Annotated in this window: 193 protein-coding genes, 7 pseudogenes and 2 other annotated features (2 of these 202 running past the window's edge); of the genes and pseudogenes, 114 read left to right on the forward strand and 86 right to left on the reverse strand. The window is 62.9% G+C overall.

What is annotated here, in order from left to right; translation table 11 throughout:
- Positions 1-661: the 3' portion of a UDP-N-acetylmuramate dehydrogenase gene (gene murB, locus LDZ27_RS03225; protein ID WP_244815302.1), read on the forward strand. Its footprint begins 374 nt before the window's first position; only the last 661 of its 1,035 coding nucleotides appear in the window; its start codon lies off the left edge, out of view; its stop codon occupies positions 659-661.
- A 9-nt stretch (positions 662-670) separates the two neighbouring features.
- On the opposite strand, the gene argF is transcribed toward murB, so the two are convergent.
- Positions 671-1,600 (reverse strand): ornithine carbamoyltransferase, encoded by a 930-nt coding sequence (argF, locus tag LDZ27_RS03230; protein ID WP_244815303.1) that lies wholly within the window; start codon positions 1,598-1,600, stop codon positions 671-673.
- A gap of 497 nt (positions 1,601-2,097) precedes the next feature.
- Between argF and LDZ27_RS03235 the strand changes: the two genes are divergently transcribed.
- Complete coding sequence (locus LDZ27_RS03235) at positions 2,098-2,433, forward strand: DUF3579 domain-containing protein (protein ID WP_244815304.1); 336 nt, start codon at positions 2,098-2,100, stop codon at positions 2,431-2,433.
- A 142-nt stretch (positions 2,434-2,575) separates the two neighbouring features.
- On the opposite strand, the gene rpsT is transcribed toward LDZ27_RS03235, so the two are convergent.
- A complete protein-coding gene (rpsT, locus tag LDZ27_RS03240; protein ID WP_244815305.1) occupies positions 2,576-2,854 on the reverse strand; it encodes a 30S ribosomal protein S20 in 279 nt (92 codons plus the stop codon).
- Positions 2,855-3,207: 353 nt separating this feature from the next.
- Here rpsT and murJ point away from each other — a divergent pair, with 353 nt between their 5' ends.
- Positions 3,208-4,758, forward strand: a complete 1,551-nt coding sequence (gene murJ, locus LDZ27_RS03245) for a murein biosynthesis integral membrane protein MurJ (RefSeq protein WP_244815306.1) — start codon at positions 3,208-3,210, stop codon at positions 4,756-4,758.
- Positions 4,758-5,603 carry a SirB1 family protein gene (locus LDZ27_RS03250; protein WP_244815307.1) on the forward strand — a complete coding sequence of 282 codons (846 nt, stop codon included), beginning with the start codon at positions 4,758-4,760 and terminating at the stop codon, positions 5,601-5,603. Before murJ ends, LDZ27_RS03250 begins: the two co-directional genes overlap by 1 nt.
- A 56-nt stretch (positions 5,604-5,659) precedes the next feature.
- On the opposite strand, the gene LDZ27_RS03255 is transcribed toward LDZ27_RS03250, so the two are convergent.
- The 5 genes from LDZ27_RS03255 to lpxK form a co-directional block, all read right to left on the reverse strand.
- Complete coding sequence (locus LDZ27_RS03255) at positions 5,660-6,418, reverse strand: 3-hydroxyacyl-CoA dehydrogenase (protein ID WP_244815308.1); 759 nt, start codon at positions 6,416-6,418, stop codon at positions 5,660-5,662.
- Between the two features lie 165 nt (positions 6,419-6,583).
- Positions 6,584-7,246 (reverse strand): adenylate kinase, encoded by a 663-nt coding sequence (adk, locus tag LDZ27_RS03260; RefSeq protein ID WP_244815309.1) that lies wholly within the window; start codon positions 7,244-7,246, stop codon positions 6,584-6,586.
- A gap of 297 nt (positions 7,247-7,543) precedes the next feature.
- Positions 7,544-8,323: a 3-deoxy-manno-octulosonate cytidylyltransferase gene (gene kdsB / locus LDZ27_RS03265; protein ID WP_244815310.1), complete on the reverse strand. Its 780-nt coding sequence runs from the start codon at positions 8,321-8,323 to the stop codon at positions 7,544-7,546.
- A gap of 17 nt (positions 8,324-8,340) precedes the next feature.
- Positions 8,341-8,547: a Trm112 family protein gene (locus LDZ27_RS03270; protein ID WP_244815311.1), complete on the reverse strand. Its 207-nt coding sequence runs from the start codon at positions 8,545-8,547 to the stop codon at positions 8,341-8,343.
- The gene (gene lpxK / locus LDZ27_RS03275) at positions 8,528-9,544 is read right to left on the reverse strand and encodes a tetraacyldisaccharide 4'-kinase (protein ID WP_244815312.1); all 1,017 of its coding nucleotides are present in this window, start codon (positions 9,542-9,544) and stop codon (positions 8,528-8,530) included. The genes LDZ27_RS03270 and lpxK overlap by 20 nt, the downstream gene beginning before the upstream one ends.
- A gap of 486 nt (positions 9,545-10,030) precedes the next feature.
- Between lpxK and xseA the strand changes: the two genes are divergently transcribed.
- Both xseA and LDZ27_RS03285 read left to right on the forward strand, forming a co-directional pair.
- Complete coding sequence (gene xseA / locus LDZ27_RS03280) at positions 10,031-11,398, forward strand: exodeoxyribonuclease VII large subunit (RefSeq protein ID WP_244815313.1); 1,368 nt, start codon at positions 10,031-10,033, stop codon at positions 11,396-11,398.
- 207 nt (positions 11,399-11,605) lie between these two features.
- Entirely contained in the window at positions 11,606-12,187 is a 582-nt protein-coding gene (locus LDZ27_RS03285) for a superoxide dismutase (RefSeq protein ID WP_244815314.1), read from the forward strand.
- 192 nt (positions 12,188-12,379) lie between these two features.
- Here the strand turns inward: LDZ27_RS03285 and LDZ27_RS03290 are convergent, their stop codons facing one another.
- The 7 genes from LDZ27_RS03290 to LDZ27_RS03320 form a co-directional block, all read right to left on the reverse strand.
- Positions 12,380-13,693, reverse strand: a complete 1,314-nt coding sequence (locus tag LDZ27_RS03290; protein ID WP_244815315.1) for a glycosyltransferase family 87 protein — start codon at positions 13,691-13,693, stop codon at positions 12,380-12,382.
- 49 nt (positions 13,694-13,742) lie between these two features.
- On the reverse strand, positions 13,743-14,102 hold the full coding sequence (locus LDZ27_RS03295; RefSeq protein WP_244815316.1) for a ligand-binding protein SH3: 360 nt from the start codon (positions 14,100-14,102) through the stop codon (positions 13,743-13,745).
- 20 nt (positions 14,103-14,122) lie between these two features.
- The gene (locus tag LDZ27_RS03300; RefSeq protein WP_244815317.1) at positions 14,123-15,544 is read right to left on the reverse strand and encodes a UbiA family prenyltransferase; all 1,422 of its coding nucleotides are present in this window, start codon (positions 15,542-15,544) and stop codon (positions 14,123-14,125) included.
- 289 nt (positions 15,545-15,833) lie between these two features.
- Positions 15,834-17,108, reverse strand: coding sequence for an EAL domain-containing protein (locus tag LDZ27_RS03305; protein WP_244815318.1), 1,275 nt, complete (start codon positions 17,106-17,108; stop codon positions 15,834-15,836).
- Between the two features lie 250 nt (positions 17,109-17,358).
- Positions 17,359-18,792, reverse strand: a complete 1,434-nt coding sequence (gene mdtD, locus LDZ27_RS03310; RefSeq protein ID WP_244815319.1) for a multidrug transporter subunit MdtD — start codon at positions 18,790-18,792, stop codon at positions 17,359-17,361.
- A 15-nt stretch (positions 18,793-18,807) separates the two neighbouring features.
- Positions 18,808-19,554, reverse strand: a complete 747-nt coding sequence (locus LDZ27_RS03315; RefSeq protein ID WP_244815320.1) for a GntR family transcriptional regulator — start codon at positions 19,552-19,554, stop codon at positions 18,808-18,810.
- A 209-nt stretch (positions 19,555-19,763) separates the two neighbouring features.
- On the reverse strand, positions 19,764-20,984 hold the full coding sequence (locus tag LDZ27_RS03320) for an MFS transporter (RefSeq protein WP_244815321.1): 1,221 nt from the start codon (positions 20,982-20,984) through the stop codon (positions 19,764-19,766).
- A 338-nt stretch (positions 20,985-21,322) separates the two neighbouring features.
- Between LDZ27_RS03320 and xdhA the strand changes: the two genes are divergently transcribed.
- From xdhA to xdhC, 3 genes are read left to right on the forward strand one after another with little or no spacing between them, the layout of a single operon-like run.
- The gene (xdhA, locus tag LDZ27_RS03325) at positions 21,323-22,849 is read left to right on the forward strand and encodes a xanthine dehydrogenase small subunit (protein ID WP_244815322.1); all 1,527 of its coding nucleotides are present in this window, start codon (positions 21,323-21,325) and stop codon (positions 22,847-22,849) included.
- A gap of 10 nt (positions 22,850-22,859) precedes the next feature.
- Positions 22,860-25,223 (forward strand): xanthine dehydrogenase molybdopterin binding subunit, encoded by a 2,364-nt coding sequence (gene xdhB / locus LDZ27_RS03330; RefSeq protein WP_244815323.1) that lies wholly within the window; start codon positions 22,860-22,862, stop codon positions 25,221-25,223.
- Entirely contained in the window at positions 25,220-25,726 is a 507-nt protein-coding gene (gene xdhC, locus LDZ27_RS03335; protein ID WP_244815324.1) for a xanthine dehydrogenase accessory protein XdhC, read from the forward strand. The genes xdhB and xdhC overlap by 4 nt, the downstream gene beginning before the upstream one ends.
- Positions 25,727-25,744: 18 nt before the next feature.
- Here the strand turns inward: xdhC and LDZ27_RS03340 are convergent, their stop codons facing one another.
- The 4 genes from LDZ27_RS03340 to LDZ27_RS03355 form a co-directional block, all read right to left on the reverse strand.
- Positions 25,745-26,665 carry an AraC family transcriptional regulator gene (locus LDZ27_RS03340; RefSeq protein WP_244815325.1) on the reverse strand — a complete coding sequence of 307 codons (921 nt, stop codon included), beginning with the start codon at positions 26,663-26,665 and terminating at the stop codon, positions 25,745-25,747.
- Between the two features lie 12 nt (positions 26,666-26,677).
- Positions 26,678-27,643: a LysR family transcriptional regulator gene (locus LDZ27_RS03345; protein ID WP_244815326.1), complete on the reverse strand. Its 966-nt coding sequence runs from the start codon at positions 27,641-27,643 to the stop codon at positions 26,678-26,680.
- A 223-nt stretch (positions 27,644-27,866) separates the two neighbouring features.
- The gene (locus LDZ27_RS03350; RefSeq protein WP_244815327.1) at positions 27,867-28,547 is read right to left on the reverse strand and encodes a 2-hydroxychromene-2-carboxylate isomerase; all 681 of its coding nucleotides are present in this window, start codon (positions 28,545-28,547) and stop codon (positions 27,867-27,869) included.
- A gap of 178 nt (positions 28,548-28,725) precedes the next feature.
- On the reverse strand, positions 28,726-30,180 hold the full coding sequence (locus tag LDZ27_RS03355) for a TAXI family TRAP transporter solute-binding subunit (RefSeq protein ID WP_244815328.1): 1,455 nt from the start codon (positions 30,178-30,180) through the stop codon (positions 28,726-28,728).
- Positions 30,181-30,751: 571 nt separating this feature from the next.
- Between LDZ27_RS03355 and LDZ27_RS03360 the strand changes: the two genes are divergently transcribed.
- Positions 30,752-31,126, forward strand: a complete 375-nt coding sequence (locus tag LDZ27_RS03360; RefSeq protein WP_244815329.1) for a BON domain-containing protein — start codon at positions 30,752-30,754, stop codon at positions 31,124-31,126.
- A 308-nt stretch (positions 31,127-31,434) separates the two neighbouring features.
- Positions 31,435-33,522 (forward strand): D-(-)-3-hydroxybutyrate oligomer hydrolase, encoded by a 2,088-nt coding sequence (locus tag LDZ27_RS03365; RefSeq protein WP_244816023.1) that lies wholly within the window; start codon positions 31,435-31,437, stop codon positions 33,520-33,522.
- Here LDZ27_RS03365 and LDZ27_RS03370 read toward each other — a convergent pair.
- The 3 genes from LDZ27_RS03370 to LDZ27_RS03380 form a co-directional block, all read right to left on the reverse strand.
- Positions 33,506-34,303, reverse strand: a complete 798-nt coding sequence (locus LDZ27_RS03370; RefSeq protein WP_244815330.1) for a DUF2242 domain-containing protein — start codon at positions 34,301-34,303, stop codon at positions 33,506-33,508. The genes LDZ27_RS03365 and LDZ27_RS03370 overlap by 17 nt on opposite strands.
- A 214-nt stretch (positions 34,304-34,517) precedes the next feature.
- Positions 34,518-34,835 carry a DUF4148 domain-containing protein gene (locus LDZ27_RS03375; RefSeq protein WP_244815331.1) on the reverse strand — a complete coding sequence of 106 codons (318 nt, stop codon included), beginning with the start codon at positions 34,833-34,835 and terminating at the stop codon, positions 34,518-34,520.
- A 250-nt stretch (positions 34,836-35,085) separates the two neighbouring features.
- Entirely contained in the window at positions 35,086-35,334 is a 249-nt protein-coding gene (locus tag LDZ27_RS03380) for a GtrA family protein (RefSeq protein WP_244815332.1), read from the reverse strand.
- Between the two features lie 464 nt (positions 35,335-35,798).
- Between LDZ27_RS03380 and LDZ27_RS03385 the strand changes: the two genes are divergently transcribed.
- The 4 genes from LDZ27_RS03385 to LDZ27_RS03400 all read left to right on the forward strand — a co-directional run bounded on the left by LDZ27_RS03385 (position 35,799) and on the right by LDZ27_RS03400 (position 44,202).
- On the forward strand, positions 35,799-37,022 hold the full coding sequence (locus LDZ27_RS03385; protein ID WP_244815333.1) for a hypothetical protein: 1,224 nt from the start codon (positions 35,799-35,801) through the stop codon (positions 37,020-37,022).
- A 1,583-nt stretch (positions 37,023-38,605) separates the two neighbouring features.
- On the forward strand, positions 38,606-39,862 hold the full coding sequence (locus tag LDZ27_RS03390) for a right-handed parallel beta-helix repeat-containing protein (protein WP_244815334.1): 1,257 nt from the start codon (positions 38,606-38,608) through the stop codon (positions 39,860-39,862).
- Between the two features lie 1,266 nt (positions 39,863-41,128).
- Positions 41,129-42,369 (forward strand): IS3 family transposase gene (locus LDZ27_RS03395; protein ID WP_370653355.1). Its coding sequence is split into 2 segments (ribosomal slippage): positions 41,129-41,435 and positions 41,435-42,369, totalling 1,242 coding nucleotides; the frame shifts between segments, so codons are not numbered across the junction.
- Positions 41,431-41,547: a sequence feature (AL1L pseudoknot), on the forward strand. (Overlaps the previous gene by 117 nt.)
- Positions 42,370-42,423: 54 nt before the next feature.
- Positions 42,424-44,202 carry an ATP-binding protein gene (locus LDZ27_RS03400; protein WP_244815336.1) on the forward strand — a complete coding sequence of 593 codons (1,779 nt, stop codon included), beginning with the start codon at positions 42,424-42,426 and terminating at the stop codon, positions 44,200-44,202.
- A 713-nt stretch (positions 44,203-44,915) separates the two neighbouring features.
- Here LDZ27_RS03400 and LDZ27_RS03405 read toward each other — a convergent pair.
- Entirely contained in the window at positions 44,916-45,575 is a 660-nt protein-coding gene (locus LDZ27_RS03405) for a CHAD domain-containing protein (protein WP_244815337.1), read from the reverse strand.
- Positions 45,469-46,320 (reverse strand): CYTH domain-containing protein, encoded by an 852-nt coding sequence (locus LDZ27_RS03410; RefSeq protein ID WP_244815338.1) that lies wholly within the window; start codon positions 46,318-46,320, stop codon positions 45,469-45,471. The genes LDZ27_RS03405 and LDZ27_RS03410 overlap by 107 nt, the downstream gene beginning before the upstream one ends.
- 386 nt (positions 46,321-46,706) lie before the next feature.
- Between LDZ27_RS03410 and LDZ27_RS03415 the strand changes: the two are divergent.
- Positions 46,707-48,262: pseudogene (locus LDZ27_RS03415) on the forward strand (methyl-accepting chemotaxis protein).
- A gap of 45 nt (positions 48,263-48,307) precedes the next feature.
- On the opposite strand, the gene LDZ27_RS03420 reads toward LDZ27_RS03415, so the two are convergent.
- Complete coding sequence (locus tag LDZ27_RS03420) at positions 48,308-48,553, reverse strand: hypothetical protein (protein ID WP_244815339.1); 246 nt, start codon at positions 48,551-48,553, stop codon at positions 48,308-48,310.
- Positions 48,554-49,026: 473 nt separating this feature from the next.
- The gene (locus LDZ27_RS03425) at positions 49,027-49,968 is read right to left on the reverse strand and encodes a PHB depolymerase family esterase (RefSeq protein WP_244816024.1); all 942 of its coding nucleotides are present in this window, start codon (positions 49,966-49,968) and stop codon (positions 49,027-49,029) included.
- Between the two features lie 54 nt (positions 49,969-50,022).
- Between LDZ27_RS03425 and LDZ27_RS03430 the strand changes: the two genes are divergently transcribed.
- From LDZ27_RS03430 to LDZ27_RS03440, 3 genes are read left to right on the forward strand one after another with little or no spacing between them, the layout of a single operon-like run.
- Entirely contained in the window at positions 50,023-50,550 is a 528-nt protein-coding gene (locus LDZ27_RS03430) for a transposase (protein ID WP_244815340.1), read from the forward strand.
- Entirely contained in the window at positions 50,526-50,879 is a 354-nt protein-coding gene (gene tnpB, locus LDZ27_RS03435; protein WP_244815341.1) for an IS66 family insertion sequence element accessory protein TnpB, read from the forward strand. Before LDZ27_RS03430 ends, tnpB (LDZ27_RS03435) begins: the two co-directional genes overlap by 25 nt.
- A gap of 32 nt (positions 50,880-50,911) precedes the next feature.
- Positions 50,912-52,492, forward strand: a complete 1,581-nt coding sequence (locus tag LDZ27_RS03440) for an IS66 family transposase (protein WP_244815342.1) — start codon at positions 50,912-50,914, stop codon at positions 52,490-52,492.
- A 24-nt stretch (positions 52,493-52,516) separates the two neighbouring features.
- Here the strand turns inward: LDZ27_RS03440 and LDZ27_RS03445 are convergent, their stop codons facing one another.
- The 5 genes and pseudogenes from LDZ27_RS03445 to LDZ27_RS03465 all read right to left on the reverse strand — a co-directional run bounded on the left by LDZ27_RS03445 (position 52,517) and on the right by LDZ27_RS03465 (position 57,810).
- Positions 52,517-52,777 carry a hypothetical protein gene (locus LDZ27_RS03445; protein WP_244815343.1) on the reverse strand — a complete coding sequence of 87 codons (261 nt, stop codon included), beginning with the start codon at positions 52,775-52,777 and terminating at the stop codon, positions 52,517-52,519.
- A gap of 34 nt (positions 52,778-52,811) precedes the next feature.
- On the reverse strand, positions 52,812-53,228 hold the full coding sequence (locus LDZ27_RS03450; protein WP_244815344.1) for a CopG family transcriptional regulator: 417 nt from the start codon (positions 53,226-53,228) through the stop codon (positions 52,812-52,814).
- A gap of 719 nt (positions 53,229-53,947) precedes the next feature.
- On the reverse strand, positions 53,948-55,522 hold the full coding sequence (locus LDZ27_RS03455; RefSeq protein ID WP_370653356.1) for a choice-of-anchor tandem repeat GloVer-containing protein: 1,575 nt from the start codon (positions 55,520-55,522) through the stop codon (positions 53,948-53,950).
- Positions 55,523-56,353: 831 nt separating this feature from the next.
- Positions 56,354-57,367 (reverse strand): annotated as a pseudogene (locus tag LDZ27_RS03460) (OB-fold nucleic acid binding domain-containing protein); the annotation flags it as partial.
- Positions 57,368-57,450: 83 nt separating this feature from the next.
- Complete coding sequence (locus LDZ27_RS03465) at positions 57,451-57,810, reverse strand: hypothetical protein (RefSeq protein ID WP_244815346.1); 360 nt, start codon at positions 57,808-57,810, stop codon at positions 57,451-57,453.
- An 80-nt stretch (positions 57,811-57,890) separates the two neighbouring features.
- Between LDZ27_RS03465 and LDZ27_RS03470 the strand changes: the two genes are divergently transcribed.
- The 7 genes from LDZ27_RS03470 to LDZ27_RS03500 all read left to right on the forward strand — a co-directional run bounded on the left by LDZ27_RS03470 (position 57,891) and on the right by LDZ27_RS03500 (position 65,859).
- A protein-coding gene (locus tag LDZ27_RS03470) for an IS3 family transposase (protein ID WP_244814218.1) occupies positions 57,891-59,467 on the forward strand; the annotation gives its coding sequence in 2 pieces (ribosomal slippage) (positions 57,891-58,350 and positions 58,350-59,467; 1,578 coding nt in all).
- Positions 59,468-59,799: 332 nt separating this feature from the next.
- Positions 59,800-60,111 (forward strand): hypothetical protein, encoded by a 312-nt coding sequence (locus LDZ27_RS03475; RefSeq protein ID WP_244815347.1) that lies wholly within the window; start codon positions 59,800-59,802, stop codon positions 60,109-60,111.
- A gap of 88 nt (positions 60,112-60,199) precedes the next feature.
- Positions 60,200-61,540: a hypothetical protein gene (locus LDZ27_RS03480; protein ID WP_244815348.1), complete on the forward strand. Its 1,341-nt coding sequence runs from the start codon at positions 60,200-60,202 to the stop codon at positions 61,538-61,540.
- A gap of 160 nt (positions 61,541-61,700) precedes the next feature.
- Positions 61,701-62,447: a Sir2 family NAD-dependent protein deacetylase gene (locus LDZ27_RS03485; protein WP_244815349.1), complete on the forward strand. Its 747-nt coding sequence runs from the start codon at positions 61,701-61,703 to the stop codon at positions 62,445-62,447.
- A 338-nt stretch (positions 62,448-62,785) separates the two neighbouring features.
- Positions 62,786-64,309 (forward strand): IS21 family transposase, encoded by a 1,524-nt coding sequence (gene istA / locus LDZ27_RS03490; RefSeq protein ID WP_244815350.1) that lies wholly within the window; start codon positions 62,786-62,788, stop codon positions 64,307-64,309.
- A 12-nt stretch (positions 64,310-64,321) separates the two neighbouring features.
- Complete coding sequence (istB, locus tag LDZ27_RS03495) at positions 64,322-65,089, forward strand: IS21-like element helper ATPase IstB (protein WP_244815351.1); 768 nt, start codon at positions 64,322-64,324, stop codon at positions 65,087-65,089.
- 116 nt (positions 65,090-65,205) lie between these two features.
- Entirely contained in the window at positions 65,206-65,859 is a 654-nt protein-coding gene (locus tag LDZ27_RS03500) for a hypothetical protein (protein ID WP_244815352.1), read from the forward strand.
- Here the strand turns inward: LDZ27_RS03500 and LDZ27_RS03505 are convergent.
- Positions 65,854-66,951: a YafY family protein gene (locus LDZ27_RS03505; protein ID WP_244815353.1), complete on the reverse strand. Its 1,098-nt coding sequence runs from the start codon at positions 66,949-66,951 to the stop codon at positions 65,854-65,856. The two genes, LDZ27_RS03500 and LDZ27_RS03505, sit on opposite strands and share 6 nt — an antisense overlap.
- 487 nt (positions 66,952-67,438) lie before the next feature.
- On the opposite strand from LDZ27_RS03505, the gene LDZ27_RS03510 reads away from it, so the two are divergent.
- The 5 genes from LDZ27_RS03510 to LDZ27_RS03530 are packed head-to-tail and all read left to right on the forward strand — an operon-like array spanning position 67,439 to position 70,061.
- Positions 67,439-67,810 (forward strand): hypothetical protein, encoded by a 372-nt coding sequence (locus LDZ27_RS03510; RefSeq protein ID WP_244815354.1) that lies wholly within the window; start codon positions 67,439-67,441, stop codon positions 67,808-67,810.
- Complete coding sequence (locus LDZ27_RS03515; protein WP_244815355.1) at positions 67,801-68,184, forward strand: hypothetical protein; 384 nt, start codon at positions 67,801-67,803, stop codon at positions 68,182-68,184. Before LDZ27_RS03510 ends, LDZ27_RS03515 begins: the two co-directional genes overlap by 10 nt.
- A 38-nt stretch (positions 68,185-68,222) precedes the next feature.
- Positions 68,223-69,071 carry a Sir2 family NAD-dependent protein deacetylase gene (locus LDZ27_RS03520; protein ID WP_244815356.1) on the forward strand — a complete coding sequence of 283 codons (849 nt, stop codon included), beginning with the start codon at positions 68,223-68,225 and terminating at the stop codon, positions 69,069-69,071.
- 38 nt (positions 69,072-69,109) lie between these two features.
- Positions 69,110-69,535, forward strand: a complete 426-nt coding sequence (locus LDZ27_RS03525) for a hypothetical protein (protein ID WP_244815357.1) — start codon at positions 69,110-69,112, stop codon at positions 69,533-69,535.
- A complete protein-coding gene (locus LDZ27_RS03530) occupies positions 69,528-70,061 on the forward strand; it encodes a hypothetical protein (protein WP_244815358.1) in 534 nt (177 codons plus the stop codon). Before LDZ27_RS03525 ends, LDZ27_RS03530 begins: the two co-directional genes overlap by 8 nt.
- 462 nt (positions 70,062-70,523) lie before the next feature.
- Here LDZ27_RS03530 and LDZ27_RS03535 read toward each other — a convergent pair whose 3' ends face one another.
- On the reverse strand, positions 70,524-71,924 hold the full coding sequence (locus LDZ27_RS03535; protein WP_244815359.1) for a hypothetical protein: 1,401 nt from the start codon (positions 71,922-71,924) through the stop codon (positions 70,524-70,526).
- A 455-nt stretch (positions 71,925-72,379) separates the two neighbouring features.
- On the reverse strand, positions 72,380-73,087 hold the full coding sequence (locus LDZ27_RS03540) for a hypothetical protein (protein WP_244815360.1): 708 nt from the start codon (positions 73,085-73,087) through the stop codon (positions 72,380-72,382).
- 291 nt (positions 73,088-73,378) lie between these two features.
- Here LDZ27_RS03540 and LDZ27_RS03545 point away from each other — a divergent pair, with 291 nt between their 5' ends.
- The 3 genes from LDZ27_RS03545 to LDZ27_RS03555 all read left to right on the forward strand — a co-directional run bounded on the left by LDZ27_RS03545 (position 73,379) and on the right by LDZ27_RS03555 (position 75,742).
- Positions 73,379-73,903, forward strand: a complete 525-nt coding sequence (locus LDZ27_RS03545) for a hypothetical protein (RefSeq protein ID WP_244815361.1) — start codon at positions 73,379-73,381, stop codon at positions 73,901-73,903.
- A 15-nt stretch (positions 73,904-73,918) separates the two neighbouring features.
- A complete protein-coding gene (locus tag LDZ27_RS03550; protein WP_244815362.1) occupies positions 73,919-75,187 on the forward strand; it encodes an IS256 family transposase in 1,269 nt (422 codons plus the stop codon).
- 105 nt (positions 75,188-75,292) lie between these two features.
- Positions 75,293-75,742, forward strand: a complete 450-nt coding sequence (locus LDZ27_RS03555) for a GGDEF domain-containing protein (protein ID WP_244816025.1) — start codon at positions 75,293-75,295, stop codon at positions 75,740-75,742.
- Between the two features lie 306 nt (positions 75,743-76,048).
- Here the strand turns inward: LDZ27_RS03555 and LDZ27_RS03560 are convergent, their stop codons facing one another.
- Complete coding sequence (locus LDZ27_RS03560; protein WP_244815363.1) at positions 76,049-76,555, reverse strand: hypothetical protein; 507 nt, start codon at positions 76,553-76,555, stop codon at positions 76,049-76,051.
- Positions 76,556-76,987: 432 nt separating this feature from the next.
- Between LDZ27_RS03560 and LDZ27_RS03570 the strand changes: the two are divergent.
- Positions 76,988-77,266, forward strand: a pseudogene (locus LDZ27_RS03570) (hypothetical protein); the annotation flags it as partial.
- Positions 77,267-77,404: 138 nt separating this feature from the next.
- Complete coding sequence (locus LDZ27_RS03575) at positions 77,405-77,611, forward strand: hypothetical protein (RefSeq protein ID WP_244816026.1); 207 nt, start codon at positions 77,405-77,407, stop codon at positions 77,609-77,611.
- 304 nt (positions 77,612-77,915) lie between these two features.
- Here the strand turns inward: LDZ27_RS03575 and istB (LDZ27_RS03580) are convergent, their stop codons facing one another.
- A complete protein-coding gene (gene istB, locus LDZ27_RS03580; protein ID WP_244815364.1) occupies positions 77,916-78,767 on the reverse strand; it encodes an IS21-like element helper ATPase IstB in 852 nt (283 codons plus the stop codon).
- A pseudogene (locus LDZ27_RS03585) lies at positions 78,764-79,264 on the reverse strand (IS21 family transposase); the annotation flags it as partial. The pseudogene LDZ27_RS03585 and the gene istB (LDZ27_RS03580), both read right to left, overlap by 4 nt.
- An 80-nt stretch (positions 79,265-79,344) precedes the next feature.
- On the opposite strand from LDZ27_RS03585, the gene LDZ27_RS03590 reads away from it, so the two are divergent.
- The 3 genes from LDZ27_RS03590 (at position 79,345) to LDZ27_RS03600 (ending at position 81,833) form a co-directional block, all read left to right on the forward strand.
- Entirely contained in the window at positions 79,345-79,833 is a 489-nt protein-coding gene (locus LDZ27_RS03590) for a transposase (RefSeq protein WP_244815236.1), read from the forward strand.
- The gene (tnpB, locus tag LDZ27_RS03595) at positions 79,814-80,164 is read left to right on the forward strand and encodes an IS66 family insertion sequence element accessory protein TnpB (RefSeq protein ID WP_244815235.1); all 351 of its coding nucleotides are present in this window, start codon (positions 79,814-79,816) and stop codon (positions 80,162-80,164) included. Before LDZ27_RS03590 ends, tnpB (LDZ27_RS03595) begins: the two co-directional genes overlap by 20 nt.
- 82 nt (positions 80,165-80,246) lie before the next feature.
- Positions 80,247-81,833, forward strand: coding sequence for an IS66 family transposase (locus LDZ27_RS03600; protein ID WP_244815234.1), 1,587 nt, complete (start codon positions 80,247-80,249; stop codon positions 81,831-81,833).
- Positions 81,834-81,886: 53 nt separating this feature from the next.
- On the opposite strand, the pseudogene istA (LDZ27_RS03605) reads toward LDZ27_RS03600, so the two are convergent.
- Positions 81,887-82,879: pseudogene (gene istA / locus LDZ27_RS03605) on the reverse strand (IS21 family transposase); the annotation flags it as partial.
- A gap of 408 nt (positions 82,880-83,287) precedes the next feature.
- On the opposite strand from istA (LDZ27_RS03605), the gene LDZ27_RS03610 reads away from it, so the two are divergent.
- The 5 genes and pseudogenes from LDZ27_RS03610 to LDZ27_RS03630 all read left to right on the forward strand — a co-directional run bounded on the left by LDZ27_RS03610 (position 83,288) and on the right by LDZ27_RS03630 (position 86,372).
- Entirely contained in the window at positions 83,288-83,755 is a 468-nt protein-coding gene (locus LDZ27_RS03610) for a transposase (protein WP_244815365.1), read from the forward strand.
- Positions 83,755-84,108, forward strand: coding sequence for an IS66 family insertion sequence element accessory protein TnpB (gene tnpB, locus LDZ27_RS03615; protein WP_244815366.1), 354 nt, complete (start codon positions 83,755-83,757; stop codon positions 84,106-84,108). Before LDZ27_RS03610 ends, tnpB (LDZ27_RS03615) begins: the two co-directional genes overlap by 1 nt.
- 90 nt (positions 84,109-84,198) lie before the next feature.
- Positions 84,199-85,696 (forward strand): annotated as a pseudogene (locus LDZ27_RS03620) (IS66 family transposase); the annotation flags it as partial.
- A 215-nt stretch (positions 85,697-85,911) separates the two neighbouring features.
- Positions 85,912-86,091, forward strand: a complete 180-nt coding sequence (locus LDZ27_RS03625; RefSeq protein WP_244815367.1) for a hypothetical protein — start codon at positions 85,912-85,914, stop codon at positions 86,089-86,091.
- Positions 86,076-86,372 carry a hypothetical protein gene (locus LDZ27_RS03630; protein WP_244815368.1) on the forward strand — a complete coding sequence of 99 codons (297 nt, stop codon included), beginning with the start codon at positions 86,076-86,078 and terminating at the stop codon, positions 86,370-86,372. Before LDZ27_RS03625 ends, LDZ27_RS03630 begins: the two co-directional genes overlap by 16 nt.
- A gap of 817 nt (positions 86,373-87,189) precedes the next feature.
- On the opposite strand, the gene LDZ27_RS03635 is transcribed toward LDZ27_RS03630, so the two are convergent.
- From LDZ27_RS03635 to LDZ27_RS03650, 4 genes are all read right to left on the reverse strand, one after another.
- Positions 87,190-88,430, reverse strand: a protein-coding gene (locus LDZ27_RS03635) for an IS3 family transposase (RefSeq protein WP_370653355.1) whose coding sequence is annotated in 2 segments (ribosomal slippage) — positions 87,190-88,124 and positions 88,124-88,430 — 1,242 coding nt in all. Because the reading frame shifts where the segments join, the coding sequence is not laid out codon by codon here.
- Positions 88,012-88,128: a sequence feature (AL1L pseudoknot), on the reverse strand. Its footprint overlaps the gene before it by 117 nt.
- Before the next feature lie 215 nt (positions 88,431-88,645).
- A complete protein-coding gene (locus LDZ27_RS03640; protein ID WP_244815369.1) occupies positions 88,646-89,659 on the reverse strand; it encodes a tyrosine-type recombinase/integrase in 1,014 nt (337 codons plus the stop codon).
- Positions 89,652-90,623, reverse strand: a complete 972-nt coding sequence (locus LDZ27_RS03645) for a tyrosine-type recombinase/integrase (RefSeq protein WP_244815370.1) — start codon at positions 90,621-90,623, stop codon at positions 89,652-89,654. Before LDZ27_RS03645 ends, LDZ27_RS03640 begins: the two co-directional genes overlap by 8 nt.
- The gene (locus LDZ27_RS03650; RefSeq protein ID WP_244815371.1) at positions 90,620-91,873 is read right to left on the reverse strand and encodes a site-specific integrase; all 1,254 of its coding nucleotides are present in this window, start codon (positions 91,871-91,873) and stop codon (positions 90,620-90,622) included. The genes LDZ27_RS03645 and LDZ27_RS03650 overlap by 4 nt, the downstream gene beginning before the upstream one ends.
- A 734-nt stretch (positions 91,874-92,607) precedes the next feature.
- On the opposite strand from LDZ27_RS03650, the gene groES reads away from it, so the two are divergent.
- Both groES and groL read left to right on the forward strand, forming a co-directional pair.
- Positions 92,608-92,901, forward strand: a complete 294-nt coding sequence (gene groES / locus LDZ27_RS03655; RefSeq protein WP_159836846.1) for a co-chaperone GroES — start codon at positions 92,608-92,610, stop codon at positions 92,899-92,901.
- Between the two features lie 79 nt (positions 92,902-92,980).
- The gene (gene groL / locus LDZ27_RS03660) at positions 92,981-94,621 is read left to right on the forward strand and encodes a chaperonin GroEL (RefSeq protein WP_244815372.1); all 1,641 of its coding nucleotides are present in this window, start codon (positions 92,981-92,983) and stop codon (positions 94,619-94,621) included.
- Between the two features lie 111 nt (positions 94,622-94,732).
- Here the strand turns inward: groL and LDZ27_RS03665 are convergent, their stop codons facing one another.
- The 3 genes from LDZ27_RS03665 to LDZ27_RS03675 all read right to left on the reverse strand — a co-directional run bounded on the left by LDZ27_RS03665 (position 94,733) and on the right by LDZ27_RS03675 (position 96,919).
- Complete coding sequence (locus LDZ27_RS03665) at positions 94,733-95,131, reverse strand: hypothetical protein (RefSeq protein WP_370653387.1); 399 nt, start codon at positions 95,129-95,131, stop codon at positions 94,733-94,735.
- Positions 95,132-95,235: 104 nt separating this feature from the next.
- On the reverse strand, positions 95,236-96,018 hold the full coding sequence (locus tag LDZ27_RS03670) for a DUF72 domain-containing protein (RefSeq protein WP_244815374.1): 783 nt from the start codon (positions 96,016-96,018) through the stop codon (positions 95,236-95,238).
- Positions 96,019-96,043: 25 nt separating this feature from the next.
- Entirely contained in the window at positions 96,044-96,919 is an 876-nt protein-coding gene (locus LDZ27_RS03675) for a hydroxymethylpyrimidine/phosphomethylpyrimidine kinase (RefSeq protein ID WP_244815375.1), read from the reverse strand.
- Positions 96,920-97,187: 268 nt separating this feature from the next.
- Here LDZ27_RS03675 and LDZ27_RS03680 point away from each other — a divergent pair, with 268 nt between their 5' ends.
- Together LDZ27_RS03680 and LDZ27_RS03685 are read left to right on the forward strand one after the other, a co-directional pair.
- Positions 97,188-97,358 (forward strand): rubredoxin, encoded by a 171-nt coding sequence (locus LDZ27_RS03680; protein WP_025527884.1) that lies wholly within the window; start codon positions 97,188-97,190, stop codon positions 97,356-97,358.
- A gap of 314 nt (positions 97,359-97,672) precedes the next feature.
- Positions 97,673-99,064, forward strand: coding sequence for a hypothetical protein (locus LDZ27_RS03685; RefSeq protein ID WP_244815376.1), 1,392 nt, complete (start codon positions 97,673-97,675; stop codon positions 99,062-99,064).
- Here LDZ27_RS03685 and LDZ27_RS03690 read toward each other — a convergent pair.
- The gene (locus LDZ27_RS03690) at positions 99,054-100,559 is read right to left on the reverse strand and encodes a deoxyribodipyrimidine photo-lyase (protein WP_244815377.1); all 1,506 of its coding nucleotides are present in this window, start codon (positions 100,557-100,559) and stop codon (positions 99,054-99,056) included. The genes LDZ27_RS03685 and LDZ27_RS03690 overlap by 11 nt on opposite strands.
- A 30-nt stretch (positions 100,560-100,589) precedes the next feature.
- On the opposite strand from LDZ27_RS03690, the gene LDZ27_RS03695 reads away from it, so the two are divergent.
- The 6 genes from LDZ27_RS03695 (at position 100,590) to LDZ27_RS03720 (ending at position 105,304) form a co-directional block, all read left to right on the forward strand.
- Entirely contained in the window at positions 100,590-101,168 is a 579-nt protein-coding gene (locus LDZ27_RS03695; RefSeq protein WP_244815378.1) for a YqgE/AlgH family protein, read from the forward strand.
- A complete protein-coding gene (ruvX, locus tag LDZ27_RS03700) occupies positions 101,165-101,611 on the forward strand; it encodes a Holliday junction resolvase RuvX (protein WP_244815379.1) in 447 nt (148 codons plus the stop codon). Before LDZ27_RS03695 ends, ruvX begins: the two co-directional genes overlap by 4 nt.
- Complete coding sequence (gene pyrR, locus LDZ27_RS03705) at positions 101,598-102,113, forward strand: bifunctional pyr operon transcriptional regulator/uracil phosphoribosyltransferase PyrR (RefSeq protein WP_244815380.1); 516 nt, start codon at positions 101,598-101,600, stop codon at positions 102,111-102,113. Before ruvX ends, pyrR begins: the two co-directional genes overlap by 14 nt.
- Before the next feature lie 70 nt (positions 102,114-102,183).
- Positions 102,184-103,209, forward strand: a complete 1,026-nt coding sequence (locus LDZ27_RS03710; RefSeq protein ID WP_244815381.1) for an aspartate carbamoyltransferase catalytic subunit — start codon at positions 102,184-102,186, stop codon at positions 103,207-103,209.
- A gap of 10 nt (positions 103,210-103,219) precedes the next feature.
- A complete protein-coding gene (locus tag LDZ27_RS03715; RefSeq protein ID WP_244815382.1) occupies positions 103,220-104,497 on the forward strand; it encodes a dihydroorotase in 1,278 nt (425 codons plus the stop codon).
- 3 nt (positions 104,498-104,500) lie between these two features.
- Positions 104,501-105,304 (forward strand): 1-acyl-sn-glycerol-3-phosphate acyltransferase, encoded by an 804-nt coding sequence (locus tag LDZ27_RS03720; RefSeq protein ID WP_244815383.1) that lies wholly within the window; start codon positions 104,501-104,503, stop codon positions 105,302-105,304.
- Here LDZ27_RS03720 and LDZ27_RS03725 read toward each other — a convergent pair.
- Positions 105,246-106,109 carry a symmetrical bis(5'-nucleosyl)-tetraphosphatase gene (locus LDZ27_RS03725; RefSeq protein WP_244815384.1) on the reverse strand — a complete coding sequence of 288 codons (864 nt, stop codon included), beginning with the start codon at positions 106,107-106,109 and terminating at the stop codon, positions 105,246-105,248. The genes LDZ27_RS03720 and LDZ27_RS03725 overlap by 59 nt on opposite strands.
- Before the next feature lie 342 nt (positions 106,110-106,451).
- Between LDZ27_RS03725 and rfbB the strand changes: the two genes are divergently transcribed.
- From rfbB to LDZ27_RS03765, 8 genes are all read left to right on the forward strand, one after another.
- A complete protein-coding gene (gene rfbB, locus LDZ27_RS03730; RefSeq protein ID WP_244815385.1) occupies positions 106,452-107,513 on the forward strand; it encodes a dTDP-glucose 4,6-dehydratase in 1,062 nt (353 codons plus the stop codon).
- A gap of 11 nt (positions 107,514-107,524) precedes the next feature.
- Entirely contained in the window at positions 107,525-108,418 is an 894-nt protein-coding gene (gene rfbA / locus LDZ27_RS03735) for a glucose-1-phosphate thymidylyltransferase RfbA (protein WP_244815386.1), read from the forward strand.
- A complete protein-coding gene (gene rfbC / locus LDZ27_RS03740; RefSeq protein WP_244815387.1) occupies positions 108,403-108,954 on the forward strand; it encodes a dTDP-4-dehydrorhamnose 3,5-epimerase in 552 nt (183 codons plus the stop codon). The genes rfbA and rfbC overlap by 16 nt, the downstream gene beginning before the upstream one ends.
- Positions 108,951-109,841 (forward strand): dTDP-4-dehydrorhamnose reductase, encoded by an 891-nt coding sequence (gene rfbD / locus LDZ27_RS03745; protein ID WP_244815388.1) that lies wholly within the window; start codon positions 108,951-108,953, stop codon positions 109,839-109,841. Before rfbC ends, rfbD begins: the two co-directional genes overlap by 4 nt.
- 38 nt (positions 109,842-109,879) lie before the next feature.
- The gene (locus LDZ27_RS03750) at positions 109,880-110,737 is read left to right on the forward strand and encodes a glycosyltransferase family 2 protein (protein ID WP_244815389.1); all 858 of its coding nucleotides are present in this window, start codon (positions 109,880-109,882) and stop codon (positions 110,735-110,737) included.
- A gap of 61 nt (positions 110,738-110,798) precedes the next feature.
- On the forward strand, positions 110,799-111,581 hold the full coding sequence (locus tag LDZ27_RS03755) for an ABC transporter permease (protein WP_244816027.1): 783 nt from the start codon (positions 110,799-110,801) through the stop codon (positions 111,579-111,581).
- 10 nt (positions 111,582-111,591) lie between these two features.
- Positions 111,592-112,344, forward strand: coding sequence for an ABC transporter ATP-binding protein (locus LDZ27_RS03760; protein WP_244815390.1), 753 nt, complete (start codon positions 111,592-111,594; stop codon positions 112,342-112,344).
- A gap of 42 nt (positions 112,345-112,386) precedes the next feature.
- On the forward strand, positions 112,387-115,869 hold the full coding sequence (locus LDZ27_RS03765; protein WP_244815391.1) for a glycosyltransferase: 3,483 nt from the start codon (positions 112,387-112,389) through the stop codon (positions 115,867-115,869).
- A 27-nt stretch (positions 115,870-115,896) separates the two neighbouring features.
- Here LDZ27_RS03765 and LDZ27_RS03770 read toward each other — a convergent pair whose 3' ends face one another.
- Entirely contained in the window at positions 115,897-116,289 is a 393-nt protein-coding gene (locus tag LDZ27_RS03770) for a GtrA family protein (RefSeq protein ID WP_244815392.1), read from the reverse strand.
- Position 116,290: 1 nt separating this feature from the next.
- Positions 116,291-117,283, reverse strand: a complete 993-nt coding sequence (locus LDZ27_RS03775; protein ID WP_244815393.1) for a glycosyltransferase family 2 protein — start codon at positions 117,281-117,283, stop codon at positions 116,291-116,293.
- Between the two features lie 150 nt (positions 117,284-117,433).
- Here LDZ27_RS03775 and LDZ27_RS03780 point away from each other — a divergent pair, with 150 nt between their 5' ends.
- From LDZ27_RS03780 to istB (LDZ27_RS03830), 12 genes are all read left to right on the forward strand, one after another.
- A complete protein-coding gene (locus tag LDZ27_RS03780; protein ID WP_244815394.1) occupies positions 117,434-118,879 on the forward strand; it encodes a DUF2142 domain-containing protein in 1,446 nt (481 codons plus the stop codon).
- Between the two features lie 114 nt (positions 118,880-118,993).
- On the forward strand, positions 118,994-121,174 hold the full coding sequence (locus LDZ27_RS03785; protein WP_244815395.1) for a methyltransferase domain-containing protein: 2,181 nt from the start codon (positions 118,994-118,996) through the stop codon (positions 121,172-121,174).
- Positions 121,175-121,290: 116 nt separating this feature from the next.
- The gene (locus LDZ27_RS03790) at positions 121,291-123,369 is read left to right on the forward strand and encodes a glycosyltransferase (protein ID WP_244815396.1); all 2,079 of its coding nucleotides are present in this window, start codon (positions 121,291-121,293) and stop codon (positions 123,367-123,369) included.
- Between the two features lie 99 nt (positions 123,370-123,468).
- A complete protein-coding gene (locus LDZ27_RS03795; RefSeq protein WP_244815397.1) occupies positions 123,469-124,860 on the forward strand; it encodes a hypothetical protein in 1,392 nt (463 codons plus the stop codon).
- A 52-nt stretch (positions 124,861-124,912) separates the two neighbouring features.
- Positions 124,913-125,878, forward strand: a complete 966-nt coding sequence (locus tag LDZ27_RS03800) for a bifunctional 2-polyprenyl-6-hydroxyphenol methylase/3-demethylubiquinol 3-O-methyltransferase UbiG (RefSeq protein WP_244815398.1) — start codon at positions 124,913-124,915, stop codon at positions 125,876-125,878.
- Entirely contained in the window at positions 125,860-126,129 is a 270-nt protein-coding gene (locus tag LDZ27_RS03805) for a hypothetical protein (RefSeq protein WP_244815399.1), read from the forward strand. Before LDZ27_RS03800 ends, LDZ27_RS03805 begins: the two co-directional genes overlap by 19 nt.
- Positions 126,130-126,465: 336 nt before the next feature.
- Positions 126,466-126,795: a hypothetical protein gene (locus LDZ27_RS28985; RefSeq protein WP_370653362.1), complete on the forward strand. Its 330-nt coding sequence runs from the start codon at positions 126,466-126,468 to the stop codon at positions 126,793-126,795.
- A 321-nt stretch (positions 126,796-127,116) separates the two neighbouring features.
- Positions 127,117-128,667, forward strand: a complete 1,551-nt coding sequence (locus LDZ27_RS03810) for a transposase family protein (RefSeq protein WP_370653363.1) — start codon at positions 127,117-127,119, stop codon at positions 128,665-128,667.
- Between the two features lie 1,111 nt (positions 128,668-129,778).
- Positions 129,779-131,062: an integrase domain-containing protein gene (locus LDZ27_RS03815; RefSeq protein WP_244815401.1), complete on the forward strand. Its 1,284-nt coding sequence runs from the start codon at positions 129,779-129,781 to the stop codon at positions 131,060-131,062.
- A gap of 1,769 nt (positions 131,063-132,831) precedes the next feature.
- Positions 132,832-133,800 carry a hypothetical protein gene (locus tag LDZ27_RS03820; RefSeq protein ID WP_244815402.1) on the forward strand — a complete coding sequence of 323 codons (969 nt, stop codon included), beginning with the start codon at positions 132,832-132,834 and terminating at the stop codon, positions 133,798-133,800.
- A 1,051-nt stretch (positions 133,801-134,851) separates the two neighbouring features.
- Complete coding sequence (gene istA, locus LDZ27_RS03825; RefSeq protein ID WP_370653388.1) at positions 134,852-136,540, forward strand: IS21 family transposase; 1,689 nt, start codon at positions 134,852-134,854, stop codon at positions 136,538-136,540.
- Entirely contained in the window at positions 136,537-137,307 is a 771-nt protein-coding gene (gene istB, locus LDZ27_RS03830; RefSeq protein ID WP_244815404.1) for an IS21-like element helper ATPase IstB, read from the forward strand. The genes istA (LDZ27_RS03825) and istB (LDZ27_RS03830) overlap by 4 nt, the downstream gene beginning before the upstream one ends.
- A gap of 701 nt (positions 137,308-138,008) precedes the next feature.
- Here the strand turns inward: istB (LDZ27_RS03830) and LDZ27_RS03835 are convergent.
- Complete coding sequence (locus LDZ27_RS03835; RefSeq protein WP_244815405.1) at positions 138,009-138,677, reverse strand: hypothetical protein; 669 nt, start codon at positions 138,675-138,677, stop codon at positions 138,009-138,011.
- Positions 138,678-139,980: 1,303 nt separating this feature from the next.
- Between LDZ27_RS03835 and LDZ27_RS03840 the strand changes: the two genes are divergently transcribed.
- The 7 genes from LDZ27_RS03840 (at position 139,981) to LDZ27_RS03870 (ending at position 149,579) form a co-directional block, all read left to right on the forward strand.
- Positions 139,981-140,655: a nuclease-related domain-containing protein gene (locus tag LDZ27_RS03840; protein WP_244815406.1), complete on the forward strand. Its 675-nt coding sequence runs from the start codon at positions 139,981-139,983 to the stop codon at positions 140,653-140,655.
- A gap of 697 nt (positions 140,656-141,352) precedes the next feature.
- Positions 141,353-141,826 carry a hypothetical protein gene (locus LDZ27_RS03845; protein WP_244815407.1) on the forward strand — a complete coding sequence of 158 codons (474 nt, stop codon included), beginning with the start codon at positions 141,353-141,355 and terminating at the stop codon, positions 141,824-141,826.
- Between the two features lie 680 nt (positions 141,827-142,506).
- Positions 142,507-143,463 carry a hypothetical protein gene (locus tag LDZ27_RS03850; protein WP_244815408.1) on the forward strand — a complete coding sequence of 319 codons (957 nt, stop codon included), beginning with the start codon at positions 142,507-142,509 and terminating at the stop codon, positions 143,461-143,463.
- Positions 143,464-144,715: 1,252 nt separating this feature from the next.
- Positions 144,716-145,564: a glycosyltransferase family 2 protein gene (locus LDZ27_RS03855; protein ID WP_244815409.1), complete on the forward strand. Its 849-nt coding sequence runs from the start codon at positions 144,716-144,718 to the stop codon at positions 145,562-145,564.
- Positions 145,561-146,496: an SDR family oxidoreductase gene (locus LDZ27_RS03860; protein WP_244815410.1), complete on the forward strand. Its 936-nt coding sequence runs from the start codon at positions 145,561-145,563 to the stop codon at positions 146,494-146,496. The genes LDZ27_RS03855 and LDZ27_RS03860 overlap by 4 nt, the downstream gene beginning before the upstream one ends.
- 126 nt (positions 146,497-146,622) lie before the next feature.
- Positions 146,623-147,684 (forward strand): glycosyltransferase family 4 protein, encoded by a 1,062-nt coding sequence (locus LDZ27_RS03865; RefSeq protein WP_370653364.1) that lies wholly within the window; start codon positions 146,623-146,625, stop codon positions 147,682-147,684.
- Positions 147,681-149,579: a nucleoside-diphosphate sugar epimerase/dehydratase gene (locus tag LDZ27_RS03870; protein ID WP_244815411.1), complete on the forward strand. Its 1,899-nt coding sequence runs from the start codon at positions 147,681-147,683 to the stop codon at positions 149,577-149,579. Before LDZ27_RS03865 ends, LDZ27_RS03870 begins: the two co-directional genes overlap by 4 nt.
- A gap of 19 nt (positions 149,580-149,598) precedes the next feature.
- On the opposite strand, the gene LDZ27_RS03875 is transcribed toward LDZ27_RS03870, so the two are convergent.
- From LDZ27_RS03875 to LDZ27_RS03885, 3 genes are all read right to left on the reverse strand, one after another.
- On the reverse strand, positions 149,599-150,513 hold the full coding sequence (locus LDZ27_RS03875; protein ID WP_244815412.1) for a LysR family transcriptional regulator: 915 nt from the start codon (positions 150,511-150,513) through the stop codon (positions 149,599-149,601).
- Positions 150,514-150,593: 80 nt separating this feature from the next.
- Positions 150,594-151,181, reverse strand: a complete 588-nt coding sequence (locus LDZ27_RS03880; protein ID WP_244815413.1) for a phosphatase PAP2 family protein — start codon at positions 151,179-151,181, stop codon at positions 150,594-150,596.
- A 42-nt stretch (positions 151,182-151,223) separates the two neighbouring features.
- Entirely contained in the window at positions 151,224-152,306 is a 1,083-nt protein-coding gene (locus tag LDZ27_RS03885) for a GlxA family transcriptional regulator (protein WP_244815414.1), read from the reverse strand.
- Positions 152,307-152,592: 286 nt separating this feature from the next.
- Between LDZ27_RS03885 and galU the strand changes: the two genes are divergently transcribed.
- The gene (gene galU, locus LDZ27_RS03890) at positions 152,593-153,531 is read left to right on the forward strand and encodes a UTP--glucose-1-phosphate uridylyltransferase GalU (protein WP_244815415.1); all 939 of its coding nucleotides are present in this window, start codon (positions 152,593-152,595) and stop codon (positions 153,529-153,531) included.
- A 530-nt stretch (positions 153,532-154,061) separates the two neighbouring features.
- Here the strand turns inward: galU and LDZ27_RS03895 are convergent.
- The 4 genes from LDZ27_RS03895 to LDZ27_RS03910 all read right to left on the reverse strand — a co-directional run bounded on the left by LDZ27_RS03895 (position 154,062) and on the right by LDZ27_RS03910 (position 158,821).
- Positions 154,062-155,333, reverse strand: a complete 1,272-nt coding sequence (locus tag LDZ27_RS03895) for an IS256 family transposase (RefSeq protein ID WP_370653380.1) — start codon at positions 155,331-155,333, stop codon at positions 154,062-154,064.
- Between the two features lie 133 nt (positions 155,334-155,466).
- A complete protein-coding gene (locus LDZ27_RS03900; RefSeq protein WP_244815416.1) occupies positions 155,467-155,685 on the reverse strand; it encodes a hypothetical protein in 219 nt (72 codons plus the stop codon).
- 321 nt (positions 155,686-156,006) lie between these two features.
- Positions 156,007-156,459 carry a GDP-mannose mannosyl hydrolase gene (locus LDZ27_RS03905; RefSeq protein WP_244816029.1) on the reverse strand — a complete coding sequence of 151 codons (453 nt, stop codon included), beginning with the start codon at positions 156,457-156,459 and terminating at the stop codon, positions 156,007-156,009.
- 172 nt (positions 156,460-156,631) lie between these two features.
- A complete protein-coding gene (locus tag LDZ27_RS03910) occupies positions 156,632-158,821 on the reverse strand; it encodes a hypothetical protein (protein WP_244815417.1) in 2,190 nt (729 codons plus the stop codon).
- A 1,184-nt stretch (positions 158,822-160,005) separates the two neighbouring features.
- On the opposite strand from LDZ27_RS03910, the gene LDZ27_RS03915 reads away from it, so the two are divergent.
- From LDZ27_RS03915 to LDZ27_RS03955, 9 genes are all read left to right on the forward strand, one after another.
- The gene (locus LDZ27_RS03915; protein WP_244815418.1) at positions 160,006-161,007 is read left to right on the forward strand and encodes a GlxA family transcriptional regulator; all 1,002 of its coding nucleotides are present in this window, start codon (positions 160,006-160,008) and stop codon (positions 161,005-161,007) included.
- A gap of 189 nt (positions 161,008-161,196) precedes the next feature.
- Positions 161,197-162,726, forward strand: coding sequence for a mannose-1-phosphate guanylyltransferase/mannose-6-phosphate isomerase (locus LDZ27_RS03920; RefSeq protein ID WP_370653365.1), 1,530 nt, complete (start codon positions 161,197-161,199; stop codon positions 162,724-162,726).
- 125 nt (positions 162,727-162,851) lie between these two features.
- Positions 162,852-164,231 carry an undecaprenyl-phosphate glucose phosphotransferase gene (locus LDZ27_RS03925; RefSeq protein ID WP_244815419.1) on the forward strand — a complete coding sequence of 460 codons (1,380 nt, stop codon included), beginning with the start codon at positions 162,852-162,854 and terminating at the stop codon, positions 164,229-164,231.
- Between the two features lie 50 nt (positions 164,232-164,281).
- Complete coding sequence (locus LDZ27_RS03930) at positions 164,282-165,436, forward strand: polysaccharide biosynthesis/export family protein (RefSeq protein ID WP_244816031.1); 1,155 nt, start codon at positions 164,282-164,284, stop codon at positions 165,434-165,436.
- Positions 165,437-165,532: 96 nt separating this feature from the next.
- Positions 165,533-167,758 carry a polysaccharide biosynthesis tyrosine autokinase gene (locus LDZ27_RS03935; RefSeq protein ID WP_244815420.1) on the forward strand — a complete coding sequence of 742 codons (2,226 nt, stop codon included), beginning with the start codon at positions 165,533-165,535 and terminating at the stop codon, positions 167,756-167,758.
- An 85-nt stretch (positions 167,759-167,843) separates the two neighbouring features.
- Positions 167,844-168,962: a GDP-mannose 4,6-dehydratase gene (gene gmd / locus LDZ27_RS03940; RefSeq protein WP_244815421.1), complete on the forward strand. Its 1,119-nt coding sequence runs from the start codon at positions 167,844-167,846 to the stop codon at positions 168,960-168,962.
- Positions 168,963-168,965: 3 nt separating this feature from the next.
- Positions 168,966-169,922, forward strand: a complete 957-nt coding sequence (locus LDZ27_RS03945; RefSeq protein ID WP_244815422.1) for a GDP-L-fucose synthase — start codon at positions 168,966-168,968, stop codon at positions 169,920-169,922.
- Positions 169,923-169,953: 31 nt separating this feature from the next.
- Positions 169,954-171,096: a glycosyltransferase family 4 protein gene (locus tag LDZ27_RS03950; RefSeq protein ID WP_244815423.1), complete on the forward strand. Its 1,143-nt coding sequence runs from the start codon at positions 169,954-169,956 to the stop codon at positions 171,094-171,096.
- 175 nt (positions 171,097-171,271) lie between these two features.
- Positions 171,272-172,588: a glycosyltransferase WbuB gene (locus tag LDZ27_RS03955; RefSeq protein ID WP_244815424.1), complete on the forward strand. Its 1,317-nt coding sequence runs from the start codon at positions 171,272-171,274 to the stop codon at positions 172,586-172,588.
- A 59-nt stretch (positions 172,589-172,647) separates the two neighbouring features.
- On the opposite strand, the gene LDZ27_RS03960 is transcribed toward LDZ27_RS03955, so the two are convergent.
- Positions 172,648-173,103: a hypothetical protein gene (locus tag LDZ27_RS03960; RefSeq protein WP_244815425.1), complete on the reverse strand. Its 456-nt coding sequence runs from the start codon at positions 173,101-173,103 to the stop codon at positions 172,648-172,650.
- A gap of 303 nt (positions 173,104-173,406) precedes the next feature.
- On the opposite strand from LDZ27_RS03960, the gene LDZ27_RS03965 reads away from it, so the two are divergent.
- The 3 genes from LDZ27_RS03965 (at position 173,407) to LDZ27_RS03975 (ending at position 176,469) form a co-directional block, all read left to right on the forward strand.
- The gene (locus tag LDZ27_RS03965) at positions 173,407-174,036 is read left to right on the forward strand and encodes a DapH/DapD/GlmU-related protein (RefSeq protein WP_244815426.1); all 630 of its coding nucleotides are present in this window, start codon (positions 173,407-173,409) and stop codon (positions 174,034-174,036) included.
- A 104-nt stretch (positions 174,037-174,140) separates the two neighbouring features.
- Positions 174,141-175,862 (forward strand): GMC oxidoreductase, encoded by a 1,722-nt coding sequence (locus tag LDZ27_RS03970; RefSeq protein ID WP_244815427.1) that lies wholly within the window; start codon positions 174,141-174,143, stop codon positions 175,860-175,862.
- Between the two features lie 139 nt (positions 175,863-176,001).
- Positions 176,002-176,469 (forward strand): hypothetical protein, encoded by a 468-nt coding sequence (locus tag LDZ27_RS03975; protein WP_244815428.1) that lies wholly within the window; start codon positions 176,002-176,004, stop codon positions 176,467-176,469.
- Positions 176,470-176,484: 15 nt separating this feature from the next.
- Here the strand turns inward: LDZ27_RS03975 and LDZ27_RS03980 are convergent, their stop codons facing one another.
- From LDZ27_RS03980 to LDZ27_RS03990, 3 genes are all read right to left on the reverse strand, one after another.
- Positions 176,485-177,678, reverse strand: a complete 1,194-nt coding sequence (locus LDZ27_RS03980; RefSeq protein WP_244815429.1) for a glycosyltransferase — start codon at positions 177,676-177,678, stop codon at positions 176,485-176,487.
- Between the two features lie 89 nt (positions 177,679-177,767).
- Entirely contained in the window at positions 177,768-179,228 is a 1,461-nt protein-coding gene (locus tag LDZ27_RS03985; protein WP_244815430.1) for a hypothetical protein, read from the reverse strand.
- Between the two features lie 574 nt (positions 179,229-179,802).
- A complete protein-coding gene (locus LDZ27_RS03990; protein ID WP_244815431.1) occupies positions 179,803-180,993 on the reverse strand; it encodes a glycosyltransferase in 1,191 nt (396 codons plus the stop codon).
- On the opposite strand from LDZ27_RS03990, the gene LDZ27_RS03995 reads away from it, so the two are divergent.
- The 3 genes from LDZ27_RS03995 (at position 180,946) to LDZ27_RS04005 (ending at position 183,516) form a co-directional block, all read left to right on the forward strand.
- The gene (locus tag LDZ27_RS03995; RefSeq protein ID WP_244815432.1) at positions 180,946-181,362 is read left to right on the forward strand and encodes a hypothetical protein; all 417 of its coding nucleotides are present in this window, start codon (positions 180,946-180,948) and stop codon (positions 181,360-181,362) included. The genes LDZ27_RS03990 and LDZ27_RS03995 overlap by 48 nt on opposite strands.
- A complete protein-coding gene (locus LDZ27_RS04000) occupies positions 181,363-182,610 on the forward strand; it encodes an oligosaccharide flippase family protein (protein ID WP_244815433.1) in 1,248 nt (415 codons plus the stop codon).
- Between the two features lie 210 nt (positions 182,611-182,820).
- Positions 182,821-183,516, forward strand: a complete 696-nt coding sequence (locus LDZ27_RS04005; RefSeq protein ID WP_244815434.1) for a dienelactone hydrolase family protein — start codon at positions 182,821-182,823, stop codon at positions 183,514-183,516.
- A gap of 57 nt (positions 183,517-183,573) precedes the next feature.
- On the opposite strand, the gene LDZ27_RS04010 is transcribed toward LDZ27_RS04005, so the two are convergent.
- From LDZ27_RS04010 to LDZ27_RS04030, 5 genes are all read right to left on the reverse strand, one after another.
- Positions 183,574-184,683 carry a glycosyltransferase gene (locus tag LDZ27_RS04010; protein ID WP_244815435.1) on the reverse strand — a complete coding sequence of 370 codons (1,110 nt, stop codon included), beginning with the start codon at positions 184,681-184,683 and terminating at the stop codon, positions 183,574-183,576.
- 73 nt (positions 184,684-184,756) lie between these two features.
- Positions 184,757-185,812, reverse strand: coding sequence for a UDP-glucose 4-epimerase GalE (gene galE / locus LDZ27_RS04015; protein ID WP_244815436.1), 1,056 nt, complete (start codon positions 185,810-185,812; stop codon positions 184,757-184,759).
- A 24-nt stretch (positions 185,813-185,836) separates the two neighbouring features.
- Positions 185,837-186,976: a glycosyltransferase family 4 protein gene (locus LDZ27_RS04020; protein ID WP_244815437.1), complete on the reverse strand. Its 1,140-nt coding sequence runs from the start codon at positions 186,974-186,976 to the stop codon at positions 185,837-185,839.
- A 26-nt stretch (positions 186,977-187,002) separates the two neighbouring features.
- The gene (locus LDZ27_RS04025) at positions 187,003-187,809 is read right to left on the reverse strand and encodes a glycosyltransferase (RefSeq protein ID WP_244815438.1); all 807 of its coding nucleotides are present in this window, start codon (positions 187,807-187,809) and stop codon (positions 187,003-187,005) included.
- Positions 187,806-189,068 carry an oligosaccharide flippase family protein gene (locus tag LDZ27_RS04030; protein ID WP_244815439.1) on the reverse strand — a complete coding sequence of 421 codons (1,263 nt, stop codon included), beginning with the start codon at positions 189,066-189,068 and terminating at the stop codon, positions 187,806-187,808. The genes LDZ27_RS04025 and LDZ27_RS04030 overlap by 4 nt, the downstream gene beginning before the upstream one ends.
- Positions 189,069-189,495: 427 nt before the next feature.
- On the opposite strand from LDZ27_RS04030, the gene LDZ27_RS04035 reads away from it, so the two are divergent.
- Positions 189,496-190,896, forward strand: coding sequence for a phosphomannomutase/phosphoglucomutase (locus tag LDZ27_RS04035; RefSeq protein ID WP_244815440.1), 1,401 nt, complete (start codon positions 189,496-189,498; stop codon positions 190,894-190,896).
- Positions 190,897-190,951: 55 nt separating this feature from the next.
- Here the strand turns inward: LDZ27_RS04035 and LDZ27_RS04040 are convergent, their stop codons facing one another.
- Positions 190,952-191,383 carry a DUF29 domain-containing protein gene (locus LDZ27_RS04040; RefSeq protein WP_244816032.1) on the reverse strand — a complete coding sequence of 144 codons (432 nt, stop codon included), beginning with the start codon at positions 191,381-191,383 and terminating at the stop codon, positions 190,952-190,954.
- Positions 191,384-191,608: 225 nt separating this feature from the next.
- Here LDZ27_RS04040 and waaC point away from each other — a divergent pair, with 225 nt between their 5' ends.
- From waaC to LDZ27_RS04065, 5 genes are all read left to right on the forward strand, one after another.
- Positions 191,609-192,550 carry a lipopolysaccharide heptosyltransferase I gene (gene waaC / locus LDZ27_RS04045; RefSeq protein ID WP_370653389.1) on the forward strand — a complete coding sequence of 314 codons (942 nt, stop codon included), beginning with the start codon at positions 191,609-191,611 and terminating at the stop codon, positions 192,548-192,550.
- Positions 192,551-192,598: 48 nt separating this feature from the next.
- A complete protein-coding gene (locus tag LDZ27_RS04050) occupies positions 192,599-193,483 on the forward strand; it encodes a Kdo hydroxylase family protein (RefSeq protein WP_244815442.1) in 885 nt (294 codons plus the stop codon).
- Positions 193,484-193,524: 41 nt separating this feature from the next.
- Complete coding sequence (gene waaA / locus LDZ27_RS04055) at positions 193,525-194,844, forward strand: lipid IV(A) 3-deoxy-D-manno-octulosonic acid transferase (protein ID WP_244816033.1); 1,320 nt, start codon at positions 193,525-193,527, stop codon at positions 194,842-194,844.
- Positions 194,845-194,904: 60 nt separating this feature from the next.
- Positions 194,905-195,318, forward strand: a complete 414-nt coding sequence (locus tag LDZ27_RS04060) for a hypothetical protein (RefSeq protein WP_244815443.1) — start codon at positions 194,905-194,907, stop codon at positions 195,316-195,318.
- 165 nt (positions 195,319-195,483) lie between these two features.
- Complete coding sequence (locus LDZ27_RS04065) at positions 195,484-195,666, forward strand: hypothetical protein (RefSeq protein ID WP_244815444.1); 183 nt, start codon at positions 195,484-195,486, stop codon at positions 195,664-195,666.
- A 64-nt stretch (positions 195,667-195,730) separates the two neighbouring features.
- Here LDZ27_RS04065 and ureG read toward each other — a convergent pair whose 3' ends face one another.
- From ureG to urtA, 12 genes and pseudogenes are all read right to left on the reverse strand, one after another.
- Positions 195,731-196,381, reverse strand: coding sequence for an urease accessory protein UreG (gene ureG, locus LDZ27_RS04070; protein WP_244815445.1), 651 nt, complete (start codon positions 196,379-196,381; stop codon positions 195,731-195,733).
- A 29-nt stretch (positions 196,382-196,410) separates the two neighbouring features.
- Positions 196,411-197,091, reverse strand: a complete 681-nt coding sequence (locus tag LDZ27_RS04075; protein WP_244816034.1) for an urease accessory protein UreF — start codon at positions 197,089-197,091, stop codon at positions 196,411-196,413.
- Positions 197,078-197,653 carry an urease accessory protein UreE gene (ureE, locus tag LDZ27_RS04080; RefSeq protein WP_244815446.1) on the reverse strand — a complete coding sequence of 192 codons (576 nt, stop codon included), beginning with the start codon at positions 197,651-197,653 and terminating at the stop codon, positions 197,078-197,080. The genes LDZ27_RS04075 and ureE overlap by 14 nt, the downstream gene beginning before the upstream one ends.
- A 6-nt stretch (positions 197,654-197,659) precedes the next feature.
- Positions 197,660-199,366 carry an urease subunit alpha gene (ureC, locus tag LDZ27_RS04085; protein WP_244815447.1) on the reverse strand — a complete coding sequence of 569 codons (1,707 nt, stop codon included), beginning with the start codon at positions 199,364-199,366 and terminating at the stop codon, positions 197,660-197,662.
- Between the two features lie 31 nt (positions 199,367-199,397).
- Positions 199,398-199,703 (reverse strand): urease subunit beta, encoded by a 306-nt coding sequence (locus LDZ27_RS04090; RefSeq protein WP_244815448.1) that lies wholly within the window; start codon positions 199,701-199,703, stop codon positions 199,398-199,400.
- A 9-nt stretch (positions 199,704-199,712) separates the two neighbouring features.
- Positions 199,713-200,015: an urease subunit gamma gene (locus LDZ27_RS04095; RefSeq protein ID WP_244815449.1), complete on the reverse strand. Its 303-nt coding sequence runs from the start codon at positions 200,013-200,015 to the stop codon at positions 199,713-199,715.
- Positions 200,016-200,089: 74 nt separating this feature from the next.
- Complete coding sequence (locus LDZ27_RS04100) at positions 200,090-200,950, reverse strand: urease accessory protein UreD (RefSeq protein WP_244815450.1); 861 nt, start codon at positions 200,948-200,950, stop codon at positions 200,090-200,092.
- A 30-nt stretch (positions 200,951-200,980) separates the two neighbouring features.
- Positions 200,981-201,673, reverse strand: coding sequence for an urea ABC transporter ATP-binding subunit UrtE (gene urtE, locus LDZ27_RS04105; protein ID WP_244815451.1), 693 nt, complete (start codon positions 201,671-201,673; stop codon positions 200,981-200,983).
- Positions 201,674-202,558 (reverse strand): urea ABC transporter ATP-binding protein UrtD, encoded by an 885-nt coding sequence (gene urtD, locus LDZ27_RS04110; RefSeq protein ID WP_244815452.1) that lies wholly within the window; start codon positions 202,556-202,558, stop codon positions 201,674-201,676.
- Positions 202,555-203,748 carry an urea ABC transporter permease subunit UrtC gene (gene urtC, locus LDZ27_RS04115; protein ID WP_244815453.1) on the reverse strand — a complete coding sequence of 398 codons (1,194 nt, stop codon included), beginning with the start codon at positions 203,746-203,748 and terminating at the stop codon, positions 202,555-202,557. Before urtC ends, urtD begins: the two co-directional genes overlap by 4 nt.
- Before the next feature lie 3 nt (positions 203,749-203,751).
- Positions 203,752-205,368 carry an urea ABC transporter permease subunit UrtB gene (urtB, locus tag LDZ27_RS04120; protein ID WP_244815454.1) on the reverse strand — a complete coding sequence of 539 codons (1,617 nt, stop codon included), beginning with the start codon at positions 205,366-205,368 and terminating at the stop codon, positions 203,752-203,754.
- 91 nt (positions 205,369-205,459) lie between these two features.
- A pseudogene (urtA, locus tag LDZ27_RS04125) lies at positions 205,460-206,767 on the reverse strand (urea ABC transporter substrate-binding protein).
- An 896-nt stretch (positions 206,768-207,663) separates the two neighbouring features.
- On the opposite strand from urtA, the gene LDZ27_RS04130 reads away from it, so the two are divergent.
- Positions 207,664-208,935: an IS256 family transposase gene (locus LDZ27_RS04130; protein ID WP_370653380.1), complete on the forward strand. Its 1,272-nt coding sequence runs from the start codon at positions 207,664-207,666 to the stop codon at positions 208,933-208,935.
- A gap of 162 nt (positions 208,936-209,097) precedes the next feature.
- On the opposite strand, the gene LDZ27_RS04135 is transcribed toward LDZ27_RS04130, so the two are convergent.
- Positions 209,098-209,874 carry an SDR family oxidoreductase gene (locus tag LDZ27_RS04135; RefSeq protein ID WP_244815455.1) on the reverse strand — a complete coding sequence of 259 codons (777 nt, stop codon included), beginning with the start codon at positions 209,872-209,874 and terminating at the stop codon, positions 209,098-209,100.
- 9 nt (positions 209,875-209,883) lie between these two features.
- Positions 209,884-211,323, reverse strand: coding sequence for an aldehyde dehydrogenase family protein (locus LDZ27_RS04140; RefSeq protein WP_244815456.1), 1,440 nt, complete (start codon positions 211,321-211,323; stop codon positions 209,884-209,886).
- Between the two features lie 210 nt (positions 211,324-211,533).
- On the opposite strand from LDZ27_RS04140, the gene ppa reads away from it, so the two are divergent.
- On the forward strand, positions 211,534-212,061 hold the full coding sequence (gene ppa, locus LDZ27_RS04145; protein WP_244815457.1) for an inorganic diphosphatase: 528 nt from the start codon (positions 211,534-211,536) through the stop codon (positions 212,059-212,061).
- A 96-nt stretch (positions 212,062-212,157) separates the two neighbouring features.
- On the opposite strand, the gene LDZ27_RS04150 is transcribed toward ppa, so the two are convergent.
- Complete coding sequence (locus tag LDZ27_RS04150; protein ID WP_244815458.1) at positions 212,158-212,457, reverse strand: GIY-YIG nuclease family protein; 300 nt, start codon at positions 212,455-212,457, stop codon at positions 212,158-212,160.
- Positions 212,458-212,596: 139 nt separating this feature from the next.
- On the opposite strand from LDZ27_RS04150, the gene LDZ27_RS04155 reads away from it, so the two are divergent.
- From LDZ27_RS04155 to LDZ27_RS04175, 5 genes are all read left to right on the forward strand, one after another.
- Positions 212,597-213,739, forward strand: coding sequence for a GNAT family N-acetyltransferase (locus tag LDZ27_RS04155; RefSeq protein ID WP_244815459.1), 1,143 nt, complete (start codon positions 212,597-212,599; stop codon positions 213,737-213,739).
- Between the two features lie 55 nt (positions 213,740-213,794).
- Positions 213,795-215,849: an NAD(+) synthase gene (locus LDZ27_RS04160; protein WP_244815460.1), complete on the forward strand. Its 2,055-nt coding sequence runs from the start codon at positions 213,795-213,797 to the stop codon at positions 215,847-215,849.
- Between the two features lie 116 nt (positions 215,850-215,965).
- On the forward strand, positions 215,966-216,304 hold the full coding sequence (glnK, locus tag LDZ27_RS04165; RefSeq protein WP_086969848.1) for a P-II family nitrogen regulator: 339 nt from the start codon (positions 215,966-215,968) through the stop codon (positions 216,302-216,304).
- A gap of 122 nt (positions 216,305-216,426) precedes the next feature.
- Entirely contained in the window at positions 216,427-218,184 is a 1,758-nt protein-coding gene (locus LDZ27_RS04170; RefSeq protein WP_244815461.1) for a cation:proton antiporter, read from the forward strand.
- A gap of 117 nt (positions 218,185-218,301) precedes the next feature.
- On the forward strand, positions 218,302-219,705 hold the full coding sequence (locus tag LDZ27_RS04175) for a gamma-glutamyl-gamma-aminobutyrate hydrolase family protein (RefSeq protein WP_244815462.1): 1,404 nt from the start codon (positions 218,302-218,304) through the stop codon (positions 219,703-219,705).
- Positions 219,706-219,789: 84 nt separating this feature from the next.
- Here LDZ27_RS04175 and LDZ27_RS04180 read toward each other — a convergent pair whose 3' ends face one another.
- From LDZ27_RS04180 to LDZ27_RS04190, 3 genes are all read right to left on the reverse strand, one after another.
- Positions 219,790-220,482 carry a DUF2968 domain-containing protein gene (locus LDZ27_RS04180; protein WP_244815463.1) on the reverse strand — a complete coding sequence of 231 codons (693 nt, stop codon included), beginning with the start codon at positions 220,480-220,482 and terminating at the stop codon, positions 219,790-219,792.
- 43 nt (positions 220,483-220,525) lie between these two features.
- Positions 220,526-221,518 (reverse strand): hypothetical protein, encoded by a 993-nt coding sequence (locus LDZ27_RS04185; protein WP_244815464.1) that lies wholly within the window; start codon positions 221,516-221,518, stop codon positions 220,526-220,528.
- A gap of 220 nt (positions 221,519-221,738) precedes the next feature.
- Entirely contained in the window at positions 221,739-222,269 is a 531-nt protein-coding gene (locus LDZ27_RS04190; protein ID WP_244815465.1) for a GNAT family N-acetyltransferase, read from the reverse strand.
- A 176-nt stretch (positions 222,270-222,445) separates the two neighbouring features.
- On the opposite strand from LDZ27_RS04190, the gene LDZ27_RS04195 reads away from it, so the two are divergent.
- Positions 222,446-223,741: an MFS transporter gene (locus LDZ27_RS04195; RefSeq protein ID WP_244815466.1), complete on the forward strand. Its 1,296-nt coding sequence runs from the start codon at positions 222,446-222,448 to the stop codon at positions 223,739-223,741.
- A 102-nt stretch (positions 223,742-223,843) separates the two neighbouring features.
- On the opposite strand, the gene LDZ27_RS04200 is transcribed toward LDZ27_RS04195, so the two are convergent.
- Positions 223,844-225,694 carry a tetratricopeptide repeat protein gene (locus LDZ27_RS04200; protein WP_244815467.1) on the reverse strand — a complete coding sequence of 617 codons (1,851 nt, stop codon included), beginning with the start codon at positions 225,692-225,694 and terminating at the stop codon, positions 223,844-223,846.
- A 160-nt stretch (positions 225,695-225,854) separates the two neighbouring features.
- On the opposite strand from LDZ27_RS04200, the gene LDZ27_RS04205 reads away from it, so the two are divergent.
- Together LDZ27_RS04205 and LDZ27_RS04210 are read left to right on the forward strand one after the other, a co-directional pair.
- Complete coding sequence (locus tag LDZ27_RS04205; RefSeq protein WP_244815468.1) at positions 225,855-226,175, forward strand: helix-turn-helix transcriptional regulator; 321 nt, start codon at positions 225,855-225,857, stop codon at positions 226,173-226,175.
- A 16-nt stretch (positions 226,176-226,191) separates the two neighbouring features.
- Positions 226,192-227,217, forward strand: a complete 1,026-nt coding sequence (locus LDZ27_RS04210) for a cation diffusion facilitator family transporter (RefSeq protein WP_244815469.1) — start codon at positions 226,192-226,194, stop codon at positions 227,215-227,217.
- A gap of 732 nt (positions 227,218-227,949) precedes the next feature.
- Here the strand turns inward: LDZ27_RS04210 and LDZ27_RS04215 are convergent.
- Positions 227,950-229,221, reverse strand: a complete 1,272-nt coding sequence (locus LDZ27_RS04215) for an IS256 family transposase (protein ID WP_370653380.1) — start codon at positions 229,219-229,221, stop codon at positions 227,950-227,952.
- A 246-nt stretch (positions 229,222-229,467) separates the two neighbouring features.
- On the opposite strand from LDZ27_RS04215, the gene LDZ27_RS04220 reads away from it, so the two are divergent.
- A protein-coding gene (locus LDZ27_RS04220) for an FAD-dependent monooxygenase (protein ID WP_244815470.1) crosses the window boundary here: on the forward strand, positions 229,468-230,686 show its 5' portion. Its footprint extends 530 nt past the window's final position; 1,219 of the gene's 1,749 nt are visible here — the first part of the coding sequence; the start codon lies at positions 229,468-229,470; its stop codon lies off the right edge, out of view.

A 230,686-nucleotide genomic window follows, 5' to 3' on the forward strand; every position in this document is an offset into this window, starting at 1 on the left:
CACGGTCGGCGCGGCGCCGATTCAGAACATCGGCGCTTACGGGCTGGAAATGGTCGAGCGCTTCGAGCGGCTTCGCGCGGTGGAACTCGAAACGGGCGCGCTCGCCGAATTCGACCGCGACGCATGCGCGTTCGGCTACCGCGACAGTTTTTTCAAGCGCGCGGGGCGCGGGCGCTTTCTAATCACGTCGGTGGTTTTCCGGTTGCCGAAAGCGTGGACGCCGCGCGCCGATTACGCCGACGTCGCGCGCGCACTCGAAGGCGCGTCGTCGCGAGACGCGCAAGCCATCTTCGATGCGGTCGTGGCCGTGCGCCGCGCGAAGCTGCCGGACTGGACCGTGCTCGGCAACGCCGGCAGCTTCTTCAAGAATCCGGTCGTGAGCGCCGCCACGTTCGATGCGTTGCGCGCGAAAGAGCCGGGCGTCGTCTCGTATATGCAGCCCGATGGCAGCGTGAAGCTCGCGGCGGGCTGGCTGATCGACCAGTGCGGGTGGAAGGGGCGCGGCGTCGGCGGCGCGGCGGTGCACGACCGCCAGGCGCTCGTGCTCGTGAACCGCGGCGGCGCGACCGGCGCGCACGTGCTCGAACTCGCGCAGGCCATCAAGCGCGACGTGCTCGCGCGCTTTGGCGTCGAGCTGGAGATGGAGCCGGTCGTCGTCTGACGAAATGACTCAGTGGTTGAGCTTGCCGAGGAGCAGATACTCCATCAGCGCCTTTTGCACATGCAGACGGTTCTCCGCCTCGTCCCACACGACGCTCTGCGGCCCGTCGATCACTTCCGCGCTCACTTCCTCGCCGCGATGCGCCGGCAGGCAATGCATGAAAAGCGCGTCCGCGTTGGCGCGCGCCATCATCTCGGCATCGACGCAATACTCGGCGAACGCCTTCTTGCGCGCCTCGTTTTCCGCCTCGAAGCCCATGCTCGTCCAGACGTCCGTCGTGACGAGGTCGGCGCCGGCGCAGGCGTCGTTCGGGTCGTCGAATTCCTCGTAAAAAGGCGCGCTTTGCTCCGACACGAGCGCGCGGTCCAGCTTGTAGCCTTCGGGCGTCGAAAGACGCAGCTTGAAGCCGAGAATTTGCGCCGCTTCGATCCAGGTGTAGAGCATGTTGTTCGCGTCGCCGACCCACGCGACGGTCTTGCCGTGAATCGGCCCGCGATGCTCGTAGTACGTGAAAATGTCCGCCAGCACCTGACACGGGTGATATTCGTTCGTCAGCCCGTTGATGACCGGCACGCGCGAACTTTCGGCGAAGCGCCGGATGATGTCCTGCCCGAACGTGCGGATCATGATGATGTCGACCATGCGCGAAATCACCTGCGCGGAATCCTCGATCGGCTCCCCACGGCCGAGCTGCGTGTCGCGCGTGTTCATGAATACCGCGTGGCCGCCTAGCTGAAAGATGCCCGCTTCGAACGAAAGGCGCGTGCGCGTCGAGCTCTTTTCGAAAATCATCGCGAGCGTGCGATCGTGCAGCGGGTGGTACGTCTCGTAATTCTTGAACTTGCGCTTCAGGATGCGCGCGCGTTCCAGCACGTACTCGTAGTCGTCGAGTGAAAAATCCTTGAACTGAAGATAGTGGCGAATTTTCTTGGCGGTCATGAAACGCAAGCGGCGGCTTCGAACCGGGCGCGCGACTTCAGACGATTGTCGCCGGACCGGACGGCGCCGCCGTCGGGAGTGGGTTAGCGTTCGAGCATAAAGGATTTTGTGAGCTTTGACGAGGCCGGCCAGAAGCGCGCCAGAGGGCGTCGCGAGCGCCCGCCCACGCGCGCCGAAGCCTTGTGTGCGCTGCGGAAAAGGGGGCGCTGCTGTATAATTGCTCGCGCTTGTTTCAACGAGTCTGCAACACTCAGTAACGCTCAGCACCGTTTTACGCGCATGTTAGGCGTTGGCTCGCAAGAGTCCGCTCGGTGTTCTTTTGCGCTTGCGAATTCTTCGTGCTGCCGGGTCCGCCATCGTGTCGCGGGCGCGCCCAGTCCTCTCCGGACTGTTTCGCAAGCACCGCCCGGCGCTCCTTGCATGCCGGCCAGCGCGGTTCCCGCGTCGAGCGTGTGCATTCGCCGGTGCCGCCACCGGCCGACAAAAGGTATTGCTACATGGCTGAATCATCCCCTACCGAGTACTTCATACAAGGCATCACCAAGAGCGGGAGGAAGTTTCGGCCCAGCGACTGGTCCGAGCGCCTGTGCGGTGTGATGTCGGGGTTCGGGCCGAAATTGAAGGGGCCGAACGCACGGCTGCAATATTCCATCTACGTGCGTCCGACGATGATCGGCGACATCAAGGTCGTGATCGTCGATTCGCGCCTGCGCGACATCGAGCCGATGGCGTTCGATTTCGTGCTGAACTTCGCGAAGGACAACGATCTCGTCGTGACCGAGGCGTGCGAATTGCCGCCGCATCACGGCACGCAGACGCAGCAGCATCGCTAGCGCGCGAAGCGCCAACGGAATGCAACCGAATGCAAAAAAGCCCGCGCGAAGCGGGCTTTTTCGTTACTGCGCAGCGGAAACAGGAGGCTGCTTCGACGAACGCGACCGGAAACTCAGTGCGCGCGCCCGAAGCGAGCCGGAATTACTGGGCTGCGGGAGCCTGCAGACCCTTGATGGCTGCAGCCAGGCGGCTCTTATGGCGAGCGGCCTTGTTCTTGTGGACGATCTTCTTGTCCGCGATGATGTCGATCGTCTTCGACGACGACTTCAACACTTCGGCGGCCTTGGCCTGATCGCCGGCTTCGATTGCCTTGCGAACTGCCTTGATGGCCGTGCGGAACTTCGAGCGCAGCGCCGAGTTGTGCGAGTTGGCTTTGGCGGCCTGACGGGCGCGCTTGCGAGCTTGTGCGGTATTTGCCATGACGGTTCCTTATCCTGTTCCTGCTGTTACTTGTCGGAGCGGGCTTCACCCTCTGGCCCGGCGTGGGGCCGGAAGCGGTGATCGGTGCGCGCTGCCTCTGATCTGAAATCCCGGGAGCGATTGCCCGAGAACCTGTAATACATCGCCGACGGAGTCGGAAAGACGCGAAGTCGCCAGAACGGAGCTTCGAAACCCGCGATTATAGCAAGCCGATACGAGATATGACAAGCGCGCGATGTCGCCCGCGCCGCGAGGCGGGTTCGCCGCAAATCTGATGCAATCCGTCATTCTCGCGGATCGGGACGCCAGCATTGCGAAGCCCGACCATGCGCGGCCCGTATAATAAGCGCCCCATGAATCTATTCCGAGCCCTCCTGACGGTCAGCGGCTTCACGCTGCTGTCGCGCGTGACCGGCCTGATCCGCGAAACGCTGATCGCCCGAGCCTTCGGCGCCAGTCTCTACACCGACGCGTTCTACGTCGCATTCCGCATCCCCAACCTGCTGCGGCGCCTGTCCGCGGAAGGCGCGTTCGCGCAGGCGTTCGTGCCGATTCTCGCAGAATTCAAGAACAGCAAGGGTCACGATCCGACCAAGGCGCTCGTCGATGCCATGTCCACTGTGCTGACGTGGGGCCTCGTCGTGCTGTCGCTCGTCGGAATGGCGGGGGCGAGCTGGGTCGTGTTCGCCGTGGCGTCGGGCCTGAAGCACGACGGCGGCGCGTACCCGCTCGCCGTCGAGATGACGCGGATCATGTTCCCGTACATCGTCTTCATCTCGATGACCACGCTCGCCTCGGGCGTGCTCAACACGTACAAGCAGTTCTCCCTGCCCGCGTTCGCGCCCGTGCTGCTGAACGTGGCGTTCATCTTCGCGGCGGTGTTCGTCGCGCCGCATATGAAAATTCCCGTGTACGCGCTCGCGTATGCGGTCATCGCGGGCGGCGTGCTGCAGTTGCTCGTGCAACTGCCGGGCCTCAAGAAGATCGACATGATGCCGGCCGTCGGTCTCAACTTCCGGCGCGCGCTCGCGCATCCCGGCGTGAAGCGCGTGCTCGCGAAGATGGTGCCCGCGACGTTCGCCGTGTCGGTCGGGCAACTGAGCCTCATCATCAACACGAACATCGCGTCGAACATCGGGCAGGGCGCCGTGTCGTGGATCAACTACGCCGACCGGCTGATGGAGTTCCCGACCGCGCTGCTCGGCGCGGCGCTCGGCACCATCCTGCTGCCGAGTCTCTCGAAGGCGCACGTCGATGCGGACGCCGTCGAATATTCCGCGCTGCTGGACTGGGGCCTGCGCATCACGTTCCTCCTCGCGGCGCCGAGCGCGGTCGCGCTCTTTTTCTTCGCCGAGCCGCTGACCGCGACGCTCTTTCACTACGGCAAGTTCGACAGCCATTCCGTCGTGATGGTCGGCCGCGCGCTCTCGGCCTACGGCATCGGGCTGGTCGGCCTGATTCTCATCAAGATTCTCGCACCCGGCTTCTACGCGAAGCAGGACATCAAGACGCCGGTAAAAATCGCCATCGGCGTGCTCATCATGACGCAGGTGAGCAACTACATCTTCGTGCCGATCTTCTCCCACGCGGGTCTCACGCTTTCCATCGGTCTCGGCGCGCTCGCCAACGCGTTCCTGCTCTTCATCGGTCTGCGCCGCCGCAATATCTATCGGCCGTCGCCGGGCTGGGTGCGCTTTTTCGTGCAGTTGATCGGCGCGTGTCTCGTGCTCGCCGGCACGATGCACTGGGTCTCGACCAACTTCGACTGGATCGCGATGCGCGCGACACCCTTCGCACGAATCCTGCTGCTCGGAGCAAGCCTGGTTCTGTTCGCGGCGCTGTATTTCGGTATGCTTTCCGCGATGGGCTTCAAGTACGCCTATTTCAAGAGACGAACGCTTTGATGACGACAACGCGTATCCTCGACTACTTTTCCTCGCTGATGGCGGACGACGAAAGTCTGCCGCTGACGGAGGCCGCCTTGTCGCTGGCGCAGGACGCGTATCCCGACCTCGACATGCAGTCGGTGCTCGCGGAAATAGACGAACTCGTGCTGCGCGCGCGCCGGCGGATGCCCGAGGATGCGGACGTTAGGCAAAAAGCCGATGCGCTCAATCGCTATTTCTTCCGCGAACTCGGCTTCTCCAGCAATCTCAACGATTACTACGACCCCGACAACAGCCACCTGAACGTGGTGCTGCGCCGTCGCCGGGGCATCCCGATTTCGCTTGCCGTCGTCTATCTGGAGATGGCCGAGCAACTCGGCGTGCCGGTGCGCGGTGTGTCGTTTCCAGGGCATTTCCTGTTGCGCGTCACGACGCCCGGCGGCGACCTGATGCTCGATCCCACCACCGGCCAGACGCTTTCCGAAGCGCAGATGGTCGAGATGCTGGAGCCGTATGTTCAGCGCGTGGGCGAATCGATCGGCAGTGCGCTGCGCGTGTTGCTGCAGCCCGCGACGCGCCGCGAGATCGTCGCGCGAATGCTGCGCAATCTCAAGAGCATCTACCTTCAGACGGAGCGCTGGCAGCGTTTGTTGGCCGTGCAGCAGCGGCTCGTGATCGTGCTGCCGGAGAGTATCGAGGAAGTGCGCGACCGCGGTTTCGCATATGCGCGGCTCGACTATCTGCGCCCGGCGCTCGAAGACCTGGAGCGTTATCTCGAAGATCGCCCGGACGCGGAAGACGCGACGGTCGTCGAAACCGAACTGCGCGAACTCAGGCTGCGCACGCAGGAAAACGGCGACTGACGCTCGCTGGAACAACGCGAAAACGGCGGGCCGATGAACTGGCCCGCCGTTTTTGCTTATTTGGGCTGCATGCGAATGGCGCCGTCCAGCCGGATCACTTCGCCGTTCAGCATCGGATTGTCGAAAATCTGCTTAACGAGCATCGCGAATTCATCCGGCTTGCCGAAGCGCGACGGGAACGGCACCATCGCGCCGAGCGCCGTCTGTACGTCGGGCGGCATGCCGAGCAGCATCGGCGTTTCGAAGATGCCGGGCGCGATCGTCATCACGCGGATGCCGCTTCGAGCGAGGTCGCGCGCAATCGGCAGGGTCATGCCCGCGACGCCGCTTTTCGATGCCGCATACGCCGCCTGGCCGATCTGCCCGTCGTAGGCCGCGACCGACGCCGTGTTCACGATCACGCCGCGCTCGCCGGCGGCGTTCGGCTCGTTCTTCGACATTGCGTGGGCCGCGAGCCGGATCATGTTGAACGTGCCGATCAGATTCACCGCGACGACCTTGCTGAAGAGATCGAGCGGATGCGGGCCGTCGCGTCCGACCGTTTTCGACGCCGGCGCGATGCCCGCGCAGTTCACGAGACCGCGCAGCGTGCCGAGCTTCGTCGCGGCATCGACGGCGACCTCGGCGTCTCTTTCCTGGCTCACGTCGCATTTCACGAACACGCCGGACAGTTCGCGCGCGAGCGCTTCACCCGCGGCTTCGTTCATGTCCGCGAGCACCGGCTTGCCGCCATGCGCCGCGACGAGGCGCGCGCTCGCCGCGCCCAGTCCCGACGCGCCTCCGGTAATCAGCACGACGTTGTCCTTCATCTCCATTCTGTCTTCTCCTTTTATGTGCGATGTGCGGCCCTCGCGGGCGACGCGTCGATTGTAGTCAAACGGCTTGCTCGACCAGCTCAGTCGACCAGCATACGGCCAGCGGGCGAAAAAAAACCCGCTCGTTTGGAGCGGGTTCCTTCGCCGGCTTTGCCTGCCTTGCGGTTACTTCAGCGCATCGAATACGCGGGCGCGGATTTCGTCGACACTGCCGAGGCCCGAAATGCGCCGGTACTGCGGCGCCTTCAGCCCGCCGGTCGCGCCGCTGTGCGCCCAGTCGTTGTAATACGCGATGAGCGGCTTCGTCTGCGCCTCGTACACGTCGAGACGCTTCCTGACCGTCTCTTCCTTGTCGTCTTCGCGCTGGATCAGCGGTTCGCCGGTGACGTCGTCCAGCATGTCGTTCTTCGGCGGATTGAACGTGACGTGATACGTGCGCCCCGACGCCGCGTGCACGCGACGCCCGCTCATGCGCGCGATGATCTCGTCGAACGGCACGTCGATTTCCAGCACGTAGTCGATGGCGACGCCCGCGTTCTTCATGGCCTCCGCCTGCGGAATGGTGCGCGGGAAGCCGTCGAACAGATAGCCGTTTGTGCAGTCGCTCTCGAGCAGACGCTCCTTCACCAGATTGATGATGAGCAAGTCCGGCACGAGTTCGCCCGCGTCCATGTAGCGCTTCGCCTCGACGCCGAGCGGCGAGCCTGCCTTGACGGCAGCACGCAGCATGTCGCCGGTGGAGATTTGCGGAATGCCGAATTTCTCCTTGATGAAGTTTGCCTGGGTGCCCTTGCCCGCGCCGGGTGCGCCCAACAGGATCAAACGCATGGTGATATCTCCGAATCGTCTAGAAACCGCTCGGCGCGAGTGGATGACATCCGGTGGCGAGGCTCGGGCGGCGTCGACGACAGGACGACGCGGCCGATTCGAAAGACGGCGCGGCACCTGCGGACAGCGGCGCAACGTTGAGCGTGGCGCTGACCGGAAGGCTCGCGCAATCGCCTGATTATGCCACGGCTCATTACGATCGCGGCCGTAATAGCGATTATGGAAACCGCTAAGATGCCCGCCGCGCGGGGCTTCGGCGGGTATACACCGGTTGCGTGGCGCTTCTGGCTTGGAGCGTCAGAAGAGCGCCTGAACGCGCGCGAGATCGGCGGGCGTGTCGACGCCGGGCGGGGGCGCGTCCTGCGTCACGCGCACGGCGATACGTTCGCCGTGCCACAGCGCGCGAAGCTGTTCGAGCGCTTCGGCGGCCTCGATGGGCGCCTGCGCGAGAGTCGGGAAGTCGCGCAGAAACTTCGCGCGATACGCGTACAGCCCGATATGCCGCAGCACGTTCTCCGGCACGGCAGGCAGCGCGCCGAGCGCGGCGACGTCGGGCCAGTGCGGTTGCCACGCGTCGCGCGACCACGGAATCGGTGCGCGCGAGAAGTAGAGCGCGCGGCTTCTCGCATCGAGCACGACCTTCACCACGTTCGGATTGAACACGTCGGCGGGATCGTGAATCGGATGCGCGGCCGTCGCGATCGCGCATTCGGCGTGCGCGGCCAGATGCGTGGCGACGTCGCGCACGAGTTGCGGATCGATCAGCGGCTCGTCGCCCTGCACGTTGACGACGATCGTCTCGTCGCTCCAGTTCAGGCGCGTCGCGACTTCGGCCAGGCGGTCGGTGCCGGTCGGATGATCGCCGCGCGTGAGCATCACTTCGATGCCGTGATCGCGCACGGCCTCGACGACCGCGTGAGAATCCGTCGCGACGAGTACGTGAGTCGCGCCCGATTCGCGCGCGCGCTCGGCGACGCGCACGACCATCGGCTTGCCGCCGAGATCGGCGAGCGGCTTGTTCGGCAGGCGCGTGGACGCGAGCCGCGCGGGAATGACAGCGATGAACGGAACCTGCATGGCGGCGCTCGGGAGCGTCAGGCGTCGCCGACGGGCTTGAGCGGCTCGACGGGCGTGCCTTCGACCGTCTGGCGCGCCTCGTCGACGAGCATCACCGGAATGCCGTCGCGGATCGGATAAGCGAGCTTGTCCGCGTTGCAGACGAGTTCCTGCGTCGCGCGATCGTAGTTGAGCGGGCCCTTGCAGATCGGGCAGACGAGGATTTCAAGCAGACGTGCGTCCACGGAGTTTCTCCACAACGAGAGCGATGAGGCGAGGCCTGAGCACGGCCTGCACGGGAACGACCCAGATGCGCGCATCGCGCCAGGCCCCGAATTTTACTGCATCCTTTTCGGTGATCAGGATCGCGTCGGCCTCCACCGAGGCGAACGGATTCTCGCGGTAGGCGTAGTGATCGGGGAAGGCGCGCGTGGCAGGCGCGATGCCCGCCGCGCGCAGCGTCGCGAAAAAGCGCTCCGGCGAGCCGATGCCCGCCGCCGCCACCACTTTGTCGCCCGCGAACGCCGCAAGTGGACGGCGCTGGTGCGGATCGTCGAGCAGCCACGCGTCGCCGGATTCGAGTTCCAGCGCGAAAGTGTCCGGCCACGGCGGCAGCGTGCGTTCGTAGGGACTGTTGATGAGCGTGGCATCGCGATGACGCGACATCGGCTCGCGCAACGGTCCGGCGGGCAGCAGGAAACCGTTGCCGCCGAGCCGGTCGTCGAATACGACGAGTTCGAACGCGCGCGCGAGGCGATAGTGCTGCAGGCCGTCGTCGCTCACGATGACGTCCACGTTCGGATGCGCCTTCAGCAGCGCGCGCGCGGCGGCGACGCGATCCGGGCACACGAACACCGGCGCATGCGTGCGGCGCGCGATCAAAAGCGGCTCGTCGCCGACCTGCGCGGCGGCGCTCGCGGGCGTGACGCTCGTCGGCTCTGCGACCTTCGCGCCGTATCCGCGCGACACGACGCCCGGCTGAAAGCCGGCGGCGCGCAGCGCTTCGACGAGCGCGATCACGGTCGGCGTCTTGCCGGTCCCGCCGACGGTCACGTTCCCGACGACGACCACCGGCACGCCGACATCGACGCGCTTCATCCAGCCCACGTCGTAGAGCGCGCGGCGCGTCGCGGCGATGGCGCCGAAAATGCACGCGAAAGGCGAAAGCGCCCACGCGACCGGCCCGCGCCGACGCCATTCGCGGGCGAGAAAGTTCTCGATCGGCGGCTTGAAGTCAGACATGGACCGCCTTCGCGTCGGCGGCGCTGCGTTCGGACGGATGCGGGAATGATCTCGGGTACGGCAGGGCGCGCAACGGCAACTCCTCGGATTTCGATCTGGCGTTGAACGGTTCGACCGGCGGTGCGCGTCGAAGGTCCGGAGAGGGGACCGCGAACGACGCGAACCGGTGCAAGAACCCGGCACTCTAGCGCGCGAGCGTCCCGCGCGCCAGTCGATGCGCGCCGCGTCGCACTTGTGGATAACTCTGTGAAAAACTTGCCGCCGAAAACTGCCGATGCCGCTTCAGGAAAGAGTTGCTTCGGCAAAAGGTGCGTTCTGAGGCCCGCTTTCCTTATGAATCAACGACTTGCTACGAAGTCATGGGCTTCTGGCGCGCGCTATGAGCGCATGTCGGTAACTCTTTCTGTGTGGACACTTGCTAAACTGGCAGCGCTTTGCTAGGCCGGCGCGTGCCGGGCGACGCTTCCCTCTCGACGATAACCATCCATGACACCCGATTCCCTGCCGACGCCGGAAGGCGACGCCGTCATCCCCGTTTCCGTGCTCAACCGTGCGATCGGCACGATGCTCGAACGGTCGTTTCCACTCGTCTGGGTGTCGGGCGAAGTATCGAATTTCACGCGCGCGGCGAGCGGCCACTGGTACTTCTCGATCAAGGACGCCAACGCGCAGATGCGCTGCGTGATGTTCCGCAGCCGCGCGCAGTACGCGGAATTCGTGCCGCGCGAGGGCGACAAGATCGAAGTGCGCGCGCTCGTCACGATGTACGAGCCGCGCGGCGAACTGCAACTGAGCGTCGAGGCGGTGCGGCGCACGGGACAAGGGCGCCTGTACGAAGCGTTCCTGCGCCTCAAGGCGCAACTCGAAGCCGAAGGCCTTTTCGCTGCCGCGCGCAAGCGCGCATTGCCCACGCATCCGCGCGGCATCGGCATCGTCACGTCGCTGCAGGCCGCCGCGCTGCGCGACGTGCTGACGACGCTTGCGCGCCGCGCGCCGCATGTGCCGGTGATCGTCTATCCGGCGCCGGTGCAGGGCGCGGGCGTCGGCGCGAAGCTCGCGGCTATGGTGCAAGCCGCGAACGCGCGACGAGAAGTCGACGTGCTGATCGTGTGCCGCGGCGGCGGTTCGATCGAAGATTTGTGGGCGTTCAACGAGGAGGTGCTCGCGCGCGCGATTGCGGCGAGCGAATTGCCGGTGGTGAGCGGCGTCGGTCACGAGACGGACTTCACCATCGCCGATTTCGCCGCCGATGTCCGCGCGCCCACGCCGACCGGCGCGGCGGAACTCGTCAGCCCGCAGCGCGTGCTGCTCTTGCGCGAACTGGATCATCGGCACGCGGCGCTCGCGCGCGCGTTCGGCCGGACGATGGAGCGCCGCGCGCAGCAACTCGACTGGCTCGCGCGCAGGCTCGTGAGTCCCGCCGAGCGGCTCGCGCGTCAGCGCGTGCATCTGCGGCAACTGGCGGGCCGTCTCGCGGCGGCGGGCGCGCGTCCGGTGCGCGATGCGCGCGCCCACTTCGCGCTCGTGCGATACCGCTGGGAGCGCAGGCGTCCCGATGTCGTCGCGCAGAGCGAACATCTGCTGCGGCTCGCGCAGCGTGTACAGAGCGCGAACGCGCGTCGCGGCGAGCGCGAGAAGGCGCGCGTTTCCGAACTGGCGGCGCGTCTGCAGGTGCTCAGTCCGCAACGCACGCTCGAGCGTGGCTACGCCGCGCTCATCGACACGCAAACGGGCCGCGCGCTGCGTGCGCCGAGCGCGCTCAAGCCGAAGCGCCCACTCACGGTTCATCTCGCGCAAGGCTCCGCGGACGTCTTTCTCGCCGATGTCCAGCCGCGTCTGCCGGATGAACTCTGAGCCGCTGCCGAAGCCTCCCGCAACGTAATTTCGACGCGCCGCCAAGCGCGGCCGAGAGCACTTTTTACGCCGCTTTCAGCGATGCGAAAGCGATCTTCCTCATAAAGGCGGGCGGTTTGCGGCGTTATCCCAACTCGCCTACAATCCATTGCTCCACTGCTTCACTCCTCACAGTCCCACAATCACATAGAAAGGAAGCTCGCAATCATGGAACATACGCTCCCGCCGCTGCCGTTCGCCAAGAACGCGCTCGCTCCGCACATGTCGGAAGAAACGCTCGAGTTTCACTATGGCAAGCACCACCAAACCTATGTGACGAAGCTCAACGAGCTGATCCCGGGCACCGAATTCGAGAACATGCCTCTCGAAGAGATCGTGAAGAAGTCGTCGGGCGGCGTGTTCAACAACGCGGCTCAGACGTGGAATCACACGTTCTTCTGGAACAGCCTGTCGCCGAACGGCGGCGGCGCTCCGGCCGGCGCACTCGCTGACGCCATCAACGCCAAGTACGGTTCCTTCGACAAGTTCAAGGAAGAATTCGCGAAGGTCGCCGTGGGCACGTTCGGTTCGGGCTGGACGTGGCTCGTGAAGAAGACCGACGGCTCGCTCGACATCGTGTCGACGAGCAACGCCGCGACGCCGCTCACGACCGACAGCAAGCCGCTCATCACGCTCGACGTGTGGGAGCACGCTTACTACATCGACTATCGCAATGCGCGTCCGAAGTTCATCGAGGCTTTCTGGAACATCGCCAACTGGGATTTCGCTTCGAAGAATTTCGGTGCCTGATCTCGGCGTCATGCCGATTCAAAACCGGCCTGCAACGCGGCGCCGGTTCGAGAAGAAGCCCTCCACACGGAGGGCTTTTTGCTTCTCGTGCTGCCTTTCGTGAACCGTCCATCATGAAACGCCTCGCCACACTCTGCCTCGCAACGTGGTCGGCCGCCGCGCTGCTCTATTTCGGCCGGCATTCCGTCGCGTTCATCGTGCTGTCGGGCGTACTCGCGCTCGCGGGCTTCGATCTCGTGCAGCCGCAGCCGGGCGAAGGCCCGTGACGCTCGCGGGCGCGAAGTAGCGCGCGAGACACAGCGCATACAGCAGAAAAACCGCGATCGTGTAGTTCGTGCTGCGCGCCGCGACGACGAAGAGCAGAACCGCGCAAGCGGCAAGCAGCAATTCGGCGCGTCTGGGCAGCAGCGAAAGCCGCGTGTCCCTGCGCTCGAGCGCCGTGCCGAACAGAATGCCGAGCGGAATCAGCACGACGACCAGATGCACCGGCTCCAGCATCGGCGATGCGACGAGCATCGTCATCGTCGCGAGCGCGAAGTCTGTGCGGCGGTCAGCGTGGCGTCGCGCGATCAGAACGACGGCGGTCACGCATACGACGGCGGCCGTCGCCAGCCATACCGCGCCGAGCATCTTCTGCGATGCGCTCATCCCGGCGTTTTCGATGAGCGTCTGAAGCGCGCCGCGCAGCGCGACGTTGATCGGCGCGCCGCCGAGCATCACGTTCTGCGCGTTGAGGCGCGGCATGTCGGAGACGGCGTAATGCCAGATCGTATGGAAGCCGAGCACGCAGCCCGTGACGCACGTGAGCGCGACCGATGTCGCGAACGTGGCGATCGCCGTGCGCCATTCGCGCCTCAGAAGCAGCAGCCCGGCGATGGCGAGCGGCGTCACTTTCAGCACGATGGCCGCGCCGAGGAACACGCCCGCGAGCGAGCGGTTGCCGCGGTCGATGAAGAAGAACGTCGCGGCGAGCAGGAAGAACAGCAGTTCGTTGGACTGGCCCCAGTAGACATCGTCGAAGAAGGGGCGGCTCAGCAGCGCGAGCGCGATGAACAACAGCGCGACGCCGCGATCCTCGCCCCGATACGCGAGCTTCGCGACCATCGCGACGCCGAGCGCGAAGAGCAGCATCGATCCGAGCACCCACACGCTCTTCGCCGCAGCCGGCGACAGCGCGCCGAGCGGCGAGAACAGCAGCGCGAATTGCGGCGGATACGCGTAGAAGACGTCCATGCCCGTCGTGCGCGCGCCGATCGAGCGCAGGAACGTGACGAGCCCGTGGTGATCGTAGAGCACGGTCGCATCGGCGGGATGGCGCAGCACGGTCGTGAACGCGTACAGGTAGTAGTTGAAGTCGCTGAAAGCATCGGCGGGATCGGCGTGGAACTGCGCGAGCACGCGCGGCATGTGCGCCGCGATGATGCCTATGGCGACCGCAATCAGCACGGTCGAAATCGTGGCGAGACTGGGCGCGGATTTCCCCGCGCCGGCCCGTGTGGTGAGCATGGCAATTCCCCGTTGTGCGGCCTTTTGTTATGGATAAACGCGCCGGGCGTCAGGCCGTGGTTGCCGCCGGCGCGTAAAGCAGAACGACGCTTGCAATCAGCAGCGCGGCACCGGCGAGCGTGCGCAGCGACATCGCTTCGCCCAGCACGACGCCGAACGCCATGATTTCGAGCAGCGTTACGGTGACCATCAGCGGATACGCGACGCTCAGTTCCACGCGCTTCAACGCGAGCGCATAGAGCACGAAGCCCGCGCCATACGCGCCGATTGCGCCGAGCCGGTACACCAGCGCACGCGCGTCCATGCCGAAGAGAAGCGCGCCGCCTTCCGGCAGCCTTCCCGCGAGGCGCAACAGAATGCTCGCGAGCGCACCGCACGTGCCGCTGAAAAGAAGCGTGAGGTATTGCATGAAGAGGAACGAGTTGGCGCCTAAATCGCGATGACCACCGTCGCGATGCACAGGCAAATGACGAAGAGACTCAGCCGGTTTTTGATGGCATAGACGATCGGGTCATCATGCATCTCGCCGCGAAACGCGAGCATCCACACGCGGCTGACCCAGTAGAGCAAGAGCCCGAAGAGCACCCAGAGCGCGTGCGGATGCCGGTACAGCAGCCGCACGTCCGCCGAGTTCAGATACAACGCCAGCACCAGCACGGCGACATAGCCCGATGCCGTGCCGAACGAGCGCAGGATGCCGAGGTCCTGCGTGTCGTAGCCGCGCCCGGCGGCGGAGGCCTTGCCGTCGCGAAGAAGGGCGTCGAGTTCGGTGTAGCGCTTCACCATCGCGAGGCTCAGGAAGATGAGCACCGAAAACATGATGAGCCAGTCCGACAGCACGATGTCCGCCGCCGCGCCGCCCGCGACGATGCGCGACGTATAGAGCGCGGCGAGCGTGAAGACATCGACGAGCATCAGGCGCTTGAGCTTGAGCGAATACGCGAGCGTCGCGATGAAATAGCCGCCGAGCACGAGCTGAAAGCGCGGCTCGATCTGCGCCGCGAGCGCCGCCGATGCGACGAGCAGCGTCACCGTCAGCGCCATGCCGAAGGTGAGCGGCAATTGCCCCGACGCGAACGGCCGGTTGCGCTTTTTCGCGTGACGGCGATCCGCGTCGAGATCGAGCATGTCGTTGAGGAGATAGACCGCCGACGCGCAGAAGCTGAACGAGAAGAACGCGATGGTTTCGTCGAGCAGCATCGCGGGATCGGTGAAGCGGTGCGATGCAAGCAGCGGCACGAAGATCAGCAGGTTCTTGACCCACTGATACACGCGCATTTCCTTGAGCGTGAGACGCACGAGCGAACGTTTTTCCTCGAAAAACACGATCGTCTTGTTCACTTTCTCGGCCGCCGCCGCGATGTGCCGGTTGCCCACGACGATAGCCTGCCGCGACTCCTTCCACACGGGCACGTCGGCGAGCGCGTTGCCGCAATAATCGAAGCCGTGTGCGCCGAACTCCTTCGTGAGCGCGCCCGCCTTCTGGCTGCCTTTGAGATTGCGCGCGTCGTCGCTCGCGAGCACGCCCTTGAAGATGCCGAAGTGCGTGGCGATCTGTTCGGCCACCTGCTGATTCGACGCCGTGCACAAATATAGATCGCGTCCGGCTGAACGCTGCTCCTGCAAATAGGCGAGAAAGCGCGCGTTGTACGGCAGCACGGACACGTCGATGGCCACGCGCTGCGCGATCTGCGCCTTCAGATACGCCTTTCCGCGCAGCAGCCAGACGATGCACCACAGCGCATAGACCGGATTCTTCTTCACGAGCACGAGAAACGATTCGACGAGCAAATCGGTGGCGGTCAGCGTGCCGTCCAGATCGACGCACAGGGGAACGCGAGCTTCGGCCATGATTTCCTCGTTGCGCGGATTCGTCTTGGGATTCGGACGGGCGTCGCCGAACCGTTTGGCTCACAGAATAACGAGCGCCCTTTTCCCGGCTCTGTGCGTTAGGACACTTCTGTTGCGCGCCTAAGAACGTACCGTATTCCTTCTCGGCGCTTTTGTGAATTGTTCGGGATCGCTTGCTTTTGCGGCGGCGCGGCGACGCGGCGGCGACAGCGGCGGCGCATGAATCGGCCGCCCGCAACAAAAAAGCCTTCCACGCGGAAGGCTCTCGAGCGGAACATCGCACGATCCTTCAGAGGCGTTTCGGCGCGCCTTCCCAGTTGATATCGACGCAGAGCACCTGCAGGCCGTAAGGCGTTTGCGCCGCAATCGAAGCGGTCACGCACAGATGCGCCTCGTTGATCGACAGATACGGCGCGGTCAGATGCACGCGAGCCGGCGCGCGCAGCGCCTCGATGAAATACGGGCGGCGTTCCCAGCTCGCGCCTTCGGAATGAAGCAGCGGACTGAAGCGCTTCGCGCGCTGCGACGCGCGCACGACGGGCACGACGTTGTCGCCGATCTGCCGGCCCGCGTGATCGAGCAGGAAGCAGCGGGCGGTATCGGCGAGCTGGCGCAGTTCGCTCGTTGCGGCGGCGAGCGTTTCGCCTTCCATCAGCTTGACCGATGCGCGTTCCAGCCCGCTCACGTAAGGCTCGAGCCGCGCGGCCTGCGCACGCTCGCGCGCGGCCACGCGTTCGCGCGATGCCGCCGAGAGCGCGTCCATCGTGCTCGCGGCGGCATCGCTGTGCACGGCATCGACGCTCGGTTGCGCGAAATACGCGCCCTGCACGAAGTCGACGTTGCATTCCAGCGCGATGAGCGCGTCGCGTTCGGTGGCGAGACCGCCCATCAGCACGAGCTGGCCGGATTCATGCAGCAGCGAGACGAGGCGCGGCAGCACGCGCTCGATATGCGAATGCTCGGTGGCCTGCTGAAGAATGCAGCGGTCGAGCGACACGATATCCGGCCGCAGTTGCCACACGCGGTCGATGTTCGAATGCTTCACGCCGAAGCCGTCGAGCGCGATCAGAAAGCCCGACTTGCGCAGCGAATCGACGATTCCGGTGAAGCGCGTCGTCTCGCCGCCCGCCTGTTCGGGCACTTCGAGCACCACGCGCTGCGGCGGCAAGCCGATGTCTTTCAGCGCGGCGAGGAGCGCGTCGCCGTAGCTCGTGTCCATGAGCGCAGCCGGGTGCAGGCTCAGAAAGAGCCATTCGTCGTGGCTGTCGAACGCGTTGAAGTTGCCGAGATGAAGCGATTCCGCGAGCCGGCCCAGTTCCAGCAGATCACCGCGCCGCGCCGCCTGCGTGAAGACTTCGTGCGACGGCACATGCCGATGCGCGTCGTCGCGCGCTCGCAGCGACGCGTGATACCCGATCGCGCGCCGGTGCGACACCGAAAACACCGGCTGGAACACGCTGAAGACCGTGTATTCGCCATACAGCACCGTGCGACGCGAGCCGTCGTCGCCCGCGACGGGGCGCGGCGGCTGGAAGCGGGGAGGGTCGAGATCAACCATGCTCATGGGTCGGGGCGTCGCGATTCGGCTTAATGAGATATGGGCAGTTTACAAGATCGGCCGTCCGACCGTTCGAGCAAAATCCGTGCGAATCCAGTGGCGGCGCGGTTTCGGGCGCATTCGTGTGCTTATTCCAGAGCGTGCCGGCGATGCGGCGCGCGCCCCGCGCCGGGCGTGCGTCGCATGGCGGTGCCGGTCGCACTCTGGCGGTGCGCGGCGCACGATGCGGTGGCGCGCGACGGCGCGGCTATCGCGGTCAGTTCGCCTCGGACGGGTCCGGCTTGCGCCGCGCCGCGCGCACTTCCGGCGCAAGCTGCCCGAAGATCCACGCGCTCGCCGCCGTGATGACGCCCACGCACAGAAAGGTCGCGTGGAACGCGGGCAGCGAGTTCGTCTCCGTCACGCGCGGCAGAAGTCCGGTGAACGTCGAGAGGATCGCGCCGGCGACGGTCACGCCGAGGCTCATCGACAGCATCTGCACCAGCGAAAACAGGCTGTTGCCGCTGCTCGCGCCGCCGGTGCCGAGGTCTTTCAGCGTGAGCGTGTTCATCGCGGTGAACTGCATCGAATTGACGGAGCCGAAGAGCGCCAGTTGCGCGAGACGCAGCCACAACGGCTGATGCGCGCTCACGAGCGAGAAGCTCGCCATCATCAGGCCGACGAGCACGGTGTTCACCACCAGCACGCGCCGATAGCCGAAGCGTTCGATGAGCCGCGTCACGAGCCGCTTGCTGAGCATGCCCGCCGCCGCGACGGGCAGCATCATCATGCCGGCTTCGAACGCGCTGTAGCCGAGGCTCACTTGCAGAAGCAGCGGGATCAGATAAGGCATCGCGCCGCTGCCGATGCGCGCGAACAGATTGCCGAGCAAGCCGACGCTGAACGTGTGAATCTTGAAGAGATCGAGCGAGAAGATGGGCTGCGCGGCGCGCGTCGCGTGCAGGCCGTAGGCGACGAAGCAGCCGAAGCTCAGAATCAGCAGCACGAGCACGATTGCGTGCTGGAGACCGAGATCGGCGAGGCCGTCAAGCGAGATCGTCAGCGCGACCATGCCGACCGCGAGCAGCAGATAGCCCGCGAGATCGAAGGGCGCGGTCGCGGGATTGCGGCTATCGGGCATGTAAAGATTCGTCGCGATGCAGCCGATGACGCCGACCGGCACGTTGATGAGAAAGATCCAGTGCCACGACGCGATCTGCACGAGCCAGCCGCCGAGCGTCGGGCCGATGAGCGGGCCGATCAGCCCCGGAATCGCGACGAATGCGAGCGCCGAGAGATAACGCTCCGCCGGAAAGACGCGCAGCACGGCGAGCCGGCCGACCGGCAGGAGCATCGCGCCGCCGACGCCCTGAACCACGCGAAACGCGACGAGCGCCTGCAACGACTGCGCCTTCGCGCACAACAGCGAGCCGATGGTGAACATGAGAATCGCGCTGAAGAACACGCGCTTCGTGCCGAGCTTGTCCGCGAGCCAGCCGGAGAAGGGGATCATCATCGCCATCGTGAGCGAGTAGGCGATCACGACGCCCTGCATCTTGAGCGGCGCTTCGCCGAGGCTTCGCGCCATCGCGGGGAGCGCGGTGTTGACGATCGTCGAATCGAGCGTTTGCATGAAGAAGCCCGTCGCGACGAGCCACAGCATGAAGGAAAGCGATCGGTCGGACGGCTCTGCTGCGGCGGTATCGGTCATGAGTGGGCGACGTCGTTATTTGCGCAGTTCGGCGACGAAATCGTAGTAATCGTTGCGGCAGTAGGTATCGGTGAGTTCGATCGCGCGCTGATCGGCCGTATAGCCGACGCGCGTGATAAGCAAAAGCGCGTCGTGCGGCGCGATGCTCATTTGCTCAGCAATCTCCGGACTCGCGTTGACGGCGCGGAAATGCTGGAGCGCGCGGACGATGGAAAGCCCGCGCGTGTCGAGATAGCTGTAGAGGGAATCGCCGATGGCGAGCGGATCGGGAATCAGCGCCGACGGGAAGGTGGAGTTTTCGACGGCCATCACGGTGTCGTCGGCAAGACGCAGGCGCTTGAGGCGCGCGACCGTCGCCGCAGGCGAGAGACCGAGCTGGATGACTTCTTCGCGATTGGCCGGCTCGATGGTGCGCGAGAGCCACTTCGAACTCGGCTTGAAGCCGCGCCGCCGCAGCATTTCCGAGAAGCTCGACAGCCGCGAGAGCGGATCTTCGTAACGCGGCTTGATGAAGCTGCCCGCGCCTTGCTCGCGGCGGATCAGCCCTTGCTCGACGAGAAGCGCGATCGCTTTTCTCGATGTGATCCGCGACACGCCGAGCGCTTCGGAAAGCACGCGCTCGGACGGCAGGGCTTCGCCCGCGTTCCAGCGGTTGTCGTGAATGGCGTTGGCGAGCTTGCGGGCGAGTTGAAGATAGAGCGGAGTGTCGCTGTCCGGGTCCGGGCGCAGATCGCGCCAGCGGTCTTCCGAGGTCGAGTTCATAAATCGGACGCAATGGGGCCAAGCGGCGATTTTAAGACAAACGATGGAACGCGGGCGCGTGAGCTTGCGAACGCTCGGGCATCGCCGGATGGGTGGAACATGCGTGCGCGATGGCGGCGGCGATGCCGCGTTCATCGCGCGAAAGCGGCATCGGCGCGAGCGTCGCCGGAGCGTTCCTGGCGAGTTTCTAGCGGCGAACGATGCGCGATTCAGGCCGTCGCCGGGCCGCCCACGCCGCGTCCGCCACGCACATACAGCGCAACCGACAACGCCACCGCCGCCGCCGCCGCGAGCGCGGCGAAGAGGAACACGGAGCCATAGCCGAACTCGCCCGCGACATAACCCGCGAGCGGCCCGGTCAGACCGAGCGACAAATCGAGGAACACGGAATAAGCCGACAGCGCCGCGCCACGGCTCGCGGGCGGCACGAGACCGACGGCTTCCACGCCGAGCGCCGGAAACACGAGCGCGAAGCCGCAGCCCGTCAACGCGGCGCCGGCCAGCGCGAAGGTCGGTTCGGCGGAGAGCCACAGCATCACGAGACCCGCGCATTCGAGCGCGAACGAGACAATGGCCACGCGAAAACCGCCGTAGGCCTTGATCGTGTTCGCGAACAGGAGCCGCGCGCCGACGAACGTCGTGCCGAACACCGTCAGCGAAAGCGCCGCGTTCGGCCAGTTATGCGCCGCGTAGAAGAGCGTGATGAACGTCGCGATGGAGCCGAAGCCCGCCGAGCCGAGCGCGAGGCCGAAGCCATACGGCAGCACGCGGAAGAACACGCTGCGATACGACATGCGCTCGCCGTGCACGACCGGCACGCTCGCCATGCGCGACGCGAGCCAGTAGCCGATGCCCGCCAGCGCAATGACGATGAACGCGAGCGCGCCGAAGCCGAGCGAATGGTCGACGGCGACGCCGAGCGGCGCGCCGATCGCGAGCGCGCCGTAAGTGGCGATGCCGTTCCACGAAATGACCTTCGCGTTATGCGCCACGCCCACGCGCCCGATGCCCCATGTGATCGACCCGGTGCCGACCCAGCTCTCCCCGAAGCCCAGGACGAGCCGCGCGATGATGAGGAGCACGAGGCTCACCGCGTGCCACTGTGCCGCGAGCGCCGAGCCGAGCAGCAGCACGCCGCTGCCCGCGCAGGCGGCGAGGCCGTAGAGCACCGTTTTCTTCGGACCGAGCGTGTCGGCGGTGCGGCCGGCGAGCGGCCGTGACATGAGCGTCGCGAAGTACTGGACGCTGATCGCCGCGCCCGCCATGACCGAGCCGTAGCCGAGGTCCGTGTGCACGAAGCCCGGCAGCACCGCGAGCGGAATGCCGATGGTCAGGTAGCAGAGGAACGTGTACAGCACCACCGACACGATCCGGAGAGTGACGGCGAAATCGCCTTTCGGCGCGGCAGCGGTGCGGGACTCGGAGGACATAGGGAAAGTGCGGGGTTGAATTCGGCCGGGAGGCGTGATTCTCCCATATGTTGCGGCGCAGCGTCGCCCCTCTTTTGTAACCGGATAGACCAAATCCGTCCTGCGCACGATCGTGCAAACGCGCTGCAAGCCTTGTCGCACAAGGCTCCGACGAGTCATCGCGGAAGGAATATGTCGTTCATGCAATGGCGGCTATGGGTTGCGCATTTTGGTGATGATAGTTTTGGGGCCATTGAGACAATCGGACGATTCCCAAAATTCGGCCGATTGTCGCCCGCCACCGGCTGCGCACCCCGCGCAACCAGCAAGAAGCCACGCACGCCCCCGAGACACGAGTCATGACACAGCCGATCCGCTTCTATCACCGCAACGCGATCCGCGAAGTGAGCGGCGCGTCCACCACGCGCACCGTCCTCCAATATCTGCGCGAAGACGCGCGCTGCACGGGCACGAAGGAAGGCTGCGCCGAAGGCGATTGCGGCGCGTGTACGGTCGTCGTCGGCGAGCCGGACGGCGCGGGCGGCGTCGCGTTCAAGGCGGTCAACGCGTGCGTCCAGTTCCTGCCGACGCTCGATGGCCGCGCGCTCTTCACCGTCGAAGACCTGCGCCAGCCCGACGGCTCGCTGCATCCGGTGCAGCAGGCGCTCGTCGATTGCCACGGCTCGCAATGCGGCTTTTGCACGCCGGGCTTCGCCATGTCGATGTTCGCGCTCTACGAAAAGCACGGCCACGCGAGCACCGGCTGCGCGCACGAGACCACGCATAAAACGGTTCCCTCGCGCGAGGAAATCAGCAACGCGCTGACCGGCAACCTGTGCCGCTGCACGGGGTATCGCCCGATCATCGATGCAGCCGAGCGCATGTTCGATCACGCGCCGCTCGCGCCCCTGAACGCGCAGGCGCTCGCGCGCGCGCTCGACACGCTTTCGCGCGACGACACTTTCCACTACGAACACGCCGGCCGCCAGTTTCACGCGCCGCGAACCATCGAGGCATTGGCGAAGCTCAAGGCGCAGAAGCCCGATGCGCGCATTCTCGCGGGCAGCACGGATGTCGGCTTGTGGGTGACGAAGCAGTTGCGCGATCTCGGCGACATCATCTATGTCGGGCAGATCGAGGCGTTCAAGCGCGTCGAGACGGGCAGCGAGTGGATCGAGATCGGCGCGGGCGTGACCGTCGAGCGCGCGTACGAGGAACTCGCGAAGACGTATCCCGAACTCGAAGAGATGTGGCAGCGCTTCGCGTCGCTGCCGATTCGCAATGCCGGCACGCTCGGCGGCAACGTCGCGAACGGCTCGCCCATCGGCGATTCGATGCCCGGCCTCATCGCACTGAATGCGCGCGTCGTGCTTGCGAGCATCGACGGCACGCGCGAGATGCCGCTCGAAGACCTGTACCTCGCGTATCAGAAGAAGGACATGGCCGCGCACGAGTTCGTCGCCGCCGTGCGCGTGCCGACGCGCGCCGGCAAACGCGCGAATCTGCGCTTTCGCACGTACAAGCTCTCGAAGCGCTTCGACTCCGACATTTCCGCGGTGTGCGCCGCGTTCGCGTTCATCGCGGACGGCGACGTGATTCGCGAGCCGCGCATCGCGTTCGGCGGCATGGCAGCGACGCCCAAACGCGCCGCGCGCGCCGAAGCCGCGCTCGCCGACGCGCAGTGGCACGAAGCCACGGCGCAGGCCGCGATGCGCGCTTTGAGCGACGACTACGCGCCGCTCACCGACATGCGCGCGTCCAGCAGTTATCGACTGGAGACGGCGAAGAGCGTGCTGTATCGCTTCTGGCTGGAGACGCGGCCGCACGATCCTGTTTCGAAGTCGAAGCTGGATGTGCGCGCGATCGAACTCGTCGAAGCGAAGTAAGGAGACAAGAATGAACCAGCAAGCCGAAGCCTTTCTCGCCGAAGCGCAATCCGCCGCCGACGCCGCCGACGCGTTCACGCAAGTCCACGTCTCGCGCCCGCACGAATCCGCGCACCTGCATGTGAGCGGGCGCGCGAGCTATACCGACGACATTCCGCTCGTCGCGGGCACGCTGCACGCCGCGCTCGGCTTGAGCCCGAAGGCGCACGCGAAGATCGTCGCAATGAACTTCGACGCGGTGCGCGCGACGCCGGGCGTGGTCGCCGTGTTCACCGCCGAGGACATTCCCGGCGTCAACGACTGCGGCCCGATCATCCACGACGATCCGGTGCTCGCGCCCGGCGTCGTGCAGTACGTCGGCCAGCCGATGTTTATCGTCGTCGCGACTTCCCACGATACGGCGCGTCTCGCGGCACGCCGCGCGAGCATCGAATTCGAGGACTTGCCCGCCGTGCTGACCGCCGAAGACGCGCGGCGCGCGCAGTCGTATGTGCTCGATCCGCTGAAGCTCGCGCGCGGCGATGCGCGCGGCGCGATGTCGAAGGCCGCGCATCACGCGCGCGGCGCGATGAAGCTCGGCGGTCAGGAGCAGTTCTATCTCGAAGGGCAGATTGCCTACGCGGTGCCGAAGGACGACGACGGCATGCACGTCTACTGCTCGACGCAGCATCCGACGGAAATGCAGCATCTCGTCGCGCATGTGCTGGGCGTGTATTCGCACAACGTGCTCGTAGAATGCCGGCGCATGGGCGGCGGCTTCGGCGGCAAGGAATCGCAGTCGGGGCTCTTTGCGTGCTGCGCGTCGCTCGCGGCGTGGAAGCTCCTCTGCCCGGTGAAACTGCGCCCCGATCGCGACGACGACATGATGATCACCGGCAAGCGCCACGACTTCGTGTACGACTTCGAAGCCGGCTACGACGATGACGGCGTGATCGAAGGCGTCGCCGTCGACATGACTTCGCGTTGCGGTTTCTCCGCCGACTTGTCCGGCCCCGTGATGACGCGCGCCGTCTGCCACTTCGACAACGCGTACTGGCTGCCGCACGTCGCGATCGAAGGCTATTGCGGCAAGACCAACACGCAGTCGAACACCGCGTTTCGCGGCTTCGGCGGACCGCAGGGCGCGTTCGCGATCGAGTACATCATGGACGACATCGCGCGCTCGCTCGGCCGCGATTCGCTCGACGTGCGCTTCGCGAATCTCTATGGCAAAACGGAGAACAACCGCACGCCTTACGGTCAGACGGTCGAGGACAACGTGCTGCAGGAACTCATCGGCGAACTGGCCGCGACGAGCGATTACCGCCGCCGACGCGAAGCCGTGCGCGCGTTCAACGCGAACAACGAGGTTCTGAAGAAGGGGCTTGCGCTCACGCCGGTGAAGTTCGGCATCGCGTTCAACGTGACGCACTTCAATCAGGCCGGAGCGCTCGTGCACATCTATACCGATGGCTCCATCCTCGTGAACCACGGCGGCACCGAAATGGGCCAGGGCCTGAACACGAAGGTCGCGCAGGTCGTCGCGCATGAGCTGGGCATCGACTTCGGCCGCGTGCGCGTGACGGCGACGGATACGAGCAAGGTCGCCAATACCTCGGCGACGGCGGCATCGACGGGAACGGATTTGAACGGCAAGGCCGCGCAGGATGCCGCACGCCAGTTGCGCGAGCGGCTCGCCGCGTTCGCCGCCGAGAAGTTCGGCGCGGGCGCGGTGCCGGCGCAAGACGTGCGCTTTGCGAACGACCGCGTGATCGTCGGCGACGATGCGATTCCGTTCGGCGAAGTCGTCGCGAAGGCGTATCTCGCGCGCGTGCAGTTGTGGTCCGACGGCTTCTACGCGACGCCCAAGCTGCACTGGGATCAGGCGACGATGCAGGGCCGCCCGTTCTTCTACTACTCGTATGGCGCGGCGGTGTCGGAAGTAGTGATCGACACGCTGACCGGCGAGATGCGCGTGCTGCGCGCCGACGCGCTGCACGACGTGGGCGCGTCGCTGAATCCGGCGCTCGACATCGGGCAAGTGGAAGGCGCGTTCGTGCAGGGCATGGGCTGGCTCACGACGGAAGAACTCTGGTGGAACGACAACGGCAAGCTGATGACGCACGCGCCGTCCACGTACAAGATTCCGACCGTCAACGACATGCCCGCCGATTTCCGCGTCTCGCTCTTCAAGAACCGCAACGCAGAGGACAGCATTCATCGCTCGAAAGCGGTCGGCGAGCCGCCGCTCCTGCTGCCGTTCTCGGTGTTCTTCGCGATCCGCGATGCGGTCTCGGCGGTTGGCGATCACGCGATCAATCCGCCGCTCAACGCGCCCGCGACGGCCGAGGAGATTCTGCGCGCGGTCAATGCGGTGAGGAGCGCGCGGTCATGATGCACGTCGTGGTGTTCGGCGCGGGCCACGTCGGCCATGCGCTCGTGAAGGTGCTGGGCATGCTGCCGTGCGTCGTCCAGTGGGTCGATGCGCGCGACGAACTCTTTCCCGACGAAGTGCCGGCGAACGTGCAGATCGAAGCGACGGATGCGCCGGACGCCATCGTCGACGAAGCGCCGGCTGGCGCGTACTTCATCGTGATGACGCACGATCATGCGCTCGACTTCGCGCTCACGCAGCGCATCATGCGGCGCGACGACTTCGCGTATTTCGGGCTGATCGGCTCGAAGACGAAGCGCGTGAAGTTCGAGCGGCGGCTGATCGAGCGCGGGCTGGCGGCCGAGCGGCTCGTCGAGATGACGTGTCCGATCGGGGTGGAAGGGATTGCGGACAAGGCGCCTCATGCCATCGGGCTGGCGGTGGCGGCGGAGGTTTTGAGGGTGAGGGAAGGGCGCGCGAGGCTGGATGCGTCGGACTGGCGCGCGGCTCGGCTGACGGCCTGAAGTTTCGACGGCGGCGCGTCACGCAAGCGAGCTGTTTTGCCGAAACCGCCCCGGCGTCACTCCATAAACCTCCTTGAACCGCTTGCTGAACGCCGCTTCCGACTGATACCCCACGTCCGCCGCCACGTCCGCGATGCTCTTTTTCGTGTGCGTGAGCATGGTGCTCGCGAGCTGCATCCGCATGTGGCTCAGGAGCGCGAACGGCGAACTGTCCGAGTGCGCCGAGAACGCGCGCATGAAGGTCGCGCGCGACATGGCCGCTTCCTTTGCGAGCATGTCGAGCGTCCACGGTTCGGCGGGACGTTCGAGCATCGCGATCACCGATGCCGAGAGCCGCCGGTTCGCGATCAGCCCGAGCACGCCCGAAAGCGATGGCCGCTCGCTCAGCCACGCGCGCAGGATCATCGTGAAGAGCGCCGTCGACAGCGCCGCGACGATCGACGGCGCGCCGGGTTGCGCCTCTTCCGCTTCGCGTCGCATCGCGGCGACGAGCGGTCCCAGATAAGGCGCCGACGCGCGCGTGAACGACACGTGCACCGCGTCGGGCAGCACATCGATGAGCAACGCGCGCGGCGCGTAGGCGAAGCGGCCGCAGAGCAGGTCGAGCGCGGGCAGCGCGCCGCCGCAATTGCTGCGCACCGTGACGGCGCCGTTGTCGTGCGCCTGCATCTCGCTCGCGATTGCTTTCGCGCCCGCGCTGGCGATATCGAGCACATGGGCATCGCCGCGCGGCAGCATCAGGATGTCGCCCGCGTTCAGCGCGAGCGGCGCGCAGCCCTTGCGCGTCACCGTGCAGCTGCCATCGAGCACGACGTGATATACCGCTTCGCCGACAGGTGCGGCCGCGTGATCGAGCTCGAGCGGGCCCGCGAGCAGGCAACGCAAATCGAGCGCGCCCGAGAGCTGTGCGAGCTGAATGAGTCGGTCGAGAGCGTCCATGTCGCGGGCAGGTTATTTCGACATCGCGGCGAAGTCGTCGGCCATCGCCGCTTTCTTGCGCGTGAGCGAAGTCGACACGCTCGATATGAGCCCGCGCAGCCACGCGATATCCGTCGTCTCGTCCGGCTGCGGCTGCGAAAGCTGATAACACTTGATGCGCGGAAACGGCACCGGCGAATCGAGCACCGCGAGCGGCAGCATCGCCGCATAATGCTGCGCGAAGCGGCGCGGCGCGGTGAAGATCAGGTCCGACTGCAACAGCACCTGCGGCACGAGCCCGAAGTACGGAATGGTCGTCACGATGCGGCGGCGCACGCCCGCGCGCGCAAGACCGATGTCGATCGGATGCCGCTTCGCGCCGCTATACGGCGTCGGGGCGAGATGGGCGGCGAGCGCATACCGTTCGACCGTCAGCGGCTCGCGCGCGAGCGGATGATTCGCGCGCATGAGGCACACGAAGACATCGGTGAACAGGTCCTGCCGCTCGAAACGCGGCTCGGGCTTCGTCCAGTTGGCGACCATCAGATCGATCTCGCCTTCGTCGAGCGCGCGTTCGTGATCGCGCATCGGATTGAGCGACTCGATCTCGAGACGCGCGTTCGGCGCGGCATCGCGGAAAGCGGCGACGAGCGTCGGCATGAAGAAATCGTTCAGATAATCGGGCGCGGCGACGCGGAACGTGCGGCGCGAACTCGCGGCGTCGAAATCGCCGTGCGGCGTCGCGACGAACTCGACTTCGCGCAGCGCGCGCTGCGCCGGCGCGAGCAGCGTTTCGCCGTACTCGGTCGGCACCATGCCCTGCTTGCCGCGCACGAGAATGGGATCGTTCAGGATTTCGCGCAGGCGGCGCAATGCGGTGCTGATCGCCGGCTGCGTCTGGTTCAGGCGCTGTGCGGTCTGCGTGACGCTGCGCTCCAGAAGCAGCGTGCGCAGCACGCGGATGAGCCAGATGTCGAGTGAATCGGCGGGTTCGTTCATGGGCTTGGCATGAAACCGGATGACCGGGCGCGATGCCCGGCCCGGCGCGGCGAAACGGTTCGGAGGCGTTGAAAAGGGCGGCGCATGCGCGCGCACCGCCGCCAGCGCAAGTTGAGCGCAAATTAAACGCAAGTTAAACGCAAGTTAAGCGCGTTCCGATTTTTGACGCCATAGCGCATGCCCTATGTGCGGCATACGCGAACACGTTTCGCCGATACCGCGCCTACGCCCCGAGTTCGGCCGCATCGCCGAATTCGGCTCCGGTGCGGCCCATCGGCAGGTTGCTGATGCGCTTCACTTCCGCGGCGTCGAGCCAGTTCGGGGAACGCGCGACGTAGAGCACCATCGGCAGCGTGTCTTCGCCCCAGAAAATCTGATCGTTGACGAGGAAAGTCGGCACGCCGAAGACGCCCATTGCAACGGCGCGGTCGTTGTTCTCGCGCAGCTTCGCCTTCACTGCTTGGTCCTCGATGCGCGCTTCCGCTTCCGGCATGCCGACGTATTCGCACAGCGCGCGAAAGCCTTCGGGCGACGACGGATCGCGCCCTTCGCGCCAGATGAAGCGGAAGATGTCACGCACGCACGCGCTGTCGCCGTTCGCGAGCACGGCGAGGCGCAGCGCCTTGGTCGGATCGAACGGATGCGCGGGCGGCATCCTGAACGGAATGCCGAGCTGCTCCGCGCGAAATAGCGCGTGGCGGTACACGAAGACGCGCTTCGACGGAATGGTCGCCGCGTGCGGCTGCTTCCAGCGCTCGAAGAGCTTGAGCAACTGCACGGGCACGAATTCGAACGGCATGTCGGGCCACTTCTCGTGCTGTTCGAGCAGCAGGTACGAGAACGGCGAGATGAAATCGAAAAAAAAGTACGGTCGACCGTCGCCGGTCGAATGCGGGGCACTCATGTCGTTTCTCCTTGCTTTTGCGCGCCTGGCGCTCGCCTCGTCGTTGGTCGCGGCTTCGTTGCGCTATCCGGCTTTCGCCGGCGTGCATCAGGCGGCACGCGCGTGTCCTGCATCCGGCGCGGCGAACGAGCGCCGCGCGCCTCAACCGGCCGCTTTATCGCGATCGGATCGTTCGATATTACGTGCTGCGCTGCTCCGTGTCTGCACGCGGCGCGGCCGCCCGGCGCGCCGCCGCGTCCGCGCTCGCGCCCGCTTCCGCCGCGAGCCGCTCGCGCACGAAGCCGATGTGCTCGCGCAGCACGTAGAACTGGTCGGCGAACGCGAGCGGCATCTTCATGCGATTCACCGCCGATTCTATTGCGTCGATGCGGTCGAGCAGGGCGTCGCGCTGTGCGATGTCCGGCCCGCTGATCGCTTCCCGCTCGATCGCAATCAGCGCGCCATACCAGCGATAGATGCGCGATTTCACGCGCCATCGGTAAAGCCCCGGCACGAGCCGCAAGGCCGGAATCAGCACGACGACGAGCGGCACCAGCACGACCAGCACGCGATCGGCGAGGCTCGCGATCCAGAACGGCAGGATGCGGTAGAGAAAACTCTTGCCGGACTTGTAATAACGCTCGGCATCGTCGCTGATGCGGAATTCGTGCGCGAGCGGCGCGGGAAACTCGTTCGCCCGCTGCAGCAGGTTCGCGCGGCTGTGCACTTCGCGCGCGGCTTCGATGAGCAGATCCGAAAGCGCCGGATGCAGGCTGTCGCGCGCGACGAGTTCGGCCGTCGGCGCGATGGTGTGGACGGGGCGCGGCGGCACGTTGTTGGCGAGGTCGAACGCGCCCATCGGCAGCTCGATCTCCGTGAGGTAAGGAAAGCGGCGCGCGTAGGCGTCGGCCTGCGCGAAATCCATGAAACGGATGCCCGGCGTGCGGATGAGCTTGGCCATCGTCGGCGGCTGGGCGGAATCGCCGGTGAGGAGCGCGACGTCGATGTCGCCGGCTTCGAGCGCTTTGGCGGCGGCGTCGCCCGCGAGCGGAAGCAGTTGCGTATCGTGCGTATCGTGAATATCGCCGCCCGGCTCGATGCCGTTCGCCTTCAAAAGCGTGAGCGCGAGCGCGCGCGTACCGCTGCCTTCCGCGCCGATGGCGAGCCGCTTGCCCTTGAATTCCGACAGCCGCGACACGACCGGCCCGCGATAGAACACCGCGAGCGGCACATAAGCCACGCTGCCGAGCGATTCGAGCGCGTCGTGCGTCGCGCCCGGCTTCGACATGCCGCCTTGCACGAAAGCGACGTCGACGCCGGAATTCGGGTCGTCGAGACGCGCGAGGTTGTCGAGCGAGCCTTGCGTTTCGAGCACGTTGAGCTTCACGCGATTGCGCGCGAGGATCGTCTTGTACCGCTGCGCGCTGTTCCAGAACGAGCTGCCCTTCGGCCCGGCGGCGATGGTGAGCGTGCTCGGCGGCGCGGGCTGGATCAGCCGGATCGCGAGGTAGAGCGCCGCGATGCTCACGACGAGAATCGGCCCGAACGTGAGCGCCAGGTCGCGCCACGACACGGCCACGAAGCGCGCCACGATTCTCGGCTGCGCGCGGCGTCCGGGCCTCGTCTTCGGGGAGTTGCCTTGGGGTCGAGTCATATCGATAAATGCTTTGCGTCAACGTCGTGCCGAGAGCTTACCCGATGGTTCGGGCGGCTCGTTTCGCCGGCCGGCATGAAGGCGGTGGCGGCCCATATCCGTTTTCGCGCGCGGCCGAGTGTGACGCCCGTGTGGCGGCGTGCAGGCGTCACGCGCGGTGTTGCTAAATGTTTTGCGCTAATGGCCGCGCTGGGCTAAATTGACGTTCGCCGCCGCACGACAAGGATTTCCCGTCCGTCGCCCGCTATTTGGGTTGCATCGGACTTGCGCCGAATATCCTGGCGCAACCAACGCGCGTTCAAGCGCCGTGCGGCAGGACGCCGATACGAGCCGACGGGCTTTCGCCCGATCAACCGGCCGACTTTGTTTCTTCCGCCAGCCTCTCGCAGCACCGCATCAGAGTATCCGCGGCTTGTCCGCTGTCCGCCTCGCCGGCCCGTTCGGGTCGCCGGTCCGCGGGCATCGCAAGCGGCGCCGTCCGCCGTTGCGGGGATGATGCCGTCCGGATCGAAGTGCAAACGAGCGAAGTAGCAACTGTGCGAAGTCAACAAGCGAAACAAAAGGAGAAACCATGAAAGCAGTCGATCTGTTGAAGGCGCTGGGCGTCGTGGTGTGCGTGGCGGTCGCGTCGAGCGCCTACGCCCAGTCGAGCGATGCGGCGGCCACCAACAACGCCGAATCCGCCCCGACCACCAAGGCGCAGCGGTCAGCCACCAAGAAGACCGATCGCAAGCTCAGTTACGACGTGCGCCGCGCGCTGTCGAAAGCGCAGGGCTTCGACGTCTCGAACGTGTTCGTCCGCTCTCGCGGCGGCGCGGTGACGCTGACGGGCACGGTGCCGGAAGGCGCGCAGATCGCCCAGGCCGAGGAAGTGGCGAAGGGCGTGACGGGCGTGAAGTCGGTGTCGAACAAGATCACGCTCAGCCCGCAGAACGGCGGGAAGTAAGCGGCGCGTCGCGGCGAGTTCGCGATACACCCGAACGGGCTCCGGTTTGCACCGGAGCCCGTTTTCGTTTCCGCGAGCGAATAAGGTGAGTCATGGAGGGACACGCCGCGCGCGACGCGCAATACTGCGGAATCGCCGATCGCGCAGCGCGGGCAGCGAATCCGGCGGGCAGGAGGCTCGAAGTCGTATCAGGACGGTGACATCACTCAACCCAGAACGATTGGAACGGATGGCGGAGACAGACAATGAAAAGATTCGCGCTTTTCCACGAAACCCCGCAGGAACATTCGAAGAGAACCGCCCGGGCGATGACGCTCGTCGCATCGGCGATGCTGGCCGCCGCGCTGGCCGGCTGTCACGGCGGCGATGACCACGGCGGCAGCACCGGCGCAGCGAACAACAGCCTGCCGGGCTTCATCTCCGGCTCGGTGAAGACGCAAACCTACGACGGTAACACCGACGATCTCCTGACCGCTGGCCTCGGCAAGACCGGCCTCGCATCGGCGACGCCGCCCGGCATCGCGAACGCGGCCGCGCCCACGGCGGCGGAACTGCGGCGGCTCGCGATCTATTCGAACTACCGCGCGCTCGTCGATATGTCGGCGAACGGCGGTTATGGGCGCTTCTGGGGACCTAACGTCGATCTGAACGGCAACGACACGCTGGGCGAAGGGAAGATCGCGGGCAAGGAATACCTCGCCTATGCCGACGACGGCAGCGGCGCGCAGAACGTGAGCCTGCTCGTGCAGATTCCGGCGAGCTTCAATCCGGATCAGCCTTGCATCGTGACGGCGACATCGTCGGGATCGCGCGGCGTCTACGGCGCGATTTCGGCCGCCGGCGAGTGGGGCCTCAAGCGCGGCTGCGCGGTCGCGTACACGGACAAGGGCAGCGGCAACGGCGCGCACGAACTGTCGACGAATCGCGTGACGCTCATCGACGGCACGCTCGCAAACGCCGATATCGCCGGGAAAGCGGCCATCTTTCGCGCCAACGTGAGCGCGACGGCGCTCGCGCAGTACAACGCGGCGTTCCCGAACCGCTATGCGTTCAAGCACGCGCATTCGCAGCAGAATCCGGAAAAGGACTGGGGCAAGAACACGCTGCAGGCCATTCAGTTCGCGTACTGGGCGCTCAACGATTCGTTCGGCACGCTCAACGGCACGACGCGCACCGTGCGCTACACGAAGGGCAGCGTGACGACGATCGCGGCGTCGGTGAGCAACGGCGGCGGCGCGGCGTTGGCCGCGGCGGAAGAGGACACCGACGGCTGGATTTCGGCCGTCGTCGCGGGCGAGCCGCAGATCAACCTGAACCTGCCCGCGCAGGTCGCGGTGAATCAGGGCGGCGCGCCGGTCGGCTCGTTCGGGCGTCCGCTCGCCGACTACATGACGCTTGCCAATCTGCTGCAGCCGTGCGCGGCGCTGGCTCCTGCCGCAGCGGGCGCGCCGTATCTGACGGCGTTGCCCGTCGCCACCACCACGGCGATTCGCACGCAGCGTTGCGCGGCGCTCGCGGCGAACGGGCTGATCTCGGGCGGCGATCCGGTCTCGCAGGCCAACGATGCGCTCGCGCGGCTGCATCAGGCGGGCTACGAGGCCGACTCCGACACGCTGCACGCGCCGATGTGGGATTCGCAGGCGGTGCCGGCGGTGGCCGTGACCTACGCGAACGCGTACATGAAGGCGAGCGTCGTCGATAACCTCTGCGACTTCAGCTTCGGCACGACGAACGCGGCGACCGGCGCGGCGGGCGTGACGCCGGCCGTATCGCCGATGCTGACCGTGTTCGGAAACGGCAACGGCGTGCCGCCGACCAACGGCATCAACCTCGTGTACAACGCGGGGACGAGCGGTGCGGCGGATCATCGGCTCGCCACGCCCGATGCGGCTTATGCGGGCGCGGCCTGCCTGCGCTCGCTATGGACGAACGCGAACCCGACGATGGTCGCGAGCGTCAACGCGATCCGCGTGAATGCGAACCTGCGCGGCAAGCCGGCGATCATCGTGCAGGGCCGCGCCGATGCGCTCGTGCCGATCAACCATGCGTCGCGGCCTTATCTGGGGGCGAACAAGGTGGCGGAAGGCGGCAAGAGCCAGTTGTCGTTTTACGAAATCGCGAACGGCCAGCATTTCGATGCGTTTCTGAGCGTGGCCGGTTTCGATACGCGGTTCGTGCCGGTGCATTACTACGTGCTTCAGTCGCTCAATCTGATGTGGAGCCATCTGAAGAGCGGCACGCCGCTGCCGCCGTCGCAGGTCGTTCGCACGGTCGCGCGGGGCGGCACGCCGGGCGCTGCGCCCGCGCTGACGACGGCGAATCTGCCGGCGATCGCGGCGAGTCCCGGCGCGAACGCTATTTCCGTCAACGGCGGCGTGGTCAACGTGCCGAATTGACGGCCGACGCCGCGGCGGGCGCGGACGCCGTCGCGGTCGCCGAAGCCGTCGCCGTGGCTGCATCGGCGGCGGCCTGCGCCTGCTGTTTGGCGGCGGCTGCGGCTTCGGGCGTCTGGATCGCCGTCGCTGCGGCGGCGGGCGCCTGAACGACGATCGGCGTCGGCGTCAGTTCCGGCGAACTCACGATGAGCGAGGGCGCGAGCGGCTTGCTCTCGACTTCATCGGATGCGATCGGCGAACTGCGCGGCACCGTGTTCAGGTAGTGGCCCACCAGATTGAAGAAGCGGTCGTAGAACCTCCCGGCCGGCACGGTTTCGCTCGAAATCTTGACCATCGCGTCGCTATTCGAGCGGATCGGCAGCGAAAGGGAGCCGAGCACACTCAAGCCCACGCTCGCGGACGTATCGCTTTTCTTGAGCGCATAGCCGTCCTGCACCGCGTTCACGTAAGCGATGCTCTGATTCGCCGCGTTCTCGCCCGGCGTGCAGACCACATGGAACGAGACGACGACGTGCGTTTCCGCCGACGGCTGGAAGTTCTTGGTCGCGTCGACGTTGTCCGGCTGGGTCATCGTCGTCAGGAAGCCTTGCGACAACAGTGCGCGACGCGCGGCTTCGCAGGTTTCCTTCACGGTGGCGTCGAAATTGTGCGCGTAGGGACTCGCGCCGGAGTTGAAAAGCTCCTGCTGGTAGCTTGGAGTGGTCGCGGCCCGGCCCCCGCATGCAGCGAGCGAGAGAAGACCGAGGGAGACGATGGCGAGGCGCAACGACGAGATGGACATAGGGCGCGGCTAGAACGAAATGTGTGACACGGCAGACACAAATTGTAGTGCCGTCGGACCGGCCGAGGAGAAAGCGGAATCCGAAAACGCCGAAGAATCCGTGGCTTACAGCGAGATGAACGGTTGAAAGGCGCGAACGCCGCCGCTTTTTGGAACGCGAAAAAGCCCGGCACAAGGCCGGGCTGCGCTACGCACTACCGCCGACTGGCGCGTCTTACGGGCGGCTGTAGTCGACCGGGTTGACGTTCTGCGCCGGGCGAGTGGCACGGCCGGATGCCGACGCGCCTTCGCTCACACCGCCGAACGAGGTCGCCGCCACGCCTTGCGACGCATCGAGGCGCGCTTGCGCGGCCTGGATGTTGGCGGGATAGGTCGTGTGGTCGCTGGCGGGGTTGTAGCCTGCGCGCTCGAGCTGCACGAGTTGCGCCTTCACTTCGGCGCGGGTCAGCGCGCCGTTGTCGCTCGCCTGCGCAAGGGCCGGCACAGCAAGGGCGGAAGCGATGACGATGGCGGGAACGATCGACTTGAACATGATGAACCTCCGAATTCCAATTGAGCGAAACGTCGCAGCCGGTAAGGTGTCTGTCGGTTGCTTCGTCGTTGAGAGGCAGTGTAGGCCGGTCGCCACCTAGTAGAAACCCTAATGCGACGAAATCAGAATTGTCGGATTGACATTAATCGGCTCTATTGAAAGTGGTGGGTCGATTGGGCGAATGCGCTCGGTCCGTGGGTGCTTGGTCACAATCATTGCTCGTCCGAGCGCGCTGGTTTTCTTCGAGGGCTCAGTGTTTGTTGCCGATAAAGCCCACGATCACATACACCGGAATGCCGCTCATTTGCGCGATGCACGGCGCATGCGTGAGGCGCAGCGTGAATAGAACGGTGCCGAGATTGCACAGGTAAGAAACGAGCGCGACGACGAGAAAGCGCACTGCCGAATCGCGCATGGCGGCCGCCTTGAAGGTGAACTCGCTGTCGAGCGCGAAACGGACCGCGATGCCGATGCCGTATCCGATCATGTTCGCGATCACAGGACGGCTGCCCGCCGCTTGGCGCCGAAGATGTCGCGGCCGAGAACACGGTATCGAGGTCACCGACGAGCGGATATCTCAGGAATTGCAGACGGATGTCGGCGACCGACGCGCGCATAAGAAGTTGAATTAGGAGTGGATAACGCAGATGACAGGCTTTCAAAACTCCCGGCGCTTCTTGACGCTCCGTTGGCGCGCCCAGTTGTGGGCCATCATGCGTGCGGGCGCTGCCTTGCCCAACGCGCTGACGCGCGAGGCCGTCGCTCGTCGCTCACAGGACGAATTCCCGGTCCGATGGTTCGCTCACGTTGGCAGTGCAAGCGTTGGTGCGGTGGACCACCTTCGTGGCCAGAAAATTCGGCGAACATGCGCATTCCGTTCGGAACGCTCGCACGACTTCATGCGGCTTGGGTGACACGGCACGCCGCGCTCACTGGAATCGCGCATAGCCTTTGGAGAACTACATGCCCGATGCTCCGATTCGACGCCGCAGCGCCGCCTGGTTCCTGTTGGCCGTGATCTACTATCTGGTCGCGGCGGCAGCGTTCCACGGTTACTTCGCGAAGTGGAAACTCCGAGACGACACCCCCCAGTCTGCGTTGCCCACCATGCTCGAAGGGACGAGCGATCGTCCTTTTGTCTACAGGCGGCTCTTGCCGGCCATCGCCAATGAAGCGGAGCGGGTCACACCGGAGGCGCTTCGCGCACGCGCGATAGATTGGCTTTTTGCGGACGGACGCGCGCACGGCCCGATTGCCTGGTTCTACCCGGACGCCTCGGACGCGCGCAACCCCAAGTACGCGCTTCGTTATTACATGGTGTTTTACCTGTCTTTCACGGCGCTGTTTCTGGCGATGTTCGCTATGCGCGCCGTGTGCCTGGCGTTGAAGGCAGACACAGTTTCGAGCACGCTCGCGCCAATGGTTATCGCAGCGGCTTTGCCGCTAATTCTTACGGAAGGGGGCTATTTCTACGACTTTCCCGAATTGCTGTTTATGGCGCTCGCGGTCTGGATGGCAGTCACGGGCCGCGGTTTATGGCTGCTCGTGGTGACGGTGGTCGCAACGTTCAACAAGGAATCGTTTCTGTTTTTTACGTTGACGCTGTATCCCTTTTTGCGGGCCAGTTTCTCAGAGCGGAAAACCTTGACGCTCCAGGCATGCATGTTGGCGCTTGCAGGGGCGGTCAACATGCTGATCAAGCTACGCTATGCGCACAACGGCGGAGGAATGGTCGAATATCACCTGCTGGACAACCTGGCTTTCCTTGCTCATCCGATGAGCTACCTGCGCTTCGAATACAACTACGGCGTGGTGACCCCCAAAGGCTTTAACGTCATCTTTCTTGCGATCGCCGTGTTGCTTCTGCGAGCGGGCTGGAGCCGCCTGCCCGACGCAGTGCGGCGTCACGTGTGGATCGCGCTTGCCGTCAATGTGCCGCTGTTTCTCCTGTTCGGTTTCCACGACGAGTTGCGGAACCTGAGCATGTTATTGATCGGCGTGCTGATGATCGTGAGCGTGAACATTTCGATTTGGCTCAATCAGCGTGAGGCCGTGGCTAATGTTCGCGAACGAGTCGGCGGCGCGGCGCTGAGCTCTTCGTCAAGAATGGGACATGGATCGAGTGCGGATTCGCCAGTCGCGAGAGGACAGTACCAAGCGCGCGGAAGCGAAGGAGGCGGGGAATGAGCCTTTAATCGCGCGGTGCATGGCGTCGCGTATGAATTGACGCGAAGTCTTCTTCGAAGAATAGGCGGCCGGCCGAAGCAAGTACATGGCCTTGCGGCTCTGCGCAATGGCATTCAGGACATCGACAATGGGGATGTCTGCATGGGCAACTCGCTGTGAACTTGCCGAATGACCAAGCGGTGGCCACGCTCGACATCGGTGGAATCGGCTTCTACAGCGTCAGAATATCGCCGATGTCGGCGGTCTGATGAATGCGGCGTTCGTGCCTTACGTGAGCAAGACGCGCTGCCCATTTCTCGCGTCTCTCTGGGATCAACGAGTGAAGACGAAAGCGTGCCGGGAGACCCGCCAAAGCCTGCAGCGGTCGGGCGCTCGCGTGACCGGGCGGACCGGCCGGCTTAGTCCCAAGCGCTTGGTTCGGCAGAAAGCGTGCGCCGCTTCAGCAGCGGGATCGACGGGGCGCGTCGCTTAATAGCATCGTCGAGCGAGATTTAGAAAGCGTCGCTTCCGTGCGAGGAGGCGCGTCAGCGCAGGAGCGCTCTTTCGCGGAAAGGAAGTCGAGATGAGCAGCGCCTCCGGCGACCGGCGGTTCAGGTCGATTCGGCGCCCAAGCCCCGACAGCCGGCGGACTCGTGAAGACGTCACCTAGCGGCTCTCATCCTCGCTGCGACGGATTACCTGTCAGCCTCCGTTCACACACGAGCGACCACCTTCGGCCGTTCGCCACGGCAATCAAACCGCGCAGCGTCGCCGCCATCTCTGCGGCGCGCGGCTGATTCGATCGTTGTGCGTCGCGTAGTCCATTCAACCGGTGCGTATCACGCCCACAGCGCGCGTTTCCATTCGCGCCGGTTTTCAGCCAGCAGACTTCCGCTCGGATCGAGACCGCTCATGGATGCTCCATGCGGCGCGCCCGTCGCTTGAATCGACTCGCGCATGCACGCGGGGCGCTGCCCGATATGCAGGCCGCCTAACGATGGCGATGACCGATCCACCCGCGCAGCTCGCGAACATTCCTGACTTCTTCGTGCACAGCCAACGCGAACCAGCCCGTCAAGAACGTCACGGCAAGTCTTGCCTGTCGCGTTCTACCGGGCGGTAAAGCCGTCTTCGCAAGAAAGCGCTGAGCAGAACGCGGCACCGGTAAGGCTTGTTGCGACGGTTCGCGACCGCACAGCAATGCCCCACCGTTTGCGCGTCCGTCCTCGGCAAAAAATACGTAACTGCATCCGGTGTGCGTTTAAACCGATCCTATAACTACCGACGTCGTGGCTTTCTGCCGCAACAATGCGACGATTCTTTCCGAATACGCAAACGGTTGCGAATGTTTTTTCTACTTACGTTATGAACATACGACGCCTTTTGCTATCTCGGAACTGTTACTTTTCGAAACGTTTGCGGTCGTTTTTGGACCATATACTTCGGCCTCCTTCAGCAAACATGAATAAATTCCCGTGTCGTCGAACCGTCTACCCCAAACGCAGGACGAAACTTCCCTGTTCAGCGTCTCTAGCAAGATCAACGCACCCCTTACGCGTAGAAACTTCCTGTCGTACCTGATGGCAAGCGCGGGAAGCGCCGCCTTGGCCGCCTGTGGCGGCGGCAGCGGAACCACCGATACCGACGCGGTCGCCGATACTGCGGCCGTCGCGAAGACCGCTTCGTCGAGTGGGACGGCTATTCCGCCGGCAGCATCCATCACCGATAGCACGGGCGCCGTCTGGAAGCTCGTGAGCGGCCACGCAACGCGCAATGGCACCACGGTGGCGACCGGTTCCCCCGCCGCGTACACCATGATCCTGTACTTCAACGGCGTGATCTACGCCAAGAACTCGGCTGGCAACTGGTTCAAGAACGGCACATCGCCGTGGCAGAACCTGGGCACCGCAGACCCGCGCACCGCGGCAAGCACCGGCTCGCAAGGCACCGCCAACACCAGCACGAGCGGCGTGCTGCAGGACAAGTCGTTCGGCGTGAAGGGCGACGGCACGACCAACGATCGTGCGGCGCTTCAGGCCGCCATCGACGGCTCGGTTGGACAGATTCTCCTCATCACGGGCAAGAGCCGCATCGACGCCACTGGCCTCACGCTGCGCTCGAACACGCATATCCGCTTCGCGCAGGGCGCCTCGATCAAGATGCTGCCGCACAACACCGCTACCTATCAGATGATGCGCGTGTGGGACGTGAGCAACGTGAACATCGAAGCGCCGTACCTCGACGGCAGCAAGGAACTGAACTCGGCCGGTTCGGGCGAATTCGGCATGGGCATCTCGATCACCGGCGCGACGGGCGTCACGATCACGAACCCGACGACGATCAACTGCTGGGGCGACGGCATCTACATCGGCAATAGCGGGAGCGGCTCAGGCAAGACCAGCTCCAACGTGTCGATCAGCGGCCACCACGCGAACGGCTGCCGCCGTCAGGGCGCGACGATCACGTCGGGCAACGGCATCACGTTCACCAATCCGCTGTGGGAAAACATTTCGGGCACCGCGCCGTCGTGCGGTCTGGACATCGAGCCGGACGACAACAGCGCCGTGCTGCAGGCCATCAAGATCGTCAGCCCGACGACTCAGGGTTGCGCGGGCCCCGGCATCCAGGTCTACCTCGGCGCGTTCCCCGGCCCGGTGTCGAAGAACGTCGACATCCAGATCACGAACCATACCGACAACTGCAAGATCGGCCCGTTCGGCGTCGGCGGTCTCGAACTGAATGGCCGCGTCGTCACCGGTGCGATCACCAGCACGAACCCGGTCTGGAAGCAGAACTGGTACCTCGGTGACTGGGACAGCAAGGGTCCGAAGGTCTCGGTCGTGAATCCGAAGATTGGCTAAGCTCGGCGACATTCGCCAAACGGCTTCTCGCGTCAACGTCCTTCCGGTGCTGAACGCGTCGGCGTGCGGCGGGAAGGGCTCCCTCGGCGAACGTCGGTCTACACCCTTGGGTACAACCTTGCGACCGGCGTCACGCAGCAGTTGAAGCGCCTCGTGAAGCGCATCGAGTGCGGCAACCAACTCGATGTGTCGCTCAGGATGAGCGGCGACGGACACGACTCGAGCCAACCATGTCGCACGCGCACACCGTGGCGTGATTCGCGGCTTGATCGATGGCGTGCGCGCCATCGACTCGTCGATCATGGGCGGCGTGGGCATCGGCAGTGCACTGTCGTTGCGTGTACTGTCAATGCTAAGGAACGGGCGGCGTGCCTTTCGTTCGCTGGGATTTCACGTGCTATCACTGGTACGAAAGCGGCTGGCGGAACAGCCAGCGCTACGGCGTGCTTCAGGCGTTGAAAAATCCGTTCGGTCTGCCAATCTGGTTGACGGAATAGGTTGGCACGGCCAGGTCGACACGGCGACGCAGCACAACATTTAGTCGGTGGTGATGTGCGCGGTAAATCGACGACAAGTATGGCGTCGTCACGAAGATCGCGGCTTAAAGCGCCCGCAAGAGGAACCCCATCCAAGCGCGGTTCACCTCGGCCCTGTATCAATCGCTCCTGCTCCTTCGGACAGGAGCGACTTTGCGTTTGCGGGCCGGATGCGACGCGACAACCTTGAGACGCGAGGCAGGGAAATAGTGCGCGCGACGTTTCCCGGAGCCAGTCACGCGCTGAACTCACAGCGCGGCGCATCCGAACCAGCGCCTGCCGAGCGCTTCCTTCCCACGCTCCAAAACCGCGAGTTCCAGCGACGGTCAGGCGCGCCTACAAACACCATCAGCGATGACGACGTGACGCGCTGTGCACATCGACAAGACGCAGTAAGGGTTTTCGGCGCAGCGGGCTAGCCGCGCGCAGTTCGCAGAAAAGCTCCGGCTGACCCCCGCGCTTTGTGTGCCCCCACACGAGCGAATCGATTCCATCTACATATGTAGTAGGAATGCGTAATGCATAGAAGAGAAAACTGAAAACCTGGGACTCAGCCTTGATCGTCCGAATCGCACAATATCCCCCGAAGAAGCGCTTGTTGTTCGGTATCGTGTTTGCCGCCGTCGTACTGTCGGCCCAGCAGGCGCTGACGATGGTTGCTCATGGCCGCCTGAACCGCCCCGGAAATGTAGGAGACTTCGGATCTTGGCTGTAACGGGAGATTTGAAGCATGGAAAGCGAAGGCAAGGCAAGGAAGCCCACAGGGACGCGATATTCGGATGAGGTCCGTGAGCGAGCGGTGCGGATGGTGTTCGAGCACCAACACGAGTATCAAACGCAGGGAGCGGCGATCCGCTCGATCGCCTCGAAGATGGGGATGTCGCGCGAGACGCTTCGCAACTGGATCATTCAGGCTGAGCGTGACCGTGGCCAACGAGCGGGCGCGACAACTTCGGAGCTGGCGCGTCTGAAGGAATTGGAGCGCGAGAATCGTGAACTGCGCACGGCCAACGAGATCCTGCGCAAGGCCTCTGCATATTTCGCGCAGGCGGAGCTCGACCGCCGATCGAAGCCATGATCGCGTTCATCGACGAGCATCGCGACGTCTACGGTATCGAGCCGATCTGCCGCCTGCTGCCGATCGCGCCGTCGACGTATTACCGCCACGCCGGGCGGCGCAGCGATCCGGAGCAATGGCCAGCACGAGCGCGTCGCGATATTGAACTGAAGGCCCTTATCCGGGCGGTCTGGGACGAGAACTTCGGCGTGTATGGAGTGCGCAAGGTCTGGCGCCAGTTGTTGCGCGATGGCGTAAAGGTGGCCCGCTGCACGGTTGCGCGCCTGATGAAGGTGATGGGCCTCGAAGGTGTGCGGCGTGGGCGCCGGATCAAGACGACGCAGCGCGACGATGCGGTGCCGTGCCCGCTGGACCGGGTCAAACGTCAGTTCCGGGCCGAGCGGCCTAACGCGCTGTGGGTCGCAGATTTTACCTACTGTTGGACATGGTCGGGCTTTGTCTATGTGGCCTTCGTGACCGATGTGTTTGCGCGCCGTATCGTCGGCTGGCGCGTGTCGGCATCGATGAAGACTGACTTCGTGCTGGATGCGCTGAACCAGGCGTTACACGACCGCCAGCCACCGCCCGGGCTCATTCATCATAGCGATCACGGGTCGCAATATCTCAGCATTCGGTACACCGAACGTTTGGTGGACGTGGGCGTTGAGCCATCAGTCGGAACTGTCGGTGACTCTTACGACAACGCTCTGGCCGAAACGATCAACGGCTTGTATAAGGCCGAAGTCGTGCATCGGCGTTCATGGCGTACGCTCCAGGATGTCGAACTCGCCACGCTCGAGTGGGTGCACTGGTACAACTACCATCGGTTGCTCGGCCCGCTCGGGTACGTGTCGCCTGCGGAAGCAGAGGAAGTCTACAATCGGAATCTGGTGCGCTCCGCTCGCGCGGCGTAGCCCCAAACTCGGCGGTCTCCGACAAAGCCGGGGCGGTTCAGCCTGACATTCCTGTTGATCAGTGCGACGTTGCCGCTAATCACCGTGCTATTTGGCCCGTGGTCGGGTTTGCTGCTTTTGCTAAGCGGGATCTGGTTCGGCGCGCTCTGGATGCAGCCTTTCGGAAGTCTGGCTGTCGTGCAGCAGGACGACCGAGCCGTGCTGCTGGCGTACACGGTCGTCGGCGCGCTCCTGGTCGTGGCCGGACACCAACTGGCCAAGGTGGCCCGCCGCGCAGGAAGAGCGGAGGCGGCTACGCAGGATGCCGCGGATCGCCTTTTGCAGGTCGAGCGGGACGCGCGCAACCGGTTCGACATCGCGTTGAACACGGCTGGCGTGCCGTTCTTTCTCCTTACGCCGATCGTGCATGATGGCCGCGTCGCGGAACTCCGTTGGGATTACCTCAACGAGGCGGCCGCGCAGTTATTCAACCAGCCCGCCGCGGTCGTGATCGGCAGTTCCATCTCGTATGTGCGTCCGACAGGGTGGGATGCCAACCTCCTGCTCGACCGCCTGGCGCCACTCGCGAAACGCACCGGGCGGGAAGCATTCGACGTGCGCGTGGAAGGCGACAACGGCGAGCAGTGGTTTCACGTCATCGCGGCGTCGCTGCAAGGTTCGGTTGTGGCGTGGTTTGGCGACGTGACACCGCGCGTGCGCGCCGAACAGGCGCTCTCCGAAGCCGACCGCCGCAAGGATGAGTTCCTCGCGACGCTCGCGCACGAACTGCGCAATCCACTCGCGCCGATCAGACAGGTTGCCGAGATACTGGAGCAGCCCGGACTGACGGATGAGCGCAAGAAGTGGTGCATCACCGTGCTGCGTCGGCAGTCGGCCGCCATGGCGCTGCTTCTGGACGACTTGCTGGACGTCTCGCGCATCACGCGCGGGGCGCTCACGCTTCGCAAAGAAGCCGTTGCGCTTCGGGACGTTTTCGATGACGCAGTCGAGATCGCGAGGCCCATGATCGAGAGTAAGGGCCACCAACTCGCCGTCAAGCACCATCCGCGCCCGATGAGCATCGAGGCGGACCGACTGCGGCTGGCGCAGGTGATGGGAAATCTCCTGACCAACGCCGCGAAATACACGCCGCCGGGCGGCCACATCGAATTGACGGCAGAAGCAGACGACGCGGAGATCGTCCTGTCAGTCGACGACAACGGAATCGGCATCGAGCCGGATAAGCTGTCGGCCATCTTCTCGATGTTTTCGCAGGTGAACCCCGACCATCATCGGCAAGGCGGGCTGGGTATTGGACTTGCGCTGTCGAAATCGCTGATCGAGTTGCATGGGGGACGGATCACGGCGTCGAGCGCTGGAAGAAACCTGGGGAGCCGTTTCTCCGTTCATCTACCCGCGGCGTCCAGAGTGGTGCCGGAGCCGGTGCAGACGCGCGATGCGCCGACCATTGCATCGTCGGTCGAACGGCATCGCATCCTGGTGGTGGACGATAACGTCGATGCGGCTGACGCGCTGACGGCCCTCCTGGAGCTCGAGGGGCATCAGATACGCACAGTCTATTCAGGCGAGGAGGCTCTCGATATTCTCAGCCACTACAGCCCCGATGTAATCCTGCTTGACCTCGGTCTGCCCGGCATGAGCGGAATCGACGTCGCTCGCGGCATTCGGGCCATGCCGTCAACAAGGGACGTCACGCTTATCGCCATCACTGGATGGGGGCAGCCACAGGACCGTGCGCGCACGGCTGACGCCGGTTTCGACTTCCACTTCACGAAGCCCGTTGACGTGGGGCAACTCAACGAGGCGATCGATAGCGCGGTGGCCGCGCCATAGCGTTCCGCATAACGGTGGCGGTTGGACTCTGCGTTGTCCGTCTCACCGACGCCACGTAAAGCGCACCGTGCCGCGTAGCAGGTCGGAACGTGCTACGGAAAACACCCGTTCACTCGAGCCTGACCGGTACGGCCAATACCGCCATGCAGAACCTCGGTCTCTTTTTGCGCTAATGCAGACTGCGATCCCAAGAAGATTGGCGCTTGGCCGGCGCACTGATGGCGTTGGAGAAGCGCTAGCAGCGCTTAAGCGTCCTTAGGAAGGAGCAATACGGATTACAACTCCGGCACCATGCGCATGTTTGCGTGGGCCTCGCGGCAGGCGCGAACGCGCGCGACGTAGAACGTCGGTCGCGCGCGAGAAACCGCCGCCGGCTAGTCGGCCTGTCGTGCAGGTCCGCGCCTCGCAGTCGGGACGACGCGCGGCCCAAGCCTGAGATGGGATGCGAAGGTAAGCGACGCCTTGTTCAATGCAGGCCGTCCTTATCGAGCGAGCGATCGAGCCGGCCGAGGCTCGGCTATCAGCGGTTCCAGTTTTCGAAGTCGAAGCTCCGACGTCGGAAAGCGAAACCCGGCAAGGCTAAAGTTGCGGGGCGCTAAGACGACTGAATTTCTTCCACAAAACCCTCATCGCATCGTGGTCCTCTGCTGCGCGCGAGGCGAGGTATCCACGCGCGAAACCAGCGCCCGCTGCGGTTTCAGGCTTGCTCTCTCCTAGCGACCGGAGCAGTCGTCCGCCACGACGACATCGTTGCGCCAGCCGAGGTCGTCCTGCAAATCACTCAGTGCGCTTATGTAGTGCTTGACCGCGCGACGATCGAACAGGGAAGAGAAGAATTCGGTCGCATAGCGCACTTTCTTGGCGGCGATGCGCGCGCGATGGCGCGTTTCATCGTCCAACTCGGCCAGGCCGTGACCTCGTTTGAGCAGCTTCTTGTGCCGGCGCCTTAGCGTCTCGCTCGCAAAGCCGGTGATGGGATTATCAAGCGCTTTCAGCGATTTCTTCGACTGACTCGCGCGCCATCCCTTCTGGTCGATGCAAAGCGTGAACTGGATGATCAGACGCGTGTAGCGCACCGAGTTGACTGCGGCAACGGCGGCTTTACGATTCTCCGTCGCGATATTCTGTGCCGCCTGGTGGACCGCGGTAACATCCGCGTCGCTGGCAGCGGAGCCGAACGCTTTTTCCAGTGTGCTCCCCGCAAGCACTTCCCAGTCGCGCGATTGACCTAGCTGGCCGGCAATCCATCGAAGTTCATTGTCGAAATCAGCCGGCGCCGCGATGACCGGTGCGAACAGGTCGAGCGCCGAGCGCAGGCGGCGAAGCCCGACGCGCATCTGATGCACGCTCGAAGGGTCTTGTCCGAAGACCACGCCGCGCTCGTTGCCGTGGACCTGAGCGAGACAGTTCCTCGCGATTGCCTGAAAGGCTGCTTCGACGGTATCGCGCTTCTTCAGTTCGAGCGGCTCGGCTTTCACGGCGCCGCTTTGCTCTTGCACGAGCAGGCCATAGCCACGGTCCGCTTTGCTGAGATGGTCGATCCGAAGCGGTACGTCGTGTAACAGGGGCGAGCGCAAGGGTGTAAAGCTGCTCGGGATCGCCGTTTTTCAACTCCAGCTCGACGCCGTGGATCGGAGCAGACGCCCGGGCCGTAGCTTCGACTGCGCCATCGTCCATCGCAAGCTCGAGTTCGGTGCCGTCCGGCAATTGCAACGTGGCGGCGCATCGATTGATGCGGGTGAGGAAAAGCGGCTCCAGGCGCTCGGCGAGGTCACGCTCGGCGAGTATGTCGATGGCCTTCGAGTCTTTCGGTATGAGCGTCAGCAACGTGCCGAGGTCAGGTCGGTCGCCGTTCACCGGACACTCGAACTCATCGCGCTCGAAGAGGCCAGCGGTAATCGTCCCTTCCAGCTTCAGCGTCTGCAGCCGCTGCTCCCCGACGGCGCGCACACGCAAGGACGCGCCATTCTTGCGCAGATGCATCTCCGGCGTGTCGAAGTAAGTGCTCACAAGATCATTCGACTCTGCGGAGCCGTTCAACAGCCGGCTGACCGCCGGGGCATGCATGATCTGGCTTGCCTTGCCTGCGGTCACCTGGAGCTTGAGTTCCTTTTCCATGGCGCTTCCGTCGTGAGATGACAGTGACGCATCCATGCAGCATTTTTTGTGCTTGGTTCGAGCTTGCGCGCGGCAAAAGAAATGCAGTGCTTAGGAACGAAGAAAGTCGGGACCCGTGTTACAGGCAACGCAACCTTCCTGAAGGGACCGAACATGCAGACCTAGACGGTCGTATCGGCTGCGCCTACATGCCGTGTACATGGGGCCTCATCGTCAAGCTCAGCGTTGGGCGTCATTCTGTATGTCAACGGCGTGACAAAAGCGACGAGCCGGACAGCAAGTCCAACACGCCACGCTCGACATACCGCCTTCCTCGCTTCAGTTTCTCGAGGGCCAGCCGATAAGTCTTTACCCAACTCGCGTAAACCCTTATCGCCGGACCTTCCATGAAACTCAGCCTCAAGATTCCCCTGGCTTTTGCAGCCGCGCTACTGTTTATGTTCGCCGCCGCTCTGTGCGGCGTTTTCGCCCTCCACCAGTCGATCGACGCTTACAGGACGGTGGTCGCGCGCAACGTCGCGCAGGAACGCATGGTGTCGGCGACGCTCGTCGCCTTCAAACTGCAAGTGCAGGAGTGGAAAGACACCCTGCTGCGCGGAAAGGACCCGGCCAAGCTCGATAAGTACTGGACGGCCTTCCAGTCACGCGAAGCGACGGTCGACCAACTCGCCGATGAACTCGAACGCACGTTGCCCGCCGGCGACAGTCGCGATTTGCTCGAACGCTTCGCAACAGCACATCGCGCGATGGGCGAAGGCTATCGACGTGGCTTCGACGCGTTCAAGGCGCAGGGCGACGAACCGTCGGCCGGCGACAACGCCGTCGCAGGCGTCGATCGTCAACCGGCGGCGCTTCTCGAGCAGGCGGCGAAGCAGATCGCCGCGGACAGCGCCAAAGTGTCCGAGGCCGCGGACCAGGCCGCGGATTGGGCCACCGGGATCAGCATTACGCTCATGCTGGCGGTCCTCGTGCTGGCTTCTATCGGCGCTACCTTTTCAGCCGGACGGTGTCGCGTCCGCTTGCGCGTGCGCTCGGATGTGCACAGGCAGTTGCGGCGGGCGACCTCTCGCTCGATTTCCATTCGAATGGCAAGGACGAGATCGCGGAATTGCTGGCCGCGCTCAAGCACATGCAGTCGAGTCTGGCGAGCGTCGTGAGCAAGGTGCGGGTGAACGCGCACAGCGTCGCGACAGCAAGCGCGGAAATCGCGTCGGGCAACCTCGATCTTTCGTCGCGCACGGAAGAACAGGCGGCGTCGCTCCAGGAAACGGCGGCCAGCATGGAAGAGATCACCTCGGCGGTACGCCAGAACGCCGAGCATGCGGCGGCGGCATCGTCGCTTGCCGGAGCCGCGTGCGAAACCGCGGCGAGCGGCGGGCAGATGATGGAGCGCGTCGTCGAAACCATGCACGGCATCTCCGAAAGCTCGGCAAAGGTCAGCGAGATCATCTCGGTCATCGACACCATCGCTTTTCAGACCAACATTCTCGCGTTGAACGCGGCGGTGGAAGCGGCGCGGGCGGGCGAGGAAGGGCGCGGTTTCGCGGTCGTGGCAAGTGAAGTGCGGGCGCTCGCGCAGCGCAGCGCGGCGGCGGCGAGGGAGATCAAGGGGCTCATCGCGCAATCCAGCGAGCGCGTGGAAACGGGCTCGGCGCTCGTGCGCGACGCCGGAACCATCATTGCGGACATCGTGACCTCGGTGCAGCGCGCGGCAGGCGTCGTTGGCGAGATCACGTCGGCTTCGCAGGAGCAGCGCACCGGTATCGAGCAGGTCAATCTCGCGGTGACTCAGATGGATCAGGTCACGCAGCCGAACGCCGCGCTCGTCGAGCAGGCATCGGCGGCCGCGCACGCGCTCGCGGAGCAGGCCGGGTCGCTGCGGGACGCAGTCGCGGTGTTCAGGCTGCGTGAAGATGCGTATGGCGCGTTGGCTGCGGCGTGATCGCAGTCAGCGGGATGGGCCGGCCGATGCCGGCCCCGTTACGGCTCAGCGTTCACCAGCAGTTCTAGCGGGCGCGGGAAACCGGACGTTCGCCTCTATCCAGATGCGTCCCCAGGTCATCGCATATTCGAGAGCGTCGGCATCGTCGTGAAAGAAGTCGAGATCGCTGAAGCTGCGAGCCGGATGCCCTTGCTTCTCGATACTGACGCTGGCGGCGTGCAAGCCGTCGCGGCTCGACTGAGCGCAGGCGATCAGCCGGAATCCCCGATAACGGGATTTGAGATAACGCAACGTTTTTGCAGGAAACGGAAGTGGGGGGAGGGCTTTACGAGCCGCCGCGCATTCTGCGCGCGGCTTGTGACCCGTCAATGACGCCCGTGCCCGCGCCCGCTTTAGTCAAACCCGACGACGAAGAAACCGCGTGACATGACGCTGTCACACACAGCGGCTTCACGCAGGACGCGCATGTGGCGCCATCCTGAAAGATCCAATCGCGTAACGTAGCTTCCCTGCGGACGCGAAGCCGCCCACTTGCGGTCCCTCGCTGTCTCCCAGATCGACGCCGTCCGGACGGCTGGTTCACACGCGGAACCCGACAAATGAACAGCATCGAACGAAAGAGGCGACGTTGATGGCGGCTCCGCGCATAGGAAGCAGTCACGGACATCAGCGCAAAAGCATCGCGCGATGAAACGGCAACTGCTTGGAGCGACGCGTCGTCTCTCGGAAGGACGTCGACGCAGCCATCAAAGGCGCTCGCCGTGTCAGCTACTACGACGCGGATGCTCGAGAAAAAATCGCACCATCTCGGCACTGGCGTCGGGGCCGGATGGATCGGTGTACGTCCCGCTCGATGAACCTCCGGCCCACGCATGAGGCGCGCCGTGGATAACCCATAGTTCGGCATCGACTCCGGCTTGCGACGTCATGTATCGGACCGTATGCTTTCTGACCCGGCTATCGCTGCTTGGCGCGCGCACGGGTATCACTTCACGCGCGGAAAACTCGCGTATCAATTCGTTGGCATTGGCGGGATGCACGGTTGCATCGGCATCGCCGTGAAAAACGATGAGCGGGCATGCCGACGCCTGCGCGCCGTGAGCATCCGCCCGCATGGATTTCTGCGCTTTGGATCTGACCTTGCCGCCGCGCATGGCCGCCAGCGCGGACGGCAGGTCGTGCGCGCATCCGACGGGCAGGCCGGAATGAACGCCTGCCGCTGCGTACAGATCGGGATAGGTTTGCGCCATGATTGCCGCCATCGCGCCGCCGGCCGAAAGACCAGCAACGAAGACGCGTTTCGGATCGACGTTGTAATCCGCCATGACCTCTCTCGTAATGCCCGTGATCAATGACGGCTCGCCCCGGTCGCGCTGCTGATCGGCCGGTCTGAACCAGTTCCAGCATTTCGAGCTATTCGCGCCCTGCGGCTGCGTCGGATAAGCGACGATGAAGCCATGAGTTTCGGCAAGCGCGTTCATTCGCGTCCCGGCTGCGAAATCGTCGGCGTCCTGCGTGCAGCCATGCAGCATGACGATCAGAGGCAGACTTTCACCGCGGTGATGACCGGGAACGTAGACCTTGTAATCACGCTGACCAGCGGCGTCGACGTAGCGCCGCACGCTGAAGTGCCCGCAATCCTCCACGTCCACTTCGGCTTGCGGCGTACGAATGTGAGTAAGCGATCCATGTTTGACGTCTGGCAGTAAGCCGCAGGAGCGAGGAGCATAGGTGTCCACCTACTTTGGAGGTGGACACCTATGGCCGAAAAAGACTCAGAGTTGAAAGTGGTGCGTCAGAGCCGCGACGGACGGCGGCAGTACGACGAGAAAGGCAAGCGCGCACTCATCGAGGCGGCGCTGTGCTCAGGCGTGTCGGTTGCCCGTCTGGCGCAGGAGCATGGGGTGAACGCCAACCTGCTGCGCAAGTGGATTACGAAATATCTGCTGGAGCGTGAAAAAAACACCGCGCAGGCACCGCCGGACACCATTGCCAGGGAGCACGATCTGTCACCGCCCGCAGGCCAGGTGATCGACAGCGTATCGGACGGAAGCCCGGATTTGATTAAGCCGACGGCGCAGACTCCAGCACTTTCGCCATTTGTGCCCATCGTTGCGGTGCAATCGGCGCTTCCAACGCCACCTGTGGTGCCGGTCATGGCGCTCGCGTTACATGTGCGCCTGTCCAATGGTGTCGAGTTTGACATCGGGGACGCTAGCGTCGAGGAACTGACCACCGTAGTCCAGATGCTCGGGAGGATACCGTGTTCCGCTTCGACGAAAACCTAAGGGTGTACCTGCACCGCGATCCCGTCGATTTCCGCTACGGCATGAACAGCCTGTCGATTCTCGTCGAGCAGGCCATGCATCTGAACCCGATGGACTCCTCTCTTTATATCTTCGGAAACCGCCGTCGTGACAGGGTCAAAATCATCGGTTGGGATGGTAGTGGTTTCTGGCTGATGACGAAGCGCCTTGAAACAAGCCGTTTTATCTGGCCCGACAGGAAGACCGAAGTTGTGGCATTGACGTCCGCGACGCTGCACGCGCTGCTCGATGGCGATGACATCACTTCGATCCGCGGATATCCACGCGAGGAATATTTGCGCGTGAGCTGAACATGGGACGGGCATGCATGGTCTAATCCGGCATGCCCGCCCAGATCACGATCTCCGCCGACGAGCTCAATGCGTTACTCGCCATGCGCGAGGCGTATGCCACCCTTGAGCGCGAGCACGAGGAAACCCGCAGCATGCTGCGCCTGGTGAGCGCGGAGCGCGACCTGGCCGAGGAACGGCTGCGTGCCTACCGGCGTGAGCTGTTTGGCGCAAAGAGCGAAACACGGGATTCGGAGCAGTTCGGGCTGTTCAACGAAGCTGAGGCACTTGGCGCGAATGCGGCGCCCGCCCAGGAAGATACGCCCGAAACGAAGGTCGGCGCGCATACACGCAAAAAGCGCGGGCACCGCAAGCCGCTCGATCCCGGTCTGCCCCGCGTGATCCGCCGCCACGAACTTCCGGAGGCCGAGCGTTTCTGTAGCAACGACGGCCATGCCCTGGTCGAGTTCGGCGTGGAAATCAGCGAACAACTCGACGTGATTCCTGAGCAGCTGCGCGTGATCCAGCATCAGCGGGTCAAGTATGCATGCCCGTGCTGTGATCTGGGCATCAAGGTCACGCTGGCGCCACCGCGTATCATCCCACGAGGACTCCTGACCGAATCTGCACTTGCCTGGATTGCGACGGGCAAATTCCAGTTTGGCATGCCGCTGTATCGTCAGGCTGGCCTGCTTCGCCGCTTCGGTGGTGATATCTCGTCAAACACGATCGCAGCCAGCATGGTCAAGGTCGGCCTCGCAACGCAGCCGGTGATCAACCTGATGCGCGACGCGCTGCTTGAGTCAGCGGTGATCCTCGCTGACGAGACGACCTTCCAGGTGCTCAAGGAGAAAGGGCGCAAGCCGCAGACGAAGAGCTACCTGTGGTGTCAGATAACGGGCACGGGAATCCCGATCTGTTGCTATACCTACACGCCGGGTCGCGGGGCGAAGCTGGCTGACAAGCTGTTCGCCGGCGTGCAGAAAGGTGCTGCGCTGATGAGCGATGGCTACGAGGCCTATAACGGTATCGCCGAGCGGTACAAGCTTGTTCACCTTGGATGTCTTGTGCACGCGCGCCGCTACTTTGTGAAGGCAGAGGAGAACGTCCCAAAGGCCGCACGCACGCCAGATCTGCTTGCGACACGCTTCATCAAACTGTTTGGCAAGTTGTTTGCCGCCGAGGCACGCAGTAAAACGTGGAATGCAGACCGGCGTCATCGCCTGCGTCAACGCTATAGCGCCCGCGTACTCCAGGTCATCAAGGATCTCATGATCGAGCAGTCTCCAGGGGTGCTGCCCCAGAGCCTGCTTGGCAGGGCACTGACCTATCTGCGTGAGCAGTGGTCGAAGCTTGTGCGCTACCTCGAGAACGGCGACTGGCCGGCATCGAACAATCCTTGTGAGAATTCCATTCGCCCGTTTGTCGTTGCGCGTAAGGGCTTCCTGTTCGCAGATACGGTTGCCGGCGCACATGCCAGCGCAAATCTCTTTAGTCTCGTTGAAACCTGCAAGGCCAATGGTATCGATCCATACCGTTACCTGACCTGGCTGTTCGAGCGCCTGCCTCTGGCAAAGACCGCCGACGACTACGAGGCGCTCGTGCCTTGGCGGATGCCGTCCCCCCAGAACTGACTCGGAGCATATCCACTCCACGAATCAACGCGCCTGTCCACTACTCAGAGGGACGGCGATAATGGATCGCTTACGAATGTGACGCCGGGGTTGCAGAAGGTCGGCGAGGCGCGCTGTCGTTGTGTCCGTCGTGTCGTCATGCGAGTCTGCGTGCGCGGTTGTCGCGTCCGTCGGTTCCCCACGCATGGCGCGCTTGACGATCTCTGCGGCCGCAGCGGGGTCGTTGCTGCGAAAGAGTGCCAATGCCTCTTTCATCGAGTCCAGAAATCCTTCGTTGAGTTTCATGTTTGTTCCGTTAGCGGGAAAGGAGTCAGGAGCATTAGCGGATTCGATCCGCCAATGCGGCCTTGACCGCCGGTGATGCATGGAGCGCGCCTCGGACCACGATCGAGTCGATCGCTGCCTGCGCAAGTTCGGGTGAGACGTCCGTGGCAATGCTCGCCAATCCCAGCACCTGAATCCTGAGACGCTGATTGGCCGCGCACGCCACCTCGAGGTCCTGTTTCGAAAAGTGCTGAAGGCCCAGGACGAGTTCACGGCGCGTCACTGTGTCTTTGACGGCCGGTGCATGAATCGACAACTGATTGCGTATGGCCGTGCGGATCAAATCCGTCCGGTTCGAGTAAAAGCCCTCTTCGACTAGCAGATCGATCTGACCCAAATCGATTGGACCGAGATTGATGGTGATTTTTTCGGTTTCGCTACCTCGTGAGCGATCGGGCACTTCTTTAGACATCCGCGCTTATCCTCCGCTTACCATCCATGTGGATGGTTATAGGCTGTTTTTTTGAGGGCGTCAACGGTAATTCAAGGGAGGAGACGGGTGATGCGGATCGCTAGTCAACGTGGAGCCGGCGAGCCGATTCGGGGTACCGGCGGCTGTTGAGCCGTTCATGACCCGCGCGGTAGATGCCGGAGACTTACCTCTGTATCGACGCAGACGACGCGCTCGAGATGACCGACTAAATTGAAGTCTGATAGCTATTGGCCGGTGAACGGGCGCGTGCCGGCCACGAAGCGTCATTCGTCCGCCGCTTCGCTCGGACGTCTAGGCGTCAGCCCTGCCCAGTAAACCGCCGTTCCATTGGCGAGGACGAATGTTGCTGCATCGGGCTTACCAGACGTTCTCCGTTCCTTCACGGTGCGGCCGCAGCGCGCCGCTTTGCTGTCACTCGCTATGCAGCGCAACCGAGGCCCGTGGAAGTTTGTCGTCTCCTTACGTTCGCGGCGGCTTCTGCACGTACGATTGGCCGCGATTCTGGTCCGATAGACGGCTTCGTCGCCGACGTGTTGCGCTTTCCGCATCACCCAAAACGGCTTCTCAGGTGCCGTCCTAACAAGGTCGAACGTGGCACCGGCAGCTCCGGCGGCGGCTGTAACGGGCCCGGCCACAGTTGCTCTGTGACCGGGCCCAAGCTATATTCGCCCCTGCATGCCCTGTCCGCGAACACGCATTTAGTTCAGCACGAACACCGTGCCGAGGCCAGCGGTTCCGCCCATGTTGGTTGTGCCCAACAGGTTGCCCGTGCTATCCAGAATCAGACCGGCACTTGGCGCGTTGCCATCGGACCCCACCCCCGTGAACACATGCAGCAGTGAGATTGCCGACGCGTAAGTACCGTCACTGTTGTGCCTGATCTCGAATACGGTTCCAGAGTTGGCGCTGCCACCTGCGTTTGTAGTGCCAAAAATGTTTCCAGCGCCATCCAAGACGAGGCCTGCATCCGGATAGGCCCCGTCTGGCCCGCCGCCCGCGAACGAGTGAAGCGTCGTCGCCGGCGTGTATGTCCCGTCGCCGTTCCGCGTAAGCATAAATACGGTACCGAGGCTCGCCGAGCCGCCCGCACTGGTTGTGCCAAATAGATTTCCTGCAGCGTCAGCGACCAGAGGGGAATTTGGAATCGCGCCGTCTGATGCCGTGCCTGAGAACGAGTGAAGCACGACCGCTGGACCGAACACCCCGGTACTGCCGCGCACAAGTTCAAAGACGGTACCGCTGTTGGCGGCACCACCCGCGCTTGTTGTGCCGAACAAATTTCCGGCACTGTCTAGAACCAGCCCTGCCTCTGGTGCCTTCCCGTCCGAGGCGGTACCGGTGAAAGAATACAGTGTTGTCGGCGTCGCGTACGTCCCGTCACTGTTGCGCGCAAGCTTGAAAACTGTGCCTGCGTTTGCGCTTCCTCCTTGGTTTGTCGTGCCGAACAGATTGCCGGCAGTGTCCTGAACGAGGCTAGCATCGGGGTATGCACCATCGGTGCCGATGCCCGTGAAGGAGTGAAGCGTCACAGCCGGCGAATATGACCCGTCGGCGTTCCGGGTTAGCTCAAATATTGTCCCGACGTTTGAGGTGCCGCCGGTGTTGCTCGTGCCGATGAGGTTCCCTGCGCGATCGACAATCAAACCAGCGTTCAACGTGTTCCCGCCGGCACCGGTGCCGGTAAACGCATACAGCGTGACGGGCGATGCATACGTTCCGTCGGCGTTTCGCTTCAACTGGAACACCGTCCCGGGTCCCGCACTCCCGCCGCCATAGGTGGTACCGAAAAGGTTGCCGGCACTGTCCTGTGCTAGGCCCGCCTCCGGATACTGGCCATCTCCGTTCGCGCCGCTGAACGAGTACAGGGTGCTAACCTGACCTGGGCTGCAACTGACGCTCACGTTGTTGACATTGGCGGTAGCATTGCCCGATCCGTTTGCGACGTTGCATTGCCTCGCGGCTGGATGTTGACTAACCGCAACGCTATATGGGCTGCCCGACGTTACCGACGAGAACTGGAACCCCCCGTCAGAAGTAAGTGTCTGCGTGTCTGTGCCGTTGTTCTGCAGCTTTAGAACGCCCCCGTTGAGTCCAACGGCGGTCCCGCCAATAGCGTATGACGTCGGTGCTGCCGGAGGGACCGCGGAACCGCTTCCGGGGTTGGAAGACGTAGCGGTGGTAGACGACCCACCTCCGCCGCAGGCACCAAGGGTTGCCGAGAATATAACGGTAGCTACGATGCTGGGGACAGCCTTGATTGTTTTTGGACGCATGACTTCAACCGTGTGCAAAGGCGATTAGTGAGCCGTCGCGGCGTCTACCGCGGGCTGTGTCTCATTCTACTTATCAAAAAGATAAGCTTCTTGAGAATCGAGCTCCTGGCTTTATAAGTGTTGTTTTGCCGACTTGCCTTCGCCGCGTTCAGTAGAAGCCCTAATTCTCGGAGTGTGTCGATGCACTCAATCGTTGGCGGTAGGGCGCCTCAAGATCTCTCTGCGCTTCTGATGCAATGCACCGCTTTCAGGTGTCGCAATGCAGTCGTTGCGACGCTCCAGCGTCATGGCGGCAGATGCCGATCGGCGTTGTGGCGGCCTGGCCACTGACCGAATCGGTTCATTGAGCCGGGACGTACACACGCCCAGCCCGACGGCGCGCGCAATTCTTGGTTCACTGCAAGGCCGTTGAACTGGACCGACTGAGTCAGACGACGTCGCGTGCGCAGGCATGGAAGCCGGGCGTGGTTTTCCGGCGATCCGAAGACCCACAATGGACGCATTCCTGATTCGTTTCGGGCATACCCCGCCGCCTGTTGCTCTCTGGTCGTCGCCGTTGTTGTGGAAGGTCACCACCCCTGACAGGACGACAGCCTCATTTATCGGTCCGAGAACCGACGATAAACTGAGTCCGGGTTGCGAATGACGGCATGCGGCGAATCACAGCCGCACGGCCGATGACCGACCACCGTCGGCTAAGGGGAAGACTTGCTGGCCGATGAGAGTACAGGGATGACTGGTGTCGCTTGAACCGGCCGTAACGGGTGCGGCCGGGTTCCATGTCCGGAGTGGGTCGCAATTTGCCAGTCGTTGAGCCAGCACCGCTACGCGTTAGCAGAAGTTCTTGCTGACCGTCGTCAGTCCGCCAAGCAAATGGGACATGTCGACGAGTCGCTGCGCGACCAGGTGACGGACTTCGCCCTCACATTGCCATGTGCCGTACACCGCGAGCAAGGCCGCGCCCAACGCTTCATGGCGTTGCTTCTCGAGCAGCGATGGCCATACGATGACGTTGACGTTGCCCGTCTCATCTTCAAGCGTCACAAACATGACGCCTTTTGCTGTCCCGGGTCGTTGCCGTACGGTCACCAGCCCACAGCCTCGCGCCAGACGGCCGTTTCGATAGGTCCGCAAGGTCGAAGCGGGCATTAACCGTTGTTCAAGCAGTGCCGGCCTCAGCAGCGACAACGGATGGCGCCCCAGTGTCAGTCCCGCAGTGTTGTAGTCGCTGACGATCTCCTGCGCCTCCGACGGCGCTCCGAGCGTCGGCGTGTCATCGTCGATTCGAGTATCGGCCAGCATGTCGCGGTCGGGCACCGCGGCCGCAGACTGCCACAACGCTTCACGACGATTTCCTGCCAGTGACCGGAGCGCGTTTGCTGCTGCGAGTACCTGCAGGTCGCGGCGATCGAGCTGCGCGCGACGCGCCAAGTCGCTCACGGTTGCGAACGGCTTCACGGCGCGTGCCGTTTCGATCCGCTCGGCGGCGCCTTCGCGCATGCCCTTAAGCAACGACAGCCCAAGCCGCACGACAGGCTTCTGCCGACCGGAGCGATTTTCGAGCACCGAATCCCAGCCGCTGATGGTGACGTCGACCGGCGCCATCTCGACTCCGTGACGCCGCGCGTCTTGCACCAGCTGAGAAGGCGAGTAAAAGCCCATCGGCTGAGAGTTGAGCATGGCGGCCAGAAACGCGGCGGGTTCATGGCACTTGAGCCAGCTGCTCGCATAGACGAGCAACGCGAAGCTGGCGGCGTGGCTCTCCGGAAAGCCATACTCGCCGAACCCCTTGATCTGCTCGAAGATCGCTTCCGCGAAGGCCTTGTCGTAACCGCGCGCCTGCATGGTCACGGCGTGGTGCCGTCGCTTAAGAGGACAAAAAATTTCCAAAAGCGCCGTTACACTCGGCTCTGATGGCGCGGGCCGTGTCAGAAGTCATCGGCCCATCGCTCCCAGAAGCCCGGCTCGTCGTGATGCGCGTTTTCCATCGCCTGCGCGAGCGGCACGATCCAGAACCGCACGTCGTCGAAGCGCATGGCGCCATCTTCGAATTCGAGGAACGTCTGCACGCTCTGGTAGGCCGGATCTTCGAGGTCGTACTGCACGTCGAGGTACATCTGGCCGGCGTAGGAGCGCAGCGCTTTCTCGCTGGCGAAGTGCCCGCACGGCAGCCAGCCGACGCCGTGCTCATCGAGCCACGCAATAATGAGCTCGCGGCTCTCGATCTCTTCATATCGCTGACGACCTTCCGCTCTGGACTCCGCGCGCGGGAACGACAGGTACAGCACGTCGCGGCGCTTTTCGCCCCCTGCGTCACAATAGATGTCGCCTCTGAATTTTCTTAGTTTGAAGAACTCGGAGGTGCAGGTTGAAGGCCAAACAGACGTATTCTGTTGAATTCAGGGAGCAGGCGCTGGCAAAGGTCCTGCAACGAGGCAACCGGTCCGTAGAAACGGTTGCCTCGGAACTGAATATGAACGTATTAACCTTGAGGAAGTGGATCCGGGTGTCTAACGCCGCAAACCGCAACCCGGGGCCAGTCGATGCACGGCGCCCGGAAGAATGGTCTTTGGAAGAGCGCCTGCTGGCATTGCAGCAGAGCCATGGACTGAGCGACGAGCCACTGAACGCGTGGTGTCGCGAACGGGGTCTGTTTGCCCATCATCTGGACCAGTGGCGCGCCCAGTTCTGCTCGGCCGGCACCGCGGGCAGCGCACGTGCAAACGCTCCAGAGCTGCGCGAGCTGAAACATGCTAATGAGCAATTGCAGCGCGAACTGAAACGCAAGGAAAAGGCGTTAGCGGAGGCGGCCGCGTTGCTGGTACTTTCAAAAAAGTATCAGGCGCTGTTCGGGGACGAGGACGAATGAGCTCCCCCGAAGAGCGCGCGACATTGCGGGAGCTGATCGGTGAGGCGACGACAGCCGGGGCTCGTCAGGCCCGCGCATGTGCCGTGCTCGGGCTAAGCGCGCGCACCGTGCAGCGCTGGCAAGGCGGCGGTCCTGAAGCAGTGGATGGGCGCACGTTATGCCGTCATGATGCTGTTCACAAGTTGTCGACCGAGGAGCGCGCTGAACTGCTGGCGGTGGCCAACTCTGTCGAATTCGGTCATCTGCCGCCGAGCCAGATCGTGCCGCGCCTGGCCGACCAGGGCCGCTACATCGCCTCTGAATCGACGTTTTACCGGGTGCTGCGCGAAGAGAAGCAGCTCGCCCACCGGCGCAGTGAACGACCGGCCCGCGCCCGCAGCAAGCCACGCGCGTTATGTGCCGACGCGCCCAATCAGCTGTTTAGCTGGGACATCACCTACTTGCCGACGACGGTTCGTGGGCAGTATTTCTATCTCTATCTGTTCATGGACGTATTCAGCCGGATGATCGTCGGCTGGCAGGTCTATGCGGAGGAAAGCAGCGTGCTGGCCAGCGAAGTCCTCAGGGACCTTTGCGCACGCGAAGCGATACAGCCCGACCAGGTGATTCTGCATTCGGATAACGGTAGTCCGATGAAAGGTGCGACGATGCTCGCCACCCTGCAGGCTTTGGGTGTCATGCCGTCATTGAGTCGACCGGGCGTGAGCAACGACAATCCGTATTCGGAATCGCTGTTCAAAACACTGAAGTACCGACCGGCCTTTCCTTTGCAGGCGTTTGACACCCTGTTTGCCGCACGCACCTGGGTCACCGGGCTGGTGCGCTGGTACAACCACCAGCATCGTCACAGCGCGATCCGCTTCGTCACGCCGGCAGAGCGGCACGCCAACCTAGACCAGCAGATTCTGGATCGTCGCGCGACGCTCTATGAGGCGGCAAGGCAGCGCAATCCGCTACGATGGAAAGGCCCTACGCGAAACTGGAAGCGCGTACACACGGTCTATCTCAATCCCGATCAGACCAACAACTCTGAACCCATCTCACACCCCCATCAACAGGAGCAAAAAGCCCCCTGAATTGAATCGCTGAGGCGACATCTAGCTTGAAAATTTCCGTTCGCGAGCTATGGCGTCGATGTGTTGCAGAAGCACTGGCATATGTCCATCCTCTCTGGTGTCTCTGGTGTCTCTGGTGTCTCTGGTGTCTCTGGTGTCTCTGGTGTCTCTGGTGTCTCTGGTGTCTCTGGTGTCTCTGGTGTCTCTGGTGTCTCTGGTGTCTCTGGTGTTTTTCGATGCGTGACTATGCCGCGTGCAAGGGACATTTGTGGTCCTCTCATCTCGATGCAAGTGAGGACATCAACTGTCTGCTTCATCGGTCCCGATGGCTGTGATTTCGAAGGGTAACTGTCATGGAACGAACCGTCGCGCTCGCGCTGCTGGCGCTTGCCATCGTGCAGACGCAGGCGCAGGCCGCGTGTAATCAGAACCCACCATCTTCGGGGAGTCGCCAGATGAGCAAGCAATACATTCGTGACAGTCAGTCCCACGTGATTGGCAGCATCGATACGTTGCCGGACGGGCGGCAGCGCGCCTACGACGCGCATTTCCGCACCGTGGGCACCTGCGACTGCCGCGCGGATCGCGCCCACGATTCGGGCTTTCGCAGCGTGGGAGATGGGAACCAGCTCGTCGGGCTCATCTGGCAGGCGGCGGGAAAATAGAGTCGTCGCCGGGACGGTTTCCAGGGGGGGCATCAAATGCCCCTGATGGCGAGGTATGATCGCGTACCTCCCACTTCGTGCGCGTGTGATGACGAAGAACAATTACCTGAAAGACGAGCATGTTTCATCCTTCATCGAATGGCTGAGCGCGCATCTGGACGATAAAACGTTTGCGCATGTCTGCTTCAACCGCCGCAATCGTCAAACATGGCAATGCGGCAGTCTGTTCGATGCGTACAGGCAATATGAATGGCGGCATCCGGGCGTGGCGCGCCTGCGAGAGGCGGAAGGCGTCGACTTCGATTCGAGCGCGCGTGCACTGGGCGCGTTGCGCGGCGCATTGCTGGCCGCGCTCGCCCAGCGCTCCCCTTCGGCCACCCGCATTGCCTGTGTCGAGGTCATGTTGTGGGGCGGCGTCGCCCGGGGCAATGTGCCGTGGCTGATCGAGAACGAAGAGGGGCTGGTGGATCTCGTGGTCCGCACGCAGACGGCTATCGACTCGGAAGAGACGAATCATGCGGTGTTCGCGGAGGAGGGCTTTCGCTTCAACGCTGGCATGACGAAGGTGTATTCGCTCATTTGTCGCGACTTCATCATCTATGACAGTCGTGTGGCGGCTGCGCTTGCCTGGGCAGTGGTGAAGTACTGTCTGGAGCGCGGTTTGAGCGTGGTGCCTGAAGGGTTGCGTTTTCCGCCGATGCCCACGCGTTCGGAAGCGCGGCGCAATGCGAGCGAGGGCGCGTTGGTTTTTCCAAGGCTTACCGGCGCGCCTATGCATGTCGAGTGGAATATGAAGGCTAGCTGGCTGCTGGAGCGCGTGCTTCACCATGCGAAAGAAAAGGGCAGTGGCTTCGCACGCATCGAAGGCGAGGGGCGCGCCATGCGTGCGCTCGAATCCGCGCTGTTCATGCTTGGCTACGATCTCGATAAGTGGGAAGGCGGCGTGATCGCGCGCGCGCCGGCCGCGCCGCACGAGGCACAGGTAGCGCTGCAGCAATGGGAAAGCGCGCAAATGGCCGGTGGAGATATCTTGCAGTTCAGCGTAACGGACGTTGGCATCGACATCGAGTTCAAGCCTGATCTGGAGAAGGTCAAGTCCTTTGGCGACGAGAAGATCGAGGCCACGTTGCTGTATTTGCTTAAGCACTTCGGGACCACGCCGTTTCCGCTTGCGAACATCGCCGACCGAGTCCGGGCGGGCGACGAACGTAACGGCATGGGCACGGCCTGGTTCCTCTCCGCCAACGGCAATCCACCCGACACTAGCCGCATTGCGCCCGCGCTGGAGAAGATCAGCATGCTGGCGCGGCGCGACGTGCCGGGCGAAACCGCCGCCCACTGGAGTCTCTCTGAAGACCTCGCCGCCCGTCTGCCCGAAGAAGGCGTGCGTCCCTGGCTCGACGCGTACCGGCAGCGTCCCCGGGCCTGAGGACAGATTCCGTCCCCTCGCGGCGGTATCGTGATGAACACGCGCCCATGCAGGGCGCGTCTTCACACACGGAACCCCCATGACACGCGAGCAGGCCATTCTTCGTGCAGCAAGACTCATCCGTTCGGCGGATGCCATTGTCATTGCAGCGGGCGCGGGCATGAGCGTGGATTCGGGCCTGCCCGCATTTCGCGGCTCAGACGGTCTCTGGACCGCGCTATTGCCCGAGGGGATGAGCGAGCGGGAAGTCGGCTCGCTCACTCAGGGCGACTGTTTCGTCATCCGCCCCGAACAGGCCTGGACCTTCTACGGGCACGCACTCGACGCGTGCCGCCATGCAACGCCTCACGACGGTTATCGACTGATCCGCGCATGGGCGGCGGACAAGCGCCATGGCGCTTTCGCATACACGAGCAACGTCGACGGGCAGTTTCAGACAGCCGGCTTCCCGGACGACCGGGTGGTCGAATGCCATGGGACCATTCACTCACTGCAATGCACGGTGCCTTGCACGCAGTCGCTATGGCACACGGGCCGGGTGAGTCGCGAAGCCGGCGACGCGCTTCCCGCCTGCATCCACTGCGGCGCGCTTGCGCGTCCCAATTTCCTCATGTTCAGTGACGTCGACTGGGTGCCGGTGCGCACGGCCACTCAGCAGGCGAATCTGCGCAAATGGAGGGCCGACATCGAGCGGCCCGTGGTCCTCGAAATCGGTGCGGGCTTGGCGGTGCCGAGCATTCGTCTGTTTGCCGAGACTTTTGGTGCGCCGCTCATCCGTATCAACCTCGAAGATGAGCGCGTCGATCGCGTGACGGATGTGGGCATTCGCGGCACGGCGCTCGCCGTACTGCGCGAAATCGATGCCGCGCTGACTGCTGGCGCGCGCCTGGTCGAGACGATCAGCTGATCGACTAAGCGGCACGCTGCACCGTTTTTCCATTTGCCGCAGGCCTAGGATGCGGCTGCGGGTTCAAGCACGGCATCAATACAAGGAAAAGTTATGGTTGCGATAACCCGAGTCATCGCCGGTAAAGAACCGCCTTATGGGCTGTTCCATATCACGTCCACGCCGCTTACTGCGTATTTCGGACGAAGGTGACCGGCCGTTTCGGGATCGTGACCGGCGATTTCGGCAACGTGACCGGCCGTTTCGGGAACGTGACCGGACGGACCGGAGGACAGGACTGGCGTTGCGCATGACATCAACCACGCGAGCTATGCTCGCCGGCTTTTGCCGGAGAGAGCATGCCCGCGCACCGGATGAACATGCGCATGATCAAGGACGTTTTACGACTTAAGTTCGACGGCGGTTTCTCGCATGATCGAATCGCCGCGTCGCTGGGCATTTCCAAGGGCGTGGTCACGAAGTACGTCGGACTGGCGGGTGCCGCCGGGCTGGATTGGGCGATCGCCTGTGATATGGACGAAGGCGAACTCGAGCGACGGCTTCTTGGCAAGCCCACCGGACCCGCGGCCTATGCACAGCCCGACTACGGTCGCATACATCAAGAGCTGCGCCGCAAGGGCGTGACGCTGACGTTGTTGTGGGAGGAATATCAGGCGGAGTTCGCGAATCGGAAGACTTACCGTTACACGCAGTTCTGCGAGCACTATAAGGCGTTCGCAAAACGGCTGAAGCGCTCGATGCGGCAGATCCACCGTGCTGGTGAGAAGCTATTCGTCGACTTCGCCGGTCCCACATTGCCGTTGACCACGGGGCGTCGCGCGCACATCTTCGTGGCCGCCATGGGCGCATCGAGCTATACATTCGCGTGTGCCACGCCGGCCGAGACGATGGAGGACTGGCTGAGTGGTATCGCCCGCGCGCTAACCTTCTACGGCGGCGTTCCACAACTGATCGTGCCCGACAACCCGCGCGCGATGATCGCCGACCCTGATCGCTATGAGCCTCGCGCCGGCGACACCGTGCTGGACTTCGCGCGTCACTACGGCACCTCATTTCTGCCTGCACGCGTTTATCGCCCGCAGGATAAGCCGAAGGTTGAAGTGGCGGTTCAGGTGGTCGAACGTTGGATCATGGCGCGCCTGCGTCATCGCCAGTTCGAGTCGGTCCAGTCGGTGGACGACGCGATCCGCCCGCTACTGAAGAACTTGAACGAGCGCCCGTTTCAGAAGCTGCCTGGATGCCGCGCCAGCGCGTTCACCGAACTAGACGCGCCGGCCCTACAGCCACTGCCGGTGCAGCCGTATGAGCTCGCGCGGTTCAAGGCAGTAACGGTCGGCATCGACTACCACATCGAGATCGATAAACATCGCTACAGCGTTCCGCACGCGCTTGTGGGACTCAAGCTCGATGCGCGCATCACAGCGGGTGCTGTCGAGTTGTTGCATCGCGGTCGCCGTGTGGCCAGCCATGCTCGCAATGATCGCGTAGGAGGCTACACCACCGTCGTCGAGCACATGCCGGCGGCACACCGCGCCCATCTCGAATGGACTCCGCAGCGGCTTATCCACTGGGGTCAGCAGATTGGCGGCGCCACCGGCGCGCTCGTCGCGCGGCTTCTGCAGGAACAGCGCCATCCCGAGCACGGCTATCGGGCGTGCCTTGGTTTGCTCTCACTCTCACGTCGCTATGGTCGCGACCGTCTCGAAGCGGCGTGCGCGTTGGCGCTCGAATTGGGTGTACATCGTTACCGCCACGTGCGCGACATCCTCATCAACAACCGCGACCGCGCGGCAGCGACCACGCCTGTCGAATGGGTCAGTCCAAGTCACGCGCATGTGCGCGGCCCCAGCTACTACCAATAGGGAGAACCCGCCATGATGATGCAACAAACCTTGACGCAACTACGCACCCTGAAGCTGGATGGGTTCGCTGACGGATTGGAAGAGCAACTGACGCAGCCCGGAACGGCGGCTCTGAGCTTCGAGGAACGCCTGTCGTTGCTGGTCGACCGGGAAGCAAGTTTGCGCGATGATCGTCGCCGCACCCGACTGCTCAAGCAAGCGCGCCTGAAGTATCCGCAGGCCGCCATCGAAGATCTCGACACTCGCGCTGGTCGAGGCGTGGACCCGCGTTCGCTCACGAGCCTCGCTCTCGGCGACTGGGTCGAATCGGGATACAGCCTGCTCATTAGCGGCCCAACCGGCGCCGGTAAATCATGGCTTGCTTGCGCCCTCGCGCAGTATGCCTGCCGACGCGGGCACTCCGCGTTGTACCTACGTGTGCCGCGCCTCGGCGAGGAACTGCGCGTCCTCCACGGCAACGGCGGCTTCACCAAATGGCTGCTGCAGGTTGCTCGCGTTGATGTTCTTCTGCTGGACGATTGGGGAATGGCTCCGCTCGATGCGATGGTCCGAAACGATTTGCTGGAGATGATTGACGACCGATCCGCCGGCAAAGCCACGATAGTGACCAGCCAGCTACCAATCGAACACTGGCATGGCTGGATAGGCGACGAGACGATCGCCGACGCAATGCTAGATCGCCTTATGCAGCGTCATCACCGCATCAAACTGACGGGCGAATCTCTCAGAAAACCATCTCCGCAACCCAGCGGGCTCGAACCAGAACTCGACCAAAACTAGCGAGGAAATCTACAATCGAAACCGCGCAACGCCCGCCCTTGCCGAAACGGTCACGTTCCCGAAATCGGCGGTCACGTTCGCCGAAATACGCACTTACGGTCTTGCAGGAAAAGAGCTTGCGTGCGCAGTCGCGTTCGGTGAGGGCGGTGCATCGCCTGATTGAACGGCTGCAGCAGCGGCTCGCTCCGTTGCTCGACGAACTGGCCGTGCGTCATCGCCGGACCGGAGATGACACCTATCCCCTGGAACTGACGCTTGCCGAGCAATTGTCGATCGCGCCCAAGCATTACAGTGGCGTGCTCTTGACGCTGACGGTGGAGGATGCGGCCGAGGCCGCGCATGCGTTGTCGGAGCCGGTTCGTAAGGCGCGGGCGCTGGTGGCCGTCGCGCGCCAGTATGCGCCCGAGGCGCTCCAGACAGTCTCGCGTCTCTACGACACCGATACCGCCCACGCATTCGCCGCGCTTGACGAGGAAAGCACTGAACCTTTTCAGTTGCTGCGGCTGCGAGCTTTTCCGCCCGAAGACGAAGGGTACTTCGCGATGTTCGCCGAGCCCTGGATGGAAGTGGAGGGACTGCTGCGCTCGTACGATCGTGGTCCGGAACTGCGGCCGGAGGCGCGCGCGATCTGGTTCAACGGCACAATTCCGTTTGCGTGCTTGGATGTTCTCCCGGCCGGCAAGCGAGTCCGCGAACCGATAGCGACCATAAACAAGAGGTCGGGCTGCCGAGCATCGCGCGAGCTGGCGCGGCACGTCAGCCGCTTATGAGCGGTATTTTGCGGCCAGCTTTCGCGAGGACTTGGCAAACTCCTCGCGTAAGGACGCGGGTTGCAGCACCTCGACCGCGTCGCCGAAAGAGCGCAACCACCAGCGCAGTTTCAGGCTCGGAATGACCGTCCCTTCGACAAGCAGGCGTCCGTCGGCCAGACGCCTTGCCTTTTGATCCGCAGACATCCGCGATTCTTCGAACAGATGGTCGCCCGCGTGATCATCGAAGACAATCCTGAGATGCACTGGCTGTTCAACCAGAAAGTTGAATTGTTGTTCCTTGTCGATAAACGTGCGCAGCTTGAAGTCTTTCGGAAAGACGAAGGTCTGGCTGACTTCGGGTGCGTCACGAAGCGGCAACTCTTGCGCCTTCTCGATGCGATCGACGCGAAGCACGAAGCGGACAATGGCCGCGCGACTGCCGGTAATCTCATCAGGCTTGACGGATGCCGGATCCAGCTGCACCACGATGTAAATCAGTCCGCCCGATTCGACGAGCGCAAGAGGCCAGACCCTGAGAGGGTCCCGCTTTGCCGCGCCTGGTCGTTTCGAGGCCGGTGACGTGTACTGAATCTCGAGGATGCGCTCAAAAAAGAGCGCCGTGGTCACGGCGGCGAACACGTCCTCTTTGACGTTCGGACGAATCAGGGCAAAGTTGCCGTCGACCGAGTCGACCTTGTCCGCCCATGCGCGATGCAAGCGGTTGTCGGTGCGCTCCTGCGACAGGCGCATTTCGGCCGCCCGGAACAGTTCTTCAATGTCCTGGAAGACCGCCTTGGGCAGCCGCCGTGCCCCGAAGCGTTCGAGCATGCTGAAGGCGACTGCGTCCCAGGCATCCATCCGTGCCGCCAGGTCATTGGTAAGCCATGGCATGCGCTGCCAGTAAATTTCGCGTTGGCCGTCTTCCTGCATGGACACGACGAGTTTGGCTGCTTTCATTGCTTCCAGCCGGCGTCGAAGCTTCTTCAGATATCGGAACTTGTGTCCGCGCTCCGTCAGTTGAGCGTAGAGCGCGGGGGTCGACATCCATTTGACGTCTCGCTGGTTGGTCGGCAATGCCTTAAGGATGGCTTCATCGAGGGTCTTGTCCATGGCGGAATGTCCCGGCGGAGTTCGGTACGCCCATTATGAGCGACGAGAGGACACTTTTTGTCCTTATGAGAGGGAATACTGTAGCTGTTCTTTCAACCAACCACTTTCGGGGAGCGCACCATGACAGACGATACTGAGTACACCGGCGATTGGCCTGCCCCTGGCACCGTCGCGGCTCTCGAAACGTCCAGGAAGAACGCTTTCTCAGCGGAATTTTTGGCCAACAGCTTCGTGCGTATTCGTTACGGCAGGCAAGCTTCGAAGCTGATTCACAAGACTGTGCTCGACCACATCGCCATCGCTCATCGGGGAGCGCTCGTGAAACGGTCTGGAGAGGACAGCATCATCACTTCCTTTCGGACCCGCGGAAGACAAGCTTCTTTTGCAAGACGCATCTTCAGTCGTACGTGTGCCCGCTTCTCGTCAGACTAGGCTCTGCCGTCTTCGAAGGAAATCAGTTGCGTTTCAACCAAGGAGGGGCGTGACCATGCGACTTCCTATCAAGGCGGATTTGGTGCGCCAGGCGGCCTCGGGCCCGGGTATCTGGCTGTGCTCCGGCGACTACAAGCTCAATCCAAACCGCCGCGCATACAAGTATTACTGGCAGGTCTTTACGCTGGACACGGCCTGGGAGGGCCAGGAGTTCTTTGCGAATGCGCCGTCCCTGTGCATTGCCGAGTTCATGGCGCTGGAAGAACGATTGCGCCGGGAGCGCAAAAGCGCCTACGTGTACAACCGAAAATGCCTGCGCGAAAGTCATGGACTGCCGCTGGATATGAACCACCCTCGCTGGCGAGGAGTTCGGCTTGTCGTATCACTCGAGAATGACCCAGACCCCGAATACGATGGATGGAAATGATCCGCCAGCAAGCGCCGCAAGATGATGCGAAATCGAACTGCGTCAGCCTAGGGAAATCCTGCATGAAACAATGGTTCTTGACCGCCGCTCTCTTTTTCACCCTCGTGCGGGCGAGCGCACAGGGAACGTGCGCAAAAATCACTACAACATCGGGGACTACGCGAATGAGCAAGCAATACGTTCGAGACGGCAGTTATCGCGTTGTTGGGAGCATCGATTCGCTGGCTGACGGCAATCAGCGTGGCTACGACGCGCAGTTTCGTGTCGTCGGCCGATATGACTGTCGGGCAGATCGCACCTACGACTCACAAGGCCGAAACGTCGGGAACGGCAATCAACTCGTCGGCCTGATCTGGCAGGCGGCGGGGAAGTGAGTCTGCAGCAGAGCGTGCAAAGGGAGGCATCAGAGAGAATGGATACGACAGAGGACTTGCGCAAGGCCGCCGAGTGGATCAGGCAGGCGGATGGCCTACTCATTACCGCCGGCGCCGGAATGGGAGTCGACTCGGGACTGCCGGACTTTCGGGGCGATCGCGGATTCTGGCGTGCCTATCCCGCGCTCGAGCACCTTCGCTTCTCCTTCGAAGCGATGGCCAATCCACAGCGTTTCTACGACGAGCCCGAACTTGCGTGGGGGTTTTACGGTCACCGCCTCCAGTTGTATCGGGACACGGTGCCGCACGAAGGCTTCACCCTCCTGCGCAAGTGGGCCGAGCGCATGCCGCGCGGTGCTTTCGTGTTCACGAGCAACGTTGATGGCCAGTTCCAAAAAGCTGGATTTGCGGCGGATCGAATCCATGAGGTGCATGGGACCATCCATCATTTGCAGTGCCTGAAGGCTTGTCAGCCGGTGACTTGGCCCGCTGACGGATTCAATCCGGTCGTGAACACGGAGACAGCCAGAATCGAGAGCGAGCTACCCCGATGCCCGCACTGCGGTCGGCTCGCACGACCGAATATCCTGATGTTCTGGGACGGTATGTGGGTGGAGCACGAGTCGGAGCGGCAGGAGGCCAGGCTTAAGGCGTGGTACGCCTCCGTCAACCAGCCGGTTGTCGTCGAACTGGGTGCGGGAAAAGCGTTGCCGACCGTGCGGCGTTTTGGTGAGCGCCACGCCCGTCACCGGCTCATTCGCATCAACGTGCGTGAGGCGGCGACTGCTCCTCAGCACGGGCTCGGCTTCGAAGGCGGTGCGTTGGACACCCTACAGCAAATCGAGGCGCAGCTTAACGCCGCCGGGTGGGACGATTTCACAGTCTGACTTGGACGACCGACTCTCTTACCGTTGATAACGACGCTATGCAGCTATCCCACGAAGACGATCTCCTTCGGGACCACCCCGCGATTTTTCGGAAGCTCAGGCCTCGTTTTTCCGACGGCGAGCGGTTCGAGTGTGGCGCCGGTTGGAAAGCCATCATTTCGAACCTCGCTACTGACCTCGCACGGATCGCGCTTGAGGCCGATGTCGAGCCGCCGGCGATCGTGATGGTCAAAGAAAAAGTCGGCTCTCTTCGCGTGTACCTTGAGCGCCCGACGTCTGAAATCTTCGAGCCCGCGATTGACGCCGCGCATGACCAGAGCCTGGTGATCTGTGAACTCTGTGGGGCGCCCGGTGCACGCGTTGAATCCGCCCATTACGCACAGGTGCGGTGTGGACGCTGCGCCGGTGCCTCACGCGAGCAAGAGCCAGCGCTGGCTTACCGCCGTCCGCGCTCCGATGACTGAATTGTCGCAAAAGGATCAAGCGACCATCGCGATGTTCCGCACTTACCTGACTGAAAATCCCGACCTTGCTGGCGCGCTCGTTGAGGTGGGCGTCACTGAAGGCGGACTCAGATACAACTTCGTTGGCGTGCGCAACGAGGTGTTCTTGGTCGTTCGGTCAAATGGAATCATGGTGCCCGTCGAACTCGAAGGGGAGCTGTACGATTTCCTTATCGACCTGGAGTGCGCGCCACGTCCGCTAGAAGGCGGCGGCTACTTCTGCAATTTCTCAAACGTGCCTGACGAGACGTTCGCAACGCTCGACGAGCTTTTTCGAGCCCACTCGTTTTCTTCCCTGCGGGAATGGGTCCAAGAACGACTACTTCCGGCTCGGTACCTGGTGCTGTACGGCGACCCGGCTACCGGGGAATCCAGTTGTGCATGGCTTGCAAAGACGCTCGACGAGGTGCGGCCGGAAGGGCGCGCGTTTCAACTGCGCGAAGATATCAGATCGCCGCTTGGCCGATACGGAGAAGGGAATGAGTGAGAATTCCATGTATCCTCGTGTCGACGCAGGGATGTGCTGAAGCGGCACAATGCGACGCGCGGGCGTTTGAACTGTCTAAACCGTCTGCACAAAACTGAGCAATCAGCGGGGGGCGCAAGCGAGCAGTGCGCCTTAGTTAAAACAGTTGGCTATCGAGCGGGAGTAAATTAGCCAGTTTCACGGCCGTGCGACGCTCCCGCCCGTCTGAATGGATGGATCGAATCATGACGCGCTGACCGCGCGCTTCGCCCAGAATCTCGACGATGCGGTCACCATAGCGGGCGAGCGTCCCGCGAGACGGTTTTCGCTGCGCACGCCGGTGACCAGTCGATGGAGGCATGGCTAAGGATTCGCTGAGCGTCGTAAGAATGCCGAACTTGTCGGCTCGTGTCGTGCAACCGCAACCCCGAGCAGCATCAACAATGTAATGCATCGCGGGCGATTCCGAATTTCCCGACAGCGCTAGAGCAATATGGCTTCCTGCAACATCTCCAGCGCTTTCAGTTCGTTCAGTCGACCCGTGCGTGCCTTGCCTGCCAGTGTCTTAAGCAAAGCTTCTGCTATCGGTGCAATGCCGTCAAGACTGTCCAAGCTAGTTGCGAAAGCAGAGGTGGGCGTCACGCCGGCTTCCTGCTGTTTGCCGGTGGCAGGCAGTGACTGATTCTCCGCAGGCTGATTTGCCGACGCCTCTCCATCCATCCCTTGAAGGGCGCGACCGTTATCCTCCGCAGAAGACTCACCGATATGGTCATCGGACCGTGTCGCCACCGGATCTTTTCCCCTAGAGAGATTTGCTGCCATGCTGACACTTTGCTCATCGTCCGGAGCGCTCAGGTGTCGTAAGCTCGCGCCCGCTTCGGCGGGGGTGGAATTAAGCAGCGCGCCGTCGTTTGCCGTAGCCGACGATGGCGGCTCGGCTTGTTGAACAGAAGCGCGAGTGCGCGGATTAGGGGAGAGCAGAAGCGACACAGATTCGGGAATGTCGGCCTCGGAGCGCGGCGTATCCAACCAGCCGGTTGGCAGAGCAAGCCGCTCCGTAAAACGGTTCGCTTCAGCGCCGTCCATCCGTTTCTTGCCATGAAGTCGATGCGCCATGTTGGACCCACTGATCCCCATGACCGCGCCGAGTTTGACTTTCGATCCGTTGCGACTTGTCAGCACATGAAGATTTGCGCGTCTAATGTCTTCGATCGCAGCGCTGTCCTCCGAAGCGAGCGCCGGACGTTCGGTACGGCTGCCTTGCACCTTTCGCCCCGACCGTGCATCGGCCGCAGGTGCTCGGCCGCTCGGACGTTGGTGTGTCTTGGCGGGACTGGCTTTGCCCGCCTTGTTCGGGCCTTCGGCCTTCGTTGTTGGCATTTCTGCTTCCTTGAGGAGACCAGCTTCAGGCGATGAATGCTCGCGAACGTCTGCAACTGGAGTTTGCACGGGCATTTCGGCTTCCTCGTCCGCTTTGTCGAACTCGTCCTCCATTCGCACGAACTCCAGCGGCGACTTCAGCCGAGAGATGGTCTCGGGCGTGAGCACGGGGTAGGCTTGGTCGAAAAAGCCATGTGGCAAACCGAGCGTGGTTTCCATATGGAAGGCGGTCTCAGGCGTGAACCTTTCGCCGTTCATTAATTCGGCCACACGCGTCATGTTGGATTCGAGTGCTAGCGCGATATTCTCTGCGCCAACTGCATCAACCAGAAACCGGAAGGACCGGGTTTTGAGGATGGAAGCCGTCTGTGCAGAGTCTTTCGGAGGCGCCTTCGAAGGATACGGGCTTTGCCCGACGCGGACCGGTTTTCCAGGGTAATGACGTTGCCGCTGACCGTTAGCTTTTCTCGGTGGTCCCGCAACTCGCCCGCGGGTTTCACTCATAGCGTAGAACTCCCTTCCTGCTTTGACGTTTGACCGTCTCGATTATAGGTGAGCGATTGTGCAGATGCGATGAGCCTTTTGTTCTGCGGGAGGCATACGCTCGAGATCCGTCAGTGAGCCGGCTTACTCACGAGGTCTCTGCGCGGGTAGATAGCGTCGCGCCGGCACCGGTTTCTCGCAAATCTTTACATGCTGGCAGACCTTTTTGGGCTGCCTTTCATCTTCAATGCTTCGGCTGCTCATTAGACGGACGTCGCTTTCTATAAGATGGCCAAACGACCGAACACCTGACGTTGCCGTCGTCACGGATCTACACGTACACCGACTTCAACGTAGCGCATTCGCGCAGCGGCCCCCAGCAGCGACTATCGCGCGGCTCGACTCCGATCCGGAGCGTGCGCCGCACGCGGCGAGCGCCGACGCGAGGGAGCGGTATTTGCTCACCGTGCGCACAGTTATGAGTTGTCTGACCCGGGTTGGGTCCGCGCGCACTCGCTGCGGAGCGCGTCCGCGGCGTGCCGCTTGGCTTCAGCACGACACTCGTCGGGCAATGGCGACGCGCGTTGACTGACGATGAAGCGCTCAAGCTGTTCGGTCGCCGCCGTAAGGTCCTTGTATCTGATCGAGTTCAACTGCACATCGTGCAGTGCCAGGATCTGTTCGAGCAGCGATGCCGTCCGTGAGTCGACCTGCCATGCTTGCTCGGACTTGCCTTTAGCAAGCGCCTGGTTCATTCCAAACTCGGCGCATGCAAACACGTTTGGAGGCAAAAAGCCAAACGCCATCCCCTGTAGGTAGTAAGCGATATACAGCGCCCGAAGCAACTCATTGAACTGATACGAGTTTCCGTTGCCCTGTTCGCGGCAAGCCGCCAGCGCGAGGTGAAACCTCAGCGACATGCTCCGCAATGTTGCGACAGGCAGCGGCAAGAGCATCGAGCGGCTCATCGGGCGGCGGGAGCCGGCAGAATTGCCTATTTTTCGCTTGAGTCGGTTAGCACCGCGGGGCATGGCAAGGCTGGCACAAATGCGGGAGTTCACGCTTGCAAAAGAAGGGCGGCTGCAGCGCATTTTAACGCAGCGCCGCTTCAGCTTCAGTTTCCGGAACGATAGCCGATAAGAAGCGGTCAGCGCACGTGGCGTTCCTCTTATCGGACTCTTCATAGAGCCCAGCCTCGAAATGCCGCTCGCTTTTGCAGTCGCACTGTTCTTGATGTTCGGAGCCGCCGGTGTACCGCATTTTCGCCCTCGGGCAGTCGATACGCACGCCGCAAGCAGCGCCGGCTAGGCGAAGTTGACGCAGTAACTGCCGCTATAATTGCAGCGACCGGCTATGCAGCAGGGCTCCCTACACTGGCAGGGACTCGAGGAGCAGCAAGTTAGAAGAATCAGGGATGCCACGAAGCCGCAGCGAAACAGCGTTAAACGCTTTTGGCAAGGAAAGACTAGGTGGGTATGAGCGACGTTCCCCGCATAGCTAGATTGGAGATTTCAGGTGAGTCGTCGGACCTTCAACTCGCTCTGCAGGCCTCGTTATCAGTCGGTGACGCTTTCGTCGGCGTGTATGACGACAGAGACTTCCTACGATATGCAAACGACGCCTTCCTCCGGGCGTTTGAGCTCAAAGCTGGCGAGGTCGCAACGTTCTCAAGCATCATTCAAGACGCCGCTCGTCAGAAGAAGGGTGTGCGGATAGAAGCCGGGAATCCGCTCGGATTCATCGCAGACGTGCAGGTGCGGCGGCGGTTACTAGCGCAGCCACCACGGCAGCGGACCTTTCCCGTCGATTTTGTCGACGGCCGTTGGTTCTGGTGTACCGAGACCTTGCTCGCCAACCGGTGGATAGTCCTGTCGGGTACTGACATCACCTCGCTCAAGAAGACCGAGCGCGAACTGGAAAGCGAGCGGGATCGGGCATTGTTGATGAGCGGCGTTGAGAGCCTGTCAGATTTTCTGTGTGCTGAGGTCATGAGACGATAAGGGAAATAACGTCCTATGACCGAAGCAACCGTGACTAAAAAAAGCAAAGCCCCGAAAGCCCCGAAACTGTTTTCCGACGAATTAATCGACCAACTGCTTGCCCAAGTGCAGGGCAAGGATGCCGAATCGGTCCTGGGCGAATCGGGTTTGGCTGGGCAGCTCAAGAAACAGTTGGCCGAGCGTATGCTCGCGGCGGAGTTGAGTCACCATCTGGACTCCGAGACCGAGCAAGGCAAGGCTGGCAATCACCGCAACGGCACCAGCCCGAAGACGGTCCTGACGCCCAACGGCGAATTGAAGCTAGACATTCCACGTGACCGGCAAGCGACCTTCGAGCCGCAACTGGTCGGCAAATATCAACGCCGGCTGGCGGGCTTCGATGATCACATCATCAGTATGTATGCTCGGGGCATGAGCGTGCGCGAGATCCAGGGCCATTTGCTGGAGCTGTATGGACTACAGGTATCGCCCGATCTGATTTCGACGGTCACTGACGAAGTGCTGGCCGAGGTCGAACAATGGCAGCAACGCCCGCTTGAGGCCATGTATCCGATCGTGTACTTTGATGCGCTGCGCCTGAAGATCCGCGACGAAGGCACGGTCAAGAACAAGGCGGTCTATCTGGCGCTGGGCATCCGTGCCGACGGTCGCAAGGAAGTGCTGGGCTTGTGGATCGAGCAAACCGAGGGCGCCAAGTTCTGGCTGAAGGTCTTCAACGAACTGAGAAACCGTGGCTTGCACGATATCCTAATCGCTGTAGTCGACGGCTTGCGCGGCTTTCCCGAAGCGATCGAGGCGGTCTATCCGGCCGCACAGATCCAGACCTGCATCGTGCACCTGATCCGCAATTCGCTGGCGCTGGCGAGCTGGAAGGACCGTAAGCCGCTGGCCGCCGCAATCAAGCCGATCTACCAGGCCGCTACGGTCGAGGCGGCGGCAGCGGCGCTCGAGGCGTTCGCCAACAGCGAGTGGGGCCGCAGATTCCCTACCGTCGCGGCGATGTGGCAGCGCCAATGGGAACAGGTGATTCCGTTCTTTGCCTATCCTCCGGAGGTGCGTCGAATCGTATATACGACAAACGCGATCGAGAGCATGCACATGCAGTTGCGTAAAATCGTCAAGAACCGGGGCCACTTCCCAAGCGACGAAGCGGCTAGCAAACTGCTGTATCTCGCCTTGCGCAACATCGAGAAGGATTGGAAGATGCCGCCTATCACTTGGCGGCAAGCCGTCAATCAGTTCGCCATTCTGTTCGGCGAGCGTTTCACCGCCGCCATCAGCTGAAATTTTTTCTAACCGGCCTCAACACACAAGATTCCTGACACGTCCGGCGTTGATGAACTGACGGGCCTCCCCAACAGACGTTTTGCACTGGCGAGGCTAGACAAGCTGCTGTCGAGGGTGGCTGTGGGCAACGCCAACTGCTGCGTTGGCTTACTGGACCTAGACCACTTTAAGAATATCAACGACACACATGGCCATGTGGCGGGCGACGCTGCGCTACGTCAATTCGCACGATACTGCGCCTCTTCGCTGATCAGCCAGGCCTTCGTCAGCCGACTTGGCGGCGAAGAGTTCATTACCCTGTTTCAAGGCATCCGCAGCGAGGACGCCAAGGTCGAGCTTGAACGGATTTTGTCGGCGATTCCGCCAATCGCTTTGACAGAGCCGCGGGGCATTACACTGAAGCTGTCCTTCTCTGCAGGATTGGCCGAGGCGAGATGTGGGGACCGGCAAGAGGACGTTCTGTCGCGGGCCGACAAGGCGCTGTACGCGGCCAAGCAAGCAGGTCGCCGGCGGGTCGAGATATTCCGGCCTTCCGCGCGCGAATTGCTGTGAGTACGGACAGATACGCAGGAAGCAGTGAGTCGAGCAACCTCGCAGTTCCCAAGGCGGTAGAAGGGCGGTTAACACCGGTTGCGGCCAGCGCCGGCCGGCGCGGGTCCGACCGATACGCGCTCGCTGATGCACAAACAGAAACGACATGGAGCGCCTATCGGCGTGTAAGACCGGATTCGGGCCACCTCCGGTCTTTCGCAGCAAAGGCAGTTACAGCGTATAGCTTGTGCGACGCACTTTTTCGGTCAAAGTAAGACGATAACCGGGCACGTTCCCTTTCAGGCGATGACGCGCTCGCGGTCTTCGTTAGTCGTCCAGCGGCATATCTGCGATGAGGGCGACTCCGTTGGCGACCTGCTTGCCCACGGCTTCAGCTACCTCTTGGATGCTCCGGTATCCCGTTGGCATCCAATACAGCCAGGTATCCTCCTTCACGTTGAAGCTAGCGTCGCCAACGCTGACCGTCCCCGATACCCACTCCGCGCCGTCTAGAAAATTAAAGACAATCCGGGCAACATCAGACTTCGACCGGATACCCGTGATGTGAATCGTTACCGGCACTCCATTCGGATCGATTTGAAGTCCGAGTTGCGCTGCGCGAATAGTGAAGGCAGACATCATTGCGCTGCGAACCCACGGGGTCACCAAGAAGCCGTTCGCGTCGATCTTCGGGCTTTGGATGCCTTTTGCGATTTGAACTTTCGTCTGCACGGTTCCCGAGCGCTGCGCCTCAATATCTGGAACGGTCGCCAAACATCCGGACAGAAGCGTTGCTAAGGCAATGGCACTTATTATTTTCGTTCGAGAGGTCATGGTATTAGCGTGCAATGATCGTTGACCCGAGAGATAACGGCTTTGAAAGCGAAAACTTGAGTCCTTATTCAAATCTTGGCTGAGATGGATCGCTCAGTCCAGAATTTCCCCGGCGTTGGCGAGGAAGGATAGAGGGACCCTCTGCCATTGGCTTAAAGGGTCTCGATGGAGTGCTCGCACCTCCGATCCGACGATCCAGCGCAAGCGCGGGCTCGCTGCATCGCCGGTACGCGCGGGGCATGACGATTGCGCGAACGGTGCAACAGTCGTTCTGCCACAGGCCGAACTTACGGTCAGTTCGCCGGTGCAATTTCTCGCGGGCGGGACCAATCTGCTCGACCTGATGAAGCTCGACGTAATGACACCCGAGCGGCTCATCGATATCGGGCCGCTTGCGGCGGGCCACTCCGCGATCGAAACAAGCGAAGGCGGCCTGACGCTCGGCGCGTTCGCGCATATGGCCGATGCCGCGCGGCACGCCGCACGAGCTGGCGCTGCAACAAGCGCACGCCGGGAAGCGGCTGCGTGGCGCGCGACGGCGTCAATCGCCGCCTAGCCGTGCTCGGCGTCAGTGAACACTGCATCGCCAATTATCCGGGCGATTTCGCGATCGCCCTGGTTGCTCTCGGCGCGCAAGTCGCGGTGCGCAGTACAGCGGGCGAAATGCGCAACCTTCCGTTCGAGACGCTGCATCGGCTGCCGGGCGACACGCCTCACCGTGAGACGAACCTGCGTCCCGGCGAACTCATCGTCGCGTTCCATGTGCCCGCCGGCGCGTGGACGCGGCGTTCGCTTTATCTCAAGATCCGCGACCGCGCGTCGTATGACTTCGCGCTCGCGTCGGCGGCGGTGGCGCTCGATCTCGACGCGCAAGGCGTCGTGCGGGCCGCGCGCATCGGGATCGGGGGGCTCGCCGCGAAGCCGTGGCGCGCGCGCGAGGCCGAAGCGTCGCTTGCCGGCAAGCTCATCGATGAACGCAGTGCGCGCGAAGCCGCCGACGCAGCATTCGCCGGCGCGGTCGTCAGCGGCGAAACTGTGGCGCGACAATTCGGATGAGAGACGCGCGACAATCAAGTTGAGAATGTCGCGGCAGAAATGATGATGCCGATGTTGATTGGCGCTGGCAAGCGTTTGTTGATTGACGCGCGGCGTTGATTGACGCGGGCGTGCGGGTGTCGCGCGACAATCAAGCTGTAGCGACCAGTCAATGAGGATAGCTGTGTAATGGCGACGCCGCGGTTATTCTGGCTGCGCGACAATCAGGATGAGAATGTGGTGGCGTGGAGGGTGATGACGGGGTTGATTGACGCGGGCTCGCTTTGCCTGCGAGCCGCGCGTCAATCAGGATGAGATTAGCGGGTTATTCGGTGAGATCGATGCCGTGCTGATGCTCTTGTGTAGCTGGCACGCCGACGTTCTTTGGTGTCGCTCGACTGGCCGGGCGCCCCGGTCCGTGCTGCTTGCGCTGCAGGGCAGTACGGCGACGGTAGCTTTCGACGTTCAACTCAAAGATGGTCGAGTGGTGGACCAAACGGTCGACGGCGGCCACTGTCATGGCTCGGTCGGGGAAGACCTTGTCCCATTCGCCAAACGGCTGGTTGGCTGTTATGCAAAGGGAACGTCGCTCATACCTGGCGCTGATGAGTTCGAACAGCACCGACGTCTCTGCCTGATCTTTGCTGACATAGGCGAAATCGTCCAGGATGACCAGGTCGAAGCGATCCAGCCGGTTGATGGCGGACTCCAGCGCGAGCTCGCGGCGAGCCACCTGCAACCGTTGCACGAGGTCGGTAGTGCGAGCGAAGAAGACCTTCCAGCCCTTCTCCAGCAGGCTTAGTCCGATCGCCGACGACAAATGCGATTTGCCCCCTCCGCTCGGCCCTAGAAGAATCAGGTTGGTGCCGTTACGCAACCAGCCGTCGCCCGCGCAAAGCGCCGAGACGTGCGCGCGCGACACCATCGGCACTGCGTCGAAATCGAAGTTCTCCAGTGTCTTGCCCGGTAGCAGTTTCGCGTCCCTGAGGTGACGTTCGACTCGGCGTCGATCGCGCTCGGCGATCTCGTGTTCGGCCAGGGCCATCAGCAGGCGTGCCGCTGGCCAGCCTTCCGTATCGGAGCGCTCGGCAAAGCTAGACCAGATCTGCTTGATGGCAGGCAGCCGCAAATCGTTGAGCAGCAACGACAGGCGTGTGGCGTCGATGTCGAGGCTCATGCCGTCACCTCCGTTGCCATATCAAGTAGGGCTTCGTAGTCGCTCAGCGGTGCCAGTTTGACGTTCACCTCCGGCATGCTGTTCGCGCGCTTCGCTTCGAAACGAGAACACAATGCGTCCAGGTCGGGTAACTGTCCATCGTCCAAGCACTGCTGCAGCGCCTGAGCCAGTTGCGCTTCGCAGTTGTGCTCATGGGCGAGGCCGAGCAGTTCAACCATGGTTCTGCATGCTTGGCGCTGCGCAAGCTGCTCAAGCAGGCGATCGAAGGTCAATCGATACGCCTCGCGCGGAAAGATCTGATCGCGGTAGACTAGGTTGAGCAGCGCCATGGGCTTGCGGCGCAGCGCGTGGATGACGTGCCGGTAGTTGATTACGTGACCGTGCTTGCCGTTGGGACCTGCGCGGCCGCGCTGCAATGTCATGAGGGCCGTGCCGCCCAGAAACAGTTCCAGCCGGTCGTCGTACAGCCGTACGCGCAGGTGATGGCCGATCAACCGTAAGCGCGAATTTATGCGCACATAGCGTCTCGGTTCAGAGCAAGGCAAGCTGCGTCCACTGATATTCTGTGGACACAGCCATGACTCAAACAGGTTCAGATACGGCGCTTCTCGCCGTTACCCTCGTCGGGCGCGACGGCAAGCGTCGCTACGACTCGCAATCCAAACTTAAGCTCATCGAGGCCTGCCTGCAACCTGGTGTTTCAGTGGCCGGATTGGCGCTCAAAGCCGGCGTGAACGCGAATCTGCTGCGCCGATGGATCAAGCTGCATGAGCAACGCCGCCGCGCCGCGGGGGCGCTGGATATTGTCGATGATGCGACGACACTCGCCGTGCCGTCGGCATTTGTGATGGTCCGCGAGGCTGGCCGCAGTGAGGTCGTTGAGCGGACCAGCATCTCGAAGCCCGACTCCGAGCCTGTGGGCACAAATCCGGCCTTGCGCTCGCAACTGACGGTGGAGATGCCCAACGGAGTGACGCTGCGGCTGGACTGCACAGCCGGTGATGCGTCGCTGGTATCGGCCATGATCGAGAGTCTGGGGCGCTGCGATGTTCAGACTCGACGCTAGACTCAAGGTGTATGTTCATCGCGAAGCCGTCGATTTCAGGAAGTCGATCAACGGGCTCGCCGCCCTAGTAGAACAGGCAGGACTGGACCCGTTTGCGCCAGCGCTATACGCGTTCAGTAACCAGCGTCACAATCGCATCAAGCTGCTCGGCTGGGACGGCAACGGCTTCTGGCTGATGATGAAGCGTCTTGAAGAAGACCGCTTCGTCTGGCCGCGCCGGCAGCAGGCCGTGATGGAATTGACCGCCGAACAACTGCACTGGTTGCTTGAGGGGATTGATATCGACGCAGTACGTCGTCATCCTGCGCGACAGTATCGACACATTGGTTGACGCAGCCGTGACGTTTAAATCGGCCTCGTCGTTACAACTTCCGTAAACCCACGCGCCCGGCGATTTCGCTAAGGTGAGGGTCATGTCAGCCCCCGATTCCACCGCCGGTCTGCCGCCCGAAGTGCTCGCCTACATCCGCGAGCTCGAGGCAAGCAACCGGGACTTGAAGGCACGCGTCGAGCAACTCGAGGAGCTGTTTCGCCTCGCGCAACTCAAGCGCTTCGCGCCGAGCAGCGAGAAGCTCAAGGATCGCGTGTTCGACGAAGCCGAGCAGGTCGCCGCGGTGGAACCTGTCGAAGACGATCCGGACGGTGTCTTCGCGTTGCCCGCCACCAGCCTGCCTGCCGTGGATGCTCCACCCCATCAGAAGCGCGGTCGCAAACCACTGCCCGCCGATCTGCCCCGCACCCGTATCGAATACGACCTGCCCGAAGACCAAAAGGTCTGCCCGTGCTGCAAGGGCGCGATGCACCGGATGGGCGAGCAGACCTGTGAGCAGTTGCATATCGAGCTCAAGGCATCGGTATTGCAACACGTGCGCTTCAAATATGCGTGTCGCCATTGCGAGCGCCACGCCGAACATACGCCGGTTGTGATCGCTTCCATGCCGACGCAGCCGCTGCCAGGAAGCAACGCGAGCCCGGCAATGATCGCTACGGTGATGACGGCCAAATACGCGGACGGCACACCGCTGTATCGCATGGAAGAGGCGCTGACTCGCTCGAACATTGCGGTCAGTCGCGGTACGCTGGCACACTGGATTATCCGTCCCGCCGAGCTGCACCTGTCCCGTCTGTATGAAGCGATGCGCAGAACACTGCTTGCGCAGTCCCTGCTTCATGGCGACGAGACGACAGTGCAGGTGCTCAAGGAAGACGGCAAGACAGCGCAGAGCAAGTCGTACATGTGGGTGTATCGCAGCGCCAAAGACAGTACCGAACCGGTCGTGCTGTTCGAATATCAGCCAGGACGCGGGCAGCAATATCCGCAGGCCTTTCTGGGCGGCTACGCCGGAACGCTGATGACCGACGGGTACAGTGCGTGGCGCACGCTGGAAGGTGTGACCCATCTCGGATGCATGGCTCACGCGCGCCGCGGGTTTGATGAGGCGTACAAGGCTCACAGGAAACCCGACGGCCGCGCACGCAAGGCGCTCGAATACTTCAAGGCGCTTTACCAGGTTGAGACCCTCGCACGCGGCGTACTGCCCGAAGGTCGAAGCCGTGCCGAGCACACGTATGAGTTGCGCCAGGCGCACAGCGTGCCTCTGCTGGAGGCGTTCAAAATCTGGCTCGATGAACAGGCGTCGCAAGTGCTGCCTGAAAGTCTGACCGGCAAGGCTATCAGCTACACACGCAATCAGTGGGCATACCTGCGACGTTATGTCGATGATGGGGTCTCACCCATCGACAACAATCTGCTCGAGCGCGACATCCGCCCATTTACGACCGGAAGAAAGGCATGGCTGTTCAGCGACACAGTCGCTGGCGCGAAGGCCAGTGCGATCATTTACAGCTTGATGCTGACGTGCCGTGCATGCGGAGTCGAGCCGTATGCCTATCTGCTGCGCGTGCTGACCGAGCTGCCGCAGCGCTCAGCGGATGCCGATATCCGGGACCTGCTCCCATTCAACTTCACGAAGCGGAACGACGAATTCGCGTCAACGTGATCGAGCGCAGATTATTCAGTGGTCCGCCGTGGTGCGTGTTAATTCGCGCTTACGATCAACCGTGACGGGACGGTATAAAACACCTTGCGCAGTACGAAGCCGCAGGTGGTCGTGACATACACGCGCGTTTCCTCGTAGTCGCACGTACGCTGGACCGGAAGCGGCTGAAGCAGTGCCCGCTCGAGCTCAATGCGTTTGCCGTTACGCGCGTTGATTCGACCGACGATCTCGTCGATAAAGCGGCGATAGGAATCGAGATTGTCGAAGTCGTGACTGCCGCGCAGAAGCAACGCATCACGCACTGCGCTCTTAAGGTGGCCATGAGGGCTCTCGATGGAGCCGTTCTCGTGGGCAACGCCACGATTGTTGCGTGTGGGCTGCATGCCGTAGTGGGCACACAGAGCGTCATAACGCGTGGTCAGATCCTTGCGCGCGTCGGCATCGAGATTGCGGAACGCCGCCGACAGGCTGTCGCTGCGGTGCTCGCGCGGCGCGCCCCCGAGTGCCCAGATGGCATTCTGCAGCCCTTCAGCCAGCGCGACAAAGCTCTCGCCGCCGAGAATGACGTGAGCGTGCTCGAAGCCCGAGCAGGCCAGCCGGAAGTGATAGAGGCGGTGGTCAAGCGCGAGACCCGCCACGGTAATGCTTAGGCTGTCCATCTCGGTGAAGTCGGACAACCCAAGACGACCGGGTTCGTGTACTTGACGGAACATAACGTCATGCTCCTCGCCATGGAGTGCACGCCAGTCGCGAATACGGCGCTCCAGAGTGCGGCGCACGTTGCCCGGGAGGTCGGGATGGCGCCGAAGCATCTCGTCCAGCACGGCTATCGGTCGAATGCCGGGAGCGGACTGGAGCAGCGGCACGATCTCGGTGTCGAAGATTGCCGCCAAGGGATCGGGACGACGACGCGCACGTGGCGCCTTCTTCTGTGATGGCAGTCGCCGGTCCTGATCGATGCGATACCCCGTGGCGGCGCTGAACCCGGCGCGCGCAGCCGCTTGAGCCGGTCCTTCCTTGAGTCTGTACTTCATGTAGAGCCTCATCTGATGGTCGTTGATGTGTCGGCCGGGCAACGCAGCCTCCGTTCGCTACACGAAAGAGCTGTTCATACCCGATTTACCGCGACCACCGATAAAGCGCCCCGGCAGCGGGGCGGACTCCTCGGCGCGGCGTTGCGGCAGCGGTTCCAGGCTACGCCCTTCACCGCTGCCGCAACGCCAGTACTCTCATCCTGATTGACGCGCTGCTCTCATGTTGTTTGACGCGCGGCAGGCGAAACCGCGCGCAAGCCGGAGTTGGGGCGGCGCACACTGGTCCGCGCGCTCCTGGAAGCCGCCGCGCTGGAGGTTGCATGAGCGACATCGACCGTAAGCGCTAAAACGAGCACACCTTTCTTCGAGGGGCGTTAAGAGCGACGATTGCGTCCGCAACCCACATTGCGGACGCAGACCATGAGCGACGATGAGTTTGACTTTCTGCCACTCCGAGTCATCCGAGAATGCTCCAACGGCAAACGAAGGTACGACCCTGAAGGCAAGCGCCGACTGATTCAGGCGTGCTTGCGACCGGGGGCGTCAATTGCCGGACTCGCACTCAGGGCACAGGTAAACGCAAACCAGCTTCACAAGTGGATAAGGCTACATGAGAAGGCCAACTCTGCTCGTGCGGCACGAAACACGGTTGAGCCGTCAGCGGCGGCCTTCATTCCGGTCCTTGCTATCGAACCGGGCTCTACGCAGCCCGCCCTCGAGCTCGCGAAGTTGCCGGCGTCATCGAGTCCCAAGCAACCTGCGACTGCGTCGCGACCAACGGCGCGCCTGTCAGCGCACCTCCCGAACGGGGTAACAGTCGAACTTGAGTGCTCACGGCACGATGCGCCGCTCGTCACGGCCTTGATCGCCGCGCTGGGAGAGCGTTGATGTTCCGCCTTGATTCCGACCTCCGCGTTTATTTGCATCACGAACCGATTGACTTTAGGGCGGGAATCAATAGCCTCACGGCGTTGGTTGAGCAGTCGATGCAGCTCGACCCCTTCGCTCGCGCCGTGTTCGCGTTCCATAATCGCAAGCGCAACCGCGTCAAGCTCTTGTTGTACGAGCGTTCGGGCTTCTGGCTGATGTTGAAACGCCTCGGGGCAGACCATTTCGTGTGGCCATCCCGGAAGCAGCCCGTGATCGAGTTGACGACCGAGCAGCTGCATTGGCTTTTAGACGGCATCGACATCGACGCTGTCCGACGTCATCCGGCCCGGCAGTACCATCATACGAGCTGATGCGGCGCGCCTCGTGCAAGCGACGGTCCCAATAGCTGTTACAAATTTCCGTAAACCCATCGAGCGTTGCCATTCGCTACTGTGGGTACCATGGATGAACGCGAATTCTCCCAATTGCCTCCTGCCGCGCAGGCTTACATACGCGAGCTCGAGGCCAGCAACCGCCAGTTGGGCGAACGCGTTCGCCATCTCGAGGAACAATTCCGGCTCGCGCAACACAAGCGCTTCGCGCCAAGCAGCGAGAAGCTCCAAGATCGGGTGTTCGACGAGGCCGAGCAGATCGCCATTGAGGACCTTGATGAGGACGTAGACGAACTCGACTTACCAGACACAGGTCTGCCGGAGGCGGCCGAGCCTGCTCGCCGCAAACGAGGACGCAAGCCTTTGCCTGCAGATCTTCCGCGTCAGCGAATCGAGTACGACTTGCCCGAGGAGCAGAAGATCTGCCCCTGCTGCAGCAACGCAATGCATCGTATGGGCGAGGAAATCAGCGAAACTGCATATCGAAGTGAAGGCTTCAGTCCTGCAGCATGTTCGTTTCAAATATGCGTGCCGTCATTGCGAGCGTGTCGCTGAACGTACGCCGATTCTTACCGCGCCGATGCCGGCCCAACCATTGCCAGGCAGTCGGGCGAGCGCGGCCATGATCGCCACGGTGATGACGGGTAAATACGTCGACGGCACGCCGCTATATCGGATGGAAGAGGCGCTCGGGCGTGCGAACATTCCGGTGGGCCGAGGCACGCTGGGGCACTGGGTCATCAAGCCAACGCAATTGCATCTCGACCGCCTGTACCGGGAGTTACGCAAGACGTTGCTGTCGCAGCCGCTGATTCATGGCGACGAGACGACCGTTCAGGTGCTGAAGGAACCGGGTAAGGCCGCACAAAGCCAGTCTTACATGTGGCTGTACCGCAGCGGGCAGGATAGCGAAGAGCCTGTAGTGTTGTTCGACTATCAACCTGGACGCGGCAAGCAATACCCTCAGGCGTTTCTCGCGGACTACAAAGGCGCGGTGATGTCCGACGGTTATAGCGCCTGGCGAACAGTCAAAGGTGTGACCCACTTCGGCTGCCTTGCTCATGCGCGACGCGGATTCGTAGATGCTCTGAAGACGCAGAAGAAATTAGGCAAACGCGCGCAGCAAGCACTCGAATTCTTCCAGCAACTTTACCGCGTCGAAGCACTCGCGCGAGAGAAACCTCCGAGCGGCGAAACGCGTGCTAGCTATACCTTACGACTGCGACAGCAGCACAGCGTTGCGCTGCTTGAGGCATTCAAAGCTTGGCTGGATGAGCAAGCACCTCAAGTGCCACCCGAAAGCGCGCTGGGCGATGCGATCAACTACACGCTTAACCAATGGGAGTATCTCAGCCGTTACGTCGGCGACGGGCAAGCCCCAGTGGACAACAACATCGCGGAACGGGACATTCGCCCGTTTGCCACCAGCAGAAAGGTTTGGCTCTTCAGCGACACGGTCGCCGGAGCAAAAGCCAGCGCCGTCATCTACAGTCTCGTGCTTACATGCCGCGCGTGCAACGTCGAGCCATACGCGTACCTGCTTCACGTACTGACCCAACTGCCGCAATGAGCACAAGACGCCGACATAAGCGACCTACTGCCATTTCGGTTCATGCAGTCTCAGGTTCCGATCGACGCCGGCTGAGCATAGAAAATCACACGCAAACGTCACGCTTCCACGCCAACAGATTTGCGGCGCTCGGCGAATTTCATGCGCGCGCCGGTGCGCTCAAATTAGCGCTTACCATCGACCGACTCCCCGGACATCAACCCGCGTGGGGCGTGCCTCACGTGCGCATAGACGGCGAAGCGAAAGTCACTGGCCGCGCCTGTTACGCGTCCGATGAACCGGTGCGGGATGCGGTGTATGCGTTCCTGCTCACCAGTTCCATCGCGCGCGGGCGCGTGCGGCGAATCCATGTCGAGGATGCGTTCGCGAAGACGGCGTGCTGGACGTTCTGACGCATGACAAAGTCGGTTCCGAGGCGAAGCCGCCCGAGCAGCAGGCGAGCGGGGCCACGACGACCACGCTCGAAAGCAACCGGTCTCGCACGACGGTCAGATCATCGGTGGTCGTCGCGACGACCTATGAGATCGCGCGGGAAGCCGCGCAGCGCACGCGCATCGAATACGACGAAGAACCGTCCTCAGCCACGTTCGGCAGTGTTGGCGTGGAGGGCGAAAGGCGCGAGCCGGGCGAGCACGAGCGCTACCGCGTCGGCGACTTGGAAGTGGGCGCGTAACACCGTTATTCGCCGATAGCCTCGTCCTGCGATCCGGTTCGGGCTCGACGGCAAACGGCAGCGCAAAAACGACCGTCCCGCGTTCTTCTCATTCGTACTCGGACTGGCCGTTGTATCTCGTCAAGCCGACGTTGTGACTTCACCGGTTTGACTGGCGGCTTCGGGTCGCTAGTGTGAGTTCGCTGATGCAAGCGATTGCGACCCTGCCGCACGACGCCGCCAAGGTCAGCAATCCGCCTGGCTGCTGACACTAACAGAACCTGCCTCAATGTCGGCAATGGCCGAACTGTACGCGCAAGGCGTCAGGCAGGTCGCGATCATTTTCTGCCGCCCGACTGAGTGGACGGCTGCCATTCGAGCGACCGGTTCACGTTGAGACCCGTCCGAAATAGCGACCCGCAAATATCGACTCTTATTGGTAGCGCGGGGATTGTTCGCCTCCGCAACTATGCCGCCATTCAAGGTCACGCGCACCCCAACTCACCGCTTCTCCTTACAAGCCCGGTTTCGTGGAAGCCGACTGCGCGACTTCAGGGTCGTTCACGCAACGACGACTTGGCCGGCCTTGTGAGCTCAACAAGCAGCTTTCACAGACGACCGTCTGTTGGCGCACGCCGACCAATGTGCGCGACACCACACTTGGGTTGTAAGCGGATCGCTAACATCGCTAATGCCGGCTCGAACGTCGATGATCCCGCTACGACCGCTTGCGAAGCGGATGCATCTCCACCATCAGCGGCCACTAGAAAACAACCCAGAACAAACCGCCTGGAGGAATGAACCGCCCCGGCTTTGTCGGAGACCGCCGAGTTTGGGGCTACGCCGCGCGAGCGGAGCGCACCAGATTCCGATTGTAGACTTCCTCTGCTTCCGCAGGCGATACGTACCCGAGCGGGCCGAGCAACCGATGGTAGTTGTACCAGTGCACCCACTCGAGCGTGGCGAGTTCGACATCCTGGAGCGTACGCCATGAACGCCGATGCACGACTTCGGCCTTATACAAGCCGTTGATCGTTTCGGCCAGAGCGTTGTCGTAAGAGTCACCGACAGTTCCGACTGATGGCTCAACGCCCACGTCCACCAAACGTTCGGTGTACCGAATGCTGAGATATTGCGACCCGTGATCGCTATGATGAATGAGCCCGGGCGGTGGCTGGCGGTCGTGTAACGCCTGGTTCAGCGCATCCAGCACGAAGTCAGTCTTCATCGATGCCGACACGCGCCAGCCGACGATACGGCGCGCAAACACATCGGTCACGAAGGCCACATAGACAAAGCCCGACCATGTCCAACAGTAGGTAAAATCTGCGACCCACAGCGCGTTAGGCCGCTCGGCCCGGAACTGACGTTTGACCCGGTCCAGCGGGCACGGCACCGCATCGTCGCGCTGCGTCGTCTTGATCCGGCGCCCACGCCGCACACCTTCGAGGCCCATCACCTTCATCAGGCGCGCAACCGTGCAGCGGGCCACCTTTACGCCATCGCGCAACAACTGGCGCCAGACCTTGCGCACTCCATACACGCCGAAGTTCTCGTCCCAGACCGCCCGGATAAGGGCCTTCAGTTCAATATCGCGACGCGCTCGTGCTGGCCATTGCTCCGGATCGCTGCGCCGCCCGGCGTGGCGGTAATACGTCGACGGCGCGATCGGCAGCAGGCGGCAGATCGGCTCGATACCGTAGACGTCGCGATGCTCGTCGATGAACGCGATCATGGCTTCGATCGGCGGTCGAGCTCCGCCTGCGCGAAATATGCAGAGGCCTTGCGCAGGATCTCGTTGGCCGTGCGCAGTTCACGATTCTCGCGCTCCAATTCCTTCAGACGCGCCAGCTCCGAAGTTGTCGCGCCCGCTCGTTGGCCACGGTCACGCTCAGCCTGAATGATCCAGTTGCGAAGCGTCTCGCGCGACATCCCCATCTTCGAGGCGATCGAGCGGATCGCCGCTCCCTGCGTTTGATACTCGTGTTGGTGCTCGAACACCATCCGCACCGCTCGCTCACGGACCTCATCCGAATATCGCGTCCCTGTGGGCTTCCTTGCCTTGCCTTCGCTTTCCATGCTTCAAATCTCCCGTTACAGCCAAGATCCGAAGTCTCCTACATTTCCGGGGCGGTTCACTGAGGCCGGGCCGCGATGAGCGGCGGCAACGGGTCGCTATGTAGAGGTTTGCATAGCGACCCCTATGCTCAGTTCGCGACTATGCGCAGATGGTCGTCGTGTGCGCGGCCAGCCCCTTGGGGGGTGTAGTCGGGGCTGGCGAAGTCTACGCATAGTTATAGCGTCTGCAGGAATCGAATCAACGAGTCCGGTGCTTGATATCGGCGAATCCTGGCGTCAGGCGCTTCCAGTCGACCGAGCGCTTTCTCCTTCATTGCGAGATCAGCTTCGACATAGCGATGGGTTGTCGTCGGGCTCTCGTGACCGAGCCACAAGGCGATAACGTTGAACGGAACGCCTGCCTGCAACAGGTGCATCGCAGTTGTATGTCTCAAGATGTGCGGTGAAACGTGCTTCTTGAGGAGGCTGGGTTGCTCAACGCTCGCGCGGCTTACGGCAAGATCCAGGCGTTGCGCGACGTTGGATCTCGACATCGCCTGCCCATCCCGGTTGGGCAGTAAGGCAGTTTCACCTCGCAGCATTGGATTCAATCGCAACCAGCGGCGAATCTCGGCGACGGTGGCGTCCCACAGGGGGATCGATCGCAGCTTGCGTCCCTTGCCGTGCAGGTGCACGCACGCTGCACCTTCGAGGACCACATCGACAACGCGCACGCCGATGATCTCGGAGACACGCGCCCCCGTGTTGTAGAGCATCGTCAGCAGCAGGTGGTCGCGTCGCGACGACCAGCTCTCTCCCGGCGGGCAGAGTATGGCGATCATCTCTGCACGCGTGAGGAAGTGGAGCATCGGCCGCTCGAAGCGCTTCATCGGCACCGCCAGTGCGCGCTCGACATCGTGCAAAGAAGCGACGTCACGGCGACCGGCGAACTTCAGGAACGCACGTAGCGCTGTGAGCCGTAAGTTGCGGCTGCGAACCGAGTTCTTCCGATCCTGCTCCAAATGATCAAGGAAGGCCAGGATCAGGTCGGGTTGGAGGTCGGCCAACTGCATCGTGGTCGGCGCCTTGCCGAACTGGCGGCTGGCGAAGTCCAGAAACAGCAGCAAGGCATCCCGATAACAGGCCACCGTACGCGGACGGACCGCCCGCTGCGCGACTAGGTACTCGGTGAAGAACTGCTGGACCAGCGCAGCGAACGAAGGCGCCTTCGGGACAGGGTTCTCACGCATTTTGCACCTCCCGCCTGACCGTGAACGACTCGAAACGTCCGGCGGCCAGCGCCATCAGCTCGGGCACCGCCGAGAGGTACCAGTAGGTGTTGGTTACCATCGTATGTCCGACGTAGGTCGACAGCGACAGCATGGCCTGATCGATGTCCACGCCTTGGGCTTGCCACTGCACGATGCGGCGCACGACGAAGGTGTGCCGCAGGTCATGGATGCGTGGGGCATGGTGTGCACCGCGGTTGCCCCAGCCCAGTTGCTGGCGCAGGTCGCGGAAGACGCGGTGCACCTGACGATCGCCAAGTGGCAGACCTCGTCGTCGACCGCGGGTGCCGACGAAGAATGGGCTATCCTCGATCGGCGGCCCCTCGGCTATGTCACGTACCCAGCGATACCGACGCAAGGCATCTACGGTGCTCGGATGCATGGGGACCTGGCGCGACTTTCCGAACTTGGTCCGGCGAATGGTCAGCATCCCGTCCTTGAGATCAATGTCGCCGTTGCGCAGCGACAGCGCCTCGCCAATCCGCAGCCCCGTGGCGGCGATCAATCCGAACAGCGTTTCATAGACGGCGCCGCGTATCCCCGGCGAAGGCCCGAGTCGGCGCGCGCGAGCAAGGAGATCGACGATCTCCTCCTCGCTGAAGATGTGTGGCGCTTGCCGCTCGGGCAGTCGTCCGAAGATCGAATCGTCGGGCACCTCAGTGCGCGGCTCGAACTGCTGCAGCCAACGCAGGAACGTGCGCAACTTCTTCAGCCGCCGCGCCCAGGTCCGCGGGTCATTGCAGCCGGTGCGGTCGCTTCGGGCCCAGGCAGTCATGAGTTCCACCGTCAAGGCGCCGCGATGACCGGTAGCGTGGACATGGCGCGCGAAGCTGCGTAAGACGTAGCCATCATCGGAGAACCCCAGTTGGCGACGTTCGACCAGAAACTGTTCGACGCGTGCTTGCACAGAAGTTGGCGCGCTCATGCTGCACTCCCCGGCCACGGCAGCGCGACCTCGGCCAGCTTACGGCTGTCGAGCTTGGCGTAGATCAGGGTCGTGTTCAGCGAGCGGTGACGCAGGACGTCGGCTACTTCCTTCAGCGAGGAGCCGCCGGCCAGCAGGCGGTTGGCCATCGTGTGGCGCAGCAAATGCGAGCGCGTGTAGGGAAGGCCGGCGCGCGCAAAGGCCTGGCGGATCGTCTTGCGGACGAGATCGGCACCGGCGGGCTGGTCGCGGGGTGCAACATGGCGGACGAAGACGGCCCGATTCGAAGTCTTGGGACGCTCTTGCTCGAGGTAGGCCGCGATGGCTTCGCCCGTGGTGGCGGGTAGCGGCAACATATCCTCGCGGCGCCCCTTGGTGTGGCGCAGGACGAGCGTACCGGTTTGCCAGTCGATATCGTCCAGGCTGAGACGGGCGATCTCGCCGCTGCGCAGTCCGAGGTCGAGCGCACAGCGAACGATGGCGTCGGCTCGCCGCATCGAGCGGCCCCGTTGGCCGAGCGAACCAATCAGCCGCCCGACCTCTTCCATCGTCAGCGTCTTGGGCAGCGAAGACTGCGACCAGTTGGCAGGATAGGACACCGCCCCGATCAGCCCGTGGACGAGATCGCCGAGCGAGGCGCGGTAGCGGAAGTAGCCGCGCAGCGCTGCCACGACCGGCCCCGCATTCGCCGGTTTGCTATAAAGCGTCGCTTGCCCTGCGAAGAAACGCCGAACGTGTTCGGGCTTGATCGCGGCGACGTCGACGGGGCCCTCGCCGAAACGAGCCGTCAGCAACCGTGAGATGATCCGCAGGGCGATGCTCCGCGTCTTCGGCGCCAAGCCTCGCACATGCTCCATATACTTGCCGTAACGGCGCAGTTCCTCGTCTACAGGTGTTGCGCTGACCGTCGGCACTGCGATGACACCATGAGCGCGCAGGACCACGAGCAGATGCCCCAGCGCCGCGCTATGGTCACCCCGATCGTGATGTAACGCGCCAGCGCACTTGCATGGTAGGAGATGCTCGTCGAGGAACTCTGCGATCAACGCCTCATCGATTCGGCGCCGCCGACAGGGCCCGGACTCTGCCCATTGGGCGAAGTGCGTAACACAGAGCACATAAGTAGCGACCGTCTTTGCAGCGTACCGGCGTTGGCTCAGGTACTGCTTGAACGCATCAACGTATGGCCCGATCTGCCCGTCGGCGAAACCGTTTCTGTCAGCACGGTGGGAACAGCGAACGATGTCCATGGTGATCTCCAGAAGTGGGACCACCACTGCATCACAGGTCGAAACTATGTTCAGATCCTTGCTCGCCCACCTTGCTCGAGCCTCGCTATGCCTGGGTCGGTGCCATCAGCGACCGATTAGCTGCACATAGTCGCGAACTGAGCATAGGGGTCGTCAAGCGCCTTTACGCTCTGCATGGCGCCATTCGGTGCGCCGCCGCTAGACTCCTTGGCGCGGCATATTCGGTATCGGCATCCTCTAGGCAGTCAAGCTCCTTTCGTCGTCTGGGTCCGTGAGCCTACCGGTTCAGCGATTCGGTTTCTGTTCGTCGCCGCATCTCTGCAACTGCTCAAAGCCGGAGCGGGACACGCGAGTCGTTATCGGGGTTTACCCTCGAATCGCGCAGTCAAGGGCCGGGGTCTGCCCGGGAGCGCCGAACGACTGCATGCATCGGACGATGCGCGCTGCACGTCCGAACTTACGGGCTCGACCTAAGCGATTGTTCCCACTCGCAAAACCGCGCCGCTCCGTGGCCGCGATGTCGCACGAGTTCAGAGTTAAGCGAACAAAGTTCAAAGTTGAGTGAATCTCGACACCCAGTCATTCGTCCCCCGCGCGCTCCTTGAAATTGTCAAATCCGGTCCATATAATTGGCACTCACTGCACGAGAGTGCTAACAAGATTTCCGTCTGGCGGGTCGTTCCCAAAAGACGGGTTTTCCCGCGTTTTCAGTCTCAATCGAGAGAGGAGTGTGTATGAACCTTCGTCCTTTGCACGATCGCGTCATCGTCAAACGTCTGGACCAGGAAACCAAGACCGCATCGGGCATCGTGATCCCGGAAGCAGCGGCAGAGAAGCCGGATCAAGGCGAAGTCCTGGCCGTCGGCCCGGGCAAGCGCGATGACAAGGGCACGCAGAACGCCCTCGACGTGAAGGTGGGCGACCGCGTGCTCTTCGGCAAATACGCCGGCCAGACCGTCAAGGTCGACGGGCAGGAACTGCTCGTCATGCGCGAAGAAGACATCATGGCCGTCCTGGTCAACAAGTAAGCATCCTTCCTGTAAGCCGCGCTTCGCGCCACATCGGGCGGCGGAGCCGGCACACTGAATCGACTCAAGGAGTCTGGATATGGCAGCTAAAGAAGTTACTTTTGGCGATTCCGCACGCGCCAAGATGGTCGAAGGCGTGAACATCCTGGCCAACGCGGTCAAGGTCACGCTGGGTCCGAAGGGCCGCAATGTCGTGCTCGAGCGTTCGTTCGGCGGCCCGACGGTCACGAAGGACGGTGTTTCGGTCGCGAAGGAAATCGAGCTGAAGGACAAGCTCCAGAACATGGGCGCGCAAATGGTCAAGGAAGTCGCTTCCAAGACCAGCGACAACGCCGGCGACGGCACGACGACCGCTACGGTCCTCGCGCAATCCATCGTTCGCGAAGGCATGAAGTACGTCGCATCGGGCATGAACCCGATGGACCTGAAGCGCGGTATCGACAAGGCGGTTGCCGCCGCAATCGAAGAACTGCGCAAGATCAGCAAGCCCTGCACGACGAACAAGGAAATCGCGCAAGTCGGCTCGATCTCGGCGAACAGCGACACGTCGATCGGCGAGCGCATCGCTGAAGCGATGGACAAGGTCGGCAAGGAAGGCGTCATCACCGTCGAAGACGGCAAGTCGCTGCAAGACGAGCTCGACGTCGTCGAAGGCATGCAGTTCGACCGCGGCTACCTGTCGCCGTATTTCATCAACAACCCGGACAAGCAAGTCGCCGTTCTGGAAAACCCGTTCGTGCTGCTGCACGACAAGAAGGTTTCCAACATCCGCGATCTGCTGCCGGTGCTGGAACAAGTCGCGAAGGCTGGCCGTCCGCTCCTGATCATCGCTGAAGACGTCGAAGGCGAAGCGCTCGCAACGCTGGTCGTCAACAACATCCGCGGCATCCTGAAGACCGTTGCTGTCAAGGCTCCGGGCTTCGGCGACCGTCGCAAGGCGATGCTGGAAGACATCGCGATCCTGACCGGCGGTCAGGTCATCGCTGAAGAAACCGGCCTGACGCTCGAGAAGGCGACGCTGAACGAACTCGGTCAGGCGAAGCGCATCGAAGTGGGCAAGGAAAACACGACGATCATCGACGGTGCTGGCGAAGCCGTGAACATCGAAGCTCGCGTGAAGCAAGTGCGCAAGCAGATCGAAGAAGCGACCTCGGACTACGACCGTGAAAAGCTGCAAGAGCGCGTGGCCAAGCTGGCCGGCGGCGTTGCGGTGATCAAGGTCGGTGCCGCGACCGAAGTCGAAATGAAGGAAAAGAAGGCACGTGTCGAAGACGCACTGCACGCAACGCGCGCAGCGGTGGAAGAAGGCATCGTGGCTGGCGGCGGCGTTGCGCTGATCCGCGCTCGCCGTGCAATCGACGGCCTGAAGGGTGCAAACCCGGATCAGGACGCCGGTATCAAGATCGTTCTGCGTGCAATGGAAGAGCCGCTGCGCCAGATCGTCACGAACGGCGGCGAAGAAGCCTCCGTCGTGGTGGCGGCTGTTGCTCAGGGTTCGGGCAACTACGGCTACAACGCGGCAACCGGCGAGTACGGTGACCTGGTGGAAGCCGGTGTCGTCGACCCGACGAAGGTGACGCGCACGGCGCTGCAAAACGCGGCATCGGTGGCAGGCCTGCTGCTGACGACCGACGCAGCCGTTGCCGAACTGCCGAAGGAAGATGCTCCGATGCCTGGCGGCATGCCCGGCGGCATGGGCGGCATGGGCATGGACATGTAATCTGGCTACGGCCAATTACATCGGCGCGGGTCTCGCAAGAGGCTCGCGTCATGCCAAGAAAAAAACCCGCAGCGATGCGGGTTTTTTTTCGCCTACAGCAAACGCACGCGCCTACTTGTTCATCTCGTCGCGCAGCTTTTGCGCGGCCGCCTTGTAGTCGTAGGTCGGGTAGAACTCCGTGTGATACCCGCCCCAGGCGGTCGTCTCGATTGCGCGGTTCACTTCGCGCAGCTTGTCCGCTGGCACGCGCAAGGTCACGACTTGCCCGATGCCCATCATCACGTACCACGACACGACCTCGACGCCCGGCGGCGGAAACGTCTTGAAGTAGCCCTGTTCCTTCAATTGCTGATTGATCTTCGGCAGCGGCTTCGATTCGTCGTGTTTGAGAAAAATAGTCAGCAGAAACGTTCCGTCGCCCGCGGGCACGGGAGCGGGTGCGGAAGCGGTCGGCGGCGGCGCGTCCTGTGCGTGCGCGGACAGCGCCGCGCAAAAAATCGAGGCCAGCATCGTGGTTTGGATGAGGCGAGCGAATCGGCGTGCCGGCTTTTGCATCAGCGGTTCTCCTGGCAATGCAGCGAACGAAGCGAATGAAGGAACGGAACGATGAACGGCTACGCCCGCCGATGATGAAGATGCAGCCGCTCCATCAGATGCAGCGCGTTGGGCTGCGCGTGGCCGAGCGTCGTGTTGTCGAAGATGCACCAGACTTCCGGCGTCTTCTTCGCGCGGCCCTGCAGCGTGCGCGCGAGATCGTCGAGATAGGTGTAGTCGTAGGACGACTTGTAGAGCTCGGGCGAGCCGTGAAGCCGCACGTAGACGAGCGATGTATCCGCCCGATGTTTGATCTCGCAGTCGTCGGGAATCGGATCGGCGTCCACGAACGCGACGCGGTGCGCCTTCAGCAACGCCGCCGCCTGCACGGTGAACCAGCTCGGATGCCGCGCTTCGCACGCCACCGGCAGCTTAGTGCGCTCGCGCAGCGCCTTGAAGAACACATCGGCGACGGTGTGATCGAACGCGAGGCTCGGCGGCAGTTGCACGAGCCAGCAGCCGAGCTTGTCGCCTAGCTGGCCGGCCGCGCGCAGGAAGTCGTCGATGAGCGTTTCGGTATCGACGAGGCGCGCGTCATGGGTGATCGCCTTGGGCACTTTCACCGAGAAGCGAAACGAGTCCGGCACGCTCTGCGCCCATTTCTCGTAGGTTTGTTCGCGATGCGGCTTGTAGAAGCTGGAGTTGATCTCGACGCAGGTCAGCACGCGCGCGTACCGCTCCAGATGGGTGCCTTCGTCGGGGAAGCTCGCCGCGACCGAACTCGACAGCGCCCAGCCCGCGCAGCCAATGCGGATCGCGCCTTGCGGGCCGGGCTTGTGCAGATGGGGCAATCGATACGGCATGCGCTCGCGAAGCCTCCCTTGGTTGTCAGTGCCGTGCTTCTCCGGGCAATCCCGCCGATTCGTCCGGGAGCGCGGATGCATCGGCGTCTTCGTCGGCGTCGTTCGAGCGCGCCCAGAAAAACCGGTCCGGCAGATACGCGCCCATGCCCGGACGAAACGCCGCGCGCGCCGCCTGAAACACGTACTCCTGCGCCTCGCGCGCGGCTTCGGCGGGCTCCTGGCCGTTCGCGAGCAGCGCGGCGACCGCCGCCCCGAGCGTATCGGTGAGTCCCATCACGCGATGAAGCCCGCGGTCCCACATGTCCTGCCGCACTTGTCCTTCCTCGCTGTACAGCGTGTTCACATGCCGGTGCGTGCCCGTTTCCATCGCGAGCACATATTCGCAGCCCTGCGCGAGGATGTGCGAGATGGCGGAATCGAGCGTCGGCGCTTCGGCGTCGCTGTCCGGCTGCGCGAGCTGCAACAGCGTGGCGTGATCCGCGATCAGCATGGTCGTCTGCGGCACCAGCAGATCGGCGAGCGATTCGCGCAATTCGTCGGCGGACAGAACGTGTTCGTCGTCGAGCGTGAAGTCGGGCGCGAGGATCAGCGGGACGTCGTCGTAGTCGGAGACCACTTCGGCGATCGCGGAAACCAGTTCCGCGCGCGTCGCCGCGCCGATCTTGAAAGCGGCGATCGGCATGTCCTCTAGCAACATGCGCGCCTGCGTGGCGACGGCGTCGGGATCGAGGCCCGTGACTTCGTCGCAGGAAGCGGAATCGCGCACCGCGTACCCGGTGAGAACCGTGGCGCCGTGACAGCCCATGCTCGCGAGCGTGAGCAGATCGGCCTGCAGGCCGGAGCCCCCCGTCGGGTCCGAGAGGCCGAAAGTCAGTACGATCGGTGGAGAGTCGCCGGTCATGGCAAAAGCGGACATTTTGGTATTGGATTGCACGAGTGGGACGTTTCGTTTCGAAAACGCGCAAAGGCGAAGCGCGCCGATCACGTTCGATTATGCGGCCTATTGCCGCCCGCCTGATGTCTTTCGCACCTCTTTCGGGCGCGGAAACTGCGGCGGCGTCCCGCTATTTGGCGATACCGGGCCGGGTCGGCGGCTTGCTAGGCATCGACCCGGCAACACGGTACCATCATGGCCTAAATTTCAATCGACCAATCGACGCGGCTTAAGTATGGAATACAGAAGCTGGATGTGCCTGATCTGCGGCTGGATCTACGACGAGGAGGCGGGTTTGCCCGAAGAGGGCATCGCGCCGGGCACCCGCTGGGAAGACGTTCCGATCAACTGGACTTGTCCCGAATGCGGAGCCCGCAAGGAAGATTTCGAGATGGTCCAGATCTGATCCGCACGTTCTGCCGCGCCGCATGGCTCACGTCATGCGGCGCGTGTTTTTTGCGGCCCGCGATTGCATCGATTCTGTCGATTTCATCCATCGCGTGCGGACGTCGCTCGCGCCTTCGTTCTGCGGCATGGCGAGCGCGTTGCGTCGTTCGTCTGCCGCGCGGGCCGTTTAAGGCATACGCTTTGGGCACGGCGCGCCGTCGTGCCGCGAACCGAATGCCGGGGCGAGGCGCCGTGCCGCGTCCGTCGATGATGCAGTTCAACCGCGCCCCAAGGCACTGTGCCGCGCGCGTTTCTGGCTTGTGAGCGTCCGTTATGACATCTCGTCCTGATCTACCCGTCCCGATCGAAGCTCTGCCGAACCCGCGTGGCGGCTCGGTCCGACTTGCCGAAATGGCGCTCACGGACGCGCTTCACGCGTTCGAGCGCCAGGGCGACGCGGCGCCCGCGCTCAAACGCGCGATTTCCGCGCTGCATCCGGCCGGATGGCTTCCCGCGCAGCGTTTTGCCGAAGCGCTCGCGCTCGTCGCGCCGCTCGGCGACGAATCCGACGCGACGCACCAGCGCATCGCGCGCGCGGTGTCCGTGTTCGGTGCAGCGGTCGAGCGCCACAATCTGCGCGAACTGTCCTGTTCCACCGAACTTTTCGATCATTATCGCGGGCTGCACGCGCTGCTCGCGGCGCACACGCGCATCGCGCCCGTTTCCTACGACGACCTCGCGCTCGCGGGCCGCGCCATCGCGCCGTCGACGCTGCGGGGCGTCGCACCGGAAAGGCTCGCGCGCGTGCGGGCGCATTACGAGCAGACGCTGCTTGCGCTGCTGCGCGCGCCTGCCGATCAGCCGCAAGCCGAAACCGACGAAACCTTCGCGCGCCTCGACGCGTGCCTCGGAGACTTGACGGGCCCCGATCCGTATGACTTCTGGCGGCTCGCGTCGTCCACGGTGCGCGCCTTGCGCGAGCGCGCCGGGCGCTTCGGCGACCTTCCGAGTTATGCGGACGCGAAGCGCCTCTACGCACGCTTCAATCTGGTGCTGGCGGACCAGGCGCACGCGTCGTCGTATGCGCCGCGCTCGCTCGTGCGCGCGACGCTCGCGCTGCTCTGGCGCGACTTCGCGCTTTACGGCGCGACGCCGGAAGACGCCGGCCACGTCGATGTTCTGCGCGACTACGGTTTGACGGTGGCGTGGCACGTCGCCGCGACGCCCGCATCGGAGGCCGCGTGGGAGCGGGGCGCGGCGCAGGCGACCGAAGAGAACTCGCAGGATGCCGCCACGCGCGACTTAGGCGTGCTGCGCGTAAATGCGGCAGCCTACGAAGACTTCCTGCAGAGCGCGGAGGCGTCCATCGACGGACTGGTCGAGCGCGGCTCGCAGGCGAGCGAGACCGGCTCCGTGGATTCCGAGGCGGCGCTGCACGCGGCGAACGCGTCGCACCGGCTGGGCGCGGCGGCGTGCGCGCTCGGGCTGGGCCACGTCGCGCTGCTCGCGGATACGCTCGGCCTCGCGTGGCGGCGCGTCGCGCATCAGAGCGACGCCGCTGCCGACGATGCGCGCGGTCTCGACGCCTCGATCGCCGAACGCGCCGCGCAGACGCTGCGCTCGATGCTGCATCAGGCCGCCGCCGGCATTGCGCCTGCGGAAGGCCGCGCGTCGATCGTTGCGCTCACCGCGATGATCGAACGCCCGGCGGTCATCACTCGATAGCTTCGCCTTCGTCGTCCGGCTCGTCGTCCGGCGCCTTGTGCGGCCCGCGCACGACGTCGTAGCGCAACAGCGTGCGTCGGCGCGCGGCGTCGTGATCGACGATCGGCGGCGGATACTCCACGCCGAGCGAGACGCTCGCCGCTGCGAGCGCGGCGGGCTTCGCGAGCCAGGGCGCGTGAATGTCGCGGTCGGACAAGCCGGCCAGTTCCGGCACGTAATGACGGATGAACTTGCCGGCCGCATCGAACTTCTGCGACTGCGTGACCGGATTGAAGATGCGGAAATAGGGCTGCGCGTCGCAGCCGCTCGACGCGGCCCACTGCCATCCGCCATTGTTCGACGACAGCTCGAAGTCGTTGAGCTGAGCTTCGAAATACGCCTCGCCGCGCCGCCAGTCGATGCCGAGATCTTTCGTGAGGAAACTCGCCGTCACCATGCGCAGACGGTTGTGCATGTAACCAGAGTGGTTGAGCTGGCGCATCGCGGCATCGACGAGCGGATAGCCCGTCTGACCGGCGCACCACGCGGCGAAATGCGCGTCGGCGGCGTCGCCGGTTTCCCATTCGATGCGGTCATATTCCGGCTTGAACGCGCGATGATCGCCCGGCATGCCGACGCGCGGAAAATGGTGCAACACCGCGAAGTAGAAGTCGCGCCAGACGAGTTCCGAAAGCCATGATTGCGCGCCACGGTCGCCGTGACGCTGCGCGTCGTGCGCGACGCGGGCGAGCGAGCGGATCGACACGGTGCCGTGCCGCAGATGCACGCCCAGATAGCTCGGACCCTTGATCGCCGGAAAGTCGCGCGTGCGATCGTAATCGGTCATGCGGTCGCGAAAGTCGTCGAAAAGCGCGTAGGCGCCGACGGTGCCGGCCGCGAACGCGGGACCGTGCGCATCCGCGAAACCGAGTTCCGCGAGCGACGGAATCTCGCACTTCACGCCCGCAAGCGGCTTCGCGAGCGCGTGCAAATGATCTTCCGACGCATACGGAGTGAGCGCGTCCGGCGTCAGCGTTTCCAGCCACTTGCGCTTGTACGGCGTGAAGACGGTGTAGGGCTTGCCGCTGCCGGTCAGCACGTCGTCGTGATCGAAGATCGCCTGATCCTTGAAGCCGAAGAACGCGACGTTCGCGCCCGCCAGTTTTTGCGCGACCGCTTCGTCGCGCGTTTTGGCAGCGGGCTCGTAGTCGCGGTTCACGAACACCGCGTTCGCGCCGCATTCGCGGGCAAGCGCCGGAACCTCGCCGAGCGGCGCGCCATGCCGCACGATGAGCGCGCCGCCGGCCGCGCGAAACGTTCGGTCCAGCTCGACGACACTCGCGTGAATGAACGCCACGCGCCGATCGTTTTTCGCAAGCGGTTCAAGGATTTGGCGGTCGAAAACGAACGCGCACAGCACGCGGCGGCACCGTGTTAACGCGTGATAGAGTGCAGCATTGTCTGCCGCGCGCAGGTCCCGCCGAAACCAGACCAGCCCCACATCGAAGTCGGCCATCTCGCAGCGCCTTTGTTAAAATCCTGAATTATGTCCAAGACTTCCGATCGCATCAATTTGACGAACCAGTTCCTGATCGCCATGCCGTCCATGGCCGATCCGACGTTTTCGGGAACGGTGGTCTACCTTTGCGATCACACCGATCGCGGTGCGCTGGGTCTCGTCATCAACAGGCCGACCGACATCGACCTTCAGTCGCTTTTCAACCGCATCGACCTCAAGCTCGAGATCGAGCCGCTCGTTCATCTCCCCGTATATTTCGGCGGTCCCGTGCAGACGGAGCGCGGTTTCGTCCTGCACGAAGCGGGCGAGGGCGAGCCGTACAGTTCGTCGATGAGCGTGCCCGGCGGCCTCGCCATGACCACGTCGAAGGACGTGCTCGAAGCGGTCGCGAGCGGCACCGGCCCCGAGCGCTTCCTGCTGACGCTCGGCCACGCGGGCTGGGGCGCGGGCCAACTCGAAGAGGAAATCTCGAAGAACGGCTGGCTCACGGTGGAAGCCGATCCGCGCATCATCTTCGAAGTGCCCGCCGAAGACCGGCTCGAGGCCGCGCTGTCGCTGCTCGGCGTGTCGCGCTCGATGCTCTCCGGCGAAGCAGGGCACGCATGAGCCGCGAAGCCACGCTGCTCGCATTCGATTACGGCGAAAAGCGCATCGGTGTCGCCGTCGGCAATACGCTCACTCGCAACGCGCGCGCGCTCGCCGTGCTCGAAAACCGCGACCGCGATCATCGCTTTCTGGAAGTGGGCAAGCTGCTGGCGGAATGGAAGCCAGATGCCGTTGTCGTCGGCATGCCGATGCATCCGGACGGCACGCCGCACGCCATGAGCGCGCTCGCGAAGCGCTTCGGCAATCAGGTGAACGGACGTTTCAACGTGCCGGTGCAATGGGTGGACGAGCGTTACTCGTCCGTCGACGCCAAAGCCACCTTGCGCGAGCGCGGCGTGCGCCCGAATGCGCGCGGCCGCTTCGACGACATCGACGCCGAAGCCGCTCGCGTCATCCTTCAACAGTATCTCGACCAACTTCCCGACGATCATGAGTTCCATTGACGCCGAGGCGCTTTATCGCACGCTCGTCGAACAGATTCGCGCGGCTTTCGGCGCGTCGCTCGCGGCGCAGGACGGCGCGGTGCTCGCGGGCATCTACAGCGGCGGCGTGTGGCTCGCCGAGCGCCTCGCGAAAGATCTGGGCGCGCCGCATTTCGGCGTGGTGAACGTGGCGCTGCATCGCGACGATTACGCGAACAAGGGCCTGCACAGTCAGGCAAGCCCGACCTCGCTGCCGTTCGACGTGAACGGCCGGCGCATCGTGCTCGTGGACGACGTGCTGTCCACCGGCCGCACCGTGCGCGCGGCGATCAACGAACTCTACGATTACGGGCGCCCCGCGTCGATCGAACTCGCGGTCCTCGCCGATCGTGGCGGGCGCGAAATGCCGATCGCCGCGCGCTTCGTCGGCGGCACGGTGGACGTGCCCGCGAACGAAGACCTCGTGCTCGCGCGCCGCGACGACGGCGCGTTCGGCTTCACGACCGAGCCGCGCACGTCCTGACGCGCGCAACGCGCGCGAATCCAAGGCTCGCGCGCCGACGCTTCTTTTCAAAGAAACACCCGGGATCATCATGAACACCGCCATCCAGGGCGCAGCCGATGCGAACGCGCCTGCCGCCGACAAGTTCCGGTACGGCTTTTTGAAGGGCAACCCGCAGCTCACGAAGAACGGCGAGCTGAAGCACTTGCTGACGATCGAGGGCCTGCCGCGCGCAATCGTCACGCACATTCTCGATACCGCCGAGCAGTTCGTCTCCGTCACCGACCGCGAAGTCAAGAAAGTGCCGCTTCTGCGCGGCAAGTCGGTGTTCAATCTCTTCTTCGAGAACTCGACGCGCACGCGCACGACCTTCGAGATCGCGGCGAAGCGCCTGTCGGCGGACGTGCTGAATCTCAACATCAACGCGTCGTCGACGAGCAAGGGCGAATCGCTGCTCGACACCATCAACAACCTCTCGGCGATGCACGCGGACATGTTCGTCGTGCGCCACGCGTCGTCGGGCGCGCCGTATTTGATCGCCGAGCATTGCGCGCCGCATGTGCATGTGATCAACGCGGGCGATGGACGCCACGCGCATCCGACGCAAGGCCTGCTCGACATGTACACCATTCGCCACTACAAGCGCGACTTCACGAAGTTGCGTGTGGCGATCGTCGGCGACATTCTGCATTCGCGCGTCGCGCGTTCCGACATTCACGCGCTGACCACGTTGGGCGTGCCGGAAGTGCGCGCCATCGGGCCGCGCACGCTCTTGCCGAGCAATCTCGACCAGATGGGCGTGCACGTCTATCACAACCTCGACGAAGGTCTGAAGGGCGTGGACGTCATCATCATGCTGCGCCTGCAGAACGAGCGCATGAGCGGCGCGCTGCTGCCGTCCGCGCAGGAGTATTTTAAGAGCTGGGGGTTGACGCCGGAGCGTCTCGCGCTCGCCGCGCCCGATGCGATCGTGATGCATCCCGGCCCGATGAATCGCGGCGTCGAAATCGATTCGCAGGTGGCCGACGGCCCGCAGTCCGTGATCCTGAATCAGGTGAGCTTCGGCATCGCGGTACGCATGGCGGTGATGGGCATTGTGGCCGGCAACAGCGACTAAACGGAACGACATGAAGATTCAGATTCAAGGCGGCACGATTATCGATCCTGCTGCGGGCACGGAAGCGCGCAAGGACGTGTTCATCGCGGCGGGGCGCATCGTGGCAATCGGCGAGGCGCCCGCCGATTTCAACGCGGCGAAAATCATCGACGCGAACGGCCTGCATATCGCGCCGGGCTTCGTCGACTTGTCCGCGCGTCTGCGCGAGCCGGGCTTCGAGCACAAGGCGACGCTGGAATCCGAAATGGCCGCGGCGATGGCCGGCGGCGTCACGAGCCTCGTCTGCCCGCCCGACACCGACCCGACGCTCGATGAACCCGGCCTCGTCGAAATGCTGAAGTTTCGCGCGCAGAAGCTGCATCAGGCGCATGTTTATCCGCTCGGCGCGCTGACGGTCGGACTCAAGGGCGAAGCCATCACCGAAATGGTCGAGCTGACGGAAGCCGGCTGCATCGGCTTTTCGCAGGCGGATAACCCGATCGTCGATACGCGCACGCTGCTGCGCGCGCTGCAATACGCGACGACTTACGGCTACACCGTGTGGCTTCGTCCGCAGGACGCGTACATGGCGAAGGGCGGCGTGGCGGCAAGCGGCGCGCTCGCGTCGCGGCTCGGGTTGTCGGGCGTGCCGGTGTCGGCTGAGACGATCGCGCTGCATACCATCTTCGAACTGATGCGCGTGACGGGCGCGCGCGTGCATCTGCTGCATCTTTCGTCGGCGGCGGGCGTCGCGCTCGTGCGCGCGGCGAAGGGCGAGGGACTTGCCGTTTCGTGCGACGTCACGATCAATCAAGTCCATCTCACCGATGTGGACATCGGCTATTTCGACTCGCAATTCCGCCTCGATCCGCCGCTGCGCCAGCAACGCGACCGCGAAGCGATCCGCGCGGGGCTCGCGGACGGCACCATCGACGCGATCTGCTCCGATCACACGCCGCTCGACGACGACGAGAAGCTGCTGCCTTTCGCCGAAGCCACGCCGGGCGCGACGGGCCTCGAACTGCTGCTGTCGCTCACGCTGAAGTGGGCGCGCGAGGCGAACGTGCCGCTCGCGAAGGCGCTCGCGCGCATCACGTCCGCGCCCGCCGACGTGCTGAAGCTGCCGGCGGGGCGCATCGCCGTGGGCAGCACGGCCGACGTATGCGTGTTCGATGCGGACGCCTCGTGGCGCGTCGATCCGCAGAAGCTCAGGAGCCAGGGACGCAACTCGCCGTTCCTAGGCTACGAACTGCCGGCTCGCGTGCGCGCGACCATCGTCGGCGGCCATCTGGCTTTCGAGACCCGCTGATTCATGAAGCTCGCGTTGCGCAAGCTGCGCCTGGCTGCCCATCTGATGAGAGGCGCGTGGATCGTGGCGCGGCGCTTTCCGCGTGCGTGCGCGAGCGAGCGCATGGCGCTGAACCGCGCGTGGTCGCTCGAGATGCTGCGTCTCGCGGGCATGAAGCTCGTCGTGCATAACGACGACGCGCGAATCGATGCCGGCGTGCTGGTGGTCCTCAATCACGTTTCGTGGATCGACATTTACGTCATCAACGCGTGGCGGCCGACGCCGTTCGTCTCGAAGGCGGAAATTCGCAAGTGGCCGGTGGTCGGCTGGCTCGCGGAACAACTCGGGACCGTCTTCGTGCAGCGCGAGAAACGCAGCGACGCGAAGCGCATCATGCATGAACTCGCCGACCGCCTGCTCGCGGGCCAGATGATGTGCGTGTTTCCGGAAGGCACGACGAGCGATGGTGTCTCGCTCCTGCCTTTTCACGCGAACATGTTTCAGGCGGCGGTGTCGGCGTCGTGTCCGGTGCAGCCCGTTTGTCTTCTCTACGAGGATGCGCGCGGCAGGCAGACGACCGCGCCCGCGTATATCGGCGACATGTCGCTCAGCGATTCGCTCGATGCGTTGCTGCGCGGCGGGCCGATCACCGCGCATCTCTACGTGTGCGATCCGCTCGCGCCGGGCGCGGATCGACGGCTTCTGGCGAGCGAGGCGCAGGCGGCGGTGCAGGGGGCGCTGGAGCGCATGCGCGGCGCGCCCGCGCTCGTTATCGAACCGCCGCCCGTTCAGCCGGTCGGTTCTTCATCGCGCAACTCACCTGCATGACGACGCGCGTCGCCGGATTTTTCGTCAGGCGCACGGCGGACAGCTTGTTTCCCCAGACGCAGCCCGAATCGAGGCACAGCACGTCGTCGCGGATCATGAGACCGAGCGCGGCCCAATGGCCAAAGACGACGGTCACGTCCCGCGTGCGTCGATTCGGCGCGTCGAACCACGGCAGGTAGCCGGGCGGCGCGGCGTCCGGACCGCCGTTGTTGGCGAATTCCATCGCGCCATCGGCCGTGCAGAAGCGGATGCGCGTGAGCGCGTTGTAGATGACGCGCAGGCGGTCCACGCCCGTCAGCGAATCTTCCCAGCGATGCGGCTCATTGCCGTAGAGCGACGCGAGCGTTTCCTTCCAGTTCGGGGCGCGCAGCGCTTGCTCTAGCTCGTGCGCGAGCTCCATCGTCATCGTCGTGTCCCACTGCGGCAACACGCCCGCGTGAACTATCAGCACATTGTTTTCGAAGTGCGCGACCGGCTTGTGACGCACCCACTCGATAAGATCGGCGGCGTCGGGCGCTTCGAGAATCTCATCGAGCGTGTCGCCTTTTTTCGGCTTGCGCAGGCCGGCGGCGACGGAGAGCAGGTTCAGATCGTGATTGCCAAGCACGACAGTTGCGCGCGAGCCGAGCGCGATGATCTCGCGCAATGTCTGCAGCGACTTCGGACCGCGGTTGACGAGATCGCCCGCGAACCAGAGCGGTGTGTCGGGTGATGGCGCGGCTTTTTTGAGCAGGCGCTGGAAGGGATCGCAGCAGCCTTGGAGATCGCCGAAGACGAGTGGAGGAGGGGGAGTCGCGATGATCATCTGGAGACTTGTTCTTAGGCTTCTTGCGGGAAAATCCGGGTGAGCAAAGATTATGAAACAGCGGCCGAGCACTGTCTCCTCATCCGACGAACGCAAAAGCGCGGCATTACGTGCTGGCACCTGTGCAACCATAAATCGCAACCTGTATCAAGGTGTTATACGTCTAGTTTTCGAATGGCACAGCCTTATAATCTACGGTTGGCCGAACCAGCGCGGGAATGCTCGGCTATCGGTCATAGGTTCCGATTCGCTTTCATCACTGCAACCGTTGCAACCTTTTTCGCATATTCAAGCTTCGCGCAGCCGCAATAAGCTGACGGAAAGCTATAGAGAGGTCCACGTATGATTCTCGTGACGGGCGGCGCCGGTTTCATCGGCGCCAATTTTGTGCTGGATTGGCTCAAAGGTTCGGGCGAACCCTTGCTCAACGTCGACAAGCTGACGTATGCGGGAAATCTTGGAACGCTCAAGTCCCTCGAGCACGACCTCCGTCACATCTTCGAGCGCGCCGATATTTGTGACCGCGCCGCGATCGATGCGCTGCTGGCCAAGCACAAGCCGCGCGCCATTCTGCACTTCGCCGCCGAGAGCCACGTCGATCGCTCGATTTACGGGCCGGCCGATTTCGTGCAGACGAATGTCGTTGGCACCTTCACGCTGCTCGAAGCCGCGCGGATCTACTGGAGCGAGCTGCCCGAAGACGAGAAGCAGGCGTTCCGCTTCCTGCACGTATCGACCGACGAAGTGTACGGCTCGCTTTCGGCCACCGATCCGCAGTTCTCGGAAACCACGCCCTATGCGCCGAACAGCCCGTATTCCGCGACCAAGGCCGGCTCCGACCATCTCGTGCGCGCTTATTACCACACGTACGGACTGCCGGTTCTGACGACGAATTGCTCGAACAACTACGGCCCCTATCAATTCCCTGAAAAGCTGATTCCGCTGATGATCGCCAACGCGCTCGGCTGCAAGCCGCTGCCGGTTTACGGCGATGGTCAGAACGTGCGCGACTGGCTGTACGTGGGCGATCACTGCTCCGCGATCCGTGAGGTGCTTGCACGCGGGCTGCCCGGCGAGACGTATAACGTCGGCGGCTGGAACGAGAAAAGGAATCTCGAAGTCGTGAACACGCTTTGTGACCTGCTCGACAAGCAAAAGCCGAAGTCGAGCGGTTCGTACCGCGATCAGATCACTTATGTGAAGGATCGCCCGGGCCACGACCGCCGCTATGCCATCGATGCGCGCAAGCTCGAGCGCGAACTCGGCTGGAAGCCCGCAGAAACTTTCGAAACTGGTCTCGCGAAGACGGTTCAGTGGTATTTGGACAATCAGGCATGGGCCGACGAAGTGGCTTCCGGCGACTACCGGAAATGGGTCGAGACGAACTACGCGCAGCGCGCGTGAGGGGCTGAATCATGGCGCGCAAGGGCATCATTCTGGCCGGCGGTTCCGGCACGCGGCTTTACCCGATCACGCATGCGGTGTCGAAGCAGCTTCTGCCGGTCTACGACAAGCCGATGATCTACTATCCGCTGGCGACGCTGATGATCGCCGGCATCCGCGACGTGCTCGTCATCTCGACGCCACAAGACACGCCGCGTTTCGAGTCGATGCTCGGCGACGGCAGTCAGTGGGGCATGAATATCCGGTACGCGGTGCAGCCGTCGCCGGACGGGCTCGCACAGGCGTTTATCATCGGCCGGCAGTTCGTCGGCAATGATCGTTCGGCGCTGATTCTCGGCGACAATATCTTCTACGGACACGATCTCGCCAAGCAGCTGGACGCGGCCAACTCCCGCACCGACGGCGCAACCGTGTTCGCGTATCACGTGCAGGATCCCGAGCGTTATGGCGTGGTCGAGTTCGATAAGCAATTCAGAGCGCTGTCGATTGAAGAAAAGCCCGCGAAGCCGCGCTCGAACTACGCGGTGACGGGTCTTTACTTTTACGACAATCAGGTGTGCGACATCGCCGCGGATATCAAGCCGTCCCCGCGCGGCGAACTCGAAATCACCGATGTGAACTCGCGCTATCTGGCGGAGAAGCGGCTCAACGTCGAGATCATGGGGCGTGGCTATGCGTGGCTCGACACGGGCACGCACGATTCGCTGATCGACGCGGCCACATTCATCGCGACGTTGCAGAAGCGTCAGGGGCTGGTGATTGCGTGTCCCGAGGAAATCGCGTATCGCAAGAGGTGGATTAGCGAAGAGCAACTGCTCCGACTCGCGAAGCCACTTTCCAAGAACGCCTACGGTCAATATCTGCTCAATCTTTCGAAGGACCAAGTCGCATGGCCATCCAAGTAACCGCTACGGCGCTGCCCGAAGTCAAGATCATCGAACCGAAGGTGTTCGGCGATGTGCGCGGGTATTTCTATGAAACCTTCAACGTTCGCGAGTTTGCCGAGCATGTGGCGCCGGGCGTCAACTTCGTGCAGGACAATCACTCGCGCTCGGCGAAGGGCGTGCTGCGCGGGCTGCACTATCAGATCCAGCACGCGCAGGGCAAGCTGGTGCGGGTGGTGGAAGGCGAAGTGTTCGATGTCGCCCTCGACATTCGCAAGAGTTCACCGAACTTCGGCAAGTGGGTGGGCGTAAATCTGTCGGCGGACAACCATCGGCAATTGTGGGTGCCGCCGGGGTTCGCACATGGTTTCGTCGTGCTGTCGGATGCGGCGCAGTTCGTCTACAAGACGACGGATTACTGGTTTCCCGAGTTCGAGCGCAGCATCGTGTGGAACGATTCGGAAATCAGCATTGGATGGCCGATCGATTTCGAGCCGATACTCGCGACGAAGGATGCAGCGGGGAAGCGGCTGTCTGAAGCCGAGGTATTCGCATGAGCGTAGCGGCCGAACAAACCATTCTCCTGACGGGCGTGAATGGCCAGGTCGGTTTCGAACTTGCGCGCACACTGCAGGGTGTGGGCCGCGTTGTTGCGGTCAGTCGCAGTGTGCTCGATCTCGGCAATTTCGATCAGATTCGCCGCGTCGTGCGCGAGGTCAAACCGTCGTTGATCGTGAATCCCGCGGCCTACACATCAGTCGACAAGGCTGAAAGCGATGTCGATGCGGCCATGCGCGCCAACGGCGAGGCGCCGGGCGTGATCGCCGAAGAAGCGAAGCGCCTCCGTGCGGCGCTGGTTCACTTTTCGACCGACTATGTTTTCGACGGTATGAAAGAGGGCGCGTATGTCGAGGACGACGCGATGAATCCGCAAAACGTGTACGGCAAAAGCAAGATGGCGGGCGAGCAGGCGATCGGCGCGGCCGGTTGCGATCATTTAATCCTGCGCACCAGTTGGGTGTACGGCACGCGCGGCAGGAATTTCTTGCTGACGATGCTCAGGCTCGGCGAGGAGCGCGACGAATTGAGTGTCGTCGCGGATCAGACCGGTGCGCCGACGTGGGCCAAGACCATCGCGGCGCTGACCTCGCATATCGTGGCGCAAGGCGTAGGCGCCGATGCGGACTGGTGGAAAGAGAAGTCGGGCGTTTACCACCTTACCGCGTCCGGTTCGACGTCTTGGCGGGGCTTTGCCGAGGCGATCTTCGAGAACGCGTCGCTCGCGAAGAAACCGATCGTAAAGCCAATTTCGGCATCGGCCTATCCGACGCCCGCAAAGCGGCCTATGAATTCCCGCATGTCGAATGACAAGCTCGCGGCGGCGTTCGGCCTGCGCGCCCCCCACTGGAAGGATTCGCTGCAACTGTGCATGTCGCCACGTTGAACTCGTCCCCAAGAGCATTCCGTGCCGGCGCGGTCGTCGTGTTCTACGAGCCTGACGCCGGTTGTATTGAGCGTGCGAACCGGCTGGCCGAGACGATGCATTGCGTGGTAGTCGACAACACGCTGCGCAGCGCGAACGACCCTCGCCCCGCGCTGCGCGACGACGTGGACTATCTTCCAAACGGCGCCAACCTCGGTATCGCCACCGCGTTGAATCTTGGCGTTGCGGCGCTCAAGCGCGATGGTTTCGACGCCGCCATTCTGCTCGATCAAGACAGCGAGCCTTCGCCGGAACTGCTGCTCGCACTGCCGCGCGCGCTGTGGGCTCAGCCTGCATCGCGGCGTGTCGCACTCGTCGGACCGGCCTACGAAGACTTGCGACTCGGTGGCGTCGCGCCCTTCGTGCGCTTCGGCTATCTGGCCCTCAAACGCGTTGCGCCGGTGGGCGAGGAGGCGGTGGAGGTCGATTTTCTGATCACGTCGGGGTCGTGTGTCGACCTACACTGTTGGGACGCCATCGGTCCCATGGACGACGCGCTCTTCATCGATTTCGTCGATCTCGAATGGTGCGCACGCGCGCGTTCTCGCGGGTTCGCGCTGCTCGGGTTGCCGTCGCTGCGGTTGGCGCATCAGCTCGGCGGCGAGCCGGTCCGGTTCCTCGGACGTACCTATCCCGGGCACAGCGCCCTGCGGCACTACTACCTGTTTCGCAACGCCGTCGCGCTCATGCGGCGCCGCTACGTTCCGTTCAGTTGGAAGTCGACGGAGATGGTCAAGATGCCTGTTCGTCTGCTGATCTACGGAGCGTTCATGACGCCGCGCCGGGCCCACCTGTACATGGGGTTTCTTGGCATCGTGCACGGGCTGAAGGGGCGTCTTGGTCCATTGCGGCGATAATATCGATTTCGACACTTCGCTTTCCATCTTATCCCCCGTTACACGATTCGAACCTGTAATTATGATCAGTCATGCGCTCGGCGACTTCGCAAAAAGTATTACCTCTTGGCGTTTGTGGACGCTGCTCGGCTGGCTGGAGATCCGCCAGCGTTACGCGCGTTCCCGCGTCGGACCCTTCTGGCTAACGATCAGCATGGGCGTAGTCATCGGCGCAATCGGCGTCGTATACGGCACGCTTTTCGGGCAAACGATGCGCGAATACCTGCCGTTTCTGGCCGTTAGTCTCGTAATGTGGAATTTCTTCGCCCAAACAGTACAGGAGGGGAGCGTCGCGTACATCAACAGCGCGACCTACATCCGTCAGGCCGCGACGTCCAAGATGATTTTCATCCTCATGGTCGTATGGCGAAACCTGATCGTGCTCGCGCACAACTTCCTGATCGTGCTGCTGCTGTTCTGCGTGTTCGGCGTAAGCAACTGGGCGACGCTGTGGCTCTTCATCCCGGCGATGGTCATCTACATTCTCAACGCCTTCTGGCTCGCTATGCTCGCGGGATTGCTGTCCGCGCGTTTTCGCGACCTTCCGCAGATCATCACCGCACTGTTGCAGATCGCTTTCTACGTTACGCCAATCATGTACCGGCCGAATGCGCTGAACCACTACGGGTTCATTGTCGACTTCAATCCGCTCGCCTATCTCGTCGAGCTCGTGCGTGGACCGTTGACCGGCGCCGTGCCAAGCCCCTTGACGTGGAGCGTGACGGCGGCCATGGCGGTGCTCGGGCTGACTTTCGCTCTTACGCTGACCGGCCGCTATCTGAAGCGAATTCCATATTGGGTCTGATCACGAACTCATGGCTTATATCAAACTAAAGAACGCAACGCTCGATCTTCCGATCTACGACATCTCTGGACGGTCGCTCAAGAAAAAAGTCATGCGCGTGGGGCGCCGCAACGAAATCGCGGAAGGCAACGACGGCGTGGTTGTCGTGCGCGCAATCGACAACGTCGACGTGCATCTTGAGAGCGGCGACCGCGTCGGCCTGATCGGACACAATGGCGCGGGCAAGTCCACGCTGTTGCGCATGATGGCAGGAATCTACGCGCCCACCGCGGGCAGCATCGAGCGCGAGGGCAAGGTCGTTCCGCTGCTCGACATCAGCCTGGGCATGGACGACAACTCCAGCGGCTTGCAAAACATCCGTCTCCGGGGCCTGCTGCTCGGCATGACCGACGACGAGATCAAGGTCAAGCAGCAAGAGATCGCCGATTTCTGCGAACTCGGCGACTACCTCGACTTGCCGATACGCACCTACTCAAGCGGCATGCGCGTGCGTCTCGCATTCGCGGTATCGACCGCCGTCGATGCAGAAATACTGCTGCTTGACGAAGTGATGGGCGTGGGCGATGCCTCGTTCATGCACAAGGCGCAGGAACGTCTCGCGGACCTGCACAGTCGCTCCGAGATCGTCGTGCTGGCAATGCACTCGAATCCAGAAATTCGGCGCGTATGCAACAAGGTGTTGTGGATGGACCACGGCCGCGTGCGCGCCTTCGGACCGACAGAAGAAGTCGTTTCCGCGTATGAAGCGCATTTCGGCGTTTGAGCGCCACCGGGCTGCAGCCTCTCAATCCTAAAAACGATGACGATGACATCGCACGACTTCCTCGCCACCGATCTGGCGCTGGCGCCAGTCGACCAGGCACTCGCTCCAGCTTCCTTCTGGTGGCCGGAGCATATCGTACCGTCGCCCTGGCTCGAGCACGCACCGTTCGCCTTCTGGCTCGTCGATGCGCTGCGCCCGTCATCAATTGTGGAAGCGCAGGCGACGGACGGCTTCCTCTTTTCGACGATGTGTCAGGCGGTGACGCAACTCGCGCTCAATACGCAATGTGTCGCGTTCATCGCCGAGAACGCGCACGCGAGCGCTGCGACAGCCGATTTCGAAGCTGACCAAGCGCGCCGTTTCACGGCGTTCTCGCGCATCGTCCGGGCGTCCGGCACGCAAGCCGCGTTCGAAAAGATTCCCGATTCTTCGATCGACGTGCTGATTGCGCTGGGCAAGCCGGGCGCGAGCGCGCCGCTGGAGTCGTGGTTGCCGAAACTGTCGGCGCGCGCAGTCGTGCTCGTGCGCGCCGATGCGGTGTCGGCGGCGCGCTGTCCATCCATGGTGTTTCCTCATGGGGGCGGCCTGGGCGTGCTCGTCGCGGGTTCGCAGGCGCCGCTTGTGCTGCGCGCGCTCGCCGGGCTGCCGGAAGCGTCGCTGCGCGATGTGCGTATGCGCTACGCGCGTCTGGGCGCCGCGATCACGGCGAGCGAGTCGCTAATGGCCGCACGGAAGGGGCTCGAGACGCAAAGCGTGGCGTTGAGGGTCGAGCGTGAGCGTGCCGAGGCTTTGGGAGAAAGCCTGCGCGTCGCCGAATCGCGCGTGCAGGAGCATGAGGCGCAGTTCGATCTGCTGCTCGGCGCCGACGACTGGCAGCGCAGCCTGGTCGACGAGGCTAACCAGCGCGCCGATCACGCAGAGAAGGAACTCGCCGATCTACGAGCGTCGACCTCATGGCGCGTCACGGCCCCGCTTCGCCACGTGGCCCGCAGAGCTGTCGGGCTGCAACGCCTGGTGGCGCGAGGGCGTCAGTTGTCCGCAGTTGTGCGAACATCCGTGAGTGCCGACGGCGCGATCGTCACCGCGCGCAAGGCTGTTTTCGCGGTGCGCCATCGCGGTTTGCGCGGACTCGTGCATGGCGGCCTTGCGCCGGCGCGCGTGCCGAAACTCGTGCTGCCGCGTGCCGTGCCCGCGCTCGACCAGCTCGCGTTGCGCGTGCTCATCGTGGCGGAAACGAGTATCCGGCAATGCATGAAGTATCGGGTTACGCAGAAGGCGCAGATGTTCGCGGAGCTCGGCATCGACTGCACGGTCTTGTCGTGGAAAGAGCGCGCACAGGTGCGACGCGCGTTGCCGACGCATTCTGTGGCGATCTTCTACCGCGTGCCGGGATTTCCTGAAAACCTGGATGTGATTGAGGAGGCGAAGGCGCTTGGCATCGTCACGTTATGGGAAGTCGACGACCTCATCTTCGACAAGTCGAAGTATTCGCTCAACACCAACCTCGACGAACTGTCGCAGAAGCTGCAGCGTGAGCTGCTCGCTGGTGTCGATCTCTACCGCGCCGCGCTGCTAGCGTGCGACCGGGCCATTGCATCGACGAGTGGTCTCGCCGATGCAATGCGCGATATCGGCGTGAAGCATGTGGACGTGGTCGAGAACGCGCTCGACCGGGAAACCATGCGGGTCGCCGCCGGCCTCAATCTGCAGGCGAAGAGGCGCGAGCGGGCGATGGTGCGCATTGTCTATGGCTCCGGGACGAAGACGCACGACAGCGACTTTCGCGTCGCCGCGCCGGCGATCAAGCGTGTGCTGCTCGCCCGGCCGCACGTGCGTCTGCGTGTAATCGGTGAGTTGAACCTGCCGGCAGATTTTGCCGAGCTCGCCTCGCAGATCGAGCGCCAGCCCGGGTCGAACTACCCGACCTATCTCGGCCGCCTCGCCGAATGCGACATCAGCATCGCGCCGCTGGAAGACAGTGTGTTCAATGATGCGAAGTCGAACATCAAGTATCTAGAAGCGTCGGTGTTGCGCCTTCCTTCGGTATGCTCACCGGCAGCAGCGTTTCGTAGCGCGATCGTCTCGGGCGACTCGGCGTTCCTCGCCGCGACCGACGCCGACTGGGAACACATGCTTTTGCAACTCGTCGACGATGCCGGACTGCGCGCGGACATGGCGGCGCGCGCGTACCGGTCGGTGATGCGCGACTACTCTCCTCACGCGATCGGCACGCGCCAGCTTGCCGCCGTTGTGGCGCCTTTCAGGCGCGAGCGCAGCGGCCTGCGCGTGCTTGGCGTCAACATCTATTACGAGCCGCGCAGCTTTGGCGGCGCGACCATCATCGCCGAGGAAATGGCGCGCCGCATCAATGTTGCCGGCGAGTCTGACTATTTCATTTTCACGTCGCTGCCGGTCAGCGAAATCGAGCCATACCAACTGGTGCGCTACGAATCGTCGACAGGAGGGGTGTTCGCGCTCGGTCTTCCGGATGAGCGCGATCCGGCGTTCGAGTTCGAGAATCCTCACGTCATCGGACCGTTCACGGACGTGTTGCGCGCGCTGCGCCCGGACGTCGTGCATCTGCATAGCCTGCAAGGTCTCGGCGCGCAGATCGCCGAGATCTGCGAGCAGGAGGGCATTCCGTTTGTCGTGACGCTGCACGACGCGTGGTGGATTTGCGGCCGTCAGTTCATGGTTACGGGCGAGCATCGCTATTGCCATCAGCGCAAGATTGACCTCAACGTCTGCGCAGGATGTGTAAGCAATCCAGCGCTCAACTCGTACCGCCAGTTCCGGCTGCATGAAATTCTCGCGTCGGCCGACAAGCTACTCGCGCCCAGCGCGTTCTTCCGCGATCTCTATATCGAAAACGGCTTCGATCCCGCGAAAATCGTCGTCAACAACAACGGCATCCGCCCGCCAGCGCCGCGCCCGCCGCGCGCCTCACTGCGTGAGCGGCCGCTGCGTTTCGGCTATGTCAGCGGCGAAACGCCGATCAAGGGCTCGCATCTGATCCGCAAGGCGCTCAACAGCTTGCCATTCGACAACTATGAGTTGCGCGTCGTCGATAATGGCCTGAACCTCGGCTTGCGCACCATCGACGCGGGCGTGTGGTCCGTACCGGGATGTCTCGAAGTTGTGCCGGCTTACACGCAGCAGAGCATCGACACGTTCTTTCAGCAGATCGACGTGCTGCTGTTCCCGACGCAGTGGAAAGAAAGCTTTGGGCTTTCCGTGCGCGAGGCGCTGATTCGCGATGTATGGGTCATTGCCACCGATGCGGGCGGCGTAATTGAAGACATCGTGGACGGGGAAAACGGCGACGTGATTCCGCTCGACGACGACGGCACGCAACTCGCTGCGGCGATCGGCCGTCTGCTGGCCGATCCGCAGAAGCTCGACGGTTATCGGAACCCGTACGCGTCCACGATCCGTGTATTCGACGATCAGGCGCGCGAACTGCGCGCGCTGCTTGAAGGTGTCGTCAGGCAACGCGCGACTGGCCCGGTAGAAGCGGCGCGCTGAGCGCTGGAGCGCGGCGCGTTCAACGGTTCAGCGTCGCGCGCCGCGAAAAACCCACAGCTTGGCCGAGAGAAAGTTGACGCCCATTCCGGCAATTGAGCCAACGCCGACCCCGGCGAGCGGCGTCCACGGCGCGTCCGGCAGCATATGCATGGCGACGATATAGGCCGCATAGTTGCATACGCCCCCGAACGCCATCGCAAGCAGGTATTCATTCCACTCACGCCAGATGGAGCGGTCCGTCTTCCGATCGAAGGTGTAGCGGCGATTGATTTGCCACGTGGCGAAAACCGCCAGTAGAAACGAGATCACGCGGCCGACGTATGGTCCGGCGCCGGCCTTCATCGCGAGGTAGAGTGCGCCGGCATCGACCACGAAACCGACGACGCCCGCGATGACGAAGCGCAGGAACTGGCGCGACATGTCAGCGCTGCCGGTCGCGCACCAGCCGCGCGTTCGCGAGCGCGCGATCGGCCCCGGCCGTTGAGGGCGCCGGAATGGACAAATAAGCAAGCCTTTTCGTCTCATTGCGCCCGCGCGTGACGGTATCAAGCACGATTCCGCAAACGAGCAAGATCGCGCCGAACAGCGTGAGGCCACTGCACAGAATGACGGTCGGGATGCGCGGCACGAGGCCCGTTTCTACGAAGGTCTCGAAGACCGGAATCGCGAGCGAGATCGCGAGCGCCATACAGATCGCGAACGCGCAACTGAAGAACAGCAACGGTTTCTCGCTCTTGAAGAGTTTCAGGATCGTCGTCAGGATGCGAAAGCCGTCGCGATAGGTGTTGAGCTTGCTCGACGATCCCTCCGGGCGCGAGTAGTAGCGGGTTTCGATCTCGGCCACCGGCATGCGCATGCCGAGCGCGTGCACGGCCAGTTCGGTTTCGATCTCGAATCCCGCCGAGTGGGCCGGGAAGGTCTTTGCATAGCGGCGAGAGAACACGCGATAACCCGACAGCATGTCCTTGAACGTGCGCCCGAAGATGGTGGCTGCGCATTGCGTGAGCATCACATTGCCGAAACGATGACCGAGCCGGTACGCGAGCTGTTCGTCCGAGAGCCGCGAGCCGACAACCATGTCGAGCCCGTCCTTCATGAGCCGCTCTACCAGCATCGGCGCCGCGGATGCGTCGTAGGTCGCATCGCCGTCGACCATCACATAAACATCGGCGTCTACGTCGGCGAACATGCGGCGCACGACATTGCCCTTGCCTTGCAGGGGCACCTCGATCACGCGAGCGCCGGCGCTGGTGGCGACATCGGCCGTGCCGTCGCTCGAGTTGTTGTCGAATGCGACGATGTCGGCTTCCGGCAGGACCGCGCGGAAATCGGCGACGACCTTCGCAATAGTGCTGGCCTCGTTGTAGCAGGGAACAACGACGGCGATTCTCGGAGAGACGTTCTGTTGGAGCATAGGATGGCTGGACGGCTGGGGAATGAGCGGACGATGTGCGCCACTGTGGGCGCTATTGTATTGCATCTCGAGCGTCAGCCTGCCGACGCAAAGCCGCGCGGCGCGGTCTTGTAGAATACGCTCCCTTGCACGCGGGCAAGACGCCCGGTTGTGTCTTATCTGGCTGACGTCATGACTTGGTTTCCTTCCTTCCTGGCACGGCTGCGCACGTGGCGGCTGGCGGTGCTCTATCTCTGCTACGCGTTACCGGGCGGATGCTTTCTGCTTGTCGCGACGCCGCCTTTCCAGACGCCGGACGCGGCTAATCATTTCTTTCGGGCCACGCAGGTCGCGCAGGGCGGGTGGCTCGCGAAAAGCTTCAGCGGCACCTCGGGCGGACCGATCGATGACGGCGCGAGCGATTTCGCTGCCATCTTCGACCCGATCGCGCATCATCCGGAAGTGAAGCTCACCACATCGATGAACGAGCGGGGCCGCCTGATCCGTTGGAGCGGCGAGAACCGCGCGGCCGAGTTCCCCAATACCGCCATCTATCCGGCCTACGGGTATGCACCGCAGGCTCTGGCAATCGCCTTCGGCCGGGCGTTCAACGCGAGCGTGCGCGCGACGTATGTCGCGGCGTGCGCTGCCGGCCTGCTGGGCAGCGTCGCGCTGACGGCCTGGGCAATCGCGCTTGCGAGACGGACTGCGCTTGCGCTCTTCGCCATCGCGTCGCTGCCATGCACCGCCATGTTGTTTTCGTCCGTGAGCCAGGACGCGACAGTGGTACCGCTCTGTTTCTTACTGATCGCCTTCGCCGACCGTTCGATCGACGAGGGCGTGCCGGTATCGCCGCGCGCGCTCGTTCTGATGGCGCTCGGCTGTGGCCTCGTGGTATCGGCGCGGCCGCCGTATGCCGGTCTGCTGCTGTTAATGTTCGCGCCGGGCCTGCGGATCGACGCGACTCGCTATGCGTTCGTGCGGCGGCTCGTCTGGTTCGGCGCCACAGCCGCGGCGGCCGCATTCGCCGCGCTCTTCTTCAGCCGCGCGGGCTGGGCGCCGGTGGCGCCCCCACGCTCGCTCGGCGGCCAACTCGATTATCTGTCACACGCGCCGCTTCAGATCGTTCACATCGTCATCGCCACCCTCAACGCCTACGGTGGCTTTTATTTCGCCAGCTTCGTGGGCGTGCTCGGCTGGCTCGACGCGTCCTTCAGGCACGGCTATTACACCCTTGCAATGCTGATGTTCGCCGCGCTCGCCCTGGCGTCCGCACTGCCGGCCGACGTGCAGCGGGCCTCGCGCGCGGCGGACCGTGGCGCGGCCGTGGCGGTGTTCGCAGTGAGCACGGCGATGATCTTCGGCTCGCTCTATCTGACGTGGACACCGGTGGGCAACGCGGTCGTCGAGGGCGTGCAGGGACGTTATTTCCTTGCGCTTGCACCGCTTCTGGCGCTCGCAATGCCGGCGCCGGCCGCACGCGGGAGCCGAAATCTGTCCGTGCAAGGCCGCAGCGCTCGCGGCGCGCGCGCGCTATGCGTTGTGATCGTCTTGGCGTTTCCGTTCGTGACGTTCATCGAGTTGGTGGACCTCATACTCCACCGGTACTACCTCTGAGGGCATGGCCCGCAGGCTCGTCGGGAGACTTATGTGGTACGGTAAAATGCTGAAGCTTTGGGGCCGCCGGGTGGAGCAGCGTGCCCGACATTCATCGTTGAGCTCTATCGAGATATGAATCACGCAAATTCCGAATACTGGCTCAAGAAGGCCGGCGAAGCCTATTCCGATCAGCAGACCGGCAGAGCGGGCGCCGGAAACGACAGCTATCGCGCACAGGAGGCTTGGCTGAACGATTTTTTCGCGCAGCAGGCTGAACGGCTCGGACGTCCCGTGCGCGTGCTCGAATTCGGTTGCGGCTTCGGTCGCTTCGCGCGTCTCTTTGAGCGACACGAGCGGGTGCGCTATCACGGCTACGACTTTTCTGCGACTATGGTCCAGCCGCTGTTCGACAATCCGCCACCTGGTCTCGCGCCGCTCGATGAGCGCGTGCGGGTTGCTCCCACCGTCGGCGAGGCTTTCCCAGGCGAGCACTTCGATGTCGTGTTCACGGTCTCGGTGCTAATTCACAATGCGCCCGAACAGGCGGCGCGGCTCATTCCCCAGATGATGCAGATGGTCAAGGCGCACGGCAGCCTGTGCCTGATCGAAAATGCGCTGGTGCCGCTGACGATGAAGGAGAACAACTGGCATGGCGGCTGCTGGGTGCACGACTTCGTGGGCACGACGGCGCCGCAGTACGATGTCTGCGTCACCTATCGTCTAAGCGATGTCCACAGTGTCTATCGCTTGGGTGCGCCGGCCGCGCAGGCGCGCACAGTGACGCTGATCAAGGGCGACGCGCCCGAGCGTTCCACGACGCCGGACGAACTCAAGTTGCTCGGCATGGAGCGGCTCAAGCTCGCGACCGCCTTGCTGGAGAACGAACTGAACGAGGCTGCGGCGCTGCAGGCCGAAGCGCACGATCAAGGCGAGTTCGCCCGCTACGCGGAGCAGCGCAGCGCGCGCATACAGCAGGGGCTCGCCACGTCGGTGAGGCGGCTCGAGGAACGGCTGCATGGCCGGGCGAGCACCGATGCAAGCGACAACCCGGACGACGCTCATGCGCTCATCGCCCGTCTGGATCAGCTCAGCGCTGAAGCCGCCTTGAGTATCGCCCAGCTCAATCGCGCTCAGACGCTGCGTAGCACGGTAACGGCAGCGCTCGCCGAAGCCTATGCCGAGAGTCTCCCGGCGACGCCGAAGGAGGCGCCCGCGACGGTGTCAGGCCCGCAATCGCGCCCGCATGCAAGCGTCGAGGCGCAGCAACGGCTCGGCCCGGACGAGGAGTTCGGCTGGGACCGGCCAAGCGACGTCCAGTGGGGACATGCCGATGAGCGCTTCTCGAAGGTGTGCCACGCGATGAATGTCGAGTGGATCGGTATTCGCGCCGCCGCTGCCGGGCTGCCGGGGCACAAACTGGTCGTGTCCGCATCGTGCAATCTGTCGGCGAAGGCCGTCGACGAGATCGCGCAGATCATGACCAGCACCGGCATCGACCGGCTAGTCGTGCACGGTATGTCGGCACCGCTCGCCGCGCTGATCTCCGCGCTCAAAAAATCGATCGACATCCCGGTTTTCGTCGTGTGGCATGGCGCCCCGGTCATGTGGTCGATGGTGCAAGAGACCGAATTGTTCACGCGGGTCTCGCACCTGCTCGAACGTGGCGAAGTGACGCGCATCGCGGGCATGCGGTCAGGTATGCATCCGGCGCTCGGTGCGCGCGCGTTCCGGCATCAGCTGTTCAATCTGCCGCCGACGCTGAGCGAGTCCTTCGGCCGCGCCGACGCGCTGTTGCCGGTTCCCGAACGAGGCGACGCGTCCGGCGCGGTGCTCTTCGCGCCGTCATGGCACGTGACGCACAAGAATCTGCCGACGAACCTCATCGCTGCAAACCAGACGCCAAAAGTCGCACAGGTATGGACCCTCGACGGCGAGATCCGTCTGCCGCCAGGTCTCGACGGCAAGGTGCGCCGCCTCGCGCCGCGTTCGCTGCGCGGCATGCTCGACACGATGAAGCTGGTGGATCTAGTGATGAACGTGAGTCTTGTCGACTGCCATCCGATGATCGAGCTGGAAGCGCTGGCCGTGCGCACGCCGTGCCTGCGCGGACCGCTGTTCATGGACGCGCTCGATGACCACCCGTACGTCGCCGCCACGCAGGTGCAGAATCCGCTCAGTGTGGTGGACGTGATGAATCGTATCAATGCCGTGCTGGACATCCCGCGTGACGACATGATCGCCATGATGAGTGGTTACGATCGCGCACTACGCGAGGTATCCATTGCCCGCTATTGCGAGTTTCTGGAGCTGTAACAGTGAATCGACTGCGCGTCTTTGTTACCCGAGAAATTTACCCGTTCACCGCAGGCGGCATCGGCCGCGTGGTGGCCAACATGCTCACCACGCAGCCTCCCGCGGACGGGTCCCGCATGGCGGTCCTCTACCTAGGCGAGCCGCTCGATCCGGCGCGTTTCGCGCTGACGTATCCGGGCGTACTGCTGCTTAACGCGCCGGTCGCCGGCTATCTGGAACGGGACGGCGCATCGTCCTATCCGCCGGTCGAGTGCTACACCACGTCGCCGCTGCATGCGGAGTCCGTGCGCGCGATGCAGGCGCTCAAGCACATGGAGAGCGAGCATGGGTCGATCGAGTACATCGAATTTCCGGACTGGGGCGGCGCCGCGTTCGCGACCTGCCAGGAAAAGAAGCTCGGCGTGGCGTTCGCCGACGCGGTCATCGCCGTTCGCTTGCATACCGCCGACAGTCTGCTGTCGCGCTACGAGCTCCGGGTGATCGATGCTTCGTCGATCGCGCTGTACGACCTGGAGCGCAAGGCGCTGATGGATTGCGACCGGATCGTAGCGCAACTGGCGCCGGTGGCCGAAGTGATGCGCGAGTTCTTCGACATCGATCCGCAACTCTGGGCGGATAAGCTTCATGTGCATGCACCGCCGGTGCTGCTCGATCACGGGCCGTCGCCGGCGTGCAGCATCACGCCGCAGCTCGACACGCCGATCGTATTTTCGTCGAAGATCCAGCATTGCAAGCGGCCCGACGTCTTCGTGCGCGGCGTGTGCGGTTTCCTGCGCGCGAATCCCGGCTACACGGGCCGCGTCATCTTTCTGGCGCATGCGTTCAGCAGCGACTATGCCGAACGCATGCGAGCCCTGATTCCCGAAGACCTTAAGTATCGCTTCACCTATGTGAGCGACGCGTCGCAACTGGAGCGGCATCAGATCATCGAGCGGTCGGTGTGTGTGTTTCCCACTGTGTTCGAGGCGTTCTGTCTCGCCGCCTACGAAGCTTCGTTGAGCGGCGCAGTCTGCGTACTCAACGCCGGAAACCCCGCGTTCGGCGAGGGCACGCCCTGGAAGGATGGCGAGAATTGTTGCAAATTCGATGGATTCACCGACGACCTCGCCGACGTCCTCGGCAAGATCTTCGCCGCGCCGCGCGCATATGGCGTGGTGGCGATTCCCGAGGCTAGGCGCCCCTACGAGCTGCCAGCGCCGCAGTCGCCCAGGGCTACGGCTGCTGCCACCGCCGCAGCGCCCGAATATCCACTCGTCAGTGTTCTCGTCACGCATTGTAATCTCGGACGTTATCTGCGCGAGACGCTCGACAGCGTAGTTGCATCGGACTATCCGAATCTCGAAATCGTCGTTGTCGACGACGCATCGACCGAAGACGTGAGCCTCGCGGTGATCGAACGCCTCGGTCGCGCGAAAGCGGACGGTCTCACGGTCGTGAGACGACCGCATAATGCAGGCTTGTCGGCTGCGCGCAATCTCGCCGCGAAGACCGCGAAAGGTAAGTACGTCATCCCGCTCGATGCCGACGACCTCATCCATCCGTCGTTCATCAGCGTCGCGGTGAGGGCGCTCGAGCGTCATGCCGAATATGACTTCGTCGTTCCCACGGCGGGCTATTTCGTCGATGCCGACATTACGCGGCTGATGGTCGAGGGCTGCCGCGATGCGATTGTGTTCGTTGGCGACGCGCGCGCGTCGGGTCTGTTGAAAAACCGCTTCTCGACCGCGGCTATGCTCACACGACGCGCGGTGCTCGTCGATCTGAAGTACAACGAAGAGCTGACCGCGTATGAGGATTGGGACCTCTATCAGCGTGCGGTCATTCAGGGCAAACGCTTCCTCGTCACGAACGAGATCAACTTTTACTACCGGCATCGTCCGGACTCGATGAACCACAATCCGCAGAAGGCCTTGCGGGAGAAACTTCTGTGGCACGACGTACTGCGCATGCGTTCGCTGAGAATCGGCGCGATTGAGATTCCCGGCTATGTCGCAGTAATGGGCGCTGTCCTGCCTGGCGCCGCGGAGGTCGACTCGGAGTGCGTGGCGAGATTGGAGGCGGAACTCGACGCCTACCGGCGCAGCGAAGTCGTCTTCGCGTCGCTGCGTGTCGCGCACTTCTTGCAGGCGCGCGCGCCCTGGGCGTTGAACGCGGGTCGGCGCGTCGCCCGGGCGATGTGGCAGCTCGTCAGATGACGCGGGAACGGCACGCAGCCGTTCTCGACGAAAGAGTCTGCTAGCCCGGTCTCAATGAATTGATCGACTATGAATAGCAACACGACTTCCGGAACACGCATGATCGCCGCATGCGATGCCGTGCTTTGTCTCTGCGGCTTCGCGCTGACGGTCGCTTCAAGTTTTCCCGGCATCATGACGCCCGACACGACTGATGTGATCCATCAGGCGGTAACGGGGCAGTGGAGCGATTGGCACGCGCCGTTTTACACCTTCATCCTGAGCCTGTTGTATCCGTCACGTCTGGGGCCGGTCGGCATGCTCCTGCTCAACAACCTGATCCTTTGGGTCGCCACTTTCCTGCTGGCTGACGCAGCCAGCAAGCGTTACGGCTGGCTCGGTGTGCTGTTCTGCTTCATTCCGCTCTGTCCCGCGATCATCTACATGCCCGGGTTCATCTGGGATGTCTCGTTACACGTGGCGCTGTGGGCGTTCGCGGCTGCCCTCGTATTCCGCGATGTAGCGGCGGGCCGCAAAGCGTCGACGCCCACGTGCGTGGCGGCAATCGCGCTCGTCGTCTGTGGCGTGCTGGTTCGGCAGAACGGTTGGTTCGCGGCCGCGCTGCTGGTGCTGGCGGCATTGCCCGCGACGATGAGGCTGCGGACCCGGCTCTTCATCGTGGTGGCGACTTTCGTGGCGATGCCGCTGATCTGGACCGGCTTCGCAAAGATCACACAGACCGTCAGCTCGCATGCGGTCAATTCGATCCTGATCCACGATCTCGGTGCGATGTCGGCCGAGCTGCGGCGTAATGTGTATCCCGGCGACTGGTCATCCGCGCAAGCCGACCAGATCGAACACAACTGCATGCCCGACTCGCTTGATGCGCGCGCGCCCGATAATGGCTGGGACGTCTTCGCGTGGGGACGCTGCGGCTTCGTCTTGAAGACACTTTCCGCACAGCACCTGATGGACACGCACGTGCTGGCCAAAGCCTGGCTCACGACGGTCGTACATCATCCGGTCGCGTACGCGAAAGCTCGCATCAAATTTTTCGCGACGTTCCTTCACGCGCAGAGTTCGACGCCCTTACTGACGAACAGCCCGTCGAACGATGGGAGCGGCTGGCCCATCGAGAATCATGCACTAATCGGTCGGATGTACGCCTATGCGAGCAGCTTCCTAGGCTGGGGGGTGTTCCGTCCAGGAACCTGGCTCGTGTGCAATCTCGTGGCGTTCTTCGGGCTTGCCTGGCTGACGCGACATGCGGATGCATCGCCAGGAAGGCGCGATAATGCCGCGTTAGGGATGCTGCTGGCCGGCGGTTCGATCGTCTGGGTCGCGACCTATGCGGTCTTCGGCGTCGCGTTCGATTTTCGCTACGTGTTCTGGAACGTCTATATTGGCTTGCTATGTCTCCTCATTGCGATCGGTGAAGCGACCATGAGCCGCGTCCGGCGCGATGCGGCGGACGCGGGTCGGGACGTGGCGCCGCATCTTTCCGGTCGTTGACAGGCGCATGATCAGGCCTGCGACGCAAAAAGCATCCGTTAAATATTGAGAGATGATGGACTACAACGAAGATCCGAATAAGGTGCATGTGCAGGTTCCCATCGAGATGGTCTTTACTGAGGATTATCAGGAGACCGGCGGAGTCGTCGAAAACTGGACGCAGGCGTGGTTTCAGCACAACCGGCGCTGGTCCAATCTGCCGATAGGGCGTTTGTGGCCGCATCAGCAGTTGTATCGTTTTTTTCGCGGCAGCGGTTCGGACGATGCAGCCGGGTATCTCGCCTGGTATCGCAACATCTTCGATCTGCGTGGAATGAAGATTCCCCGTGCGGAAGTGGATGTTCTCGAAGACCGCTTCAAGCTCTTCCAGAAATGGGATCGCGTGCTGTGGATGGGCGGGCCGGAAGATCCCGAGTTCGTGCTGGACGCATCGTTCAACGCAGAGCGGGGCGCGTTCATGCTCAAGGATGGTCATCATCGTTCTGCGTTCCTGCGGGTGTCCGGAGTACGCCGTCTGCTTTTGCGCGTCACACGCGAGGAGCGCGAGGTTTGGCTCAATCGGGCTGGAGTGCAACACGTGAAAGACGTGCTCACAGGACAATCGCGCGTTGAGTTCTATACGCCGATTCAGCATCCGGACTTTTACGCGATCGAGGCCTTGCGCGAGGGCAGTTACCGCAGTCGTCTCGATAATATTCTTGAGTTTCTCGGGCCGTACAGGTTTTCTGGCCGCCTGCTCGATATCGGTTCGAACACGGGCTATTTCTCACATCAGTTCGCGCGCGAAGGCGCGGAAGTCGTGGGCTTCGAGCCGGACCGGAAACATTTCGTTCTCGCCAACGCCCTGTCCCGGCTGTACCGGTCGAGCGCGCGGTTCGAGAACAAGCCTTTCGAGGATGCGAATCCAAACGAGACGTTCTCCGGTAGCTTTCTCCTGACCGTGCTATACCATCTGCTTGCGCAGGACAAGCATCGTCCGCTTTGGAGCGGCTTGATCAGATGGTGGAAGATTTTGTAATCTGGGAGTCGGGCAGCAATCCAGAGGAAGAGAAGGAAGTCGTCAGGCGCTTCACTCGATTCACCCATTACCGAAAAATTGCCGACACTTATGGCACCGGCCGCGCGCGTGAACTGGGCATCTTCTCAACCGACGCGTTCGGCAAGTCGCTTGATGCGGTACACGCCGAATTTGCTGTTGCAGAGGCTGCGCCCGAGACGCCGCGTCTACGCCTTGACAAGCGGCGCAAATGGTTCGGCTGGAGGGGCTAAGGTTGCCTGCGCTATCGATGCGATGGTCATCCCGCAGGGATGGCGCCCGGCTATGATTCGATCTGTATACATACTACCGCGAGTATCCGCGCCAATCAATTCGTCAGGTGCCTGCCGCGGGGAATATCTGCTCGATGATCAGCTGCGCTCAAGCTTCGACTCGTGGTTTTGGTCGAGAGGCCGGAGTAGGTTTCGAGGCAAATCCAACTCGCCTGGGTCTGCACCCCTTTGCCGCCCACATGGGCGCGCAGGACATCACCGCGCTCGTCTGTGACGGCCGTGGCAAATCCTGCTCTCCGTGTCATCGGCATAGGCGTCGGCCTCATTGTAAAGTGCATGCTCGATAAGAAATGGAGCTACCGCTCCATGGCGGAAAGCGCGCGCCACGACGCCACGATGTTCACGCTCTACGTCAGAATGGGTCTCGTGACGACCGATATTTACTGGGGTGGACTTTGGCTTCGATTACATCTCCAACACGGCGGAAGCCCATTACATTGCCACGTGCATCTGTCCTGCCATCGGCTACGTCGTTTAGGATCGGCTCGACAAGCGTTACGTCTTTGCGCGCTTCTGCTAGAGCGACGCTCGCTTGATCACGAACCGCGGCATTGCGGATATGTGCATGATGCCCCATCAGAACTTTTGGGAGGAATATCATGCTGAGTTCGCTAACGGTTTGCACATCTCGGCCCTGATGACTGAAATCGAGGGTACGTCAATAGCCTGCTGAGAGGCTGCGACACTCAATATTCACTAGCGTGCAGCGGAGACGCGAGAGTGCTACGTTCGGCAGCCCTTGTGCCGCGAACAAACGCGCGACCGTCAACCCATGATGCAGCTCGGGCCCAGCGTTGTAGGGAACGACAACTATTTTGACCGCCCCATTGACTCAGGTTTCTTGTTACCGAGCCGGGGACGTTGCCTCATGTAATTTGCTACCCGTCAGAATGCTGGCGGGAGCGACTTATGGCGAGGCGGCTCAGCATGGCAACACGACGCGAATTGATCGAAGCGGTCGGCGAGCGGTACCGCCGTTCCGGGCGCGCTGAGAAGTGCGAAATACTGGACGAATTCGTTCAGGTGACCGGGTATCATCGCAAGCACGCTATTCGCGTCCTGTGCCGCGAGCCCGGGCCCGCGAGAACGAAGCCCGGCCCGCAGCGACGCTACGATGATGAGGTGCGGGCCGCGCTGATCACGCTGTGGGAGGCGGGCGATCGGATCTGCGGCAAACGGTTGAAGGCGCTCATTCCAACGCTAATCGACTCGATGACACGGCATGGCCACATGACCCTCTCGAAGGACGTTCGCCAGCGGTTGAACCAGATCAGTGCCGCCACCATCGACCGGCTATTACGTGACGTGCGCGAACAGGCTTTTGCCGGTCAACGCCGTCGCGCTGGCGGAATCGGAAATGCGATTCGCCGTGCGGTGCCAATCCGGACGTTCTCTGACTGGAATAATCCTCTGCCGGGTTACCTTGAAGTTGATTTCGTCGAGCATTGCGGTGGCACCAAGATCGACGGCGACTTCGTGCACAGCTTCGTCCTGACCGATATTGCGACTGGATGGACAGAATGCCTGGCCATGCCCTATCGAAGCGGTGCGTTCGTACTCGAGCACGTCGAACAAGTTCGTCGAGCACTGCCGTTTCCGCTTCGCGGTCTGGATTGCGATAACGATACGGCTTTCATGAACGAAGCTGTATTCGACTTCTGCAAAGCAACGGGTATCGAACTGACGCGCTCGCGCGCGTACAAGAAAAACGACCAGGCGTGGGTCGAGCAAAAAAACGGATCAGTCGTGCGCCGTCTCGTCGGATACGGCCGGTTACGTGGACTCGAAGCTACGGAAACTCTTGCGTCTCTGTACGCGGTCTCGCGTCTGTACATCAACTTCTTCCAGCCTTCATTCAAGCTGAAATCGAAGACACGTCATGGCGCAAGGGTCACAAAGCGGTATGAAGCGCCCTTGACGCCGCTCGAGCGCGTCTTGCGGTCGGCGTCGGTTCCGGAGATGACCAAACGCAGACTGCGTGCGCAGTTTCGCGCGCTCGACCCGCTGGACCTCTTGAGCCGAATGCGCGAGGCTCAGCAGCACGTCGCGCGATGTAGCGAATCCGGCACGGCGCTGGCAGACGCAAAAGCACCTGGTCGTATTCCTCTCGCGGACTTCCTGGCGAGTCTCGGGACAGCGTGGCAGGACGGCGAGGTAAGACCAACGCATCACCGAAAGGCGCGCGTCCCTCACACTTGGCGCAGCCGCGAAGATCCATTCGAGCATACATGGCCGACGATTCAGCAGTGGCTTCAGGCTGAGCCCGGTATTACGGCAAGAAAACTGCACGAGCGCCTCGTCGCGATGGCACGGGCGATGTATTCCAGCGCCCAGTTGCGTACGCTGCAACGCCGGGTAAAGGTATGGCGATCGAACCGTGCCAGAGAACTAGTCATTCAGATACTCGGCGACACGGACGCGATGAAGTCCGGCACCGCTACGCGGCACCAGCCTTCATCGCCAACCATCGGAGAATGACAATTACCCGGGAGTAACATGATCCCGTGAGGCAACACGGCCGGCCACGATAATTGACAATCTACACGTTGAGATTCTGCTTCAAAATATGTGCAAGAACCATCACTTCGGACGCTCGCTGATGCATTTCATACTCCATCGCTTGAGTACATCGACGCTCAAGGAAGGAGTCGACCAACAATCTGGCGTTTGCAGCATTCAATGTATTGCCCCGTCGCATCGCGCTAATCTGGCTTCAGCGTGAAGACCGACACACGCGCGTGATGAAATCATATCAAGGGCTGTCGCTTCCGGGTATCGAAGCCCAAACTTCGCGCGCCATCAACGCCGGTCGTTCGCCTCGAAGAAAAAATGAGGGCGTTTGATCTAGCGATGCCTGAGCGGAAGGCTGGATGGCCACAAGCCTCACGCGGAATGCGGTCATGAGCAAGACGAAAGTCGAAAGGCGCATTGAAATCGGGAGCATTCCGTCAAAACACTCCCTCCAAAGGGCCTATTATCCTAATTACCTATCCGCGTCACCGACGCATCGACCCGAGTGCAGCGCACTCCATTTGTCCCTACCCTCGCGCTCGATCGGCGCAATCTTCTTGTCCGGCAGCTTTGCTGCCCACCAAGCTGGCCGCGTCTTGCGGAAACTGAGTCCTATCAGAACCGCATGAACGCTAGCTTTTCCAGCAAAACGCAAAACCTCATCGACTGAGAACAACCTCGCGCGGACAGTGCGAACGTCAATCTTTCCTATCGTCTCCGGCAATTACGCCAAGCCTGACTCACGCGGTCCCACATCGAGGCGACCGTGATGAACGAGCTCCCGAGACGGGAAATCACTTGCACCATGAGTGCGGATTTCTTGATCTCTTTCTGTCGGCCCGCGCAGCCGAAAGCAAAATGCGCAAAAAGAATTGCTTGGCTCGACAGGTTTTGCCTGCGGTCAAGTAGCCGTGTTTCGGATTCGTCCGAAATAGGGATCATCAGGTCGCAGTGCTTCCCTGCGCCGGGTGAATCGAAAATCTGATCTCTAAGATCCCGGAAAGCAAAGCGTGCAGTATTTCAACCACCCCGGGGCGTTCTTTTGATAGGTGAGAACGTCGCCTTTCGGATCACGGCCGTGAAAATCCAACTCAACTTCTCGACGCTGTTAGACAACGCCGGGCTGCCACAGCGGCTCACGAAAGAACTCACCGAGCTCTTTCAGCACCACTTATTCAAAGCACACAGCAAGACCCGCGTGACGTCCAACGCGATTTCCATCAAAACACAGACATACCGCGTGCGACATCTCATCGCGGGCTTTCGCGAACTACGAAAGGGCGGCTTTGCGCTGCAGTCGCCGTGGAACCTCTCGGAAAAACACATCGCCTATTTGGTTAAGCTTTGGGTCACCGAGAAGGAGCAGGCGCCGGGCACCGTCGAAAACAAGCTCACCTATTGGCGCACGCTCGCCTCGTGGATGAAAAAGCACCAGCTCGTGGGTACCGTTGATGACTACACCAAGCGGCCCGACGGTTATCGCCGCTATTACGTCGCGCAGGAAGATAAATCCTGGGAAGCGGCTAACGTTGACGTCAACGAAGTGATCTCCCGGCTCTGCGAGCATGATCGGTGGGTCGCGATTCAAGTCGAATTGCAAGCGACGTTCGGCTTGCGCGCCCAAGAAAGCATGCTCCTGCGTCCACTGCAATGCCTGCGCATCTCGGGCCACCTGCACGTCATCGATGGTACGAAGGGCGGCCGGCCCCGGCTCGTGCCGATCGATGCTGAATGGCAATACGAAGTCCTCATCCGAGCAGCCAGGCTGGCGAATCCGCGCACCGGCTCAATGATTCCGGAGCCATGGTCGCTCAAGCGCTGGTACCGCCATTTCTATCACGTCCTTCAGAAAGATGGCATCACGCGTAGTGGCTTGGGCGTCACGGTTCACGGACTGCGCCACGCTTACCTCCAGAAGATGTACCAGGATATAACCGGCGTGCCGGCGCCGATCAAACTGCCGGATCATCGACCCAATCCTGAACTTCATCAAAAGGCCATGCAACAGCTGGTCGAAGCTGCGGGGCATAGCTTGGCAGCGAAGGCGACGGCCTACATCTCAACCTTCGCGACGGCGGAGCGCTTGTCGCGACCTGTGGTGACCCTCGAGCAGGCGATCGCCGCTCTTACTGCGGCGAACGGCATTAAATCAGAGGCCGCAAGGAGCCTAGAAATCTCAAGGCAGGCGCTTTATCGGATACTTGCAAAAGGCGGCCCGTTGCCAACCTCAACGCCTGCGAACGTCGTCGTGACGGAAGCACTGCCAACACGCGCCCCAAGCGAGTTCCTCGAAGGTCCGCCGTTGGCTCAGATGACGATCGACAATACCACGCCGAACCAACTGTCACTGCTGGGCAAATAGGTTCACCATGGCGGTCCGACGACGTCACAAGTCCTCGTTGCCGCCGACGGTTCCTTCACGGCGGCGCAAGCACATGGACCTGCGCTAAGGTGAATTCAGCAACCGTTTCGATTCGCCGGCTCAACGATGCCGACTACCTACATCGCGACGCAGGCTTGAAATTGCTTCATGACGTTCCCAAGCGGCGCGGCGTGAGACAGGAGCCGCGACTTTCCTGTCTCCCTGCGATGCGTTGGTGCGCCGTGCAGCGAAAAGAGATACGTATTCATGCCGCTTTCCTAGGATCAGGGCATATCATGATAATTCCACGCGTGCCCCCAGTGTCCGGAACTCTCCAACGCGTCACCGAGTCGTTTGCTCTCAGATCGTGCGATGCGACGCATGCGCTGTTATCGCTTAACGAGGCCTGGCTGACAAAGGAGTCGTGCTAAAGGTGCGCCGGCGCTCCTCACTCGCACCACATTTTTCTTCAACGCTCCCATCCAGCAAGCCTGCGATAGAAGCCGCCGCCGACTCGCGCCAGATTTCGGCGCTTCGAGTAATGCGTCATCGGACGTGTTTCCCTCCCAAGTCGACCGGATGCGGGCCCGGTCGTTGTTCGTTCATCGAGAGACCGATCACTCGCTCAATCACCTGGATCGCTCCCGTATTGCTTCCATACAGCGAGCGAGTCTTACCAGAAGTTGTCGCGTCCGCATGGAAGGAGTGCGCCAAGGGCGCCGGTACCATTTGCCTTTCACACCGGGGCCCGGCGAAGTGCGCCCTGCCGCGCAACCAATGGCGTCGCGTCGATCGAAGGCAACGCTTGCAAGCCACCAATCCACACGTGTTCTTCCAGTCAACGCTATCCGGATAGCGTTGCTTTTTCGAAATGACGACGCTTTTTAGCGATCTTTTTCTCTGTCGCGCTTCTAGATCCTTGCGCGCGGAGGTATGCGGCGGCCACTTGGCCGCGATTCAATGAGGGAATCTTGCAGGTTCAGCAGCGCAAGCAGAAAAAACGTAGGCCGTACCCGCGTGAGCCCGCCTACGTTACCGAATGTTGCCTCGGTTGAGCGAATGGCGAGGACATATGTGGTCGACGCCAACAGCGGCAGGCGCGGACTACACGGCTGTCACTCGCGCCGGCGTCTTCGTCATCACGCTTATTCGCCCGGCGTCCACGGCGCAACGATGCTCGCGTTGAGGGGTCGACTGCGAGACAAACGACCTTTTGTAAGCCGCCCATGTGAATATTGTGGGCTTGGCGGGGCTGAGCGATTTTCGCAATATTCCTGATTCTGCGTCAAAAATCAGTCACTTAACTTCCTTTGAAACGATAGACAAGTTGCGCTATCAGGATGAAGTCTCTCGGCCCGGGGCTTACGGTTCAAGGCGAAGAGTGGGGGATGCAACGAGGAAAGCGAGGGGAGTTTGGACGGCGACGCTGCGATGCAGGCGTGGCTTTGAGGAACTGCAGCGGGGGTTCTAACCGGACTCGCAGACAAGCGCAAGCTGCATGCTTCAGTGCCGAGTGTTAAGAACCGCACGCAGATATGCGCCCTTCCATCCAATAGGTTTTGCATCTTCCTGTTGCCAGCGCAGTCACTTACAACGGTGGAAAGGAGGTGTTTTTTATATCTCTTTTCACCGCGCCGAAGTGAAAGACGCATGTTTTTATACGCCTTTCGTCTTTGTTTATGACATTCCAACTTCAATTGGAAAAAATTGTTGCGCATTCGTGCTGCTAGTATGCAATGATCCGGTCGCTCGATTCAAGGGAGATCATAATGAGCAATTCCAAAAGGCCCTATCGATTGATCAGCCGCCGTAGTTGCTGGCGACTCGCGCAGCTCTATCACCAAGGAGTCGCTGAAGGAAAATGGACTACGCAACTGGGTGCATTGGATGCTCTAGGGGTCAGTCAAGGCGACTTGTCATTGGCGATGCAGGTTCACGAACTACCTGAGAAGATTCTTGACTTGTTCGAAGATCACATCGACATCAGCAGCCATACAGTGCGCGTTATTCGCCACACGATCCGTCGCGACGGCCTTAGCACGGTTCTAGGCCGCATCGAGCGAAGTGGGGCTTCCTGCGCAAAGCACTCGAAAAAGACAGTGTTGAGTATCGTCAAAGGTCAAGCGTTGGAGTCAAAGAAAATGCTGCGATGGTCTGGACAAGATCCTGAGAAGATCGCGTCCCGCACGTTAGATCTTCCCAAAAACATTTCTGACCGATATCACTTGGGTGTGACACAAGGAGAATGGACTTCTTTTAGCGCATGCGCCAAGGCACTGGGCATATCGCGACGAAATATAAGCGACGCAGTTGCCATCCGGGAACTGCCAGATCCAATCCGCGATCTATTTAGTGAGAAGAAATTCACCTTCTCGGTCGGGCGAAAACTGCTCGCGCTCAAGCGCGAACTCGGCCTCGATGAACTGCTTTTGCGCGCGCGATACAAGGACTCGATGTACGATGTAGGCGGGCGCACTGCCGACAACATCTTGTCGGAACTGAACGACGAAGATATTCGGCCGGCGAGCTGCTTCAGGCGTATCCGGATTAAGAAGGGACGAGGTCCAAATCGGCTTGTTATCGAATGTAAAGATCCAAAATTGCTTCTCAGTTACCACCGTGAGATCGAGCAGGCAATCAGCAAGGTTCTGAAGAAGCGTGTTAGAGACGTGGAGTACGTCGAATTGATGCGCAAAATGTTCGGCACGCCGCGCCCCGTTGTGCCGCGTCTATTCTGATCCATCGGCCGTGCTCCGACGCTAGACTCTTTCCGTGCGCCGGACCAACCTCAACTGACCAAAGGGCCTAGAGTACTTCACGCGCCGTCGCTGTCGCAGAGGCACAAGGGCGGTCACGGCCGTACTCGCCCTCGACATTGGGGCTGACGAATGTGCGTCCATCTTCGCTTGCGTTCGAATCGTTCGCGAGATCGGTGTGTTGCCCGACAATTCGCCGCATCCCCGAACTGGCTGCCTGCCGTTGTAGCTCGATCTCAGCAGGCGAAGGGCGAGGGTTCATGAGACTCGACAACCACCCTCTGATATCGCGCTACACGTCATCATCCTCTCGGGCGCCTATCTCAGTGCCGAGCTGTCCGTGCGTAATCTACGAATATTGCTATCCTAACGACGCACGAATGGCTCGCGGTGATTGTCTATCGCAGACTATCACGTCGTGCGACGATATAGAAGGATCCATACCTTCCGAGCAAGTTATTGCGTATCTAACTCTCTGGAACGTCCGGCAAGCGAGAAATGCGTTCAGCGGATTTTCGAAGCAACATGGTGCACGCTGGCGGGCCGCTAAGCGCGGTCGACTTTCCTCGTGGGCTTCAAGGGGCCCTTATCATGGCGCGGCCTCCTCCTTGTTTTACGTCATTTCGACGATCGATTCATAAGCCAAGAGCTTTCTGCTGTGTGCAACTGCGCTTGGCACACGTCACTGTGACTTCTGCGACCGTCTGTCGCCTAGCCGCGGCGTCGCCTTGACTTCTTGACGTAGAAGGCATGCTGATTTGTCGCAAGCAAATCATTGAAGACATGCCAATCCGGAAACGTTTGTGCCACGCGCATTCCCCCAACGAGCGAGACCCACCCATATTCGCGGTTCGAGGGAACACACGTCCGAGCGCGAACGCACTCGCACGCCAGTGCATGCAGCGCCGAGGCATTCCCTCCCGCAAGACGTAGCACCCCGGCGGGCACCCAAATTCCTCCGGGGATGGGCGCTTCAAATTCCTCCACCCCGCGCCCCCGGTTGAGTAGCCGGTAGCGACATCGCAGGACGTTTATTTTCTTCTCCTTCAGGCATGAAGGAGACCGAGAGGTGAACGTCTTGAAGCAGCATCTCCAAGCCACGATATTCACGCTGCTCGAACGCGGGGCAAGTCAGCGCAAGATCCACGAGGTCACGGGGATCGACCGCAAGACGATCCGCCGCTATCAGTCGATCTTTGAATCGCAGCGAGTCACGGGCGACGCAAATTCCTCCACCCCCGCGCCCGCCGGCATGGCGGAGCCGGTGGGCGCGCAAATTCCTCCACCGCAAACTCCTCCACTTTCGCGCCCGCCGGCTTCTCGGATCGTCGCACCGGTCAAACCGTTCAATTTCGCCCGTTCCGCCAGCGAACCCTATCGCGAGTGGATTGAGCAGCAGATACGCTTGAAGCGCAATGCCCAAGCGATTTACCAGGATCTGGTCGACCAGTTCGGCTTTACTGCGAGCTACGACAGCGTCAAACGCTTTGTGCGCGCCCTCCGGCACGTCGATCCCGAGCAGTTTGACCGCCTCGAGTTTGCTCCGGCTGAGGAAGCTCAAGTCGATTATGGTGAGGGCGCGCCGACGCGTGATCCGAGGACGGGCCGGTATCGGCGCCCGCGCTTGTTCGTCATGACGCTACGCTATTCGCGGCGCAGCTTCCGGCAAGTGGTCTGGAAGTCGAGCAAGCAGGTTTGGGCGCAACTACATGAGGACGCCTTCCGGTACTTCGGTGGCAGCGTGAGTTACGTCGTCCTCGATAACCTCCGGGAAGGTGTCATCACCCCCGACCTATATGAGCCGGAGCTGAACCGGCTCTATGCGGCGATGCTTGAGCATTACGGCGTCGTGGCCGACCCTGCTCGCGTACGAGACCCGAATCGAAAGGGCACCGTAGAGAACGCGATCCAACACACGCAGAACACCGCGCTCACCGGCCGGCGTTTCGAATCACTCGAAGCTCAGAACGAATTCCTTATGCATTGGGAGGAGAACTGGGCAGCCAGGCGCATCCACGGCAGAGCGCGGCGGCAGGTCGAAGCGATGTTCCAGGAGGAGAAGCCACATCTGCGGCCGCTGCCGGCCACCGCGTTCCGCTACTTCACCGAAGTCGTACGCACCGTCTGGGACGACACCACAGTAAGTATCGAGCGCAGCAACTATGCGGCGCGCCCTGCGCCCATCGGCAGCCTCGTCAGCGTGCGCATCTACGACACCACGATTGAGATCCGCGACCGGCGCACTCAGGAGTTGCTGCGCACCCATCCACGCCACACGCAGCCCGGTTCACTCGAATTGCCCGAGAGCGAGCGACCGTTCAATCCGTCGCGCCAGACGAGCCTGGCGCTCGCTAGCGCCGGCGACATCGGCCCACAAACGAAGGCACTTTGCCAGCATCTGTTCGACGCCGAAGGACGCGTCGGACATCGCGGCATGTGGGGCATCGTCGCGCTGGCGAAGAAGTATCCCGCCTGGCTCGTCGAGCAAGCCTGCGACCACGCGCTGCATCATCACCTGTATCGCTACCGGCAGGTGCGCACCGTTGTCGAACGGCTGTTCGAACAGGCACTTGAGCGCCTCGATCGGGCGCCCCAACTCGCCTTGCCGCTCACCCAGGAGCACCCGTTGATCCGGCCCGCAACCGAATACAGCGAGCTCTTCGACGCCGGCGCGCAGCACAGCGCCACATCTCGATCCTCCACGACGGGAGAAACCGTATGACCACCACCTTACCGGACATCGAACGCGCGCTAAGGCTATTGCGTCTGTCAGGCGTACGCGACACGCTCGAGACACGCGTGCTGCAGGCCCAAGGGAGCCAGCAACCATTTCTGGAGACCTTCGCGCTGATTCTGCAGGACGAACTCGACCGGCGACAGTCGCGCCTCATCGAGCGTCGCTACCAGCAATCGGGTCTCGAGGAGAGGCTTACCCTGACGGAATTCGACTGGTCGTTCAATCCAAAGCTGCCTCGCCAAGCCTGCTTCCAGCTACACGCACTGAAGTTCATCGCCGCTGGCGAAAACGGTTTAATTGTCGGCAAGCCTGGCACCGGCAAGTCGCACGTGGCGAAGGCCGTCGCATATCAGGCCGTCCTCCACGGGCACAAGGTGCAGTATCTCGAGACCGATGACTTCTTCAACCGTTATGCGCTGAGTGCGCAGGAACAACGGCAGGCGCGGCTGCGTGCCATTCTCGATTGCGACCTGCTCGTGCTCGACGACCTGTTCCTCTCACGTACGATCCCCGACGACGCCGGCGCACTATTGCAGACCCTGATCCATCAGCGCTACAAGTTGCGTCGAAGCGTGGTGGTCACCTCCAATCGCGTCGTACAGGACTGGGGCGCCTATCTTGGCGACAACACGATGAGCACCACGATCCTTGACCGCCTTATGCATCATTGCCACCTCCTCGAATTCAATGGTCGCAGCTACAGGCTCAAGGAAGCTGCCGAGGCGCTTGCGCAGAAAACGAAAGAAGGCTAAAACTCGACGACGTCCTGCGTTACGGGGTGGGGGAATTTGGGCGCCCATAAGTGGAGGAATTTGAACTGCCCGTCCGGGGTAGCACGATCAGAAAGTCTCTCGGCCCTCAACGTACCGTCACCGACGGTACGTCTGCCCCGCGCGGTGCGCGGACGCGGAAATCCGGCATCTTGAAGCGGTGGCACGTCATTTCGTTGACGCTCAAGGCCCGTCTATACCAGCGTACCTACCCAAGTGCTATTGGCTCATACGGCTAGAGCGAATCGAGCGAAAGACTGGCCTCGTTTCAACTCGGCCGCACCGCATAGAGGCGTTGCGAAGGTTGCTGGCGGAGAGTGGGCCGCATGAGTGTCAGTGCGCGGAGGTTCTCCCGGCAGTGGTTACTAGCGCTGCCTACCTGTGTGCATACCCGCCTACTACCGCTCGCGGCGCTGAACGATGCCCGCTCGAGATGCACCGTAGACGTGGATTGAGCCGTGGGCGGCCTGACTTGCAGATGACATGGCAAGCGGCAAAGTGGTGACTTCCCGTGAAACTTCGTTCTATTAAAAAGCCGAGAGACAGAATGTGAGTGCGCGAGCAACACGGAATGCCGAGGCACGATCTGTTGAATGAGACGGCCTCCGCCGCTGACGAAAGCAATGAGCTGAGAAAGTCGGGTCATGGGGGAGCAGCAGCCAGTGCGATGCTGCCCCATTCAATTACCGAATATCCTTTGCTTTTTTCTTCGAACGATCGCTGATGGCGCGACGGAACCACGATCCGCTTCTCTCGACAGCAAGTGTCGCTGCGACCACCGCCCACGTTAGAACGCCCGGCCTCCGGCTCGGCTGCGTGATGGTGTCGAAATAGGGCACCTCACCATCTTGGCAAGCTTGCGAAGGCGTCGTTGGTCCTTGGACCAAATCCATGGCACTTACCTTATCGTCAAGGAGCACTGATGACATAGACGCGTCGGTGTCACGCGGTGGGGTGCATTCTGTCACGACATCATGTCGCAATGCGGTGACGGGCTGAAGCGTTCGGAGGGTGGCGCCCCCGACCGACGAATTGTCGGCTTGGCATTCACAATGGAACTGCACCGTGTCCTCGTCGATGATGCCTGCATCCGGCAACAGGCTCCTGCGCTTAGAAGAAATGGGCTCAGCTTCTGATGGAGCCGGCCGCGCTAATACACCGTCGCGTGCCGTGGGTGAGGTTCCAGCGGGTGCTATCTGGCTGGTCCGGACGCTATTACGCAGCGCGTCCTCGGCGAGGCGTTTGATCAGTCCCGCTCTTTGCCGTGGATTCGGGACGGCAGAGACAGCGCGAAAGAGCTCCGGCGTTACGAACTCGCTAACTGTTATCTTGATTTTCAATGAACTCGTCATGTGGTCATTCCATCGTTGCACTTCTTCTCTTGCAGCAATGTTGCCTCGCCCGACGCAGTGAGGAAAACGCTCGCGTCGGAGAAGCAAGGGTTTGCCAGTGAAATTAAACTGTGCTTTCCAGTTTGGAGGCCAACGTACCGTTCCAAGAGAGCGGTGTGCCGCCGTTGAGCCATGGTAAAAATCTGAGTACGCCTCATCTGGTTTTGGTCCTTGGCAGCTGGCTTGGTAGACAGATTCAATAACGCGGCTTCGGTGCGGCTCGTTTCATGTCATTGAGGCGATCGTTCCGTTTTCCTGGGGCAGATCTAAACCATGCAGGCGTGACCGCTAAGGCCCACTGTACCGGGCAAATAGCGTTGGCAAGCAAGCCAAAGCTTTCAAAAACAGGGTAGCTTTTGACTCTGCGCGGTTGGTCAGCGACTTTTGAAGCGAGCGGAGTGCGCACTGCAGCCGCCCCCTGGCGGCTCGAGGCGAAACTGCGACGCGCTACCCGGCGCTCTAAGGCTTAGACGATAGCTTTCATACGCTAGTCAGGTTTTGGTCGCGCAAGGCCGGCCCTTCGGGGGCGTCGCACTTTCACTTCTTCTGCCATCTGCCGGCAAGCCGTGGCGACGCCTTGACTTCTCGATGTAGCAGGCATGCTGGAGTTGTCCCAACCAAATCATTCCAGACATGCCAATACAAAAACGTTTATGTCGAGCGCATTGCGCCCAAGGAGCGAGCCGCATTCATATCGGTGCTTCGTTTAAACGTGTCCCGTCCGGGGACGAACACACTCGCGAGCGGGTGCACGCAGCGCCGAGGCGTTCTCGCCAGCAAGACTTCTCGCGATTGACGGGTCCGTCGGCGCTTCGCGATCGGTCACCGACGCCGCGTCTACCCGCGCGGTGCGCGGACGCGGAAATCCGACATCTCGAGACGGTCATCCGTCACGTTGTTGGCGCTCACGGCCCGTCTCTGCCTGCGCACCTCCCTCCGTCCTATTGGCTTACACGCCTAGAGCGAATTGAGCGGGAGACTCGCCTCATTCCCGCCCAACAGCGACGCATTACGGCATTGCAAAGCTTGCTGCTGGAAAGTGAGCGTGAGTGTCAGCGGGCGTAGGTTCCCGCCCGCGGTCATTCCCGGCGCCATCGACATATCTCGATGTTCGCCAATCTACGCCCCACCACAGGCTACGCCTCGTTTTTAGACGCGCCGGTAGACGGCGGCGGTAGGTGACTGTCCTGGAGATGCGTTCCCAATCGGCAAGCAATGACTTTTCTTCGAAGTCCATCCTATCAACGAAAAAGAGAGAGACAGAATGAGAAAGCATGATGACGGCCAAATGTCGGCACCCGAAATGTCGGCGCCCGACCTGTTGAACGAAACGACTCGCGCCAGTGACGATAGCTCGGGCCATCCCTGCACCACAAAGGCGACTTACGGAGCGGGTAACCATCGACACGTGAGCCGCTCGTTGCGAATGCGCATTGCGCCCATCTTTCAGCGTGCGTGCGATGGCCGGGTGCATCTGCGCCATGCACTTGAACTTGAACACGCACCGGGCACCCGGAATTCCACGACGATGGTTCATTGCCTTGCGATCACGCCGTTTGGCGTGTTCGTCGTGAATCGTTACGACTGGAGAGGCGTGATCGAACCGGGGATTAACGAAGACGAACTTGCCGTCGTGGACGAGCTCGGCGGTGTGACGCTTCACACCTCGCCGCTGCGTCGCGCGAAGCCGGCCGTGCGGCACCTGCGCTTGATGCTATCTCAGCACGAATGTCCGGTCGAGAGTATCGCAATTTTCGCCGAGGCGCGCTGCAATCTGCATCCGACTATGCCTGATGGCGTCATGACGTTGCCGGACTTGCACTACTTTCTGCGCACGAGGCTGAACCGCTTTCGCGCAACGCATCGGCGCTTTCTGGATGCAGACAACGTAGTGTCGCATATCGACTGGTCTTGCTTACGCAGGCGGTCGCGCCCGTAATTTCCCCCGCGCGCCATCGTTGTTTCGTTGTGTTTTGGCGCTGTGGCCGCCACGCGAAAGAGCGAGCAGATGCGGGAATGCCGTTCTTCACGCGGCGTCGCGCCAACCTGCTGCATAACCCCCGAACGACAACTACCGGCCAAGTCACCGGCTTCGCCACATCCCTATTTGGAGATTGAAACGGAAAGACAGCGTTTTTTCGAAGCTTTCCGGCGAGCACCATCCGATGGACGCCCTATATTAGCTGCATACACCGCGTATTCACGCATCGACCTAACAAGCGCACGGCTGACGTGCGCGTGCCACTTCTTCTATACCGGACTTCTCAGGGGCTCACTTAACCGGTTCGCCGGCAGGGTCACTGCGGGATACCGCCATGGTTTTCCATCGTTGTGTCTGAGTTCTGCTTCTTGAGCCACGTCGTCCTTCGCGTTCTCGCGCAAGACGAGCGGGCCTTCGGCAAGAAGCGACCGCTTTGTCTTGCATGGATTTCGACTTCTATTAGACGGCGACGCCTGCCCAAGCGGAGTCGCCGGACGTTGTCCGTCAATCCGTTCTCGGCATCTCGGCGCCGCACTGGCGCCGATTCGTGACCAGCAATGCGTTGCGCCGTGCCTGTCGATGTCTCATTTCACCACCGTAGTCTGGTTTCGGCATATCGCCGAAAGCCGCTACTTTCTCAGCCAAAGGAGGCTTTATGAAAATCGCCGTACTGGAAGTCCGCTATGCGTGCGGATTGATCTTGAGTGATCGCGTCGTCGTCCGGGCCTCATCCCGGCTGACTTTGCCGCCGCGCTTGAGTGCGTTGCTTGCGCAGCTTGAGCACAGTGAGCGCCGCACATCGACTAACGTTACGGTAGAGGGTGTTACCTATCGCGTCGAAGGCACACCGGACGCCGAGTTCTTCATGGGTTCCAAACTTGGACTTGCGGAGCGCTTGGTGAGGGGGCTGCAGTCTATCGCCTCACCCAATACCGCTCAACGCCGCCTCAACCGGCGCTTTGCTCATATGCTGAGCGCCATGTCGGTAATCGGCGCGTGTTACCTCGTTCAGTCGACCAAGAACTGGGACACACGCACGATGGTCGAAGCACTCTTGCTTTGCGGCGCATCGGTGGCTCTGTTTGTCACCGGGCACATGTGCTTTGCGGGGGACCACGAATCGACATGATCGCGCATCCCGAAGGCTGATTCCACGGGTTCGGTTTGACGTTGCACTCGGCCAACGGGTCGATGCAAAGCCAGTGTTCGTGCTGAACGAGGTCGTTCATGCAAACCATGCCGCCTGGCGTGGTTTGCCTTAAACGCCCGGCCACGAGGCGGCTGTTATCAATGCGCGGATCCACTCGTCCAGGCGCGTTCGCTTATCTGCTGGTTGCTCACGACCTGAGTCCATCCTGAGTTGCGCTGGCAAAACTGCCCGTCCTCAAGCGGCTAGTCGCTCCGACACGTCGAACATGCGAGAAGAAGGATGGGACGGAGAATCCGAGGCAGCTTGGGACCGGAAAGCGAGAGCGCATGCGGTGCCCAAGAAACATCTTGCCGTTGCTGCAAAAGAGCGGCACGTGGTGTGACCGCGACCCCTTATGACCGACACAGGTATCGGAGCCACACAGCGGTGATCCGACGCCTACCGAGTCACTATCGCGTGCAGTAGAAAGTCGCAGGGCTGGCGCCGATCGCTTTTGTCGACAGCCGAACGTCACCCGTCGCGGCCTCGCCGTGGACGTGCGCATCGGATCCGAAACTCCGTCGCGTCGCGCCGAAACAAGAATATGTGAGGAAGAGATTGATGGGCTAGGCATGTCGTCTTGCAATCGAAGCCGCGCATACGAAAAAGGAGGGAAGGAAATGGCTGCAAAGATGTGGGTGGCAGCAACAATGGACGGTGAAGAAGTCTTTGCCGAGACGATCGGCATTCTTCCCGAGGCTCCGCCGTTGAGATGTAGGTATTGCGGAACGCCTGTCAGTTACGTTCCGCAGCACGCACGCGAAAGTCGAGGCAAGACCTACGCAGTTAAGGCATATTTTCGCTTGCTTCCGAAGGCGGCGCATAACGAGCAATGTACATTCAACGTCGAGGAGCAGTTAGAAGTCATCGCTCGTCGTTCACTTGGTCTATTGCAGGCCCTGGAACGAGGACAATATCGCTTTCGGCTGCTAGCAATCGATGCTACAAGCAATTCTGAGGTCCGTCTAACTCGTTCAGCAATTTCTCGGGACGCCCACATGGCAGGTAACGGCGGCGCGTTATTCTCAAGCGACTCTGGCCGTCTATTGGCAACATACATCAACGCGGCTAAGCGTGTTATTTACCTGCGCGCTCTGTGTGCAAACGATCCTCTTCTTTGCGATCGTCTGGAATTTGTCTTCAATGGCATGTCAGTAAGTTGGGAAAACTTCTATTACGAAGAGGGGCGGTTTCTTGCAGCTTATCGTTGGCTAGGTCAGACAGTGGTTCCTTTTCCAATCGCCCTTGTGGGCCGAGTGTCCAGCGTCGAGACGATCGAAACTCATGGGCGCTTGTTGCACGTTCTGAAGTTTGAGCCGTCAGCAGCACAGCCATATTCTTATGATCCGGCGGTGGGAGAGCTCACGCACGCTACGGTATGGACTACTCAATCGAATTGGTTGCATCCGCTAAAGTCAAACGACAGAGTGCTTGTGTTCGGACATTGGCGGCAAGCAAGAGCAAACACATTTACGCGCCTTGCGCAGAAGGGCGACACTAAGTTCCGGAAGTATTTGGACCGTCAGTTGTCGGTATGGTTGCACGTGAAGTCGCAAGTTTCGCGAATAATGAAGTAGTTGACGATAACGTTCCCGCTAGACATTTACTGCTATCGACAGAGTTATTCGTAAGTAGCTTGGGTAAATAGCCTATTACCGTTCGTATTCTGGCATTGACGGATCAGTGCTTCTTGCTCACAACATTCAGGCTGACACCGATCCCGCGTTGCAGGCAAATATCGTGACCTACGGCTTTTGGCCATATCGGCAAAAACAGCCGCGGTTCCGGTCACGGGCGAATACCAATGGATCCGTTGCATCGACGCGGGGCATTCGCCCAATCGGAGGCTTTGCGATGCACGTCCGCACGGACATATCCTCAGTCACTGCTCGTTTTCGTATGAGCCTCGCTGCCATATCACGCGGGTGTTCGGTAGCACTCAGGCTCCGCAGGCGTTAGTGCCGGACGCGGTATCACTCGGCGCATCAGCAATTAGCACTGTACCCTTTCATATGCGTAGATAGATTGTTTGTCGTGCAATCGCAAGCGTTGCGAAACCCGTTTCCTTTGACTTCGACGACAGCGCCGTGCACTTATATAGAGCGAAAAGGGCAAAAGCGTCGCGACACGGAGCTGTGTGGTAACGTCTTATTTCGGCTGCGATGACCGGAAGCGTTAATACCTTTTTTCGATTCGCTTCTCTGAGAACACGACGTCGAAACCGCTGCGCAGCGAAGAGGCGTTTAAGGCGACGGCGCGATCGAGTTGGCGACGCAGCCGTCACGAATCGCTTAGCGCAAGAAGGCGTCAGCATTTTTCGCCAAGATAACGAGGCGTGACCAGGCTGATTGTGCGTTTGCCTATGCAATTGAGGCAGGAACGCTCGGGGAACGCACTGGAACCGCGGCGGGTATGTCGAGCGATTACTTCGATGTCTAGATAAATTTTCGCGCCCAATTGAACGGTGGAGCGAGCGCATTGCCAAACGTCACGCCGATTTAAGTCTGGGCTGTTAGACGGCCGCCCTTCGTTTCACACGATGTTCTGGCCGTGGTGGCTTCAGTCCATGCGCTAGTCTCTATGTCGCCATAGCAGAATGCGGCCCGCAGCTGATAAGCGCTTGTCGGAGGCAGAGCGCTTTGCGTCCAAGCATGTCTCGAGACAAGCGTCTCATGGCGCATTGCGCGTTTTCGGACACCTTCCTTTGCCGCTTTGATTGATCGCGTCAGCATGAGCTTCCTGATTGTTTCCTACGTGCGGTGCTTTTCGGGGAAAATGTCGAATTCGTCGGCCATGTCGGTGCCGCAAGTCCAAAATCAGTTACGAAGGATGCAGTTGAACTCGGAATCCGCCAACGCGAGCTCAGCTCGATTGATAAGCGTATCTGTCGTCGCTTACCGGCCGCATCGTCGGATGCTGGAGCGCACGCTGCACACGCTCGATACTGCGCTGGATCGACTATGCATCGTGCATCAAGCCGCCTCGGCGCCCCTATACCTGATCAACAACGGAACGGATGAACCTATCGACTGGTCGCAGCTCACCAACGAAGCCCGGCTACGAATCGACATCATCGAAGGCCAGGGCAACGTCGGCTACGGCCGCGGCCACAATCTGGCGATAGAACGAACATCGAGCCGCTACCACTTGATCCTGAACCCCGACATCGAACTGGAAAGCGACGCGCTCGTCGAGGCTATCGCCTTCATGGACGCCCATCCCGAAGTCGGTCTCCTTTCACCGATGATCCTCGAAGACGACGGCTGCCAACAATTTCTCTGCCGCCGCTACCCCGCGGTCTTCGATCTCTTCATCCGCGGCTTCCTGCCGCGCAGCCTGCGAAAGCCGTTCGAGAAACGCCTGGACAGATACGAAATGCGCGACGTGATCGGCGAGAAGGACATCGTCCTGGACCCGCCCATCGTCAGCGGCTGCTTCATGCTCTATCGCACCGAAGTCCTGAAAAAGCTCGGCGGTTTCGATCCACGCTATTTCCTCTACTTCGAGGACTACGACCTGACCTTGCGCACGCACGATGTCGCGCGCGTCGCCTACGTGCCGTCCGTGCGCGTGCTGCATCACGGCGGCGACGCGGCGGGCAAGGGCTGGACGCACATCAAGCTCTTCATCGCGTCGGCGTACAAGTTTTTCAACCGCTTCGGCTGGAAATGGCTATGAGCGCGCGCATCGCGGTGACGGGCGCGAACGGCTTCGTCGGCAGGGCCGTCACGCGCGCCTTGCTCGATGCCGGCCACGAGCCGCTCGGCATCGTTCGGCACGGAGCGGGCGCGCGAATGGTGGAAGTTCCGTCGCTCGATGCAATCACGCCCGACGCGTTCGAAGGCTGCGCGTGCGTCATCCATCTCGCCGCGCGCGTGCATGTGATGAACGACGCTGCCGCCGATCCGCTCACCGCTTTCCGCGCAATCAACGTGGAAGGCGCGCTCAAGACCGCCGACGCCGCCCATCGCGCCGGCGCGACGCGCTTCGTTTTCGTGAGCAGCATCAAGGCGCTCGCCGAACTGGACCACGGCGAGCCGCTGAAGGAAACCGACGCGCGCCATCCGCCCGATCCCTATGGCGTCTCGAAAGCCGAAGCCGAACTTGCGCTTCAAGCCTTCGGCGCGCGCACGGGGATGGAAATCGTGATCGCGCGCCCGCCGCTCGTCTACGGGCCGGACGTGCGCGCGAACTTCCTTGCGCTCATGCGCGCCATCGCCAAGGGCATGCCGCTGCCCATCGGCGCGGTCGATGCGCGCCGAAGCCTCGTCTACGTCGATAACCTCGCGAGCGCGCTCGTCGCGTGCGCCGTGCATCCGCTTGCGGCAAACCGGCTTTTTCACGTCACCGACGGCGAAGATCCCGGCGTCGCCGAACTGGCGCGCATGCTCGGGCGGCATCTGAACCGGCCCGCGCGCCTGCTGCCGGTGCCGGTCGGCTTGTTGAAGGCGGCGGGGCGGCTTACGGCCAAGTCCGCGCAAATCGAGCGGCTCACCGGCAGCCTGCGAGTCGATTCGACCCTTATCCGCGATGTGCTAGGCTGGCGCCCTTCGTATTCGCTCGACGCCGGTCTTGCCGAAACCGCCCGCTGGTTTCTCTCGCAGCACTGACGCTTCGGCTCTCCGCAGGTTTAACCTCCCGTAACAACCGATAAGCGCCGGTAACACGCGGCTCTACGCGAAACCGGCATCATCGGCGTAGTGCAAAAAAGCATAAAGAAAGGCCAATTCCGGAAAATGAGCGCCTCGTCGTTCCCCTCGCTATTCGATTTTCTCGTGCGCATGCCGTGGGCGGCGGCCGCTTGCGTCGCGGCCGCGTCGCTCGTCGTGTGCGCGCTGATTCTTCATTCGCTGCTTCGAACGGGACTCGCCTGGCGTCTTGCCACGGATGTCCCGAACGACCGCTCGCTGCACACGCGTCCGACGCCGCGCGTGGGCGGCTGGGGCATCGTGCCGGTCGGCGTCGTCGCGATGCTCGCGCTCGCGCCGTCGATGTGGCTCGTCGCGCTCATCGCCGCCGTGCTCGCCGCCGTCTCGCAGATCGATGACCGGCGCGGCCTGCCCGCGCGCGTGCGCTTCGGCGCGCATGTTCTGGCGGTCGCGCTGCTGATCGTCGTGAATCCCGCGCCCGCGCCGTGGTGGGCGCTTGCCGCCGTCGGCTTTCTGATGGTCTGGCTCGTCAATCTGTACAACTTCATGGACGGCTCCGACGGCCTCGCGGGCGGCATGGCGCTCTTCGGCTTCGGCGGCTACGCGGTCGCGGCGCTCTCCGGCCCGGTGCCGCAGATCGATCTCGGCATCGCGAGCGCGGCGATCGCCGGCGCGGCGGCGGGGTTTCTACTGTTCAATTTCCATCCGGCACGAATTTTTCTAGGCGATTCAGGGTCGATTCCTCTAGGATTTCTTGCAGGCGCGCTCGGTTATTGGGGCTGGCTCGAGGCTGCGTGGCCGGTCTGGTTCCCGGCGCTGGTTTTTTCGCCTTTCATCGCGGATGCCTCCGTCACGCTCTTGCGGCGTCTCTCGCGCGGCGAGAAGTTCTGGCAGGCGCATCGCGAACATTACTATCAGCGCATGGTTCGGCTCGGCGTCGGCCATGCGCGCACCGCGCTCGCGTGGTACGTGCTGATGCTCGCGGGCGTGTTGCTCGCGAACTGGGCGCTCGGATTCTCGCCGTCCGCGCAGTGGCTTGCGGTTGGCGGCTGGGCAATCGTCATCGTTATTGCGGGCGTGGTGGTGGATGCAAGCTGGCGGCGTCATCAGGCGCTTCTATCCGAACAGTCTGGAGGTCTACGCGGATGATTCGAAACAAGGCTTCATGGCTCTCCGCGAGCGCCTTCGCATTCGACCTGTGCGCGGTCGCCGGCACCTGGCTCGCCGCGTACCTGATTCGCTTCAATGGCGCGGTGCCGCACAACTTCCAGCACGGCGCGCTCGTCGCGCTCGTCTGGGTGCTGCCGGTCTACGGCGTGATGTTCCGCGTCTTCGGGCTGTATCGCGGCATCTGGGTGTTCGCGAGCCTGCCGGACGTGATGCGCATATCGAAGTCGGTCGTGGTCGGCGCGCTCGTCGTGATGATCGGCGCGGTCATGGCACAGCCGACGCCCGTCATTCCGCGCTCGGTGCTGATCGTCCAGCCGCTTTTCCTCTTTCTCGCGATGGGCGGCGCGCGTGCGCTGTATCGCGCGGCCAAGGAGTTCTACCTTTACGGCGGCCTCGTGGGTAAGGGCAAGCCCGTTATCGTGCTCGGCGCGGGCACGGCGGGCGCGATGCTCGCGCGCGAACTGGCGCGTTCGTCGGAATGGCGTCTCGTCGGCCTGCTCGACGACGATCCCGCCAAGCAGGGCCGCGAAGTGCTCGGCCATAAGGTGCTCGGCTCGTTCGGCGACCTGTCGAGCGTCGCGGAGCAATACAAGACTGAGTACGCGATCATCGCGATTCCGTCCGCCTCCGTCGACGAACAGCGGCGCGTCGCGACGCTTTGCGTGCGCGCGGGCGTCAAGGTGATGGTGCTGCCCGCGCTAAACCAGTTGACGCAGGGCGAGGGCGGTTTCCTGTCGCGCGTGCGGCAGATCGACCTCGAAGACCTGCTCGGCCGCGAGCCGGTGAAGATCGACATGCCGCACGTCGAGCAACTGCTGCACGGGCGCGTCGTGATGGTGACGGGCGCAGGCGGATCGATCGGCTCGGAATTGTGCCGGCAGATTCTGCGCTTCGCGCCGGCGCAGCTCGTCGCCTACGATCTCAGCGAATACGCGATGTATCGCCTGATCGAGGAACTGCACGAGAAGTTTCCGGAGCTTTCGGTCGTGCCCGTCGTCGGCGACGCGAAGGATTCGCTGCTGCTCGATCAGACGATGGCGCGCTACACGCCGCACATCGTTTTCCATGCGGCGGCGTACAAGCATGTGCCGCTGATGGAAGAACACAACGCCTGGCAAGCCGTGCGCAATAACGTGCTCGGCACGCTGCGCGTCGCGCGCGCGGCGATGCGCCACGACGTGCGCCACTTCGTGCTCATTTCCACCGACAAGGCCGTCAATCCGACCAACGTGATGGGCGCGAGCAAGCGTCTCGCGGAAATGACGTGCCAGGCGCTGCAGCAAACCGCGCCGCGCACGCAGTTCGAGACCGTGCGCTTTGGCAACGTGCTCGGCAGCGCGGGCAGCGTGATTCCGAAGTTCCAGCAGCAGATCGCGAAGGGCGGCCCGGTCACGGTCACGCATCCCGAGATCACGCGCTTTTTCATGACGATTCCCGAAGCCGCGCAACTCGTGCTGCAGGCATCGAGCATGGGGCGCGGCGGCGAAATCTTCATTCTCGACATGGGAAAGCCGGTGCGCATCGTCGATCTCGCGCGCGATCTCATCCGGCTTTATGGCTTCTCGGAAGAGCAGATTCGCATCGTGTTCACGGGGCTGCGTCCCGGCGAGAAGCTCTACGAGGAACTCCTCGCCGACGACGAAACCACCACGCGCACGCCGCATCCCAAGTTGCGGATCGCGCAGGCGCGCGGCGTGCCGGACAGTTTCATCGACGAATTGCTGCCGTGGCTCATGCAGCATCGCGTGCTGACGGACGACGAAGTGCGCCGCGATCTGCGCCGCTGGGTGCCGGAGTATCAGACGGCCGCCGCGCCGGTGCTGCAAAGCGTGCAGGCGGCGAAGCTGGCGAACGAGCGCGCGGCGGGAACGTGACGATCGCGCGGACCGTGCATCACGCGCGGTCCTGAAACGCCGGCAGGCGTCCATACACATCCGCGACCCAGTCGATGAACACGCGCACGCGGCGCGGCTGATGCCGGTTCGCCGCGTACAGCACGGAGACGACGCGCGGCTCTGCCGGATAGTCCTTCAACACGCGCTGCAACGCGCCGCTTCTCAGATGCGGATCGAGCGTATAGCTCGAACTCTGGATCAGCCCAAGCCCCGAGAGCCCGCACGCGATGTAGGAATCCGCATCGTTGACCGCGACCTTGTACTTGAGCGGGACAGCGCGCGTCTCGCCATCGACGAGAAACTCCCAGTTACGCACGCGCCCCGACTTGGTGAGCACGTAGCCGACGGCGAGATGCCGCTCGAGATCGTCGAGCGTCTGCGGCTCGCCGTACTTTTCGACATAGCCCGGCGACGCGCAGGTGATCTGCGTATAAGCGCCGATGCGCTTCGCCACGAGCCCGATATCGCCGACCGCGCCCACGCGCACGACGCAATCCACGGCCTCTTCGACGAGGTCCACCTGGCGGTCCGTCAGCAGCAATTCCACGCCGATATCCGGATACGCCGCAAAGAACTCGGGCAGCGCGGGAATGATGGTGTTCTTCGCCATCACCTGCGGCAGGCTCACCTTGATGTTGCCCTTGGGACTCAGCTTCGAGTGCGACAGCGACGCTTCCATGTCGTCGACTTCGCCGAGCACGCGCACGCATCGCTCGTAATAGGCTTCGCCGTCTTCCGTGATGCTGATGCTGCGCGTCGTGCGGTTGATGAGACGCGCGCCCAGATGCGCTTCGAGCGCCTGCAGGGTTCTGGAAACGCTCGCGGGCGGAAGGCGCAGCGCGTCGGCGGCTTTTGAAAAACTGCCCGCCTCGACGACGCGCGCGAACACTTTCATGGCAAGGAAGCGGTCCATGCTCGATCCCGAAAACGTATGAATATGACCCTGCGATCAAGCGGGGATCATACTTGGGATCGCGAAAGTCCCGCTCCCGCTCAGAGGCCGAGCCCCTTGCACAGCCACCACGAGTAATGCTCGATCAGGCGCTGAAACGGCGCGTGATGCCCGTAAGCGATCGACGACACCGCGAGCAGCCCGACGCCCGCGGCCACCGCGCGCGGCATCTTGCGCGGCTGCTCGAAGACGCGCACGAGCAGCATCAGCGCGATCGCCGCGCCGAGCAGCCAGCCGACGACGACTTCGCTCGGCGTATGCGCGTCCTGAAAGATGCGGCTCAAGCCGATCATCGCCGCGAGCGCGAGCCCGGCTGCCGCGCCCAGCCGATACCACGCGCGGCCGAGACTGCCCGCGAGCAACCCGGCCGCGACCGTGTAGATGGACGCGGAGAGCATCGTGTGTCCGCTGATCATGCGGAAGTTCACCGCGGAGAATTCCAGCCCGCAGCCGGCATAGAGAATCTTCGACAGGCCGACCAGCGCCATGCCGAACGCGAGCAGCGCGGCCCAGCGCACGGCGAGCCGTATGTCCACCGAGCGCAGCCACACTGCGCAGACGACCGCGAGCGGCAGCAGAAACGCCGCATCCCCGAGGTTTGAAAAGATCCAGAGTACCCTTTCTTGCATACGTGTCCGTTCTAGGTATCCGTTGCTGTTTATTGAACGTGCTTATGAACTGTCTGCCTGCTTGCGGCGCCCGGCCAGCCGATACTCCGTCGGCGAAATCGACAGCCGCTTGCGGAATATCTTCGCGAGGCCGTCGCCGCTTCCCGCACCGCAACGCCGCGCGATCTTGTCGACCGGCAGGTCCGTTGCGGCAAGCAGCATGCAGCTTGCATCGAGCCGCGCGCGCAATAAATATTCCGACGGCGTGAGGCCGATCTGCGCCTTGAAGCGCCGCAGGAAGTTGCGCTCGCTCATCGCGGCGACGCGCGCCGCATCCGTGATGGATATCGGCCGCACGTAGTTCTCGCGAAGCCAGCGCGCGGCGGCGTCGATCTTCTGGCGCACGCCCACGCTGTCGGTGTCGTCGAGCACGGTGGCGAGCTTCTGCCACGCACCGGGGATCGAACGTTCCGACACTTCGCGCGCAACCGCCGCGCCGTAATCGCGCTTGACCATCGAGAGCGCCGCCGCGATGGGGCCTTTGGGGTCGTCGAGCGTCAACGTCTGCTCGGCGATGACGAGCGCATTCGACAACGCCGGCGACAGCGCCGCCGACAACGCCTGGGCGGCCGGCTTATCGGCGAAATCGAGCGAGCGGTTCTGCAGCGTGAGATTGGCCGCCGCGAGAATATGCGCGCCTTCGCCGATCGCCTTGATGAACGGAATGCGCGGCGCGATGCGGCCCAGTTGCTTGCGCAGAAGCGCATCGTGACGCGCCCGCCGCGCGCCCGCGCCGCCCGCGATGAAAAGTGCGTTGCAGTCGTTCATCCAGCGCGCGTCGAGGCTTTCGGTCCAGATACGCATGGAGCAACTGCTCGCGACGCTGCCTCCTTCGCTTGACACGAATTGCAGCGAATAGTTCGGGCGCTGCTGCGCCGTTGCATGCGACGCGCCACCATCGGCGGCATTCGCCGACGGCCGCACTTCGTTGGCGAGCGAAAAGACCTCGGAGATCGAGCTCACCTCGACGAGCGAGAAATCCTCGAAGATCAGAATGCCGATCCGCTTTGCCATGTCGGCGGACGGCGCGTCGGGCTCGGGCGAGCGCACGACTTGCAGCCTGCCCATGCCATTGACATATTCCATCGACTCTCTCCTGTCGCTTGGCTTTCGTCCTCTGGCTCCTCGAGGGAACGTCGGACTGACGAGTGGCTCATATGCGTCGCACTATACGCGGCAGCGAACAGTCGCCACCTTGACAGTCTGAAAATGACGAAGTGTTGGCAGATGATTTCGGTATCCGGGGAATAAGCTGGCGCTACTCGTGTCGTCTGATGAATTCGGGCGGCTGCGACCACAAGAAGAGGCGGCCGCCAGCGCTCGATGACGCGCGTCGCGTTCGCCTCCATGCAACCAAGGACAAGGTGAGCCGATGCTAAAAGTGCGTAAGGCGGTATTTCCGGTGGCTGGACTCGGCACGCGATTCCTTCCCGCGACCAAGGCGAGCCCGAAGGAAATGCTGCCGGTGGTGGACAAGCCGCTGATTCAATATGCGGTGGAAGAGGCGATGGCGGCGGGCATCACGGAGATGATCTTCGTGACCGGGCGCAGCAAGCGCGCCATCGAGGACCACTTCGACAAGTCCTACGAGATCGAGTCCGAACTCGAAGCGCGCGGCAAGGCGAAGCTGCTCGAACTCGTGCGCGGCATTTTGCCGAGCCATGTGACGTGCATGTACGTGCGTCAGGCCGAAGCGCTCGGCCTCGGTCATGCGGTGCTGTGCGCGGAAAAGCTCGTCGGCGATGAGCCGTTTGCTGTCGTGCTCGCCGACGACTTGCTCGATGGCGAGCCGCCGGTGCTCGCGCAAATGGTCGATGTGTTCGATCACTATCATTCGTCGGTGATCGGCGTCGAAGAGATCGATCGCAAGGATTCGCGTTCGTATGGCGTGATCGAAGGCAAGCCCTGGGACGATGGTCTGTTCAAGCTCTCGCGCGTGGTTGAGAAGCCCGAGCCCGCTGTGGCGCCTTCCAACTTCGGCGTGGTGGGGCGTTATGTGCTGATGCCGCGCATCTTCGAATTCCTGCGCTCGCAAAAGCCCGGCGCGGGCGGCGAGATTCAGTTGACCGATGGAATCGAGACGCTGCTTTCGCAGGAGCAGGTTTTGGCTTACCGGTATCGCGGCAAGCGCTTCGATTGCGGCAGCAAGCTCGGGTATCTCAAGGCGACTGTCGAGTTTGCCTTGCGGCATCCGGAAGTGCGCGATGAGTTCGCGGATTACTTGCGGGGGCAGTTCGGGGCCTCTGCTGACGAGGCCATCGTCGATGGTGGGTTCAGCGGTGCTCAGGACGTGCTTTCTGCTGGGGTTTGATGGGTTTGCTTTTCGTTTTAGTTTTGGTTTTGGCTTGTTAGCCCGCTGTGTGGTTTGCGGCGGGTTTTTTGTCTGCGTTTTTTTTGTGTCGGTCTGTTTGTGTTGCCGCTGGGCGGGGCGGCAGTCGCTTTTTTTGCTGCTGCAAGGCCCGAGAACGGTCGCCTTCGTAATGGACCCTTCGGCTAGTTCTTCTCGCGTCGGTTTATTGGCGTTGCGCCTGTGCGGGGCGGCAGTCGCTTTCTTTGCTGCTGCAGGACCGAGAACGGTCATCTTCGTGATGATTCTTCGGCTAGTTCTTCTCGTGTCGGTCTATTAGCGTTGCCCCTGTGCGGGGCGGCAGTCACTTTCTTTGCTGCTGCAAAGAAAGTAACCAAAGAAAGCAGCTTCTTAGCCCACAGCAGCTAGTGCGTGGGCAGCTTGCGGAAAGAGCATTGGCACTCGGTGAACAGAGAGCCTTGAATGACCTTCCGCGCCCGCTGAGCGCTACGTCGAACCTATCCGCGTTTTTGTGGGCGAGGCGGTTAGCGGAGTTACCCGCGTGCGTTGGTAAAACGCTCTCCAAACAGAATAGCGAACTGGTTCATGGCGGAGGACCAGTCAAATGCCGCCCGTACCGACTTCGCCAGCACATTGCGCAATGCCAGCCAAAGCAGCTTGATGGCGGCCTCGTCGTTGGGGAAGTGGCCGCGCGTCCTGATGATCTTGCGCAGTTGCATGTTCAGACTCTCAATGGCATTGGTGGTGTACACCACCCGGCGTATCGCCGGGGGAAACACAAAGAACGGTGTGACGTTCTCCCATGCCCGTCGCCATGACTGCACGATGGTCGGATACTTCGCGCCCCATGGCCCTTCGGCAAAGGCCTCCAGCGCCTGCTGCGCGGCCTGTTCGCTGGCCGCCCCATAGATCGGACGCAACGCGGCGGCGACGCTTTTACGGTCCTTGTAGCTGGCGTATTCCAGGCTGTTGCGGATCAGGTGCACGATGCAGGTCTGCACGGCCGTGCGCGGGTACGCTGTGCCGATCGCCTCGGCCAGCCCCTTCAGGCCGTCGACGACCGCGATCAGGATGTCCTGGCAGCCCCTGGTCTTCAGTTCATTGAACACCTTCAGCCAGAACTTCGCGCCTTCGGTCTGCTCGATCCACAGGCCGAGCACGTCGCGCTGGCCGTCGGCCTGAATGCCCAGCGCCAGATACACCGCCTTGTTGCTCACCACGCCGTCGCCACGGATCTTCACGCGCAGCGCGTCGAAGAACACCACCGGGTACATCGCCTCGAGTGGACGGCTTTGCCAGGCCAGCGTTTCAGCCATCACCTCATCGGTGACCGAACTGATGAAATCGGGTGAGACCTCGGTGCCATAGCTTTCGGCCAGAAATGCCTGAATCTCGCGCACGCTCATGCCGCGTGCGTACATGGCGATGATGCGCTCGTCAAAGCCCGCGAAACGGCGCTCGTGCCTGGGAATCAGGATCGGCTCGAAGCTGCCTTCACGGTCGCGCGGCAGATCGACCCGCACCGCGCCGCGCTCGGTGATGACGGTCTTGCCGCTGGCGCCGTTGCGTTCATTGGTCTGCTCGGCAGGCTTGGGCTGGCCGGGCCGGTAGCCCAGATGCATGCTCATTTCCGCGCCCATCGCGCGTTCGATGAGCGCCTTGTTGAACGCCAGCATCAGGTCCTGGACCTCACCGGGCGTCATCGGACCCTTCACCAGCTCATCAAGCAGCGCTTCAGGCAACTCAGGCAGCGGCCCGCGGGCCGCTGCCTGAGACGCGACGGTGCGTTTCTTCTTCATCGGCATATCCATGACTTTTACCTCTCATGATATGCCTCGCCCACGGAATTACGGATAGGTCCGCTACGTCCTGCGAGCCCCTTGGCTCGTCAACACCACATCCCCGTTTTCCGTTCACGCCCGCGGTCCCCGTCGCTAGTCAGCGATGGGCAGCAATGACTTCTGCAAGGGCAGCTAACTGCTTAGCATGCAGGACGGCAGTCTCAGCAGTCTCAGCAGTCACGGCAGTTACGACAGTTACGGCAATCACGGCAATCACGGCAATCACGGCAATCACGGCAATCACGGCAATCGCGGCAATCGCGGCAATCGCGGCAATCGGGCATACGCTTGCAGACCGATGGTGTTGTCGAGCCAAGGGGCTCGGAGGACGTTGCGCTCAGCGGGCGTGGAAGGTCATTCAAGGCTGTCCGTTAACCGAGTGCCAATGCTCTTTCCGGGAGCTGCCCACACGCTAGATGCTGCGGGCTGAGAAGCTGCTTTCTTTGGTTACTTTCTTTGCAGCAGCAAAGAAAGTGACCCCTGCCCCGGGGAGGGGCAACGCCAATAGACCGACACGCTAAGAGCAAGAGCAAGAGCAAGAGCAAGAGCAAGAGCAAGAGCAAGAGCAAGAGCAAGAGCAAGAGCAAGAGCAAGAGCAAGAGAGCCACATCAAGCCAAGAGCAACCGAGCAAAGCCCTTAGCAAAAATAAGCCTTGGTATTCTCATGCACATCATCCCGTGCAAGCAGCTGATCAACGTGCAGCCACTCATACCGGCTATGCTGATCGAACCGCCCAATCGGCACAGCACCGTTCAAACTCATCGCATGAGCGAGCACGATGTAATGCGTCCCGAACCCCGCGATACCCGCGAAATTATCCTCGTAGCGATGCTCGAACACGCCATAAAGCCGCGATGAAGACCGCTCCACGCTCGCCACGCCAAGCTCGTTCCTAACGATGCGCGTGAACGCCGCATCGAGCGATTCGTCCTTCGCAATGCGTCCTCCCGGCACGAACCACGTATCCTGCGCAGGCCGGTTGCGTCGCTGCCCGACAAGCACGCGCCGATTGCCATCGGTCACGATCAGATCGATCGAGACGAGCGGCGCCAAGCGCACCACCGTCGTGAAATCCACTTCTTCCAGCATCCCCGTTGCATTGGTCATTTGCTTTGATCGTTATAGGTATCGATGCCGGTCCTAACTTCCGTCAGACCCAGCGCGCGCTCAGTGTAGCTTGCCGATACCCGCGGCAATAAGGCGCAGCACTGGTCCTAACAGACGAAAGATCGCTCGGCGATGCCATTCGCTCATCGTCAACTCACTCGCCCGCATAACCCGCTGGCGCACTCACGCTGGCGCGCATGACTTCGGCATTGTCAGAGACCACATAGACCGGCGCTTCGGTCAGCGCGAGCGGCAAGCGGCCGTCGCTGTAATGGGCCGTCGATGCATTGCCCATCATGTCGAACACCGTCACCTCGCCCGATGTGCCGGGCGCATCGACGACGAGGCTATAGCTCACCGCATGCGTCGCGTCGAAGCCGTTCGCGCCCGGCCACGATGCATTGCGATGCGTCCACAGCGCCGTCACGGCCTTGCCGCCGTTGCGACGCCGGAACGCATACGCATACACGCCCTGCGGCACGCCGTTGATAGGCCCGAGCGTCGTCGTGCCGTCGATGATGCGCGTCATCGCGGCCACCGCCATCGCAGCCGGCTTCGGGCTGATCGAATGCTGTCCGTAGCCGCCTTGCGCGTTGACGAGATCGAAGAACACGCCGTAGCCCACTTCAGGCGGATCGGCGGCGTAGAAGATAAAACTCACGTCCGCGCCCTCGCCAAGCAGAATCAGATGCGTGCGCGCGACGACGGCGCCCTGCGCATAGAGCACGTTCCAGTCCGGCGTGCGCGGTCCGTATTGGCTGCCGATGTCGTAGCTCACGCCCGTCTCGGTGACGAAGAGCTTCGCGCCCGGCCGCACGACTTCGTTCATGGTGCGGCGCAGTTCGCGCATCGCGGCGGGCATCGCGTTCGCGGATGTCGCCGGGTCCGCATCGAAACGCTCGGGCGGATGGGAAGGCGACGTGCCGACGTCGTAATAGCCGTGCACGCTCACGCCATCCAGATATTTGCCGATGCCAAGCGGCGCGAGACGTTTGAGCCACGCCGTATTCGATGCGAGATTCGAAAGCGTGAGACCCATCACGACCGCGTTCGGATCGCGCGCGTGAATCGCTTCGTGCGTGGCCTTGTACATCGCAACGAGGTTCGCGTCCGAGTCGCGCCACGGCAAGCCGCCTTCGTAGTCCGGCTCCCACGTCACCTGGTAGTAGTTGTGCGCCTGTTTCGCGAACCAGCGCTTGCGCACCGCATTCGATTCCTCGCCCACGCGCTTCATGTAGTCGCGATACGCATCGAGCGATGCGGGCGCGTAGCTGTGCGTCGCTTCTTTCGTCGGGCTGGCCCATGCGGGAATGCCGTCGAGCTGAATGAGCCGGAGCAGGTCGCCATGTTTGAAGAACGGCGCGAGGTTGTCCGCTGTCGGGTCGAACAGGTTGGGCGCCTTGTCTTCGGTCACCGACCAGTTCCGGTTGTCGTTGACCCATGTGAGACCGAGATCGGGATAAAGCGGGCGATAGCCGTCGCCCGAACAGCACGCTTCGCCGGGCTTCAGATACGCGGTGCCCTGGCCGCCGAAGCGATGCTCGTCCGCATGGGCGAACGCGACGCGCGGCAACACCTTCGACACATCGGGCAGCACGCCGAACGTCGCGACGCCCGAGGGACGCGTGCCGCGCGCGGGCAACGTGCCCTTGTCCTTTTCGAGCGATGCGCTCACCGCGAAGTAGCCCGCCGCGCCCGACGTGCAGAGCAGCGTGCGCGTGGCCGGCTTCGCATCGACGTCGAAGCGTCCGCTCGCCTTCACCGTGTTCCATGCATCGCGAATCTGCCAATGCACGACGTCAGCTGAAGCGGTGCGTGTCGTGATGGCGAGCGCGAACGGCGCGTCGAGCGCGAACATGCGCGTGCCGTCGCTGGCCGGCGTGTCGGCTTCGATCGCGGGGCCGCGCATCGATGCCGGCGACGCGGACCCGCGCGCATCGCAGCGAAGCGCTGGTGTGTCGGGCGCGGCGCGACGCAGATCTTCGTCGACGTGCGGCGCGCGCGCCGAATCGTCGCGCGCCGCGACCCAGCATCGTTTCTCGGCGCCCGGCGCGGGATCGTCGAACGCGCTGTTGTCACAGCGCGCGGAAGCGGTGAATGTGCTCACGACATGATGCGTCGGCGTGCCGTACATCACGCGCGCGGTGCCGTTGAACGTGCAGACTTCGTGTTCGGCGGCGCACGGTTTCCACGAGGCGACGTCCGCGGCGCGCGCGGAAGCTGCGTCGCGAGCGCGGACGTTATCGGATGCCGCCTTGTCGCAGCCGGCCATCGAAAGCGAAGCGGCGAGCAGTGCCGCAAGCGCCGCCGTCATGCGGCGCGCGTTGGAAATTCGGATCATCATGCGAAGGATCGGACCGCGAGGAGTGGGCGGGAGCGGCGTCGCACACAGCAAACGTTTCGCGCGCGGCCTGCTCTTCAAAGCGCCACGATGATGCGTGCGCGCTTGCTCAACCGTGCGAGCGCACACATGCCGGGACGTTCCATCCGACGAATGTGACGCTCGTTAAGCACGCCTGTGCGATTCACGGCTGCGCTTATCACAACTGAAACACCGCCTCGTCGGGCGATGTCGGCAGCTCGCGCAATAGCGCGTCGGCAAACTTTGCCGACGCTGTTACAACGCCCGAAGCGCAATTTGGAAAGCGACGTCCAAGCGCAATCCTTCCGAAAAATACGGGCCACATTCCGCCGACGATTTACCCGCTTAGAACCGATCGTTCGCTTAAACGAACCGCCGTGCACTGCCGCAAACAACTAGCGGTTGGCGGAAATAGCCTTCCCGCCGAGGCCCTTTAGGCACGCACCTTGGCGGGGAATCGGCGTTTGCGCAGTGCAGCAAGAACGGTCAGACTAAAACCGCCGATTATGTCGTCGAATAAATAAACCGCGCCGATTTTAACGAGCGATCGATTATCGAGTTACCGTTCAGAACGATAATGCCGGACGATTAAAATTATCGATGGTCCTGTATTAAATCGTTCGCATGGAATATTCTTTGAGACGGCAGCGCGCCTCTCGCAAATAAACCAAGATTTTCCGATTCCGGGCATATGCACGCGCCGCGTGAATCCTTCCGATGTTTCACGTTTGAATCAGTTTCACGGCGGCCCGCGCGCGCCCACAGCGCGCGCTCAGCCGCACAGGGCCGTGCGGCGCGGGTTTGCAGCGGTGTCGGTGGCCGATCGCACTGAAACTTCATTACCCTTTATGGGCGGCAGTTGTAACACTTCGTATGAAGAATCGGCAATTCTTTAACGTGCGGCTTTGAAAGATCGGCGAGCCCAATTTGGGGAGGGATATCAATGTGCGCTCACCCTCATAACAGACCAGATTTTGTCGTTCAGGCGCCGAAATCCATCCCACAAATAACTTTGTCTGCTTATTATTCACACCAGCGGATCGATTCCGCCAACCTCTCGTTCCCATCGGTCACGGCAACCCGGCGAAGTTCGGGAAACGCCTTGATGCAATGCAATGGCCGAGTAACTCTTCCGCACCCTGGAAACAAAGCTGCAGAGGATGACCATGCCTTACGCCACTCTCGAACCCGCAGTCATGGGTTGGACGCCTCCCTCGACGCGACCGTCGCAGGTCGAGGTGAAACGCATTGCGATTTTGCTGTTCGACGGATTCTCGCTCCTGGGTGCGGGGATCGTCGCCGAAGTGTTTCACATGGCAAACGAACTCTCGTCGATGAAGGCGAAGGCCGAATGCACGTATGACGTGCGCTTCCTGTCCGTCGAAGGCGGCAATGTCGCGTGTGCCTCGTCGGTGCGCGTATGGACCGACGGACTCGAAGCGCGTCATTACGGCGGCTTCGACGCGCTCTTCGTCGCGGGCGGCCGCGGCGCCGACGAAGCCGCGAAGGACGAGCGCATCGTCGAATGGGTGCGCCGGATGAATTCGAAGACGACCGTCGTGAAAGCGATCTCCGAAGGCCGCAAGGTGCTGGAAGCGGCGGGCATCGGCCACGCGCACGATGCGCAGTCGCGCTTCGGCAACGCGATGATCCAGCTCGCACGCGACGACGCGTCGGGCGAGGGCGGCGATCGCTATGAATCGATGAAGGGCGCGCTGCTCATCGTGAAGCGCGATCTCGGTCTGGACATATCGCGCAGTGTCGCGGAACGCCTGATGCCCGGCTCCGCTGCGAAGCTCGTCTCCATTCTCGGCGACAGCGGCGCGGCGTCTGCCGGCGACAAGATCCGCGCGGCGGCGCGCTGGCTGCAGGACAACTGCGAGCGGCCCATTTCCGTCGTCGATGCCGCGCAGGTCGCCGCGATGAGCGAGCGGAACTTCCTGCGCCGTTTCAAGATCGAGATGGGCATCACGCCATCGGATTACTTGCTTCAGGCACGGCTTGCCGTGACGTGCGCGCTGCTCACCGATTCCGAGTTGCCGGTGGACAAGATCGCGCGACGCAGCGGCATGGGCAACGGCGACAGGCTCGCCAAGATTTTCCGCAAGCGTCTTCTGATTTCGCCGACCGAATACCGGATGCAAAGCCGGCGCGAGGCCAACGGTTAAGGACCGCGCACGCGGGACGCAGGAACGTCGGAACGCTGGAATAGGCACGCCGCCTTGTGTGGGGTAGCGGACGGGGCTGGCGTCTTTCGTCGAACATTTGGCCGGACTATCTTGGTCCGCGGCCCAATCATTCTCGGGCGGCACGCGAAGCGCGCGCCGCACAACGAACATGCAGGCAGGAGTCCTACGATGAACAATGAGGCACGCACGGAAGGTGAGGTGGCGGTAGGCGGGAGCAGTGAGGAGGCAGGCTCGGCCATGATGGCCGGGCCGTGCCGCCGGCTCGTGCCGGTCATCCTCGCAGGCGGCTCGGGCACGCGCCTGTGGCCGATGTCCCGCGAGCAATTCCCGAAACAGCTGATCGGCATCGTCGGTCGCGATTCGCTTCTTCAGGCCACCGTCTCGCGCATGAAAGGCTTCAAGGGCGACTTCAACGTGAGCGCGCAGCCGATCATCGTGTGCGGCGAGGAGCATCGCTTCACGACCGAAGAGCAGACGCGCGAAAGCGGCGTGCATGCGCAGATCATCGTCGAGCCGGCCCGCCGCGATACGGCGCCCGCGCTCACGCTCGCCGCGCTCGCCGCATGCAAGGACGGCCGCGACGCGATCATGGTCGCGATGCCCGCCGATCATTCCATCGCGGATATTCCCGCGCTGCATCGCGCCATCGGCATCGCCGCCGAACACGCGGAGCGCGGCGTGATCGCGACGCTCGGCATTCCGCCGACGCGCCCCGACACCGGCTTCGGCTATATCCGTCTGGGCGCCGCGCTCGAAGACGGCGCCCATGAAATCGACCGCTTCGTGGAAAAGCCCGCCGCCGAACTCGCCGCGCAATACGTCGTGGCGGGCACGTACTGGTGGAACAGCGGCATCTTCGTCGTGCGCGCGAGCGTCTGGCTCGCCGCGCTGGAAAAGCTCAATCCCGACATGCACGCGGCCTGCTGCGCGGCGCTCGCCGAAGGCCGCGACGACGGCAAGTTCTTCCGTCCGCTCGCGACGCAGTTCGGCCAGGCGCCGTCCGATTCGATCGACTACGCGGTGATGGAGCACATCGGTACGCCGATGGCGCCGTGCGCAGGCATCGTGGTGCCGCTCGTCGCCGGCTGGTCGGATCTCGGCTCGTGGGACGCCGTGTGGGACGCGATGGACAAGGACGACTCGGGCAACGTCGCGAGCGGCCGCGTGGTGTTCGAAGGCGCGACCTCGAGCTATGCGCGCTCCGAAGGCGGGCGTCTCGTCGCGTGCGTCGGGACGACCAACATCATCGTCGTCGAAACGGACGATGCGGTGCTCGTCGCGGACCGTTCGCGCGTGCAGGACATCAAGGGGCTCGTCGCGCGCATCCGCGAGCAGCATGCGCCGGAAGCGGACGCGCATCGCAAGGTGCGCCGGCCGTGGGGCTTCTATGACTCCATCGAGCACGGCGAGCGCTTTCAGGTGAAGCGCATCGTGGTGTCGCCGGGCGCGCAGCTTTCGCTGCAAATGCATCACCACCGCGCAGAACACTGGATCGTCGTGTGCGGCACGGCGCTCGTCACGCGGGGCGAAGAGCAGTTCCTGCTGTCGGAAAACGAATCGACGTTCATTCCGCTCGGCGTGCGCCATCGCCTGGAAAACCCCGGCAAGGTGCCGCTCGAAATCATCGAGGTGCAGTCGGGCAGCTATCTCGGCGAGGACGACATCGTGCGCTTCGACGACACGTATGGCCGCAGTTGAAGCACGCAGTTCGTAGTTGAGTGAGACAACGCTTTCTTGCAACGGCGACGCACCACACAAAGACCGGCATGCGAGGAGGAGACAAGGTAGTCCGTTTTGCGGGATCGACTGTTCGGGGAGAAGACATGCGCGATTTACAAGGCTTGCTCGCGCGCCTGTTCGACGTCGCCATGATCGTGGGCGGCGCGGCGGTGGCGTCGCAACTAAGGTTCCAGTACATAGAGGCACATGCGTATTCGGTGGCGTTCGTCGCGTTCGCGGCGGCGTTCTCGCTTGCGCTGTTTCCAGGCTTCGGCGTGTACGAGTCGTGGCGCGGGCGCAGCAAGGTCATGCTAGCGTGCCAGGTGTCGCTCGGCTGGCTGGTGGTGCAGGGATGCGCGCTTGCGCTGATGTTCTCGCTGCATCGCCTCGACTATGTGTCGCGGCTCTGGTTCGCATACTGGACCGCGATGTCGGGCGGTCTCATGATCGCGGGCCGGCTCGTGATGCATGTGGTTCTCGCTCGCGTGCGCAACGCGGGCATGAACCTGCATCAGGTGGCGATCGTCGGATGCGGGCGGCACTGCAATTCGATCGTGAGGAAGCTCGATCGCGCGAAGGACTCGGGCTTTCGCGCAAGCGCGGCGCTCAACGTCGCGCCGGAATCGGGGCGGCTCAATACGCGCGTGCCGGTGTTCGAGGACCACGATGCGTTCGTGAACTACGTTCGCACGCAGAACGTGCATGAAGTATGGCTTGCGCTGCCGCTTTCGCAGGAGCGCACCATCCTGCGCTTCGTGAACGAATTCCGCGACGACCTCGTGAACGTGCGCTTCATGCCCGACGTGCGCAGCCTCGCGCTCTTCGAAGCGGGCGTAACGGACGTGCTCGGCGAGACGGCCATCAATCTCGTCGCGTCGCCGCTATCGCAAAGCGCGCTGCTGCAAAAGGAAATCTTCGACCGCCTGTTCGCGCTCGCCGCGATCATCGCCGTGTCGCCGCTGCTCATCGGCATTGCGATCGCGATCAAGCTCACCTCGCGCGGTCCGGTGTTCTTCAGGCAGCGTCGCAAAGGCGCGGATGGCCGCGTCTTCAAGATCTACAAGTTCCGTTCGATGCGCCTGCACACGGAACAGGCCGGCGTGCTTCGCCAGGCCACGCGCAACGATCCGCGCGTGACCCGTGTCGGGGCATTCCTGCGCCGTACCAGCCTCGATGAGCTGCCGCAGTTCTTCAATGTCCTGCGCGGCGACATGTCGGTTGTGGGGCCGCGTCCGCACGCACTCGAGCATGACGACCTGTACCAGAAGGTCGTGTCGGGGTACATCCATCGTTACCGGATCAAGCCGGGCATCACCGGCTGGGCCCAGGTCAACGGATTTCGCGGAGAAACTGATCTGATCGAGAAAATGGAAGGACGCGTCGCTCATGATTTGTACTACCTCGGTAACTGGTCGTTCGGGCTCGATATGAGAATCATCGCCGCTACGATCTTCAAGGGACTACGCCACACCAACGCATATTGATGCAGGGGACGACCATCATGCACAACCAACAACAACGGGGCACCACATCCATGGCCGCCAACAACAACGTGTCGGGCGTGTTCCGGCTCTCGGGCCTCGCGGCAGCGGCCTCGCTCTGCGTGATCTTCGCGGGCTGCGCGCTCGCGCCGGGCATGCACATGGAGAAGCCGGCCGCGCTCGCCGAAACGTCCAACGACCAGGGCGATCCGGCGACCACGGTGAACATTCCGATCACGCCCATCGATCTCTCGCTCGTGCGCAAGCTCAAGGCCGCGCAGCCGCCGTCGAACATCGATCCGAACGCGAGCCTCTACGGCAAGCCCAAGGCATACACGCTCGGGCCGGGCGACGTGCTGCAGATCACCGTGTGGGATCACCCCGAACTCGTGGCCGCCGTCGGCCAGCCGCCGCAGCAGACGCGTCCCGCCGATGCCGCGCCCGGCTTCGTCGTCGATGCGGACGGCAATCTGCAGTTCCCGTACGTGAACCGCGCGCTGCATGTCGCGGGCAAGACGGAATCGCAAGTGCAGCGCGAGCTGTACGCCGAGCTGTCGAAGGTCTTCGTGAAGCCGCAACTGACGGTGCGCGTCGCATCGTTCCGTGCGCAGCAGGTTTATATCGACGGGGAAGTGCGCACGCCCGGCTCGCAGCAGATCAACGACATTCCGATGACGCTCACCGAAGCCATCGGTCGTGCGGGCGGTTTCGCACCGACGGCGGACCAGAGCCGTGTCACGCTTATCCGTGATGGCGTGACGTATCACATCAACATCGCGGGCATGACGGCGAAGGGACGCAATCCCGCGGACATCATGCTGAAGAGCGGCGATGCGCTGCGCATCGATTCGCGCGAAGACAACGGCGTGTACGTGATGGGCGAAGTGACGAAGCCGGCGACCGTGATCCCGATGCGTAACGGCAAGCTGACGCTTTCGGATGCGATCTCGCAGGCAGGCAGCTTCAACGCGGAGACGTCGGACCCGAAGGAACTGTACGTGATCCGCAACGGCAAGACCGACAACCCCGAGGTGTACAAGCTCGATGCGCGTTCGCCGGTGTCGATGCTGCTCGCGAACAGCTTCGAGCTGCAGCCGAGCGACGTGGTCTATGTGGACAACAACGGGCTCGTGCGCTTCAGCCGCGTGCTGAACCTCCTGCTGCCGGCGATCAACGCGGGCCTGACCGCGGCCGTCGTCACGAAGTAAAAGCAAAAAAGCAATCTTCGTTTGTTGATGTATGACCGGCGCGCAGGGGCGCGCCGGCGTTTCTTGTAAGACTACAAAGAATAAGCGAGCGAGACCATGGCCACGAACTTTGATGCACGCTACTCGGACGTCTCGACCGGCGACGAGTTGCGATTATCCGACTATCTGGCGGCCGTTCTAGGCAACTGGAAACTCGTTACGGTCGTCATGCTTGCGGTGGTCGCGCTGGGCGCGGCTTACGCATTCATCGCGCCGCCCACTTACAAGGCGGACGCACTCATCCAGGTCGAAGAGGCCAACCCGAACAACAATCCGAACGCGAACGTGAACGCGGTGCAGGCCGTCTCGCAGATGTTCGATGCGAAGTCGACCACGGCCGCGCAGATCGAACTGCTGCGCTCGCGCCTCGTCGTCGACGATACGGTGCAGCGCCTGCATCTCGACATCAACGCCGTGCCGCATGCCATTCCGGTGATCGGCGGCGCGGCGGCGAGCGTGTTCTCGATGCTCAACATGGAGCCGCCCGCGTTCATGTCGCGCTTCGCGACGGGCAACGAACAGATCGACGTGCCGCTCTTCGATACGCCGAAGGACCTGTACGAGCAGAAGTTCACGCTCGTGGCCGGCGAAAACGGCACGTATGCGCTGAACGATCCGGACGGCGTCGCGATTCTCTCGGGCAAGGTCGGCCAGGAAGCCACGGGCATGACCTCGCATGGCCCGGTGAGGATCAAGGTAGAGAAGCTCGCCGGCGCGCCGGGCGTGCAGTTCGACGTGCAGCGCTTCTCGACGCTCACGACCGTCGACGCGCTCCAGCAGCGCCTCGCCGTCGCGGAGACCGCGTTGCAGTCGGGCATCATCGGCGTGAGTCTCGAAGGGAAGAACCCGAAGCAGATCGCGCAGATCGTCAACAACATCGCGAACCGCTACGTGCAGCAGGATTCCGAGAAGCGCTCGGCCGAAGCCGAACACACGCTCGCGTTCCTCGAACAGCAACTGCCCGTGCTGAAGAGCCAGCTCGACGACGCGGAGCAGCGCTACAACACGTTCCGCAATCGTCAGGGCACGGTCGACCTGAGCGAGGAAAGCCGTCTGTTGCTGCAGCAGATCGTCGATAACAAGACCAAGCTCACGGACCTGCAGCAGCAACGCGCGGAGCTTTCCCAGCGCTTCACGCCGAATCATCCTTCGGTGCTGGCACTCGATGCGCAGATCGCCTCGCTCGTCGGCGCGCAGACGCGTCTTGGCAAGAACGTATCGACGCTGCCCGATACCGAGCAGAACGCATTGCGCTATCTGCGCGACGTGCGCGTGAACACCGAGCTTTACACGAACATGCTCAACAGCGCGCAGCAGTTGCGCATTGCGAAGGCGGGGCAGATCGGCAACGTGCGCGTGGTGGATTACGCGCAGGCCGCCGACGATCCCGTGCGCCCGAAGCGCATGCTCGTCATCATGATCTCGGCGGCCGTGGGCCTCGTGCTCGGCGTGATCGTCGCGTTCGTGCGCAAGGCGCTGTATGGCGGCGTCGAGCGTCCGGAAGAGATCGAGAAGCAACTGGGCGTGCGCGTCTTCGCGATCGTGCCGCGCAGCACGCATCAGTATCGTCTGCAACGTAAGGTCGGCATGCGTCACGAAGGCCTGCACGTCCTCGCCGCGCAGGCGCCCGAAGACGCAGCGGTGGAAGGCATTCGCAGCCTGCGCACGTCGTTGCAGCTGCAAATGGCCGATGCGGGCAACAACGTCGTGATGCTGACGGGCTCGCGTCCGGAAGCGGGCAAGTCGTTCCTGTCGGCGAATCTCGCGACGCTCGTTGCATCGACGAGAAAGCGCGTACTCCTGATCGATGGCGACATGCGCCGCGGCGACATCCACTCGCATTTCGGCGTGCGTCACTCGCCGGGTCTCTCCGACGTGCTGATGGGCGCGGACGTGACCAGCGCGATCCTGCACGACGTGCTGCCGGGCGTGGACCTCATCACGAAGGGCTCGCTGCCTTCGCATCCGTCCGAACTGCTGGCGAGCGAGCGCCTCGGGGAAGTGCTCGATCAGCTCAAGCAACAGTACGACCTCGTGATCGTCGATACGCCGCCCGTGCTCGCCGTGACCGATGCGACGGTGATCGGCAAGCACGCGGGCACGAGCCTGCTCGTCGTGCGGCACGGCAAGAATCAGGTGCAGGAGATCGGCGAAACGATGAAGCGCCTGCAACACGGCGGCGTGAACATGAAGGGCGTGCTGCTGACCGACGTCCCTCAATCGAAGATCCTGATGGGCAGCACCTACGCCGGCTATTACGGCTACGAAAGCATCGCCGAGTGACGCCGGGTAGCGCCGGCAAATCAATAAATAACAATGACGGCGCGCTCCAGCGCGCCGATACAGACCGCAGAACGAGAGGTTAAGCATGGACCGCAAAGTTGCTTTGATCACGGGCATTACGGGGCAGGACGGGTCGTATCTTGCCGAACTGCTGCTCGCGAAGGGATATGAAGTACACGGCATCAAGCGCCGCAGTTCGCTTTTCAACACCGATCGCATCGATCATCTGTATCGCGATCCGCACGATCCGGACCAGCGCCTGTTTCTGCATCACGGCGACCTGACGGACTCCACGAGCCTCGTTCGCATCATCCAGCGCGTGATGCCCGACGAAATCTACAACCTCGCGGCGCAAAGCCATGTGGCGGTCTCGTTCGAAGAGCCGGAATACACGGCCAATGCAGACGGCCTCGGCGCGCTGCGCATTCTCGAAGCGATCCGCATTCTCGGCCTGGAAAAGAAGACGCGTTTCTATCAGGCATCGACATCCGAACTGTATGGCCTCGTGCAGGAAACCCCGCAACGCGAGACCACGCCGTTCTATCCGCGCAGCCCGTATGCCGTGGCGAAGCTCTATGCGTACTGGATCACGGTGAATTACCGCGAAGCCTATGGCATGTACGCATGCAACGGCATTTTGTTCAATCACGAGTCGCCGGTGCGCGGCGAGACGTTCGTCACGCGCAAGATCACGCGCGCCATCGCCCGCATCGCCGTGGGCCTGCAAGACGACCTCTATCTCGGCAATCTCTCGGCGCTGCGCGACTGGGGCCATGCGCGCGATTACGTCGAGATGCAATGGATGATGCTGCAACAGGAGCAGCCCGAGGACTTCGTAATCGCGACTGGCGTGCAGTACAGCGTGCGCGAGTTCGTGCAGCAGGCGGCGGCCGAACTGGGCGTGCATGTGCGCTTCGAGGGCGAGGGCGTGAATGAAGTCGGCATCGTGGATCGCGTGGACAGCCGCGAAACGAAGCTGCGTCCGGGCCAGGTGATCGTGCGCGTCGATCCGCGCTACTTCCGCCCGACCGAAGTGGAGACGCTGCTCGGCGATCCCACCAAGGCGCACGAGAAGCTCGGCTGGCGTCCCGCGACTTCGTTCCAGTCGCTCGTGAAGGAAATGGTGCGCGCCGACTATCAGATCGCCCGCCGCGATGCGCTCGTCACGCTTGCCGGTTTCAAGGCTCTCGAACATCACGAGTAAGCCATGAACAAGCACGCACGCATTTTTGTCGCGGGACACCGTGGCATGGTCGGCTCCGCGCTCGTGCGCCGTTTGGGCGCAGCCGGCTACGACAACATCGTGACCCGCACGAAGGCCCGGCTTGACCTGACGGACCAGCAGGCGGTGAACCGGTTCTTCGAAGAAGACCAGATCGACGTCGTGTTTCTGGCGGCGGCGCGCGTGGGCGGCATCCTCGCGAATTCGACGATGCCCGCCTCGTTCATCTACGAGAACCTCGCGATCGAAACGAACGTGATTCATGCGGCTTGCCGCTCAAACGTGTCGAAGCTCGTGTTCTTCGGCTCTTCGTGCATCTATCCGAAGTCGTGCCCGCAGCCGATCAGGGAAGAGTATCTCCTGCAGTCCGCGCTCGAGCCGACCAACGAAGCCTATGCAATCGCGAAGATCGCGGGCCTCAAGATGTGCGAGGCGTACAACCGTCAATACGGCACGCACTTCGTCTCGCTGATGCCGACGAACCTGTACGGCCCGAACGACAACTACGATCTGACAAGCAGCCACGTACTGCCCGCGCTCATTCGCAAGGCTCACGAAGCGAAGCTGCGCGGCGACGCGACGCTGCCGGTGTGGGGCACCGGCTCGCCGCGCCGCGAATTCCTGCATGTGGACGATCTCGCCGATGCCGCGGCCTTCGTCATGGAAAGCAGCGTGAACGACGGCGTCTTCAACGTGGGCGTCGGGCACGATCTCACGATCCGCGAACTCGCGCAGATGGTCTGCCGCGTAGTGGGCTTCGAAGGCGCACTCGTGTTCGATGCGGCCAAGCCCGACGGCACGCCGCGCAAGCTGCTCGATGTATCGAAGCTCGAAGGCATGGGATGGAAGGCATCGATCGCGCTGGAAGAGGGCATGCGCGCGACGTATCGCGACTTCCTCGATCGTTGCGCCTCCGCGCAAGAGACGGGCGTGGCCGCGTGAATCGCGGCATCCATTCGCAGGGAATACGACAATGTCAGCTTCAGTGACCATCTTTCATAACGTGGTGTGGTCGCGGCACAAGGGCGCAGTGTTGTCCGCGCTGCATCACCTCTCGGGAACGGGATCGATCCGCTATTCGATGGTGCAGATCGCGGATACCGAGCACGATCGCATCGGCTTTTCGGATGTCGATTATTCGTTTCATCGTTATCCGATGACGAAGCTCTACAACGGATGCTACGAAGACGTGCCGACGTGGCGCATGACCGCGCGTCTCGTCTGGGAAGTGCTCAAGGCCAAATCGGACCTCGTGGTTTTGCCGGGTTATCACCGCCCCGAGTACTGGGCGATGATGGCCGCGTGCATCGTGACGGGAAAGCGCCGCGCCGTGTTTTGCGATTCCACCGCGCGCGACAATCCGCGCCGCATGGTGACGTCGCTGCCCAAGCGGGTGTTCTTCGCGCTGTGCGACGGTTACTTCGCCTTCGGCACGCGCAGCCGCGAGTATCTGATGTCGCTCGGTGCCAAGCAGGACAAGATTTTCACGCCGTGCCAGGCCGCCGCGCTGCCGCGCGCGTTCTCCACCGAGACGGTCGTGGAAGACCGCCTCGCGCATCGGCAAGGCAAGAAGCCTGTGTTTCTGTTCGTTGGGCGCTTGTCGGCGGAGAAAGGTGTCGACACGCTCGTCGATGCGTTCAAGCTCCTGAGAAAGACCGTGCCCGATGCACAGTTGCGCATCGTCGGCACAGGGGCGCTCGGCGATGAGCTGAAGAAGCAGGTCGCCGATGCGGGCCTGCAGGAAGCCGTGCATTTTCTCGGCAGCCTTCAGGACGGGCCGCTCTCGCGTGAGTATTTCGGCGCAACGTGCATGGTGTTGCCGAGCAAGCGCGAGCCGTGGGGCCTCGTGACGAACGAAGCCTTGAATCATGGATGCCCGGTGATCGTGAGCGAGAGTTGCGGCTGCGTGCCGGAACTGGTGGTGGAAGGCGTATCGGGGTACGCGTTTCCTGCCGGCGATGTCGCGAGCCTGCATCGGACGATGCTCAAGTCGCTCGAAGCATTCGCGGATACGGCTGGCGTGGCGAAGCGCTGCGCGGAGGTCATCCGGCGCTTCGATCCGCCTTCGGCCGCGGCCAACATCGCGCGCGGCTGCGCATTGCTGCTGACGAACTGAAGAAGCTGTCGATAGAACCGGAATCAGCGATGACGCAAATCGCAAGGAGGACGAAACAAAAGCGGTGATGAAACGCCATCGGGCGGCGGTCCTGCGCATCCCGATGGCTGGCGCTTTGCCGGACGGCGAGGGTACGTTCGGGACGCAGGGCGCGATTGTCGGGGCGAGGGACCACATGAGAATACTGATCTACGGGCTCAACTATGCGCCCGAGTTGACGGGAACCGGCAAATACACGGCGGAAATGGCGGAAGCGCTGGCCCATGGCGGCCACGAGGTGCGCGTCGTCTGCGCGCCGCCGTACTATCCGGAATGGAAAGTGGGCGAGGGCTATGCGAGCTGGCTGCATCGCTTCGAGACGCGCAAGGGCGTGCGTCTGTGGCGCGCGCCGCTGTGGGTGCCGAAGAAGCCGAGCGGCGCCAAGCGCATGCTCCATCTCGCATCGTTCGCGCTCACGTCGTTGCCCGCACTCGCCATGCATGCGCTATGGCGTCCGCATATCGTGATGACGATCGCGCCGAGCCTTGCGAACGCGCCGGGCGCGCTCGCGCTTGCCCGTATTACAGGCGCGCGTTCATGGCTGCATATTCAGGACTTCGAAGTAGACGCGGCGTTCGATCTCGGGTTGCTCAAGAATGCGCGCGCCGCGCGCACCGCGCTTGCCTTCGAGCGCTGGCTCATGAAGCGCTTCGACGTGGTGTCGTCGATCTCCGACAAGATGGTCGAGCGCGCGGTGGCGAAGGGCGTTGCGCTCGCGCGTTCGTTCCATCTGCCGAACTGGGTCGATACCACGGCGATCTATCCGATCGATGGCCCGAGTGCGTTTCGCCGCGAACTCCGTATCGGCGAGCATGCGAAGGTCGTGCTCTATTCGGGCAACATGGGTGCGAAGCAGGGCCTCGAGATTCTCGCCGATGCCGCTGCCGCGCTCGCGGCCCGCGACGACATCGTCTTCGTGTTCTGCGGCAACGGGGCGACCAAGGCCGCGTTGCAGAAGCGCTGCGCCAATTTGCGGAATACGCGGTTTCTGTCGTTGCAGCCCATCGAGCGCCTGAACGAGCTATTGAATCTCGCTGACATTCATGTGCTGCCGCAACGCGGCGATGTCGCCGATCTCGTGATGCCCTCGAAGCTGACCGGCATGTTCGCGAGCGCGCGCGCCGTCGTCGCGATGGCGCATCCGGGGACCGAGCTGTATGAAGCGGTCTCGGGACGCGGCGTGGTCATCGAACCGGAAAGCGTCGGGGCGCTGACCGACGCCATCGCGATGCTCGTGCGTCATCCTGACTTGCGCGCGCGTTATGGCGAGGAAGGGCGGTTGTTCGCGCAAGAACGGCTCTCGCCGCATTCGGTGTTTGCGCGCCTCGAGGAACGTCTCAAGTCGCTCATCGGTGACGCAGCCGACACACGGGCAAGCGATGCCGCCGATCTCGCCATCGTGCGCATGGGCGACCATGCACCCATCCTCACGCAGATCGAAAAGGTCGAGTGAGCGCGTCTTGCCGGCCGCTCGACGCACGCGTCGGCGGCCGCGCATCTTCTACTCGTGCTTCAATACGGCGACCTGTAGATGTTGCGTGCACGCGCGGCCTTGGGCGGCGCCTTGTATCCGCCAGGCGCGGGATACAGCGTTGCCGCAGCGCCTTCCGGCATCAGCATGGCTTTAGCGTCCCCGTTGCGCGGGGCGCGCCGCAACTGCGCGCCCGCGCCCGGATTGCCCACATAGCCGTTCTGCTGTGCGAGCAACTTGTCCGTAGGCGAGATGCCCTGCGCCGCTTTCGCGGTGCCATCGACAGGCGCGCCGTAAGGCACCGCATAGGGATCGGCATAAGCATCGGGGCTGCCGAGCAAATTCGCTTCAGCGGGCGTGATGCCGCCGGGCTGCCGCGTGCCAGTGGCCGCATCGGAGTAATGGGCCGCATGCGCAGCGGACGATGCGACAAGCGCGCAAGGTCCCAGTGCGGCGATCACAAACGGCATGAGCGCCGCGCGTAGCTCGTGTTTCATCTCTCTCTCCAGGCTGATGTCGTGGTGCGTTATACAGCGCATCGTGCCGATGCTTCGGTACGCTACGCATCGCTTGGACGATAGCCGCGCGGCAACATCGACCGCTTGCGCCAAAAGTCTTGCCGATGCGGCCAACCGTGTCATAGCGCACGTCCCGCTCTTTAGCGCTCACTGATAATCGCTTCACCGCTTGCCGCCCGCGAGCGCTGCGAAGCCGCGCATGGCGCGCGCTGTCGGCATGGCGGGCAAGAGCCAGGCGAAAGAAAAAAGAATCAGGCGGACAGCGCGACGGGGCCACGAATCATGGACAGAGCGATCGACGAGCGATGCATCGGCGCGGCGAGCGATGGCGGCAGCGAGGGCAGGAAAGCCGCAGGCAGACGCGGCAAGGTGATCGATCTGTCGCGTGCGGGACGCGGCAACTTCGTCGCGAAACGCGGCCTGATGATGGAACTCGCGTGGTTCTTCGTCGAGGCGTGCTTCATCAATAACAAGCTGATACCCGTGTCGTTCGTGCGTGTGGCGCTGCTGCGCGCATTCGGCGCGCGCATCGGCAGGAACTGTCGGATGCCGCATCCGATCCGCGTGAAGGCGCCGTGGAATCTCGTCGTCGGCGACAACTGTTGGTTCGGCGTCGATGCATGGATCTATAACCAGGCCGACATTCGCATCGGCTCGAACGTGTGCATCTCGCAGGGCGCGTTTCTCACTACCGGCTCGCACGACGTGGCAGACAACATGGACCTGAAGGTCGCGCCGATCGTGATCGAGGACGGCGCGTGGATCACATCGAAATGCGTCGTGCAGATGGGCGTCACCATCGGACGCTCGGCGCTCGTCACGCCGATGTCCGTCGTGCATCGCTCGCTCGAAGCAGAAGGTGTGTACGGCGGCAATCCGGTGCGCTTCATCAAGAAACGCTTTCCGGCCTGAAGAAAAAATGGAAGTCCAGAGCGCGGCGAAACGGATGCGGGCAGGGGCTCGTGCGCGTCACCGCGAACACCGCTAAAAAAGCACAAGAAAAGAGGAAACGGGGAATGTTCATTGACAGCCGCAGCGTCGAAGAAGGCGCGGTGATAGAGACCACGGTATGCATCGTCGGCGCGGGCGTGGCAGGCATCACGCTCGCGCTGGAGCTCGAGAAGCAGGGCATCGGAGCATGCCTGCTGGAAAGTGGCGGATATCGCGCCGACGACGAAACGCGCGACCTGTATCGCGGTGAAAACGTTGGGGTTCCTTACGAATTCGCCGACGGCTGCCGCAGCCGCTTCCTCGGCGGCAGCAGTAATTGCTGGGGCGGCTGGTGCCGTCCGCTCGATCCGTGGGACTTCGAAAAGCGCGATTGGGTGGCCGATAGCGGCTGGCCCTTCGGACTCGACGAACTGCGTCCGTACTACGCGCGCACGCATGCGCTGCTGCAACTGGGCGAGAACAACTTCGATCCCGCGTACTGGGAATCGGCGATTCATCGGCCGGACGTGCGGCGCCATCCGTTTCCGAGCGGCACCGTGCGCGACACCATTTCGCAGTTCAGCCCGCCGGTGCGCTTCGGCAAGGTCTATCGCAAGCAACTGCTCGCGGCGAAGAACGTGCGCGTGTTTCTCTTCGCCAACGCGATGAACATCGATACCGACAGTGACGCGCGCTCGGTCACGAAGATCGATGTCGGCACGCTGTCCGGCCGCCGCTTCGCGATTCGCGCGAAGGTGTTCGTGCTGGCGACGGGCGGCATCGAGAATGCGCGTCTTCTGCTTTCGTCGAACAAGGTGCAGAAGGCGGGCCTCGGCAATGCCAACGATCTCGTCGGCCGCTATTTCATGGACCATCCGCGCATCATGTCGGCGAACGTGCGCTTCAAGAAGGAATGGGCGCGCAACAAGCTGTACGACATCAAGTATCACTATCAGAACAAGGCGGTGTCCGCGCACGGCACGTTCATCTCGTCGCAGTTCGCGCTGACGCAAAAGACGCTCGAACGAGAGAAGCTGCTCAACGCGCGCGCGTGGTTCTATTCCGTGTTTCGCGGCGAAAACACCAAGGGCTCGGAAGCGCTCATTCGCGCGAAGCAGGCGCTGCTCAAGAAGGATCAGCCCGGCTACAGCATGACCGGCGATCTCCTCACGATGATGGCGAATCCCGTCGATACCGCGTGCTTCGGACTCGCGCGTCTGTTGCAGCCGCGCCCGCTCATCACCGAAGTGAAGATTCAGACCATCGTCGAAGCGGAGCCGAACCGCGACAGCCGCGTGACCTTGGCGCCGCAGAAGGACGCGCTCGGCATGAATCGCGTGAAGGTGAACTGGCAGGTGACGGAGCTGGTCAAGCGCACGTTCGATCGCACGGTCGCGCATATCGCGGCGGAGTTGCAGCGCGGCGGCGTCGCCGACGTGACGCTCGACGAGACGCTCGAAGGCAAGCCGTGGCCCGCGCAGCTCGAAGGCACCTGGCATCACATGGGCACGACGCGCATGCACGATTCGGCGAAGCAAGGCGTAGTGGATCGCGATCTCAAGATGCACGGCATGAGCAACCTGTACGTGGCGGGAAGCTCGGTGTTTCCGACGGTCGGCGCGAACTTCCCGACCATCACGATCGCCGCGCTCACGCTGCGGCTCGCGGCCCATCTCGGGCGCGTCATCAAGGGCGACGATGCGACGACGACGCTCGTCGGATCATCCGGCACGCCGCTTAGAACTCAGACAGCAGCCGAGTTGCCGATGGCGGCATCGGCCTTGCATATGCGGGGGGACCTGGCGTAATAGCCTGTGTTCAGGGGAGAGGGGACGCCGCCGGTCGACGACTGGCGGCGTTTTCTTTTTGGCCCGGATATGCCCGGATGCGTCGGCGGAAGAGGCATGGCTATAATCGCCATCCGTCCTCGTTATTGAAGAATAGCCCGTGAAAAAGCACACTTTCGCCGCGCTTGCATCGCTTGCATCTGTCCTATCCCTTTCACTTGCGGCATGTTCGTCGCCGGAAAAGGAAGCGCAGCGCGCGCAGGGGTTCACGCGCTCCGAGCAATCGCTCGATGCCGCGCAGCGCAACGCAACGGTGCGCTGCGGCGATGCCGCGCAATGCGATGCAATGTGGGCGCGCGCGAAGCGCTATATCGAGCTGAATTCCAATCAGCCCGTGATTCGCGCGGATGCGGTGGCGATCGAAACGGATGTGCCGTCGCGTTCGGGCAAGCCCGTTTATTCGGCGACGCGCGTGGCGAACGGCAATGGCGCGACGATCGCGCTATATGCGCAATGCCGCGGCATGTATGGTCCCGAACGCGCGCGCGGCTCCGACTACGACGACTGCGCGAGCAAGATTATCTCGGTGCAGAGCCGCTTTGCCGCGTTCCTTCAGTCGAATCAGTAATCAGTAAGGCTCGCCTCATGCGGCGAGCGCACCGCGCGCGATGCCGCCATCGCGCGTGTTAGCGGTCTCACGCAGCACGCGTGCGAGATCCTTCGACATCGCATCCACATGAAAGCGGCGCATGAAGGTGGCGAGCGCCTGCTCGCGCATGGCCAGCGCCGCGCGCTCGTCCATGCGAAGCCATGCGGATAGCGCCTCGATGGTGCCCTCGACGGTATCGTTCCCGACGATGCCCGCGCCATCCGCTTTCACTTCGCGCCAGATGTTGACCTTGTCGGAGATCAGCACGGGCAGCCTGCACCCCAGCGCTTCGGCGACGGCAATGCCGAAGTTCTCTTGATGCGAGGGCAGCGCGAACACATCGCTCGTGCGGAATGCGCCCCACTTGAGATCGCCCGAGAGCATGCCCGTCCATGTGATGCGGTCCTCGATGCCGAGCTCGCGGCTCAGTGCGCGCAGTTGCGCGGAATACTCGCCGTCGTCGGGGCCGGCCATCACGAGATGGGCGCGTGAATCGATATCGCGCACCGCTGCAAAGGCCTTCAACAGCAGGTCGCACCCCTTCTTTTCGTGGATGCGGCCGAGAAAGAGAATCGCGCGCTTGCCCCTGAGTTGCGGATACATCGAGAGAAACGCATGGCGCGATGTGGTCGAATCGGCGGGCGGCTGGCGCGTGCCGAATGCCACGACTTCTTCCCTCGCGCGATAGAGCCTGAACGATTCGCGCGCGAGCACGCGTTCTTCTTCCGTTGTGAAGAGCACGCGCCTTGCATCGCGCAGCACGCGGTATTCGGCCCACGGCCAATAGAGGCACTTCTTCAGATGCTTGAGCGGGTAGGTGCGCTTGAACCACGGATCGAGCATGCCGTGCGGAAACACGTAATAGGGCACGCCGCTTTCGCGCAGCGCCTTCCACGCGCCATAGCTGTGATACTGCCAGAGACCGTTGACAATGACCGCATCGAAGCGCGCCGCATGTTCGCGCATCCACGGCACGAGCCGCGGACATAGCCCATAGAAACCGCGCGACGGTCCGAGCGCATGCAGGCGCAGCGCGAAGCCGGCGAGATAGGGCGCGTCCGGTGCATCGAGCGATACGACTTCTATCTCGTGACCCATCGCGCGCATGCTGAGGCCGCTTTGCAGCACGCCTTCGATCGGGCCGCCCGCACGCGGATCGATGGTGGAAAGCAGATGCAGAATCTTCATGACGAAACGTTTCCCCGGATTCGTTGGCGTGTCGACGCCCGCTGGCTTATGGATGCCGGTTATGCGGACGGCGCTGATGCGGAAGATGCTTATGCGGACGGCGCGAATGTGCTCGCACCTGTCGGCTCGTGCCGGCCCTGTGCGCGATGTTCGAGCGCGATGCCCTGCGCATGCGATGCGAAAGCGGGCATGTATTCGGGCTGCGCCTCGTCGTCCTCGCCGTGCGAGCGCCATGGCCCGCGCGCGGCCCCGAACGTCGGCCCTTGCGACGCACGCACGCGCATGGCGTGCGCGACGCGCGCGAATGCCGCGACGAGCAGCCCGAGCGCCACGCCGAAGACGATGCCCGAGAAGCGATTGCCGAGCGGATTGCCGCCCACCGACGTCGCGGGCAGCGCGGCCACGACGAGCAATGCGCGGCCGAGTACCGGCAGATACATCGCGTCGGGCGCGCGGCTTCGCCACGACCGATACGCCATCGAGCCGCGATAGAGCGCCCAGAGCACGGCAACCGGCAACGCGATGCCGAACAGCAGACCGCCGGCGAAGAACTGGTATATCCAAAAGTTATGCCCCGCCGCCCACTCGTCGATCGCGTAGAAATCCTTCGCGGTGAACTGGCCCGCGAGATCCGGCAAGTAATCCGGCGAATAGTGATAGTCGTGACCGTAGCCCTTGCCGACGAATAGCGCGAGCGTGTCGGACGTCGTCTGGTCGTACTGGTCCTTCATTTCGGCAAGACGCGTGATGGTCGTCGGATCGCGGCCGGACTCCGTCTCCTTCGCGAACGACATGCGCTGCGACCAGTGCTCCGCGACGCTCGGGAAGATCGCAGCGGATGCGGCCACCATGGCGCCGAGCAGCGACGCCACCATCATCGCGCGCAACGCCGCCTTGAAGAGATGCCTCATGGACGGAGCCGCGAGCCATGTCGCGAAGGCAAAGAGCACTATCGTGCCGACGAGCAGGCTGCGCGTGACGCTCAGAAGCTCGATCACCACGGTTGCGAGAAAGAGCAGCGCGGTAAATTTCTTGATTCGCTTCGCAATGACGAACTCGTGCAGCAAGAGCCCTTGCAGGCAGAGAAACGTGCCCGAGACGATCTTGAAGCGCACGTTCTCGAGATCGCCGCCGGTCGCCATGCCGTACACGAAGCTGAAGATGAGCGATGCGATCATCGACCAGTACATGGCCCGCTCGATCTGCCGAAGCCGTTCCGGTTCCCACGGACGGCAGCCGACGAAATAGCCGAGCAGCATGAGAAAGAACGGCAGGATCACGCGCATGTAATTGCCGGAGTCGTTTCCTTGCAGCATTTGCGTGGCGACGCTGCCGATCATCGTGACGAGAAAGAGCGACGTGACGCATGCGCGCAGGCGTGAGCGGTGTGCGAAGCGAGGCGCGATCAGCAGAAGCGCGCAGGCCGCGGCCATCGCGGGAAGAGTGAGCAGGATCTGAATGGCCTTGCTGTCCGTTTCAGCGCCTTTGAAATCGAATGCGAGAGGAAGCAGAAAAAGCCATATCCAGATGGCGGCAAACTTGTTGCGCATGACGTTCTCTTCTCTGAATGGCAAAGCTCGTCGAAGTCGATGCCTCGCGGCGTGATGCCGCTTCATGCCCGGTGTCGCATGTCGTTCGCGTTCTGATGAAGCCTCTGCGAGTCTTCCGGGCACCCCGTATTTTGTAGGTCGAATATAGCAGCGGCCCAAATCGCGCATCGGCGCGGCGGCGTTTAGCCACTAGCGTTAGGCGCTAAAGAACGGACGGCCATGTTCGGCGCACCACGCTCGTTGCGAGGCTTTCTCGCGCTCATAGCAACGTGGTCGACGTTGCGCGCGGCCCGAGTCCGCTATGCATGATGTTTTGGCGGATTGCAGCGCGTTACTCGGCCGATCATTCGACTGCCGGCAACGAAGCGAGACGCCGGATATAGACCACACAACATCGCGATGCGCGTGCATCGCGCCGATACGAGGATCCCGCGCAAGCCGGGGGAAGACGATCCAGTCTTTTCGGCGCGCCACGCATGTCAGGCCCCGATCGATCGATTCGATTCGATCTCATCCGGGGACTTGCGATCATCGCAGTGATGTTCGGTATCGCAAGCGTCAGTCAGTGAGTCGGTCAGGCCATCGCCTGACGCAACGTTTCCTTGAACTGCCCGAGTGTATTGCGTTCCAGCAGATGACCCGCCGCAACGGGGCGCGTGCGTCGCGCGAGAACATCGTCGAGTGCGCGGTTGATCGAAGAAGGCGCGAGATCGTCGATAACAGGCCCGAGTTCGCCCGTGCGGCAGAACCAGCCGATGAGACCGTCTGCCGTTGCAATCACCGGCTTGCCGAAGCGAAACGCCTGCACCAGCACGCCGCTCATGCCGTAGTGCCCTTTGTAGCCGAGCCACACGACATCGCACGCGGAAAAGAGATCGAGCTCCATCTCGCTCGATATGAAGCGGTCGAGCACGACGGGCTTCGGCTGCAGCTTTCCCGCAGCGGCGCTCAGCAACGCACGCACGTCGTCGTCCTGAGCACCCGCGATCACGAGTGTCGGTGTCTTTGCGTTGTTTTTACGTTGGCCGAGCGCATCGATCAGTTCGAAGACGCCCTTGCGATCGTTGATCGCGCCGTAGACGAGCACATGCGCGCCTTCGCCGAGACCGAGCCGTTGCCGCGCCGCCGATGGCTTCGCTGCGCGCGCATCGGGAAAGGGATCGGCAAGATATTCGATGGCAGTGCCCGATGCCGTGCCTGAAGTCCGTGCATTGCGCTTCCACCAGTCGGGCAAGGTCGGATCGATGGTGAGCAGCGTCTTCATGCCGCCTACGCGAATCGCGCGCGCGAAGAGCTTCGACTTCACCGCATTGACGAGCGGACGGCGCGGCGCGCGCACGCCGACGAGATGATGATGAAAGTTCGAGCGCATCGTGACGCCGACCCACGGCGTCTTGCCGAAGGGCGAGCGCAGAAAGGGCAGCGCGAGCAGGAAGTAATCGACATAAGGCACGACGACGAGCGCCACGTTGCGCTCGCGGCTCGCGGTTGCATAGGCATGACTGAAGTTTTCATGCGCGCGCATGTAGCTGATCGACGAAAGCCCCTTGCGCGAGCCGCGTTCGGGCGGCGGCACGAGCATGATGTCGAGCGCGCCGCCTTGCTCCTGAATCTGCTTGACGAGCGGATGGCCTGCATTGCGCGGCTCCGTCACGATCAGACATCGATAGCCCGCTTCCATATACGCATTCGCCGCCCATTGCGCATAGCGCCAGCGATGGCCGCTGAAATCAGGCTCGATGATGAGGACGGTATCGTTCACCATGAAAGTCGCATCCGGCTCGTAGGTTTTGATGTGAAGGACGCGAGTGCGCCGAACATCGAACGTAACATCGTGCGCGCGCACTCGATGGCCATATTTGAGCGTTTATCCGCGTCGCGCGATGTGGTGAAGAACACCAAGCGATCGGTCGGCGCGCCATCGCATGCATTCAGAGCCGATTTGAACTACGCGTTGGCGTCCGCAACGCACGCGGCCACGCTACTTTTGCGCCAGTCGTCTGAGAAGAAGCGCGGCCACGCGCGCACCCGTCATCCGGATACGGTGCGCGAAGCGTGGCGCGCAAGGTGGAAACGCGCGATACCGACATATCGCGGCGCCATCAATCGAACCATAGCAGCGCGGGGAAACTGAGTGAGATCTGTCCGGCTATCTTTTTTGCCAGCGCGCGCGCGATTCGAGCACGATGCGGCGTTCTGGGTGTTGTTGCAGCAAGTGGTGGTGCGCGGCTTCGTCGCCGTCAAGTTTCTGGCCATCGGACGCATATTGGGGCCGGCCGCGATCGGCGCGGTGAGCATCGCGCTGCTCGCCGTGGCCATCGCCGAATCGTTGTCCGATACGGGACTCGCGCAAGCCGTCGTGCAGGGACGCGATGCGCCGACACATGACGAGCTCGGCTCCGTATGGGCGACGCTCGCAATGCGCGGTCTTCTCATCGGCCTCCTGCTTGCCGCGCTCGCGCCGCTGATGACGAGCCAGTTCCACATGAGCGGGTCCATCGGCCTCATTCTGCTCGCGGCCGTCTTGCCGATCGTGCGCGGCATCGCATCGCCGGCGTATTTCGTCGTCACGCGGCAACGCGGCTTTCAGAAGCTCGCGGGCGTGGAGACGACGGCGGCATTCACCGACTGCGCCGTCGGGCTCGTATGCGCGCTGTCCGGCGCGGGCGCCTATTCGGTGCTCATCGGCCTCGTCGCGGGCGAAGTGCTCAAGACCACGCTGACGTGGACCGCCATGTCGCCGCGTCCGCCCATTCGCTTCTCGTTCGCGGGCATTTCGCATTACGTGAACTTCAGCCGCTGGATCTGGGCGGGCAGCGTCGTGAATCTTCTGCTCAATCAGTTCGACAAGGTCGTCGTCGCGAAACTGCTCGGGCCGCTGCAACTGGGCGCCTATCAGATGTCGTCGAAGCTCGCGCAGATGTTGCTCGCCGATGCCGCCATCGCGATGTCGCAGTATCTCTTTCCCACGTTCTCCGAGCATCATCGGCGCGACGTGCAGGGCGCGCGCAGGCTCTTTCGCCGTTATCTGCTGCTCGCGGCCGTGGGACTCGCCGTACTCGTGATCGTGCTGCGCATGGCCGCCGAGCCGCTCTTCGAATTCGTGCTCGGACCGGCATGGCTCTCGGCGGTGCCGCTCTTTCGCATCTTCGTCATCAACATGGCGATCGGCGCGGTTATCGCGGTGCTCGTGTCGTGGCTGCGCGCAACCGGCATGCCGAAGGTGGCGACGCACGCGTCCATCGTGCAGGCGGTCGTCTTGTGCGTGACGGTGCCGGTTGCCACGCATCTCTGGGGTGTGACGGGCATTGCGTGGGCGATGACCGCGGGCCTCGCATCGGCGACGGCGTGGATGCTGTATCGGATCGCGAGGGAGGCGTGAGCGCGCGGCATCGCACGATGAATCGGTAAGGGCTACGCATGGCCTCGAAGTGATCGCGCGCGCCGGCAAAACAATGCTGGCGCGCGCTTCGTTTTTGGCCTATCAAGAAAGCGCGTTGCATCGACGTGCATTGCGATCGACGCACAAGGCGCGTCATAAAAGCGCCATGCAACGCGCCGCCATCCGCCGACCACGATCCGAGGAACTGCAATGTCCACCATGCTCAGCATCTCGACGCCCGACGGCGATTTCGACGCCTACGTCGCTTATCCGGCGCAAACGCCCGCGCCTGCGGTCGTCGTGCTGCAGGAGATTTTCGGCATCAACGGCGACATGCGCGAAACCACCGACGAATACGCGCGTCAGGGCTATGTCGCGCTATGTCCGGACCTGTTCTGGCGGCTGGAACCGAACGTGAATCTCACTGATCGCACCGAAGCCGAATGGCAACAGGCGATGAAGTACTACAACGCGTTCGATCTGAATACCGGCGTGGAAGATATCGCGGCGACCATCGGCTTTGCGCGCGGACTTTCAGAAGTGCGGGGCAGTATCGGCTCGATCGGCTTCTGTCTCGGCGGGCTGCTTTCGTTCCTGACGGCCGCGCGCACCGACGTCGATGCAGCCGTCTCGTACTACGGCGGCGGCACGGACAAGCACCTCGAAGAACTTCCCAAGATTTCGAAGCCCTTGCTGATTCATCTTGCCGAAGAAGACGAATTCATCGACGCCGATGCGCGTAATCGCGTGCTCACAGCCGTGAAAGGACACGCGAACATCGAGGCGTACACGTACCCCGGATGCCATCATGCGTTCGCGCGCAATCAGGGCGCGCACTACGACGCGAACGCGGCGCGGCTCGCCAATGGCCGCACCGCCGAGTTCTTCGAAAAGCACCTGAAATAGGGCCTCGAATGAAAAACGCCGCCCGGAGGAGGGCGGCGTCGGCGCAATAAAAAAGCGTTACTTCTTCAGCGGATGCGGCCTGCGAAACACGAGCCAGCGCGGCGCCCTGAAGCGCACGATGCTGACATAGAGCCACACGTAAGTGGCCGCGAACACCATCACGAAGCAGAAGAGATGCAGCGTGTGACGCCAGAAAAGCGTTGCCGGAATCACGGCGACGAGACACAGCAGCCACAGATACGGTGACGTGAGCGAGTTGCGCCGCGTGAGTTCACGCGCGTTCTGCACGCCGACGGCCCAGCGCATCAGCCGCTTGTAGACGAGCATGTGCAGATGCACGCCATCCGGAATGCCCGGCGACATGCCGCGAATGAACTTCTTGCGGTAGATCGAGAAGCAGGTCTCGAAGATCGGGTACATGAAGAGCAGCACCGGGTACCACGCGGATACATCGCGGTTGCGCATGACGAGCATGATCGAAAGTTCGCCGAGCATGAAACCGACGAAGTACGCGCCGCCATCGCCGAGAAAGATGAGGCCGGCCGGGAAGTTCCAGATGAAGAAGCCCATGACCGCGCCCATCATGATGAGCGAGCCGGACAGCACGATCGGGTCGTGCACCTGAAACGCCACATACGCAAGCGACGCGAACATCATGAACGAGACCATCGAAGCCAGGCCGTTGAAGCCGTCGATGATGTTCACCGCGTTGGCGAGCGCCGCGACCGCGAGCACCGTCACGGCGCACGAGACCACTGCATACGACAGCACGAAATCGAGCGGCGGCACGCTGATGCGCGTGACCGCGATACCGAGCAGCGCATAGGCGAGACCGGCTGCGGCCATCGTGCAGATGAGCCGCGCGAGCGGCGTCACGCGCTTGGTGAGATCTTCGATGAGGCCCGCGAGAAACGCGGGCATGCCGCAGGCGATGATGCCGAGAATGCCGGCCGATACGAGCGGGTAGCTCCATCGCAATTGCACGGCGGAGGCCGTGAGCCCGCACAGAATGCCGACGCCGCCGATGCGCGGAACGGGCCGCGCATGAAACTTCTGCACGCCGGCGAGATCGGTGTCGCCGAGCATGCCTTCCTGCAAGTGCGCAAACCGCACGATCAACAAGGTCACGACAAGCGAGACCAGAAAAGCAAGCGCGAAACTAAGCATGAAAATGGACCGGTAGATGACAGCAACCCCGCATCGCCGCGAATGGCAGGCAGCGACGCGAGGCGGCGCGGCTTTACGCGAACCCTTGCGGATTCTGCGATTGCCAGCGCCAGTGATCGGCGCACATGCGCTCGATGCCGTGCTCCGCGCGCCAGCCGATGAGCTTTTCGGCGGCGGCGGGGTCGGCGTAGCACGCAGCGACGTCGCCGGGGCGGCGCGGCACGAGTTCATACGGCACGCGCTTGCCCGAAGCCGCTTCGAACGCCTTCACGACATCCAGCACGCTATAGCCTTGCCCCGTGCCGAGATTGACGACGAAGCTGCGATCCAGCGACTCTAGCGCGGCAATCGCGGCGATATGCCCGCGCGCCAGATCGACGACGTGAATGTAATCGCGCACGCCGGTGCCGTCGTGCGTATCGTAATCGCTGCCGAATACGCGCAGCCGCTCGAGCTTGCCGACCGCCACTTGCGCGACGTAAGGCATCAGGTTGTTCGGCACGCCCGCCGGGTCTTCGCCGATGAGACCGCTTTCGTGCGCGCCCACCGGATTGAAGTAGCGCAGCGTCGCGATGCGCCATGAAGGATCGGACACTTCGAGGTCGCGCAGAATCTGCTCGGCGATGAGCTTCGACTGGCCATACGGGTTCGTCGCGGAAAGCGGAAAGCTCTCGTCGATCGGTACGCTTTCCGGCACGCCGTAGACGGTCGCCGACGAGCTGAACACAACGTTGCGCACGTTGCGCTCGCGCATCACGTTGAGCACCGCGAGCAAGCTGCCGATGTTGTTGCTGTAGTACTCGATCGGCTTCGCCACCGATTCGCCCACGGCTTTCAGCGCCGCGAAGTGGATTGCGCCGGTGATCGCGTGTTCGTCGAAGATGCGGTTGAGCGCGGCTTCGTCGCGGGCGTCTGCCTGATAGAACGCAACGCGCTTGCCCGTGATGCGCTCAACGCGGTTCAACGACTCCGCGCGGCTGTTGACGAGATTGTCGATGACCGCGACGCCGTAGCCCGCATCGAGCAGTTCGACGCATGTATGCGAGCCGATGAAGCCCGCGCCGCCCGTCACGAGGATGGTGCCCTTCTTGCCCTGCACAGCGTCGCTCGGCGACATGTTGCCATTCATTTTGTGCTCTCCAGGAAGCGCAATTCAGAGTGAAATGCCGGTGATGGCGTGTATTGTGCCCTTGTAACGTTCGACGACCTGCTTCTCGTCGAATTCGCTTGCGACTTTCTCGCGGCCGCGCCGGGCCATCGCCTCGCGTTCTTCGACAGGCAAGCTCAGCATGCGTTCGAGCTGTTGCTCGAGGCTGTCCGCGCTCTTGACCTCGCACAGAAAACCGTTGAGTCCATGCTCGACCACTTCGCGGCAGCCGGGCACGTCGGTCGCGACAATCGGGCGGCCCATTGCGGACGCTTCCATCAGCGTGCGCGGCACGCCTTCGCGATAAGACGGCAGCACGACGCAATCGGCCGCCGCGACGAGCGGGCGAACATCGTTCGCTTCGCCCAGATATTCGACGATATTCTCGCGCTCCCAGTCCTGCACGTCCGTGCGGCTGATCGCGCTCGGATTGTCGACGCCGACCGGTCCGAGCAACTGGAAGCGCGCATGCGGATAGCGCTTGCGCAAACGGCGCGCCGCTTCGACATATTCGGCGACGCCCTTGTCCCACAAAAGACGTCCAATCAGGATGAACACGAAGTCCTCGCGGCGCGGCAAGGGCGCGAGCGCGAAATCGTCGAGATCGACGCCTTCGCCGTGCAGACGTCGCGCGCGGTCGGGATGCGCGAGCAGCTTTTGATCGACGAACGCCTGATGATCGTCGCGATTCAGGAACCACACTTCGCGCGGAAAGCGGAACGCGAAACGATAGAGGCGCTTTGCGATCTGCGCGGTGCGGCTGTGCTGGATGAAGACATAGCCGAGGCCCGTCGTCACGGCGATCGACGGCACGCGCGCGAGCCTCGCAGCGAACGATCCGTAGATATTCGGCTTGATCGTGTAGTGGAAGACCAGATGCGGGCGCGTTGCGCGATATTCGCGGTAGAGCGCCATCAGCGTCTTCATGTCGTCACGCGGATTCGTGCCTTTCGAAGCAATCGGCAATTCGACGCAACGGCAGCCCATTTCGATGAGCGGCTCGAACGTGCGGTCGCGCGGCGCGATGATCGTCACTTGCGCGCCGCGTTCGGTGAGCATGCGCAACACACCGCGCCGGTAGGTATAGATGGCCCATGCCGTGTTGCACACGAGGGCGATGCGTAGGCTCGGCTTGTCGTTGTTCATCCGTTGTTCTTCGATTTTCCGCGCGCTCAGGCGGGCGTCGCAGACTTGAGCAGCTTTGCCTTGAGTCCGCGCAGCGCGCGATAGGGCAACAGCAAATGCGCGAGGCTCTTCGCGACGCCGATCCAGTCGAACATGTTCGCCGCACGGAAGTAACGCAATTGCAGACGCAGCGTTGACAGCGTCTGCGTTCGCCGCTTCGTCGCGCTGATGCCGCTTTCGTTCAGTTCGTAATAGAGCCCGAATTCCGGCAGATTCGCGCCTTCGTAACGCGTCATGAGACGCAGCAGCAGATCGAGGTCTTCGGCTGCGCGATAGTCCGCGCGATAGTTGCCCACTTCGCGCACGGCATCGATTCGCAGCATCAGCGAAGGATGCGCGAAGCACGAACGCGCGAGCATCATGCGGGCGATCGACGCGCATTCTGTCGGCGGCGTGAGATCGAAGAGCGGCGCGCCGTTCGGGGAGACCACATGCGTCCACATGCCGAGCACCGCGACGTTCGGATGCGCGTCGAGATACGCGCGCTGCTTCGCGAGGCGGCCGGGCGTCGCGAGGTCGCCCGCGTCGATGCGCGCCGCGTAGCGCACGCCGCGTTGCGCCAGCGCGTCGATGCCCGCCTGCAATGCGAGCTCGATGCCGCCGTTTTGCGGCAGGCGCAGAACTTCGATGTCGAGGCCATCGATGGCGGGCGCGTGAATCGGCGGCGTGCTGCCGTCATCGACGATCAGCACGCGCACCGGCTCGCTTTCATCGAACGACAGAAGCGTGCGTTCGACATCGGGCTGGCCGTTGAACGCGGGAAGCAACACGGCGACATCGGAAAGTGCGTTCATGCGCGAAGCCGCAGACGAATGTAGTAGAAGTTCACGCACGCCGCCGCGAGATAGCCGCAAGCGAGGCCGATGAGCGCGCCATAGCCGTTCATGCGTGGAATCGCGAACGCGTTCACTGCAAAGGCGACGGCAAGCGCAAGCAGCCATTTGCAAAGCAGCACGTATCTGGCCTGATACTTGAGCACGACGAGATTGCCGATCGCCTCGATGCCCGCGGGCACCGAAAGCCACACGGCCCAGCGGAAGAGGTCCGCCGCGCCCGCATAATTCGGCCCGAACACGCGCGCGATGATGAAGCCCGCGAGCGCATCGAGCACGAGCGCGCCCGCGATCATCAATGCGCCGGTCATCGCGAAGAGACGCAGCACGTTGCGCTTCACGCGCGCCGTTTCCTGCACGCGATACACAAACGCGGGCGCGATGGTTTGCGCAAGCATCAGCGCGAGCGCAATCCAGTTCTCGTTCAACTGCTGCGCGGCGGAATAAAGCCCGAGTTCCGCGAACGACACGCGATGCGCGAGCATCAGCCGGTCGAGCTTCAGGAACAGATACATGCAGATGAGCCCGAGCCAGAACACCGTGCCCGCGCTCGCGAAATGCCTGAAGAGCGCGCGATCGAAGCGCCAGCCGAGCGTGCCGCCATGACGCCGCATGTAATACACGACGAGCGCGCCGCCTATCGCCGCGGCTTCGAGCGCCCATAGCCAGCCGAAGCTCCATGCGCGCGCGCTCGCGCGCACGAGCGCATAGACGAGCGCCGCCTTCGCGATGGCCGTCGTCATGCTCGCGATCAACTGCGGCTTGCTATAGGTCATGCTTTGCAGCCACGCATTGATGACGCCGATGAACGGCTCGCGAAAGAGCATCGTGACCGCGAGCCCGGCGAGCATCGCGCCGACGAGCGGATCGACGCCGCCCGCCGCTATCCATATCCACGTCACGACGAGCGCGATCACCGAGACGCTCATGCGCAGCACGAACGCGCTGCCGAGCACCGCGCCCGTCTGCGCGGGCGGTTTATCGACGATGGTCGGCACGAGAATCTCCGCGCCGCAGACCCACGTGATCGGCGCGATCACGAGCAGCAGCGTGTTCGCGTATTGCCACTTGCCGAAGGCATCGGGACCGAGATAGCGCGCGAGAAGACCCGAAATGACGATGGCCACCGCGATCTGCGTGAGGCGTTCGAGTCCGAGCCAGACGATGTTCGCAAGCGCGCGGGCAACGTCCGGATTGCCCGAGCGCGCGAGGACTTTCATGCGTGGATTCCAGGCATGCACCGTGCTACCGCAGCCTCTTCGCCGGGCGAACGTATGCCAGAGCCGGTGAAGTTTTGTGCGTTTGCGCGCGAAGGCGCCTCATTCGTCGGGGCAGAGGCGAAAGAGCGTATAGGCATTGGATTAGAATGAATGCGCAGGCTTGGGACTGCGGCGCGCAACGTGAAAAGCGCTGAAAGACAGCGATTATAAGTGCGAACCGAAGCCCGGCCTTCGCTACGGATCGTTCTCTCGTTCGCGAGGGTTCGGCACTCATGCGCAGCTTCGTCATGTCACGACTGGCAGTCGTTCGCGCGCATGTCGGCAGGCTCGGGCGCGCCCGAAAACGCCATCGCCTTGCCAACATGCGCGCCCTCATGGCTGCATCGCCGAGAATTCATCAATCAAATACAGAAGAGGTAGCCATCTCATGAGCCAAGTATCCCAATCCATTTTCAAGGCTTACGACATTCGCGGCATCGTCGGCAAGACGGTCGACAAGGATGTCGCGAAGAGCATCGGCCGCGCGTTCGGCAGCGAAATCCGCAAGCAGGGCGGCGATTCGGTCGTCGTCGCGCGCGATGGCCGCCTGTCCGGTCCGGAACTCGTGGGAGCGCTCGCGGACGGCCTGCGCGAAGCGGGCGTCGATGTCGTCGATGTCGGCATGGTGCCGACGCCCGTCGGCTATTTCGCGGCGAGCGTGCCGCTGCCTTTGCCTTCGGGCGAACGCCGCGTGGATTCGTGCATCGTCGTGACGGGCAGCCACAATCCGCCGGATTACAACGGCTTCAAGATGGTGCTGCGCGGCGCGGCCATCTACGGCGAGCAGATTCAGGGCCTGTATCAGCGCATCGTCAATAGCGACTTTTCGTCGGGAGAAGGCAGCTACACCGAGTTCGACGTGTCGCAGATGTATCTCGACCGCATCGTGTCCGATGTGAAGCCGGTGCGCGGCATGAAGATCGTCGTCGATACTGGCAATGGCGTCGCGGGCGATCTCGCGCCGCGTCTTTTCAAGGCGCTCGGCTGCGAACTCGTCGAACTGTTCACGGACATCGACGGCAATTTCCCGAATCATCACCCGGACCCGGCGCATCCGGAAAACCTGCAGGACGTTATCAAGGCGCTCAAGGAAACGGACGCCGAAGTCGGCTTCGCATTCGATGGCGACGGCGACCGTCTCGGCGTCGTGACGAAGGACGGGCAGGTGATTTTCCCGGACCGTCAGCTGATGCTCTTCGCGCAGGAAGTGCTGTCGCGCAACAAGGGCGGCCAGATCATCTATGACGTGAAGTGCACGCGCAATCTCGCGAAGTGGGTGCGCGATCAGGGCGGCGAGCCGGTCATGTGGAAGACGGGGCATTCGCTCGTGAAGGCGAAGCTGCGCGAGACGGGCGCGCCGCTCGCGGGCGAAATGAGTGGTCACGTGTTCTTCAAGGACCGCTGGTACGGTTTCGACGATGGCCTTTACACCGGCGCGCGCATGCTGGAAATCCTTTCGCGCGTGGACGATCCGAGCAAGCTGCTCAACGATCTGCCGAATTCGCTTTCCACGCCGGAACTGCAGCTCAAACTGGAAGAGGGCGAGAACTTCGAACTGATTTCCCGTTTGCAGAAATCGGCGAAGTTCGAAGGCGCGGACGACGTGCTGACCATCGACGGTTTGCGCGTCGAATATCCGGACGGGTTCGGTCTTGCGCGTTCGTCGAATACGACGCCGGTGGTGGTGATGCGCTTCGAAGCGGACAGCGAAGAAGCGTTGAAGCGCATTCAGGAAGATTTCCGCCGCGTGATCCTGGCGGAGAAGGCGGACGCTAAGCTGCCGTTCTGAGCGCGATGATGTGAGAGGGCGGCGCGGCCGGAAGGCCGCGCCGTTTTTTTGTTCGTTACTCGGGATAGAACTGCGGCGAAAGGATTTGATCAGCTGACCACGGCAATTCTTCGGGGAATACGTCGAGCCCGGTTTCTTCTGCCGCTTTCGACACGGCATCGGCCCATGTGCTCACGAGCCAGTCGGGATCGCGCAATGAACCGTTCAGGCTCGGCGTTTTTTGCAGCGCGACCGACAAGGCACGGCGCTGTTCCCGGATCGTGCGCTGCCAGCTCGAGCCGCGGCGCCCGGGCTGATACTGCCATTTGAGCAGATGCGCCAGCAGCACGGACATACGGCTGGATAGCTCTCTTTGCTCACTCTTGCCCACGTCCTCGATTTCCTCTGCGATATGTTCGACATCGATGGCCGAGAACTTACCCGCGCGCAGCAGCGCCGCCTGTTCGCGCGCCCATGCCACGACGTCCTGTTCGTAACGCGTTCCCATCGCGTACTCCTTTATTGATCGGATATCCGGTTCGGCTCGCCCGGTCATCGTATGTTACCGACTTTTTTCGTCGCGAAAGCCTTGAGCCAAGGCTAACGCCGCCCCGCCCGCGCTAAAATCCCCGCTTCCCCGTTCTCTCTTCATCGCGCGAGCCGCGCCTCTCCCCACAGCGTGCAAAAGATCCTGATCGTCCGCGTGTCGTCGCTTGGCGACGTCGTTCACAACATGCCGGCCATCGCCGACATTCGCCGCCGTTATCCCGATGCGCAAATCGACTGGCTCGTCGAAGAGAGTTTCGCAAGTCTCGTCGAACTGGTCGATGGCGTGCGCCGCGCGATTCCGTTTTCGCTCAGGCGCTGGCGCAAGGGTTTCGCATCGGCGGCGAACTGGCGCGAGATCGGCAAGTTCCGGCGCGAACTCGCGGCCGAGAAATACGATCTCGTGATCGACTGCCAGGGGCTCATCAAGACCGCGTGGGTCGCGAGCTGGGCGCGCGGGCCGCTCGTCGGGCTCGCGAATCGCACGGACGGCGCGGGCTTCGAATGGCCCGTGCGCTTCTTCTACGACCGGCGCGTGCCGATCGAGCCGCGCACGCACGTCGTCGAGCGCACGCGCCAGCTCGTCGCCGCCGCGCTCGATCTGCCGCGCCCGCAGACCACCGACGACATCGACTTCGGCATCGACACGCGCCGCGCCACGCTCGCCATTTCCGCGCTCGGGCTGAACCTGCCGGTGCCGTATGTCGTGTTCGTGCACGCCACGTCCCGCGCGGACAAGCAATGGCCCGAAGCCGCGTGGATCGAACTCGGGCAGGCGCTCGTCACGCGCGGCGCATCCATCGTGCTGCCGTGGGGCAACGACGCGGAACGCGCGACGAGCGAGAAGCTCGCGAAGGAATTCGGCGCGGCGGCCATCGTGCCGCCCAAGCTCTCGCTGCCCGCCGTGGTCGGCCTGATCGACGGCGCGGCCGCAACCGTCGGCGTCGATACGGGTCTCGTTCATATTGCCGCAGCGCTGAAGCGTCCGACCGTCGAGTTGTACAATTTCTCGACCGCATGGCGCACTGGCGGCTATTGGTCGCCGAACGTTATCAACTTAGGCGACGCGAGCCGGCATCCGACGCTCTCCGAAGTAAAGGCCGCGCTCGCGGGCTTCGGCCTGCTCTGACGCCCGGAGCCCGTAGCGCCGTGCGAGCCAACTCAAGTTCGAAGGCACATGACGGAATCTCAAATCATCGAAGTCGCATCGTGCGACTGGCAGGGCAGGCACTTGTCCGTGCCGCGCGAGGCGCTTCTTGCCGGCGTGGAAGACGGCAAGGTTCTCTATTTCCACAATCTGCGTTTTGCGATCGAAGGCGGCGAACAGGCGCTGCTCGACCCGAAAATCGCGGACCCGAAGCGCAAGAACATCAGCCTCGCGCCCAACGGCGGCGCGCTCAACGGCGTGCTCGGCGACAACGTGATGCACTCGGCGGTGCGCTCGCTCATCGCGCGATACCAGGCGAATGCGCGCTCGCTCGTCGATGGCCTCTTTCCCGAATACGACGGCAAGCTGCGCGTCGCGCCCACGAGCCTGCGGCTGCATCAGGTCGAAACGCGCGAAAGCTCCTGGCGCAAGGACGATAGCCGCCTGCACGTCGATGCCTTTCCGTCGCGCCCGAACTACGGCGAGCGCATCCTGCGCGTATTCACGAACATCAACCCGAACGGCGCACCGCGCGTCTGGCGCGTGGGCGAGCCGTTCGAGGACATGGCGCGGCGCTTTCTGCCCGCCATCAAGCCGCAGGCGCCCGGATCGGCGTGGCTCATGAACCTGCTGCACATCACGAAGACCAAGCGCAGCGAGTACGACCACCTGATGCTGCATCTGCACGACGCGATGAAGGCCGACCTCGATTATCAGAAGTCCTCGCCGCAGGAGACCATGCCGTTTCCGCCCGGCTGCGTGTGGATCTGCTTCTCGGATCAGGCGTCGCACGCGGTCATGTCCGGCCAGTACATGATGGAGCAGACGTTCTTTCTGCCCGTCAAGGCGATGGCGCGGCCCGATCGCGCGCCGCTCGGCATTCTCGAGCGGCTCAAGGGCCGGGCGCTCGTTTGAGCGGCCCGGCATCCGCGCCGGCTGCGCCGTTCTCGGCGGTGGTGCTGAGGGCGATCTATCGCGCGATGTGGTGGCTCGTCGCGCCGCTCGCCGTCGTGCGGCTTCTGATTCGCTCGCGCCGCGAGCGCGGCTATCGCGAACATATCGCGGAGCGTTTCGGACGCGGCCCCGCGCGCCGCGCCGACGATCTCGCGCCGCTCATCTGGGTGCACGCGGTGTCGGTTGGGGAGACGCGCGCGGCGCAGCCGCTCATCGAAGCGCTGATGAAGGCGCATCCCGAAGCGCGCGTGCTCATCACGCACATGACGCCGAGCGGCCGCGCGACGGGCGTCGAACTTTTCGGCGATCGCGTGATGCGCAGCTATCTGCCGTATGACTCGCCGCATCTCGTGCGGCGCTTTCTGCGTGCGTGGCGGCCGTCGCTCGGCATCGTCATGGAAACGGAAGTCTGGCCGACGCTCATCGACGAATGCAAGCGCGCCGAGGTGCCGCTCGTGCTGACGAATGCGCGCATGTCCGAGCGATCGTATCGGCGGGCGGCGCGTTTCGGGCGCGCGGTGCGCGAAGTGTTCGGCGGATTTTCGCGCGTGCTCGCGCAGACGCCCTCGGATGCCGAACGCCTGAGCGCGCTCGGCGCGCGCAATGTCGCGGTGCTCGGCAATCTCAAGTTCGACATGACCGCGCCGCCCGAACTCGTGGCGCGCGGACAGGCGTGGCGCGCGGCCATCGGCGAGCGGCCGGTGTGGGTCGCGGCGAGCACGCGCGAAGGCGAGGAGACGCTGGTGCTGCGCGCGTTCGCCGCGCTGAACGTGCCGAATGCGCTGCTGATTCTCGTGCCGCGCCATCCCCAACGCTTCGACGAAGTGTCGGCGTTGATCGCCGCCGCCGGGATGACGCACGCGCGCCGTTCCGTGTGGGCGCCGAAGCCCGTCGCGGCGGGATCGGGCGCGGACGTGCCGCCGCCGTTGCCATCGGGCGTGCAGGTTTTGCTCGGCGATTCGATGGGCGAACTCGGCGCGTATTACGCGGCGGCGGATCTCGCGTTCATCGGCGGAAGTCTGTTGCCGCTCGGCGGGCAGAATCTGATCGAAGCGTGCGCGGCGGGCGTTCCCGTGCTGATCGGGCCGCACACGTTCAACTTCACGCAGGCGACGAACGATGCCATCGCGGCGGGCGCCGCATTGCGCGTCGATGGACCGCAGGGGCTCGCGCAGGGCTTGCGCGATCTCTTCAACGACCGCGCGCGCCGTATCGCGATGAGCGCGGCAGCGGCGGCGTTCGCGGCGCGGCATCGCGGCGCGACGCAAAGGACGGTGGCGGTTCTAGGTGTAATGTTGGAAGAGGGCGAAGCGGCGAAGTGAGCGCGTAGGCACGTCGCCTCGAACGATGGCCGGATCGATCCGATTGCGCGGAGGACAATCATGCCGAGCGAATGGAAGCGCCGCGCAACTCTGTTCGTTCAGCGTTTCTGGCAGCCGGCTTCCGCGTGCATGACATGCATGCCGGGCAGCCTGAGCCAGCTGACGAATCTCGGGCACTGGACCATCGCGCTTCGAACCGGTCTCTTCACCGGGCTTCTGGCTGTGCTCGTGACCTTCACTCCGGCGCGCAGGCTCTACACGAATCGATACGGCAATGCGCTGATCGTCGGCGTGCTGACGGCGCTCGGCGACGCCTATTCGCACGCGAGCCATTACCGCATTCCTTGGGTCGAGCATGTGCTGACGGGCGTGGTTTCGGGTGTTCTCGCGCTGATCGCTTCTTACTTGTTCGAAGACCGCGCCATGCGCATACGGAAGCTGCTGGGCCGCCTTTTCGCGTCCCGCCGCCGTTGACGGCAGTGGAACGACGCTTGCGGAAAACCCGATGGATCGATCGTCCGCGCGATGCGCGGGCCAAGCGAACGGCCGGTCGCAAAACAGGGCCGGCCCGCCCGATCGATTCCCAGCATGTTCACGCGAGGCATCGTTACAACGTTCAGCAGACGAAGAGGACTCAGCATGAAAACAGCACCGCCCACCAATCAAACCGAACAGGACGTCAAGGCCGAGGCGCAATCGGGCAAGCCCGCGACGACGAGCAGCGACAAGCCCGGCGGCGGCCAGCATGCGGCGAATCACACGAAGGCCGGCAAGGATCACGGCGCCGGCGGCGGCGCGAAACGCCGGCATGGCCCGCGTTAGGCGCTCTGGTTGACGAGGAGTGCGGCCCACCGGCGACGCGAGACGCCGGTTGGCCGCGCTCGGATCACGCAGTCAGCAAGCCCTGTTTTTCGATGAAAGCGATCACGCTGTCGAGGCCGTCGAGCGCTTTCAGATTGCACATGACGAACGGACGTTCGCCGCGCATCTTTTTCGCATCGCTTGCCATTACGTCGAGATTCGCGCCGACGTAAGGCGCCAGGTCCGTCTTGTTGATGACGAGCAGATCCGACTTCGTGATGCCCGGCCCGCCCTTGCGCGGAATCTTCTCGCCGCCCGCGACATCGATCACGTAGATCGTGAGATCGGACAGCTCCGGGCTGAACGTCGCCGCGAGATTGTCCCCGCCCGATTCGATGAAAACGACATCCACGTCCGGAAAGCGCGACACCATCCGATCGACCGCTTCGAGATTGATCGACGCGTCTTCGCGTATCGCCGTATGCGGGCATCCGCCCGTTTCGACGCCCATGATGCGCTCGGGCGGCAGCGCGCCCGCCACGGTCAGAAGCCGCTGGTCTTCCTTCGTATAGATGTCGTTGGTGATGGCGACGAGGTCGTATTTGTCGCGCATCGCCTTGCAGAGCATTTCGAGCAGCGTCGTCTTGCCGGAGCCGACGGGCCCGCCCACGCCCACGCGCAGCGGCGGAAGTTTCTTGGTTCGGCGAAGAGCGGCGGAATAGGCGGGAGCGTTCATGCGATACCGGTTCGGATGCGAAAGCGAGGTTAGGAACGAAAGAGCCGCGAATACTGCGACTCGTGCCGCGCCGACAAAATGCCGAGCTGCGGCGCGAACGTAGTGATCTCATCGGCCGATGTGGCGAGCGCGCGCGCGACCGCTTCGCCGATCGGACCGCGCAACGCGACGATGATGCGCTGCCCCGCGAGCTGTCCGAGCGGCACGGCTTTGAGCGCGGCGGCCGTCTGATTCTCGACCCAGCTGAACGCATACGCGGCGAGCGCCGCATCGGGCGCGGCATCGTGCGCGTGCGCGGCGAATGCGAACGCTGTCGGTTGCGCGATGGGTTTCATCGCGGCGAGCGTTGCGCGGTGCGCTGCATCGCCCCATTCGAGCGATGCGCATAACTGGGCGAGCGACCATCCCATCTGCTCGGTCTCGCGCCGCAATTCGGACGACTCGCGGCTCGCGAGATAGTCGTCGTTGGCTGAGCGTAGCGCGGCTTCGTCATGCGCTTGCCAGCGTTGCATCTGATGCGCGATGAACGGCAGCTCCGCGCGCGCGAGAACGTTCGCGAGGCCGTTCGCGATCCACTCGCGCGTGCTGTCGGCATCAACGATAAAGCCGTGTTCGATGGCCGCTTCCAGCCCTTGCGAATAGCTGAACGCGCCGATAGGCAGCGCCGGCGACGCGAGATGCAAAAGCGCCGTCAGTTCAGTCGTGAGCATGACCGTGATGGTGGTCGTGTCCGCAGTGCGCGTGGTCGTGATCGTGGTGCGCCTCATGCTCGCGATAGAGCTTCTGCGCGAGCGCATAGTCTTCGCTAAAGCTCTCGTCGTGACCGTGCTTGTGGCCGCCGCCATACGCGCCCGTTTCCGGCGCAAACGGCTGCGATTCGCGCGTGACCGTCGCGCCGATACGCCTGAGCATGTCTTCCAGCACGGCGTCGGCTTCGAGCTTCAGATGATCCGCGTGAACTTCGACAGGCGTGTGCCGGTTGCCGAGATGGTAAGCGGCGCGCATCAGCGTGAGCGGATTCACCGCGCGCACGACGAGCACGTCCTGCGGCGCCGCGACCACGCGCACGAAGCCGCCGTCATCGGCGACGAGCATGTCGCCATCGGCGAGCACCGTGCCGCGCGGCATGACCAGCGCGACGTCCTCGCCGTTATCGAGCGTGGCGGCGAAGCGGCTCTTGCAGCGCGCATCGAAGGCGAGGGTCAGTGTGGGCGCGCGCTTGACGAGCACGGGCGCGAGTCGGGCGGTAAGGCGTTTGTCGAGGGTGCGCATAAGGCTTCAGAACAGGAAATAGCGTTGCGCCATCGGCAGAACGGTGGCGGGATCGCAGGTAAGAAGCTGGCCATCTGCGATCACCTGATACGTCTGCGGATCGACGCTGATGGACGGCTGCCATGCATTGTGGATCATGTCGGCCTTCGTCACGTTGCGGCAGTTCTTCACCGCGACGACGTGTTTCGCGAGGCCATAACGATCCGTTATACGTGACTCCAGCGCGAGTTGCGACACGAACGTGAGCGATGTCTTGCCGAGCGCGCCGCCGCGCGTGGCGAACATCTCGCGGTAATGCACCGGCTGCGGCGTAGGTATCGATGCGTTCGGATCGCCCATCTGCGCGAGCGCGATCATGCCGCCTTTCACGATCATCGCGGGCTTCACGCCGAAGAACGCAGGCTCCCAGAAGACGAGATCGGCCCACTTGCCCGGCTCGATGGATCCCACTTCATGCGCGATGCCATGCGTGATCGCCGGGTTGATCGTGTACTTCGCGACATAGCGTTTCACGCGGAAGTTGTCGTTGCGCGCAGTGTCTTCCGGCAGCGCGCCGCGTTGCAGCTTCATCTTGTGCGCGGTCTGCCAGGTGCGGATGATGACTTCGCCGACGCGCCCCATCGCCTGCGAATCGGACGAGAGCATGGAGAGCGCGCCGAGATCGTGCAGGATGTCTTCGGCTGCAATCGTCTCGCGCCGGATGCGCGATTCCGCGAACGCGATGTCTTCCGCAATCGACGGATCGAGGTGATGGCACACCATCAGCATGTCGAGATGCTCGTCGAGCGTGTTGACGGTGTAAGGGCGCGTGGGATTGGTCGAAGAGGGCAGCACGTTAGGTTCGCCGCAGACCTTGATGATGTCCGGCGCATGACCGCCGCCCGCGCCCTCCGTGTGATACGTGTGGATCGTGCGGCCCTTGAACGCGGCGACCGTCGTTTCGACGAAGCCCGCTTCGTTGAGCGTGTCCGTGTGAATGGCGACCTGCGTGTCCGTGTCGTCGGCAACCGAAAGACAGTTGTCGATGGCAGCGGGCGTCGTGCCCCAGTCCTCGTGCAGCTTGAGGCCGATCGCGCCCGCCTTCACCTGCTCGATGAGCGGCGCGGGCAGGCTCGCGTTGCCCTTGCCGAGAAAGCCGAGATTGACCGGCCAGCCATCGGCGGCCTGCAGCATGCGCTCCATGTGCCACGGTCCGGGCGTGCATGTGGTCGCGTTCGTGCCGGTGGCGGGGCCGGTGCCGCCGCCGAGCATCGTCGTGACGCCGCTTGCGAGTGCTTCGTCGATCTGCTGCGGGCTGATGAAGTGGATATGCGTATCGATACCGCCCGCGGTCACGATCATGCCTTCGCCCGCGATGACCTCCGTGGCCGCGCCGATCGCGATGTTCACGTTCGGCTGGATGTCGGGATTGCCCGCCTTGCCGATAGCGAAGATGCGCCCGCTCTTGATGCCGATGTCGGCCTTCACGATGCCCCAGTGATCGACGATCAGCGCGTTGGTGACGACGGTATCGACCACGTCGGCGGCGATGCGCTGCGACTGGCCCATGCCGTCGCGAATCACCTTGCCGCCGCCGAACTTCACTTCCTCGCCATACGTGGTGAAGTCGCGCTCGACCTCGACGATGAGATCGGTATCGGCGAGGCGCACGCGGTCGCCGGTGGTCGGGCCGAACATTTCGGCATAGGCGCGGCGGCCGATGCGTAGCGTCATGTCAATGCGTCCTTCGAAGAACGTGGAATGATCAGAGCGGACCCATCACGAGTCCATTGAAGCCATATACGCGGCGATCGCCCGCGAGCGCGACGAGCTCGACGGTGCGTTCCTGCCCCGGCTCGAAGCGCACGGCGGTTCCCGCCGCGATGTTCAGACGAAATCCGCGCGCCTTCTCGCGCTCGAATTGCAGCGCCGCGTTGACTTCGTAGAAGTGAAAGTGCGAGCCGACCTGCACGGGCCGGTCGCCGCTGTTCGCGACGACGACCGTCACGGTTTCACGGCCCGCGTTGAGTTCGTGCTCGCCATCGTCGATCAGATATTCGCCGGGGATCATCGCGCGTCTCTAGGCAATGGGATGATGAACGGTCACGAGCTTCGTGCCGTCGGGAAAAGTGGCTTCGATCTGTATGTCGGGGATCATCTCGGGCACGCCTTCCATGACGTCGTCGCGCGTGAGTAGCGTGGTGCCGTAATGCATGACTTCGGCGACGGTCTTGCCGTCGCGCGCGGCTTCCATCAACGCTGCCGAAATGAAGGCGACCGCTTCCGGATGATTGAGCTTGAGACCGCGTGCGCGGCGACGTTCGGCAAGGAGCGCGGCCGTGAAAATGAGCAGCTTGTCCTTCTCGCGAGGCGTGAGTTTCATGAAGTCGTTGTCTCGTGCGGGAGCTTCGTCATGCTAGCACCTGCGATTTAGTTTCGACCGCCTCTTGGCGGGATTTACGTATTCCAGAGCCTGAGCGGTTGCGCGGCGACACCGTGCACGAGCGGGCGCAGATGCATCCAGCATTCGGTGAGCGCGCGTTGCAGCGGCTCCATCGAACGGCTCACCGCCCGCACGATCATGACGCCAGGCGTCACGCACGATGCCGCCGCGCGTATCTCGTCGTTGAACGGCAAGCGCGCGGTGAGCACTTCGGCGAGTGCGTCGTCGCATGCGGGACCGATCGCCCATAACGTGCCGTATGCAGGAAATCCCGCGAGGCCCTGCAACGCATCGCGCAAGGGATCGCGCGCATCGAGCACGCTGCGCTCGAACCACAGCGCGCGCCCATCGCGATGCGCAATGCGCGACACCGCGCGTAGATGGCCCTGCGTCCAGCGCTCGCCGGCAGCGGCGCGTCCGAGCAGCATCGCATCCCAGCCGATGGCGGTCGCGCTTTCATCGAGCGTGAGCGCGAACTCCAGTTCCACATTCGACGATTCGAACACGATGTTGTTTTGCGGAAGCCAGTCGAGCTTCGCATGCGGCCCGACATCGATTGCGATGCGCTGCCTCGCGAGCTTGCCGTTGGCCTTGTACCACTTCGTTGCGCCCGGCGTCGTGATGACGGCATGCGTGCTTTCATCGAGCTTGACGTCGATGGACAAGCGATCGCCGCCCGCGACGCCGCCTGGCGGATGCACGATCACCGCATGGCAGATATCGCCTTCGGGATAGAGCGGCCGCTGCATGCGCAACGGCCCTTCATGCCTGCGATGAACGCACGCCGTGCGGTCATGCCGGTGCGCAAAGCCGAGTTCGAGCGTGCCGCGCCAGATGCCGGGATCGGCGAGCGCCGCATGAGATTCATGATGCATGGAGCGAAGCCGTCGAAGAGCGATGCATCATCATACGGCGATCAGCTCGCGCACTCCATGCGCATCCATGTCCGATCCGTCGCCGCCCGCGACGATCTCGCCGCGGCTCATCACCCAGTAGCGGTCCGCGAGTTCGCGTGCGAAGTCGTAATACTGCTCGACGAGCAGCACGGTCATGCCCATTTCATCGACGAGCTGACGCAGCGTGCGGCCGATGTCGCGAATGATCGAAGGCTGAATGCCTTCGGTCGGTTCATCGAGTATCAGCAGTTGCGGCTCGCTCATCAACGCGCGGCCAATCGCGAGTTGCTGCTGCTGGCCGCCGGACAGGTCGCCGCCGCGCCGATGCTTCATGTCGCGCAGCACCGGAAAAAGCTCGTAGATGCGCTCCGGAATCTTCGCGGGTGCCTTGCGGCTCGCCGCGCCGACCAGAAGATTTTCTTCGACTGTCAGACGCCCGAAGATGTCGCGGCCCTGCGGAACATACGCGAGGCCGCTTGCGACGCGCGCATGCGTCGGCATCGACGAAATCTTCTCGCCGCGCCACGCGATGCTGCCGCTCTTCGTCGGCACCACGCCCATGAGACAGCGCAACAACGTGGTCTTGCCCACGCCGTTGCGCCCGAGCAGCACGGTGAGCTTGCCATCGGGAACGGTCATCTTCACATTGCGAAGAATGTGGCTGCCGCCGTAATACTGATTCAGGTTGTCGACTTCGAGCATTTACCGCCCCAGATAAGACTCGATGACCGCTTCGTCGCGCTTCACGCTATCGAGCGTGCCTTCGGCGAGCACGCTGCCTTCGGCCATCACCGTCACCTTGCCGGTGTCGCCCGCGAGCGCCGCGACGAACTCCATGTCGTGCTCGACGACCATCATCGAACACGATCCGCGCAGCGCGTTGAGCAACTCGGCGAGCTGCATCGTCTCGTGATCGGTCATGCCGGCCGCGGGTTCGTCGAGCAGCAGAAGCGCAGGCTGCTGCATCAGCAACATGCCTATTTCGAGGCGCTGCTTCTGCCCATGCGAAAGCTCGCCGGCAAGCCGCGTCGCATGATGCTGAAGCGAAATGAGTTCGAGCGTCTCTTCGATGCGCGCCTGCGCCGCACGGTCGAGCCGCGCGCGCAACGAAGCGAACCATCGCTTGTCGGCCTTCATCGCGAGTTCCAGGTTTTCCCACACCGGATGATTCTCGAACACCGTCGGCTTCTGGAACTTGCGTCCAATCCCGGTGCGCGCGATGACAGGCTCCGACATGCGCGTGAGATCGAGCGTTTGCCCGAGAAAGACCTTGCCGTTATCGGGCCGCGTCTTGCCGGTGATGACGTCCATCATCGTGGTCTTGCCCGCGCCGTTGGGACCGATCACGCAGCGCAACTCGCCCGCGTCGATGGACAATGTGAGCTTGTTCAGCGCACGGAAGCCGTCGAAGCTCACGGTCACGTCTTCGAGATAAAGGATCGTTCCGTGCGATACGTCTATCTCGCCCGGCGCGAGCACATGCCCGAGACCGGAGACGACGTTGATATTCTTGTGGGCCGTGGCGCTCGTATCGGGCGCTTGCGGGATAGGCGGGAGATCGACGATCAGTGCGTGATGAGCGGTCATTCTGCGGCGTCTCCTGCCGCATGCCTGCGGCGGGCGAGTTCGACGAGGCCCATGATTCCATTCGGCAAGAGCAAGGGCACGAGCGTGAAAATGAGGCCGAGAAAGAAGAGCCAATACTCCGCGAAATAGGCCGTGAAAAAGCTCTTTGCGCCGTTCACGGCGAATGCGCCGATGATCGGTCCGACGAGCGTGCCGCGCCCGCCCACCGCGACCCAGATGGCCATTTCGATCGAGTTGGCCGGCGACATCTCGCCCGGATTGATGATGCCGACCTGCGGCACGTACAACGCCCCCGCGATACCGCACAGCACGGCCGACAGCGTCCAGATGAAGAGCTTGTATGCGAGCGGGCTATAGCCGAGGAACATGAGGCGCGCTTCGCCGTCGCGCACGCCGGTCACGACGCGTCCGAGCTTCGATGTGACGATCCAGCGCGCCGCGAGAAACGCGAGCACGAGCACCGCGAACGTGATCAGAAAGAGGACCGTGCGCGTGCCCGCATGCGTGATCGGAAAGCCCGCGATGCGCTTGAAATCGGTGAAGCCGTTGTTGCCGCCGAAACCCGTTTCGTTGCGATAGAAGAGGAGCATCGCGGCGAAGGTCATCGCCTGCGTGATGATAGACAGATACACGCCCTTCACGCGCGAGCGGAACGTGAAGAAGCCGAACACCCACGCGAGCACGCCCGGCACGAGCACGACGAGCAAGAGCGCATACCAGAGATGCTCGGTGCCTTGCCAGTACCACGGCAGCCGATGCCAGTCGAGAAACACCATGAAGTCGGGCAGATCGCTTTGATACGTGCCTTCGCGTCCGATGGATCGCATGAGATACATGCCCATCGCATAGCCGCCGAGCGCGAAGAAAAGCGCATGCCCGAGGCTCAGGATGCCGCAATAGCCCCACACGAGATCGAGCGCGAGCGCGCCTATGGCATAGCACATGAGCTTGCCGACGAGGGTCATCGCATAGGCGGACAAATGCAACGCGCTGGTTTGAGGCAGCACGAGCGCCGACACGGGCACGGCAACGCCCATCGCGACGATGAGCGCGACGAGCGCGATCCAGCCGTTGCGAGGCAGCAGCGCCGCGCGCGGCGGCAAGCCGAGCGCGAAGCCTGCGCGCGTGGCGCTTTCATCGGGTTGCGGCGCGACGTCGAGATTGGAGGCGAGGTTGGTCGTCGCGGTCATGATTCAGGCCTCCGCGCTGCGGCCCTTGAGGGCGAACATGCCCTGCGGACGCTTCTGGATGAACAGGACGATCAGGACGAGCACCGCGATCTTCGCGAGCACCGCGCCCCAGAACGGTTCGATGGCCTTGTTGACGAGACCCAGCCCGAAGCCGCCGATCACCGTGCCCGCCAGTTGACCGACGCCGCCGAGCACGACTGCCATGAACGAATCGATGATGTAGCTCTGTCCGAGATCGGGACCGACGTTGCCTATCTGCGAGAGCGCGCATCCGCCGAGTCCCGCGATGCCCGCGCCGAAGGCGAACGCGTATGAATCGACGCGTGCGGTCTTCACGCCGACGCACGCGGCCATGCGGCGGTTCTGCGTCACCGCGCGCACGAAGAGGCCGAGGCGCGTGCGCGTGAGCACGCCCCATGCGATCAGCACGACGGCAAGCGAGAACGCGAGTATCGCGAGGCGGTTATAAGGGAGGATCAGGTTCTGCATGACGGCGACGCCGCCGCTCATCCAGGAAGGGTTGACCACTTGCACGTTCTGCGCGCCGAAAAGAGTGCGCGTCGCCTGAATGAGGATCAGGCTGATGCCGAACGTGGTGAGCAGCGTCTCGAGCGGGCGTCCATAAAGATGCTTCAAAACGAGCCTTTCCAGCACGATACCCACTGCCGCGGCCGCGATGAACGATGCCGGCACCGCGAGTAGCGGATACCAGTTGAACGCGGCGGGCGCGTAATGCTGCACGAGGTTCTGGACGACATACGTTGCATACGCGCCGATCATCAGGAACTCGCCGTGCGCCATGTTGATGACGCCGATCAGTCCATACGTGATCGCAAGGCCGAGCGCGGCGAGCAGCAACACGCTGCCGAGCGAAAGACCCGCGAACACCGTTCCGGCTATTTCGCTGCGGCGCTGAATGGAATCCAGTTCCACGATGCCCGCTTGCGCCGCGTTGCGCACGCGTTCGTCGGGTTCGTTGAAGCTGCCGTCGCTTTTCTTAGCGACGATGGGGCGCAGCAACTCGTACATGTCGAGATCGCGGCGTGCCGCGACGAGTTGCGCCGCTTCGAGGCGCTTCGTCACATCGGGGTCGTGCAGCGCGGTCATCGCCCATAAGGTGTCGAGGCGCTTCCTGAGTTCGGCGTCGGTTTCGGCGGCGCGGGCGCGGTCGATCATCGGCTTCATCGATGCATCCGGGTTCTTCAGCAGCGCGGCTACGGCTTCGCGGCGCTTCGCGATATCGGGCGATGCGAGTTGCAGACCCGAAATCGCGCCGGCCACTTTCGCGCGCAAGAGGTTGTTCAGCGCGATCGCTTGTGCGTCGGGCGCATCGGCGATCTTGCCGGTGATCGGGTCCTTGTTGCCGTCGTCCGTCTGCATGAGGACGCGGCCACTGTCCATCGCGACGAGCGAGCCGTCCGCGAGCGCGCCGAGCACGGCGATGGAGGATGCGTCGGTGTTCCCGATGAGTCTGTCGATGGCGGCGGACTTCGCTTCGAAGTCGTCGCCGGCGAGCGGCGCGAGATCGTCGGCGGTCAACGCGTGCGCAGCACATGACGCAAGCGCGATGAATACCGCGAGCACAACGCGCAGAAAAGGGGAGGCAAGCGAGCCGGTCATGGTGGCCTTTCTGGTGAGACGGAAGCGGCCGCGTGCGTCGTTCGATTCGACGCTCGCGGCCCTTGTTTCAAGCCATCAGTGCATCGATGCCTCAGGCGATACGCACGCGCGCGCGGCGCAGAAACGACGGAATGGACGTGACGATATCGGGCTTGCCCTGATTGCCCGCGATATACGGGCTCCACGGCTGCGCGCGAACGGCGGTCTTCGTTTTCCACACGACGTTGAACTGACCGTCGCCGCGAATTTCGCCGATCATGACGGGCTTGTGCAGATGATGATTGCCGTCCATCGTGAGCGTGAAGCCCGAAGGCGCGGCGAAACTCTGTCCGACCATCGCGGCGCGCACCTGATCGACCTCGATGCTCTTCGCCTTCTCGGCGGCCTGCTTCCACATGTGAATGCCGACGAAGGTCGCTTCCATCGGATCGTTCGTCACGCGCTTGTCGCCGCCGGGCAGGTTTTGCGTCTTGACCCAGTCGGCGAATTGCGTTTCGAACTTCCTGTTCGCGGGATTCTTGACCGACATGAAGTAGTTCCATGCGGCGAGATGGCCGACGAGCGGCTTCGTATCGATGCCGCGCAACTCTTCTTCGCCGACAGAGAACGCGACGACGGGCACATCCGTCGCCTTGAGGCCCTGATTGCCGAGTTCCTTGTAGAAGGGAACGTTCGAGTCGCCGTTGATGGTCGATACGACGGTGGTCTTTCCGCCTTGCGCGAAGGTCTTGATGTTCGCGACGATGGTTTGATAGTCGCTATGTCCGAACGGTGTGTAGACCTCCTAAATATCGGCGTCCTTGACGCCTTTCGAATGGAGGAAGGCGCGCAGGATCTTGTTGGTCGTGCGCGGGTACACGTAGTCGGTGCCGAGCAGGAAGAAGCGTTTCGCGCTGCCGCCTTCCGGTCCCATCAGATATTCGACGGCGGGAATGGCTTGCTGATTCGGCGCCGCGCCCGTATAGAAGACGTTGCGCGACATCTCTTCGCCTTCGTACTGAACGGGATAGAAGAGCAGGCCGTTCAGTTCCTCGAAGACGGGCAGCACGGATTTGCGCGAGACGGATGTCCAGCAGCCGAACACGCAGGCGACCTTGTCCTGCGTGAGCAGCTGACGCGCTTTCTCGGCGAAGAGCGGCCAGTTGGAAGCCGGATCGACGACGACGGGCTGAAGCTGGCGGCCCATGACGCCGCCGTTCTTGTTGATATCGGCGATGGTCATGAGCGCGGTGTCCTTGAGCGATGTCTCGGAGATCGCCATGGTGCCGGACAGCGAATGAAGGATGCCGACCTTGATCGGACCGGAATCGGCGGCTTGCGCCTTCGAAATGGGAAGCTGCCCCGCGAGGGCGAGCGCGCCGGACATGGAGCCGAGTTTCAGCAGACTGCGTCGTTTCATTTGGTGTGTTCCCCTTGCCGATGTGTTTGTTTCTGCTTGCTGCTTGCCGCAGGTGAGCTTTTGGTTTTGTCTTCGTTGCCTACCGGCGGTTGCTTGGTTTGCAAGGGCTATGCCAATTGGTGTTTTGCTAGCGCTGATATGGGTTTGCGGGGTTTTGTCTTCGCTTCGACGCTTTATTGGATCGCGTTCTTGCGGAGGGTTTGGTGCACGATGGACTCGGTTTGCATCGTTGCGGTGCGAGCTTGTCTCTTATTGCGCTTTCTCTCTTCTTGTCGCGGGCTGCTTATTTTCGTGTCGGTCTATTAGCGTTGCCCCTCCCCGGGGCGGGGGTTACTTTCTTTGCTGCTGCAAAGAAAGTAACCAAAGAAAGCAGCTTTCTAGCCCAAAGCATTGAATGTGTGAGTAGCTCCCGGACGAGCATTGGCACTCGGTCAATAAACAGCCTTGAATGACCTTCCACGCCCACTGAGCGCCACGTCCTCCGAGCCCCTTGGCTCGTCAACACCGAGGTGTTCGCAAGCGTATGCGCGCTTGCTTAGCGCCGGTGTCTAAGTAGCAAAGCGAACTGCCGGTGCATGCAAGAGCCAATGCGGTTCGCTCTAACTAGGACCGAACCGCAGGCGTGAACGCAAAACAGGGATGTGGTTTTGACGAGCCAAGGGGCTCGCAGGACGTGGCGCTCAGCGAGCGCGGAAGATCATTCAAGGCTCTCTATTAACCGAGTGCCAATGCTCTCTCCGGGAGTTGCTCACGCCCTTTGATGCTGCGGGCTGAGAAGCTGCTTTCTTTGGTTACTTTCTTTGCAGCAGCAAAGAAAGTGACCCCCGCCCCGGGGAGGGGGGACCTATCCGTAATTCCGTGGGCGAGGCATATCATGAGAGGTAAAAGTCATGGATATGCCGATGAAGAAGAAACGCACCGTCGCGTCTCAGGCAGCGGCCCGCGGGCCGCTGCCTGAGTTGCCTGAAGCGCTGCTTGATGAGCTGGTGAAGGGTCCGATGACGCCCGGTGAGGTCCAGGACCTGATGCTGGCGTTCAACAAGGCGCTCATCGAACGCGCGATGGGCGCGGAAATGAGCATGCATCTGGGCTACCGGCCCGGCCAGCCCAAGCCTGCCGAGCAGACCAATGAACGCAACGGCGCCAGCGGCAAGACCGTCATCACCGAGCGCGGCGCGGTGCGGGTCGATCTGCCGCGCGACCGTGAAGGCAGCTTCGAGCCGATCCTGATTCCCAGGCACGAGCGCCGTTTCGCGGGCTTTGACGAGCGCATCATCGCCATGTACGCACGCGGCATGAGCGTGCGCGAGATTCAGGCATTTCTGGCCGAAAGCTATGGCACCGAGGTCTCACCCGATTTCATCAGTTCGGTCACCGATGAGGTGATGGCTGAAACGCTGGCCTGGCAAAGCCGTCCACTCGAGGCGATGTACCCGGTGGTGTTCTTCGACGCGCTGCGCGTGAAGATCCGTGGCGACGGCGTGGTGAGCAACAAGGCGGTGTATCTGGCGCTGGGCATTCAGGCCGACGGCCAGCGCGACGTGCTCGGCCTGTGGATCGAGCAGACCGAAGGCGCGAAGTTCTGGCTGAAGGTGTTCAATGAACTGAAGACCAGGGGCTGCCAGGACATCCTGATCGCGGTCGTCGACGGCCTGAAGGGGCTGGCCGAGGCGATCGGCACAGCGTACCCGCGCACGGCCGTGCAGACCTGCATCGTGCACCTGATCCGCAACAGCCTGGAATACGCCAGCTACAAGGACCGTAAAAGCGTCGCCGCCGCGTTGCGTCCGATCTATGGGGCGGCCAGCGAACAGGCCGCGCAGCAGGCGCTGGAGGCCTTTGCCGAAGGGCCATGGGGCGCGAAGTATCCGACCATCGTGCAGTCATGGCGACGGGCATGGGAGAACGTCACACCGTTCTTTGTGTTTCCCCCGGCGATACGCCGGGTGGTGTACACCACCAATGCCATTGAGAGTCTGAACATGCAACTGCGCAAGATCATCAGGACGCGCGGCCACTTCCCCAACGACGAGGCCGCCATCAAGCTGCTTTGGCTGGCATTGCGCAATGTGCTGGCGAAGTCGGTACGGGCGGCATTTGACTGGTCCTCCGCCATGAACCAGTTCGCTATTCTGTTTGGAGAGCGTTTTACCAACGCACGCGGGTAACTCCGCTAACCGCCTCGCCCACAAAAACGCGGATAGGTTCGGGAGGGGCAGCCAAATAGACCGACACGAGAATAAGAAACTGACTGCCGCCCCGCACAGGGGCAACACAAACAGACCGATCCGAAATCAAACTACCCGCAAAACGAGAGCAAGAAAAAGCCCTCAAACACACCGCCCCCCATCGACCTCGAGCGCAACCCCAGTAATAAACTTAGCATCATCAGAAGCAAGATAAAGCGCCGCAAGAGCCACATCCTGCGGCGTGGAAAACCGCCCAAGAGGAATAGTCGCGAGAAACTTCTGGCGGTTAGCGGGCGTATCGTCGACGCCCATGAATTCGGAAAGAAGAGCAGTCTCGCCCATCACCGGATTGATGCAGTTCACGCGGATGCGCTCCGGCCCAAGTTCCACCGCCAGTGCCTTGCTCGCGACGATGACCGCAGCCTTGCTGCCGTTGTACCAGACAAGCCCCGGACGCGGCCGCACGCCCGCCGTCGATGCAATGTTGATGAACGCGCCGCCGCCTCGCTCGCGAAAATAAGGCACGAACTGCGCGACGCTCCAGTAAATGCTCTTCACATTCACCGCATACACGCGATCGAACTCCGCTTCCGTCACGTCCAGCACAGGCTTGTTGCGATGCGTCGTGCCCGCGTTGTTGACCACGACCTGCACGCTGCCGAAGTCCTGAATCGCGGCATCGAAGAGCGTCTGCCAGTCCTCGCGCTTCGTGACGTCGCCCGTCACCGCGATCGCGCGGCCATGCGTGGCCATCCCCGATGAATCCAGCGCGATCTCGCTCGCCACGCGCTCGGCGGCCGGGCCGTTCAGATCGTTGACGACGACATTCGCCCCTTCGCGCGCGAACGTCTTCGCAATGCCTTCGCCGAAACCCGAGCCCGCGCCCGTCACGATCACCGTCTTGCCTTGCAGTCGCATGGTGTCTCCTTATCCGTGTTTGATCGCGATGGTCTTGAGCGTCGTGAAGCCGTACAGCGCCTCGAAACCTTTCTCGCGCCCATGACCGGAATGCTTGACGCCGCCGAATGGCAGTTCGATGCCGCCGCCCGCGCCGTAGTTGTTGATGAACACCTGGCCCGAGCGCACGCGCCGCGCAAGGCGCATCTGGCGCGCGCCGTCGCGTGTCCATATTGCCGCGACGAGTCCGTAGTCCGTGCCGTTGGCGAGCCGCAGCCCGTCGGCTTCGTCGTCGAAAGGCATCGCGGCGAGCACCGGGCCGAAGACTTCCTCGCGCGCAAGCCGGTGCGTGGGCGGCACGTCGCGCAGAAGCGTCGGCGCCTGATAGAAGCCGGCTTGCGGCGCTTCCGCCACGACTTCGCCGTGCGCGGCCATCTCGATGCCGTCGTGCTGCGCATCGGAGAGAAAGTCCCACACGCGCTGCTGCTGCTTCGCGCTGATGAGCGGCCCGCAGTCCAGATCGAGCGCGCTCGGACCGACCTTCAGCGCCGCGAATGCGTGCGACAGCCGTTCGACGAGCGGCTCGTAGGCCGCGCGCTCGATCAGCACGCGGCTGCCCGCCGAGCACGTCTGCCCCGCGTTTTGCACGATGGCCGCGACGAGCACGGGCAGCGCGGCGTCGAAATCGGCATCGGCGAACACGATCTGCGGCGACTTGCCGCCAAGTTCGAGCGTGACGGGGACGTGGTTGTCGACGGCCATCTTCGTGACCGCGGCGCCCGTCGCGGGCGATCCGGTGAACGAGATATGGTCGATGCCCGGATGACGCGCGAGCGCCGCGCCCGCTTCGTGTCCGTATCCGGTGACGATATTGAGCACGCCTTCGGGCAGGCCCGCTTCGGCGGCGAGTTCGGCGACGCGCAACAGCGACAGGCACGCGTCCTCGGCCGGCTTCACGACGCACGCGTTGCCCGTTGCGAGCGCCGCGCCGACGCTGCGCCCGAAAATCTGCAGCGGATAGTTCCACGGCACGATATGGCCGGTCACGCCGTGCGGCTCGCGAAGCGTGAGCACCGTGAAGCCCGATTGATACGGCAGCGTCTCGCCGTGCAGCTTGTCGGCGGCGCCCGCATAGAACTCGAAATAGCGTGCGATGCCGGTCGCGTCGGCGCGCGCCTGCTTGAGCGGCTTGCCGGTGTCGCGCGCTTCGATCCGCGCGATGTCCTCGTGGCATGCGGCAATCAGCATCGAAAGCCGTGCGAGGATGCGGCCGCGCTCGGCGGCGCTCGTCGCGCCCCATGCGCCATCGTAGGCGGCGCGTGCCGCGCGCACGGCCCGGTCGATGTCCGCGCCCGTGCCGCGCGCGATCTCCGCGAAGACCTGCCCGTCCGATGGATCGACCACCGGAATCGTTTCTCCGCCCGATGCCGCGACCCATCGGTTGTCGATGAAATGCTTCGCGTCTTCCATGCGTGTCTCCTTTTTGCGGTCGTTGCGCTTCTCGATGAATGGCCGCGCTCGCCGGCTCCGGCAAGCGCGCTGGCGCACCGGGGCCGGAAGGCGCCTTTGGCTATAATGCCTGAGTGTTTCACCTCGCAGCGCCCGCGTTCATTCGTGACGCCCGCAAACGCGCCGCATCGAATTTCCCGGTTTCCGAACTCAACTTCTCAGAGAGCGCTCATGAGCTTCAATAACGTACCTCCCGGTAAGGACCTCCCGCAGGATTTCAACGTCATCATCGAAATTCCCGCGCAGAGCGATCCGGTCAAATACGAAGCCGACAAGGACATGGGCCTGCTCGTCGTCGATCGCTTCATCGGCACCGGCATGCGCTATCCGGCCAACTACGGCTTCATTCCGCAGACGCTCTCGGGCGACGGCGACCCGGTCGACGTGCTCGTCATCACGCCGTATCCGCTGCTCGCAGGCTCGGTCGTGCGCGCGCGCGCGCTCGGCATGCTGCAGATGACGGACGAATCCGGCGTGGACGCGAAGCTGGTCGCCGTGCCGCACGACAAGGTCTGCCCGATGACGGCGAACCTCAAGTCCGTCGACGACGTGCCCGAGTATCTGAAGGATCAGATCAAGCACTTCTTCGAGCAGTACAAGGCGCTGGAGAAGGGCAAGTGGGTGAAGGTCGAAGGCTGGGCGGGCATCGAAGCCGCGCACAAGGAAATCACCGAAGGCATCGCCAACTACAAGAAGTAAGCGCGCTTTTTATCGGTGTCATGCGCCGCCGTCCGGTTCGCCGGGCGTGCGGCGTTTTGTTTTTTCGGCTACGCGAACGTGCGGTGCAAGGGCGCTTTACGCGTCGTCGCCGGTCTCTTCTTCGACGATCGGCAGCACGGACGCGAGCGTTCGCTCTCCCGCGATCAACGCGCGCTTTTGCTGCACGGGCAAGCGCTTCACCCAGTATTCGGCGCGCGACGCCTCTGATCTTCCCGCCAGTTCGAACGACGCCATCACGCGCAGCGGTTTCTTCGCGCGCGTGTAACGCGCGCCCTTGCCGCTCGCGTGCGCGGTGAAGCGCGCGTCGACGTCCGTCGCGATGCCGGTGTAGAGGCTGCCGTCGGCGCATTCGATCAGATACAGGAACCAGGGCATCGGCGTTGAGCGAAATGTTTGCGGCGGATTATCCCCGAAAGCACCGCGCGGGTGCATCGGCGGGCTTGCGCGACTTGCGCGAGAATAGCCGCTTTCGGGCGCGCGGCGCGTCCATCGGTCAATTCAGCGAGGTAGCCTGTTGAATCGCGAGGTCGAAATTCATGTGGTCGATACGCTGGAAGACATTTCCGCCGACGACTGGAACCGGCTTGCCGGCGACAATCCGTTCGTGCGGCACGGCTTCCTGCAAGCGTTGCAGGACACGCAATGCGCGGTCAAGCGCACCGGCTGGCGCGCGCATCATCTGATTCTGGAACGCGGCGGCCAGTTCGCCGGGGCCATGCCGCTCTATCTCAAGTCGCATTCTCGCGGCGAATACGTGTTCGACCACGCCTGGGCCGATGCCTTCGAGCGCCACGGCCTGCGCTATTACCCGAAGGCGTTGTCGGCGGTGCCGTTCTCGCCGGTAACGGGACCGCGATTGATCGCGGCGCAGCATGAAGACCGCGTGCTGCTCGCGCGCGGCGCGATCGAGCTGACGCGCAGGCTCGACATCTCGTCGCTGCATGTGCTCTTTCCGCACGCGCAGGACGTCGACGCCCTCACCGACGCCGGCTACATGCTGCGCGAAGGCGTGCAGTTCCACTGGGAGAACCTGCCCGGCGACGGCTACGCGAGCTTCGACGCCTTCCTCGCGACCATGAGCCACGACAAGCGCAAGAAGGTGAAGCAGGACCGCCGGCGCGTGATGGAAGCGGGCGTCGCGTATAAATGGCTGCGCGGCGAGCAGATCGACGAGCGCGCGCTCGACTTCTTCTACGACTGCTACGAGAACACGTACCGCGAGCACTGGAACGCGCCGTATCTGTCGCGCGAATTCTTCGGCCGCATTCACGCCGATGCGCCCGAAAGCATGCTGCTCGCGATCGCCGAAGCGGATGGCGAACGGCTCGCGTGCGCGCTCAACATGATCGGCGGCGACACCATGTATGGCCGCTATTGGGGCACGCGCGAATTCGTGTCGGGGCTGCACTTCGAGACGTGCTACATGCAGGGCATCGCGTATTGCATCGAGCATCGGCTCGCGCGCTTCGAAGGCGGCGCGCAGGGCGTGCACAAGATGTCGCGCGGCATGCTGCCGACGCCGACATGGTCCGCGCACTGGATCGCGGATCAGCGCTTTGCGCATGCGATCAGCGAGTTCCTGGACGCCGAAACGCAGGCAATGGATGAGCATATCGAAGCGCTGGAAGCGCATACGCCGTTCAGAAAGAAGGTTTAGCGCACAATGCGATTTCGCTGCGGCTCTTCGACAACACGCGCCAACAACGACGACCATGAGCAAAAACTTCTTCAATCTCTATAGTCACGGCTTCGCGCGCGTCGCGGTCGCCATTCCGAACTGCAAAGTCGCGGACCCCTCGTTCAACGCGGCGCAAACCATCGAGTTGGCGAACGAGGCCGCGGCGCGCGGCGCGGTGCTCGTCGCGTTTCCCGAACTCGGGCTGTCCGCTTATACGTGCGACGACCTCTTTCATCAGCGCGCGCTGCTCGATGCCTGCCAGGAAGCGCTGCAAAGCATCGTCGATGCGTCGAAGCAACTCGATGTCGCGATGATCGTCGGCCTGCCGATTCATGCCGAGCACAAGCTCTTCAATTGCGCGGTCGTGGTCGCGGGCGGCGCGATTCGCGGCGTCGTGCCAAAGAGCTATCTGCCGAACTACGGCGAGTTCTACGAGGCGCGGCAGTTCAGTCCCGCCGATGCCGCCGTCGCGCGCAGCATCACGCTGTGCGGGCAGGACGTGCCGTTCGGCGCGTCGCTGCTCTTTCAGATCAAGAATCTTCCGCTCTTTCGCTTCCACGTCGAAATCTGCGAGGACGTGTGGGTGCCCATTCCGCCGTCGTCGTTCGCCGCGCTCGCCGGCGCGACCGTGCTCGTGAATCTGTCGGCGTCGAACATCGTCGTCGGCAAGTCGGCGTATCGGCATCAACTCGTCGGGCAGCAGTCGGCGCGCTGCATCGCCGCGTATCTGTACACGTCCGCGGGCGAGGGCGAATCCACCACCGATCTCGCGTGGGACGGCCAGGGCCTCATCTACGAGAACGGCGAGATGCTCGCGGAATCGGAGCGCTTCTCGGGCGAGTCGCACATCATCTTCGCCGATGTCGATCTCGAGCGGCTCTCGCGCGAGCGCATGCGGCAAACCACCTTCGGACGATCGACGCAACGCCACGCCGACGAAGTCGGCAGATTCAGCGTCGTCGAGTTCGCGCTGCCGGCGCCGGTCGACGACGCACTGCCGCTCGCGCGGCGCGTGCAGCGCTTTCCCTACGTGCCCGCCGACGCCGCGCGACGCGACGCGCGATGCAACGAGGTCTACAACATTCAGGTGCAGGCGCTGTTGCAACGGCTGCGCTCGTCGGGGATATCGAAGGTGGTCATCGGCGTCTCGGGCGGGCTCGATTCCACGCACGCGCTGCTCGTCTGCGCGAAAGCGATGGACCGTCTCGGACTGCCGCGCTCGAATATTCTCGCCTACACGATGCCCGGCTTCGCCACGAGCGAGCGCACGCTCAGGCAGGCGCGCGAGCTGATGGAAGTGATCGGCTGCACGGCCGAGGAAATCGACATCCGCGCGAGCTGCACGCAGATGCTCGCCGATATCGGGCACCCGCACAGCGCCGACAACGAGCAGTACGACATCACGTATGAGAACGTGCAGGCCGGCGAGCGCACGAGCCATCTTTTCAGGCTCGCGAACTTCCATAACGCGATCGTCATCGGCACCGGCGATCTGAGCGAACTCGCGCTCGGATGGTGCACGTATGGCGTGGGCGATCACATGTCGCACTACAACGTGAACGCAAGCGTGCCGAAGACGCTCATCACGCATCTCGTGCGCTGGGTCGCGGAGTCGGGGCAGATCGGCGACGCGGGGACGGACGTGCTCGAACACATCCTCGCCACCGACATCAGCCCGGAACTCATTCCGGCGAAGACGAGCGGGGCGCTCGAACAGAAGACCGAGAGCGTCATCGGGCCATACGAATTGCAGGACTTCAATTTGTACTACACGGTGCGCTTCGGTTTCGCGCCGACGAAAGTCGCGTTTCTCGCGCATCACGCCTGGCATGATCGCGATGCCGGCGAGTGGCCCGAAGGTCCGGATGTCGCGCGCAATCAGTACGATCTCGCCGCGATCCGCAAGAACCTGCGCATTTTTCTCGACCGGTTCTTCCGCACGAGCCAGTTCAAGCGGTCCTGCATTCCGAATGCACCGAAAGTGGGATCGGGCGGGTCGCTCTCGCCGCGCGGCGACTGGCGCGCGCCGAGCGATTCGCAGGCAAGCGTGTGGCTCGGCGATCTGGAGCGCATTCCGCTTTCCGAATGACGCGCACTCGCGGTTTCCCGAGCCGATGACCGATTGAAAGCCAGCTAGAATCGAAGTCATCCGTCGCGCGAGCGGCGACACATTTCCGAACCCTTGACTCCGAAGCGAGGCACGCCATGAAACGCATCACCGCCATCATCAAACCGTTCAAACTCGACGAAGTCCGCGAAGCGCTTGCCGAAGTCGGTCTGACGGGGCTGACGGTCACGGAAGTGAAGGGCTTCGGCCGCCAAAAAGGGCACACGGAGCTTTATCGCGGCGCGGAGTACGTGGTGGACTTTCTGCCGAAGGTGAAGATCGAAGTGGTCGTGGCGAACGACCAGACCGATCAGGTCATCGACGCGATCATCGGCGCGGCGCGCACCGGGAAAATCGGCGACGGCAAGATTTTCGTCGCGGAGGTCGAGCGCGTGATTCGCATCCGCACCGGCGAGGAAAACGAAGCGGCGGTCTGAACGCTTGGCTTCGATCTTCGCATGGAGGCCCGCTCGCCCGAGCGGGCCTTTTTGTTTCTGACGCGCGCGCACGCGCTGCGGTAACATCGGCGGCGATAATATTCTTGTAAGGAACGTCCCCGATGCACCACGCGATAGGCTTCATTCAGGATCTCGCTGTGATCATGGCCATCGCGGGCGTCGTGACGGTGCTGTTTCATCGTCTGCGGCAGCCGGTCGTGCTCGGATACATCGTGGCGGGCGTCATCATCGGTCCGTACACGCCGCCGTTTCAGCTCATCAACGACGAAGCCACCATCCAGACGCTCGGCGAACTGGGCGTCGTGTTCCTGATGTTTTCGCTCGGCCTCGAATTCAGCCTGCGCAAGCTCTTTCGCGTCGGCGCGACGGCGTTCGTCGCGGCGCTCTCCGAAATCGTGCTGATGATCTGGATCGGTTACGAGATCGGCCGATGGTTCGGCTGGAACGCGATGGACTCGCTCTTTCTCGGCGCGATGCTCGCCATCTCGTCGACGACGATCATCGTGAAGGCGCTCTCCGAACTGGGCATGAAGCGCGAAGGCTTCGCGCAGCTCGTGTTCGGCATTCTGATCGTCGAGGACATTCTCGCCATTGCCATGCTCGTGCTGCTCTCCGGCATCGCGCAGACGGGCTCGGTCAGCGCGGGCGTCGCGGTCGTCACGCTCGGCAAGCTGCTGCTTTTCATGACGGTGTCGCTCGTCGTCGGCATTCTCACGGTGCCGCGCGCGCTCAATTACGTCGCGCAGTCGAAGAGCGACGAGATGCTGCTCGTCACCGTGCTCGGCTTCTGTTTCGGCTTCTGCCTGCTCGTCGTGAAGCTCGATTATTCGATCGCGCTCGGCGCGTTCCTGATCGGCGCGATCATGGCGGAATCGAAGCATCTCGCGCGCATCGAGCATCTCATCGCGCCGGTGCGCGACATGTTTTCCGCCATCTTCTTCGTGACCATCGGTTTGCTGCTGAACCCGGCCGTGCTCGTCGATTACGCGTGGCCGATCGGCGTCATCACGGTGGCGGTCGTGCTCGGCAAGATCGTGTCGTGCGGGCTCGGCAGCTTCCTCGCGGGCAAGGACGGGCGCACGGCGATGCGCGTCGGCATGAGCGTCGCGCAGATCGGCGAGTTCTCGTTCATCATCGCGTCGCTCGGGCTGTCGCTCAAGGTGACGAGCAGCTTTCTCTATCCGATCGCGGTTGCCGTGTCCGCGCTCACGACGCTGTTCACGCCGTATCTGATGCGCGCCGCCGATCCGCTCACGCTGTGCGTCGCCCGCGCGATGCCCGCGCCGCTCGCGCACACGTTCGGCCTCTATTCGCAATGGCTTGCGAGTCTCGCGCCCGCGTCCGGCGGCGCGTCGCTGTTCTCGATGACGCGGCGCATCGTGCTGCAGATCGCCGTGAATCTCGCGCTCGTCGCGGCGATTTTTCTCGGCGCATCGTATGCGGCGCCGTTTGCGTCGAGCCATCTTTCGCGCTGGCTCGAAACCGGGAACACGCAGCGCGTCGTGCTGTGGGGCGCGGCGCTCGTCATCGCGTTGCCGTTTCTGGTCGCGGTGTATCGCAAGCTCGAATCGCTCGCGCTTCTGCTCGCGGAAGTGAGCGTGCAGCCGGCGAAGGCCGGGCGCTTCACGAGCGCGATCCGCTCGGCCATTTCCGGCCTCATTCCGATTGTCGCGATGTTCGGCGTCTTTCTGCTCGTCGCCGCGCTTTCGGGCGGCATCCTGCCGCCGTTCGGCCTGATGGTCGGCGTGCTTTTGTGCGCGGCGCTGCTGCTGACGGTTCTTTGGCGCTGGTGCGTGAAGATCCACGCGACGATGCAGATCGCATTGCGCGAGACGCTGGAAGAGACGCGCGATCACTAGCGGCGGCGCGTCCGCGAGAATGTGAGCAAATGTGTGCTGGTTTGCGTCGCCCGGTTCGATAGGCGGATAATTGGACTCCCTCCATTCTCCTAGCGGCGCCGCGCGCCTCACATCGGGATGAGCGAAAACAACACGTCGAACGCCTCAGGCACCCCCGCAAACACCCACGTAACGAGCCGCGGCGCGGATGCCACCGGCTCCGGCACGCCGACCGACCGCGTATCGACGGATTCGCCTTCGAGCGCGTCGACCGTCGAACCGGCCGATACTCGGGCGGCGCGGCGCGAAGAAGCGTTGCAGTCGGCCCGCGAAGCCCGCGCGAATGCGGCGAGCGCGACGAGCGCGCAGGAAGCCGCCGTCCGCGCGAAGCATCCGCCGCGCGCGGAACGCGTAGAGCGCGTAGAGCGCGTAGAGCGCGTAGAGCGTGCCGATGCCCGAGCGAGCCTCGCGCAGAACCTCGAAGCCGCGACCGAAGCCGAAGCTGCTTCTGAAACCCCGACCGAAGCCGATCTCGTCACCGATGCCACGCTCGCGCCGCCCGCCGTCGCGTTGCCGCCCGAGTTCACCGCCGCGCCGGATTTCGGCAAGTTGAATCCGCCTCCGGTCCCGCCGCAGGCCGCCGCCGATTCCGCCGCAGCGCAGCCCGCGTATCTCAAGTCGTCGGATTCGGCGTGGTCCGTGTTCGGGCGCATCATCGCGGCGCGCGCGCGGCAGATTTTCGACCGGGCGGGGCAGCGCATCACGCAGCGCACGCTGCGCATCGGCGTGTCGGCGCGCATCTTTCACCCGGAACCCGGCGCGAAGGGCTTGCGCGGAAAGACGCTGCAATATCTCGAGGAATCGATCGCGCACTGGGTCATGTCGCGCGACGTGCTCGTGTTCATGATTCCGACGGTCGGTCATCAGGGGATGCTGCATCCGAGCAACATCCGTCTGCGCGATTACGCGAAGCATCTCGACGGCCTCTTGCTGCAAGGCGGCGCGGATGTCTCCCCGCAGTCCTACGAGGAAGTCGCGACGCGCCCCGAATGGCCGGGCGACCGCGTGCGCGACATGTACGAACTGGAACTGCTGCACGAGTTCATCGAATCGGGCAAGCCGGTGCTGGGCGTGTGCCGCGGCTGTCAGCTCATCAACGTGGCGTTCGGCGGCACGCTTTACGGCGACATCGCCACCGACGTGCCGACCGCGGGCATCCACGTCAACGAGCATTACGACCAGCATCGCCACTCGATCCGCTTTCCGGATGGCTCGTCGCTCGTCAACATGTTTCCGCACCAGCGCGAGGCCGTCGTCAATTCGATTCACCATCAGGCGGTGAAGACGCTCGGCCGCGACCTGAACATCGAGGCGGTGTCGTCGTCGGATGGCATCGTCGAGGCGGTGCGTTATCGCAAGGCGCCGTTCGTCGTCGGCGTGCAGTGGCATCCGGAGTTTCATCGCGCGGGCGGGGCGGAGTTGCTCGACTGCACGCCGCTGCTCGATACGTTCCTGCGCGTCGCCCGCGAGACGCGGTTCTAGGCGCGCGTTTCGATTCTTTCCCCAAAAAACATAAGGCCCGCTTTTATCGAGCGGGCCTTGTGTTTTTGCTGCGCGCTGCGTTGTTCAGCGCGATGGCGTGGCCGTGGCCGGCGCAAGCCCGGCTTCGGTTGCGCGCTGAAGCTGATCCACCTGCTGTTGCAGCGCGCGCAGCTTGCGTTCGGCTTCGAGCTTGTCGCCTTGCAACGCCGCCGATTCGACCTGCAGCTTCTGCTGACGTTCCGACACTTGCGAGTCCTGCTGCTGCGCGAGCGCGAGGTCCGCGGTGAGGCGGCTCGCCCGGTCCGACGATACCGCGATCACGCGTTCGAGCAACGCGGTTTGCGCCTGCAATTGCGTGCGGCGAATCTCGCCGTCCGCAAGTTCATAGCTCTTGCGCGCGAATTGCGCGTACACGGATTCGGCGCGCGCTTCGTCCTGGGTTTTCACGACGCGCCACAAGCGCGTGTCCTGCTGAAGCGCGACGTAGTACAGCATGTCCTGCGGCAGGAAATAGAGCTTCGCGCCGTAGCTCGCGTTGCGCGTCGCGCGCAATTCGGTGACGCGGCCCGCCTGAACGAGATCCTGCAACTCGGCGAGATTGCCCGCGCCCGACGCGGAGCCGTCGGGCTGGACGCTGGACACGTCCACCGCCGATGCCGCTTGCGCGTCCTTGGCGGCGGGCGCGGCGCAGGCGCTGGTGATGGCGTTGGTCAATGCTCCGCAGAGCGACATGGCGACGGCTAGCGTCGCGAAACGGATAAGGCGTGAGTGCTTCATGTTGGCGTCATTGCCGATAAGGTTGAACGGTGGTGGCGCGAGTCTAATTCCCGGCGGCGTCGGCGGCGTCGGCGGCATCGGGGGCGCGGCGCTCCTGGCGCGGCGCGGCGTTGCTGTCGAGCGTCGGCGAATGCTGAAGGATCGCGTAGAGCGCGGCGACGTTCATCGCGCCCGACGCTTGCGAGCGAGCTTGCGCGTCGGCGTGGGACTTCTGCGTGGGAGCGGCGTGTGGTTTGTGCCCGCCGGCTGCATTCCGGCGCGGCGCGCTCGCGGGCGATGTCCGCTTCCGATGCGGACCGGTCGAAGCCAGCCGCGCCGGGCGGCCCGGCGCACGCGCGTGTTCGGCGGAAGCGTCCGGCTTTTTCGCGCTAGCTTCGGGCTGTGCGCCGGTTTTGAGATTCGTCGCCGATGCCGCGACGCCCGTGTTCGACTCGACCGCAGGCGCGATGTCGGCGCTTGCGGCCACGAGCAGCGGGGCGGCATGTGGTGCTGACTGAGCCGCTGACTGGCTCAATCCGGCCGAACCGGCGCGGTCCGCCGTCGAAAGCGCGGCTGCGGGGTCGTCATTCAGCGGGCGCAGATCGTGGCCGAAGAGCAGCCACACGATGACGGCAGCACAGCCGATTGCAATCGCCGTGCGCAGCGCCTTGTACACGATGCCCGGCTCGTCCTCCTGCGCGGGCGACGGCGCGTCGACGGCAAGCGGAATCGGAGCGGCTATGTCATCGCGCGGAGACGCTTCGCCCGACGATTCGCCCGCCTGCATCAATTGCAGCATTCTTTGGCGAATCTGGCCTTCCGAGAACGCGCTCCACAGACTGGCGGCGCGGTAAGACGAGGCGGTACGGGAAAGACGCGCCGCGTCCACATACGCGGTATGGAGCCGCGCTGCGGCAATGGCGAATTCGGACTGCGACACAGTGGGACGTGTCGTCATGGGCGACCATTCGCGACCGAACGTGACGGACGGATCGGCGAGTGCACGCACCGGGGGCAGGCGCAGCGTGCCTTCGATAGCGATCAGGGGCTCGGTCATGAAGATTCCAGAGGCGTGAGGCGAGGCGCGGGGAGGGGCCGCTTCGAGACCCGGAAGGCCGCGCCGAATGGCGGCGCATCGAAGCGTCCCGCGGGAAGCCGAAGTTGACTCGCGATGATACGAAAGCGCCGCGCGCGCTGCGACAGGATTTCTCCGAAAACCAATTTTTTATAGGATCACTGATTGACGAACGGCTGATGCTGTGATGCGTCGATGTGAATCACGCCAGCCGCAGAACATAACGAAGCGAGAACACGTCCACGCCGCCCACGCGATCCGGCTCCCGCGCCGCAAACGTCCAGCCGCGCGATTCATAAAAGCCGATGGCCGCCGCGTTGCCTTCCAGGACGGACAGATGCAGTTGCCGCGCGCCGCGCGCTCGCGCCCAGTGCGCGGCGCGCTCGAGCATCGCGGTGCCGGCGCCGAGACCGCGATGCTCTGGCAGTGCGTGCAAATTGTCGATGAGCGCGCTGCCCGCTTCGTCCGGCTGCAGGACGCAAACGAAGCCGACCGGCACCGCGCCGAATTCCGCGATGAAGACGCAGCGTGCGCCGGCTTCGAGTTCCGCCGCGTGGTCCAGCCAGTGCGCGGCGCGATCGGCTTGCAGTTCGCGGTCGAGAAAGGCGTCGGGGAGGATGCCGCGATACGCCGACGCCCAACTGCGCGCGTGTATCAATGCAATCAGACGGAGGTCGTCGGCACAGGCACAGCGCAAACGCAGTCCGGTTCCTGTAGGCGATGTGTTAGGCATGAGTAAGCAGTATTTAAAGTACTTTCGTGTCGGTTTCAGAGAAGTTAAGTGCAGGGACGCCTCGCCAGGCGTTAAGATTCCAGAAACCCACTATTACAAAAACGGTAAAGGGTTAACCCTGGGAACATCACGGCCCGCCCCCGCGCCAGCCCTCCAGCCAAGATTCGAGAAAGTCCATGTCCACGACTCATGCAACACCCGCCAATGAATCGAAGTTCAAGACGGTATTTCGCGTCGTCAGCGGAAACTTCCTTGAGATGTACGACTTCATGGTGTACGGCTATTACGCCTCGGCGATCGCCAAGACCTATTTCCCGAGCGGCAGCGACTTCGCTTCGCTCATGCTCGCGCTCTCCGTGTTCGGCGCGGGCTTTCTGATGCGCCCCGTCGGTGCGATCGTGCTCGGCGCGTACATCGACCATCACGGGCGACGAAAGGGCCTCATTCTCACGCTGACGCTCATGGCGATCGGCACCGCATGCGTCGCGCTCGTGCCGGGCTACGCGACCATCGGCGCGCTCGCGCCGATCATCGTGCTGGCAGGCCGGCTGTTGCAGGGCTTCTCGGCCGGCGTGGAACTCGGCGGCGTCTCGGTCTATCTCTCGGAAATCGCGACGCGCGGCAACAAGGGATTCTATTGCTCGTGGCAATCCGGCAGCCAGCAGGTGGCGGTTGTGTTCGCCGCGCTCATCGGCGTAATCATGAACCGCACCTTGCCCGCCGACCAGATGAGCGCGTGGGGCTGGCGCGTGCCGTTCCTGATCGGTTGCCTGATCGTGCCGTTCCTCGTGATCGTGCGCCGCTCGCTGCGCGAAACGGACGAGTTCCTCGCGAGGAAGCATCGCCCGGCCATGGGCGAAATCGCGCGGTCGATCGCATCCAACTGGCCCGTCGTGGTGGCCGGCATGGGCATGGTCATCATGACGACCGTCTCGTTCTACATGATCACCGCGTACACGCCGACCTTCGGCAAGGAAGTGCTGAAGCTCTCGGCCATCGACGCGCTCGTCGTGACCGTGTGCGTCGGCCTCTCGAATCTGGTCTGGCTGCCGCTGATGGGCGCGCTCTCCGACCGCATCGGCCGCCGTCCGGTGCTGCTTTTCTTCACCATCGCGACGATTCTCACGTCGTATCCGGCGGTGCAGTGGCTCGTCGCGGAGCCGTCGTTCGCGCGGCTCCTGATGGTCGAACTGTGGCTGTCGTTCCTCTACGGCAGCTATAACGGCGCGATGGTCGTGGCGCTGACCGAAGTGATGCCGGTCGACGTGCGCACCACGGGCTTCTCCATGGCCTACAGTCTCGCGACGACCATCGGCGGCTTCACGCCCGCCATTTCGACGTATCTGATTCACGCGACCGGCAACAAGGCCGCGCCGGGCCTGTGGATGGGCCTTGCCGCGGTGTGCGGGCTGATCGCGACGGTCGTCCTGTACCGAAGCTCCGAAGCGCGCAATCAGTACAAGACTGCGTGATCTCGCGGCGCGTGCATCGTCGAAGTGGATAAAAACCCCCTCGCGTCTGAAAAGGCGCGAGGGGGTTTGCTTTGGGGCGCAGGAGATCGGTGGATCGGTGGATCAGTCGCGCAGGGCGGCGGCCACTTCTTCGATGACTCCCGCCCATTCGCCCGCCGCGCGCTGACGCACGAGTTGCGCGCGCGGATACCACGCGGTGCGGTTGCCATCGACGCCCCAGCGCCAGTCGGCGGCGAAGGGGAGCATCACCCACAGCGGCTTGCCGAGCGCGCCCGCGAGGTGTGCGACGGACGTATCCACGGACACGATCGCATCGAGGCGGTCGATGATCGCGCCGGTATCGGCGAAGCTCTCGAGCCGTCCTTCCACGCGATGAATGCATTTCGCCCGCGGATGCGCGAGCAGGGCGGTGCGTTCGTCTTCGGTGAGAAACGGCTGAAGCACGATCCAGTCGATGCCTTCCACTTCGAATAGCGGCGCAAGCGCCGCCACTTGCACCGAGCGCGTCTCGCCTGGCTGCAGGCGGCCCGACCACGCGATGCCGATCTTGCGCCGCTCCTGGCCGCCGAGCGAGCCGCGCCACTTGCGGCGATGCTCGGCCGGCACGACGAGGTACGGCGCGCGCGCGGGAATCGCATCCTGCGACGTGATGGCGAGCGCGAGCGGCAAGCTCAGAAGCGGACAGAAGACATCGACGCCCGTGCGCGGTTCGTCGGCGCGGCTTCTCAGTTCGATGCGCGCCGCGTGCGCCGCCGGCGCGAGCATGGGGACGAGCGCCGGCTGCACTTCGAGCACCAGCTTGCCGACGCGCTTCGCCGCGAACGCCGCGAATCGCATGAACTGCAGCGTATCGCCGAAGCCCTGTTCCGCGCGCACGAGCAGCGTGCGGCCGGGCAGCGGCTCGCCCGTCCAGCGCGCGAACGGCGGCGCGGGCTCGCTGCCAGGCGTCTTCAGGCGCCACTCGTATTCGGGCAGGCCGCGTTCGTAGTCGCCTGTCGCGAGCAGCGCGAGTCCGCGGTTCAGATGTGCGGCGGGCATGGCCGGATCGAGGCGCAGGGCTTCGTCGAACGCACGGATGGCGGCGGCGTGCGCGGCGAGCGCCAGATGGGAATTGCCGAGGCACAGCCACGCGACCGCGTACTTGGGATCGAGGCCGACTGCGCGCTCGTACGACCGCACGGCTTCGTCGTGACGATTCAGCTTGGCGAGCGCGTGACCCAGCCCGAAGTGCGCCGGCGCGAAGCGCGGCTGCATGCCGACCGCTTTCTCGAGCGCGGGCAGCGCCTCTTCCGGATGACCGCGCGCGTCGAGCAGATTGCCGAGGTTGAAGTACGCGGCGACGTAGTTCGGCTCCGCGTCGATGGCGGCGCGAAAGTGCGCGACCGCGCCGAGCGTGTCGCCGAGCGCGTTGAGCGCCATGCCGAGATTGTTGTGGGCGCCCGCGTGACGCGGCCGCAGCGCGAGCGCGCGACGGAAAGCGCGGGCGGCGTCGTCGTGACGCGAGAGCGCCGCGAGCGCGTTGCCGAAGTTGTTCCAGGCGGCGGCGTCGTTCGGTTGCAGCCGCACGGCTTTCTCGAACGCATCGGCGGCATCTTCATGGCGGCCGACCGCCGAATACGCATTGCCGAGGTTGTACTGCGCGAGCGGAAAGCCCGGCGCGAGCGTGAGCGCGTTGCGAAAGCGCTCGATGGCGTCGTCGATGCGGCCGAGCGCCTTCAGCGCATTGCCGAGGTTGAGCTGCAGCGCGGCGTCGGTCGGGCGCAGATCGACAGCGCGGGCGACGAGCTCGGCCGCTTCCGCGTGCTGCCCCTGCTGATGGCGCAGCACGCCGAGGTAATGCAGCGCTTCGACGTGAGAAGGTTCGGCGGCGAGCGCGGCCTGATAGTCGCGCTCCGCCTCGGTCAGGCGGCCGTCACGATGGGCCGCGAAGCCGCGGGCGAATACGGTGTCCATGACGGAGAAATTTTGCAAACCCCGCATTTTCCCACACTGCAAAGCGTCGGTCGGATTCTTCTGTTGACACGTTGCGGCGCCGCTCATTAACATATGAACACCTATTCATATGTTGGCGGTCAGCTTGGCTTCGTCTTCTTCTGCGTATGCGTCGGGCGCCATGACGTCCGATGACCGCGTCGTGCCGCTCGCGGATCTTTTTCGTCTGCTTGGCGATCCCACACGGCTGCGCATCGTGCTTGCATGCGTCGAAGAGCGGCGGGCGGTGGGCGCGATCGCGGCATCGCTCGGGCTCTCGGGCTCGCTCGTGAGCCACCACTTGCGCCTGTTGCGCGCGGCGCGGATCGTGCGAGCCGAGCGGCAGGGCAAGCAGGTCTTCTACGCGGCAGCGGACAGCCACATCACCGCGATGCTGGGCCAGCTGCTGGAACACGTCGCCGAGCCGCAAGCCGACGCAGCCGACATCGATTCAACCGACTGAACGCCGAGACACGCCGATGAGTACGCACTCGCATCACGAACATCACTCGCATGATGGACATCACGCGCATCACGGCGATGACGACCACGCCGGTCACGCGCACGGACATGGTCATGGTCATGGTCATGGTCACGCTCATGGTCCGGGCGGGCATCATCATCATCACGCGCCGCAGGCGGGGCAGGGGCGCACGTTCGCGCTGGCGGTCGGGCTGAATGTGGTGATCGTGGTGGTGCAGGGCGTCTATGGGCTGCTCGCGCATTCCACAGCGCTCCTTGCCGACGCCGGCCACAATCTTTCCGACGTGCTCGGTCTGCTGCTTGCGTGGTGCGCGGTGTGGCTCGGGACGCGCCGGCCCAGTGCGCGGTATACGTTCGGGCTTGGCAGTTCGTCGATTCTGGCGTCGCTTGCGAACGCGGCGCTGTTGCTCTTCGCGTGCGGCGCGATCGTGCTCGAGGCGCTGCAGCGCTTGCTGAACCCGGCGCCGGTGGCTGGCTTCGACGTCTTCATCGTCGCGACGCTGGGGCTCGTGGTGAACGGCTTTTCTGCATGGCTCTTCATGCGCGGCGGCAAGGAAGACCTGAACGTGCGCGGCGCATTCCTGCACATGGCCGGCGATGCCGCGATTTCCGCCGCCGTCGCGGTGAGCGGGCTCGTGATTCTCTATACGGGATGGAACTGGATCGATCCGGTGATGAGCATCGTCGTGGTCGCGGTGATTCTCTACGGCACCTGGGGCCTCGGCCGCGATGCGATGCGTCTTGCGCTTGCCGCCGTCCCGCCGGGGATCGATACGGGGCGCATTCAGGGGTATCTATCGGCGCTGCCGGGGGTGCGGGGCGTGCATGACCTGCACGTATGGGCGCTTTCCACCACCGAGAATGCGCTCACTGTTCATCTCGTCATGCCGAAAGGGCATCCGGGGGATGCGTTCTTGCAAGGCGTCGTTGCCACGCTGCGGCAGGACTATGCGATGCATCATGCTACGTTGCAGGTCGATTTTGGGGATGTATGTGGACAGTGTGTTCTTAACGAGCGTTGAAGGCTTGGTCTTTTAGGTGGTGCTTGTTTTCGTGTCGGTCTGTTTGTGTTGCCCCTGTGCGGGGCGGCAGTCGTTTTCTTATTCTCGTGTCGGTTTATTAGCTCGCCGCTGTGCGGGGCGGCAGTCACTTTCTTTGCTTGGGACCAGAGTAAGGCGCTAAAGCGCCAACTCTGGTCGACACAAAGAAAGTAACCAAAGAAAGCAGCTTTTCGAGCCCGCAGCAGCTAGTGCGTGGGCAGCTTGCGGAAAGACGGTGGCACTCGGTTAATGAACAGCCTTGAATGACCTTCCACGCCCACTGAGCGCCACGTCCTGCGAGCCCCTTGGCTCGTCAACACCACATCCCCGTTTTCCGTTCACGCCTGCGGTCCCCGTCGCTAGTCAGCGATGGGCAGCAATGACTTCTGCAAGGGCAGCTAACTGCTTAGCATGCAGGACCGCGTCACGGCAGGCACGGTAGTCATAGCAGTCATAGCAGTCACGACAGTCACGAAAATCGCGCATACGCTTGCAGACCGATGGTGTTGTCGAGCCAAGGGGCTCGGAGGACGTGGCGCTCAGTGGGCGTGGAAGGTGATTCAAGGTTGTCTATTAACCGAGTGCCAATGCCTATTCGCAAGCTGCCCACCTGTTAGATGCTGCGGGCTCGAAAAGCTGCTTTCTTTGGTTACTTTCTTTGTGTCGACCAGAGCGAACCTATCCGCGTTTTTGTGGGCGAGGCGGTTAGCGGAGTTACCCGCGTGCGTTGGTAAAACGCTCTCCAAACAGAATAGCGAACTGGTTCATGGCGGAGGACCAGTCAAATGCCGCCCGTACCGACTTCGCCAGCACATTGCGCAATGCCAGCCAAAGCAGCTTGATGGCGGCCTCGTCGTTGGGGAAGTGGCCGCGCGTCCTGATGATCTTGCGCAGTTGCATGTTCAGACTCTCAATGGCATTGGTGGTGTACACCACCCGGCGTATCGCCGGGGGAAACACAAAGAACGGTGTGACGTTCTCCCATGCCCGTCGCCATGACTGCACGATGGTCGGATACTTCGCGCCCCATGGCCCTTCGGCAAAGGCCTCCAGCGCCTGCTGCGCGGCCTGTTCGCTGGCCGCCCCATAGATCGGACGCAACGCGGCGGCGACGCTTTTACGGTCCTTGTAGCTGGCGTATTCCAGGCTGTTGCGGATCAGGTGCACGATGCAGGTCTGCACGGCCGTGCGCGGGTACGCTGTGCCGATCGCCTCGGCCAGCCCCTTCAGGCCGTCGACGACCGCGATCAGGATGTCCTGGCAGCCCCTGGTCTTCAGTTCATTGAACACCTTCAGCCAGAACTTCGCGCCTTCGGTCTGCTCGATCCACAGGCCGAGCACGTCGCGCTGGCCGTCGGCCTGAATGCCCAGCGCCAGATACACCGCCTTGTTGCTCACCACGCCGTCGCCACGGATCTTCACGCGCAGCGCGTCGAAGAACACCACCGGGTACATCGCCTCGAGTGGACGGCTTTGCCAGGCCAGCGTTTCAGCCATCACCTCATCGGTGACCGAACTGATGAAATCGGGTGAGACCTCGGTGCCATAGCTTTCGGCCAGAAATGCCTGAATCTCGCGCACGCTCATGCCGCGTGCGTACATGGCGATGATGCGCTCGTCAAAGCCCGCGAAACGGCGCTCGTGCCTGGGAATCAGGATCGGCTCGAAGCTGCCTTCACGGTCGCGCGGCAGATCGACCCGCACCGCGCCGCGCTCGGTGATGACGGTCTTGCCGCTGGCGCCGTTGCGTTCATTGGTCTGCTCGGCAGGCTTGGGCTGGCCGGGCCGGTAGCCCAGATGCATGCTCATTTCCGCGCCCATCGCGCGTTCGATGAGCGCCTTGTTGAACGCCAGCATCAGGTCCTGGACCTCACCGGGCGTCATCGGACCCTTCACCAGCTCATCAAGCAGCGCTTCAGGCAACTCAGGCAGCGGCCCGCGGGCCGCTGCCTGAGACGCGACGGTGCGTTTCTTCTTCATCGGCATATCCATGACTTTTACCTCTCATGATATGCCTCGCCCACGGAATTACGGATAGGTCCACCAGAGCTGGCGCTTTAGCGCCTTACTCTGGTCCCAAGCAAAGAAAGTAACCCCCGCCCCGGGGAGGGGCAACGCCAATAAACCGACACGGAAAATAAGAACCCAAAGAACGCAGAGCCAAACCCAAAACCCAACGAGCGTAGACTAGACCAGAAAACAAAAGGACAAAACCCGAGAGGCAAACCGAGCATGTTCGCACGCAAACTAACCCCGAACGATAAACTCGACGTAGCCCCCGTCCTGATCGTCGGCGCGGGTCCGACGGGCCTCGCCGCGGCCATGTCTCTCGCGCGCGCGCACATCCCCGTGCGCCTCATCGACCGGGCGCGCGAACGGTCGCCCTATTCGCGCGCCATCGGCATTCAGGCACGCACGCTCGAACTCTTCGAACAGCATCGCGTCGTCGGGGCGTTTCTCGAACTCGGTCATCGCGCGCGCGTCGCCAATCTGTATTCGAACGGTCAGCGCCTCGCGCGTCTCGACTTCGATCCGCTGCAAACGCGCTATCCGTACATGCTCTTTCTCGATCAATCGGAAACCGAACGGCTGCTCGCGGAGCATCTGGCGCAATGCGGCGTGCTCGTCGAGCGCGGCGTCGAACTCACCGATTTCACGCAAGGCTCGGCGGGCGTGCAAGCCACGCTGCGTCATCCCAACGGACGCGACGAAACGCTGCGTCCGTCATACATGATCGGCGCCGACGGCGCGCACAGCTTCGTGCGGCATCGGCTCGACATCGGCTTCGAAGGCAAGACCTTCGATCAGACATTCGTCCTCGCCGACCTGCACGCCGAATCTGACTGGCCCGACGACGAATTCCACATCTTCGCGTCAGGCGAAGGGCTCGCCGCACTTTTCCCGATGGGCGGCGAGCGCGCGCGTCTCATCGCGGACCTGCCCGCGCATGCCGATACGAAGACCGTCGCCGCCGCCGCCGCCGACGCGCCGCCGCACGGCCCGACGCTCGACGAATGCCGCGCGCTCATCGAGCGGCGCGTGCATCATCGCGTGCTGATCTCGGACCTGACGTGGTCGTCGTACTTTCGCGTCAACAGCCGCATGGTCGACCGCCTGCGCGCGGACCGCATTTTCCTCGCAGGCGATGCCGCGCACATCCACAGTCCGGCAGGCGCGCAGGGCATGAACACCGGCATTCAGGAAGCGTTCAATCTCGGCTGGAAAATCGCGCGGATGCTCGCGGGCGGCGCAAGCGAGCGTCTGCTCGATACATATCACACGGAGCGGCATCCGATCGAGCGCGACGTGCTGCGTCAGACGAGCATGCTCACGCAAATGGCCGAAGCCGAACACGGGCCGATGAAACTCATGCGCGAGCACGTCATGCCCGCGCTCGCCGCGATCGGTCCGCTGCGCGATGCGATGCGCCGCACCGTGAGCGAGCTGTCGA

Source organism: Caballeronia sp. Lep1P3 (assembly GCF_022879595.1).
Lineage (GTDB): Bacteria > Pseudomonadota > Gammaproteobacteria > Burkholderiales > Burkholderiaceae > Caballeronia.

Bases quoted from the DNA above. Each gene is read 5' to 3' on its own strand.
- LDZ27_RS03915 (WP_244815418.1), top strand. From the start codon at position 160,006: ATGCCTTACGCCACTCTCGAACCCGCAGTCATGGGTTGGACGCCTCCC.
- pyrR (WP_244815380.1), top strand. From the start codon at position 101,598: ATGAGTTCCATTGACGCCGAGGCGCTTTATCGCACGCTCGTCGAACAG.
- LDZ27_RS04100 (WP_244815450.1), bottom strand. From the start codon at position 200,950: ATGCATCATGAATCTCATGCGGCGCTCGCCGATCCCGGCATCTGGCGC.
- LDZ27_RS03960 (WP_244815425.1), bottom strand. From the start codon at position 173,103: ATGAAACACGAGCTACGCGCGGCGCTCATGCCGTTTGTGATCGCCGCA.
- LDZ27_RS03935 (WP_244815420.1), top strand. From the start codon at position 165,533: ATGGCCACGAACTTTGATGCACGCTACTCGGACGTCTCGACCGGCGAC.
- LDZ27_RS03535 (WP_244815359.1), bottom strand. From the start codon at position 71,924: ATGAGTGAAACCCGCGGGCGAGTTGCGGGACCACCGAGAAAAGCTAAC.
- LDZ27_RS03350 (WP_244815327.1), bottom strand. From the start codon at position 28,547: ATGAGTGCCCCGCATTCGACCGGCGACGGTCGACCGTACTTTTTTTTC.
- LDZ27_RS03715 (WP_244815382.1), top strand. From the start codon at position 103,220: ATGAAGATTCAGATTCAAGGCGGCACGATTATCGATCCTGCTGCGGGC.
- LDZ27_RS03810 (WP_370653363.1), top strand. From the start codon at position 127,117: ATGGCAACACGACGCGAATTGATCGAAGCGGTCGGCGAGCGGTACCGC.
- ppa (WP_244815457.1), top strand. From the start codon at position 211,534: ATGAGCTTCAATAACGTACCTCCCGGTAAGGACCTCCCGCAGGATTTC.
- LDZ27_RS03840 (WP_244815406.1), top strand. From the start codon at position 139,981: ATGAGAAAGCATGATGACGGCCAAATGTCGGCACCCGAAATGTCGGCG.
- rfbC (WP_244815387.1), top strand. From the start codon at position 108,403: ATGGCCATCCAAGTAACCGCTACGGCGCTGCCCGAAGTCAAGATCATC.
- LDZ27_RS04130 (WP_370653380.1), top strand. From the start codon at position 207,664: ATGCCGATGAAGAAGAAACGCACCGTCGCGTCTCAGGCAGCGGCCCGC.
- LDZ27_RS03990 (WP_244815431.1), bottom strand. From the start codon at position 180,993: ATGGTGAACGATACCGTCCTCATCATCGAGCCTGATTTCAGCGGCCAT.
- LDZ27_RS03375 (WP_244815331.1), bottom strand. From the start codon at position 34,835: ATGTTCAAGTCGATCGTTCCCGCCATCGTCATCGCTTCCGCCCTTGCT.
- LDZ27_RS03695 (WP_244815378.1), top strand. From the start codon at position 100,590: ATGTCCAAGACTTCCGATCGCATCAATTTGACGAACCAGTTCCTGATC.
- LDZ27_RS03360 (WP_244815329.1), top strand. From the start codon at position 30,752: ATGAAAGCAGTCGATCTGTTGAAGGCGCTGGGCGTCGTGGTGTGCGTG.
- LDZ27_RS04095 (WP_244815449.1), bottom strand. From the start codon at position 200,015: ATGAAACTCACGCCTCGCGAGAAGGACAAGCTGCTCATTTTCACGGCC.
- LDZ27_RS03775 (WP_244815393.1), bottom strand. From the start codon at position 117,283: ATGCTCCAACAGAACGTCTCTCCGAGAATCGCCGTCGTTGTTCCCTGC.
- ureC (WP_244815447.1), bottom strand. From the start codon at position 199,366: ATGACGCTACGCATCGGCCGCCGCGCCTATGCCGAAATGTTCGGCCCG.
- LDZ27_RS03785 (WP_244815395.1), top strand. From the start codon at position 118,994: ATGAATCACGCAAATTCCGAATACTGGCTCAAGAAGGCCGGCGAAGCC.
- LDZ27_RS03410 (WP_244815338.1), bottom strand. From the start codon at position 46,320: ATGGAAAAGGAACTCAAGCTCCAGGTGACCGCAGGCAAGGCAAGCCAG.
- LDZ27_RS03340 (WP_244815325.1), bottom strand. From the start codon at position 26,665: ATGGACGCTCTCGACCGACTCATTCAGCTCGCACAGCTCTCGGGCGCG.
- LDZ27_RS03985 (WP_244815430.1), bottom strand. From the start codon at position 179,228: ATGCGCAACAAGTTTGCCGCCATCTGGATATGGCTTTTTCTGCTTCCT.
- LDZ27_RS04035 (WP_244815440.1), top strand. From the start codon at position 189,496: ATGAGCCAAGTATCCCAATCCATTTTCAAGGCTTACGACATTCGCGGC.
- LDZ27_RS03680 (WP_025527884.1), top strand. From the start codon at position 97,188: ATGGAATACAGAAGCTGGATGTGCCTGATCTGCGGCTGGATCTACGAC.
- istB (WP_244815351.1), top strand. From the start codon at position 64,322: ATGATGATGCAACAAACCTTGACGCAACTACGCACCCTGAAGCTGGAT.
- LDZ27_RS03320 (WP_244815321.1), bottom strand. From the start codon at position 20,984: ATGTCCTCCGAGTCCCGCACCGCTGCCGCGCCGAAAGGCGATTTCGCC.
- urtB (WP_244815454.1), bottom strand. From the start codon at position 205,368: ATGACCGGCTCGCTTGCCTCCCCTTTTCTGCGCGTTGTGCTCGCGGTA.
- LDZ27_RS03540 (WP_244815360.1), bottom strand. From the start codon at position 73,087: ATGAAGAGTCCGATAAGAGGAACGCCACGTGCGCTGACCGCTTCTTAT.
- LDZ27_RS04040 (WP_244816032.1), bottom strand. From the start codon at position 191,383: ATGGGAACGCGTTACGAACAGGACGTCGTGGCATGGGCGCGCGAACAG.
- LDZ27_RS03440 (WP_244815342.1), top strand. From the start codon at position 50,912: ATGCCCGCCCAGATCACGATCTCCGCCGACGAGCTCAATGCGTTACTC.
- LDZ27_RS04030 (WP_244815439.1), bottom strand. From the start codon at position 189,068: ATGAAAGTCCTCGCGCGCTCGGGCAATCCGGACGTTGCCCGCGCGCTT.
- LDZ27_RS04060 (WP_244815443.1), top strand. From the start codon at position 194,905: ATGCCGAGCGAATGGAAGCGCCGCGCAACTCTGTTCGTTCAGCGTTTC.
- LDZ27_RS04025 (WP_244815438.1), bottom strand. From the start codon at position 187,809: ATGAACGCACTTTCCGATGTCGCCGTGTTGCTTCCCGCGTTCAACGGC.
- LDZ27_RS03755 (WP_244816027.1), top strand. From the start codon at position 110,799: ATGATCAGTCATGCGCTCGGCGACTTCGCAAAAAGTATTACCTCTTGG.
- LDZ27_RS03845 (WP_244815407.1), top strand. From the start codon at position 141,353: ATGAAAATCGCCGTACTGGAAGTCCGCTATGCGTGCGGATTGATCTTG.
- LDZ27_RS03910 (WP_244815417.1), bottom strand. From the start codon at position 158,821: ATGATGATCCGAATTTCCAACGCGCGCCGCATGACGGCGGCGCTTGCG.
- LDZ27_RS03930 (WP_244816031.1), top strand. From the start codon at position 164,282: ATGGCCGCCAACAACAACGTGTCGGGCGTGTTCCGGCTCTCGGGCCTC.
- LDZ27_RS04140 (WP_244815456.1), bottom strand. From the start codon at position 211,323: ATGGAAGACGCGAAGCATTTCATCGACAACCGATGGGTCGCGGCATCG.
- xdhA (WP_244815322.1), top strand. From the start codon at position 21,323: ATGACACAGCCGATCCGCTTCTATCACCGCAACGCGATCCGCGAAGTG.
- LDZ27_RS03430 (WP_244815340.1), top strand. From the start codon at position 50,023: ATGGCCGAAAAAGACTCAGAGTTGAAAGTGGTGCGTCAGAGCCGCGAC.
- tnpB (WP_244815235.1), top strand. From the start codon at position 79,814: ATGTTCAGACTCGACGCTAGACTCAAGGTGTATGTTCATCGCGAAGCC.
- galU (WP_244815415.1), top strand. From the start codon at position 152,593: ATGCTAAAAGTGCGTAAGGCGGTATTTCCGGTGGCTGGACTCGGCACG.
- rpsT (WP_244815305.1), bottom strand. From the start codon at position 2,854: ATGGCAAATACCGCACAAGCTCGCAAGCGCGCCCGTCAGGCCGCCAAA.
- LDZ27_RS03650 (WP_244815371.1), bottom strand. From the start codon at position 91,873: ATGGACATCGTTCGCTGTTCCCACCGTGCTGACAGAAACGGTTTCGCC.
- istB (WP_244815364.1), bottom strand. From the start codon at position 78,767: ATGAGCCTCGACATCGACGCCACACGCCTGTCGTTGCTGCTCAACGAT.
- LDZ27_RS28985 (WP_370653362.1), top strand. From the start codon at position 126,466: ATGCTCGATAAGAAATGGAGCTACCGCTCCATGGCGGAAAGCGCGCGC.
- LDZ27_RS03250 (WP_244815307.1), top strand. From the start codon at position 4,758: ATGACGACAACGCGTATCCTCGACTACTTTTCCTCGCTGATGGCGGAC.
- LDZ27_RS04190 (WP_244815465.1), bottom strand. From the start codon at position 222,269: ATGCCTAACACATCGCCTACAGGAACCGGACTGCGTTTGCGCTGTGCC.
- LDZ27_RS03505 (WP_244815353.1), bottom strand. From the start codon at position 66,951: ATGGACAAGACCCTCGATGAAGCCATCCTTAAGGCATTGCCGACCAAC.
- LDZ27_RS03480 (WP_244815348.1), top strand. From the start codon at position 60,200: ATGACGAAGAACAATTACCTGAAAGACGAGCATGTTTCATCCTTCATC.
- argF (WP_244815303.1), bottom strand. From the start codon at position 1,600: ATGACCGCCAAGAAAATTCGCCACTATCTTCAGTTCAAGGATTTTTCA.
- LDZ27_RS04010 (WP_244815435.1), bottom strand. From the start codon at position 184,683: ATGCTTAGTTTCGCGCTTGCTTTTCTGGTCTCGCTTGTCGTGACCTTG.
- LDZ27_RS03855 (WP_244815409.1), top strand. From the start codon at position 144,716: ATGCAGTTGAACTCGGAATCCGCCAACGCGAGCTCAGCTCGATTGATA.
- LDZ27_RS03255 (WP_244815308.1), bottom strand. From the start codon at position 6,418: ATGGAGATGAAGGACAACGTCGTGCTGATTACCGGAGGCGCGTCGGGA.
- LDZ27_RS03455 (WP_370653356.1), bottom strand. From the start codon at position 55,522: ATGCGTCCAAAAACAATCAAGGCTGTCCCCAGCATCGTAGCTACCGTT.
- LDZ27_RS03770 (WP_244815392.1), bottom strand. From the start codon at position 116,289: ATGTCGCGCCAGTTCCTGCGCTTCGTCATCGCGGGCGTCGTCGGTTTC.
- rfbB (WP_244815385.1), top strand. From the start codon at position 106,452: ATGATTCTCGTGACGGGCGGCGCCGGTTTCATCGGCGCCAATTTTGTG.
- LDZ27_RS04175 (WP_244815462.1), top strand. From the start codon at position 218,302: ATGAGCGAAAACAACACGTCGAACGCCTCAGGCACCCCCGCAAACACC.
- LDZ27_RS03955 (WP_244815424.1), top strand. From the start codon at position 171,272: ATGAGAATACTGATCTACGGGCTCAACTATGCGCCCGAGTTGACGGGA.
- LDZ27_RS03790 (WP_244815396.1), top strand. From the start codon at position 121,291: ATGGCGGTCCTCTACCTAGGCGAGCCGCTCGATCCGGCGCGTTTCGCG.
- LDZ27_RS03875 (WP_244815412.1), bottom strand. From the start codon at position 150,513: ATGGACCGCTTCCTTGCCATGAAAGTGTTCGCGCGCGTCGTCGAGGCG.
- urtC (WP_244815453.1), bottom strand. From the start codon at position 203,748: ATGACCGCGACGACCAACCTCGCCTCCAATCTCGACGTCGCGCCGCAA.
- LDZ27_RS03295 (WP_244815316.1), bottom strand. From the start codon at position 14,102: ATGCAATACCTCACGCTTCTTTTCAGCGGCACGTGCGGTGCGCTCGCG.
- LDZ27_RS03365 (WP_244816023.1), top strand. From the start codon at position 31,435: ATGACGCTCGTCGCATCGGCGATGCTGGCCGCCGCGCTGGCCGGCTGT.
- LDZ27_RS03920 (WP_370653365.1), top strand. From the start codon at position 161,197: ATGAACAATGAGGCACGCACGGAAGGTGAGGTGGCGGTAGGCGGGAGC.
- LDZ27_RS04185 (WP_244815464.1), bottom strand. From the start codon at position 221,518: ATGACCGAGCCCCTGATCGCTATCGAAGGCACGCTGCGCCTGCCCCCG.
- LDZ27_RS03485 (WP_244815349.1), top strand. From the start codon at position 61,701: ATGAGCGTGGATTCGGGCCTGCCCGCATTTCGCGGCTCAGACGGTCTC.
- LDZ27_RS04195 (WP_244815466.1), top strand. From the start codon at position 222,446: ATGTCCACGACTCATGCAACACCCGCCAATGAATCGAAGTTCAAGACG.
- ruvX (WP_244815379.1), top strand. From the start codon at position 101,165: ATGAGCCGCGAAGCCACGCTGCTCGCATTCGATTACGGCGAAAAGCGC.
- LDZ27_RS03285 (WP_244815314.1), top strand. From the start codon at position 11,606: ATGGAACATACGCTCCCGCCGCTGCCGTTCGCCAAGAACGCGCTCGCT.
- LDZ27_RS03865 (WP_370653364.1), top strand. From the start codon at position 146,623: ATGAGCGCCTCGTCGTTCCCCTCGCTATTCGATTTTCTCGTGCGCATG.
- LDZ27_RS03525 (WP_244815357.1), top strand. From the start codon at position 69,110: ATGCAGCTATCCCACGAAGACGATCTCCTTCGGGACCACCCCGCGATT.
- LDZ27_RS03550 (WP_244815362.1), top strand. From the start codon at position 73,919: ATGACCGAAGCAACCGTGACTAAAAAAAGCAAAGCCCCGAAAGCCCCG.
- waaC (WP_370653389.1), top strand. From the start codon at position 191,609: ATGCCGGCCATCGCCGACATTCGCCGCCGTTATCCCGATGCGCAAATC.
- LDZ27_RS03835 (WP_244815405.1), bottom strand. From the start codon at position 138,677: ATGACGAGTTCATTGAAAATCAAGATAACAGTTAGCGAGTTCGTAACG.
- LDZ27_RS03545 (WP_244815361.1), top strand. From the start codon at position 73,379: ATGAGCGACGTTCCCCGCATAGCTAGATTGGAGATTTCAGGTGAGTCG.
- LDZ27_RS03945 (WP_244815422.1), top strand. From the start codon at position 168,966: ATGAACAAGCACGCACGCATTTTTGTCGCGGGACACCGTGGCATGGTC.
- mdtD (WP_244815319.1), bottom strand. From the start codon at position 18,792: ATGACCGATACCGCCGCAGCAGAGCCGTCCGACCGATCGCTTTCCTTC.
- groL (WP_244815372.1), top strand. From the start codon at position 92,981: ATGGCAGCTAAAGAAGTTACTTTTGGCGATTCCGCACGCGCCAAGATG.
- tnpB (WP_244815366.1), top strand. From the start codon at position 83,755: ATGTTCCGCCTTGATTCCGACCTCCGCGTTTATTTGCATCACGAACCG.
- LDZ27_RS03345 (WP_244815326.1), bottom strand. From the start codon at position 27,643: ATGAACGAACCCGCCGATTCACTCGACATCTGGCTCATCCGCGTGCTG.
- urtE (WP_244815451.1), bottom strand. From the start codon at position 201,673: ATGCTCGAAGTCGACAACCTGAATCAGTATTACGGCGGCAGCCACATT.
- rfbD (WP_244815388.1), top strand. From the start codon at position 108,951: ATGAGCGTAGCGGCCGAACAAACCATTCTCCTGACGGGCGTGAATGGC.
- LDZ27_RS04020 (WP_244815437.1), bottom strand. From the start codon at position 186,976: ATGAACAACGACAAGCCGAGCCTACGCATCGCCCTCGTGTGCAACACG.
- LDZ27_RS03870 (WP_244815411.1), top strand. From the start codon at position 147,681: ATGATTCGAAACAAGGCTTCATGGCTCTCCGCGAGCGCCTTCGCATTC.
- LDZ27_RS03300 (WP_244815317.1), bottom strand. From the start codon at position 15,544: ATGGCCGAAGCTCGCGTTCCCCTGTGCGTCGATCTGGACGGCACGCTG.
- xdhB (WP_244815323.1), top strand. From the start codon at position 22,860: ATGAACCAGCAAGCCGAAGCCTTTCTCGCCGAAGCGCAATCCGCCGCC.
- LDZ27_RS03450 (WP_244815344.1), bottom strand. From the start codon at position 53,228: ATGTCTAAAGAAGTGCCCGATCGCTCACGAGGTAGCGAAACCGAAAAA.
- LDZ27_RS04065 (WP_244815444.1), top strand. From the start codon at position 195,484: ATGAAAACAGCACCGCCCACCAATCAAACCGAACAGGACGTCAAGGCC.
- kdsB (WP_244815310.1), bottom strand. From the start codon at position 8,323: ATGCAGGTTCCGTTCATCGCTGTCATTCCCGCGCGGCTCGCGTCCACG.
- xdhC (WP_244815324.1), top strand. From the start codon at position 25,220: ATGATGCACGTCGTGGTGTTCGGCGCGGGCCACGTCGGCCATGCGCTC.
- LDZ27_RS03860 (WP_244815410.1), top strand. From the start codon at position 145,561: ATGAGCGCGCGCATCGCGGTGACGGGCGCGAACGGCTTCGTCGGCAGG.
- lpxK (WP_244815312.1), bottom strand. From the start codon at position 9,544: ATGTCTGACTTCAAGCCGCCGATCGAGAACTTTCTCGCCCGCGAATGG.
- LDZ27_RS03475 (WP_244815347.1), top strand. From the start codon at position 59,800: ATGGAACGAACCGTCGCGCTCGCGCTGCTGGCGCTTGCCATCGTGCAG.
- LDZ27_RS03645 (WP_244815370.1), bottom strand. From the start codon at position 90,623: ATGAGCGCGCCAACTTCTGTGCAAGCACGCGTCGAACAGTTTCTGGTC.
- LDZ27_RS03385 (WP_244815333.1), top strand. From the start codon at position 35,799: ATGCCCGATGCTCCGATTCGACGCCGCAGCGCCGCCTGGTTCCTGTTG.
- LDZ27_RS03515 (WP_244815355.1), top strand. From the start codon at position 67,801: ATGGAAATGATCCGCCAGCAAGCGCCGCAAGATGATGCGAAATCGAAC.
- adk (WP_244815309.1), bottom strand. From the start codon at position 7,246: ATGCGTTTGATCCTGTTGGGCGCACCCGGCGCGGGCAAGGGCACCCAG.
- LDZ27_RS03670 (WP_244815374.1), bottom strand. From the start codon at position 96,018: ATGCCGTATCGATTGCCCCATCTGCACAAGCCCGGCCCGCAAGGCGCG.
- LDZ27_RS03445 (WP_244815343.1), bottom strand. From the start codon at position 52,777: ATGAAACTCAACGAAGGATTTCTGGACTCGATGAAAGAGGCATTGGCA.
- xseA (WP_244815313.1), top strand. From the start codon at position 10,031: ATGACACCCGATTCCCTGCCGACGCCGGAAGGCGACGCCGTCATCCCC.
- LDZ27_RS03665 (WP_370653387.1), bottom strand. From the start codon at position 95,131: ATGCTGGCCTCGATTTTTTGCGCGGCGCTGTCCGCGCACGCACAGGAC.
- ureE (WP_244815446.1), bottom strand. From the start codon at position 197,653: ATGCGCACCCTCGACAAACGCCTTACCGCCCGACTCGCGCCCGTGCTC.
- LDZ27_RS04160 (WP_244815460.1), top strand. From the start codon at position 213,795: ATGAGCAAAAACTTCTTCAATCTCTATAGTCACGGCTTCGCGCGCGTC.
- LDZ27_RS03950 (WP_244815423.1), top strand. From the start codon at position 169,954: ATGTCAGCTTCAGTGACCATCTTTCATAACGTGGTGTGGTCGCGGCAC.
- rfbA (WP_244815386.1), top strand. From the start codon at position 107,525: ATGGCGCGCAAGGGCATCATTCTGGCCGGCGGTTCCGGCACGCGGCTT.
- LDZ27_RS03925 (WP_244815419.1), top strand. From the start codon at position 162,852: ATGCGCGATTTACAAGGCTTGCTCGCGCGCCTGTTCGACGTCGCCATG.
- LDZ27_RS03640 (WP_244815369.1), bottom strand. From the start codon at position 89,659: ATGCGTGAGAACCCTGTCCCGAAGGCGCCTTCGTTCGCTGCGCTGGTC.
- LDZ27_RS03675 (WP_244815375.1), bottom strand. From the start codon at position 96,919: ATGACCGGCGACTCTCCACCGATCGTACTGACTTTCGGCCTCTCGGAC.
- LDZ27_RS04050 (WP_244815442.1), top strand. From the start codon at position 192,599: ATGACGGAATCTCAAATCATCGAAGTCGCATCGTGCGACTGGCAGGGC.
- LDZ27_RS04210 (WP_244815469.1), top strand. From the start codon at position 226,192: ATGAGTACGCACTCGCATCACGAACATCACTCGCATGATGGACATCAC.
- istB (WP_244815404.1), top strand. From the start codon at position 136,537: ATGACCACCACCTTACCGGACATCGAACGCGCGCTAAGGCTATTGCGT.
- LDZ27_RS03760 (WP_244815390.1), top strand. From the start codon at position 111,592: ATGGCTTATATCAAACTAAAGAACGCAACGCTCGATCTTCCGATCTAC.
- LDZ27_RS04170 (WP_244815461.1), top strand. From the start codon at position 216,427: ATGCACCACGCGATAGGCTTCATTCAGGATCTCGCTGTGATCATGGCC.
- LDZ27_RS03980 (WP_244815429.1), bottom strand. From the start codon at position 177,678: ATGAAGATTCTGCATCTGCTTTCCACCATCGATCCGCGTGCGGGCGGC.
- LDZ27_RS03765 (WP_244815391.1), top strand. From the start codon at position 112,387: ATGACATCGCACGACTTCCTCGCCACCGATCTGGCGCTGGCGCCAGTC.
- groES (WP_159836846.1), top strand. From the start codon at position 92,608: ATGAACCTTCGTCCTTTGCACGATCGCGTCATCGTCAAACGTCTGGAC.
- murJ (WP_244815306.1), top strand. From the start codon at position 3,208: ATGAATCTATTCCGAGCCCTCCTGACGGTCAGCGGCTTCACGCTGCTG.
- LDZ27_RS03965 (WP_244815426.1), top strand. From the start codon at position 173,407: ATGGACAGAGCGATCGACGAGCGATGCATCGGCGCGGCGAGCGATGGC.
- LDZ27_RS04135 (WP_244815455.1), bottom strand. From the start codon at position 209,874: ATGCGACTGCAAGGCAAGACGGTGATCGTGACGGGCGCGGGCTCGGGT.
- LDZ27_RS03600 (WP_244815234.1), top strand. From the start codon at position 80,247: ATGTCAGCCCCCGATTCCACCGCCGGTCTGCCGCCCGAAGTGCTCGCC.
- LDZ27_RS03520 (WP_244815356.1), top strand. From the start codon at position 68,223: ATGGATACGACAGAGGACTTGCGCAAGGCCGCCGAGTGGATCAGGCAG.
- LDZ27_RS03850 (WP_244815408.1), top strand. From the start codon at position 142,507: ATGGCTGCAAAGATGTGGGTGGCAGCAACAATGGACGGTGAAGAAGTC.
- LDZ27_RS03895 (WP_370653380.1), bottom strand. From the start codon at position 155,333: ATGCCGATGAAGAAGAAACGCACCGTCGCGTCTCAGGCAGCGGCCCGC.
- galE (WP_244815436.1), bottom strand. From the start codon at position 185,812: ATGAATGGCAACATGTCGCCGAGCGACGCTGTGCAGGGCAAGAAGGGC.
- LDZ27_RS04150 (WP_244815458.1), bottom strand. From the start codon at position 212,457: ATGCCCTGGTTCCTGTATCTGATCGAATGCGCCGACGGCAGCCTCTAC.
- LDZ27_RS04005 (WP_244815434.1), top strand. From the start codon at position 182,821: ATGTCCACCATGCTCAGCATCTCGACGCCCGACGGCGATTTCGACGCC.
- LDZ27_RS03885 (WP_244815414.1), bottom strand. From the start codon at position 152,306: ATGGAATATGTCAATGGCATGGGCAGGCTGCAAGTCGTGCGCTCGCCC.
- LDZ27_RS03370 (WP_244815330.1), bottom strand. From the start codon at position 34,303: ATGTCCATCTCGTCGTTGCGCCTCGCCATCGTCTCCCTCGGTCTTCTC.
- LDZ27_RS03510 (WP_244815354.1), top strand. From the start codon at position 67,439: ATGCGACTTCCTATCAAGGCGGATTTGGTGCGCCAGGCGGCCTCGGGC.
- LDZ27_RS03995 (WP_244815432.1), top strand. From the start codon at position 180,946: ATGGCCGCTGAAATCAGGCTCGATGATGAGGACGGTATCGTTCACCAT.
- LDZ27_RS03690 (WP_244815377.1), bottom strand. From the start codon at position 100,559: ATGGCCGACTTCGATGTGGGGCTGGTCTGGTTTCGGCGGGACCTGCGC.
- LDZ27_RS03305 (WP_244815318.1), bottom strand. From the start codon at position 17,108: ATGAGCATGGTTGATCTCGACCCTCCCCGCTTCCAGCCGCCGCGCCCC.
- glnK (WP_086969848.1), top strand. From the start codon at position 215,966: ATGAAACGCATCACCGCCATCATCAAACCGTTCAAACTCGACGAAGTC.
- LDZ27_RS03710 (WP_244815381.1), top strand. From the start codon at position 102,184: ATGAACACCGCCATCCAGGGCGCAGCCGATGCGAACGCGCCTGCCGCC.
- LDZ27_RS04090 (WP_244815448.1), bottom strand. From the start codon at position 199,703: ATGATCCCCGGCGAATATCTGATCGACGATGGCGAGCACGAACTCAAC.
- LDZ27_RS03880 (WP_244815413.1), bottom strand. From the start codon at position 151,181: ATGCAAGAAAGGGTACTCTGGATCTTTTCAAACCTCGGGGATGCGGCG.
- LDZ27_RS04215 (WP_370653380.1), bottom strand. From the start codon at position 229,221: ATGCCGATGAAGAAGAAACGCACCGTCGCGTCTCAGGCAGCGGCCCGC.
- LDZ27_RS03970 (WP_244815427.1), top strand. From the start codon at position 174,141: ATGTTCATTGACAGCCGCAGCGTCGAAGAAGGCGCGGTGATAGAGACC.
- LDZ27_RS03315 (WP_244815320.1), bottom strand. From the start codon at position 19,554: ATGAACTCGACCTCGGAAGACCGCTGGCGCGATCTGCGCCCGGACCCG.
- urtD (WP_244815452.1), bottom strand. From the start codon at position 202,558: ATGACCGCTCATCACGCACTGATCGTCGATCTCCCGCCTATCCCGCAA.
- LDZ27_RS03725 (WP_244815384.1), bottom strand. From the start codon at position 106,109: ATGATCATCGCGACTCCCCCTCCTCCACTCGTCTTCGGCGATCTCCAA.
- LDZ27_RS03800 (WP_244815398.1), top strand. From the start codon at position 124,913: ATGATGGACTACAACGAAGATCCGAATAAGGTGCATGTGCAGGTTCCC.
- LDZ27_RS03610 (WP_244815365.1), top strand. From the start codon at position 83,288: ATGAGCGACGATGAGTTTGACTTTCTGCCACTCCGAGTCATCCGAGAA.
- gmd (WP_244815421.1), top strand. From the start codon at position 167,844: ATGGACCGCAAAGTTGCTTTGATCACGGGCATTACGGGGCAGGACGGG.
- LDZ27_RS03590 (WP_244815236.1), top strand. From the start codon at position 79,345: ATGACTCAAACAGGTTCAGATACGGCGCTTCTCGCCGTTACCCTCGTC.
- LDZ27_RS03355 (WP_244815328.1), bottom strand. From the start codon at position 30,180: ATGACTCGACCCCAAGGCAACTCCCCGAAGACGAGGCCCGGACGCCGC.
- LDZ27_RS03235 (WP_244815304.1), top strand. From the start codon at position 2,098: ATGGCTGAATCATCCCCTACCGAGTACTTCATACAAGGCATCACCAAG.
- LDZ27_RS03905 (WP_244816029.1), bottom strand. From the start codon at position 156,459: ATGCTGGAAGAAGTGGATTTCACGACGGTGGTGCGCTTGGCGCCGCTC.
- LDZ27_RS03530 (WP_244815358.1), top strand. From the start codon at position 69,528: ATGACTGAATTGTCGCAAAAGGATCAAGCGACCATCGCGATGTTCCGC.
- LDZ27_RS03685 (WP_244815376.1), top strand. From the start codon at position 97,673: ATGACATCTCGTCCTGATCTACCCGTCCCGATCGAAGCTCTGCCGAAC.
- LDZ27_RS04200 (WP_244815467.1), bottom strand. From the start codon at position 225,694: ATGGACACCGTATTCGCCCGCGGCTTCGCGGCCCATCGTGACGGCCGC.
- LDZ27_RS03720 (WP_244815383.1), top strand. From the start codon at position 104,501: ATGAAGCTCGCGTTGCGCAAGCTGCGCCTGGCTGCCCATCTGATGAGA.
- LDZ27_RS04205 (WP_244815468.1), top strand. From the start codon at position 225,855: ATGACGTCCGATGACCGCGTCGTGCCGCTCGCGGATCTTTTTCGTCTG.
- LDZ27_RS04180 (WP_244815463.1), bottom strand. From the start codon at position 220,482: ATGAAGCACTCACGCCTTATCCGTTTCGCGACGCTAGCCGTCGCCATG.
- LDZ27_RS04075 (WP_244816034.1), bottom strand. From the start codon at position 197,091: ATGCTCACGACTGAACTGACGGCGCTTTTGCATCTCGCGTCGCCGGCG.
- LDZ27_RS03795 (WP_244815397.1), top strand. From the start codon at position 123,469: ATGATCGCCGCATGCGATGCCGTGCTTTGTCTCTGCGGCTTCGCGCTG.
- LDZ27_RS03820 (WP_244815402.1), top strand. From the start codon at position 132,832: ATGAGCAATTCCAAAAGGCCCTATCGATTGATCAGCCGCCGTAGTTGC.
- LDZ27_RS03290 (WP_244815315.1), bottom strand. From the start codon at position 13,693: ATGCTCACCACACGGGCCGGCGCGGGGAAATCCGCGCCCAGTCTCGCC.
- LDZ27_RS03805 (WP_244815399.1), top strand. From the start codon at position 125,860: ATGGTGGAAGATTTTGTAATCTGGGAGTCGGGCAGCAATCCAGAGGAA.
- istA (WP_244815350.1), top strand. From the start codon at position 62,786: ATGCCCGCGCACCGGATGAACATGCGCATGATCAAGGACGTTTTACGA.
- ureG (WP_244815445.1), bottom strand. From the start codon at position 196,381: ATGAACGCTCCCGCCTATTCCGCCGCTCTTCGCCGAACCAAGAAACTT.
- LDZ27_RS03560 (WP_244815363.1), bottom strand. From the start codon at position 76,555: ATGACCTCTCGAACGAAAATAATAAGTGCCATTGCCTTAGCAACGCTT.